The following is a 223522-nucleotide window of genomic DNA, read 5'->3' as shown; positions in this document are numbered from 1 at the left end:
ACGTGAACCGGTCGCTCACGACGCTGATGGAGAAGGGACTGGCCGACCGCGAACGGCGACTTCTCGACCCCGGCGGCTACGTCTACCAGTACACCGCGACCGACCTCCCCGAGGCAAAGCGGATGCTCCACGAGGCCTTAGACGAGTGGGTCGAACAGGTCCACGCGAGCATCGACGCGTACGGAACCGAGGAGTGAGCCGACGGCTTCGGCCGTCTCGATTCAGTCCCCCGGCGACGCCGGCGCGGACGCCCGACGCCCCCGCCCGTCACTTCGCTCCGAGGCCCGAACGCGTCCCGGCGAGTGCGCGGAGGGAACGGCGTCCGACGAACCGCGGGACGCGTTCGGCGTAGCGTTCGTACGCCTCGCCGTACTCCTCGCGAAGCCACGGTTCCTCCGCGAACGGCAGGACGACCCACCACGCGAGGTAGACGGCGCACAGCGCGGCCGCCCACGCCGACGCGGCCATCGCGGCGAATCCGACCGTCGCGACGATGTAACAGACGTACTGCGGGTTCCGCGAGTACCGGTACCACCCGTCGGTGCGGAGTTCCCCGCGCAACCCCTTCGTCTCCTCGACGCCCAAGTCGAGTCCGGCGGCGACGGCCGCCGCGTACCAGGCGACGAACAGGACGCCGCCGCCGGCGACCACCGGCCGCGGCAGGCCGAGGCCGTTCCAATCGAGGTACGCGACGCCGACCAATGAGACGTTGACGACCTGCGAGAGCGTCCAGTGGGCGTAGTACGTCCGGTTTCTGTCCCCCGGCGGCCAGTAGTCGGCCCGCCCGAGAGCGCTCGCGGTAATACCGACCAGATTCCCCAGTCCGGCGACTGCTCCGACTGCGGACAGAACCGCGGTCATCGTCTGCTCCATACGCGTCGGTTCGGAGCGGTACCGCGTGGGATTTGCCGCGGTTCTACTAGTCGATTTAAGTGCCGAGCGGTCGCTACCGGGCGGTGAGGCGTGAAGTACCTCGACGCGAAACTCTCACAACCCCGCTGGATGCTCCACCCGATGCAGGAGTTCATCCGCGACGGGGACGCGGTTCGGTACGAGGAACTGCAGGCGTGGAGCGGCGTCACCGGCGACGGGGGCGTCGAACACGAGTTGTTCTACGTCGAGGCGGACCGAGAACCGTACGAGGAGGCGCTGTCGGCGGTCGAATCCGTCCGTTGGTACGACCTCACGCCGATAGACGACGAGTCGTTCTACGTCTACATCAGCCAAGAGACGCGCCCTGAGGACGTGGCGTGGCGGGAGGCGTTCGCGGACCTGAATCTGGTGCTCGTCCCGCCCGTCGTCTACGACGCCGACGCCGCGTTCCACGTGACGCTGGTCGGCCCCGGCGAGGACCTGCGGACGGTGCTCTCGGACCTGCCCGAGGCGGTGGACGCGACGGTGAAGGCCGTCGGCGAGTACGACCGGCGGCACGCGCCCGTCGCCGACGGACTCACCGCGCGCCAACTGACGGCCGTCGAAACCGCCGTCGAACTCGGCTTCTACGAGGTTCCGCGCCGGGCGGGCGTCGCGGACGTGGCCGACGAACTCGACTGCGCGCCGAGCACGGCTTCGGACCTCCTGCAACGGGCGGAGTCGGGCGTGATGCGGCGACTGGTCGAACGCCACGGCCGCGGACACCCCGACGGTTGACGCCCGAGTCGCGCCGAGAACCGACGGCCGAGACGGCGCGGGGCGGCGAGACGCGCCCGAACCGCCCCCCTTTTTGCCCGCCGACCCCGACGCTGGGCACGATGAGCCTCGAACTCACCGCGCCCGCGCAGGAGGCCCCCGACGTCGCCGACGACGGCGTGTGGCTGGAGTGCATCGAGACGGGCGAGCAGTACGCCCCCTTCGACGAGATTCGCTACACGAGCGACGCCGGCGCCCTTCTGGAAGTCCGTTACGCCGACCCCCCGACGTTCGACGACTTCGAGGGGCGCGGCGTCTGGCGCTATCGGGCGGCGCTCCCCTTCGAGGAGGGCGTCAGTCTCCCCGAGGGCGACACGCCCCTCCACGAGGCCCCGCGCCTCGAAGACGACGTGGGCGTCGAGACGCTCAGGATCAAACACGAGGGGATGAATCCCACCGGGAGCTTCAAGGACCGCGGCATGACCGTCGGCGTCCGCGTGGCGAAGGAACTCGGCGTGAACCGCCTCGCGTGCGCCTCGACCGGTAACACCTCCGCGGCACTCGCGGCGTACGGCGCGCGCGGCGGCATGGAGACGCTCGTTTTGCTCCCCTCCGGCAAGGTCGCCGCCGGCAAGATAGCGCAGGCCGCCCTCCACGACGCGCGCATCCTCGAAGTGGACGGCAACTTCGACTCCTGTCTCGACATCGTGCAGGACCTCGCGGAACGCGGCGAGGTGTACCTGCTGAACTCGCTGAATCCCTTCCGACTGGAGGGCCAGAAGACCATCGGGCTGGAGATTTTAGAGCAGTTCCGCGGCGACTACGGCGACTTCCCCGACCGAATCGTCCTGCCGGTCGGCAACGCGGGCAACACCGCGGCGCTGTACAAGGCGTTCCGCGAACTCGTCCAGTCCGGGTCGCTGGACCCGAGCGAGGTGCCCAAACTCACCGGCGTTCAAGCCGAGGGGGCCGCGCCGATGGTCGAAGCGGTGGAGAACGGGTGGGATGACACCGAACGCTGGGACGAGGTGGAGACGCGCGCGACGGCCATCCGCATCGGCAACCCCGTCAACGCCCCGAAGGCACTTCCGGGCATCCGCGAGACGGACGGCACCGCCGTCGCCGTCTCGGACGAGGAGATCACGACCGCCCAGCGCGACTTGGCGCGCGAGGGCATCGGCGTTGAACCCGCCTCCGCGGCGTCCGTCGCCGGACTCCGGAAACTCCGGAACGCCGGCACCGTCGGCGGCGACGAAGAGGTGGTCTGCCTGACGACTGGACACCTCCTGAAGGACCCCGACGCCGCCTTCGAGGCGGGCGCGGAACCTGAACCCGTGGCCAACTCCACCGACGCGGTGTTGGACCTCCTCGCAGAGTAACCGGGTGTCCGACCGCGAACGTTTCGTCTCGCCCGAACGAGTGTGACGCGGGTCTGACGCAGTTTCATGTCTCCGTGGGTCGTCTTCACAAACATGCCCTTGCCCAGTTTCCCGACTGGAACGGTGAGTGGCGAATCACGCCGCGACCGAACGTTCCCGCCCGCCGACGCCGATCCCGAGGAGACGGCCGCCTCGTCGTCTTCGCGTCCCCGGCGACGGAGCGACGAGGCGGCGGTTCCGGGTGCCGCCCCCTCCGACGCCGCGCGCGGCGACGCGTCGCCGGCGCGTCCGTCGGCCGACGGGGAGTCCCTCCGCGAACGCGTCGCCCGCCTCGAACGCGAGAACGAGGCGCTTCGACGGAAGGTCGAGGAGGCCCAACGCGCCCGACAGGACGTCATCGACCACTACGAACGCGTCATCGACGACATCGACGGCGCGTCCTCCGCCTCCGCTTCCTCCGCCGAGGGAACCTCGGCGACGTCGCGAGACGGTGTCTCGCGGCCCACCGAGCAAAGCTCGGCGACGCCGACGGTTCGCCCGCCCGCCCCGGACACCGGACTCGCCGACAAAGTCGCTCGGCGACTCGACGTGAGAGAGCGCTTGCGGTAGCTCGGGTCACTCCAAGACTCCCTCTTCGTACCGTCTCGACGCCCCCTTCTCGCCGTCCTTGTCTCCGCCGCCACAGCCTTGGAGCCGGCGCGATTCCCGTCGGCGACTGACCGCGAACGCCCCGGCGACGGAGTGAACCGCGCCTTCCGGTGGACGGACGACGAGGGGATAGAAGAGTGAGAAACGCTGCTTGACGACGACGGCGGAGTGAACGCGGTGTCGAACGTTGAACGCGCGCGGCGACGTCGTCGTCGCGAGCGACACTCCCGAGGGAGAACGGCACGCGGTTCGCTGGGAGCGCTGACTGCCTCTCGTCGGCTTACTCGTCGGTGCCGTTCAGCGTGAGGTACTTCACGTCGATGATGCGTTCGTCGGCGAGCAGTTCCTCTCGAACCTCGTCGGGGACGTGGTTGTCGAGGTTGTAGACGGTCAACGCCTCGCCGCCCTCGTCGGCGCGGCGGGCGTTGAACATCCCGGCGATGTTCACGTCGTTGTCGCCGAGGACGCTGCCGATGAAGCCGATGACGCCCGGCGTGTCGTAGTTGCGCGCGACGAGCATCCGCCCGTGCGGGATGGCGTCCACGCGGTAGCCGTCGATGCGGACGATGCGCGGGTCATCGCCCGCGAACTGCGTCCCGCAGACGCTGAGCGACTCCTCGTCGTTGCCGACGGTGACGGTGACGAGGCTCTGGAAGTCCTCGGACTGCATCGTCTTCGACTCGGTCACGTCGATGCCGCGTTCCTCGGCTATCTTCGGCGCGTTGACGGCGTTGACCTGCCACTCCAGCGGTTCGAAGACGCCCTTGAGGGCCGAGGCGGTGACCAGATCGACGTCCTCGTCGGCGATGTCGCCCTCGTAGGTGACTTCGACCGAGGAGATGCGGCCGTCGAGCAACTGCGCGCCGATCTTCCCGGCCGTTTCCGCGAGGTCGAGGTACGGGCGGATGCGCGGGAAGGCGCTCTCGTCCACCGAGGGGGCGTTGAGGGCGTTCATCACGGGCTCCTCGTTGAACGCGGCGTCTATCTGGTCGGCGATGGAGGTGGCGACATTCTCCTGGGCCGCCGACGTGGACGCGCCGAGGTGCGGCGTGACCACGACGTCCTCGACGGCGAGAAGCGGGTTGTCCGGCGAGACGGGTTCGTCGGCGAACACGTCCACCGCCGCGCCGTCGAGCGTTCCGTTTTCGACCGCGGCGGCGAGGGCATCCTCGTCGACGACGCCGCCGCGGGCGCAGTTGACGAGGTAGCCGCCGCCCATCAGTTCGAGTTCGTCCGTCGAGATGAGGTCCTCCGTCTCCGGCGTGAGCGGCGTGTGGACCGTTAGGAAGTCGGCGCGTTCGAGGCAGTCCTTGAACTCGACGAGTTCGGCGCCGAGGCGTTCGGCGCGCTCTTGGCCGATGTAGGGGTCGTACGCCACGATGTCCATGCCGAGGCCGTCGAGGCGCTTTGCCACCTCTTGGCCGACGCGGCCGAGGCCGACGATGCCGAGCGTCTTCCCGTTGAGTTCCGTCCCGAGGTAGTCGCCCTTCGCCCACTCGCCGTCCTTCAGGCGGGCGTGCGCCTGCGGGATGGATCGCGCGGCGGCGAACGCCATCGCAACCGTGTGCTCCGAGGCGGCCCGGACGTTGCCCTCCGGGGCGTTGGCGACGATGACGCCGTGGTCCGTCGCGGCGTCGATGTCGATGTTGTCCACGCCGATGCCGGCGCGCCCGACGATGACGAGGTTCGGCGCGGCCTCGAACACCGTCTCGTCCACCTCCGTCCCGGAGCGAACGACGAGCGCGTTCGCGTCCGAGACTGCTTCGAGAAGTGCGTCGCCCTCTGCGTCGTAGTCGGTCACGACCTCGTGGCCCGATTCGCGGAGTCGTTCCAACCCCGCGTCGGCTATCGGGTCCGTGACGAGAACCTTCATGCGCGTATGTTCCTTGGACCCCGGATAAGGGTTTCTTCGACGGCTGATATGGCTAATAGTGGTTCGTTAGCGCTTAACACGGGATTCGCGCGTCGCCCGGTGCCCCGTCGGCGGCCGTCTCGCCCCCGGCGGACCGTACTTCGGCGCGGATGGATGGTTTCAAACCGTCCGGGAGTGACGGTCGGATATGCGACTCATCGCCTTCGACTTCGACGGAACGCTCTCGGACTCGGAGATGACCGTGCTCCTCGGCAAGCGCAAGGCCGTCGCCGAGGAGATGGCCGACATCACCGAACGCGCCATGAACGACGAGATATCCTACGCGCAGAGTCTCCGCAAGCGCGCCTCTCTGCTGGAGGGCCTCGAAATCGAGGACGCGGAGGCGGCGTACGGCGAAGTCGAACTCCGCCCCGGCGCGGCGGACCTCATCGCCCGACTCCGCGACGCCGGCCACCACGTCGCCATCCTCACCGGCGGCTTCGAACGCGGCGTCGAACGCGCCCTGGAGAAGGAGGGCGTCGAGGTGGACTCCATCGTCGCCAACCGACTCCCCGTCGAACGCGACCGCCTCACCGGCGACGTGGAGGGTCCCCTCGTCGAGGGGACGAAGGACGAAGCGCTGGAATCGCTGGCGGACGAACTCGACGCGAGGCTCTCCCACTCGGTCGCCGTCGGCGACGGCGCGAACGACCTCCCGATGCTCGAAGTCGCCGGCCTCGCCGTCGGCTTCGAACCGAAGGCCGCCGTTCGACCGTCCTGCGACGAAGTCGTCACCTCGATGTACGAACTCGGCGACCTCCTCGCGGAACGCGCCATCGTGCGGAAGTCGAAGTAACCGGGCCGCCGCCTCGCCCGTCGGTATCCCGTCACCCACCGCGTCGCTTCTCTCCGCTCTCGTTCTCTCCGTCGATTTCCCCGGTTCGACGACCGGAGCCCTCGCGCTCTCGATTCCGGGGCTACCGAACTCCATTCGAACGGAAAACGAGTTTATCGGTTCCGGATTCGACCCTTTCCGTGCTTCTCAACCGCGATATTCGGAGAGATACTGCTAAGTCTCTAACCGAGAATGTGGCACCGACTAACATGGCTTCGGAACTAGCTGCGCTCGACCCGAAAGAGCTGATACTGGTAGTGATAGCGTTCGTCGGACTCGTCCCCGTGTTGCTGTTGAGTTCGTCGCGCTCGAAACTGTTCACCGGCGGGTACGTCCTGCTCTGCGTCGGCGCGGTGGTGACGAACCTCGAAGCGGTGGTTCTCGGCGACGTGCTGAACGTCGTCGAACACGCCGTCGGCATCGCCGCCGCGGGCGTCGTCTTCTTCGTCGCGGCGTACACCCGTCGCCGCCGCGTCCTCGCGGAGGGGGAGTGACCGTGGTCGAATTCGTCGCGCTCTTCGACATCGTCGGGACGCTTGCGTTCCTCGGCGCCGTCGTCGTCAGTCTGCAGGCGTACCGCGAGACGGACGCGGAGGCCGGGTTCTGGCTCAACTTCGCGCTGGCGTCGCTCTTGGGGTTCCTCTGGACGGGCGTCGTCGCCGCCGAGCATCTCGGCGTCGTCCTCGGCGGCGACGTCCTCGACGTGGCCAGCGTCTCGCTTCTGACGGCGACGACGGCCGTCTTCTCCGTCGGCGCGACGGGCACCTACGCCGTCGTCGAGGACATGAAGGAGTCGCGGGCGCGGGAGGCCGTCTCGCGGGAGGAGGCCGAACTGCTCACCCGGTCGCTCGAATCGAAGGCCGCCGAGTTCGGCCGCGTCATGGATGACGCCGCCGCCGGTAACCTGACCGCGCGGATGGGCGCGGGCGGCGACAGCGAGGCGATGACGCGAATCGCCGACGGGTTCAACGCGATGATGGTCGAACTCGAAGGGACCGTCGTCGAGATTCAGTCGTTCGGGTCGGACGTGGCGAGTTCGACCGCCGAAATCGACGCCAGCACGGAGGAGGTCAAGACGGCCAGCGAGGAGGTGAGCACCGCGATGACGAACGTCTCGACGGAGAGCGACCGCCAGCACGACAACCTGACGGAGGCGGCCGGCGAGATGAGCACCCTCTCGGCGACGGTGGAGGAGGTGGCGGCCTCCGCGACGGACGTCGCCCGGACGTCCGGCGAAGCGGCCTCACTCGGCGCGTCCGGGCGGGCGTCGGCGGAGGCGGCCCTCGACGAGATGGGCCACATCCAACGCGAGACCGAACGGACGGTCGGCGAGGTGGAGGGACTGCACGCCGAACTGACCGAGATCGTCTCCATCGTGGACCTCATCACCGAGATCGCCGAACGGACGAACCTGCTGGCGCTGAACGCCTCCATCGAGGCGGCGCGCGCCGGCGAGGCGGGGAAGGGCTTCGCCGTCGTCGCGGGCGAGATAAAGACGCTCGCGGGCGAGGCGGGCGACGCCACCGGCCGCATCGAGTCGCTCATCGGCGAGATTCAGTCCTCGGCCGCCGACACGGTGGACGACATGCACGCGGTCGGCGAACGCGTCGATTCGGGGACGGAGACCGTCTCGGCGGCCCTGACCGACCTCGACGAGATAGCCGACCGGGTCGAGGACGTAAACGAGAGCATCCAGGAGGTAGACCGCGCGGCGACCGAACAGGCCGCCTCCGCCGAGGAGATTCTGCGGATGGTGGACGAGGCGAACCGGTCGGGCGAACGGACCAGCGAGGAAGTCGCCAGCGTCTCGGCCGCCTCCGAGGAACAGACCGCCTCGATGTCGGAAGTCTCGCACAACATCAACGGCCTCGCCACCGCGGCGACGGAACTGAGCGGTCTGCTCGGCCGGTTTCAGGTGTCCGCCGGCGGGCGAGCACCCGCCGCTGGTTCGACCGCGGGAGCGTCGGCGTCCCCCAACCCCTCCGTCCCCGCCCCCGCGACGGACGGCGGCGTTTCGCGGACGGAGTGAACCGGCCGCTCCGAAGCCATCTTCTCGCTCGCTCGATTCCGACGCACCGACGGCTGACGGTCTCTATCGCGTCAGAAGAGCGGTGTTCGTCCAGAGTCGTTCGAAGTCGCCCGCTCCGAGTTCGCGCCGGCCGCGGCTACCGGGTCGGCGCGCGTCGGACGGAAGAGCGATTACGTCCGCAGGAGATTGACGAGCGTGCTCAGCGGAGACTGTGCGGCCTTCCCGAGCGTCGGACCCCGACGGGGCGACCCGGAGGGGGTCCGCCGGTCGCCGGGAACGCGGTCCGTCTCGCCGTCCGTCGCGGCGTTTCGGGTCCATCCGCGGATGCTACTGCCGAGGAAGTTGCGGTCTTTCTTCGGTCCTCTCATGGTGATTCCACCTAGGGGCCGGACGCACAAATATGTTGTACTTCTGATACATTGTCATCAACGTTCGAGGAGGATACTGATAGAACATCGACTATCAGGGTCGATGAGCGCGGTTTCCGCGTCGCGGCGTCCGTGGGTTCTGAGCGACCCGAAAATCATATCGCCCGTACGCGGAGTCGGCGGTACGATGTTCGGCCGCCCTCCGTGTCCGAACTGCGGAAGTCACCTCCCAGTGACGCGGGCGCGAATCGGCGGTTCGTACGCCGGACGCCCGCCCGAGGAGTTCTACCGGTGTACCGGTGTTCTCACGCGTTCACGTCGGCGGACGACCCGAAGAACGAGTGAGGCGGGGTGACGCTTACCGGTTCAGCGTGTGAATCGCCTGCCCCTGTGCGTTCTCGGCGGCCTCCATGACCGCCTCCGAGAGCGTCGGGTGGGTGTGGATGGTGCTGGCGACGTCTTCGAGCGTCGCGCCCATCTCGATGGCGAGGGAGACTTCGGCGACCAGTTCCGAGGCTTCGGGGCCGACTATCTGCGCGCCGAGGACGAACCCGCTCTGCTCCTCGGCGACGATGCGGACGAAGCCGTCCGTGTGGCCCGTCGTCAACGCGCGGCCGGAGGCGTTGAACGGCATCTGGCCGACCACCGTCTCGAAGCCCTCCTCCTCGGCTTCCGCCTGCGTCATGCCCACCGTCCCTATCTCGGGGTCGGTGAAGACGGCGGCGGGGACGGCCTGGGCGTCGTAGGCGACGGGTTCGCCGGCGATGTGCTCGGCGGCGACGATGCCCTGCTTCGACCCGACGTGCGCGAGCATCGGCCCCCTGTCGGCCACGTCGCCGACGGCGTAGATGCCGTCCACGGAGGTTCGCATCCGGTCGTCCACCTCGACGAAGCCGTCGTCGGTCAGGTCGAGACCGGCGTTCTCGATATCGAGGGTGTCGGTGAGGGGGCTTCGTCCGACTGCGACCAGCACTTTGTCGGCGTCGTACGACGACTCCTCGCCGTCCTCCGTCTCCGTCGTGACGACGATGCCGTCGCCCTCCTCGCGCCAGTCGCTCGCCGCCTCGCCGAACTCGAAGTCGATTCCGAGCGACTGCGCGCGCTTCTTGACGACGCGGGAGACGTCGTCCTCGTAGCCGGGGAGGACGTCGTCCAGCATCTCGACCACCGTCACGTCCGCGCCGAGTTTGGCGAACGTCGTCGACAGTTCCATGCCGATGTAGCCCGCGCCGACGACGAGGAGTCTGTCCGGCACGGTGTCGGTGTCGAGTGCGTCTGTCGAGGACCACACCGGGTCGTCGGCGAACTCGAAGTTGGGTATCTGGATGGGTCGGGAACCCGTGGCGACGATGCAGTGCTGGAAGTCGATGGACTCGGAACCCTGTCCCTCGCCGCCGTGGGCGACGCGGACGCTCCCGTCGTCTTTGAAGCGCGCCTCGCCCTCGATGAGGTTGACGCCGTTGGCCTTGCAGAGTTTCTCGACGCCGCCGGTGAGGGTGTCCACCACGTCGTCCTTCCAGTTCACCATCTGGGACATGTCCACCGCCGGGTCGGCGTGGATGCCCATCTCCTCGGCGTTGCCCGCCTCGTGGGCGACGTCGGCGCCCGTGATGAGCGCTTTCGAGGGGATACAGCCCCGGTTGAGGCAGACGCCGCCGTAGGCGTCCTTCTCGACCAGCGTCACGTCCAAGTCGCGTTGCGCGGCGCGGATGGCGGCGACGTACCCGCCCGGTCCCGCGCCGATGACCAGTACCTCCGTTCCGGTTGAGATGTCTCCGACGACCATTTATTCGAGCAAGAGGAGTTTGGGGTTCGACAGGTACTCTTTGACCTTGTTCGTGAATCGCGCGGCGATGGCGCCGTCGACGACGCGGTGGTCGAACGACAGCGAGAGCGTCAGCACCTTCCGCGGGACGATGTCGCCGTCCACCACGCGCGGTTTCTCCTTTATCTCGCCGAGCGCGAGGATGCCCACCTCGGGGTAGTTGATGATGGGCGTCGCGTACTCGCCGCCGATGACGCCGACGTTCGTGATGGTGAACGTGCCGCCCTGCATCTCCGCGGGCGAAATCTTCCGCGAACGGGCTTTCTCCACCAACTCGTTCGTCTCACGCGCCAACTCAAGCAGTCCCTTCCCGTCGGCGTCGTGGACGACGGGGACGAGGAGTCCCGCGTCGGTGGCCGTCGCCACGCCGACGTTGTACTCGTCGCGGAGCACTATCTCCTCGTTCTCCTCGTCGAGTTGGGCGTTCATGTACGGGAACTGCTTCAACGCCGCGACGACGGCCTTCGTCACAAACGGCATGTACGTGAGATTCACGTCGCGTTCGGCGGCCAACGGCTTATACTCCCCGCGGAGTTCGACGAGTTCCGTCACGTCCACCTCGTCGTGGTGGGTGACGTGCGGCGCGGTGTACTTCGAGCGCTGCATCTGGTCGCCGATGGCCTTCCGGACGCCCTTGTACGGCACCCGGTCGCCGGCGGCGTCGACGGACTCGGCCTCGGGTTCGACCGCCTCGGCGGTCGATTCGGCCGCTTCGCCCGCCTCGCCCGCGCCTTCCTCCGCGGCGAGAGAGCGAGCGTCCGCCGTCTGTGCGGCCCGTTGAACCTCGGCGTACTGGCGCACGTCCGCCTCGGTGACGAACGGTTCGCCGTCCCGTTCCTCGGTGGCGGGCACGTCGTCGATATCGACGCCCTCCTCCTCGGCGATACGGCGCGTCGCGGGCGCGGCCAGCGTCTTCTCCCGCCCGGCGGCCTTGGGGCCCCCCGCCGACCCGGAGGACTCGGCGGCCTGTCCGTCTCCGCTGTCGCCCGCCTTCGACACCGCGGACTTGCCGCTGAAGGAGACGTTGCGCGGCCCGGTGCTCCCGGACTCGTCGCCGTCGCCGCTCCCCTCGGCGGCGGTCCGCACGTCCGTCTCGGTGACGCGTCCGCTCGGACCCGACCCCTCCACGCCGGAGAGGTCGACGCCGAGTTCGCGCGCGAGGCGGCGAACGCTCGGCGGCGCGAAGACGCGCCCGGACGGCGACTCCGTCTCGGCGGGCGGCGTCTCCTCCTCGGGTTCCTCGGCTGCCTCGGATTCGTCGCTCTCCGTCTCCGGTTCCGTCTCTGTCCCTTCGTCGCCCTCACCCTCTACCTCGAAGGTGATGATGACGTCGCCGACGGGGACCATCTCGCCCTCCTCGGCGCGGAGTTCCTTCACCGTCCCGTTGTACGGTGACGGAACGTCCACGAGGGCCTTGTCCGTCTCCACCTCGGCGACGACTTGGTCCTCGGTGACCGTATCGCCCGGGGAGACGTGCCACGTGACGAGTTCGCCCTCGGCGACGCCTTCGCCGACGTCCGGCAGTTTGAATTCCTTGATACCCATCGTTCAGAACTCAACCGCGTTCCGGATACCTTCTTCGACCCGAGTTACCGACGGCAGGTAGTAGTCCTCTAGCGCGTACAGGGGGTACGGAACGTCGTACCCCGTGATGCGTTCGACGGGGGCCTCCTGATACAGGAGCGCTTCCTCCTGCAGTGTCGCGGTTATCTCCGCGCCGATGCCCGCCGTCTTCGGCGCCTCGTGGACCACCGCCGCGCGGCCCGTCTTCTCGAACGACTCCACGACGGTCTCTTTGTCCATCGGGTCCACCGTCCGCAGGTCCACGACTTCGGCGTCGATACCCTCCTCGGCGAGGTTCTCGGCCGCCTCCATCGTCGGGCGCGTCATCGCGCCGTAGCAGTAGACGGATACGTCCTCCCCGTCGCGTCGGACCGCCGCCTCGCCGATGGGAACCTCGTAGTCGCCCTCGGGCACGTCGCCGCGGAACGCGCGGTAGATGAGTTTCGGTTCGAGGAAGACGACCGGGTCGGGGTCACGGATCGAGGAGATGAGCAGTCCCTTCGCGTCGTACGGCGTCGAGGGGATGACAACCTTCAGGCCCGCCTCGTGGGCGTAGAAGGCCTCCTTCGACTCGGAGTGGTGTTCGGGCGCGCGGATGCCGCCGCCGTACGGCGCGCGGACGACCATCGGGCAGGTGAACCGGCCGCGACTCCGCGTGCGGATGCGCGCGGCGTGGCTCACGAGTTGGTCGAAGGCGGGGTACATGAAGCCGGAGAACTGCATCTCCGGCACCGGCTTCATCCCCATCGCGGCCATCCCGATGGCCGTGCCGACGATGCCCGACTCGGCCAACGGCGTGTCGATGACCCTGTCGCCGCCGAACTCGTCGAAGAGGCCCTCCGTCGCGCGGAAGACGCCGCCGTTCTTCCCGACGTCCTCGCCCATGACGACCACGTCGTCGTCTCGCTTCATCTCCGTGTAGAGAGCGTCCTGTACCGCCTGCACTAGCGTCAAACTCTGGGTCTGTTGGGTCTGGTTCTGGCTCATCTGTCACTCCCGAAGGAACGCCTCGGCTCCGTGTTTCTCGTACAACGCCTCGAACTCGGCCATCTGCTCGCGGAGTTCCGGCGGCAACTCCTCGTAGAGGTGGGTGAACATCTCCTCGGGTTCGGGCCGCAGTTCCGACTCCGCCTTCTCGATGGCTGTCGCCACTCGCTCCTCGGCCCACGACTGGATGGACTCGACGGACTCGTCGTCGAGGCGGCCCGTCTCCCGGAGGAACCGTTCGAGTCGCGGGATGGGGTCTTTCTTCCGCCACTCCGCCACCTCGTCGTCGTCGCGGTACACCGAAGGGTCGTCCGCCGTCGTGTGCGCGCCGAAGCGGTACTGCACCGCCTCGATGAGCGTCGGCCGACGCTCGCCCTCGTCGGGGTTCTTCGCCTTCTCGACGGCCGCGCGGGTTGCCGCGTAGACGGCGAGGGGGTCCATGCCGTCGACTTGGACGCCCTCGAAGCCGTAGGCCGTCGCCTTCTGCGCCAGCGTCCGACTCGCGGTCTGTCGCTCCCGCGGGACGGAGATGGCCCACTGGTTGTTGTTGCAGAAGAACACGTTCGGCGTGTCGAAGACGCCTGCGAAGTTCAGCCCCTCGTGGAAGTCGCCTTCGCTCGTCGCGCCGTCGCCGAAGTAACAGACGACCGCCGCGTCCTCGCCGCGGAGTTTCTTCGCCCACGCCGCGCCGGTGGCGTGGGGTATCTGCGTGGCGATGGGCACCGCCACGGGGAAGATGTTCACGTCGTCCGGAATCGCGTTCCCCTTCTCGTGGCCCATCCAGTAGAGGAGCGTCCGCTCCAACGGCAGGCCGCGGTGGAGCGCAGCGCCGTGTTCGCGGTAGCTCGGGAACATCCAGTCCTCCTCGTCGAGGGCGAACGCGCTCCCTATCTGTGCGCCCTCCTGCCCCGACAGGGGCGGGTACGTCCCCATCCGCCCCTGCCGTTGGAGACTCACCGCCCGCGTGTCGAAGTGGCGGGCCAACCGCATCTCGCGGTACATCTCCACCAACTCCTCGTCGCTCAGGTCGGGAACCTCGCCGACGGGTTCGCCGCTCTCGTCGAGGACGCGAAGCATGTCCTGCGGGTCTCGCTGTAGTACGCTCACGGGTGAACCCACCTGTGCATGTTGGAGGGTCATCCGCACGAGGTATAGTATTTTCGTAAATAGTTTACTATGGGCAGAAATACTGCCGACTCGTCCCGACGCGTCCATCCCTACCTGGGGGAACTGACCGTTCTTCTACTTTCGAGCGGATACAGACGACGTTTTCGCGACGACGGCCGCCGCCGCGGATGAATCATGGACGAACGTTTAGAATCTGTCCGCGACCGGCGCTTCGGTCCGGCGGCCTCGGTCAGTCGCCGGCGGCCGTCCGCGCCTCGCGGCGGGCCTGTTCGACGCTCTTGCCGTCTCTGAGCACGGCGTCCACGAACAGTTCGCCCGCCTTGTACGACGACCGGACCATCGGGCCGGAGGCGCAGTAGAGGAAGCCGAGTTCCTTCTCGGCGACGCGCCGCCACGTCTCGAAGGCGTCCGGGTGGACGTACTCGAACACGTCGAGGTGCGTCCGGGAGGGTTGGAGGTACTGGCCGAGGGTGACCACGTCCACGTCCGCCTCCCGGAGGTCCGAGAGCGTCTGGTACACCTCGTGGTCGTACTCGCCGAGGCCGAGCATGACGCTCGTCTTCGTGTAGATGTCGGACTCCCGCGACACCTGTTCGAGCACCGAGAGCGACTGCTCGTACCCCGCGCGCCGGTCGCGGACGGGCCACTGCAGGCGTTCGACGGTTTCGATGTTGTGCGCGACGACGTCGGGACGGGCGTCGATTATCTCTCGGACCAACTCGGGTTCGCCCTGAAAGTCGGGGATCAGCACTTCCACGAGGACGCTCGGGTCGCGGTCTTTTATCTTGCGGATGGTCTCGGCGAAGTGGCCCGCGCCCTGGTCCGGCAGGTCGTCGCGGTCCACGGAGGTGAGCACCACGTAGTCGAGGCCGATTTCGGCGACGGCGTCGGCGACGTTCGCGGGTTCCTCCGGGTCGAGCGACTCCATTCCGCCGGTCTGCACGTCGCAGAAGTTACACCCGCGCGAACACCGGTCGCCCATCAGCATGAACGTCGCCGTCCCCGGCCCGTTGCGACCGCTCCAGCACTCCCCGAGGTTCGGACAGTTCGCCTCCTCGCACACCGTGTTGAGGTCTCTGTCGCGGAGCGTCTGTTTGATGTCCGTGAACCGACGTCCCGACGGTGGTCGCATCTTGAGCCAGTCGGGTTTCCGCCTGCCGGGCATGCGTACACCTTCCGCGGCGGACGGCAAAAACGTGAGGATTAACCGGGATTCGTTACCCGTTCTGCGGTTCGGGCCGCCACGGCGCGGGCCGACTCCCGCCGAACGCCTCAACTCCGGCGTCGGAGGGGTTCACCGGCGCGCCGCCGGTTCGCTCGATTCGCTCGTCGATGCACTCCATCCAGTCGAAGAGCGCGCAGACGGCGTCTACCTCCGTCGAAACGCGCCCGATTTCCCGGGTGTACGACGCTTCGTTGGCCTGCTCTCGGCACCGGAGCAGCCACGGTCGGTTCCGGTCGCAGTACTCGTCCGTGCGCTTCACCGCTTCGACGCTGACGGGTTGGGAACGGTGGCGGAACGTGAATCCGTCGTTCGACGGAATCAGCTCCCAGTGTAGGGGGACTCGACTGTCGTCGAGCCTGTAGGGGGGGTCCATCGTCCTGTGTAAAGAATGACTAGCTCCCGGTAACCCCATTGTGGTTGTATACTACTGCTGGTTAACCCCCCTCCCGTTTCATGTCGGGGAGTTCGACAGTCGCCGAACGGAAACCGTGCTAGAATCTGCCAACGCGCTTTATCCGCCGGAACGTGTCGATTCGGACGATGAGTACCATCGCTTCGGTCGAACTAGCCGCGGAGGAGTTCGCACTAGGACGGTCGCTTGCGGAGGTTCCCCGCGCCGAGTTCGAGGTAGTCCGCGTCGTCGCCCACGACGGCGACAGCCTCGTCCCGTACGTGCGCGTGACGGCGGACTCCTTCGAGGAGTTCGACGACGCCCTCGACGCGGACCCGAGCGTCGCGGAGGCGACGCTTCTCGACGATTTCGGCGACGAACGACTCTACCGGATGGAGTGGGTGGAAGACGTTCTCGCGTTGACGCACGTTCTCGTCTACGCCAAGGGTGCGGTCCTCGAGATGTACGGGACGGACGAACAGTGGCGCGTCCGCCTCCTCCTCCCGGACCGCGAGGCGCTTTCGAACACCGCCGCGTACTGCCGCGAACGCGACCTGACGTTCGAGGTGCTGAACATCCACGAACTGTCCGGGTCGGTCTCTCGCGGCGAGTTCGGCCTCTCGCAGGCGCAGTACGAAGTTCTCCTCACCGCCGCCGAACAGGGCTACTTCGACGTCCCGCGCGACGTGACGATGGCCGACTTGGCGGACACCCTCGACGTCTCCCAACAGGCCATCTCGGAACGCCTCCGCCGCGGCCATGCGAACCTCGTGGACAACACGATTCGCGTCGGCGAGGAGTCGTTCGACGTGGGCGCGGACGGCCGGAGATAGGCCGAGAACCCTCACGACAGTTCACGAACGCACAGGGACGAACATGACGTACATGTCAGGAGAGCGAAATACTCATAAGCGAGTAAAGCCTCCTACCAGATATGCAGTGGAACCACCGCCGCAACCAGACGAAGGCAGAACAGAAGAAGAACGAATCCAAGAGCGGCACGAAGTGGTCGTTCATCGCGGCCGCGACCGTCGTCGCGTGAGGCGACTCGCTTCGGCTTCTCTCTCTACTTTCACTCTTCAGTAACTGACAGTTATTCTCGACGGACGCGGGGAGAAACGCCTTTCCCGACGGAAGTCTCCCTCTCTCACATGACCTGTCTCCCTCCGTCGGATCTCCGATTCGACGAGGCTTCCGTCCGACTCGTCGGGAGGTGCGTCGCGTGAGAGTCGCGGATGTCGTCCCCGACTTCGCCGACGCCTTCGGATTCGACGAGTTCAACCGGATGCAACGCGAGGCGGCCCCGGCGATTCTCGACTCCGACGAGAACGTCGTCGCCTCCGCGCCCACCGCCAGCGGAAAGACCGCACTCGCCGAACTCGCCATCTGTCGAACGCTCCAGAAGGGAGGGACGGCCCTCTTCATCGCGCCCCTCCGCGCCCTCACCAACGAGAAGGAGTCGGAGTGGGAACGCTTCGAGAGCCTCGGCTACTCCGTCTACGTCGTCACCGGGGAACGCGACCTGAACCCGCGCCGCGCCGAACGCGCGGACATCCTCGTGATGACGCCCGAGAAGACGGACTCCGCGACGCGGAAGCACGACTCCGCCCGGTACTCCTTCATCACCGACGTGGACTGCTGCGTCATCGACGAGGTGCACCTCCTCGATTCGGAGACGCGCGGCGGCGTCCTCGAAGTGACCGTCTCGCGCCTCCGGCGCATCTGCGACCCGCGCGTCGTCGCCCTCTCGGCGACGATGCCGAACGTCGAGGACGTGGCGGCGTGGTTGGACGCCCCGCCCGAGACGACGTTCGAGTTCGGCGACGACTACCGGCCCGTGGACCTCCACGCCGACGTGAAGACGTACACGCACGGCGACAACCCGTTTCAGGACAAGTACCGCCGCCTCTACCGCGCGCTGGACTTGGCCGAACCGCACATCCGCGAGGACGGGCAGGCCCTCGTGTTCGTCTCATCGCGGCAGGACGCCCTCCGCGCGGCGGGGAAGGCTCGCGACGAGATAGCCGAACGCGACATCCCCATCGGCGCGCGCGGCGACTACGACTTCCACACCGAGGCGAAGGAACTCGGCAACGAGACCCTCCGAAAGTCGGTGCCCGACGGCGTGGCGTTCCACCACGCGGGCCTCGCCAAGGACGACCGCGACAAGGTCGAACAGTGGTTCAAGGAGGGGAAGATCCAACTGCTGTTCTCCACCTCGACGCTGGCGTGGGGCGTGAACCTCCCCGCACGGTGCGTCGTGATCCGCGATACGAAGCACCACGACCCTCTCGAAGGCGAGGTGGACATCTCCCCCCTCGACATCCTCCAGATGCTCGGGCGCGCTGGCCGACCCGGCTACGACGACGTGGGGTACGGGTGGGTCGTCTGCGACCGGAGTGACGCCGACAAGTACCGGAAACTCCTCCGGGAGGGCAAGGAGATCGAGTCCCGACTCGCCGAGGACTTAGATTCGCACCTCAACGCCGAGATCGCGATGGGCACCATCGGCGACTTGGAGGACGTGCTCTCGTGGTTGGAGACGACGTTCTACTACCAGCGCGCGCGTTCGAAACCCGACGAGTACGACTTCGGCGGCCTGCGCGAACGCGTGCGCGAGACGCTCGAAGTCCTCGTGGACCGCGGGTTCGTCGAGATGGGCGAGGACCTCTCCATCCGGGCGACGACGCTCGGCCGCCTCGCCTCGAAGTACTACCTCCGCCTCGACACCGCGCGGCGGTTCTACGACCTCTGCGAACGGGACACCATCACCGACGACGCCATCCTCGAAACCGTCGCGGGCGCGGCGGAGTTCCACGACGTCTCCCCCCGCCAGTCGGAGGGCGACGCCGTGGACGAGGTGCTGTCGGACGTCTCGACGCACCTCGAAGACGGCCCGCGGAAGGTATTCGCCATCCTCCACGCCGGGATGCGGAACTCCACGCCCTCGGAACTCCGGTCGGACGCGTGGGTCATCCGGCAGAACGCCCTCCGACTCATCTCGGCGCTTCGGGAGTTCCTCGACGCCTTCGCCGGGCCGCGGGCGGCGAACCTCGCCCGGCGCGTCGAGGCGCGCGTCGAACACGGCGTCTCCCGCGACGCCGTGGGCCTGACGGCGGTGGACGGCATCGGGCCGAACCGCGCGAGCAAACTCGCCACCGGCGGCCTGCGCAGTCCCCGCGACGTGGTGGAGGCCGGCGAGGCGGAACTGCGGCGCGCCGGACTCTCCGAGGGCGTCGCGGAACAGGTCGTCAGGAACGCGCGCAACTTCCCCGCGGTAGAGGTGTCGTGGGGCGAGTTCCCCGACACCATCGCCACCGGCGAAAACGAGATGTGCGAGGTGACCGTCGGCAACCGCGGCGGCGGCGGCACCGTCGGCGTCCGCGTCACCGTCAACGACGTGGAGATGACGACGAAGGAGACGTACCTCACCGACTCCGTCTCGGTGCCGGTGGGCGTCTTCGGCGCGACGGCGGACGAACTGGAGTACCGCGTCGAGGTGACGTTCCCCGACGACCCTCTCCACCCCGTCACGGCGACGCGCACCGTGGACGTGGAGTAGGACCGCCGAACGGTCTGCTTTCTCGACGCGAAACGGAGGGGTGCGTCAGGGACGCTCGTACGCCGTCAGCGTCAGTTCTATCGTCGCCTCGCCGCCCTCCGTCTGGACGAACTTCGCGGGGTATCCCACGCCCGAAACCAGCCAGATGTCGGCGTCCGTGTCGCTCTCGCCGGTGACGCGGACGTGCTTCGCGGTCAGGCCGGCGACTTCCTCCTCGCCGACCACCTCGAAGTTCGCCTCGCCGTCCGAGGAGGCCATCTGCCACGTCTCGCCCACCTCGTAGGTCCGAACGTCGGTGGACTTCCCGGCGACGATGCGGGAGGTGACGACCATCGAACGCACGTTCAGCGCGTACGTCATCTCGCCGAGGGCCGGCGAGTAGGCCGCCGCCTCCCCGGACGCCTCCACCCGACCGCTCGGGGCATCTCGGACGGCGTCCATCGACGCGACGGGCCACTCGCCGTCGGCCGTCACGTCGATGGTGAGCGTCCCCGACTCGGGCGCGTCCGCGAGGACGGCGCTCCGAACCTCGTACTCGTACCGTTCACCCTCCCGCAGGAGGGGAACCGCGTCGGGCATGTCGTCCGGTCCGGCGGTACCGGTGCTGACGCTGGAGTCGCCGTTTCCGCCGTCGGAGTCGGCGTCGCTGTCACTGTCACCGCCGCTTCCGTCTCCGCCCGCGGCGGGCGTCGCGTCCGCAGTCGCGTCTCCGTCTCCCCCGCCGCCCGCGCATCCGGCGAGGAGGACGAGCAGACAGACGAGGAGTACTGACAATCTACTCATGTGAATGGTCTGACATAAGGGACGATAACCTTTTCTTCTCCGTAGGGGTGGAACAACGCTTTCGGGGGACTGAGAGTCAGCCCAGCAGAATCTCGCGCAGTTCCTCGGGTCCTTCGGCCACGACGTGCGCCTGCGAGAGGTCCAACTCCGCGTTGTGCGCTCTGCGGTAGGCGACGGTGAACGCGCCCGACCGGACGGCCGATTCGATGCCGTTGAGCGAATCCTCGACGACGACGCACTCCTCGGGTTCGACGCCGAGTTCGGCCGCGGCGCGTTCGTAGATGTGCGGTTCGGGTTTCCCGGCGGCGTCGATGTCCTCGGCGCTGAGAACCAACTCGAGGGGGTCGAGTTCGAACCGGTCGCGGACGATGGAAATCCACGACTGCGGCGCGGAGGAGACGATGGCGAGTCTCCGTCCGTCGGCGCGCAACTCCTCGAACAACTCCTCGGCTCCCTCCATCAGCGTCACCTGCTCGCCGTAGAGCGACTCCGCGCGTTCGTGGTAGGCATCGACGAACTCCTCCTTCGTGACCGTCGCGCCGTACGTCTCGTCGAGGTAGTCGTATATCTCGCGGAAGTGCATCCCGGTGACCTCCTCGTGGGCCGGGTCGCCCGATGCGACGGCGTCGGCGAAGACGAACTCGTCTTCGAACTCGTGCCAGTAGTCCTCGGAGTCCACGAGGACTCCGTCCATGTCGAACAGCACCACTTCGTCGGGGACGTCCATGCTCCCCCGAACGACCGCCACCCTTCAAAGACCTTCGTGGGAGGGTCTATCAGGGATGCCGGGGCCACCGTCGCCGTGACGGAAACGATACGAATCTTCGCCGGCGACTGCACCACCACCTTCGAGGGCGCGCGCACCCGGACGCAACGCGGACGCGTCGTCGTCGTCGTGAAACCCGACCGCACTGTTCTCGTCCACGACGCCGACGGCTACCAACCCGTATCGTGGTTGACGCGTCCCGACACGCTCACCGTCGAGACGGACGCGTCCGGGTTCGGCATCGTCGCGCGCACGGACGAACAGACCCTCCGCGTCGTCTCGCACGACTCGGCGGGGCGCGCGGAGTACCCCGCCACCGAGGCGGGCGTCCCCGTCGGCGTGCACCCCGAGACGGGCGAACCCCTCGTCCGCGTCGGCGGCGCGGTGGCGGGCGTGGATACCGACGCGAGGTACGTCCTCCCGGCGGGCGCGACGGTGGTAGAGGAGACGTGCGACGACTGCGGCCTGCCGCTGATGCGCGCCGAGTGCGGCGCGGCGTTCGAACTCTGCATCGACCGCGCCTGCGAGTCGTTGGACGACGCCGTGAGGGAACGATTCGACCGCGCGTGGACCTGCCCCGACTGCGACTCGGACCTCCGCATCATCCGCCGCGGAGGACGCTTGCTCGCGGGGTGCGACGCCTACCCCGACTGCGAGTCGGCGTTCGCCGTCCCCGCGGGCGTCGTTGTCGCCGAGTGCGACTGCGGGTTGCCCGTGTTCGAGACGGGGCGGGGGCGGCGGTGTTTAGACGGCGCCTGCGACGCGTTCGCGGGGTGAAATCGGACGTTTCGACGACCACCTTCGTCCGTCCGAGAGGACGAATCGCGGACGGACCGCGCGGGCAGTTACTCACTTAATCAAAACACGGGGCTGCGGTGAAAACGACGCCCGCTTAAGATTGTGGGGCCGCGACCACCATCGTATGGGACTGATCCATCAGGTGGAGCTGTTCGACGCGTTAGCCGACGGTACCCGGCGTCGGCTGTTAGTCTTCCTACTGGATCACGAGTCGCGAGACGTTCCGAAACTGTCGGGCGTCTCCGCGGAGATGGCCGAGATGAACCGCGTGCTCCTCCGGGAGTATCTCTCCGGATCGCGGCGGGTGGACGGCGGGGACAAAGAACTCCTCCGCACTCACCACGTTCATCTCCCCAAGCTAGACGAGTTCGACTTCATCGACTGGGACCAAGAGGCCAACGTCGTGACGAAAGGCTCTCGGTTCGACGAGATACGGCCCCTCCTCGAACCGTTGGAGGGCCGCGAGGAACGCGTCGCACCGGTGGCCGACGTGCGCCTCCGCAGGTGAACGATATCGAGACGTGCCACCGCGTTCTCTCGCCTCGCAGTACCGCCTCGTGCGGCGCTGATGGGTCAGTTTTCAGTTCGAAGAGGGATCCGACGGTTCTCTCAGGTCACCGTGCTGCGGGCCTTCACCTCCCGCCGGTCCTCGCTCGCCTCGTACACGCTGTAAGTGTACGCACCGAGGACGACGCTCGGCGCTCGAAACCGTTCGGCGGCGCTCACCGGCGGGCGAGCAGATAACCGGTGGCGGCACCGACGACGACCGTTCCCCCGTAGGTGACGATGAGGCCGAACACCGCGAGAAGGAGCGGCGTCGCGAGCAAGAGCAACAGGTCGCTCCCCACCCGCATCCACGGCGACATACCGGGCACTGCCTCGAACGGCATCCCGTCCACTACGACCAGCGCGAATTCGAGGAGGTACATCGGCACAGGCATCGCCAGGAGACCGATGAGAGCGCCGACGACAGTCCCCTTGACCGGGGATTTGGCCGCGCCGAGGCGAGTCCAGAGCAACCGCGCGAGGAGTGCGCCGCCGACGAACCCGCCGAGGACGATAATCACCCCCGGCCCCGACGGGGCGTACCCTCCGGGGCCGTCAGCCAGTTGTTCGAGGGTCGCCCACGCGACGAAGAGGAAGGCGAACAACCCCCCGGCGAGACCGAACGTCAACGACGGGTGTCGCCGGGCCGTTTTGGAGGGGGACCAGTGGACCATGCTTGAGATACGTCGTATCGACGTATGAGTATTCCGCTGAGACCGACAGGTCTCTCCACGTCCCCGCGCCGTCGTCTCGGCGGGAGAAAGGCGCGTTCCTAGCGGAATCGGACCCCGCCGAGGTACAGACCGTTCAGCGCGACGAACCCGGCCAGCGTCGCGTACGCCACCGTCGGAACGAGCGACGCACTCTCGGCGGCCCACCCTCCGATCTGGAGGGCGACGAACGCGAGGGCGAAGCCGAGAAACCGGTAGGTGCGGGACGTGTCGAGCAGTCGAATCGGGCCGAGTTCGCGCGCGGAGCGCGGTTCGGCGTTCGCGGAGGGCATCGTCCGGTTGTGGTCGTTCCGGCGGTAAATACACTCTCTCCGTCGGTCGGTGTCTCGATGTCGCCGATGCGTTCCCGCGGTGACGGCGGGGTTCTCGCCCCCTGATTTATCGGGAGACTCGCCGACCGACGAGCATCGGTTCGGCGGCACGAACGCGGCTAACGCTCACGCCTCGGCGGATGCGTGGTACCACGTACCCGGGCACTTTCAGAACGCGCTCGGCGGCTGACCGACCTCTCACAATCGGTTCGAGGTTTCCGGACGCGTTCGTGCGGATCGCCGACGGCGCGGACTCACTGCGACTCGGAGGAGGCGAGCGTACCGTCGAACTGTCGCGGAATCGGATACGTCCGTTCCGCGGCGGGGCGAAACGCGAGCATCGCAGACCCTTTGTCCGCGCCGCCCCCGACTCCGGACATGGACGGGACACTCGACGGCGACGTCGTCCGCGTCGGCGGCGACGCGCGCCAGCGGTTCTACGACTCTCGGGGCTACGGACGGCCCACGGAGGGGAACCGCATCGAACTCGCGCCGGTGGAAGCCGCGCACCTCCTCGCGCGCGGCGACTTGGACGCCGTAGACGGGATGGACTTCCGCGAGTTCCTGACGCGGACGGGCGCGGTGATGGAGTTCGTCGTCTACAAGGACCTCAGAGACAGGGGCTTCTACCTCTCGCCCGTCCGCGAGGACTGGGCGGGCGTGGCCGACCACGCCGACGCCGGCGTCGATTTCGTCGTCTTCCCCCGCGGGAAGGGGCCGTGGGACGACGACGTGGAGTACCGCGTTCGAATCGCGGGCGAACGCGAGTCCATCGCCGCCGACTCCCTCGGCGACGTGGTTCTGGCCGTCGTGGACGAGGACGGCGAACTCACCTACTTCGAGACGGACCGTCCCAGAATCGAGGGCGACATCGCCGAGGGAACCTCGGCAGGCCACCGGACGCGGTCTGGTGATGACGAGTACGAACCCCCCTCGGGGTTGGAGGCCGACCTCCTCTCGGACCGGGTTCTGCTGTGGGAGTCGCCGGACGAGGTGTACGAACGCGGCTTCTACGGCCAACGACTCCACGGCCGCAACGCGGATTCGGGCCCCCTCCAACTCTCGTTGGTCGAGGGGGCGTTCCTCTCCGAACGGGGGTACGTCGACGCCGACCACGAGGCGGTCGTCGAGGTGGCCCGCGAGGTGGAGGGCGACCGATTCGACCGCCGCCTGCGGGCGTACGCCGCCCTCAGGGACGCCGGCGCGGTGCCCAAGAGCGGGTTCAAGTTCGGCGCGGACTTCCGCGTCTACACCGACTTCTCGACCGTCTCGGACCTCTCGCACTCCGCGGACCTCGTGCGCGTCGTCTCGCCCGACCACACGTTCCTGCCGCGGGACCTCTCCTTGGACGTGCGCCTCGCCGGCGGGGTGCGGAAACGAATGGTTTTTGCGCTCACCGGCGCCAAGAGTGGCATAGACTGGCTTTCGGTCGCCCGACTCACTCCATGACACGAGACGACTCCGACCCCCGCGAGACGGACGGAAAGACCCGGACGGACGACGAGGGCGCGCGTCAGGCTTCGCCTGACGGCAGTCCCGAGTCCGGCGACTCGGGAACGGATCAGGCCCTGCCCGACGGCGGTGCGTCCGCCGAGGGGGCCGACGACGTAGCCCTCGACCCGTGGGGCTCTTCGACCATCTCCGATTACCGCAAACTGTTCGAGGAGTTCGGCATCGAGGAGTTCGACGAGGTGCTTCCGGAGGTGCCGAACCCCCACTACCTGATGCGCCGCGGCGTCATCTTCGGCCACCGCGACTACACACCCGTCGCGGACGCCATGCGCGAGGGCGACGACTTCGCCGTCCTCTCGGGGTTCATGCCGACGGGCGACCCCCACATCGGCCACAAACTCGTCTTCGACGAGATAATCTGGCACCAACGGCAGGGCGGCGACGCCTACGGCCTCATCGCGGACTTGGAAGCCCATTCGGCCCGCGGCCTGTCGTGGGAGGAGATAGACGAACACGCCCGCGACTACGTCCTGAGCCTCCTCGCTCTCGGCTTCGACCCCGAGGAAGGGGAACTCTACCGGCAGTCGGACAACCGAACCTTGCAGGAACTCGCGTTCGAACTCGGGTCGAAGGCGAACTTCTCGGAGTTCCAGGGCATCTACGGCTTCGACGGCGAGACGAACGTCTCGCACATGCAGTCGGTCGTCACGCAGATGGCCGACATCCTCTACCCGCAGTTGGAGGAGCCGAAACCGACGGTCATCCCCGTCGGCCCGGACCAGGACCCGCACGTCCGCTTCGCCCGCGACCTCGCCGCGCGGATGCGCTTCTTCAAGGTGACCGAGGCGTACGCGAGCTTCGAACTCACCGACGCGGAGCGATCGATCGTCGCCGCCGCGTACGAGGCCCGCGAGGAGTTCGCGGAGGACCCCGAGATGCCGCGGTGCGGGGAGGCCGCCGAGTGGGTGGCCGACGTCGACGTTTCGGAGTTGGACGTGGACGTGACCGTCGAGACGGCGGTCGAATCGGTCGTCGAGAAGCTGGAGAACGCCGGAATGGAACCGCTCCGTCCCCGGGTTCGCTTCCTCGACGCCAACGCGACCGAGGAGGCGTTCGAAGCGCTCATCGAGTCCGTCGAGGGGGAGAAGCGACGCTACGAGGAGCACATCGACGCGTTCGACCTCTCCGCGTCGGAGGCCGAGGAGTTGGCCCGCGAGGTCGAGTTGCAGAACGGCGGCTACGGCTTTCTGCCGCCTTCCTCCATCTACCACCGCTTCATGACCGGCCTGACGGGCGGGAAGATGTCCTCCTCCATCCCCGCCTCGCACATCTCGCTTCTGGACGACCCCCAAGAGGGGTTCGACAAGGTGAAGTCCGCAACCACCGGCGGGCGAGAGACGGCGGAGAAGCAGCGAGAACTCGGCGGGAAGGCCGACGAGTGCCCCGTCTACGAACTGTACGCCTACCTGCTCTCCGGCGACGACGACGAGTTCGCGAAGCGAGTGTACGACGAGTGCGTCGGCGGCGAACGCCTCTGCGGCGGGTGCAAGGAGCAGGCGGCGATTCTCATGGAGGAGTTCCTCGAAGAACACCAGGAGAAACGCGAGGAGGCCGAAGCGATGCTCGAAGAGATGGACATCTCCCTCGAATCGGACCGCCGCGGCGTCGCGCCCGGCGACGACTGACCCCGCCGTCCGACGCTCAGTACTCCGATTTCACCGCTTCGTCGCCGACGCGCGCAGTCCGACGCCCGCGAGTCCGGTGCCGAGAACCGCCGCGAGCAACCCCGCGAGCACCGTCACCGAAGACGCGACGGTGATTCCGGTACACCGGCCGACGACGCATATCTGTCCGTTTCCCGGGTGGTAGATGTCCTGCGCGAGTGCCCAGTAGGCGACGTACACCCCGAACGCCGCGAGCATCGCGACGGGCCATCCGTACGCCGCGAACCGCAGTGCGGCGTCCGAATCGGCGTCGCTCGCGCGCCGAACGAGGTACCGTCCGGCCGTCAACGGGAGCACCGTCGACGCGAGGAAGGCGACGAACACCGCGACGAGAGGCGTCACCGACGGTCCTCGCGGCGACCAACCCACGAGCGTCCAGACGACCGCCCCGAGGAGAGAGAGCGCTCCGACCGCGAGGAGGGCGACGCGGAGGGCGGACCCGAACGGGGCGTCCCCCCGTCGGTGAAGCAGGTGCGCGCCGAGCGTTACGGACGCCGAGACGCCGACAGTGAGGGCGAAGGCGAAGAGCAGACCGAGTTCTGCGAGGAGGGCCATCCCCGATATTCGCGCCGCCGAGAAATAAACCTGCCTGCGAGAGACGTCGCGAGGCGCGCTCAGAGCGTCACGACGGTGCCTCTCTCCTCGTCCTCGGCCCGTTCGTACAGGTGCCCCGCCGTCGCGGCGTCCAACACCGCCGACCCGACGCTCTCGACGACGAGTACCTCGTCGGCCGAGTCGCGCCCGGCGGCCCCCTCGAACACGTCCGAGAGGGGGACGAGTTCGGACGCTTCGACCCCCGCTTCCAGCGTATCGCCCACCTCGGCGGCCTCCTCGGGTACGTCCGCGAATATCGTCGCCGCGCGGGCCATCGTCTCGGCGTCGAGTTCGCGCATCTCGGCGGTGAACGCGCCGACGGCGACGACGAGGGTCCCGGGTTCGAGGTTCGCGCCGTCGAAGACGGGCGATTCGCTGGTCGTCGCGGTGACGACGACGTTCGACCCCGAAACCGCCTCCGCGGACGACTCGACCGCTCTCACGTCCGCGTCGTCCAACTCCTCGCGCAGGTCGGCGGCGCAGGCCTCCCGCGACTCGGAGGGGGAGTAGACGCGCACGCGTTCGAGGTCGGTCGCTGCGGCGACGGCGCGCGTCTGCCACCGCGCCTGCGCGCCCGCGCCGAAGACCCCCAGTCGAACCGATCCGGTCGCTAACTCGCGCGCCGCGAGGCCGCCGATGCACCCCGTGCGGGCGTTCGTGATTCGGTTCGCGGCCGCGTACGCGAGGGGGAGGCCCGTCTCCGCGTCCGTCAGGGCGAGTTGGGCGTTCACCGTGGGGATACCGCGCTCTCGGTTCCCCTCGTGGACGGCGGCGAGTTTCGTTGCGTACGTCGGGTCGCCGCGGACGTACGCCGGCATCGCGAGGGCCGTGCCGGGCGTCTCCGTCCCGACGGGGTAGTGCGGCCGCGGGGGCCGTTCGACCTCGCCGCGGCCCTGCTTCACGAACGCCCGTTCTATCTCCGGCAGGAGGGCTGGAAGCGAGAGCAACGACGCCACGTCGTCGTCCGAGAGGACGCGCACTTCGGTCATGGACGCCGGTACGGGCGCGGACGCCTGAAACGTTCGGTGGAATCTGCGAGGACGGGATACGTTCATACTTGCGGAGTGTCAACTCACACCATGAACGTCGTCATCGTCGGGGGAGGCGTCGTCGGCCTCGCCTGCGCGAACGCACTCGCCGCCCGCGGCGCGTCGGTCACCGTCTGCGAGGCGGGAACGCTCGGCGGCGGAAGCACCGGGCGCGCCGCCGGCGGCATCCGAACGCAGTTCTCCACGCGCGTGAACGTCGAACTCTCCCTCGCCAGCGTCCCCGTCTGGGAGTCGTTCGAGGCGGAGTTCGGCGTCGACATCGACTACCGGCGGACGGGCTACCTGTTCCTCGCCCGCGAGGAGGAGACGGCGGCGTCGTTCCGCGAGAACGTCGCCCTCCAGAACGACGCGGGCGGGGACAGTCGCCTCGTCGAACCCGAGGAGGCCCGCGAGTTCTGCCCGGAACTCCGCGCCGAGGAGTTCGTCACCGCCACGTACTCGCCCCTCGACGGGGTGGCTGACCCCCACTCGGCGGTGCAGGGGTACTCGCGGGCCGTGGACGACGCGGGCGTCGAGGTTCGGACGAAGACGCCCGTGACCGACCTCGAATACGACGCGAACGAATCGCTCTGGCGCGTGGAGACGCCGAAGGAGACGCTCTCGGCGGAGTACGTCGTGAACGCGGCGGGCGCGTGGGCGCGGCGCGTCGGCCGCCTCGCGGGCGTCGAACTGCCGATTTCGCCCCGGCGGCGGCAGATGGCCGTGGTCGAACCGGAACGGGAACTGTCGCGGACGGTGCCTTTCACCATCGACTTGGACACGGGGGCGTACTTCCGACCCGAACGCGAGGGGACGGCCGTCGTCGGCGGGCACTTCTCCGACGAGAACCCGGACGCGGACCCGGAGACGTTCGACGAGTCGATGGACCTCGGGTGGGCCGCGGAGGCGATAGAACGCGCCGACGACTGCGCCGCGTACTTCGGCCCCGAGACCCGAATCCGAAACGGGTGGGCCGGCCTGTACGCCGTCACGCCGGACCACCACGCGATTCTCGACGAGGTGCGACCGGGGTTCGTCGTCGCGGCGGGGTTCTCCGGGCACGGGTTCCAACACGCCCCCGCGACGGCCGAGTGCGTCGCCGAACTCGTCGCGGAGGGGGAGGCGTCGCACGTGGACGTGTCCGCACTCGCCGCCGACCGGTTCGACGCCGCCGAGGGCGAGACGCCGACGCTGAGGGAGCGAAACGTCGCCTGAGTCGCCGGTCCGGCGGGGGCGCGCCCCTGACACCGAATCGCACGCCTTTCAGAACGCTTTTGGGGTGGGGGGCAGTTTCCTCGGGTATGCGACCCGGACCCGCCACCGCAGGCGCACGCATTACCCGCGAACCGACCGGAAGCGGCGGGTTCGGTTTCTTCTTTCGGACCGACTGAGGGCGGCGGACCCTCCCGCCGTCGCCGCCGCCGGGCGAACGCTCGGGGCGGCGGCCGGTCGGGGGCGAAACCGTCCGAACCGGTCCGAGGCGGGCCGCGCGTCGGCCCGCCGTCTTCGGAACTGCTAATGACCGCCGCTCGGTAGACGCGGCAACGACCGACGCGAACGCAGGACGTGACATGAAACTTCCCGAATCACAGGTCGCGGTGTTGAACGCCGCGAGCGCGACGGACGAACAGACCATCGACCGACTGGCCGAGGAGACGGGCCTGAAACCGGAGACGGTGACGCAGGCGGCCTTCGAACTCCGCGACGAGGGCTACCTCGACGTCGAGGAGACGGAGGACGTGGAGTACGAACTCACCGAGGAGGGCCGCGACTACGTGGAGTCGGGCCTGCCGGAGGTGCGCCTCTATCGGGCCGCGATCGAGGCGGGCGCGGGCGAGGATCCGGTGCAGATGGGCCGCGTCATCGGCTCTTCTGGCCTCGACGGACCCGAGGTGGACATCGCCCTCGCGAACTTCGGCCGGAAGGGCTACGGCGAGATAGAGAGCGGCGAACTGTCCGCCGACCCGGACGCCGACGCCGCCGAGGACCCGGAAGCGCTCGCACTCGCGGCGTTGGCGCAGGGTGACGCCGTCTCAGACGAGGACGTTCTCGACCAACTGGTCTCCCGCAACCTCGTGAACCGCCGCGAGGAGACGGTTCGCTCCGTCCTCCTCTCCGAGGAGGGCGTGACGCTCCTCATGGAGGGCGTCGAGGTCGCAGAGACCGTAGACCGCCTGACGCCGGAGATGCTCACCTCCGGCGAGTGGGAGGACGTGGAGTTCACCGAGTACAACGTCGAAGCCGACGCGCCCGAGGTGCGCGGCGGCAAGACGCACATTCTCCGACAGACCGCGGACCGGGTGAAGGACGTGCTCACCGGCATGGGGTTCAAGGAGATGGAAGGGCCGCACGCCGACGCGGACTTCTGGATCAACGACTGCCTGTTCATGCCGCAGGACCACCCGGCGCGGACCCACTGGGACCGATTCGCCCTCGACGTGCCGCCCATCCGGGACCTGCCCGAGGACTTAGTGGACCGGGTGGAGGACGCCCACAGAAACGGCGTCGGCCCGGACGGCGACGGCTACCACTCGCCGTGGTCCGAGGACTTCGCGCGCGCCGTCGCCCTGCGCGGGCACACCACCTCGCTGTCGATGCGCTACCTCTCGGGGCACGAAGTCGGCGAACTCGAACCGCCCCAGCGGTACTTCTCCGTCGAGAAGGTGTACCGAAACGACACGCTCGACCCGACGCACCTCCTCGAATTCTACCAGATTGAGGGCTGGGTGATGGCCGAGGACCTCTCGGTGCGCGACCTGATGGGCACCTTCGAGGAGTTTTACAGCCAGTTCGGCATCACCGACCTCCAGTTCAAACCGCACTACAACCCCTACACGGAACCGTCGTTCGAGTTGTTCGGACGGCACCCCGAGACGGACGAACTCATCGAAATCGGCAACTCCGGCATGTTCCGCGAGGAGGTGCTGGAACCCCTCGGCGTCGACTGCGACGTGATGGCGTGGGGTCTCGCCTTGGAACGACTGCTCATGCTCATGTACGGCTTCGACGACATCCGCGACGTGCACGGAACGATGAGTGACCTCGAACTGCTCCGCGAGATGGAGGTGCTCCGATAATGCCCGTCGTAGACGTTCACCCCGAGGAACTCCGGCGACTGACGGGCCACGAGGACAAGTCCGACGAGGAGTTCGTAGACGACCTGTTCGCCCTCGGACTGGAGTTCGAAGGCGAAACCGAGGAGGGCGCGTTCCAATTGGAGTTCGGCCCCGACAGGCTCGATAGGCTCTCCGTGGAGGGCGTCGCCCGGTCGCTCCGCTACCAGTACGGCGACGACAGGGGCGTCTACGTCCCGAAGACGAACAACCCCGACTACACGTTCGTCGTGGACGAGGACGTGCCGGACGAACGCCCGTACGTCACGGGCGCGATAATCCGCGGCGTCGACTTGGACGACGAGGCCCTCGATTCGCTCATCCAGTTGCAGGAGAAGCTCCACGCGACGATGGGCCGACAGCGCGCGAAGGGCGCGATAGGCATCCACGACCTGACGATGATCAAGGGCGAGGTGCTGAGCGACGAGGGCGGCGGCAACTCCATCACCTACACCGGCATCGACCCCGACGGCGACACGTTCGTCCCCCTCGACAGCGACGCGGAACTGTCGCCCGCCGAGGTTCTGGAGGAACACGCCACCGGACGCGAGTACGCCGACCTGGTGTCGGAGTACGACCGCTACCCCGCCATCTACGACGAACTCGGCCTGTTCTCGTTCCCGCCGGTCATCAACGGCCGCCGGACGGAGGTTTCGACCGACTCGCGGGAACTGCTCGTGGAACTCACCGGCACCGACCAATGGACCATCGACCGGATGTGCAGCATCATCTGCTACGCCCTCAGCGCTCGGGGCGCGACCATCGAGGAGGTGGAAGTCGAGTACCCGAACGAGACGCTCCTCCGCCCGGACTTCGAGGTGGAGACGAAGCGCGTCTCTCACGACCGAATCGAGACGATGCTCGGCGTCGAGTTCGAGGAACGAGAGGCCGCGGACCTGTTCGAGCGGTCGGGTCTGGGCGTCGAACTCGCCGAGGACGAATCGACGGACACCGACGCGGACGGAGACGACGAGGGCACCATCTACGAGGTGTCCATCCCGCCGTACCGCGTGGACGTGCTCCACCCCCTCGACTTGGTGGACGACGTGGGCCGCGCCTACGGGTTCAACGAACTCGAACCGCGGTACCCCGACGTGGGCACCGTCGGCGAACGCCACGAGCGTTCCCGCCTCGAAGACGCCGCCCGAAACTCGCTTGTCGGCCTCGGCTTCGAGGATCTACTGAACTTCCACATGACGAACGAGGACGCCCTCACCACGCGGATGAACGTCGAGGAGGGCGCGGACGTGTTGGGCGGCGGCGAACCCGCGCGCATCACGGAACCGTACAGCGAGGACTACACCGTCCTCCGGACGTGGGCGATCCCCTCCCTGATGATGGTCCTCGAAAACAACACCCACCGCGCGTACCCGCAGGACCTCGCGGAAATCGGCTTCGTGGCCGAACGCGACGACGACATGAACACGCGGGTGCGGGAACGGCGGCACGTCGCGGCCGTCCTCGCGCGCCACGACGCGACGTACGAGGACGCGAAAGCGCGCCTGCAGGCGCTCTGTAGCGACTTCGGCGTCGAACTGGAGACGCCCGAGACGGCGCACCCGTCGTTCATCGACGGCCGCGTCGCCTCCGTCGTCGTAGACGGCGAGGACGTCGGCGTCGTCGGGGAGGTTCACCCGAAGGTCCTCGTCGAACACGACCTGGAACTGCCCGTCGCCGCGTTTGAGTTCGACCTGAACGCGCTACGGTAACACCCCTCACACCTCCCTTTTGACTTCCTTCCTGCCGGTGATTCGCTCGGGGACGAGTCGGTACTCCCTGAACGGTATCTCCTCTCTCGGCCGGTCGAATATGTCCACGTCGGGAATCTGCACTGCCCACAACTTCTGGACGGCGCTGGACTCGTACGGTGCGCCGCTCAGGTCCTCCAGCCTTCCGGCCGCGACGACGCTCTGCCACCCCGCCTCGGTTTCGCCGTAGGCGACGAAGGTAACCTGTCTTTCGACGACGCCCGACTTCGCGTTGCTCGGCGGAAACGCGAGTCGATAGTAGAAGCTCTCGTCCTCGGCGTCGTAGCCGTAGGAGACGGGAATCGTGAACGGAGGCGCTTCGAGTCCCTCCGCGAAGGCGATGACGCCCGTGCCGCCGCGTCCGAGGAACGCGTTCCGTTCGTCGACGCTCATCTGTACCCATCGGATGCCCTGCATACCGTCCGGTACGCGTGCGCGAGAGATAACGACGAGTTCACGCGGTCGGACAGATCCGGGCGGGCGACGGAGGGGGGCGCGCCGCCTGCGAGAGCGCGGTTTCGCGTCGCTCCGTGTCCCACAACCGAGTTGTTTAACAGCGGTCCACGCAGTAGATTCGACCGATAATGCCGAGCGGAGAATACGACCCGGAGGCCGTCGAGGCGAAGTGGCAGGATAGGTGGGTCGACGAGGACACGTACGCGTACCGCGGCGAGTCGGTAGACCCGAACACCGCCTTCTCCATCGACTCGCCGCCGCCGACGGTGTCCGGGAGTCTGCACTGGGGCCACGTATACGGCTTCACCCTGCAGGACTTCGTCGCGCGGTTCAACCGCATGCGCGGGAACGACGTGTTCTTCCCGTTCGGATACGACGACAACGGCATCGCCTCGGAGCGACTCACCGAGGACGAACTCGACGTTCGACACCAAGATTACGAGCGTCGGGAGTTCCAGAAGATGTGCCGGGAAGTCTGTCAGGAGTACGAGGCAGAGTTCACCGAGAAGATGCAGAGCCTCGGCATCTCCATCGACTGGGACGAGACGTACCAGACCATCTCGCCGGAGGTTCAGCGCATCTCGCAGCTGTCGTTCATCGACCTGTACGACCAGGGGCGGGAGTACCGCCAGCGCGCGCCCGCCATCTGGTGTCCCGAGTGCGAGACGGCCATCTCGCAGGTCGAAACCGAGGACGACGAACGGGACAGCCACTTCCACGACATCGAGTTCGGCGTCGCCGGGTCCGACGAGTCGTTCGTCATCTCCACGACGCGTCCAGAACTGCTCCCCGCCTGCGTCGCCGTCTTCGTCCACCCCGACGACGACGAGAACCAGTACCTCGTCGGCGAGACGGCCGAGATTCCGCTGTTCGGGCAGGAGGTGCCCGTCATCGCCGACGAACGCGTGGACATGGAGACGGGGTCCGGCATCGTCATGTGCTGTACCTTCGGCGACCAGACCGACATCGAGTGGTACCAAGCACACGACCTGGACCTCCGCATCGCCATCGACGAGTCCGGCACGCTGACCGACGTGGCGGGCGAGTACGCCGGTCTCTCCTCGGAGGAGGCCCGCGAGGAGATCGTCGCGGACTTAGGGGAGGAGGGGTCGCTCCTCGACCGCCGCGCCATCACCCACACGGTGAACGTCCACGAACGCTGCGGCACGCCCGTCGAGTTCCTCGTCAAAGACCAGTGGTACATCGAACTGCTCGACAAGACCGACGAGTACCTCGAAGCGGGGCGGCAGATGGACTGGTACCCTGAGAAGATGTTCACGCGGTACAAAAACTGGATCGAGGGCCTCCAGTGGGACTGGTCCATCTCCCGACAGCGTTCCTCGGGCATCCCGTTCCCCGTCTGGTACTGCGGTGAGTGCGAACACGTCGTCGTCGCCGACCGCGAGGACCTGCCGGTGGACCCCCTCTCTGACGACCCGCCGGTCGACACCTGCCCCGAGTGCGGTCACGACGAGCTCGTCCCCGAGGACGACGTGTTCGACACGTGGGCCACCTCCTCTTTGACGCCCCTCATCAACGCCGGGTGGGACTGGAACGGCGAGGAGATGGAGATAGAGCGACCGCAACTGTACCCGTTCGACGTCCGCCCGCAGGGCCACGACATCATCTCTTTCTGGCTGTTCCACACCGTCGTCAAGTGCTACGAGCACACCGGCGAGGTGCCGTTCGACAGCGTGATGATAAACGGGATGGTGCTGGACCAGAACCGCGAGAAGATGTCGAAGTCGAAGGGGAACATCGTCGCCCCCGACGAAGTCGTCTCGAAGTACCCCGTCGACGCCGCGCGCTACTGGGCCGCCGGAAGCGCCGTCGGCGACGACCTGCCGTACTCCGAGAAGGGCCTCCGCGCCGGGGAGAAACTCCTGCGGAAGCTGTGGAACGCCTCGAAACTCGTCGAGAGTCTCACCGAGGACGCGCCCGAGGAGTTCGACCACGACGACCTGCGCGAGATAGACCGCTGGCTGTTGGCGTCGCTCGACAGGGAGATCGAGTTCGTCACCGAGAAGTTGGAGAACCGGGAGTTCTCGAAGGCCCGCGACCGGGTTCGGAGCTTCTTCTGGCACACGTTCTGCGACGACTACCTCGAAATCGCGAAACAGCGAGTCCGCGACGGCGGCGACGACTCCGCGGCGTACACGCTCGAAACGGCGCACCGCCGCTTCGTCAAGCTGTTCGCGCCCATCCTCGCGCACGCCGCGGAGGAACTGTGGCGCGACATGCACGACGCCGAGTCGAGCGTCCACCGCGCCTCGTGGCCCGAACCGCTCGGACTCGACGCCGACGTCGCGGCGGGCGAGACGGCGATGGACGTCGTCGGCGCGCTTCGGAAGTACAAGAGCGACAACCAACTGTCGATGAACGCCGACTTGGACACCGTGGAGGTGTACGGCGACATCGCCGGCTTCGAGGAGGACATCCGCCGCGTGATGCACGTCGAGACGCTGGAGGCGTTCGACGACCGGCCCGAGATAGAGTCCGTCGTCACGGGCGTCGACCTCGATTACTCGCTCGTCGGCCCCGAGTTCGGGAGTCAGGTCTCCGACATCGAGTCGGCCATCGCGCAGGGCGACTACGACGTCGAAAACGGAACGCTCCGCGCCGCGGGCGTCGAACTCGACGCGGAGATGTTCGAGGTGAACGAGGAACGGCGCTACTCCGGCGAGGGCGAGATGGTCGAGGCGGGCGAGACGCCCATCGTCGTCCGCGACTGAGGCGTCGGTCGCGCTCTCTTTTCGTTCGCGCGGATAGCCGCGTCGAAACGGTGCGTCCGTCTCAGCGGTCCGCGCCGACGGCCTCGTCTATCGAGTCGAACCCGTCGCGTTCGAGTAGTTCGAGCAAGCCCTCGTTGATGTCGCGCGCGAGGGTCGGCCCCTCGAAGACGAGGCCGGTGTACAACTGCACGAGGCTCGCCCCGGCGCGAATCTTCGCGTACGCGCCCTCGGCGTCGGAGACGCCGCCGACGCCGACGACCGGCACGTCGGTTCGCTCGGCGATGAACCGAACGAGGTCCGTCGCCCGCGACTCGATGGGTTTGCCCGAGAGGCCGCCCCGTTCGACCCTGTTGGGGTTGCGGAGGCCCTCGGGGCGGTCCGTCGTCGTGTTCGTGGCGATGACGCCGTCCAAGTCGAGTTCGTCCACGACTTCGAGGGCGTCCTCGACGGCGGGTTCGGGGAGGTCCGGGGAAACTTTCACCAGCAAGGGCGACGCGCCCGCGTCGACGAGGGCTTCGAGGATGGCCTCCATCGAGTCGCGGTTCTGGAGGTTGCGCATCCCCTCGCTGTTGGGACAGGAGACGTTGACGGCGAGGTAGTCCGCGCCGTCGGCGACCTGCTCGTAGGTGTGGCGGTAGTCCTCGGGGGCCTCCTCGGAGGGCGTCGATTCCGAGAGGGCGACGTTGACGCCGACGGGCACGTCGGGCGTCGGCCCCGACGCGAGGCGTTCGCCGACCCGGTCGGCACCCTCGTTGTTGAGGCCCATGCGGTTGATGATGGCCCCGTCCTCGGGGAGTCGGAACATCCGGGGCCGCGGGTTTCCGGGCTGTCTCTCCGCGGTGACGCCGCCGACTTCGACGTGGCCAAAGCCGAGAGCCGAGAGGGCGACGGGCACCTCCGCGTTCTTGTCGAACCCCGCGGCGACGCCCACCGGGTTGTCGAACGAGAGACCGAAGGCGTCGGTCGCGAGTCTCTCGTCCTCGACGCGGAGACGTCGGCGGAGTGCGTCCTCGACGGGCGTGTGCTGTACCGTTCGAAGCGCGCCGTGGACCGCGCCGTGCGCCGTCTCGGGCGGAAGCGAGAAAAGAACAGGTTTGAGTGCGGCGTACGCGCCCCGAATCATCGGCTCCCACCCGCGCCGGTCGCCCGGGGTCGAGTTCGGGACGGTCGCGTCTGCGTCCGAGTCATCGCGGTCAGAAGTCGTGCTCGACTTCGTCGGGGTCGGCCTTCTGGATGATTATCTTGCCGTCTCGGACGCGAACGAACACCTCGTCACCGATCTCCATGCCCGCGACGGCGAGTTCGTCCTCGTGAAGGTTCACGTGGACGTTGTGGTACTCACCGTTCTCGTCTTTCGCGCCACTCGGGCTGAGCTTCTTTTTCCGAACCATCGGGGGTGTCTAGTCGAAGGTTCGCCGTAGGATATACATAAGTGTTGTCTACGCGCTTTCAGGCCGGGCGGCCGAACGGAAGACGGCGCGGGGGCCCGTCGATTTCGAACGGATGCTCGCCTCGCCTCTCTCGGGGGGGTGGGTTTATAACTATCCCGCCGCGGGACGCTCATTTTGCCGATATATTTAAGCCGGACCATGTGTTCGGTTGCCATGGAGGAGTAAAACCATGGTACGCGAGGACGGTAAGCGGAATTTCGTGATGCGCGAGGAGGACGGTACAGAGTCGAGCGTGTTCTCCGGCAGCATGCCCCGCCAGGCCGCACTCAAGGCCGCGCGACGACTCGAACCACACGGCTCCGAGGAGGAGGCGAAGTCCAACGCGACGGAGATTCGCCTCCGCGAGAAGGGAACCGACAAGGTCCACATCTTCGACGCGTGGGCGTGGTCCGACGAAGCACCCGACGACAAACCGGGGTGGATGGAAGGCGACATCACGAAAGGTAACGTCTCAAAACAGGGGATCAAGCACCTCGAAGAGTAGTTTCGGCCGGACGTTCTGACTGACGGTTTTCTTTGCGTACGTGAGCGTGCGCGCCTCCGGTAGTCGCGGTCGCTCCGATACGGCTATCCGTCTGCCGCCGCCACCTCGACACGCGCGGCCAACACCCGGTCAGACCGAACGCGAGACGCGCGGGATGACCGACCGGCCTCCTACCGCGCGACATTTCGATACCGCCAGCGGCGGCGTTCCGGAGCGTCGGGACGCTGCCACATCATTTATCGCCGGCCGAGATATGAAACCGCATGACGATGCGGGTTCGGTTCGACGGCCTTTTATGTAACCGGGGCATTCGTAGAAATACGCAGAGGCAGCCCGGGACGCCCTCGGGCCGCCACCGTCCGAACGCCCAACCCACCACGGCATCGACTCGGATCTCCCGAGTGCGACTCGCACTCACGGACAATCCGAGACGACGGCCTTAAGTGGTCGAAGGCATTTCGGAATAATGCGAACGACACACCGCGATCGCGGGCGGTTCAACCCCGTCCGCAATCGGACTTCACCACCCTCCCGGCTTCGGCCGGGAACCCAGGACGAACCGAGGCCCTTAAGGCCTCGAACGTCCTACCCTGAAGTCCGAAAGACATGAGGATTCCACCCCTGCGGTCCGCCGTACAGATGGAATCTGATGTTAGCCTTGGTAGTTCGGTGACACCCGATTGGTGTCGTCGAATACCACAACGGACCAAGCAATATTGGTGATTCCGCTCTCTCTGAGAGCGAAATCCCGCCACCCCCTGGCCCTCTGGGCCAGGAACATTCCGGTTGATCCTGCCGGAGGTCATTGCTATCGGAGTCCGATTTAGCCATGCTAGTCGTGCGAGTTCAGACTCGCGGCAAATAGCTCAGTAACACGTGGTCAAGCTACCCTGCAGAGAAGGATATCCTCGGGAAACTGAGGCCAATACTTCATAAGGTTCCCAGGCTGGAGTGCCGGGAACTGGAAAGGTTCCGACGCTGCAGGATGCGGCTGCGGTCGATTAGGTAGACGGTGGGGTAACGGCCCACCGTGCCGATAATCGGTACGGGTTGTGAGAGCAAGAGCCCGGAGACGGAATCTGAGACAAGATTCCGGGCCCTACGGGGCGCAGCAGGCGCGAAACCTTTACACTGCACGCAAGTGCGATAAGGGGACTCCGAGTGCGAGGGCATATAGTCCTCGCTTTTCTGTACCGTAGGAAGGTACAGGAATAAGGGCTGGGCAAGACCGGTGCCAGCCGCCGCGGTAATACCGGCAGCCCGAGTGATGACCGATTTTATTGGGCCTAAAGCGTCCGTAGCTGGCCAAGCAAGTCTGTCGGGAAATCCATCCGCTCAACGGATGGGCGTCCGGCGGAAACTCCTTGGCTTGGGACCGGAAGGCTCGAGGGGTACGTCTGGGGTAGGAGTGAAATCCTGTAATCCTGGACGGACCACCGATGGCGAAAGCACCTCGAGAAGACGGATCCGACAGTGAGGGACGAAAGCTAGGGTCTCGAACCGGATTAGATACCCGGGTAGTCCTAGCTGTAAACGATGTTCGCTAGGTGTGGCACAGGCTACGAGCCTGTGCTGTGCCGTAGGGAAGCCGAGAAGCGAACCGCCTGGGAAGTACGTCCGCAAGGATGAAACTTAAAGGAATTGGCGGGGGAGCACTACAACCGGAGGAGCCTGCGGTTTAATTGGACTCAACGCCGGACATCTCACCAGCCCCGACTACAGTAATGACGACCAGGTTGATGACCTTGTCACGAGCTGTAGAGAGGAGGTGCATGGCCGCCGTCAGCTCGTACCGTGAGGCGTCCTGTTAAGTCAGGCAACGAGCGAGACCCGCACTCCTAATTGCCAGCAACAGTTTCGACTGGTTGGGTACATTAGGAGGACTGCCGCTGCCAAAGCGGAGGAAGGAACGGGCAACGGTAGGTCAGTATGCCCCGAATGGGCTGGGCTACACGCGGGCTACAATGGTCGAGACAATGGGTTGCTACCTCGAAAGAGGACGCTAATCTCCTAAACTCGGTCGTAGTTCGGATTGAGGGCTGAAACTCGCCCTCATGAAGCTGGATTCGGTAGTAATCGCACTTCACAAGAGTGCGGTGAATACGTCCCTGCTCCTTGCACACACCGCCCGTCAAAGCACCCGAGTGAGGTCCGGATGAGGCCATCGCAAGATGGTCGAATCTGGGCTTCGCAAGGGGGCTTAAGTCGTAACAAGGTAGCCGTAGGGGAATCTGCGGCTGGATCACCTCCTAACGCACGGGACCTGGCCGTCGCGCCAGGCCCACACCCGCTTGGTCCACCGTGGCCATTCGACACTCGCCAATCGGGCACCTTAGAACTACCAAGGCTAACCGGGCCCGTAGCTCAGTGGTAGAGCGCCTCCTTTGCAAGGAGGAAGCCCTGGGTTCAAATCCCAGCGGGTCCATCTCAGGATTGACCTCAATCCGTGTCCCTTAAGTGTGGGCACGGACTGAGTGTTAATCCCGAAAGAACTGATGCACTATCCCGCGAGAGCGCGGATAGGAAGGGTTCGACGAGCCCCCCGGGCCGCACCTGGGGGAGTTCGATGACGACCGTATGTACGTGCAATCCAGACGCCCACTGAACCCGTTTCATCGGGATAGTGGACGTCCGAAACACAACTGGCTACTGTGCCAGCTGGTGAATGGCTCGGCTCGAGAGCCGACGAAGGACGTGCCAAGCTGCGATAAGCCTCAGGGACCCGCATGGAGGGAAAGAACTGAGGATCTCCGAATGAGAATCTCCACCGCAATTGCCGCGCGCAATGGGGAACGCTCCGAATTGAAACATCTTAGTAGGAGCAGGAACAGAAAGCAATCCGCGATGTCGTTACTAACGGCGAGTGAACGCGACACAGTCCAAACCGAATCCGCAAGGACATGTGGTGTACGGACATCCTATAACGGCTTTCAACGACACGAGAAGTCTCTTGGAACAGAGCGTGATACAGGGTGACAACCCCGTATCGTGTCCGCGAAAGCCCGAGGTTGCTCCAGAGTAGCAGGGGTTGGATATCCCTTGTGAATCTCGCAGGCATCGACTGCGAAGACTAAACACTCCTCGAGACCGATAGCGAACAAGTAGCGTGAGCGAACGCTGAAAAGCACCCCGAACAGGGCGGTGCAATAGGGCCTGAAATCAGCTGGCGATAGAGCGACGAGGCATACAAGGTCCCTCAGAAAACGACCCACTCGCGAGAGTGCAGTAGGAATTGAAGGAAGCCGGTGTCCCGTCGTACGTTTTGAAAAACGAACCAGGGAGTGCACTTGATTGGCAAGTCTAACCGGATCATCCGGGAAGGCGCAGGGAAACCGACATGGCCGCAGTCTTCTTCTGAAGACGAGGGCCGCCGTCCTCAAAGGCGGGGAGTCAATCGGGTGCGACCCGAAACCGAGTGATCTACGCGGGGGCAGGACGAAGCGTGCCGAAAGGTGCGTGGAGGTCCGTTAGGGTTGGTGTCCTACAATACCCTCCCGTGACCTGCGCGTAGGGGTGAAAGGCCCATCGAACTCGGCAACAGCTGGTTCCAGCCGAAACATGTCGAAGCATGACCTCAGCAGAGGTAGTGTGCGAGGTAGAGCGACCGATTGGGTGACCCGCCTCCGAGAGGAGTCGGCCACCCTGTCGAACTCCGAACTTGCACACGCCGTCGAAGCTGGGAGTCCGGACTGCGGGGTAAGCTTGTGGTCCGTGAGGGAGACAACCCAGAGCTGGGTTAAGGTCCCCAAGTGTGGATTAAGTGCGACCGAAGGTTGTCCCGAGCCCTAAACAGCCGGGAGGTGAGCTTAGAAGCAGCTACCCTCTAAGAAAAGCGTAACAGCTTACCGGCCGAGGTTCGGGGCGCCGAAAATGATCGGGGCTCAAATCCACCACCGAGACCTAGCAGCAGACAATACGTCTGACCTAGTAGGCTGGCATTCTGTGCGGGTGGAAGCTCGGGCGAGAGTTCGAGTGGACCGCGCAGTAACGAAAATCCTGGTCACAGTAGCAGCGATAGTCGGGTGTGAACCCCGACGGCCTCAAGAGCAAGGGTTCCTCGGCACTGCCACTCAGCCGAGGGTTAGCCGATCCTAAGTCCTGTCGTAATTCGAGCAGGACAAAAGGGAAACTGGTTAATATTCCAGTGCTACCATGCAGTGAAAGTCGACGCTTTGGGAAACGTCAAGCCGGGCCTTCGCCCGGTCGAACCGCGGAAGTTCGTGGATGCCGTAACGGCACGAAGCGAACGAAGCGCGGGATAGCGCAAGTTGACGGTACCTAGAGCCCGTGAAAAGACGAGCATGGTATTCGTACCGAGATCCGACACAGGTGCTCAGGCGGAGAAAGCCAAGGCCTGTCGGGATCAACCGACGTTAGGGAATTCGGCAAATTAGTCCCGTAAGTTCGCGATAAGGGATGCCTGCTCCTGACCGAGCAGGTCGCAGTGACTCGGACGCTCCAACTGTCTAGTAACAACACAGGTGACCGCAAATCCGCAAGGACTCGTACGGTCACTGAATCCTGCCCAGTGCGGGTATCTGAACACCTCGTACAAGAGGACGAAGGACCCGTCAACGGCGGGGGTAACTATGACCCTCTTAAGGTAGCGTAGTACCTTGCCGCTTCAGTAGCGGCTTGCATGAATGGATCAATGAGAGCGTCGCTGTCCCAACGTTGGGCCCGGTGAACTGTACGTTCCAGTGCGGAGTCTGGAGTCCCCCAAGGGGAAGCGAAGACCCTATAGAGCTTTACTGCAGGCTGTCGCTGAGACGTGGTCTCCGATGTGCAGCATAGGTAGGAGACGTTACGCAGGCACCCGCGCTAGCGGGCCGCCGAGTCATCATTGAAATACTACCCGTCGGCGACTGCGACTCTCACTCCGGGAGGAGGACACCGGTAGCCGGGCAGTTTGACTGGGGCGGTACGCGCTCGAAAAGATATCGAGCGCGCCCAAAGATTTCCTCACGCGGGTCGGAAACCCGTGGAAGAGCGCAAGAGCACACGGAAGTCTGACAGTGACATTCCCAACGAGTGTCGCTGACGCGAAAGCGTGGTCTAGCGAACCTACGAGGTTCCTCAATGGGACCCGTAGATGACAGAAAAGCTACCTTAGGGATAACAGAGTCGTCACCGGCAAGAGCACATATCGACCCGGTGGCTTGCTACCTCGATGTCGGTTCCCTCCATCCTGCCTGTGCAGAAGCAGGCAAGGGTGAGGTTGTTCGCCTATTAAAGGAGGTCGTGAGCTGGGTTTAGACCGTCGTGAGACAGGTCGGCTGCTATCTATTGGGGGTGTTAAGGAATCTGACGTGAACGGACGTATAGTACGAGAGGAACTACGTCTGGTCGCCGCTGGTGTACCGGTTGTCCGAGAGGGCAGTTGCCGGGCAGCTACGCGACACGGGGTAAGAGCTGAACGCATCTAAGCTCGAAACCCACATGAAAAAGAGATTCCACCGAGGTCACTCATAGAAGATGAGTTCGATAGACTCGGGGTGTACGCGTCGAGGCAACGAGACGTTCAGCCCGCGAGCACTAACAGACCAAGCCATACTCATACTGCATCGGACCCACCACAGTCCCGATGAAGCGGGTTCAGGCGTTAACTGGATTGCACGAACATACGGTCGAAGAAGAACCACCGAGATTGGTGAACAACGGTTCGACTCCGTTGCTCGGCGTTAAGGCGGCCACAGCAGTGGGGCTACACCCGTACCCATCCCGAACACGGAAGTTAAGCCCACTCGCGTTTCGGTCAGTACTGGAGTGCGCGAGCCTCTGGGAAATCCGATTCGCCGCCTCCACTCATACTTCCATACCGAGGCCCACTCTCTCTGAGAGTGGGCCTCGGTCATTTCGAACGGGACGATACAGAGACACGAGAGCGTCGCGGAGATCACCCTCACCCGACCGACTCGCGTACCGAAGACCGCTAGGCTTAAGCGCGAGACGGGAATACGATTACCTGCGCCAAGGTGGCAGAGTCCGGCCGAACGCAGCGGCCTGCAGAGCCGCCCATCGCCGGTTCAAATCCGGCCCTTGGCTTCCAATTTTCCGCTCCAAGTAAACTCCGTATCTTTCCGACCGTCCGAGCGACGCGCTCCGTTCGTCGAGGAGTCCTGCTCGCAGTCTCCGAACGCACCAGCGAGAACCGAATCCGGGAGAGGGAGTCCCCGGGAGAATTTACTTTGCGACCGAACGCGCTGTAGGAACCGTGACAGACCGCTACGACTGTATCGTCGTCGGCGTCGGCGGCATGGGGAGTGCGACGGCGTTCCACCTCGCGGACCGGGGACTGGACGTCCTCGGGATAGAGCGGTACGACGTTCCGCACGAGATGGGTTCCTCGCACGGGGTGACGCGCATCATCCGCAAGGCGCAGTACGAGGACCCCGCGTACGTCCCTCTCGTCCGTCGAGCGTACGACCTCTGGCGGGAGTTGGAGGACCGGACGGGGCGAGAACTGCTGCACGTCACCGGCGGCATCGACGCCGGCCCCGAAGACAGCGAAGTGTTCGCGGGGTCAGTGCGGTCCTGCGAGGAACACGGCATCGACCACGAAGTGCTCTCGGCGGACGAACTGAACGACAGGTTCCCGGGGTACGACCTGCCGGACCACCACCGCGCGGTGTATCAACCCGACGGCGGCTTTCTCGTCCCCGAACAGTGCATCATCGCGCACGTCGAGGCGGCGCAGGCGGCGGGTGCGGAGATTCGCGCCCGAGAGACCGTCGCCGATTTGGCGTCCCTCTCCGACGGGGTGCGCGTCACCACCGACAAGGGAACGTACGAGGCGGACGACGTCGTCGTCACCGCGGGCGCGTGGGCGCGGAAGCTCCTCCCCGAACTCACCGAACTCGCGGTTCCCGAACGGCAGGTGCTCGCGTGGCTTCGCCCGACGGAACCCGAGCGGTTCGAGGCGTCGAACTTTCCGGTGTTCGTCCACGCCGCGGACGACGGTCACTACTACGGCTTCCCCCGGTACGACGTGCCCAGCTTCAAGTTCGGGAAGTTCAACCACTTCGGGGAGGAGGTGGACCCCGACGCGATGGACCGGGAACCGCGCCGGGGGGACGAGGAGATGCTCAGAGCGTACGCGAGGCGCTACTTCCCCGACGGCGCGGGGCCGACGATGCGGCTCGCCACCTGCATGTTCACGAACACGCCGGACCACCACTTCGTCCTCGATACGCTCCCCGACGACCCGCGAATCACGGTCGGCGCCGGCTTCTCCGGTCACGGATTCAAGTTCGCCAGTGCCGTCGGCGAAGTCCTCGCTGACCTCGCGACGGACGGGGGGACGGACCACGACATCGACCTGTTTCGGTTGGACCGGTTCGACCGGGCGCGAGACGGCTAGCCGAACTCAGCCGCGGAGTCCCGGATGACAGCGTTCGATGGCCTCGCGGACGGCCTCCTGCCGCTCGACGAACGCCAGGTGGTCGCCGCAACGGAGTGTGAGGGCGGACCCGGGACCCGGGAACCGGGGACTCGCCGTCTCGGCTGACGAGTGCGACCAACACTCCGTCCGGGAGGCTCCCGTCTCACTCGCCGATGGACGCCCGATGGGTCCCGCTGGGCCGACGGCTACCCCCGCGAGGACGGGAAAGAGGACGCTCGGTATCTGCAGTCGGTCCGCCGGGACCTGCGCGGCGACTCCGACCCCGGAATCGCCACCACGAGCGAAATCGGCCCTGTTCGGGAGTTCGCGCCCGAGACCCGTCGAAACACGCGCCCTCGGCACAGAACCACCGTCCCCGGTGGTTCGGGTCGGTCGTAACAACGCGGACAGTCATTCTCGATTCTAAGTATCCGGATCCGACGCAAACTGGTACGGCGTTCGAACGCGAGTCCCGCGAAACGGTAACCGTTATACCCCGCGTATCCCATGCTCGAACTATGCAACGACGTGCCGCGGCTGTCTACGTCGCGTTCTTCTTAGTCATCGGTGCGGCGTCGTACTCGCTCATCGCGACCGCACAGACGCCCGAAGTACAGTTCCAGAACCCCAAGTACTCGGTCTCGCAGGGCGACACGTTCCGAGTCGACGGGCAGACGTACAACGTGAGTGAACTCTCCGCGAGCATGGAGGGCGGCGGCCACGGCGGCGGCGCCTCCCTCTCGCGGTCGGCCACAATAACGTACACCGAACAGTCCGCGGAGTACACCGAGACGTGGTCGAACAACACCTCCGTGGCGGTCGGAAGCAGTAACTGGACCGTCCTCGTCCCCAACCAGTCGGACCCCTCGCAGTTCACGCTCCGAGAGGACGTCAATCGAACCACCATCCTCCAGCAGGACCCCAACGCCGACAACGAGACGGTGACGCGGAACGGTGAGGAGTACGTCGTCGTCCAGAATCAGGACGGGAACACGATGCTCGTCCCCGCGAGCGAGTACTTCCCCGCCCCGCAGACGCGACAGGTGTCCGAGGGCGACACGCTCCAGTATCAGGGCAACCAGACGAACGTCGCTAACGTGACCCAAAGCGGCGTCGAGGTGACGTGGACGGCCCCGCGGACGAACACCATCGACGTCTCAAGCGGTAGTAACGTGACGCTCAGCAACCAGACGTACCTGGCGCACTTCGAGAACAACAAGACGCTCCAGTTGACGCAGAACTTCGAGAGCTACCGCGCTCAGGAGGAGGAGATAACGACCTTCCACACGCAGGAGAACGGCCTGTGGGGAATCGTCATCCTCTGTGGCTCCGTCGCGGTTCTGCTCGTCGCTCTCGCGTTCCTCCCCTCGCGGTACTGAACGTCGCCCCCCGCGGCGACCGACCTCTCGATTTTCCGCATCACCACCGCCCGCGCCGTCTCCCGACTCGCGGGTGTCCCCGTCTGACGCCCGCGTTCACCGCATCCGCCGCCGCGTTCGATTCGACCTGTCGAACATGCCAATCGGTACCATTCGTCTCCCACAAGTTAAACGTCTACGTTACCAACTAGGGATGTGAGCGAAGAATCAGGGCGTCGGAACCTCCGAATGCCCAACGACGACGAGATGTTCGCCGTCGTGACGCAGCACCTGGGTGGAAACCACGTGCGCGTCCGATGCGCGGACGGCGAAACTCGTCTCGGCCGGATTCCCGGTCGGATGAAGTACCGCAACTGGATAAACGAGGACGACGTGGTACTCGTCGAACCGTGGTCCTGGCAGGACGAGAAGGCGAACATCGAGTGGCGGTATTCGAGCGAAGACGCAGAGCAACTGCGCGCCGAAGGCCACATTCAGTAATTCTTTCTTCGATCTCGCGGCACGGCGTCGTGAGGCGAGAATGTCCCGCACGAGGGATTTTCACCCCGACCTCCGAGCGACCGCATCCCGAGCGGTGCGGTCACGCCGCGCCTCAGGCCTTCTGTCCTCGTCCCCGGTGTCGGCGTCGGTATCAGCGCCGGCGTCGGCGGTCGGATAAAAGAGGCTGGGCGTTCTACGCGCAGGTGTGTCCGACAATCCCGACGACGACTTCGACGCGCGCGCGTCGCCCGAGGACGTGGACGACGCGCCGACGGTCTCCTGTACCATCTGCGACCGCGAGTGGTCGTTAGCGTACGAACTCGACGAGATGCAGGTCGGAAACCAGTCATTCGAACAGTTCGCCCTCGACCACATGCGACACACGGGCCACTTCCCCGACGACGTACGGCCGTGGGTAGCCGACTGTCAGAACTGCCGGGAGGGCGAGGAGTTCCTCTCGGAGGGACCGGCCCGCCGGTGGTCGAAGACGCACGCGCGCCACACGCGCCACAGCGTCGTCCTGCAACACGAGGAGGAGACCGAGACGGTTCACGACCCCGAGGCGTCCGCCAACTTCGAGTGAGTCGGGCGGCCGTCGGTCGTCCGTCCCGGGGGTCGTCCGTCCGTCCCGCCGGCGCACCGCCTCGACGGCCGCGGGTCGTTACGGCGTGATGACCGCGCGGCCCTCGATTTCGTTGTGTTCGAGTCGTTCGGCGACGGTGTTGATGTCCCCGAGGTCGTACTGCGAGGTTCGGAGTTCGACGTCGCCGCGTTCGACCAACCGGACCAGTTCCTGCAGTTCGGTGTACTCGCCGACGAGCGTTCCGACGTAACTGAACTCCCCGTCGACCAGCGTCTGCGACGGTTCGTGGACGTGGCCGCCGTAGCCGACGACGTGGTGGTCGCCGCCGGAGCCGGCGATTTTCGGACCGAGCGCCGTCGTCTCGTCCGCGCCGACGAAGTCGATTATCTGCTCTGCCCCCCGGCCGTCGGTGATGGCGAGAATCTCCTCTTCGACGTTCTGCCCCGTCGGGTCGAGCGTGTGGTGTGCGCCGAGGTCGGCGGCGAGTTCGCGGGCCTCCGCTTTGATGTCGAGTGCGGTAATCTCCGCGGCGGTCATCGCCTCCAAGCACTGCAGGCCGATGTGGCCGAGTCCGCCGATGCCGATGACGACGGCGTGGTCGCCGGCGTTCAGTTCGTTCGCGGCCTTCTTGACCGCGTGGTACGCCGTGATGCCCGCGTCGGCGTGCGGCGCGATGTCCGTCGTGTCCACCTCGTCCGGGAGGGGGATAACCGCCCGTTCGTTCGTGAGGAGGTACTCGGCGAACCCGCCGTCGGTGGTCAGGCCGGGGAACTCCAAGTCGACGCAGTACATGTCGTTGCCGAGGCGGCACTGCCGACAGACCCCGCAGGTCATCACCGGGTGGCAGATGACCTTGTCGCCCTCCTCGACGGTCCTGACCTCCGGTCCGACCTCGACCACCTTCCCGGCGTTCTCGTGGCCGAGGGTCATCGGCAGGTCCTGGTCCACGTAGTCCGTCCACATCCCCTCGATGATGTGGTTGTCCGTCTGGCACCACCCCGCGCCCTCCACCTCGACGACGATGTGGTCCGACCGCGTCGCCTCGGGCCTGTCTATCTCGTCTATCTGTAGGGCGTTCTCCATCTCCTCCGTGTACTCGTGTAGGCGTGCGGCTTGCATGGTATGCTACGAAATGCCACGGTAATTGCAATAAATGTTTGTAAAAGACCTAGCCGAGTCGGTAATTGCGTTATTTATATGCATAATTAATACACATAATCGTTATATCGTGACGCACGTCAACCACTAGCACGATGTACAGAGGCACCGGAGAAGGACGCTGGGAGAACGAAGACGACGTGTTCGTCATCGACTCGCACATCCACTTTTGGGACGCGAGCGAGGAGAACATCGTCCACGAGGGTGGCGAGGAGTTCATTCGCTGCTTCTACGACTACCACACCGGGTTCACGCCGGCGGACCGGGAGTGGACGCTCGAAGAGTACCGGAAGTACTCGAAAGAGCGGATGTTGGACGACCTGTTCGGCAACGGCATGGTCGATATGGGCATATTCCAACCGACCCACCTCGAAGAGTTCTACGAGGAGGGGTTCAACACCGTCGACGACAACGCGGCGTTCGCCGAGGACCACGCCGAGCGATTCATCGTCAACGGTCGGTTCGACCCGCGGGAGGGCGAGGAGGGACTCCGCGAACTCGAACGGCAGAAGGAGGAGTACGACATCCGGGGGGTGAAACTGTACACCGCCGAGTGGATGGACGACTCGAAGGGGTGGCGACTCGATAGCGACGCGGCGTTCGAGTACTTAGAGAAGTGCGTCGAACTCGGCATCGACAACATCCACCCGCACAAGGGGCCGACCATCCGGCCGTTGAACCGCGACGCCTTCGACGTGGCCGACGTGGACGACGCCGCCACCTCGTTCCCGGAACTGAACTTCGTCGTCGAACACGTCGGCCTGCCGCGACTCGACGACTTCTGTTGGATCGCGGCGCAGGAACCGAACGTCTACGGCGGACTCGCCGTCGCCGCGCCGATGGCGCAGAATCGCCCGCGGAAGTTCGGCGAGATAATGGGCGAACTGCTCTACTGGTTGGGCGAGGACCGCATCCTCTTCGGGAGCGACTACGCCCTCTGGAACCCCGACTGGTTGGTCGAGACGGTGATGAACGCCGAACTCACGGAGGAACAGAGAGACGAGTACGGCGTCGAACTCACCCCCAGCGTCATGCGGAAGATAATGGGCGGCAACGCCGCCGAACTGTACGACATCGACATCGAGGAGAAGAAAAAGCAGTTCGCCGACGACGCGATAACCGAGGAGTACGGCCTCCAGACGCACTACGAACAGGGCGGTACCGCCTCGGCGGACGACTGAGATGTCGGTCGATAGCGAGGACGAGACGGCGGAGTCGGCGCCCCGGCGCGCGCCGAACACACCGACCGGAGACGCCGTCCGCGCGGCACTCGACACGGTGACGGACCCCGAACTCGACCGCTCCATCGTCGAACTCGACTACGTCGACGAGGTGCGAATCGAGTCCGCCGACGAATCCTCGGCGGACCGCGAGACCGCGTCTCGCGACTCCGGCGACTCGGGCGCGCGCGTCATCGTCGAGTTCACGCTTCCGACGGCGTGGTGTTCGCCCGCGTTCGCGTGGATGATGGCGAGTGACGCCCGCGACGCCGTGGAGTCGATGGCGGGCGTCGCGGAGTGCACCGTCCGCCTGCGGGAACACATGCACGAGACGGAGGTGAACGAGGGGGTCAACGGCGGGCGGTCGTTCGCCGACTCGTTCCCCGACGCGGAGGGCGGCGTCGCCGAGGTGCGCGCCACCCTCGACTCGAAGGCGCGCGTCGCCCGGCAGTACGACGCCGTCGAGGCCCTCTTGGACGCCGGACTCCGACACGAACAGGTGGCCGAGGTGACGCGCGGTGACCTCGAACCGTTGCCGTCGGAGGGGCGGATGGCCGTCTACCTCCGGGACCGGTCGGTGGGCGTCGAAGTACCCTCCGCGCCGTTGGTCCGGTACCTCCGCAAGGCGGACGACGTCAGTCTGTTCGACGACGCCGACGAGCGAAACTCGTCAGCCCGCGAGACGGAGTCTCGCGACGGTGACGACAGGGTGTTCCGGACGCCAGAGGGCGACCCGATACCCCCCGAACGCGCCGAACTCGTCCACCGGCGGGCGAGACTCGCCAGCGTCAACATGGACGGGCAGGGCGGCGTCTGCGACGCCCTCCACGAGGCGCGACGGAAGGAACTCGCCCGCGACGACTGAGGTGGGGGACGACTCCCGTCGCCGTCTCTCTCACCCGTCGGCGTCCGGTCCCGTCGCCGTCCTCTCACTCCCGTCGGCGTCCGGTTCGCCGTGGGTCGTCCGCGAGAGACCGTATCGTCCGCGTTCTCGGAACTCGCTGCTGCTCCATCCGCACGACGGACACTCGCCGTCGTCGTAGTCGAACGTGGTACTGCACCGAAGGCACCGCGTCTCTCTCGTCATAGTGGTATGTGGTAACTATGAACATAGATACGTTACGCCGCGCTCCGGTCGCACTCGGTGATAATCGGACCGAAAGGATGATAGCCTATGTCATATTCTGACGTGTATGAGTATCGAACGTCCGCCCGCCGTCCCGCGGGAGTGGTGCCCGGACTGCGGCGAGGAGATGCTGTTCAGTGGCACACAGTCGGCCGGTTACGCGCAGTTCTTCTGCGAGCACTGCCGGTACCGCCGCGACAGGTTCGTCGGCGTCTCGGCCGTCGAGGAGGCGCAGGTCTGCGACGGGGAGCGCGACGGTTCGGCGTCCGGCGCGGACTGACCGAGAGTCCGCCTCCCGGCGCGTCCGCGGCCCGACGCTCAAAACGAGATGTGCGAACTCGAACTCGGCCCGTCGTCTCCGTCGCCGTCCTCGTCGTCGATGCCGCCCTCGTGGTCGAAGGTGTAACTCCGGTCGTCGAGGTACACCGCTCCGTCCTCGACGGCGACTTCCACGTCCACGAGCGTCGTCCCTTCGGCCTCTCCGTTGTCGCAGTATCCCGAGCAGGTGTCGAACCCCGACCCGTGTCTCGGGCAGACGACTTCACCGTCGCGGACGGCCGCCCCGAACCCCCTGTCGAGGCGTTGCGGTTGGTGCATGCACCGGTTTATCCACGCTTCGACCCCGTCCTCGCAGGGGAGGAGAATCGCTTCGTCTCGCTCGCCGTACTCGTCTCGGACGGTGAACAGCCACGAGTCGTTCTCGTGTACGTCCTCCACCGTCGTGAGTCGCGTTCGCTCTGACACGGTAAGGTAACGTCTCGCCCGCTGCCTAAACGTCCGGCGGCGAACTGCGGTGTTATCTCGCTTCGCCCGCGACGCCGCCGACTAGCCCACGCACCGCCGCCATCTGGTCGTCGCCGATGGCGTGGCCGAGTCCCGCGGACACCTCGTCGGTCACGTCGGCGTCGAGGCGTCGGAACGCCGCCGCCGACGCGCGGACCCGTTCGGGCGCGACGCGCGGGTCGTCGTCGCCGCATCCGAGGTACGTCGGCGTCCCCGCTAGCGACCCCCCGAACTCTCGGGCCGCGGGGTCGGGTCCGAACAGACCGCCCGCGAGGACGGCGAGGCCGCCGTACCGCCGCGGGCGCGCCGCGGCGAACTCGGCGGCGACGCACGCGCCCTGCGAGAAGCCGAGGAGGACGGTCCGTTCGGGCGGCGCGCCCGCCTCCGTCGCCTCGTCGAGTGCGCGGGCGACGAGGCCGAACGCGGAGGAGAGCCACGGTTCCTTCGCCTCGGGCGGGTCGTCCATCGGACCGGGGTACCACGCCTTCCCGGACGGTTCGGGCGCGAGGTAGGCGATGCCGCGGTGGTGGAACTCCTCGGCGAGGCGCAGGAAGCGCCGCGGCGAGTCGCCTCTCCCGGGGAGCATCACCACCGCCGCCGTCGTCGCCGCCCGTGGCGCGCCGGCCACCTCTATCGGTTGGCCGTCGTGCGGGCCGCCGTCGCTCACCGGTTCTCCTCCGGCGAGGTGAGCGTCGGCAGTTGCGACTGGATCATCTCGCGGTCCTCCTCCAACCACGACGGCAGGCGAAGCGACGCGCCAGGGGCGTCGTCGGTCGCGTTCACGCCGAGTCCGGGCCGTTCGGTGGCGAGTTCGAAGAGCATTCCGCCGGGGTCGCGGACGTACAGCGAGTGGAAGAAGTTCCGATCTTTCACGCGCGAGACGTCGAAGTCCCGGTCCGCCAGCAACTCGCGCCACTCGTGGAGTTCGGCCTCGCCCCCGACGCCGAAGGCGACGTGGTGTATCGACCCGCGGCCCTCCCGGCCGTACGGCGCGTCGTCCAGACGGAGGTCCACGACGGACTCCCGCCCCGCCGGGAGGCGGTATCGGACGGCGTCCTCCGCCTCTGCGACGAGTTCGAACCCGAACGTCTGCAGGAGGCTCGCGGTGACGTACGGACTCGTAGAGCGCACCGAGACGCCGCGGACGCCGCGAACCGCCGCGTCGGCGGGGACGGAACCCGTCCACGAGTCGCCGCCGTCGCTCCCGTTCTCGGCGTCGTCGCCGCCTCCGATTCCGCCCGCGTCGTCCTCGACCAGTTCGATCCGGGTTCCGTCGGGGTCCGAGAGCGACAGGAGTCGTTCGCCGAAGCGTTCGCTCGGCCCCTCGGAGTCGATATCTCGCTCCGCCAGTCGATCGGCCCACGCGCCGAGCGAACCCGGCGGTACCGCGAACTGCACCGACGGGATGCCAGGCCGACCGCTTCGCCCTTCGACGTCCGCGGGGTACGCGAACGTCGTGAGGACGGTGCCGGGGCGTCCCTCACTATCGCCGAAGTAGAGGTGGTAGACGAACTTGTCCTCGAAGTTCACGGTCCGGAGGACGAACCGAAGACCGAGAACCTCGGTGTAGAAATCCACCGTCCGCTGGGGGTCGCCCGTGACGACCGAGACGTGGTGGACGCCGGGTGTGTCGGAGAGCACTCTCGGAACGTACGCCCCGGCGCGCAATAAGCCCGTTCGGGGCGTCGGCGTCACCCGCGGACGCGAGCGTAACCGGCGTCCGCGAGGGGGACTGCATCCGGCGATTACACCGATGTCACCGGGTGGCGTCCGCGTCCGCGAGTCCTTATCCGCACCGGCGAAGAATGAGAGGTATGAGCGACGACGCGCCGCCGGTGACGGCGGAGTACCCCGATAGCGCCTTCCGAACCACCGGCACGGACCACATCACCGTCTGGGGGAGCAACGAGGCGGACACCCTCGCGTTCTACCGCGACCTGCTGGGGATGCGGCTTGTCCTCCGGCAACCGAACCTCGACGACCCCTCCCAGACGCACCTGTTCTTCGACACCGGCGACGGCCGCATCCTGACGTTCTTCGTCGGCGACCGGCCGTCGAACCCCCGCGGCCAACGCGGCACCGTCGGCGCGGTGCACCACCTCTGTTTCGGCGTGGACCCCGAACGATACGAGGAGGTGATGGAGGCGTTAGACGAGGCCGGCCGCGGGTACAACGTCTTCGACCGGGGAATCTTCCACTCCATCTACACGCAGGACAACAACGGCCTCGTCATCGAACTCTCGACGGACAAGTACGACATCCCCGACGACCGGCGCGCGGACGTCCTCGCCACCGCGCAACGACTCCGCGAGGAAGACGGCGCGGACTACGCGAAGGACGAACACCTCGCGGCCGCCCTCGAAGAACTCGGCTTGGACGCCACGCCGTACGACCTGCCGGACGCCGACGCCGGCGTCGGCGGCGTCGAGTGAGGGCGCGGCGCTTCCGCCTCCGACCCGCCCGCTTCAGAACGGGTAGTCTCTGGGCTCTCGCTGGAGCGATATCCACTTCGTCTCGGTGACTTCGTGGAGCATCGTCTCGCTGTTGTACCCACCCATCCCCGAGGCGGCGGTACCGCTGAAGGGGATGTGCGCCTCGTCGTTGATGGGCTGGTCGTCGATGTGGACGTGGCCCGTCTGCATCCGGTCTGCGATGTCCATCGCCGTGTCGAAGTCGCCGGCGTGGACGGACCCCGAGAGGCCGTACTCGGTTCCGTTGGCGATTTCGACCGCCTCGTCCACGTCCGAGAAGGGGATGACCGGCGCGATGGGGCCGAAGTGCTCGTTACACGCGGCGGGCATGTCGTTGGTCACGCCCGACAGCACCGTCGGTTCGACGACGAGGGAGTCGTCCACGTCGTCTAACTCCGCGATTCCGCCGCCGGTTTCCAGCGTCGCGCCCGCGTCCACCGTCTCCTCGACGTACCCGAGCATCTCGTCGCGTTGGGACTCGGAGATGATGGGGCCGACGATGGTGTCCTCGTCGTGGGCGCTTCCGACCGTGAGTTCCTCGGCGCGTTCGGTCAGCCTCTCGACGTACTCGTCGTAGACGTCCTCGTGAACCACGTGGCGGTTGATGGAGATGCACACCTGCCCCTGGTGGACGAACGACCCGAACACCGCGCCGTCGATGGCGCGGTCCAGGTCGGCGTCGTCGGTGACGACGTGGGCGTTGTTGCCGCCGAGTTCCATCGCCTGCACCGCGAGGTTCCCCGCGGCGGTGGCGGCCACCTGTCGGCCGACGGGCGTCGAACCGGTGAACGCCACCATGTCGCTCTCGGGGTGGCCGGCGACGGCGTCGCCGATGTCGGACCCGTGGCCGGTGACGACGTTGAGGACGCCTTCGGGGAGGCCCGCCTCCTCGAACAGTTTCGCCAAGAGGAGGCCGCCCACGATGGGCGTGTTCGTCGCCGGCTTGATCACCACCGCGTTCCCGGTGGCGATGGCGGGCGCGACGGCGCGCATCGAGAGGTTGAGCGGGAAGTTCCACGGCGAGATGACCGTGACGACGCCCTTCGGGATTCGCTTGACGATGTTCTCCTTGCCTGGGACGTTCGACTGGGCGTGTTCGCCCTTCATCCGGACGGGGAGCGTCGCCGCCTCGCCGAGGTGGTCGGAGGCGATTTGGACGGACGTCTCGCCCATGATCTTCCCGCCGCCCGCCTCGTACTCCAGCAGCTCGATGACCTCCTCGCGGTTCTCCTGCAGGACGCCGAGCGCATCCTGGACGACCCGTTGCCGTCGGGCGGGCGGTGCGTCCGCCCACTCCTTCTGCGCCTCGGCGGCCGCCTCGTAGGCGGCGTCCACGTCGGCTTCTACGCCCGCGGGGACGCGCGCGAACGCCTCGCGCGTTGAGGGGTCCTCGTTCTCTATCGTCTCCTCGCCCGCCGAGTCGGTCCACGATCCGTCGATGTACAGCGAGTTCCAGTCGGCGTCTACCGAGATGTCTACCATGTGGACTCCTCACTACGTCCTCCGCGACCAAAGCCGAGCGACCAATGCGAGGAAACCTCGCTTACCGATAGACTTAGATCAGCCCGTGTTCGGCCACCGCTCCTATCCGATCCCGGACCGTTCGGGCGCTCTCCGTCCGACCCGTACGCCGAATCCGACCAGCGGTTTCCGGCCGAAACGTTGCGCTGCGTACGCACGCGGGACTCTCTTTCGGTGTGGTGACGGCGGTGTCACCCGGTTACCCTCGTGCCAAGGAATAGATAAGTAGCGGTAGTTCGTACCGAACGTACGCACGGACGGAGCGCGGAACTCGCCGACTCGACGCCCGGTACGGCTCCCTTTGCGGCCCTCGACACCGGGTCGCTCGGCGGTGACGTCCGTCCTTCGACTGGCTCTCTCAAGGAGACACGTTTCAACCGCCATGGCTCACACGACATCGAACGCGAACGGTTTCGGCGACTTGACCCCGAGTGCGAAGCTCGCGTACGTTCTGCTCCAACGGGAGTCGCCGCTGACTCAGAGCGAACTCGTCGAACGGACGCAGCTGTCGGCCCGAACCGTCCGAAACGCCCTCGACCAGTTGGAACGAGCCGACCTGGTGAGCAAGGACATCTGCCTCCACGACGCCAGAAAGCGGGTGTATTCCACGACGGCGAACGCGGAGTGACGCTCCCGCCGAGGGCTCCCATCTGCCTCTGCGACGCCGACTGAGCGTTCGCTGTTCACACTCGATATTAAAGTAGTAGGTATAATTAATTTTATTTGTGATGGATGGCCATCTATTCAGACACGAGTGAGAGTAGAGGCGATGAAATGAACCTATACGCGATATTCGGTTATTAATACCGAGGATAATTTTCGTGCCGCAGACGAGATGGGTTGAGTCTAGTCGGCCGATATCAGGCGAGATGCTGGGTATAAGCCCGGCATCGACAGAGATGGCTAGAACGGTAGTCACAATATTAATTGCACAATGTGGCGGTTGGGATCGGCTGTGGAGGAGACGAGAGGCCGAATCCGCCGGCGGACGGTCCCGCGTCGCCGCCGTGGCCGTTACAGGATTACGAGTGTAACGGCGACCCACCTCCGACGGTGTCCGGGATAGCCGGACGGATGCCGGTCGAACGCTCGGTCTGATTCGAGAAAACGGACGTGAGAGGTGATGAGAGCGGAGACGAACGCATCAGCCGGGCCGTCCGGTAATACCGACCGCTACGAGTACGTCATGTTGACTTCGATGACGTTGGCCGCGCTTTTGACGCTCCGGGGGATGTCGTCCTGGTAACGTTCGTCGTTCATCCGACTCATCGGACCGGAGACGCTGACAGCGCCGAGAACCTCGTCGCTCTGACTCAGCACCGGCGCGGCGATGCACCGCATCCCGGCGACGCGTTCCTCGTCGTCCGTCGCGTACCCCCGTTCTCTCACCTCCGCCAGTTCCTCGAACAGGACGTCGGGGTCGGTGACCGTCTTCTCGGTGACTTTCGGCATCCCGTGTTCCTCGATAATCTCCTCCACCTCGCTCCGCGGCATGTGCGCGAGAATCGTCTTTCCGAGCGCCGTCGTCTGGAGGGGGACGCGCATCCCGGGTCTGGTGTCGAGGGTGACGGCGTCCTCGCCTTTCGCCTTGTAGAGGAAGACGCCGAGGCCGTGTTCCTCTATCATCAGGTTCGCGTGTTCGCCCGTCTCCTCGGCGAGTCGCTTGACGACCGGACGCGCCACGCGGTACACCTTCATGTTCTCGCGGGCGTACCCCCCGTACTCGAGGAACCGCGCGCCGATTCGGTACCCCTCCGCCTCCTTGACGACGAAGTCCAGTTCCTCCAACGTGCTCAGGTGGTCGTGGGCCGTGCTCTTCGGCACGCCCACGCGGTCTGCGACTTCGGCGACGCTCGGGTGGTCGAGCTCCTGCAACGCGTCGACGACGGCGAACATCGTCCCCGCGGATTTCACCCGGAGTCGGTCTGTCGTGGCCATGACTGAGATATGTTGACAGTGAGGGCATAAATGTTTGGCAGTATCGGACGGGGGATTTCGGGGACAACCACTCTCGTCGGGTCGTTCGACCGCCCTGCGTCGCCTTCTGCGGTGTTATCCGCTCTCGGGTAATACCGGACGGAAACCGCGTCTCCGGAGGGAGACGACGCGCCGCCACAGTTTACTTCTCCAGCCCTCGAACGAGTCCGAACACGTCTACCTCTTCGGAGGGAGACTGAACGACTCATCAAGGGCCGCCTCGACGCCGAGACGAGCGATACGGACAGCGCAGAAGAGGTGACGGTCTGACTACTTCGTCGCTCGTTCGAAGGCCCGTCCGGTGAGCCACTTCCTGTCCTTGTCGCTGAGTCCGTCCACCCGTTCTAACCACGTTAGACACTCCTCGTACGTCGCTTCGTCGCTGACGTTCGGATAGTCCGCGCCCCAGACGAGGCGTTCCCTGCCGAACCGTTCGAGAAGCCACCGCAGGTGGTCGTGCATATCCTCGTAGGGAAACGACTCCTCCGACCGGTGTTGAACCTCCGACACCTTCGCGTAGACGGTGTCGTACTCCGCGAGCTCGGCGTACCGCGCAAACGCCGACTCGTCGGGGGACTCGTTCGGGTCGGCGTGCGAGAAGTGGTCTATCAGGTACGTCAATTCGGGGTACGCCTCGACGAGTTCGACCACTTGGTCGAGTTGCTCGACGTGGGCGAGTATCTGCACCGCGGCGTCCGTCTCGCGGGCGGCCTCCCAAAACGCCGTCTCCTCTCGGGCCTCCCGAAGCCACTCGACGGAGGGGTCGAACGTCTCCCACATCCGGTCGTACGGGCAGATCGCGCCGAGTCGGAAGCCGAGTATCCCGTCGTTCGACATCAGGTCCCGCAGTCTCTCGGCCGCGCCGTCGGCGAACTGGTCCACCATCACGATACCGCTGAGGCGGTCGTACTCCGTCGCCGCCTTCACGGTGTACCAGTTGTCCGTCCACTCGCAGATGGGGTAGCCGACGACGACGGCTTCGTCCACGCCCGCCTCGTCCATGTCGTCGAGCAACTTCTCGGCGGTGTATACGGCGTCCACGTCGAACGTCTCCACGAGGTCCACGATGTCGCCGTTCACCCACGGGTGGTCGCGACTCGGATGCCCCCACGCGTGCGTGTGGCTGTCTATGACCATCGTTCGAGGGAACACTCCGGCGTCCCATAAATTATTCCTCGGCGAAATCGATTTGTAGGGGTCGGGCGATGTGATATCATGGAGCGCATCGCGTTTCACCTGGAGATAGCGGATGGGAAGCGAGAAGCGTACCGAGAGAAACACCGGAACGTCCCCGAGGCGTTGGAGGAGGCGTACCTCACCTCCGGCGCGGGTCTGGAGGCGTACAGCGTCTTCGAGAAGGACGGCCACGTCTTCGGCTACATGGAGCTCGAAGACAGAGAGACGATTCGACGGGTGATGGAGTCGAGCAAGGCCCAGTCGGACTGGAACGAGGTGATGGACCCCATCCTCGAAGACGGCGAGGACGACATCTGGATGGACGAGGTGTACCGGATGAAGTAGGTGCGGCGCGGGTTACTCCGCGAACGTGAACACCGGCTTGCACGTCTCGGAGTCCAGAAACGCCTCGAACGCGCCCGTCGGGTCGTCCACGGAGTAGGAGTCGTCCACGATGGCCGCCGGGTCTATCGCGCCGTTGTCCATGAGTCGAAGCGCCTGTTCGAAGTTCCTCCACGTCGAGCCGTACGAGGTGTTAAGGTCCACCTCGCTCCGGACGAGGGGTGTCAAGAAGAGGGCGCTCTCCTCGCCGGGGAGGCCGACGACGACTATCTGTCCGCCCTTCCGGACGCGTTCGGCGGCCGTCTCGACGCCCGACTTGTGACCAGTCGTGTCGAACACCACGTCGAACCCGAGGCCGTCGGTGAACGACTCCGTCTCGGCTTCCAAGTCGGCGTCGTCCAAGTTGAGCGTCGCGATGCCGAGTTCTTCGAGGAGAGGCAGGCGGTAGTCGGTGTCGCGTCCGAGGCCCGACACGAGGACGTTCGCGCCCAGCGAATCGGCGATACACGCGGTGAGGACGCCTATCGGCCCCGGCCCCTCGACGAGGACGTTGTCGCCCGGCGTCGTCACCGACCGGTCGAGGACGGCGCGGGCGGCGATACTCGTCGGTTCCGTTATGGCGGCGTGCGCGAGGGGGACGTCCGCGGGGACGGCGTGGAGGTGCTCCGGGCGAACGGTCACGTACTCGGTGTACGCTCCGTCGCGGTGCATGCCGGTGATGGAGAAGTTCTGGCAGACGTTCGGCTGGCCGTTCTTGCACTGAAAGCAGTGGCCGCAGTCGTGAATCGGCTCCTCGACGACTTTCTCTCCGACTTCGAAGTCCTCCACGTCGTCGCCGACGCCCTCGACGACGCCCGCGTACTCGTGGCCCATGACGCGCGGGATGGGTATCCACTCGTACCCGCCCTCGTAGCGGTAGGCGTGGGCGTCGCTTCCGCAGAGTCCCGCGGCGTGGACGCGGACGAGGACTTCTTCGGAGTTCGGTACCGGGCGCTCGCGTTGTTGGACCTCGACCGCTTCGGGTCCGGTCTGAACGATAGCTTTCATTGGTAGACGGAACGCTCGTCGGCGGCGGAGCGTTCGAAACATGATTCGGGGCCGACGTATTATATGTTAGGACGAGCCGCCGAGCGGAAGAGCGCCCGCCGCCGCGGCCGCACAAACATTTATACTTCCGTTCTCTGTCCATTCGAGCAAGGGCCGAGAGAGTTTCCGGCCAGTAGTATCCATGGAAATCACCGACATCTCCGTTACGAAGGTCAGCACCGAGTCGTGGGGCGAGTTCGTCGAGTTCCCACTCGTCACCGTGATGAGTAAGTTCGAGGAGTACAACAACGCCGAGGGCGACAACCCGCAGGCCCGCCGCAAGTGGATGGGTCCGGTCGGCGACGTGGTGGTCGAAGTCGAGACGGACGCCGGCATCACGGGCGTCGGGCACGGCAACTGGGCGACCGGTGCCATCGCTACCATCGTCGAGGAGACGCTCTCAAAGCTCGTCGTCGGCGAAGACCCGAGACAGAGAGAGCGACTGTGGGACATGATGTACCGCGCGACCATCCCGTTCGGGCGGAAGGGCGCGGCGATAGAGGCCATCAGCGCAGTAGATTTAGCGCTATGGGACATTGTCGGTAAGGAGGCGGACAAGCCCGTCTACGAGTTGCTCGGCGGGCCGGTGCAGGACGAAATTCCCGCGTACGCGAGCAACCTCCACCCTGTCGACCTCGACACGCTCGAACGGGAAGCGCTGGAGTACGCCGAAGAGGGCTTCGACGCAATGAAGCTGCGGTTCCAGCACGGCCCCGAGGCTGGCCGGGAGGGAATGAAGAAGAACGAGGAGATAGTGAAGACGGTGCGTGACGCCGTCGGCCACGATATCGCGATAGCGGGCGACGCGTACATGGGGTGGACGGTCCGCTACGCGAAGAAGATGCTCGGGCGGTTGGAGAAGTACGACATGGAGTGGGTTGAAGAGCCCGTCATCCCCGACGACTTAGACGGCTACGCGGAAGTCCGCGCGTCGTCGGACGTGCCCATCTCGGGCGGCGAACACGAGTTCACCCGCTGGGGGTACAAGGAAATGCTGGAGAAGGAGGCGGTCGACATCCTCCAACCCGACGTCCACCGCATGGGTGGGTTGACCGAACTGCTGCGCGTCGACGCGATGGCGAGTGCGCGCGACGTGCCGATAATCCCGCACTCGGGGACGAACCCGCACCTGCACTTCATCGCCGCCTCCGCGAACTCCCCGATGGCGGAGTACTTCCCCATCCCCGAGTGGTACAAGGAGCAACAGGGAGAGAAAGAATCGACGTACGCCGACGCCATCTACCAGCATCCGCCGAACGCAGAGGGCGGGGTTATCCCGCTGCCGGAGGGGGTCGGTCTGAGCGCGGAACTCAACCGCGAAGCGCTCGAGCACTTCGCCGTGGAGTGACCATGTCGGACATCAGCTTCGAGTACAACGTGCCGGTGTTCGCGGGCGCGCCGGAGTCGGGAACCGACCCCGTCCACCGCGACACGCCGTCCTACGAGACGCTCGATTGGGAGACGACGAAGATGGGCGTGGAGACGGCGGAGGAACTCGGCTTCGACGCGGCGTGGGCCCCGGACCACCTGATGCTCGGCCGCGACCACGCCGAGTACGAGTGTTGGACGCTCCTGAGCGCGATTGCGGGCTTCACCGACGACATCAACGTCGGTTCGCTCGTCCTCTGTAACGACTACCGGAACCCCGCCTTGGTGGCGAAGATGGCCGCCACGCTCGACGTGATAAGCGGCGGGCGACTCGAACTCGGACTCGGCGCGGGGTGGCACGAACCCGAGTACGACGCCTACGGGTGGGAGTACCGCGGCGGGTTCGAGCGACTGATGCGGTTGGACGAGTCCATCCGCCTGATGAAGCGGATGTGGGACGCCGGAAGCGACGGCGCGAGTTTCGACGGCGACCACTACCACATCGAGGACGCGTACTGCTCTCCGTCGCCGGTGCAGGATCCCCACCCGCCGATACTCGTCGGCGGACAGGGCGAGGACGTGACGCTCAAGTTGGTCGCCAAGCACGCCGACGTGTGGAACACGGACGTGTTCAACGGCGACGTGGAGACGTTGGAGCACAAGATAAGCGTCATCGAGGACCACTGCGAGACGGTCGGCAGGGACCCCGACGACATCATCTACTCGTGGGACGGCCACGTCATCTGCACCCGCGACGAGGAGAAACTCGACCGTCTCCTCGACCTGATGCTCCCCATCCAGTTCGAAGAGGAGTATCAGGACCAAGCGAACATCGAGACGGAGGCGGACGCCCGCGAGTTCTTCGTCATGGGCACCCCCGAGGAGTGCGCCGAGGCCATCGAACGGCGCATCGACGCCGGCGTGACGAAGTTCCAAGGTTGGTTCGTGGACTTCCCGGACACCGACGGGATGGAACTGTTCGCCGACGAAGTGATTCCGCAGTTCGACTGAGGCGAGGGTACGGACGGGTTCCGCAGAACCCGTCGAACGGCCGAGGTTAATCTAACTTATTTCGTTTTTGACGTGGAGAATATTACGAGTTTAGTATATGTGAAATATGGTGATAAAACGGAGTATCCTACGCATGGACCGAACTGAGGTCCAGATATTCTCGGACGGAGACGAACCGAAGGCTGATGCTAGAGTGTTCGCTTATCTGCGCTATCTGGCCCTCGTAATGGATACATTCCGGTGAACCGTTCCTCTCTACCTCAAGCCGGACGAATCCGACGCTCTCCCACGAGACGGAAAAAATTGGACTATTGACGGAGGCGGAACGCGGTTCGAGAGCGGGTTCGGGCCGGTTCGATCAGGGGGTGACGAGTATCTTCCCGACGCTCTCGCGGTCCCGCATCGCGGCGAAGGCGTCGTCGGTCGCCTCCAGCGGGTACGTCTCGTCTATCTCCGGGGAGAGTTCGCCGTCGGCGACGAGTTCGACCAACCGCTCCAAGTCGGTCTGCGTGCCCATCGTACTCCCGACGATGCGCTTCTGTCCGAGGAACAGATCGGGGACGTCTATCTCCGAGGTGCCGCCCGCGGTGCGCCCGCAGACGACCATCGTGCCGGCGCGGCGGAGCACGTCCAACCCGAGTCCGGTGTAGGGGCCGCCGAGGTGGTTCATCACCGCGTCCGGGCGGCCGATTTCCGTCACCGCCTCGCGGAGTTCGTCGGGGTCGGTCCCCTCGACGGCGTGGTCGAGTCCCAGTTCGTCGAGGCGGTCGAGTTTCGACGCCGAGGAGGAGGTGCCGATAGTCCGCGCCCCGAGAACGTCCGCGAGTTGGACGCTGGCGACGCCGACGCCGCCGGTCGCGCCGGGGACGAACACGAGGTCCGCGGGCGAGACGTCCGCCCGGCGGAGCATGTGGTAGGCGGTCACGTACGCCGTCGGGAGGGCCGCCGCCTCCGCCGCGGAGACCGACTCCGGGAGCGGAATCAGGCGGTCGGCGTCGACGCGCGCCGCCTCCGCGAGGCCGCCGTGGTACAGCGAGAAGTTCTCGCAGCGGTTCTCCGGCCCCTCTCGGCAGAACCGGCAGACGCCGCAGGTCTCGTTCGGGCAGAGGACGACGCGGTCCCCCGCCTCGACGCCGGTCACGCCCTCGCCCACCTCGTCTACGACGCCGGCGACGTCCAGTCCGCTGACGAACGGCAGGTCGTCGGCATCGACCATCGCGGAGTCGCCCTCCAGTATCCAGAGGTCGTGTCGGTTGATGGAACAGGCCTCCACGTCCACGACGGCCTCCCCCGGTTCGGGGTCCGGCGTCGGTCGGTCGGTGAGGGTCACTCCGTTCGGTCCGGTGAGTTCGCCGAACGCTGCAACGCGCATGAGTACACGCACCGGTCGCAGGCCCATAACCGTGGGTGACGGCTCTACAGTCGGCGCTCAGTCGCCGCCGTCTCCGTTCCTGCGCCGGTCGCGACCCCCGTCGGGCGGCGTCTCGGTCGGATCGCCGGCCCGAATCGCCGTCCGGAGTCAGACCTCGGCGATGTTGCCCGCGTGCTCGGCCGTCCGGCGTGGCGGGAGCGTCACGGCGGCCGACTGCCGGGGTTCGACGCCGCCCTCGACGACATCGAACCGCCCGTCTCGTGGGGCGACGCGCGAACGGTGCTCGAACGGTACCGTCCGGAGGGCGAGGGCGCGTACCCGGGCCTACTGCCGTTCGTACGCGACGACGTTCGCGGACTCGTCGAGCGTCAGTTTCAGCGCTCCGTCGTCGATGCGAACGGTGAGCTCCAGTTCGAGGGGGTCTTCGCTCGTGATCGTCGTCTCGGGGTCCAGAAGCGGTAGTAGCTCCCACGGGTACATCTCCCGCGGGTCGATCCCGGAGTCGAACAGGAACGACGTCACCGCGGGGTGGTCCATGACGACCGCGCCCGCGTTCAGGTGCGTCCGATCTCCGCACGCCCGGCACTCGAACTTGACGTCGAGCGCCGAGCGATACGCGACGGACTCCTCGTCCGAGAGGACGGTGAGCGTCGAATCCACGCGGCCGTGGCAGAGCTTACAGAACCCCCGACTCAGCCGGTGTGCGAGCGTCAGAACGTGCCTCCCGAACACCCGAGGAAGGTCCTCGCGGGGCGTGTTGGCGACGGTCACCGGAGGGACCGGCATCTTCGTTATCAGGTTCTCACACGCCGCGCAGGCGACGACGACGTCGCCCCCCTCGTACCGAGCGGTCAGCTCTTCGCCGCAGAACATGCACTCGCCCGCCGGAACGGAGTCGACTTCGATGTCTTCGGTCGAAAAGTGCCCTGAGACGGCCGCGCCGATGGTCTGTCTCCCCGTGTGCGTGAGTACGTACCCCCTCTCCGTCTTCCGAACGAACTCCGGGACGAGTACGCTCAGGTGGTAGTTGAACTGCCCCGAATCGCGGACGCCGACCCGCGACTGAAGTTCCGTGAACGAGAGCGGTTCGTCGTACTGGTCCCACAGTTCCCGGAGAATCGCGATTCGGAGCTCGTTGGCGACGGACCCGAACAGGTCGTCGAGTTCCGAGGCGGATATTCCGTCGACCGGCACGACGCGAAGTGGTCGCTCGATTTACATTAGTATTCCGTATATCGCACCGACTCGACGGCCGAAACCGGTCCGCCGTTCGGTACCCCCAGACGCTCGACCGCGAATATGTAATATTCCGAACAGAAAAATTTCCCTGCGAACGCTTACATTTCACCCCACCGTCATGTCGAGTATGCCCGAATCCCCCGATAGACGCCCCGTGCCCTCCACCAATCGGGCGACGAGCGAATCGAGGAGTCGCGGAAGGCGCTCTCCGGGTCCCGCCTCCCGGACCGTCCGCCGCGGACGAACCGCGCGTCGAGGCTCCCACCTGAGGGTGGCGAACTCGTTCGCTCCGACCGCGACTCTCGAACGAGTATGACCGACGACACCCCCGAGGAAGACGCGCGCACCGACGGGACGGGCGTCGTCGCGCCCGACGGAGAGACGCCGACGTGGCGGGAGCGCAAACAGCGCTCGCAGGGCCTCCCGCGACTCACGTACGAGTACTTCGAGCGCTCTCGCCGCGAGGACGAGGATCTGCGGCGGGAGTCCGACTACGTCGAACGCGACGTGTTGGGTTTTCCGACGTGGCCCCACGAGATACTCCGCAACCTCTCTATCGCGTGTTTCTTCGTCGGAATCATCCTGTTTCTGGCGGCGACGCTCCCGCCGCACATCGGCGCGCCGGCGAACCCCAGTTCCACGCCGGCCATCATCCTACCGGACTGGTACCTCTACTGGTCGTTCGGCCTGTTGAAGCTCGGTCCGCTGAACCCCGAAATGGCGGTCCTCGGCGGGCAGAAGCTGATGGGCGACCGGATGTACGGCGTCCTCGCGAACATCGTCGTCGTCGGCGCCATCGCCATCGTCCCCTTCCTGAACAAGGGAAGTGCGCGACGGCCGGTCGAGCAACCGTTCTGGGCGGCCGTCGGGGTCGGCGGCGTCACCTTCGCGTTGACTCTCAGCATCTACTCCGCGAAGAACCTCGTGCCGATGAACGTGGACCTACTGTTCGATATGACGTTCATCCTGCCGCCCGTCGCGGCCCTCGTCGCGTACCCGGTGCTGAAGGCGATGCGCGAAGGCTACATGTACGGCCTCAACAAGCGCTACTACCGCCTCCGCCCGCCGAAGTGACCCCTCTCGTGACCGGAGGACGGGATGGGATGTCATGAAGAGCCTTCGATTGGCTCTTCGACTACCAGAGCCTGGATTCCCCAGTAACGAAGGAGCCTGGTACTCCAGAACATATCACACCGCTGAGGGTATGTGCGTGCAACCCCCACTACGAGTAATTGAATGAGAACTGGACGAACACACCCGAACCGACGAACGATCCTCCGGCTAGCGAGTGGGATGCTGAGTGTCGCTGGCTGTCTCGGTGCCGCCACTAGCGGTTCCGATCCTCACGAAAGTAGCTCGACGTCAGACCACGACCACACACACGAGGAGGATACTCGTCTCGAGGGGCCGGTCGCTCACGCAGACGTCGCGATGCGGTCCAACGATGCTGGACACCACTTCGGTCCGTCCATCGTCTGGATAGAACAAGGCGGGACCGTCACCTGGACGAACGAGAGCGGCGCCCACACGGCGACAGCCTACCACCCCGACGTTGACAAACCGCTACGGATCCCAGAAAGGCGCATCGCCCTGGGACAGCGGTATGTTCAGCGAGCCCGGGAAGACGTTCGAGCGCTCTTTCGAGGACGGGGGAGTCTATGACTACTTCTGCACCCCGCACGAATACCGAGCGATGGTCGGAAGGGTTATCGTCGGCGAACCGAGCGTAGATACGCAGCCAGCGCTCGCACCACCACAGAACGGTCTCCCCGAAGAAGCGCAGACGTTGCTCTCTCAACTCAATGCACGAACGAAGGACGCCTTGAAGCAACTCGATGAATAGTACCCGCCCCTCGGCTAGTATCCAACCGTCTGCGAGTAGTACCCGACCGAACCATTTCCAGAGTACATGAACCACAAGACACCCGGACAATCAAACGACAGAGGCTCCCCAGAGCCCGCTAGATTCAGTAGACGAACGTTCCTCACCGCGGTCGGTGTCACGAGTATCGGTGCCCTCGCCGGTTGTTTAGGAGGGAGCGACTCCACGGCCAACTTCGGAGCGGGGGACGACGCCGAACGGTTCCGAAACGCCGCTGCATCGTCCCTCGACACTGCAACGTTATACAAGGCCCCGAACTGTTCGTGCTGCCTCGAGTACACCAAGTACCTCGAAACGGCGACTGACAGCAGCGTCGAAGTCGTCGAAGCCTCCGACCTCGCGAAGACGAAGGAGAAGTACAACGTCCCGCGAGACGTCGAAAGCTGCCATACTATGGACATCGGGGACTATTACGTAGAAGGTCACGTCCCGCTGGAAGCTATCGGAAAGCTCGCGGAAGAGAAACCCGACATCGCCGGAATTGCACTTCCGGGAATGCCTCGTGGGTCACCCGGAATGCCGGGTGAGAAGGCCGAGGAGTTCGTCATCTATGCCGCCTCTGCAGACGGTTCCTACCGCGAATTTATGCAGCTCTGATCGGTGCAAAGTCGATAGGAATTCTCATTCGGCCACGACGGGGGAAGAGAACGGTGTATGCTCCTCTACTGCGGTTTGACGACCGTTGCATCCGGTGTACTCGGAATCGGTAACCTCCCGGCGGCGGACCGTTCACAGGTCGAAGTACTGCTCTATCGCCGGACTCGTCCTTGCGGCAGTGTATTATCCGAATCCGGATGGAGCACCACGGGCCCGACGGGAGTCACGTGAGCGTCAGCGAACGTGACTACGTCGGAGGAGTGAGCGAAGCGAGTCCGAACGGACCCGACGGGAGTCACGTGAGCGTCAGGACGGACTGGACGACGCCGGCGACGTCGAGCCCGCTGACGAACGGCAGGTCGTCGGTGTCGACCATCGCGGGGTCACCCTCCAGTATTCAGAGGCCGTGTCGGTTGATGAAGTCCGCTTCGACGTCGACGACGGCCTCCCCCGGTCCGGGATCCGGCGTCGGTCGGTCGATGAGACTCGCTCCGTCCGGTCCGGTGAGTTCACCGAACGCTGCCACGCGCATGGTGGCACGGTTCGGCCGCAGGTCCACAACCGTGGGCAATCTACGTCGGGACTAACGAGGCGGAGGTCGAAGAGCGGAACGGTGACGCTCGTCGGCTCCGAGCCGTGGTCGGCGACTCAGAACACGTTCACCGTCACCGTCTGCGGGTCGAGGTCCTCCACGGCTACCTCGTACTCGCCGGGCGAGTCGAACGTGTGCAGGAACGTCAGGTCCGTCGACTTGCCGGGTTCGAGGTCGACTCCGCTCGTCCGGACGACGTCGTCGTCGACGGTGAGTTTGACCACCTGCAGGCTCTCCTCGTCACCGGTGTTGGTCACCGTCACCGGAATCTCCAGTTGGCGGCCCACCGTGGTCTCGTCGGGCACCTCGAAGCCCTCGTAGGAGAGCATCCGGAACTCCGCCGACTGTTCGGTGACCGTCACCGTCTCGGAGAACGAGGCGTCGCCGTCGACGACGTCCATCGTCACCTCGCGGTCGCCCGTCTCCGAGAGGCGGAGGGGGAACTCGACCTGCGTCTCCTCTCCGGCGCCGACGCGGACGAACGTCTCGTCGACCGTCTCGCCGTCGACGCTGAGCGTCATCCGTTTACCGCCGACGATGCCGCCCGCGTTGCTCGCCTCGACGAAGACGGTGAACGGTTCGCCGGCCATCACCCCCTCGGGGACGACGGGCGTGTCGTACTCGTAGGACGGCGGTTCGTACGCTGATATCTCGGACTGCTCGCCGTCTTCGGGGGGACGGAGACGGACGGCCTGCCCGCCGCCGGTGACCATCGACGCGTGGAGGGTGTCGTCGGCCGAGACGAGGAACTCGTAGTAGGCGACCTCGTCGGGGTTCGACTCGTAGTCGGCCTCGGGGCCGTCGGCGTACACCTCGGCGACGTACTTCCGATTGCTCTTCAGGAAGTCGAGGGAGACAGACAGCGTGCGCGGGGTGTCGTCCGTCCCGGTGCCGACGAACCACTCCTCCCCCTTGCGGCGGGCGATGGTGGCGTAATCGCCGATTTCGGCCGCGCCCGCGACCGTTTCGTCCCACGCCGCCGGAACCTGCTCGATGAACTCGAAGGTGTCCAAGTCGTCGTAGTGCTCCGGCATGTCGGCGACCATCTGGAGGCCGCTGAACAGCATCGGGTAGAGAGCGAGTTGGCGCGCGACGGTGTTGTGGACGCGCGTGTTGCCGTACTCCTCGTACAGGATGTCGAAGATGCCCGGCGTGTAGTCCAGCGGTCCGGCCACCATCCGCGTGAACGGGAGCGTGAGCGTGTGCGACGGCGGGTTCCCCTGCGGCCGGAAGTTCTCGTACTCCAGTCCGCTCACGCCCTCGCGGGTCATGAGGTTGGGGTACGTCCGCCGCACCCCGGTCGGTTTGATGGGTTCGTGGACGTTGAGCATGATCTCGTGCTCTGCGGCCTTCTTCGTCACGTGGCGGTAGTGGTTCACCATCCGCTGGCCGTGGTGGTGGTAGCGTTCGCCGTCGATGTCCAGTCCCTCCTCGCTGACGTAGCCGGACTTTATCGCGTGGATACCGAGGTCCTCGTACAGCGAGAACGCCTCCTCCAGTTGGTCCTCGTAGTTGCCGACGCCGCCCCCGGTCTCGTTGTGCGCGACGATGTTCACGCTCGGGTCCTTCGACTGTCCGTACTCGACGACCTCCCGCAGGTCGTAGTGCTCGGTCGACTCGGTGAACGAGAACTCGTGCGGCGGGTTGCTCCACGAGTCGAACCCGCCCTCCCAGCCGACGTTCCACCCCTCCACGAGGAGCGAGGAGATGCCGTGCTCGCTGGCGAAGTCGATGTAGCGCTTGGCGTTCTCGGTCGTAGCGCCCACGTCCGGACCGGGCGCCCACGTCGACTTGCCGACGTGAATCTCCCACCAGATGCCCATGTACTTCTGCGGCTCTATCCAGTCGGTGTCGTCCAACTCGTTGGGATCGTTCAGGTTGACGATGAGGTCCGACTCCACGAGGGCGCCCGGGTCGGACCCGAGGGTGAACGTCCGCCACGGCGAGACGTGCGGCGCCTCGCCTTTCACCTTCGACTCACCGTCGGGCCACGGGACGAGCGTGCTCTCGAACGTTGTCGGGTCGCCGTCGGCGCGGGTGAGCGTCATGCCCGCGTAGTCGGTCAGGGCCGCCTCGTGGACGCTCATGTACGCCTCGTCGCCGACGCGCATCGTCACCGGCGTGTTCGCGCCGTCCACCTCCGACCCCTTCTCGGGCGTCGGCTTGATCTCGCTCAGCGGCGTCTCCTCGTACAGGTACTCGTAGTTCTCCCAGTCGTCCGGAGTCCACCACGACGCGTAGTCGTCGGCGAACGCGAACTCCGTCCGCTCGTCGGTGATGACGAACGAGCCGAGGTTCTCCTGTTCGGGCAGCGCGTACCGGAACGCGGCACCGTCGTCGTAGGCGCGGAAGAGGAGGTTCAGAGACCGCTTCGACCCTTCCGTCTCCCGGAGGCCGACGGCCAGTTCCTCGTAGTTGTTCCGAATCGAGTCGCTCGTGCCCCAGACGGGCTCCCACGTCTCGTCGGCGCTGTGACGCTCCACGCCCGTCACCTCGAACGAGTCGTCCAAGGGCGCGGCGTCGCGGAAGGCGAGTCCGAGCGTCGACCGGTCCACCACCGTCCGACCGCCGTACGTGACGGCGTACGTCGGCGTCCCGTCGACCAACTCGAACGTCACCTCGACGTCGCCGCCGGGCGAGGTGAGCGACTGTACCTTCGCTCGGTCGCTCCGTTCGGTGCTCTCTATCGGCTCCGCCGCCACTCCGGACACGATCGACGTCAGTCCCCCGACGGCCGCCGCGCCGGCGACGAATTCGCGTCGTTCGAGAAGCGAACCGGACGTGTCGTTACAATCACGTGACATGAACTCAACCTCTCCGGGAAATATGATAAATGATTTTCACATCATTGCACAAATTCAATGAGAGTTCAATATGTTCTGGAACTGTCAGTTCAGGCGATAAACGGGAGAGGCTGCGGTGGCCGCCGTTCGCTCCCCGATTCGAATCCCGCGGCTGTCGCGACTTCGTTCCTCACGTCCGTTCGTCGCAGAAGTAGCGGACCCGACGGGAGTCACGGGAGCGTCAGCGAACGTGACTCCGTCGGGGGAGTGAGGCCGAAGGCCGAACGGACCCGACGGGATTTGAACCCGCGACATCTTGGTCCGGAACCAAGCACTCTGTCCGCTGAGCTACGGGCCCTCGGCAATCCGTACACCATCGCGCAGTATAACGGTTATGAAAACCCCGACCCCGTCCGGGTCGAGGAGTCTCGGCGTCGCGTCCCTCCGTCGTCGGCCGCCGCTACTCCTTCGTCGCCTGCGGGTGGTCAATGACGGCCGCTTTCCACGTCCCGCGGGTGAACCACAGGCCGGCGGCGACGGCGCCGAGAATCTGGCCGACGGCCATCCCGATCCAGATGCCCGTCTCGCCGAAGTCCCGCACGAACGAGAGGTAGTAGACAACGGGGATGCGGCCCAGCCAGAGGGCGAAAAGCGAGAACGCCAGCGCCGTCTTCGTGTTGCCCGCGCCGCGGTACGCGCCGAGAACGACCTGCAGGAGGCCGATGAAGCCGAACTCGAACGCACGGACGCGGACGTAGTCCGCCCCGAACGCGACGGTCCGCGCGGCGGCGTCCGTCCCTGTGCCGATGAAGACGCCGACGATGGGTTCCGCGAAGACGTACGCGACGACGCCGATGAGTATCATCACGCTCGACCCGGCTTTCACCGCCATCCAGACGGCGCGTTCGGCGCGTTCGGGCTTCGCGGCCCCGAGGTTCTGCCCGACGATGGTGTTCGTCGCCCGCCCTAGTCCCAACGCCGGGAGGAAGACCAGAGAGACGAGGCGGTTGCCGAGGCCGTACGCCGCCAACACCTCCGGGACGAACGTGACGACCATCGCGGTCAGAGTGATGAACCCGAGGGCGGTGGCGGACTGCTCGACGGCGCTCGGAACGCCGATGCGGACGATTTTCCGGACGACCTTCGGCCGGGGTCGGAAGTCGGACGGCGAGACGTCCGGTCCGGCGCTCGTGTAGAAGATGATGTAGACGCCGATGATCGTGGCGACGAGGCGGGAGAGCACCGTCGCAAACGCCGCGCCCTCGATGCCCCACCCCGCGAAGCCGGTGGCGGCGAAAAGCGCCGTCTCGACGCCGGGGACGCCGAGCATCCCGAACAGCGGGTTCGACTCGAAGCCGAAGATGAAGACGGGGTCGATGACGACGTTGACGAGGACGCTGACGAACATGACGGCCATCGGCGCGCGGGTGTTGCCGTACCCGCGCATCAGCGCCGAGAAGACGAAGAAGCCGAACAGCGCGGGGAGGCCGAGGAAGAAGATGCGCATGTAGTCGGCGGCCATCGGGACGACCTGAGCGGCCGTGGCGGGGGAACTCGGGAGGACCGAGAGCATGGCGTCCGTGGCGAAGAAGCCGAGGACGCCGACGACGACGGCGATGAGGGTGATGAACCCGAGCGTCTGCCCGGCGACGGTTCCCGCCGACGCCTCGCTGTCGGCCCCGGTGTACTGCGCGACGAGGGTGCTCCCGGCGACGGTGAACCCGCCGCCGACGGAGATGAGGAGGAAGATGAGCGGGAACGCGAGGCTGATGGCGGCGACGGCGTCCGTCGAGAGGCGGCCGAGCCAGACGGTGTCTGCCAGATTGTACGCGACCTGCAGTAACTCGGTGACGATGATGGGCCACGCGAGGGCGAATATCGGGCGCTTCAGGCCGCCCTCGGTGAGCGACCCGCCGCCCGTTGCGGGATTGGAGGGCACTGGACGGTACGAACGACGGTATTCAGTTTCAACCCGTCGATAGTCGAATAGGTTGCCGGATGTTTCGAATCGAAACGCGCTGCGGACGACCGGCGGCGGACGCTCCGCGGTCGGCGGTCGTTCGGCGTTGGAATCGGAAAAACGAGAACCTCGGGGTCGTTCGGGAATCGCGTCCCGGCGTTAGGGGGCTTCGCCCGTCTCGATGGTGAAGTCCGCGCGCGGGTAGGCGACGCAGGTGAGCGTGTACCCCTCGCCGAGTTCGGAGTCGTCGAGCATCTGCTGGTCGTCGTGGACGACGTAGTCCTCGGAGTTACCGCCCGAGGTAATCTGGCCGGCGCAGGAGACGCACTGGCCCTGCCGGCAGGCGTACGGGAGGTCCCATCCCTCGTCCTCGCCGGATTCGAGGACGGTCTTGTTGTTGGCGACTTCGACGGTTTCGCCCTGCTTGGCGAACTCCACCTCGAAGTACTCGACTTCGTCCTCGGGGATGTCCGCCGGGCTTCCGGAGTCCTCGCCGTCGCTGTCTTCGAGTTCTGCGCCCTCTTCGCCCGCGCCGACGGCGCCCGCCGCGACACCGCCGCCGCCGATGGACCGGTTCATCGGTTCGGGGAAGTCCGTCTCCGGGACGGTACTCGCCCGACGTTCGAGGACCTCTTGGGAGATGTCGGCGCTGGACTGCCACTCGGTGCCCCGAGAGAAGTGCAGGGCGACCGTGACGAGCGTCAGAGTCGCGCCGAGACCCAGACCCACGAGGTTGATTTCGACCATGAGGGGCGCTACGGAGTCGGGGGTTAAGGAAATTATGATCCACCTTTTACGCTGCGCTCGCCCGCGTCGCGGGCTCGATCGGTGAAAATCTGTCTTGGCGAACGTAGCGAGCCGAGGCTCGTCAGGGTTTCACTCTGACGGTGGACCAAAAACGCGCTCGCTTCGCTCCCGGAGCGACCCCTTCGACCTACTCCTCGCGCACGACTTCGTGCCGACCGAAGCCGTACCGGAGGCGGTTCGCCAGACGGCGGGAGAACCGCGCCTCGTCGCGACTGCCGAAGCGTTCGGCGAGGGACTGATAGATGAGCGGAACCGGAACCTCCTGTTCGAGGGCCTCTCGGACGGTCCACGTCCCGGTAGACCCGCCGGAGACGTGGTCGGCCACGTCGCCGAGGTCGGTCCCCTCCTCGCGGAACGCCTCCTCGCAGAGTTCCAACAGCCACGACCGGATGACCGCGCCGTTGTTCCACGTCCGCGCGACGGATTCGAGGTCCAAATCGTACCGGCCGTTCGCGAGGAGTTCGAAGCCCTCGCCGTACGCCTGCATGAGGGCGTACTCGACGCCGTTGTGGACCATCTTCACGTAGTGGCCCGACCCGGCGGGGCCCATCCGGTCGTGACCGTCGGGGCCGGTGGCGACGGCGTCGAAGACGGGCGTCATCTCCTCGTACGCCCACTGCGGGCCGCCGACCATGAGTGAGAAGCCGAGTTCCGCGCCCGCGGGGCCGCCGGAGGTGCCGCAGTCGAGGTACGCCGCCTCCGTCTCCTCGGCGCGGCGGACCGACTTCTCGAAGTGGGAGTTGCCGCCGTCCACGACCACGTCGTCGGCGTCGAGGTGGGGCGCCAGTTCCTCCAGCGTCGCGTCCACCGCCTCGCCCGCGGGGACCATGAGCCATATGCGCTTGTCGTCGCCGAGGCGGTCCGCGAGGTCGGCGACGCTCTCGGCGGGCGTCGCTCCCGCGTCGGCGGCCGTCGCGACGGCCTCCGCGCTGAGGTCGAAGGCGACGACTTCGTGGCCCGCCTCTACGACTCTGTTCACGACTATCTGACCCATGCGGCCGAGTCCGATGACGCCCAGTTGCATGGGTGGCCGTCCATCGGCGGGGGAGGTAGTGGTTCCGATTCGCGGGGGAGGCGCCGGCGTTCGGGCCTCCGCTCCCGCCCCGGAAACGCCCGTCGCGCCTATGGACGTTCAGAGCGTAGTCTCCAATATGCTCGGGGATTTGACACGCACGGACGCGCTGACCGCGGCACCGGAGACGACGGTCGCCGACGCGGCGGCGGCGATGCGAACCCGCGACGCGGACGTCGTCGTCGTCGTGGACGAGCACCGACCGCTGGGACTCCTCACGCCGGAGACCATCGGCCGCGCCGTCGTCGCCGACGAGGACGTGCGCGAGATGTCGGTGGGGGACCTCGTCGCCGAGGACCCGGTGACCGTTCGGGAGACGGCCGACCGTGAGGCCCTCGTGCGCCTGTTCGCCCGGCGGGACGTCCGGGCGGCAATCGTGGTGGACGACGGCGACGAGTACGCCGGCGTCGTCACGTTCGAGAACCTGTTGGCGGCATACGCCCGGGAGTTCGACGCGTTGCTCGAACTCACCGAGTGAGGAGATTTTTTCTCCGCCGCGGGCGACTCGCCGGTATGGACCTACGCATCCGAGAACACGCCGACGTTCTCGTAGACTGGAGTGCGCGCGTCGAACCCGGCGACGACGTGGTCGTCAGCGTCGCCGAGGGGGCGCACGAACTCGCCGTCGCCGTCGCCGAGAAACTGGGCGAACGCGGCGCGAACGTCGTGACGACGTACGCCTCCGACGAGGTGTCCCGCGCGTACCTCCGCGCCCACGACGGCGACTTCGAGACCGCAGACCACGAACTCGCCCTCTACGAGAACGCCGACTCGGTGCTGTTCCTCGGCGGCGGCCGCAACACCTTCGCCACCGCGGACGTGCCGGGCGAGACGCGACAGGCCGCCTCCCGCGCGAATGAGGCGGTCCGCGAGGCCCGCCTGGACACCGACTGGGTGTCCACCGTCCACCCCACCCGTTCGCTGGCCCAACAGGCCGGGATGTCCGTCGAACAGTACCGCGAGTTCGTCTACGACGCCGTCCTCCGCGACTGGGAGGCGTTGGCCGAGGAGATGGCGAAGATGAAGGAGGTACTCGACGAGGGGAGCGAAGTTCGACTCCGGAAGGGCGACGGTACCGACCTGTCCATGTCCATCGAAGGCCGCACCGCCGTCAACTCCGCCGCCTCCGTCGCCTACGACTCCCACAACCTCCCCTCCGGCGAGGTGTTCACCGCGCCGTACGACCCGGAGGGCGAGGTGTTCTTCGACGTGCCGATGACGCTCTCGGGCACGCGCGTGCGAAACGTCCACCTCACGTTCGAGGGCGGCGAAGTGGTCGATTACGCCGCCGAGACGGGCGAGGACGCCCTCGGCGACATCCTCGATACCGACGAGGGCGCGCGCCGCCTCGGCGAACTCGGCATCGGGATGAACCGCGGCATCGACCGCTTCACGGACAACATCCTCTTCGACGAGAAGATGGGCGACACCGTCCACCTCGCCGTCGGGCGCGCGTACGACTCCTGTCTCCCCGAGGACGAGGACGGCAACTCCTCCGCCGTCCACGCGGACATGATAACTGACGTGAGCGAGGACTCCAGACTCGAAGTGGACGGCGACGTCGTCCAACGCGACGGCACGTTCCGGTGGGAGGACGGCTTCGAGGAGTGACCGCGAGAATCAAACCGATATAGGACCCCCTTTTTGCCTTCTAGGCGGATCTCACCCCTTATTTCGGTATTTTGGCGCAAAATGTCGGAGAAGATTTTAGTTCTCCGAGCGGCAATTATCGCCCGAACTCGGAGGTGAGACCGATGCTCCCGACGACCACGTCTTGGACGCAAGGTCTCGACCTTCCCGGACGAACCCTCTTGGACGGACCGTTCGCCAACCGACCCGACGAGGGGTACGAACTGTACGAGGAGGACGACGCGTTCGTCCTCAGCATCGACGTGCCGGGGTTCGGCCCCGAGGAGATAGACCTTCGGTGGCACGACGGTCGGTTGACCGTCGCGGCCGAACACGTCGACGAAGAGCGCAGTCGAAAGAAGACGTACCACCGGTCGTTCCGCCTGCCCAAGCGGGTCGCCCCCGAGGAGGCCGAAGCCTCCTACCACAACGGCCTCCTCGAAGTCCGCCTGCCCATCGAGGGCGAGATGACCCGCGGAACCGAGATCCCCATCGAGGGCTGACCGGCCGGTGACACCGCCTGCCCGCTCTGACGCCGATTTTTTCGGACGCTGACTCCCGGTAGCGATCAGTATCTCGACGCCGCCTCGTCCTCTCAGTCGAGCGCCCGCATCGTCGCTCCGCACCGCGGACAGACGGTCGTGGGGTCGCCGGGTTCCGACTGGAAGTCGCACCGCGCGCACTCGTACCACAGCGACCGGTCGAACGAGTCCGTCATGCCGTCGGGTACGCGTTTGTGTGCGTTAATCGTTATCGTGCCTCGCGGTGAGTGTACCGAACTCCGACCTGTCGGCGCCGTCGCGGGCCGGAGTCGCTTTCGACGTACTTTTTATCGGCGGTCGTTTCGTTCCACCCATGGCAGACTTCAAGGTTGTCGTCTCCGACCCCGACACCGGGAACACCTACCAGTTCGAGGTCGACGGACAGGACGCGAACCGATTCCTCGGCCGCGACATCGGCGACGAGGTAGACGGCGCACCCGTCGGACTCGACGGCTTCACGCTCGAACTCACCGGCGGTTCCGACCAGGCCGGACGCCCGATGCGAGACAACGTCGCCGGCCCGAACCTCAAGGAACTCCTCCTCGAGGGCGGCGTCGGCTACAAGCCGAACCGCGACGGCGAACGCAAGCGCGTCACCGTCCGCGGCCGTCAGGTCTCCGAGGAGACCGCACAGATAAACGCGAAGGTCGTCGGCGGGGACGGCGACGTCGCCGCCGCCCTCGGCGAGGGCGACGACGAAGGCGACGCCGAAGCCGAAGCCGAAGACGAGTAACGACCTGACTCGTGTCCGAACGCGTCCCCAGCGACCACGCCTCGGTCACGACGTTTCGCGCGAACATCGCGCGTAGCGGCGGGACCCGACGGCCCTGTCTCCGCCTCCCCGACGGGGCGGACGTCGGGGAGGGCGACCTGATTCGCCTCCTCGTCGGCGGGGGGCACTACCACGCCCGCGTCGATGCGGACGCGTCCGGCCGTCTCGTTCGCGGCGCGTACGACAACAAGCGACTCGCCCGGAACCCCGGCGAGGGGGAGAACCGCCTCGCCGAGTGGTGTTCGGAGACGGGTCGCGGCCCCGGGTCGGCGGTCGAACTCGACGAACTCGAACCCGGGTTCTGTTACGGCCTGCGCGAACCCGGCAAACGGACCGTCTACTCCGTTCCGAAGCGGCCGAACGCCTCGCTCTCGGACATCGCCGAGAGGTTCGGCGGCGACGGGTAGTCCGGTCGTTCGTCTCCGAGTTCAGGCGCTTTTTACGCCTCCGTGCGTCAGAGACAGTATGAGCAAACTCGAGGAGTTCCTCGCGGGCGAACGCACCGACGACGTCGCGCTGTTTCTCACCCACGAGTATCTCGACAGTCAGGGGAAACTGCCGAACCTCGGCGAGGAGGTGGAGAACGGCTACGTCCTCGTCGTGGACGGCGACGACGGCCGCCGCGCGTTCGCCGCCGGAACCGGCATGGACGCCATGGAGTTCGCCCAACAGGCCACCGGGACGAAGAGCCACGTCGAACGCGACTTGGGCGGCGGCGAGTGCCCGAACCGCGAACCCGACGAGAACCACCAGACGCGGTTCATCTTCGCGTTCGCCGAGGAACGGAACGAGAGCGTCGGCGGCCTGTACGAACGCGGCGACGTGGTCCACGCCTACGCCCACTGCACCTGCGGGACCGACTACTCCGATCGGTGGGTCGTCGGCGAGGAAGGAGAGACGGGCGTCCAACCCGGCGAGGACGAACCCGCCGAGGCGCGGTAGACGAGTTCGACGACCTGGACAACGTATTTGTCGCTTCGGGTGATACTCTCTCGCATGCAGGGACCGACCGTGACGCTCCGAGGGGCGGCAGACTCCCTCTCGTACGTCGAGACGCTACTGGAGGCGAACGGGTTGCCGTCGCGCGACGTGCGGTCGAAGCCGGACTGCTTCTACGTCGGGTACGCGGACGGCGACGCCCTCGGCGTCGGCGGCGTCGAAACGTACGAAAACTCCGGCCTCCTCCGCTCCGTCGCCGTCGAGGAGTCGGCGCGGGGCGAGGGGTACGGGACGGCGCTCTGCGACGCACTCGAAGCGGAGGCCCGAGATGCGGGCGTCGGGACGCTGTATCTCCTCACGACCACCGCCGCCGTGTTCTTCGCCGGCAGGGGGTACGAGGAACTCGAACGGGCGGACGCGCCCGCCGAAATCCGGCGGACGACCGAGTTCGAAGAGCTCTGTCCCGCGTCGGCCGTCTGCATGAGGAAGTCGCTGTGATTCCCGGTCGGACGGCTCAGCGGTCGGTTTCGACACCCTCGTCCTCGTCGTAGACGCCCTGTTCCGCCCGCTCCGCGACTCGCTCGAACGCCGCGAGGATGACGCGTTTCGCGGCGCTTCCCCGCGTCGTCCAGTGGTTGGCGTAGTCGAGCATGTCATCGTAGATGTCGGGTTTACACCCCGCCGCCTTCGGGTGGCCGCCGCCGTTGACCTGTCCTGCGACTTCGTGGCACAGCTCGAAGTTCTCCGTGCCGCGGATGCTGGCGCTTCCGGCGGGTTTGACGACGACGGCGGCGTCCGCGCCCTCCTCTCGAAGCGCCTCGGCCACCTCGTTCTGCGAACACCGGCCGTAGGTGACGCCGACGGTCCACGGGCCGACGGACTTCAGTTCCGCGCGCGAGACGGCGCGTTCGACGAGTTGCTCCTTCTCGACGCGCCGGAGTTCGACGAACTCGGCGGCCACGTCCGGCAGGTCCGCGCCGTGCGCGCCGACGACGGTGACGTACTCCTCGGCGTCCGCCCAGTAGGCGTAGTCGGCCAAGTCGTCGCTCCGGGGGTCCTCGCGTATCCACAGGTCGTGGTCGCGCGTGACCTCGGCGAGTTCGGCGAACCGGTCGTCGAACTCGTAGTCGAGGGAGCGAAGCGTCACGTCGGTGCTGCACTCCTCGTCGGACTCGCCGACGACGAGTTCGACGCCCGCGTCGCGGACGGCGTCAGCCACGTCGTCCTTCCACTGGTGGTGGTCGAACCAGCGAACCTCCGAGGCCGCCTCGACGAGTCGGTCGAGTTCCTCCTCGACGTACTCGTACTTGTCGGGACAGAGGTCGCAGACGAACACGTCGACGCCCTCCGGGGCGTACTCGGCGACGTTGTCGAACTCGTCCTCGAGCGAGTAGGGGCCGGACCCGACGAGGGCGACGGCCGACCCCGGGGCGACCTCCTCTTCCTCCGGCACCTCGACCTCCGCCTCCTCGTCTTCGTCCTCGGGGTCGGCCGTCCCCTCCAACCGTTCGATTCGCTCCGCGATCTCCTCCTCGAACGGTTCGGGGTCGAGTGCCGCGCCGTACGCCTCCCGAAGCAGGGCGACGCAGCCGAGTCCGTCGGCGTCCGTGTCGGCGACGACGACGACTTCGGCGCCCTCGACGGCCTCCTTCACCAACTCCTCGGAGCGGTCCTCGTCGAGCGAGTCGGGGTAGAAGAACCCCGCGCCCGGAAGTTGGGACTTCCGCGAGAGCGAGAGCCGAGAACTGTCGATGAGTTCGTCTTCCATACGCGAGGCGACGGGGCCGGGAGTGAAAACGGCGGTGGTCCCGTTCGACCCTCCCCCGTCCGCGCCCCGTCGGCGGTGACGTCAGCGTCGGCGACGACCGGCGTTCAGGCCGTCTCGGGCGTCCCGGCCGGTCCGTCTGCGGACTCGTCTTCGGCCAGTTGGCGGACGGTCAACACCGGGACGGGACAGGTCCGGACGACGCGTTCGGCGACGGAGCCGATGAGAAAGCGGTTCTCGCCGTGGCGGCCGCGGGTGCCCATCGCCACCATGTCGGCGTCGCTCTCGCGGGCGTAGTCGCCAATGACGCCGGCGGGGCGGCCCTCCACGACGGCGGTGGTGACCTCGCGGTCCGTCTCCTCTTGCACCTCCGCGAGGGCCTGTTCGCCGCGGTCCGCGAGGGCGTCGCGCATCTCGTCGCGGAGTCGTTCCGGCGAGGAATCCACCTCGCTCTCGTCGACGACGTAGAGGACGTGGACGGCCGCGTCGAACCGGTCCGCGAGGTCCAACGCGACGTCGATAGCCCGGCGGACGCTCTCGGACCCGTCCGTCGCGATGACGATGGTGTCGAACATGGGCGAGATTTCATCCGGGGGCGGTATAAATCCAAGCCGTGGTTATCGCTACTGGGACGCGGAGGTGAGGCTTTTTCCCGTCGGCCGTCGCATGGGCGGATATGACCGACCGCCGTCCGCTGGACGTGGACCTCGTCCTCGTCCCCGTCGACCGCAGCGACGAATCCGCCGCCGCCGTCGAATGCGCCTGCGCCATCGCCGCCGAGTACGGCGCCGGCGTTCACGCCGTTCACGTCCTCGGCGGGGACGTCGTCCGCGCGATAGAGACGGGCGCCGTGGACGACGAGGAGGTGGCGGCCGACGGCGAGGCCATCACGCAGACGACGAAAGACATCGCCGCGGAGTACGAGGTGGACCTCGCTACCTCCGTCGCCTACGGTTTCTCGACGAAGATGAAGATCCGACACCCGGGGAGCGTCGTCCTCGACACCGCCGAGGAGCTCGACGCGGACTTCGTCGTCGTCCCGCGGGAACCCATCTCGGGCGACCCCGGCGAGGTGTTGGCGAAGGCCGCGGAGTACGTCCTGCTGTACGCGACGCAGCCCGTGCTGTCGGTGTGAGGCGCGCCGCCGGGCCGGGAACGCCGCCGTTCGGCCCTACGACTCGCTCTCGTTGAGTCTGAGCGCCATCTCCAGCTCGAAGCTCTCCGAGTCGGTCGTCTCGAAGCCTATCTTCTTGTACAGACTCACCGCCGCGCGGTTCCACCGTTCGACGGTGAGCCACACCTTCTCGACGCCGGACTCGTATCCGTGACCGAGGAGGACGCGCATCAGCTTCGTCCCGATGCCGGCCTCCTGGTAGCCCTGGAGCACGAAGATGGCGAGTTCGTACGCGTCGCCGTCGGGAACGAGCGTCGCGTGCCCGGCGGCCGTCTCGCCGTCCCACGCGACGACGTTCAGACACTCCTCGTCGAGGATGTTCTCCAACCAGTCGCGGACCCGACTCTCCTGTCCCGGCGGGATGCCCTGCGCCCGGTCCGCCGGGTCGAATTCGAGGTACATCGAGACGAGCGCCTCGAACTCCGCTTCGGACCCGTCGTACGCCCGGAGTTCGATCTCCCGGCCCTCGCGGTCCTCGAACGACCGCGGCGGAGCCTCGAACGGCCCGGCGGGTTCGCCCGGATAGCGTCGCTCCGGAGTCATCGGACTAGCGAGACGGTGACGTGGGAGTTCAACAGGACGAACTCGGCGATGCCGCCGATGTTTATCTTGCCCATCGGACTCCGCTTGCCCCCCCCGAGGACGATCTTCTCGAACCCCTCCTCCTCGGCGACGCCGATGAGGCGACTCCCCGGGTCGCCTTCGAGTCGCCGAATCTCCGCGTCGATCCCCTCCTCTTCGAGGAGTCGGCGGGCCGTCTCCTCCAGTTCGTCCTTCGATCTGTCCGAGGCCGGGTTGTCCACGATCGCGATGGTCAGGTCGTCGTCCGCGACCGCGGTGCGAGACACCGTCTCCTCTAACGCCCGAACCGAGTCGTCGCTTCCCCCGATTCCCAAGAGAACCTTCATGGCAGGCTATGTCGTGGGGCCGGTAGAAAACAGTTGCCCGTAAGCCCCCCGCGGGCCGCGGACCCCGCCGACGGAACCCTTTTCCGGGACGCCGGGGAACCCCGCGTATGAGCGACGAGAACCCGACACCCGCCGACGAGACGCCGGCGAACGAGGGCGACGAGCGGAGTTCCTCACCCCCCGGGACGGCGGGCGACGAGGAGGCGGAACCGACGCCCGAACGGGGCCGAGACGACGCCAGAACGGAAGCGAACGACGGTCGAATCGGGGCGGACGAACGGTCCGCCGAACGCGACGCGGCGGACGCCGTGGAGACCGTCGACGAGGCGAACGCGAAGGCCGACGACGCCGCCGCGGACGATACGGACGCGAGAGACGCCGAGACCGGCACCGACGACGGGAGCGACGCCGACGCCGCCGACGCTGCGGACGCTACGGACGACGCCACCGCGGGCGGCGCCGCCGACACCCCGCCCAGCGACGTGCAGAAGTACGCGCGGTTCAAGAAGATGGACGGCGCGGAGTACGACCGCGTCAACGAGTTCCTGCGCGACCGGACGTACGTCACCGCCCGCGAGTGGGCCATCGCGCGCCTCTGCGCCGACTTCCGCACCGAGACGGGCGTCGAGATGACGAAGATAGGGAACAACCTCCCGGAACTCGTCCCGTTCATGACGGACACGTACACGCCGCAGGCGGTCAACCAAGCCCGCTCCTCGTTCGAGGACAAGGTCCGAAAGTCCGGCGCGACGTTCCTCTACGGCGCGATGTCGGGCTTCTTCACGGCCGAGGAACTCGACGAACTGATGTACGAGGTCTCCGAGATCGCGAAGTTCCTCCTCGAAGTCGAGGGCGTCGACCTCTCCGTCGAGGACGAACTGGAGGCCGAGGAACGCATCTCCAGCGTCATGCGCGAAGTCAGGCAGGCCAGCGCGGAACTCCGCGAGGAGGAACTGGCGGGCGACGACGCGAGCGACGACTGAGCGAGGGTCAGGGACGCCCTACGCGCCCTCTTCGGGGAACAACGAATCTGGATCGCGCTGTTCGAAGACGACGCGCTTGTCGTTCGAGAGGGGCCGGACGATGACCCGCATCTCGCCGGCGTCGGCCGCCCGTTCGAGCATCGGCGCGGCCTCCTTCGTCCGGTAGTACATCGGGATAGTGACCGCTCGGCCCGACTCCTCCGCGAGCATCGCGACGACGAGGAAGACCGTTCCGCCGCGTTCGGCGCGGTACGCGTCGTAGGAGTCGAACTCGGCCGTCCCGACGATATCCTCGACGGTGTCGAACTCGTCTCCCGGAACGAGCACGTTCAACCCGTACTCCGCCGACGGTTCGGCGTCGAGCATCGCGGGCACGGGCGTCACGTCGCCCGGGTGGAGTTCGACCACGTCCCACCCCGCCTCGCGGTACTCCTCGGCCGTCGCCTCGGCGTCCCCGACGACGTCGTCCCAGAACTGCATCACGCCGGAGAGCGGATGCGCCGCCTCCTCCTCCGGATTCGGGTCGTCCATGCCTCCAGTTGGTCCGTCGCGGCGGAAAAGTGTTCCACTCCCGACTTCCACAATTGCAAAGGTATTTGCGAATCAGGCAGAGATTGTGTGCCAATGCCTCTCCTCTCCATCTCGGACCTCCGGACGCAGTTCGCGACCGAACGAGGTCGCGTGAAGGCGGTAGACGGCGTCGATCTCGAAATCGACGAAGGCGAGACGGTCGGCCTCGTCGGCGAATCCGGCTCCGGAAAGAGCGTGACGGCGCTTTCCGCGATGGGCCTCGTGGACGACCCCGGCGAAGTCGTCGGCGGCGAGGTGACGCTCACGTCGCCCTCCCTCGCGGAGGAACTCCGCGAGACGTACCGCGACCCGCAGTTCGTCGACGGCGACGAGATAGACATCACCGCCGCGCCGGAATCGGCCCTCCGGTCGATTCGGGGCGGCGAGATGAGCATGATATTCCAAGACCCCATGACCTCGCTCAACCCCGCGCTCACCGTGGGCGAGCAAGTGGCCGAGAGCCTCCGACTCCACCAGTACGGCGGGCGGAAGAAGGACTCGTGGCTGAACGCGGTCCGGGAGATTCTGCCGAAGGTCGGCGGCGGCGAACTCGACGAGGCGGTCGTCGAACGAACCGTGGAGGTCCTCTCGGAGGTCGGCATCCCCGAACCCACCGCGCGCGTCGACGAGTACCCGCACGAGTTCTCGGGCGGAATGCGACAGCGAGTGCTCATCGCGATCGCACTCGCGTGTCGCCCGAAACTGCTCGTCGCCGACGAACCGACGACGGCGCTCGACGTGACCATCCAGGCGCAGATTCTCGACCTCATCAACGACCTGCAGGACGACCTCGGGATGTCCATGCTGATGATAACGCACGACCTCGGCGTCGTCGCCGAGACGTGCGACCGCGTCGCGGTGATGTACGCGGGCGAAATCGTCGAGGAGGGGCCGGTCGAGGAGATATTCCGGAACCCCTCGCACCCGTACACCTACGCGCTGTTGGAGTCCATCCCGACCGAGGAGAAAGACAGGCTCACGCCCATCGAGGGGAACGTCCCGGACCTCATCGACATGCCCGACGGATGCCACTTCGCTCCCCGGTGTCCGTGGGCCACGGCGGAGTGTACCAGCGGAGAGATACCGTACCTCCAGCACGGGTCCGACGGCGTGGACCACCGCGCGAAGTGCATCTTCGAGGACTTCGACGAGAGCGAGTACGGCGACGGCGACGCGTTATCCGACACCGAGAGCGATATCGGCGAGGAACTCCTCCGCGCGGAGGGGTTGAAGAAGCACTTCTCGCGCGCCGACGGCCTCCTCGACGAGTGGCTCGGGTTCGACGGCGGGAGCGTGAAGGCGGTGGACGGCGTCGACCTCTCCATCTACGAGGGCGAGACGCTGGGCCTCGTCGGCGAATCCGGCTGCGGTAAATCGACGACGGGCCGGACCATCCTCCGACTACTGGACGCCACCGAGGGCCGCGTCGTCTTCGCGGGCGAGGACCTCACCGACCTGGAAGGGTCGGAACTCCGAGAACGCCGCCGGGACCTCCAGATGATCTTCCAGGACCCGATGTCCAGTCTGGACCCCCGCATGACCGTCGGCCAGATAATCGCCGAACCGCTGAAGATACACGACCTCCCGGAGGAGTCGCCTCGGGACGGCGAGAACCGACGCGACCAGCGTCGCCGCCGCGTGAACGAACTTCTCGAAGCCGTCGGGCTCGACCCGAGTCAGCGGACTCGGTACCCGCACGAGATGTCCGGCGGACAGCGTCAGCGAGTCGGCATCGCCCGCGCACTCGCCGTCGACCCCGACTTCATCGTCTGCGACGAACCCGTCTCCGCGCTCGACGTGAGCGTCCAAGCGCAGATTCTCAACCTGCTGGAAGACCTGCAGGAGGAGTTCGGGCTGACGTACCTGTTCATCGCGCACGACCTCTCGGTCGTCCGCCACATCTGCGATCGGATCGCCGTGATGTACCTCGGCGAAGTCGTGGAGACGGCACCGACGAGCGACCTCTTCGAGGACCCGCGGCACCCGTACACGCAGGCGCTCCTGTCGGCCATCCCCGTCCCCGACCCGACGGCGGACACCGACCGCGTCATCCTCGAAGGCGACGTGCCGTCGCCCATCAACCCGCCCTCGGGGTGTCACTTCCGGACGCGGTGTCCGGCGGTCATCCCGCCCGCGGAAATCGACATCGAACAGGCGGCCTACCGCGAGGTGATGGACCTCCGCCAACGCGTCGAAGACCGGAAGATAGACCTCGAAGCGGCCCGCGAGGCGGCCGCCGAAGGGGCGGGCGGGGAACCGCCCGAGCAGACGCCCGCCGCCACCGCCGCGGACGGCGGCGTCCCCGCGGGCTCCGTCGCCGACCACCTCTACGACCGGTTCTTCACCGAACCGCTCGCGGGCGAGAACCGCGCCGTCGTGGAGTCCGCGCTTGACGCCGTCGCCGCCGGCGAGTGGGAGACCGCGGCCGACCGACTCCGCGACCGGTTCGAGAGCGTCTGCGAACGGTCGGAGCCGCACCTCTCGGAGGACGAGCATCCGGCGGCGTGCCACCTCGACGACCGATAACGGACCTGCCCCGCGGGCGTATTGTACACGTCGGCTCACTCTTCCCCTTTTCTGGTCATATAATACATCGATACATTTAGGTAACGACTACGTATGTCTGGTAATATGCCCCGTGACATAGGTAGACGTACGTTTCTGAAGGCGACTGGAAGCGCCGCGGCGGCCGCGACGCTCGCGGGTTGTGCCGCGGATCCCGACCAGGCGGGAACCGGCTCCCCCGAAGGAACGGAAGGCGGCACCGGAACCGGCGAGGACGGCGACACGACGACGCTGACGTTCGCCCGCGGGAACGACTCCGGTTCGCTCGACCCCCAGAACACGACGAGCGGCGAGGACACGAAGGTCATGAACCAGATGTACGACCAGCTCATCATGTTCGCACCCGGGAAGAGCGAACTCCGGGCCGGGCTGGCGACCGACTGGAACCTCGAAGGGACGACGGCGACGCTCACGCTCCGCGAGGGCGTCACGTTCCACAACGGCGAGGAGTTCACCGCCGAGGACTTCGTCGCGACGTTCAACCGCTTCACCAACCCGGACTACGAGCACTACCCCGGCGGCACCTACACCTCGGCGTACGGTCCGTTCACGCTCGGCGACTGGGTGAACAAGGTGACGGCCGACGGCGACTACAAACTCACGATGGAGCTGTCCCAGAAGTACGCTCCGTTCCTCCGCAACCTCGCGATGTTCGCCTCCTCGGTGCTCTCGAAGAAGGCCATCGAGGAGCACGGAACCGACCTGAAGAGCAACCCCGTCGGCACCGGTCCCTTCGTCTTCGAAGAGTGGGACACGTCCGACCAGCAGATCCGACTCTCCGCGAACGGGGACTACTGGGGAGAGGCGCCGAAGGTGGACGAAGTCGTGTTCACCACCGTCGAGAGCAACACGACGCGCGCGCAGACGCTTGACAGCGGCGGCGCGGACATCATCGACGGCATCGGCTCGCAGGCGTCGAAGGTCGTCGAGGACTCCTCGAACGCCAAACTCGTCGAGAAAGAGGGTATCAACACGGGTTACATGGCGTTCAACATGGAGAAAGTCGAGGCCTTCCGCGACAAGAAGGTCCGACAGGCCATCAGCTACGCCATCGACACGAAGTCGCTCGTCAACAACATCTTCCAAGGCATCGCCAAGGAGGCGAGCCAGCCCATCCCGAGCAACGTCCTCGGCTACAACGAGGAGATAGACCCGTACCCGAAGGACCTCGAAAAGGCGCAGTCGCTCCTCGACGAGGCGGGGTACGGCGACGGCTTCAGCTTCGAGCTCGCGACGTTCAAGAACCCCCGCGGCTACAACCCTTCGCCGCTTCAGGCGGCGCAGTTGGTCAAGTCGAACCTCGGGGAGATCGGCCTCGAAGTCAACATCAACCAGCAGTCGTTCAACCCGTTCCTCGACTACACCAGCTCCGGGAAGCACGATGCGTGTTTCCTCGGATGGTACACCGACAACGCCGACCCTGACAACTTCTTCTACGCGTTGCTGCACCCGCAGGTGTCCGAAGACGCACTCACCGAGGGGCAGGACTGGGTCAGCTTCGACGCGGAAGGGTTCAACACGATGAACGTCGCCGCGTGGGCCAACCGCGAGTACATGTCGCTCGTCGAAGAGGCGCAGGCGACGTACGACAAGAAGGCGCGCGAGGAGAAGTACAAGCAGGCGGCTCAGATAGCCCACGACGAAGCGCCGTGGGTGTTCCTGAACCACGCGAAGGAACTGCGCGGCGTCTCTAACTCGGTCGAGGGGTTCGTGCTCGCTCCCATCAGCGGTCCGTTCCTCAACCTCGTTAGCCTCAAGTAATGTCGCGATAGCCACTTTTTCATATGGTCTCCAAGCGCTTTCTCATAAAGCGGATTCTGCTCTTGGTGCCGGTGCTGTTCGGCGTGGCGACGTTGGTGTTCGCCATCCTGCACCTGAGTCCGGGCGACCCCGCGCGGGTCATCGCCGGGCAGCGAGCGACGGCGGAACAGGTCGCACAGGTCAGGTCGGACCTCGGGCTGAACGCCCCGCTGTGGGTCCAGTACGGCGAGTTCCTCCTGAACGTCGTGACGCTGGATTTCGGTAACTCCTACATCATCCAGCGAGGCACGCCCGTCCTGACGATTCTGCGCGCCCGCCTGCCGGTCACGCTCGAACTGGCGATTTACGGGCAACTCATCGGCGTGTTGCTCGGCATCCCGACCGGCGTGATAAGCGCCGTCAAGCAGGACACCGCGACGGACCACGTCACCCGTATCGGCGCGCTCACCGGAATCAGCGTCCCGATATACTGGAGCGGACCGCTCGTCATCCTGCTCTTCGCGCAGTTCCTGAACGTGCTTCCGGCGTCGAACCGCATCGCCTCGCAGTTCGACCCGCCGGTGTACACTGGTCTCATCACCGTCGATTCGCTGGTTTTCGGCCTGCAGACGGGGAACTTCGCGGCGTTCTTCTCGGCGGCGTCGCACATGTTCCTCCCCGCGGCGGTCATCGGCATCTACGGGATGGCCCTCATCTCGCGGATGATGCGGTCGTCGATGCTCGAAGTCATCCGCCAAGACTACATGCGGACCGCCCGCGCGAAGGGGCAGGGCGCGAAGATAACCATCATGAAGCACGGCTTCCAGAACGCTCTCATCCCGGTCATCACCGTCATCGGCATCCAGTTCGGGACGCTCCTCGGCGGGGCCGTCCTGACCGAGACGGTGTTCGGCATCGGCGGCATCGGAACGATGCTCGTCAAGGCCATCGAGGTGGGCGACTACCCGGTCGTGCAGGGCACGGTTCTGGTGTTCGCCTTCCTCTTTACGCTCGTCAATCTGGGCGTCGACGTGACGTACTCGTATCTCGACCCACGAATCGAACAATGAGCACACAGACACACGGAGAGAACGCCGAACCGACGCACCGCGGCCTCGTGAGCCGTCTGCGCGCGTCGCCGTTCCTCTCGGACCTCCTGTCGAATCGCCTCGCTCTCGCGGGAATCGTCCTCATCCTCGCGATGGTCGCAGTCGCACTGTACGCCCGCCTCGGCGCGATATTCGGCTTCGGGCCCAGTCTCGCGGAACTGCAGCAGTCGCAGTTCGGGACGAACCCGAGTCTCGGACCGCCGACCGCTCAGAACCCGTTCGGCACCGACATCCAAGCGCGCGACCTGTTCGGCCGCGTCCTCTACGGGTCGTGGCTGGCGCTGAAGTTCGGGACGGTCACGGTCGGTATCTCGACCACCGCGGGCGTCGCTCTCGGCGTCATCGCCGCGTACTACGGCGATATCACGGACAACGTCATCATGCGTTCGATGGACGTGTTCCTGGCGTTCCCGTCGCTGTTGCTCGCGTTGGCGCTCGTGGCGATATTCCCGGACAGCCTCGGTCTGTGGCGCGCCGTGACCGCACTCACGCTCGTCTACACGCCGCGGTTCGCCCGCGTCGTTCGCGGTGCCGCCCTGAAAGTGCTCGAAGACGAGTACGTGGACGCCACCGTCGCCCTCGGCGCGAAGGACGCCCGCGTTCTCGTCCGGCACGTGATGCCCAACTGCCTCGCGCCGATTACGGTGCAGAGCACGCTCAACTTCGGCCTCGCTATCATCGACCTCGCGGCCCTGTCGTTCCTCGGCTTCGGTGCCGAGGCCGGGTCGCCGTCGTGGGGGCTGATGTTGGCGAACGGCGTGAACGAGGGACTCCTCACCGGCGAGTGGTGGTGGTCGTTCTTCCCCGGCCTGTTCCTCGCCGTGACGGTGCTCGGGTTCAACCTCCTCGGCGACGGGATGCGCGACGCACTCGACCCGCGGATGCGCGAAGCGATCGACTGACGCTTCGACCACCCCGCCATGTCCCGTACGTACCCTCTCTTCTCTCGATTTCCGACCTCGCTCCGCCGCCGCGCCCGCATCGTCGGCGGCGCGTTCGTCGTCGGCCTCGCCGTCGGCGCGTTCGGAACGCTCGCCGGCGGCGTCGCCCGGAGTATCGCGTGGGCCGCGAACTCGGCGTTTCTCCTCGGCGCCCTCGTCTTCGGATTCGGCCTTCTCGGCTGGTCGGGGTCGATGCTCGCCGGTCGCGCGTTCGAGGAGATGACGCGACGACTCGACTCCGGTTCGGACTGGACCGAACGCGACTCGCGCCGCGCGATGGCGCGAATCGGCGGCTTCGGTGCCGGCGCGATGCTCGCGGCGGCGACGCTCGGCACGCTCTTGACCTGACGTTCAAATACGAGTACCGGACCACCCCCGCCGTGACCTGAGCGTCGCCCCGGGTCGGTTCGCGGTAGTCCGGCACCCGACTCGGGACGCGCCCGCCGGTAGTTCGCCCTCTCGGCCTACTCGCGGACGTTCCGTCCGACCGCCTCGCCGAACGTCCCGTCGTCGTAGACGACGTTCCCGCGGACCATCGTCAGGTCGGGGAAGACGCCCGTCCGCCCCTCGAACGGCGTCCACTCGCACTTCGAGTGGAGGTCCTCGCCGCGAATCTCCCGCGTCTCCTCGGGGTCGAAGAGGACCAAGTCGGCGTCGCGCCCGACTTCGACGCGCCCCTTCCGCGGCAGGTCGAATATCTCCGCGACGTTCGCGGCGGTCACGTCCCGGACGCGTTCGTAGGTGACGTTCCCCGCCCGCGCCTCCGCCAACAGGAGGGGAAGCATCGTCTCGACGCCCGGAACGCCGCTCGGCGCGTCCCACAGATTCGTCTCCTTCTCCTCGACGGTGTGCGGCGCGTGGTCGGTGGCGACGACGTCAACGTCGCCTTCGACCAGTCGCTCCCACATCCCCGCGCGACGCTCCTCGCTCCGGAGGGGCGGGTTCATCCGCCCGAACGTGCCGAGTTCCGTCGCGTCCTCGCGGGACAGAAAGAGGTGGTGCGGCGTCACCTCGCACGTCGCGCCGCCCGCCGTCGCGGCGTCGACGCCCTCGGGCGTACTCGTGTGCGCGATGTGTACGTCCGCCTCCGAGTCCGAACCCACCTCCACCGCGCGTTCGACGGCGGCGGCCTCCGCTTCCGCGGCGCGGTACTGGCTCCACGGATCGGCGTCCGCGTCGCGCCCCGTCCCGCCCGCGTCGCGTTCCCGCGCCGCCTCGTCGAACAGGTCGGCGTCCTCGGCGTGGACGGTGACCGCCACGCCCTCATCGGCGGCGCGAGCGACGGCGTCGGCGAACAGGTCCGCCTCGATGCCCATGTCGCCCGTCGAGTCGGCGAGGAACACCTCGCCGAGTGCGAACAGCGGTCGGTCGAACAGCGAGTCGGGGTCCCACTCGGCCGTCACGCCGCCGTTGATGCCGTAGTCCACGAGCGACTTCTCGGCGAGTTCGGCCTTCTCGTCGAACGCCGCGCCCGTCGTCGTCGGCGGCGTCGTGTTCGGTTGGTCCACGACGGTCGTCACGCCGCCCGCGGCGGCGCTCCGCGAACCGGTCTCCCACGTCTCCTTGTGGGCGTACCCCGGTTCGCGGAAGTGGACGTGGGCGTCTATCGCGCCCGGGAACAGTCGCCGTCCGCCGGCCTCGATCATCCGTTCGTCCGACTTCGGGTCGAGCGACGGTTCGACCGCCGCTATCTCCTCGCCTTCGACTCGAACGTCGCGGACGCGCCCGTCTGCGAGCGTCGCGTCGAGAATGAGCGTAGACATACCCGTGGTGTCCGAGGGCGGCGACCTAAGCACCGCGGTTCGCTACTCGTCGGGGGCCAACGCCGCGGCGTCCGTCACGTCCCGCGTCGCGTCGCCGACGAACGAGGCTTCCAGCGCTCGAAGCGTCTCCTCGGGGTCGGACGGCCCGCCGCTCTCGGCGACGCTCCCGACCGTCTCGGGGTCGAACGGCACGTCCAGCGCCGCGTACACCGGCTCCAGGACCGCCGCTAACTCCTCACGTTCGTCCGCGACGACGACGCCGGAGACGAGTGCGGCGTCGCTCCGAACGCGTTGGGCGATGCCGCAGAGTTTCCCGTCGGCCTGCACCGAGTGCGCGCCGGGGCAGAACGAGTTCGGCGGTTCGCCCGGCGTCGCCGCGACGCCGACGGACTGCAGTGCGGCGACCACCGATTCGGTCGCCGCGTCGTACCGGGCGTCGAGTCCGGTGCGGATGTCCTCCGTCGGCACGACGTGGGCGAACGCCAGCGTCGTCGTCCCGGTGTAGGCGACGGCCCGTCCGCCGACGCTCCGTTCGACCGGCGGGAAGCCCCGTTCCTCGGCCGCGCGCCGGGCCTCCCCGTATCCGTCGGCGTGACTGTCCCGGCGGCCGAACGCGACCTGTCTGTGCGGCGTCCACGCGCGGAAGGCGGGCACGCCGTCGCGACCCGTCTCCTCCAGCATCGCCGCCGTCACCGCTCGGTCCGCCTCCCTCGTCTTCGCGCGCCCGCGAACGACTCGAACTCGGTCGCCCGTCTCGGCGTCCATGGGGGGAGGAGGTGCCGACGCGTCTAAGCCCTCCCGGTCCCCCCGTTTCCGCATGGACGGCGACGCCGAGTCCGGACGCGGCCGCGCGGAGCGCAAATCGGGGCGAGACGGGCGACCCCGCCCGCCCGCCCGCCCGGCCGACGCGGAGTCCGTGACGGTGCCCGCGGACGTTCTCGACCTGTACCGTCGCTTCTCGCTGTACAACTCGCCGTACCCGGCGCACGACGACGCCTGCGCCATCGACCTCTACCCGGAATCGAACGACGGCCTCTCGCCCGTCTCGGGTGAGGTTCTGGAGACGCGAACCGTCCGCGCGCCGCCGAAACCGTATGCCCACGAGGAGGAGTACCTCATCCTCGTCGACGCGGGCGAGTACGTCGCGCGAATCCTCCACGTCGAACCCGAAGTCGAGGCGGGCGACTCGGTGGCCGTCGGCGACCGACTCGGGCCGATGATTCGCTCGGGCTTCTTCGCGCCGTGGGTCGGCAACCACGTCCATCTCGGCTTCCGCCGCCGCGACCAGAACCCCCACCGCGCCACGGGGTCGCTTCCGGTCGTCGCCGACGCGCCGGTCGAACCCGTCCGCTGGGACGGCGTCGGAACCGTCGTCGAGACGGGCGAGACGTACGCGATTCTGGACGAACCGACCCACCCCGCCCCCGGCGACCGGTGGGCCGCCGTCGCCGCAGTCGCCGAACGGAGTTCGGCGGCCCGCCGGACTCCGTCCGGCGACGACGCCGAAGCGGAGGGGAGCGCCGACCCTCTCGCGGTCGCTCTCGACGGCGGGTTGGCGCACTACGCCGCGGGCGGCGTCCTCTCGGACGGCGCGGACGGCCGCACGCTGTCGTTCCTCGGTTACCCCGTCGGGACCGCCGAGGGCCGGAACGTCGCGTGGGACGCCTTCGACGTGGTGGCGAACGGCGACAGGATCACCGGCATCTCCCTCTTCGCGGGGTCGAGTGCCGACTTCGGCGCGAAACTCGTCTGTCCGGACCGCGCGTTCGAGGTGGGCGAGCGAGTGACGGTCGAACTCCGGAGTAGCGAGGACCCGATTCGGTTGGGGTGACGGACCGCGACTCCCTCTTTCCGGCGGACGAACCGCCGATTTCATATCCGCCGCGTGCGCGGTGGCACCAATGACCGACGGCGACGAGAACCGCGACGACGACGGAAGCGACGGGCGAGGCGACGTCGGATTCCCCAGCGAAGCCGCGGCGTTCGTCCAGCAGTACATCGAACAGGAACACGGCTACCTCTCGTGGTTGAACACGCGCGTCGAGGAAATCGAACGCGGGCGCGTCGTGATGACGATACCGTACGACGAGAAACTCACCAACACGACGAACCCGCCGACGGTCCACGGCGGCATCGCGGCGACGCTCATCGACACCGCGGGCGGCATCGCCCAGCGGACGGTGTTCGACGACCCGATGACCCACGGCGTGGCGACGGTGAACCTGAACGTGAACTACCTCCGCCGGGCGTCCGGAACGCTCCGCGCGACGGCCGAAGTCGTCCGCGCGGGCGGAACCATCGGCGTCAGCACCGTCACCGTCGTCAGCCGAATCCCCGACGAGGCGGAGGACGACGTCGCCGAGGGGACCTCGGCGAGCCGTCAGACGGAGTCTGACGACGCCGCCGACCGGTGGGAGGGGACGCCCGACTCGGAGGCCGTCGCCACCGGGCAGGCCGCCTACAGGCTGTTCCGCTGAGGGCTCCTTCGACCGGGTCGAACCGCCGCACCGTACTGCTCCCCTCCGCTTCATATTTGTCAATATGACTATTATAAATGGCTACTACGGAGTCGAACTACCGTATCCGTGTCTCATGGCGGACAATACCCAAGGCGAGAATGTCACAAATCGGAGAGAGGTTCTCCGAACTGCGGGCGCGGTGGCGGCCGGCGGCGTCGCCACTGCGCTACTCGACGCGGACATCGTCCGCGGCGTCAGCGCCGAGTCGGTCGAGGAGGGTACCGTCGATTGGACGACCGACTCCGACGGCGACGCGTTTCCGCTGTCGGTGGCAAGCGGCGGACCCACCGACGCCGGCGCGATTCTGTGGACGAAACTCTCGGAGGGCGCGTACTCGGGGTCGGAACCGACGTACGTTCGAGTGGGGACCAACGAGTCGTTCTCAGAGACGGTGTACGAGGGGAAAATCGCGGCGGACTCGGTCACGCCCGACCACGACCACGTGGTGAAGGTTGACCTCGACGGCGAACTCCCGAGCGACAGCCACCTCTACTACCAGTTCCACCACGCCGGTGCGAACAGTCCGGTCGGTCGCTGCCGCACGCTTCCCGCACCCGACGCGAGCCCGGAGAGTCTCCGCCTCGCCGTCGTCTCCTGTCAGTCGTATCAGGACGGCTACTACCCGTCGTACGGCTACATCGCCGAAGAGGACGTGGACTACCTCGTCCACCTCGGCGACCAAATTTACGAGTACGCCGGTGACTCGCGGTTCGAGGGCCGTTCGGTCACGCTCCCCAGCGGAAACGCCGTCGCGTGGACGCTAGAGGACTACCGACACCTCTGGCGGACGTACCGCGGCGACGAGTTCTTCCAGCGGGCGCTGGCCCGACACACGTTCGTCCCGACGTGGGACGACCACGAGTACGTCAACAACCCGTTCTGGGACTACGAGAACGACCGCCCGTGGTCCGACGACCATCCGCGGAACGACGACGACGAGTTCATGACCCGGTTGTACCGGGATTCGATTCGGGTGTGGTGGGAGTACAACCCCGCTCGTGTCGAATACGACGCCGACGCCGACCACCTCCACGACCGGTTCCGGATGTGGCGCAGCCTGCGGTTCGGCGACTTGGTCGAACTCCTGATGACCGACGAACGCCTCTTCCGGTCGATGCCCCCGGGCGGCGACGACGCCAGGCGGCGGGAAGTCGGTGTCCCGCCGAACGCGCCCGAAGCCGACGACGGCGACCGGACGATGCTCGGCTTCGAACAGCGCGAGTGGTTCCTCGATACGGCTCTCGGGAGCGACGCGACGTGGCTGACGTGGGGGAACGAGGTGCCGTTCTCGCCCATCTGGCGGTCGAGCAACGACGACGGGCAGTTCTACCGCGACTACGACAACTGGGACGGGTACGAACACGAACGGCGCGAAATCGTCGGTCGATTGGCCCACGAGGGCGTCGAGAACTACGTCGCGCTCACCGGCGACATGCACAACTACATGGTGTCGTACGTGCTGAACGACTGGGAGTCCACCGAGAACCGGCCGCCGATTCCCTCGGCGGAGGAACGCGTCGGCGTCGAACTGATGGCCCCGGCGATATCGAGCGAGTCCGACGCCTCGAACTTCTGGGGGGCTGAGGACTCGACCGACGTCGAGTCCGAGTCGCCGGCCCTGACGGCCGACAAACACCGCGAAGTCGTCTTAGAGGAGAACCCCCATATCGAGTGGTTCGATTCGCAGTACAACGGCTACGCCGTCGCCGAGTTCACGCCCGAATTCTGTACGTGGCGGGCGTACGCCGTCGATGACACCGTCGACGAATCGGACGCGCGCCGCACGTTGCTCCGCGAATATCGCATTCCGGAGGGTCGCGTCGAACTCGAAGAACGCGCGGCGAACGACCTGGACTGGGAGGACTGACTCCGACTACTCGAACCGCACCTCCTCGCGCGTCGTCACCTCGCCGAACAGCCATCCCGCGTGCTCGACGGCGTACTCCTTGTGTTCGTCCTCTATCGCGCCAATGGCGTCCTCGACGAGGACCGGCCGGTAGTCGCGGAGGCCGGCGCTCCCGGCGGTGTGGAGGACGCAGACGTTCGCGAGCGTTCCGCAGATGACCAAGTCCTCGATGCCGTGGGCGTTCAGCCACCCCTCCAACTCGGTCCGGTGGAACGCGTCGTACGTGTGTTTCACGACGACGTGGTCCTCCTCGCGCACGTCGAGGTCCTCGACCAGTTCCGTCTCCCACGTCCCCTCGACGACGTGTTCGCCCCAGCGCTCGAACTCGTCGTAGTAGTGGGCGTCCTCGAACTGGTCCGGCGGGTGCACGTCGCGGGTGTACACCACCGCCGCGCCCGCCTCGCGCGCGTCGGCGACGAGGGCGGCCACGTCGTCTACCACCTCCTCGCTCCCCGGCGCGTACAGGCTCCCGTCCGGGTGGCAGAAGCCGTTCTGCATGTCGACGACTATCACGGCGGTTCGGTCGGCGTCGAACGCGTACTCGCTCATACCACCACGTTGTCGGCCGCTCCACAAAACTGTACGCCGGCTCTCCTCCGGGCCGTCTCCCGGTTCGGGGCCGCGTCGCGGCGACTCCGCGCACCCCCGGCCGATGCGGAAAGGTACTTCCGCCCCCGGTCCATCAGACCCCACAATGCCACCGCGCCACGGACTCGTCGCCGCGTCTCTCGCTTTACTTCTGGTTTTCGCGGGGTGTTCCGCCCCCGGGGTGAACCCGAACGCCGACGCCGGCGGGTCTGACTCGGACGCACCGACGCTCGCGACGCCGGACGAGAACTTCTCCGACCCCGAGAAGGACGTCCTCGGGTGGGAGGACGGCTACTGGTACGGCGAGCCCATCCGAGTGGACCAATCGGACGGCCTCTCGGACGAGGAGATGCGGGCGTTCGTCGGGCGGTCGATGGCCCGCGTCGAGTACGTCCGCCACAAGGAGTTCCGCAAGCGCGTCTCGGTCGAAGTGCTCTCGCGGGCCGAGTACCGGAACCGCTCTACGGGCACGCCCTCCGCCACCGGACCGAGCGAGTTCGACCAGTGGAACAACCAAGTGTGGGAGGCCCTGTTCATCACCGGCGAGGCCGCCGACAGCCAATCGAGCATCAGCGGCACGCGCGAATCCGCCGTCGCGGGCTTCTACTCCCCCCGCGACGACGAGATAAAGATAATCACCGACTCGCCGGACTCGCCGACCATCGACAACGCGACGCTCGTCCACGAACTCACGCACGCGCTTCAGGACCAACATTACGACCTGACGAAGCGGAAGTACACCGGCCAGACTCAGGACGGCGACTTGGCCATCGACGGGGCCGTCGAGGGGAGCGCGAAGTACGTCGAACTCCGCTACGCCGAGATGTGCGAGGGCGAGTGGAGTTGCGTCCCCGCGCCGCAACGCGCGTCGTCCGGATCCTCCGGGAACTCCTCGGGCGGTGGGCCGAACCTCGGCATCTTCCTCACCATCTTCCAACCGTACTCCGACGGCCCGGTGTTCATCGCCGAACAGCACCGCCGCGGCGGGTGGGACGCGGTGGACGCCCAGATGGAGAACCCGCCGGAGTCCTCAGAACAGGTCATCCATCGGACCGACGAGAAGCCCGTCCGAATCCAGTTCAGAGACCGGGGCCGAAACGGCTGGTCCACGTTCCGGAGCCAGGGGCAGGGCGGGTCCGACACCGTCGGCGAGGCATCCATCTTCGCCATGTTCTGGTATCAGGCGCGCACGACGGGCGCGGACACCGTCAACCCGCGGTCCATCCTCCAGATCGATAGCCGCTACGACACGTACAACTACGACGCCAAACCCTCGAACGGGTGGGGCAACGACCGCCTGTTCCCGTACAAGAAGGGATCCGGCAACGCCAGCGAGTACGGCTACGTCTGGGTGACCGAGTGGGACTCCGAGGCCGACGCCCGGCAGTTCCAGAACGCGTACCAGAACATCCTCTCGGCGCACGGCGCGACGAAACGCGGCGAGAACACGTACGTCGTCCCGAACGGCGAGTTCGAGGACGCGTTCCGCGTCACCCGCGACGGCACCCGCGTCGTCATCGTCAACGGGCCGACGCCGAAGGACCTCGACGACATCCGCCCGCGGCAGTCCTGACGGCGCGTCGCCGCCGCGAATCCTTTTGTCCGGCCGCGCCGTTGCTTCGACGCGTGAACGTCACGCGCGTCCGAGTCGTCGCGGTTCTCGCAGCGCTGACGCTCGTCCTCTCGGGGTGCGCCGCGCCCGTCGCGGACCCGACTCCGAACGCGTGGCGGTGGCCGGAAGACCCGAAGAACGACCGCCTCGGGTGGGAGGCCGGGTACTGGTACAACGAGTCCATCGACGTGGACCAGTCCGACGGTCTGAACGCCTCCGAACGCGAGGCGTTCGTCGGCCGGACGATGGCCCGCGTCGAACGCATCCGGGGGCTGGAGTTCGAGGAGTCCGTGGAGGTGGCGGTGATGTCGCGCGCCGAGTACCGCAACCGGTCGAACGGCGGCGGCGACGACGCCGGGCCGGGGTGGAACGACCAAGTGTGGGAGGCGCTCCTTCTGATCGGCGAGAACAGGACCGTCGAGTCGACGTTCGACGAGCTGTACGGCGACGCCGTTCTCGGGTACTACTCGCCCTCCGAGGAGCGCATCGTCGTCGTCAGCGACGCCGAGAACCCGGTGATAGACCGGGCGACGCTGTCGCACGAGCTGATGCACGCCCTCCAGTACCAGCAGTTCGAAATCGACGGCGCGCCGCAGACGCTGGACGGCAGACTCGCGGAGGACGGACTGGTCGAGGGCGACGCGCGGTACGTCGAGAGGCTGTACGAGCGACGGTGCGGCGGCGAGTGGGACTGCATCCGGCGACCCGACACGAACCCCAACCGCGAGAACTTCGACTTCGGCGTCTACCTGACCGTGTACACGCCGTACAGCGAGGGTCCGACGCTCGTCGACTCGCTCCGCGAACGCGGCGGATGGGCGGCCGTGAACGAGGCGTACGCGAGCGTGCCGGCCTCGACGGAGCAACTCGTCCACCCCGAGGCGTACCCCGAGGACCGACCGCTGACCGTCGGGGTGCCGGACCGGTCGAACGGCGCGTGGTCGCGGTTCGACCGCGACCCGGTCGGTAACACCGTCGGCGAAGCGCCCATCTTCGTGATGCTCTACCGACACGGGGCGATACCGTCGTCGTCGCTCGAACGGAACCCGGGGGCGTACTCGCGGTACGACTACGCGGCGAACGAAAGCGACGGGTGGGCGGGCGACACCGTCGTCCCGTACCGGAGCGACGACGGCGAGTTCGGCTACGTCTGGGCGACCGAGTGGGAGACGGCGGAAGACGCCGAGGAGTTCCGCTCCGCCTACGAAACCGCGCTTCGAGAGGGGCTGAACGCCACGCGGACGGGGCCGAACACGTACGTCGTCGCGGACGGACCCTACGCCGACGCGTTCCGGGTGACGCGGGAGGGGACGCGAGTCACCGTCGTCAACGCTCCCACGACCGACCAGTTGGACGGGGTCCACGCGCCGGATCGGTAGAGAAGACACTTACCTACGAACGGCATCGGACCCTGTATGCACCCCCGTACAGTACTTCTCGTCGGCCTCGCAGCGCTCGTCGTTCTGGCGGGCTGTTCGGGCGCTCCGGGCTCGCCCGCGACGGAGGGACCGGCGCAGTCGGACCTGACGACGGCGGCCGACGAGACGGAGGCGAAGACGGACGAAGCGATAGCGAAGTACGCAACGAACAACGCGGAGGCGACGACTCCGACGAAGGTGACGGACTCGACGAGGGCGGCCGGGTCGTCCGCGACGCACGACTGCCCCCCGATACTCTACCTTGAAGCCGTCGAGCGACCCTCGAACGAGACGGTCCTCGCGTACGGTAACCTCACGGCGGAGCGAAAGGCGGAGTTCGACACCGCGCTCGTCGAAGGGCGGGCCGAAATCGAAGGCGGCGACGGCTACGAGTTCTGGGTGGACCGCCCGTACGTCGAACACGACGGCAACGTCTACCGCGCCGTCGTCGCGGTGTGCTGACCGCGCCGCGCCGAACGCGGTTCGCCCTCGGTAACGCGTACAAGACGTGACCTTTTCGTGGCTCCGCGAATAGCCACCCCTATGACTACGTTCGACATCGTCGGCGAGGACGCCATCCTCGACGGGTCGGCGACCGACGCGTACTTCGAGCGAACGGAGACGACGCTCCGGCACGCGGGGAAGAACCCGCGCGTCGTCGCCGAGGTGACCGCCGACCAGTTCCCGACCGGCGAGTACGAACTGCTCTCCGGGGTGAAAGACGCCGCCGCGCTGTTGGAAGGCCGGAATATCGACGTCGATGCCATCCCCGAGGGCCGCCTGTTCGACGGCGGGCCGGTGATGCGAATCGAGGGGCAGTACCTGGCGTTCGCCCGGTTCGAAACCTCGCTTCTCGGCTTCCTCTCGCACGCCTCCGGCGTCGCCACGGCGGCGCTGGAAGTGCGCCGGGCCGCGCCGGACAGCACCGTCCTCTCGTTCGGCGCGCGGCACGTCCACCCCTCCATCGCCGCGATGATAGAGCGGAGCGCGCTCGTCGCCGGGTTGGACGGCATCTCCCACGTCGCGGCGGGCGAGATTCTCGGCCACGAGGCGTCGGGGACGATGCCGCACGCCCTGATGATCTGCTTCGGCCGCGGGAACCAAGAGGAGGCGTGGCTGGCGTTCGATGAGGCGGTGGACGAGTCCGTCCCGCGCGTCGCCCTCTGTGACACCTACAGCGACGAGACGGACGAGGTGCTTCGCGCGGTGGACGCACTCGGCGACAGACTCGACAGCGTGCGCCTCGACACCACCTCCTCGCGCCGCGGCGACTTCCGGCACATCGTCCGCGAGGTGCAGTGGACGCTCGACGCCTACGGCGAGGACGTGGAGGTGTTCGTCTCCGGCGGCCTCGGCCCCGAGGAACTGCGACACCTCCGCGACGCCGCCGACGGGTTCGGCGTCGGCGGCTACGTCTCGAACGCCGACCCGGTGGACTTCGCGCTCGACATCGTGGAGATAGACGGCGAACCGGCGGCCAAGCGCGGCAAACTCACCGGCGCGAAGGAGGTGTACCGGACGCCCGACGGCGGCCACCACGTCGGCTTCCGCGGACGCGAGGGGCCCGAAGACGGCGAGACGCTGCTGGAACCGCTCATCCGCGACGGCGAACTCGTCGAGGGCGTCTCCTTCGACATCGAGGCGGCGGCGGAACGCGCCGCCCGCGACGCCGAGCTGACCGGGTTCCCGCGAGCGAACGCGAGCGGAAAGCCGTCGGACGAGTAGGCGGGCCGAGCGGGGTCGAACGGACCTCAGACCCGGATTCGGACGGCGACCGACCGCGGCGAACGCGCGGCGCAGTCGCTCCGACGACAGTCCGCGAAAAAACCGAAAACCGCAAACGAGAGGCGCAGAGCCGTCGGCGGCCGAAGGCGCGCCGACCTCTCTTTCCCCCCGTCCCCCTCCTTCTTACAGCTCTTCGACGCTGCCGCCGTCGGCGCGTTCGCGGAACACCTGTCCCTCGAACAGCGTCACCATGGCGTCCTCGTCCTGCCACGCGAGCGGCGACAGGCCCGCCTTCCGGCAGGCGTGGGTGAGGAACTGCTCCTCGTTCCAGCCGTTCTCGACCGGTATCGTCGGGTAGAGCCAGCCGTGCTTTCCATCCTTGTCCACGGCGACGCCGTGGGTGCCGAGTTCGATGTCGGCCACGGGATCGTTCGTCAGGACGTGGTTGCAGACGATACAGACCGAGATGTTCAGATTCGGAAGCTCCGGCTGTTCTATCTCGGAGCCGCAGGAATCTCCGGACGCGGCCTGAATGGCGGCGTCCACGATGGCGTGACCCAGTTGGTTCTTCCCCCGGTAGGCGCCGGCGCACCCTCGTAGCCGGCCCCGCCCCCGGGTGGATTGGATGCGTACGAACGCTCCGGTTCGAGCGTAGAATGCGTCGCGCATGCTACCTGGCTGTTCACGTTGACCGTGAAGAACGTACGATTCGACCGATTCCCGCGCTAACTCGACCGCCCTCGCCCCATCCTCGTAGGTGAGGTGTACGGTCTGCGCCTCGGACATATCTATTCTTAGGTATTCGTTGAACTTGAACGCTTCCCTTGTCACCACCGGTTTCGGGGCTTGATTCCCGGTCTCGAAGGCGAGAAACGGAGCGGGGTCGGCCGAATCGAACGCCTTATGCGGGGAAACCGAGTAGTTTCGAACGGCAGAGAGAGCCCGGTTCCCGTGCGTCGCATCCGCGACGCATGAGGAAAGTCCCCCCACCGTCCGGACGGGTGACCGGGCGCAAGCCCGGAGTCGGAGACGGCTGGCTCTGGAACAGAAACGAGACCCCTCGACCCGACCGATGAAGCGCGCGGCGGCCATCGGCCGCCGACGGCGCGAACGGGGCGACCCGTTCGCGCGCGAACCGACCCGTAAGGGGAGGGAGTTAACCCGCGGAGGGCGCGAGGCGGCGTTAGCCGCCTCGAAGCGAACGGGCGCACCGCGCCCGTGAGCAGACGGTCGAGAACGGATGGAACGGCGAATCCTCACCGGTGCAAGTCCGCGCCGCCAAGGTAGTCCGGACAGCACCCTCGGGACATCCGAGGTGCCCCCGGAGTCTCTCCGGGGAGGACGCGGACGCTCAGCCGAATGCCGGGACGAACAGAAGGGGGCTTACTCCTCTCAGCCGACTACGACGCGGAGCGACGAGTCCGTGAGTTGTTATTATCCTACCCCGACTTCATTATCAAGAAAACCCACTAAACCGGCCGTATTTGGTAGTCGGATTAATAACCTTCTGTCGCCTAGCCACGCGTATGACGCGAGACGACGAGCACCGCGGTCACGACCACGACTCGTCCGGGGGCGAGTGCGGGTCCGGGGGAGACTGCGGGTGCGAAACGGGGGACGAGGCACCGACCGCCGAAACGCCGACCGACGGGGAGGCGACCGCCGAAGCGTCGGACGGCGAAGCGGGCGAGACGCTCCGACTCTCGGTTCCGGAGATGGACTGCGCCTCCTGCGCGGAGAAAGTCGAGAAGAGCGTCCGCGCCGACGCCGGCGTCCGAGACGTGGACCCCCAACCCACGACGGGAACGCTCTACGTCGGGTACGACCCCGCGGAGACGACGGGCGACGCCGTCCACGAACGCGTCGAGGCCGCCGGCTACTCGGTCCTCGGCGAGGAGGCGGCGACGTTCGACGTGCCCGACATGGACTGCGCCTCCTGCGCAGGGAAGGTGGAGTCGGCGCTCCGCTCCGTCGAGGGCGTCGGCGACGTGGACACCCAACCCACCCTCGGCGAAGTCGGCGTCTCCTTCGACCCCGACGTGACCTCCCGCGGCCGCCTCGTCGCCGCCATCGAGGGCGCGGGGTACGACGTGGTGGACGATGACGCCGACGCCGGCGAGTCCCGCGCCGTGTGGACGAGTCCGCGCGCGTTGAAGACGTGGGCCGGCGCGACGTTCCTCGCGGTCGGACTCGCCTTGGAGTTCCTACTTACCGGCTTCGACGTCCTCCTCGCGGCCCCCCTCGGCTACGAGATATCGACCGCGTGGGTCGCCTACGCCGTCGCCATCGCCGCCGCGGGCGTGCCGGTTCTGCGGAACGGCTACTACTCGCTCCGCAACCGCAACCTCGACATCGACCTGCTGATGTCCGCCGGCATCGTCGGCGCCATCGCGGTGAACCTGCCGTTCGAGGCGGCGACGCTGGCCGTCCTCTTCAGCGTCGCCGAGTTGCTCGAACGCTTCTCGATGGACCGCGCGCGCAACTCCCTGCGGGAACTGATGGAACTGTCGCCCGACACGGCGACGGTCCGACGCGACGGCGAGGAAGTCGTCGTCGCCGCCGAGGACGTGGCCGTCGGCGAGACGGTTCTCGTCCGCCCGGGCGAACGCGTACCGCTGGACGGCGTCGTCACGGAGGGCGAGTCCGCCGTGGACGAGTCGCCCATCACCGGCGAGTCCGTCCCCGTGGACCTCTCGCCCGGCGACGAGGCGTACGCCGGCAGCATCGTTGAGGAGGGTTACCTCGAAATCGAGGCGACGGCGACGGCCGACGATTCGACGCTCTCGCAGGTCGTCGAGATGGTCGAGGAGGCCAACCGCGAGAAGACGGAGTCCGAGCAGTTCATCGACCGCTTCGCTCGGTACTACACGCCGATAATCGTCGCGGGCGCGGTGTTCACCGCCGCGGTGCCGCCCCTCCTCATCGCCGACCCCGTCTCGGTCGGCGCGGCGGGGTACGAGTTCACCTTCGCCGGCGACTGGCAGACGTGGTTCGTCCGCGCGTTGACGCTCCTCGTGGTGGCGTGTCCCTGCGCGTTCGTCATCTCGACGCCCGTCTCCGTCGTCTCGGGCATCACCTCGGCGGCGCGCAACGGCGTCCTCGTGAAGGGCGGGACGTACCTCGAAGCGATGAACGAGGTGGACATCGTCGCCGTCGACAAGACGGGGACGCTCACGACGGGCGAACTCGGCGTCACCGACGTGGTGCCCGTCAACGGCACCTCCGAGTCCGACCTCCTCGGCTGCGCCGCCGCCCTCGAAGCGCGGAGCGAACACCCCATCGCCAAGGCCATCGTCTCCCGCGCCGACGACGAGGCGGTGCCGAACCGCGACGTCGAGGGGTTCGAGGCCCTGACGGGTAAGGGCGTCCGCGCGGACTTGGACGGCGAGACGCACTACGCCGGGAAGCCGTCGCTGTTCGCCGAACTCGGCTTCGACCTCGAACACACCCACGTCCGCACCGACGGCGGTCCCGCCGCAGGCGCGACGCCAGAGGCGTCGGCCCGCGAGTGCGAACACGGGTCGTACGTGGACTTGGCGAACGAGGTCATCCCCCGCCTCCAATCCGAGGGGAAGTCGGTCGTCCTCGTCGGCACCGAGGAGAGACTGGAGGGCGTCGTCGCCGTCGCCGACACCGTCCGCCCGGAGGCGGCGTGGACCGTCTCGCGCCTCCGCGAACTCGGCGTCGAACGCGTCGTGATGCTCACTGGCGACAACGAACGGACCGCGGAGGTCATCGGCGAACGACTCGGCGTGGACGACGTGCGCGCCGACCTCCTCCCCGAGGAGAAGGTGGACGCCGTGCGCGAACTCGAAGCCGACGGGAACGTCGCCATGGTCGGCGACGGCGTCAACGACGCGCCCGCACTCGCCGCCGCCAGCGTCGGCATCGCCATGGGCGCGGCCGGGACCGACACCGCGTTGGAGACGGCGGACGTGGCCCTCCTCTCGGACGACCTGACGCGCCTGCCGTACCTGGTGACGCTCTCGCGGAAGACGACGAGCATCATCGAGCAGAACGTCTGGTCGTCGCTGGCGATGAAGGCCGTCCTCGCCGTCGCCGCGCCCCTCGGCCTCATCTCCGTCGCCTTCGCCATCGTCGTCGGCGACATGGGCATGAGTCTCGGCGTGACGACGAACGCCCTGCGACTGGCGGGCGTCGAACCCGAGTCCGAGGCGAGCGACTACCGGTAACCCCGGTTTCCGCCGACCGAACGCTCTTTTGTTTCGCCGATTCACATCCGATCGAACGAATGTCTCGCACCGCTCTCCGGGCCCTCGCTCTCGCGGCACTCGTCGTCCTCGCCGGGTGCGCCATCCCCGTCGATATCCCGACGGAGGACCCCTCGACGTCGACGGACGCGCCGACCGGCGGAACCCCGGACTCGACGACGCGAACGCCGACCGACGCCGGGCCGACGGCGACGGCGCACCCCGACCGCGAGAGTCCGTGGGGCGACGACCCGATAGTCGTCGCAATACGCGATACGGCGGACACGGGTCGGAACTGGGCCCCGTTGGTGCGCGAGGCGACGGCCTACTGGGAGGAGAACGCCGAACGCTACGCCGGCTACCCCGTCGAGTACGTCGTCCGACCGGACGCCGCGAACCCCGACGTCGTCGTCCAGTTCGTCGAGAGGGTGGAGGACTGCGAGAACGCCGCCGAGGCGGCCGGGTGCGCGCCCCTCATCGAACACCGACGCCAGATCCAACGCCCGGCGAAGGTGTCGATTCGGACCGGCTTCTCCGACTCCTCGACGGTGTTGGTCCTGAAACACGAACTCGGGCACACCCTCGGCCTGCGGCACGACGACGCCCCCGCGGACGTGATGGCGAGTCAGTCCGTCCTGTACACGGAGACGCAACCGAACGCGACCGAACGCGAGTTCCCGTGGGACGACGGGGAGTTCACCGTCCACGTGGACGCGTCGGGCGCGACGGACCCCGAGGCGGCGCGCAGACAGGTCGAGCACGCCCTCGACTACTACGAGGGGTCTCCGCCGGGTGTCCCCGACAACGTCTCCTTCGAGTACGTCTCCGACCCCGCGAACGCGGAGGTGACCGTCCGGTTCGCCGAGACGCCGCCGTGTTCGGCGGAGGCGGCCTCCTGCGCCGGGACGACCGGGACGGACCCCGACGGCGACGGGGTCGTCGAGACGTACACCGGTCTCGAAATCGTCCTCGACGACGACACGGCCACCGATGCGGTCGGGTGGCACGTCGGCTACTGGATGGCGTACGCCCTCGGCATGGAGGAGAACTGGGAGAAACCGCCGCCGTTCCGCGACGCCTCACACGAGGAACGCCGGAGCGAGTGGTGGCGGTAGGCGCGAGGGATCGTCTCCGCGAACCGTCGACCGGCCAACAGTTAACCCGGCGGACGGAAAACCGGCGGATATGGTCCCTCCAACCGGCGAACGCGCCGGGCCTCCCTCCCCGTCGGTCGTCTCGTGGGAACGCCCGTCCCCGACCCGTCTCCGAACCGCGGTCAGACACGCCGTCGCGGGCTTCTTCGCCGCGGTCCTCCTCTTCGTCTTCGTTCTCCTCGGAATCGTTGCTTACGGCTCGCTGACCGGCGAGTCCCCGGACTCCCTCGTCGTCCTCGTGACGTTGCTCCTCGTCGGCGGCCCGTTCTCCCTCCTCTATCTCGTCACGGCGCACGGCGGCGGCGACCTGAGCGACCTGTTGCCGTACGACCTCAACTTGCGGCCGCGGTACCTCCTGCTTTCGACGCCGTTCTGCGCCGGGGTTCTCGCCACCGCGACGCGCGTCCCCGTCGTCTTCCCCGCCCTCTTCGTCGGCCTGTTCGTCGCGTGGGTCGTCGCCGTCGCGCGCGAGTCGGCGGGCGACGTGTCGGTCGAGGAGGGGTCGCTCCGCGTCCTCTCGGGACCGAAACCGCGCCCGTATGACGTTCGAACGCTCCGCGCTCACGAGTCGTGGTCCCTCGGGTCGATGCGCGTCGTCCGCCTCCGGTACGCGGGTTCGATGTCGCTCTCGCGTCCGTCGTTCGTCTTCGTGCCCGAGTCCGACTTCCCGGCCGTCGAGGGCGCGCTTTCCGAAATCGAGTCGCGCGACTACGGCCTCGACCCGAGCGAAACCTCCCGGGCGGCGAAGGCCGCCCTCGTCGCGTTCGGACTCCTCTTTTTCGGCCTCGCGGGAACGGTCGCACTCCTCGCCAGTCGCCGCGGCGACGCCGAGTTGGCGGCGTCCTCGGTGGCCATCCTCGGAATGTTCGGCGTCGTCTTCTGGGTCCTCGCGTGGGCGTCGTGACCGGCGACGGCGACCATTCTTGTCGCTCGGTCCCCAAGCGCCGGCCGTGCCGGAGTCCCCGCCCCCTCTCGACCCCGAGGAACTGGCGACCGAACTCGAACGGGCGTTCGGCGGCAGCGAACGCGAACGGAGCGTCGTCGCTCGGCAGGCGCGCGACCTCGCAGAGTCGGGAAAACCGGAAGCCGACAGGGGCGAACCCCTCACCGTCGCGGAGGTGGTCCGCCAGATGGGCGACGCGCCCGAGGGGTCCGGCGTCGCCGACCGATGGAACTGGTGGTTGGGGTCGCTCGAAATCGCCTACGGCGGCTACCGCGAGTTCCAGGTGACGCGCTTCTGACCCGCGCGTCTACTCCGAACGGCCGTCGAGGCGGGCGAGGATGTCCTCGGTCAGCGCCTTTGCCGCCTCGACGTGGTCGTTCGCCGCCTCGCTCTCCGTCGATTCGACGTTCGACAGCAACTCCTCGACGTGTTCGATGCGCGACCGGACGACGGTCAGCGACACGTCGGCGTCGCCCGCCCGCGAGGGGTGTCCCGCGAGCCACAGCGAGGCAACGTCGGAGGCGACGGCCTCCGCCTCGCCGAGGTACGCGCTCTCGGGCCGTTCGACCGGTAGCTCCGCCGTCGATTCGAGGTGGTCCGACAGGTCGGCCACGAGCTCGCGAATCGGGGCGCGGTTCCTGTCCGGGCTCATACCACTCCGTCCGGGGCGGAGACGGATGAGTCCTCCGCGTGTCTCGCGGCGCGCGCCCCGCCCGCAGGAACTGCGCTGCGGGGTGGGCTTCCCGCTCCCCTTTTTCTCTCCGCTCTCGCCTACTCGTCGGGTGCGGTCGTTCGCGACCCGACCACCGCGCCGCCTCCCGAACGCCGGGCGGACTACTCTCGGACGTCCGGCAACCGACAGGAGAACGTCGCCCCCTCGCCGGGTTCCGACTCGACCCAGATCTCGCCGCCGTGTCGCTCGACGATGCGCCGGCAGAGCGCGAGTCCGATGCCGGTCCCGGGCCGTTCCTCGTGGCTGTGCAGCCGTTGGAACACCTCGAAGATGCGGTCCTGACCGTCGGGGTCGATGCCGATTCCCTCGTCGCGCACGGAGACGACCCAACTTTCGCCGTCGCGCTCGGCGGTGATTTCGACGTTCGGCGGCTCGCCGCCGCTGTACTCGATGGCGTTGCTCAGGAGGTTCTGGAACAGCTGCCGCAGCTGGCTGGCGTCGCCCTCGACGGTGGGGAGTCGCTCGGACTCGACGTCGGCGTCGCTCTCCGCTATCTGCATCTGGAGGTCCTCGCGGACGTCGCCGAGAACGTCGTTCAGGTCCACCGGCCGGAAGGAGTTCCCCCGCGTCTCGATGCGCGAGTACGTGAGCAGGCCGTCGATCATCTCGCGCATCCGCTCTGCGCCGTCGACGGCGAACCCGATGAACTCCTCGCCGTCCTCGTCGAGTTCGTCGGCGTACCGCCGTTCTATCAGCTTGAGGTAGCTCGTGACCATCCGGAGCGGTTCCTGCAGGTCGTGGGAGGCGACGTAGGCGAACTGCTCTAAGCGCTCGTTGGACTCCTCGAGCTTCCGGCGGTACTCCTTCCGTTCGGTGACGTCCTGGAGCATCAGCATGCCCGCGTACACCTCGTCGTCGGCGTTCCGGACGGGGAGCGTGTGCGCCAACAGCGACCTGCCGTGACGCTCTATCTCGAACGTCCGCGATTCGCCGTCGAAGACGGCGCGGAAGTGCGGTTCGACCTCCTCGATCAACTCCTCGGGGTAGCGCTCGACGATGGTCGCTCCGACCACCTCCTCGGGGGATATTCCGAGTTCGGTCAGCATCTCGCCGCCGGCGACGGTGTAGGTCAGGTCCTCGTCGAACAGCCCGACCGCTCCGTTCGGGAAGTGCTCGACGAGCGTTCGGTACCGGCGTTCGCTCTCCTCTAAGGCGCGCTCTCGGGCCTTCCGTTCGGTGATGTCGCGCGCGACGCCGATGCGCTCGTGGCTGTCGCCCGGAAGCAGCGCGAACGTCGCCTCCGCGGGGACGCGGCGTCCGTCCGCCGTCCGCAACACCCCCTCCAGCACCGGTTCGCTGACGTCTCCCTCTCTCAACGCCGCCTCCATCTCCGCCGCGCGTTCGGCGGTGTCGTCCGCGACGACCAACGAGACGTTCGAGCCGAGCAGTTCGTCCCGAGCGTAGCCGGTCATCTTCGCGTACGCGTCGTTGACCATCGTGAATCGCGAGTCGGCGTCCACCGCGTAGATGCCGTCTTCGACGGTTTCGACTATCGTCTCGTACTTCTCCAACTCTCGCTCGCGTTCGACGCGTTCGGAGACGTCTCGAACCACCCCGCACCGGCCGTACGTGTCGCCGTCCGGGAAGGGGGCGATGCGACTCTCCGCGGGGAACGCCTCGCCCGAGCTCGTCCGCAGGTCGAGTTCGATCTTCGGGAGCGTCCGCTCGCCGTCCAACACGTCCTCCACCAACCACTCGGCCCGCCTCGTCACCGCCTCGTCGTGGACTATCGCCGCGGGTTCCCCGAGAAGCTCCTCGCGGTCGTAGCCGACCATCTCGCAGAACGCGTCGTTGACCATGATGAACCGCGAGTCGGCGTCCACCGCGTAGATGCCGTCGCCGACGGTTTCCACGATGGCCTCGTACTGCTCCAGCGTCCGTTCGCGCTTCTTCTGTTCGGTCACGTCGCGGAAGTACACCGAGATGCCCGTCTCGGAGGGGTAGAGATTCGCCTCGACCCAGAAGTCCAGCGTGTCGTAGTACAGCTCGTAGCTGGTCGCCTCCTGCGACCGCCTCGCCGTCTCGAAGGCGTCCCAGACGTCGTCGATTTCGGCGGCGGAGGGGAACACGTCCCAGAGGTACTTGCCCAGCAGTTCCTCCTCGGAGTGTTGGAGCAGTTCCTCGGCGCGTTCGTTGACGTGCGTGAAGCGCAGCTCCTCGTCTACGGCGTAGAACGCGTCGGAGATTCGGCTGAGGATGCGCTGGAGTTCGCTCTGCAGTTCCAGTTCCCGGTTGTGCTGTTCGGTCGTATCGCGCGTGACCTTCAGGTACCCGCGGTGGGTGCCGTCGTCGTCACGAACCGCCGTGAGGGTCACGTTCGCCCAGAACCGGCTCCCGTCCTTCCTGACGCGCCACCCCTCCTCTTCGATCACCCCCTCCTCGGTCGCCCGTTCGAGGTTCCGGTCGGGGACGCCCGCCGCCCTGTCCTCCTCGGTGTAAAACGCCGAGAAGTGCTCTCCGACTATCTCCTCGGAGGTGTAGCCTTTGATTCTCTCCGCGCCCTCGTTCCAACTTGCGACCCGTCCTTCGGGGTCCAGACGGAGGATAGCGTACTCCTCGACGGCGCAGACCAGCGACTGAAACTGCGCCTCGGTCTCCCTGCGGGCGTCCTCGGACTCCGTTCGGTCCGTGATGTCGTAGTACAGCTCGATTCGACCCCCCGCGTACCGTCCGGCGTCTATCGGCTTGCTGTAGTGTTCGAGCCACCGTTCCTCGCGTTCCTCGCCCTCGGTGACCCGGAACTCGAACTGCTCGATGTAGCTGTTGTCCTCGTACGTCGCCCGGATGTTCTCCTCGAACCGCTCGGAGTCAGCGACCCGTTCCTTCACCGTCTCCCGGATGACCTCCCGCTTGTCGCGCCCGATCACTTCGTCCCGGTTGAGGCCGAAGTACTCCTCCGCGGTCTCGTCGGCCCACGCGACTTCGAACTCGTCGTCGAGGACGAACACGCCGATGTCCGCCTCGTCGAGGACGGTGCTGATGGACTCGTACGACGCCCGCGACGGGTCGCGCGCCTCCGCCTGCCGGTTCGCCTCCGAGCGGTCGCGGACGACGCCGACGCTCCCTCGGAACCCGCCGTCTTCGAGGAGCGGGCTGACCCGGAGTTCGCAGGGAACCGTGCCGCCGTCGGCGGTTCGGACGTCCAACTCGAAGGGGACGGTTTCGCGGCTCCCCGACTCGACTCGGCGCGCGACTTCGCGCTCTACCCGTTCGGCGCCGTCGTCCGTCAGGAGGACGGAGACGCGTTCGCCGAGGAGTTCCTCCCGAGCGTACCCGGTCGTCTCGACGAGTTCGTCGCTCACCGCGAGGAACCGTCCCTCGGCGTCGAGGTGATAGATGCCGTCGTCGAGCGTATCGAAGAGCGTCTGATACCGCCGGAGTGCCACCTCGTCGTCGGCATCTCCCCAGAATGCCCCTTCGGTGGCATCCGATTTGGTACTCATTACTCCGTAGAAGCCCTTAACCGAGTTAAACTGCTCGTCGCCCCCAAATCTCCCGTCGCGCGGTGCCGTCTGAGGCGACGCGCAGTCGCTTCCGCACCCGGGTCGGGCGCGGACGAACCCTCCGACCGCCTCGCGCGACGCGCCGCGGCGGAGACGGATACCGTTCCTTTTTCCCTCGGAAGCGTCTCTTCTCGGTATGTCTTTCTCCGCGGCTTCTCTGGCCGTTCAGAGCGTGGCTTCGGCTTCGGCTTCGGTGACGGCCGAGATGCTCGTCGTCTTCGCGCTCATCCTCCTCGCTCTCGTCCTGTTCGCGACGGAGTGGTTCCCCATCGACGTGACGGCCATCCTCATGATGGTCCTGCTGATGGTTCTCGAACCGTGGACGCAGATATCCCCGCAGGAGGGGATCTCCGGGTTCGCCAACCCGGCCACGATAACCGTGCTGGCCATGCTCATCCTGAGCACGGGCATCAACCGGACCGGCATCGTCCAGCTCATCGGCCGGAAGATGGCCGCGTTCGCCGGGACCAGTCGGCGCAAGCAGCTCGCCGCGACCGTCGGCGTCACCGGCCCCGTCTCGGGGTTCATCAACAACACGCCGGTCGTCGCCATCCTCGTGCCGGTCATCTCGGACCTCGCACACGAGGGGGAGACGTCGCCGTCGAAGCTGCTCATGCCGCTGTCGTTCGCCTCGATGCTCGGGGGGACGCTGACGCTCATCGGCACCTCGACGAACATCCTCGCGAGCGACATCGCCGCCCAACTTGGCGCGGAGTCGCCCGAGCTCGGCCTCTCGGCGTTCGGGATGTTCGAGTTCACCAAACTCGGCGTCATCGTCTTCGCCGTCGGCGCGCTCTATCTGATGACGGTCGGCGTCCGGCTGATTCCCGAGCGGATTCCGGCCGACGAGGACTTAGTCGAGGAGTACGCCCTGCAGGCGTACCTCGCCGACGTCGTCGTCCCCGCGAACTCGTCGTTCACCGGGCAGACCGTCGAGGAGGCGTTCGGCGACGACGACCTCGACATCGACGCCCTCCAGTTGGTCCGCTACGGGGAGCGCTTCGACGAACCGCTCGCCCGCAAGGAGATTCACGAGAACGACACGCTCCGCCTCAGGACGAACCGGGACACGCTCGAACGCATCGTGGACGCGGAGGGACTCACGTTCGCGGGCGGACCGCAGAACGAAGAGGACCTGCACTCCGACGAGGAGGAACCCGTCCTCGTCGAAGTCGTCGTCCCGTCGGGGTCGTTCCTCGTCGGCGAGACGCTCGCCAGTTCGACCTTCCGGCAGCGGTACGACGCGAACGTCCTCGCCTTCCGCTCCCGCGGCGAAGTCGTCCGCGACCGGTTCGAGGACATCCGCATCCGGGTCGGCGACACGCTCTTGGTGCAGGCCCCGCCGGACAGCCTCACCCGCCTCGTCCAGAACGAGGACTTCATCGTCGCCCACGAGTTCGACGACGTGAACTACCGGACGGAGAAGATTCCGTTCGCCGTCGCCATCATCGCCGGCGTCGTCGCGCTCCCGGCGCTGAACGTCCTCCCGATAGTCGTCTCGGCGCTCGCGGGGGTGGTCGCGATGGTCTTCACCGGCGTCTTGGAACCGAACGAGCTGTACTCCTCCGTCGAGTGGAACGTCATCTTCCTGCTCGCGGGCGTCATCCCCCTCGGCATCGCCCTCCAGCAGACGGGGGCCGCCGCGCTTCTCGGCACCGCCGTCGCCTCGACGGCGGCGTTCCTGCCGGCGCTCGGCGTCCTCTGGGTGTTCTATCTGGCGACCGGCCTGCTGACGAGCGTCATCAGCAACAACGCCAGCGTCGTGCTGATGATTCCGGTCGCCGCCAACGCCGCGCAGTCCATCGGAGCCAACGCGTTCGCGTTCGTCCTCGCGGTGACGTTCGCCGCCTCGACGGCGTTCATGACGCCCGTCGGCTACCAGACGAACCTCTTCGTCTACGGCCCCGGCGGCTACACGTTCTCGGACTTCCTCCGCGTCGGCGCGCCGCTACAACTGTTGTTGTCGTTCGTCACGGTCCTCGGAATCGCGTTCTTCTGGGGCGTCGGCGCGTGAGCCCCGAGTACGCCGGTGGGTACGTCGGGTCGGACGACGCCTACACCGTCACCGCGTCGCCGATATCCGGCGCGGAGGCGTCGAATCCGTCCGCTCGGAGTTCCTCGGCGAACGCCGCACAGCGGTCGCCGTGGTTCACGAGGACGCGACTGCCGCGGTAGGAGTCGAGCAGGCTCAGCAGGCCACCTCTGTCAGCGTGCGCGGAGAAGTCGTACCACTCCACCTGCGCGCTGACGGGCATCACGCGCCCGTCGAGTTCCGCCCGCCCCGACTCCAGCAGTTCGCGCCCGGGCGTCCCCTCGACCTGATACCCCGTGAGCGCGACTTTGTTCGTCGGATTCGACCGTATCGCCGGCACGTAGGTCATCGCCGGCCCGCCCGAGAGCATCCCGCTGGTCGTCACGATGACCGTGTTCTGCGCGGCGATGCGTCTCCGCTGTCCGTCCCGGCCGGTGACGAAGCGGGCGTTCGACTTCGCGCGCCGGAGTGCCTCGGCGTCCCGGACGAACTCGGGGTACTGCCGGAGCATCCGCGTGACTCGCTTGCCCATCCCGTCCACGTAGCAGTCGATGTCGTTGGCCTCGCAGACCAGAAGCATCTCTTGGGTCCGCCCGATGGCGAACGCGGGCACGACGACGGTACCGCCGTCCCACACCGTCGTCTCGACGCTCTCGACGAACCGCCGTTCGATTCTCCGGCGTGGGTCGTGTTCCACGTCCGAGTAGGTGCTCTCGCAGATGACCGCGTCGGCGTCGGGACGCGCGGCGGACGCCGACACCAACCGCTGGTCGTCGGTGTGGAAGTCGGCGGTGTAGAACAGGCGCGTCTCGCCGTCGTCCACGAGGACGTGGGCGCTTCCGGGGATGTGGCCGGCGTTGTAGAACGTCACCTCGTGGCCCGCCGCCTCGAACGTCTCGCGGTAGCCGTGCGTCTCCGACACCTGCGTGACGCGCTTTACCTCCGTCTCGGTGAACGGGCAGTTGTAGCTTCCGCCGCGTCGCCTCCGGCCCCGCGAGCCTCCGGCCGCTCCGCTCCCGGAGACGCCGTGCAGTTTCAGCGTGTCGCGCGCGAGCGTCAGCGCCAGTTCGCGCGTCGGCGGCGTCCAGTGTATCGGCGGCCGCCGGTCGCCCGACAGGAGCGCGGGAATCGACCCGACGTGGTCGAGGTGGCCGTGGCTGACGACGACGGCCTCCGGGTCGGGCGCGCCGACCGGGAACTGCGGCGGGTTGCCGGTCAGCATCCCGTAGTCGAGGAGGAGGCGGTCGTTCACGAGGATGGCGCTCCGACCCACCTCGCGCGCGCCGCCGAGAAACCGAATGTCCATTACCGGCACGTAGTCAGGCGCGCCGTTTGGACTCGTCGCTTCCGGTCGGGCGTCAGCGGCGGGGGGAACGGGGGACTACTCGCGCCGACCGAAGGGGTCCGCTCCGACGACGTCGATGTCTCCCCGACCGGTGACCGTGACCCGCGCGCCCTCGTAGCGGAAGGTGACCATCGCACCGTCGAGAGCCCCGTCCCCGACGGTCGAGAACAGGGCGTTCAACGCGTCGGCGTCGATGTGTTCGGCCAACGGCCGCAGTTCGAGGGGGTCGACGCCGTGGAACGCCGCGACGGCCTCGACGACGCGGAGGCTGACCGGGTCGGTCCGCGAGAAGTACCGGACTGCGTCTTCGTCGGTCGGCCGTCCGCCGGATGATGAGTGTGACGACATGAGTGTACTGAACGGAACCCACCCGTCCGGCGCGCCCCGTCGGGAGTCGCGTTCGCGCGGAACTCGACCGTTCGAGAACCGCTCGGCGGGCGTGTTCGACCGTTCTATTCGGACGACTCGCTGGCTAACGGTATAACGATTCGCGTCAATAAATTATCCACTCCGCGGGTAGTGGTCAGTTCGACGCCCGCCGCTCGACGGTCGTCAGGCGTTGGAACGCCCGCGTCGGGAAGCGCGGTTCGACCCTGCTCGGCGGCCGGCCGGCCCCGTTCGACTCGTCGGCTTGGACGCGCGCCACCACGTCCTCTTCGGCGAGTTCGTACAGGTAGCGCCGGATGGTGCTCGCGGAGAGCGACGACCGGCGGGCCAGTGCGTCCGCCGTCTTCTGCACCGACGAGCGCTCGGACTCGTCGAGTTCGAGCAGGTAGCACAGCACCTCCTGTCTGTTCTCCGCGAGTGCGAGGACGCGCCCGAGCGACACGCAGGGGCGCGGCACCGAGTCCATGCCGGCCCGGAGGTGGCTCTCCTCGATGACGGTCGCCCCGTCGTCGAGTGCGGCGTCCACGGTGCCGAGAAGCGCCGCGAGGGAGTCGTGGGCGTTGCCCTCCGCCCACGTCGCCAGCGTGCGAATCTGACCGTGCGTCACCGCGTCGCGCGCCAACCCCGCGGTGATCCGACTGGTGAGGATGTCCGTCACCTCGGCGCGGTGGTAGCGCGGCACTTCGACCGTCGGCGCGTCGGACACCGCCTCCGGGGCCGCCTCGGGGCGCGCCCGTCCGACGGCCACCACCGACACGTCGCGGGACCACTCGTCGCGTTCGCGCGCCAACCACTCCAGAAGCGCCGGGTCGCCCTCGTCCACGTGGTCGAGTGCGACGACGAGCGACTGCGTCCGGAGGTACTGTCGAATCCGCTCGCGCAGTTCGTCGGTGGAGAGTCCCCGCCGGGGGACGGACTCCTCGGTCGATTCGTCGAGCAGTCGGTGGTAGAACTCGAACTCGCTGGTCGCCGTCCGGACGTCCACGTACGCGAACGTGGTGCCGGACTCGCTACCGCTCCGCGTCGTCGTCTGGATGGTGCTCGTCGGCGAGGAGAGGTGCCGAGAGAGGTGGTGAAACAGGGCGGTCACGACGGCGGACTTCCCGCACCCCGAGGGGCCGTGGACGTACACGTCGTCCGGCGTCTCGCCGTCGAAGACGGGGTCGAGACGGTCCAGCAGTCGCTCGATTGTCGCCCCGCGGCCCACCGGACTCTCCGGGTGCCACACGGGGCTCAGCGCGCTCTCGTCGACGAGTAATCGCCGTCGTTCCCCCCGACGTTTCCGCTGGAGGATTCGGTCTTCGATGTTCATTCAGTCGAATCGGGTTCCGACCAACCGTCGCTCACGTTGGCGGTGCTAAGGTATCGTCGCTAATAAATTTGCGAGGGAGCGGCTACATTCCCAGCGTCGCGACCCACGAACTGCTGGGGAAGACGCCGATGGCGTACATCACGAACACGAGGAACGTGCCGAAGACGATGGCCGCGGCGGGCGGGTCCCAGTGGGTGTCGCCGTGCGCGTAGAAGACGCGCTGGAACAACTCGCCGAACAGCCCGGACACCAGACCGAACGCGCCGGCCACGAGAAGCGCGACGGCGAGCGACCCCTCCGCGCCCCCGTTCGTCATGGCGAGCGCCGCCGTCCCGGCGGGCAGCGTCATGTGGTGGGTGACGGGAATCCGCTCGACGCCGAGGTTCAAGAACAGCAGCGACGCCGCGCTGATACCGAACGCGAGGAACGCGCTGCCGGTCACCATGGCGACGTACCCGCCGAAGATACCGGCGACAGCGCCCATGGCCGCGACGTTACCCCACTTGTACTGGTGGGGGAGCCACGGTTCGACCGCCAGACGGGTCTCCTCGCCGCCGTCGGCCACCGCGCCGCCCGAGGGCGACGCGCCGTCGGCAGTGCGGAGTTCTTCGCGCTCGAACGGCGTCATGTCGAGGAGGCCCTTCCCGCGCACCTTCCCGATGACGTCGTAGCCGAGGATGAGTCGGTGGAACAGCGCCGAGAGCACGACGCCCATGGCGATGTGGTCGTACGGCATGTTGAACGTGGCCGAAATCACCGTCAGCCAGTAGCCGAGGATGCCGAACAGGCCGCCGACCGCCAGCACGTCGGGTTTCGTCCCGAGTGCGAACGCGATGTCCTTGGCGTTGTGGTAGTCGAAGCCCGACTGCATGTAGCCGCGCTTGGCGGCGTACGCCGCGGCGGCCGCGCCGCCCGCGAAGCTGATGGCTGGCGAGAACGGCGCGCCGAACGCGACGGAACCTGTGATGGCTCCGGCGTCGGCGTTGGCGATGCTCGCCGCCTCGCCGGCGATGACCATGAAGCCGGTGAAGACGAACGCCGGAAGCGCGCCGAGCGCGGCCCCGAACGCCCCGCCCGCGAAGGCGGCGATGAGCATCTCTATCGACCAGAGTTCGGCGAGCGCCACGCTCACTCACCTCCGTCGCGCGCCCAGTCGAGCGACCGTTCGACCGCGTCCTTCCAGCGACCGTAGCGCTGTTCGACGTCGCCGGGGCTCTTCGGTTGGAACTCGCTATCTATCTGCCAGTTGTCGCGGAGTTCGTCCACCGTCTCCCAGTAGCCGACGGCCAGGCCCGCGGCGTACGCCGACCCCAGCGCCGTCGTCTCGTCGACGACCGGACGGGCGATGTCGGTGCCGACGATGTTCGCCTGTAGCTGACAGAGGAAGTTGTTCTTCACCGCGCCGCCGTCGACGCGGAGCGTCGTCAGTTCGATGCCCGAGTCGGACTCCATCGCCTCGGCCACGTCGCGCGTCTGGAACGCGATGGACTCCAATACCGCGCGGACGACGTGCTCGCGGCGGGTGCCGCGCGTCATGCCGACGATGGTGCCGCGGGCGCGCTGGTCCCAGTGGGGCGCGCCGAGCCCGGTGAACGCCGGGACGAAGTAGACGCCGTCCGTCGAATCGACCGACCGAGCGAGTTCCTCGGTCTCGGCGGCGTCCTCGATGAGCGTCATGTCTTCGAGCCACTCGATGGCCGCGCCCGTGATGAAGATGGAACCTTCGAGGGCGTACTTCACGGGTTCGCCAGAGCGCTGGAAGCCGACGGTCGTCAGTAGACCGTGCTCGCTCTCGACGGCCTCGTCGCCGGTGTTCATCAGCATGAACGACCCCGTGCCGTAGGTGTTCTTCGCGTCGCCCTCGTCGAAACAGGTCTGGCCGAACAGCGCCGCCTGCTGGTCGCCGAGTGCGCCCGCGACGGGAACTTCCGCGCCGAGGAAGCCGTCGGCGTCCGTCGTTCCGTAGTGGTTCTCGTCGGAGGAGGGACGCACCTCGGGAAGGGTCGCCTCGGGGACGCCGAACTCATCTAAGAGTTCTTCGTCCCAGTCCATCTCGTGGATGTTGAACAGCATCGTCCGCGAGGCGTTCGTCACGTCCGTGATGTGGTTCCCCGTCAGCTTGTAGATGAGCCACGAGTCGATGGTACCGAACATCAACTCGCCCTGTTCGGCTCTCTCGCGGACGTCGTCGGGGCGCATCCGCTGGAGCTTGATCTGGTCGGTGTTGTCCAGCAGCCACTCGGCCTTCGTCGCCGAGAAGTACGCGTCCGGTTCGAGACCGGTCTTCTCACGGATCCACCCCTCTTTGCCCTCCTCTTGGAGTTTCTCGACGCGGTCGGTGGTGCGTCGGTCCTGCCAGACGATGGCGTTGTGGATGGGCTTGCCCGACTCGCGGTCCCAGATGAGCGTCGTCTCGCGCTGGTTCGTGATGCCGATGGCGTCCAACTGGTCGGAGCCGATCCCGGCCTCGGCGAGCGCCGCGTCGATGACCTCCTTCGTGTTCTCCCAGATCTCCTGCGGCTTGTGTTCCACCCAGCCGGGTTCCGGATACACCTGTTCGTGTTTCTGGTACGCGTTCGCTACTACCTGTCCGTCGTGGTCGAAGACCATGAACCGGGTTCCGGTCGTCCCCTGGTCGATGGCGCCGATGTATCGTTCTTCACTCATCGTTCTCGGTCCCGCGACGCTACTTTACCGAGAGCGCCGCACTACCGATAACAATACACTAAGATAATTATAAACCTTACCATCAGTTCACGGTTCACCGACGAACGAGAGCGATCGAAACGCGGTTCTTCGGGCGCTTTATCCGATGAAACGGCGAATCGGTCCGTGACGCCCGCCGCGCCGAGTTCGGCTCGGCGACCGGCGTCCCGTCTCGTCTATAGCTAATTTTTCGCTCGTTAGACTATTCTTTACTCGCACGGCGCACCACCGGTTCACAACATCTGCGACTCAGAGAGCACCGACAGAGGGCGAGTGAGGGCCCCCGATTCGGGGAGAAGCGCGACGGACGCCAGTCCGAGGCGACGCTGCGTCGATTCCGCCGAACGAATTATGTGTCGGGGGACCTATCCGATAGACGACCGCACGCCGCCCCGGCGGAGCGACGAACGGGTTCGTCGCGCGCGTTCGAAATCCTCGCGGCCGCCGTCCGGCCGGGACGAACGCCGTGTATCCGCCGTTGCGTACGGAGTCGGCGGCTCGTGCCCTCGTTTTCCGGCTTCTCGCGCCGAAGAGTAACGCATATACGTATGGTTTAGGTAACCCTAAACAACGTCCGATGAGTGAATCTACGCGGTTGGGTATCTGGTCGCGGCTTCGTCGGGGCGTCGGATGGATCGACGGGTCGCTCGTCGGCCTCTGCGTCGCCAGCGTCGTCGTCGTCGTTCTCGGCGGTCTCGTGCAGGTGAGCTTCGGCACGTACACGATGTCGCTCACCCAAGCGTGGCGGGCCGTGCTGAACCCGGCTGTTCTCTTCAACGTGGACGCGTGGTCGGCGTTCCTCTTCGGAACGGAGCTTCCGGAGATGGGGCGAGAGAGCCTCATCGTCTGGAACATCCGACTGCCGCGCGTCCTCGTCGCAATCCTCGTCGGCGCGAACCTCTCGGTTTCGGGTGCTATCTTCCAAGCGGTCACCCGAAACGAGCTTGCGAGCCCGTACATCCTCGGCGTCTCGTCGGGTGCGGGGCTCGCGATTCTCCTGACGCTCGTCGTCTTCAGCGGCCTCGCGCCGTTCCTCCCGCTCATCGCGGCGGGCGGCGGCGCGCTGGCGTTCCTCCTGGTCTACACCATCGCGTGGAAGGGCGGGACGAGTCCGGTCCGCCTCGTCCTCGCCGGCGTCATCGTCAGCACGCTGTTTCAGTCGATGCAGACGGCGATGTTCTTCTTCGCCGACGACCTCGCCATCGTCCAGAGCGCCATCGCGTGGACCACCGGCTCGCTGACCGGCGTCGACTGGGAGCAGGTCCGTCTCGCGCTTCCCTCAACGGCCGTCGCGCTCTCGCTTTCGGTGGTCGCCGCCCGGCAGTTGAACGTTCTCCTGCTCGGCGAACAGACGGCGCAGTCGCTCGGGATGTCCGTCGAACGGACGCGCTTTCTCCTCTCGGGCGTCGCCATCCTCGCGGCCAGCGCCGCCATCGCCGTCGCCGGCATCGTCGGCTTCGTCGGCCTCATCGTGCCGCACCTCGTGCGGAACCTCGTCGGGAGCGACTACAAGCGCCTGATGGTCGGGTGCGTCTTCGCCGGACCGGCGCTGATGGTGGTCGCGGACGTCGGCGCGCGACTGGCGTTGGACCCGGTTCAGTTGCCCGTGGGCGTCGTCACCGGCCTCGTCGGCGGGCCGTACTTCCTCTATCTGATGCGGAGACAGCAGAACCTGGGTGACATCTGATGAGCAAGGTAAACGACACCACAGAACGGACGCGACCGGCCGAACAGACTGATACCATGCAACGAACCGCACGGGACGGAAGCGAGGAGACGGACAGCGCGCTCGTCGGAGAGAACCTCACGCTGTCGTACCCGACGAGCGACGGACCGGTCGTCGAGTGCGACCGAATCGACGTGCCGCGCGGCGAGATAACCGCGCTCGTCGGGCCGAACGGGAGCGGGAAGAGCACGCTCCTGAAGGCGCTCTCGAACCATCTCGACCCGGACGGCGGCGTCGTCACCCTCGACGGGAAGCGACTCCACGAGTACGGCGACAAGGAGTTCGCCCGCGAGCTGGGCATGCTCTCGCAGGAGAACGAGTCGCCCGGGTCGCTCACCGTGGAGGATTTAGTCTACCACGGCCGCTACCCCCACCGGAACTTCTTCCAGCAGGTGTCCGACGAGGACGAACGCGCCGTCGAACGCGCGCTCGATCTGGCGGGCGTGGACCACCTCCGCGACAAGCAGGTGGGGAACCTCAGCGGGGGGCAAAAGCAGTTGGCGTGGATAGCCATGGTCCTCGCGCAGGACACGGACGTGCTCCTCTTGGACGAACCGACGACCTACCTCGATTTACACCACCAACTCCGCGTGATGGAGACGGTCCGGCAGTTGAACGAGGAACGCGGCGTCACCGTCGCCGTCGTCCTCCACGACATCGCGCAGGCGGCCCGGTTCGCCGACTACCTCGTCGCCATGTGCGACGGCGAGGTGTACGACTGGGGGCCGCCGCGCGAAGTAGTGACCGAGGAACTCCTCGCGGACGTGTTCAACGTCGACGCCGCCGTCTCCCACACGCCCGACCCCGAAATCGTCCCGAAACGGTCGCTGTGAGCCGATTCTCCCGTCCACATCGTAACACTCTTGTGGTTTTAGGTCGGCCTAAAACGTAATGACAAACGACGGCGCACCGCGTCGGACCCGGCGTAACGTGCTGAAGGCGAGCGGACTACTGGCTACGAGCGGTCTTCTCGCCGGCTGTATGGGGGGAAGCGGCTCCGGTTCGACCGAGACGGGGACGGAGGCGTCTGCGACCGAGTCGGCCACGGAGACGGGGACGGGAACCGAGTCGGAGACGACGGGGTCGAGTTCCTCCTACTCCGTCTCGATGGAACCCGTGGGCGAAGTCTCGTTCGACCAACCCCCGAAGACGTGGGTGGCGAACAACGGCAGTTGGGCCGACATGGGCGTCGCCCTCGGCGTCGAACCGCCGAAGGGCGTCTGGATGACGTCCCGGTACCACACCCAGTACTACGACGAGATTCCCGACGTCTCCGTCGACAAGAGCGATATGGTGTCGCTCTACTCCGACGGCGTCAGCAAGGAGGTGTTCTACCAACTCGACGGCGACCTGCACGTCATCGACCCGAACTTCCTTCTGAACCGCTACAAGGGCTGGAAGCAGGCGGACGTCGACGAGATAGCGAAAAACGTCGCGCCGTTCTTCGGCAACAGCATCTTCTCGCGGGGGTACACGTGGCACGAGGACTACAGGTACTACTCGCTGTACGAGGCGTTCGAGAAACTCGCGCAGGTGTTCCAACGGACCGACCGCTACGAGGCGTTCGCCTCCCTCCACGAGGAGTTCCAGACGGGTCTCTCCGACGTCGTGCCGTCCTCGAAGTCCGAACGCCCGAGGGTGGCCGTCCTCTGGGCCTCCGGCGACCAACCCGAGACGTTCCTGCCGTACGTCATCAGCGAGGGGACGAGCTTCAAGCAGTGGCGCGACCTGAACGTCCGCGACGCCCTCGCGGAGACGGACGTGAAGGACTTCCACTCCTCGCGCGGCGAAATCGACTACGAGACGCTTCTGGAGGTCGACCCTGACGTCCTCCTCCTCCGCGGACAGGAGGCCAAGACGGCCAAGGAGTTCCAGAACACCGTCGTCTCGTTCATGAAGGACCACGAGACGGCGAGCGCGCTCACCGCGGTCAAGAACGGCGACGTCTACCGCGGCGGCCCCCTCTATCAGGGCCCCATCACGAACCTCGTCCTCACGGAACGCGCCGCCAAACAACTGTACGACGTGGAGGGCGAACTGTTTGACCGCGAACGGGTCGCCTCCATCGTCAACGGGGATATCTGACGCCGCACCCGTGGCCGCCCGCCCCGAATCTGGGAGCAACTGACCATGTCGGACGCACTCGAACCTCCGCTCTCCGCGCGACGCGACGCCCGCGACGAACACCGTGCGGTCTCGAAGCAGCGAGACGCGTTCAGACGGTTCAAGAACTGCGTCGAGACCACGCCCGCGACGACGATGGACGACGGCGGGGCCGCCGGCGGCCCCGCCGGGTGGACGGCCGCCAGTTCGGCGGCGGGAGACGACGCCTGTCGAACCGTCCGTCGGGCGTTCGCCGAGTTGGTCCAACCGCACGTCACCGAGAGCGACGACGGAAACCCGTCGGTCCACGAGACCATCGCCGCCGAGTTGACGGAGGAAGTCGCGGTGGCCCTCGCCGCGGAGGGCGGCGGCAACCGGTTCACGCCGCAACTGAAGCGCGCCGTCCTCGAACACACAGAGCAACGCCTCGCGGAGAACACGGTGATGGTTCGCGTCCTCGAACGCGAACGGGACTCGCTCGATTCGGCGATAGACGACCTCAAGGCGGCGAGGAGGCGGCTTCCGCCCACGGACGAGGCGACGCTCATCCTCGCGGACACCGAGGAACTGCTTTCGATGCGCGACCGAATCGACGCCGTCGAATCCGGCCTCGAAGGCGTCGCCGACCGGAGACAGGAGACGCTTCGGCACGTCTCCGCGACGGGGCTGAAAGCCGGCATCCGCCACGACGCCGTCGTCGAGTACCTCTCCTCGGACCGCGAGGTGACGTACCCGGTGCTGTCCTCCGTCGGCGAACTCACGGCGCGGTGCGAGAAGAAGCGAGACGCCGTTCACGACGCGCTGAGAGACGAGTACTGAGGGCGACGCCGCGTCTCGTTCGGCGGGTCCGTCTCTCCTCGTCGCCCTCCCGCGCCGCCGGTCAGTCGAGTTCGACCCGACAGGTCGTCCCGGCGGCGAGTCCCTCCGCTTCGACGTGCGCCGCCAGACAGCCGTAGCTGCAGAACCGCCCCGCGGGGACGCGACGTCCGTCCGCGTCCGTCTCCTCCACGTAGACGGGGTCGTGAACCGTCACGTCGCACCCGCAGTAGGTGCAGTCGTCGCCCACGTCAGTTCCCTCCGCGGAGGAAGCCGAGCAGTCGGTAGTCGTGGTCCGGCGCGTACCGCCGGAACAGCATGCTGTTGGTCAGCACCGACACCGACGAGAACGCCATCGCCACCGCGGCCAGCACGGGTTGGAGCAGTCCGAGGGAGGCCAGCGGAATCATCGCCGCGTTGTACCCCAGCGCCCAGAAGAGGTTCTGCCGAATCTTCGACAGCGTCCCCTCCGAGACGCGGATGGCCTTCACCACGTCGCGCGGGTCGTCGCGCATCAGCGTCACGTCGGCCGCCTCGATGGCGACGTCGGTGCCGGACCCGATGGCGACGCCGACGAACGCGGTGGCGAGGGCCGGGGCGTCGTTGACGCCGTCGCCGACCATCATCGCCCGACTGCCGTCGGACTGTATCTCCTCCACCGCGTCGGCCTTGTCCTCGGGGAGGACGCCGGCGCGGACGCTCTCGGGGTCGATTCCGACTCGCTCGGCGACGGCGCGGGCGGTTCGCTCGTTGTCGCCGGTTATCATCCGCACGTCGATGCCGCGTTCGCGGAGGGCGGCCACGGCGTCCGCCGAGGACTCCTTGAGGGTGTCCGCGTCGGCGACGACGCCGACGAGTTCGCCGTCGGCGGCGACGAGCATCGCCGTCTTCCCCTCGCCTTCGAGTCGGCGGAGTTCGTCCTCCGCGGGCGCGGGGTCGATGCCCTCGTCGGAGAGCAACTTGCGGTTGCCGACGAGAACCTCCCGGCCCTCGACGGTGGCGTGGACGCCGTGTCCGGGGACGTTCTCGAACGACTCGGGGTCCGTCACGTCGATGCCGCGTTCGCGCGCGCCCTCGACGATGGCCTCGGCGAGGGGGTGTTCGCTTCCGCTCTCGGCGGCGGCGGCGAGGCGCAGGACCGACTCCTCGGTGCGTTCGGGGCGTTCGTCGGTTAACTGCCCGCCGTCCGCGGCCGCTTTCCCGCCGTCCGCGGCGGGTTCGACGACGACCACGTCGGTCAGGGACATCTCGCCCTTCGTCAGCGTACCCGTCTTGTCGAAGACGACGGTGTCCACGTCGCGGACGCGTTCGAGGATGTCGCCGCCCTTGAACAGGACGCCGTTCTGCGCGCCGATGGACGTGCCGACCATCGTCGCGGCGGGCGTCGCCAGTCCGAGGGCGCAGGGGCAGGCGATGAGCACCGACGACGCGAACACGAGGACGGCGAACTCGAAGTTCGAGACGGGGCCGCCCGCCGCGGCGGGGCCGCCGACCACCACGTCCCAGAGGGGCAGGCCGTTCACGAACGTCGCCAACGCCTCCGGGAAGGCGAACCAGACGCCGCCCCAGAACAGGGCGTTGGCGATGACCGCGGGGACGAAGTACGCCGAGATGCGGTCCGCGAAGTTCTGAATCTCGGGCTGGCGCGACTGGGCCTCCTTCACCGTCTCGACTATCTGCTGGATGGCGGTGTCCTCGCCCACCTTCGTCGCCTCCACGACGAGGACGCCGTTCTGGTTGACGGTCGACCCGACGACTTCGTCGCCCTCGGATTTGGAGACGGGGACGGACTCGCCGGTCACCATCGACTCGTCCACCGCGGACTCGCCGTCCGCGACGACGCCGTCGGTGGGTATCTTCTCGCCGGGGCGGACCTTCAGGCGGTCGCCCACCTCCACGTCTTCGAGGGGCACCTCGCGTTCGGTGCCGTCCTCCTCGACGAGGGTGGCCGTGTCGGCCTCCATCTCCAGCAGTTTCCGGAGGGCGTCGGAGGCCTGCCCCTTCGAACGCGCTTCGAGGTAGTTCCCGAGGGTGATGAACACCAAGATGAGCGCCGCCGTGTCGAAGTAGAGGCCGGCGTTCGGGAGGACGCCCAACAGGGCGACGACGGAGTAGAGGTACGCCGTCGAGGACCCGAGGGCGATGAGCACGTCCATGTTCGCGGTGCGGTTCTTCACGACCGCCTTGTAGGAGTTCTCGTAGAACTCGCGGCCGAGGACGACCTGTACGGGCGTCGCCAGGGCGAACGCCACCCACCCGAACGGGAGGTCGGTGCCCGGAATCGTCTCGGGGAGGACGCCCGAGGCGAACAGTTCGAGGACGAGCATCGCCAACAAGGGGACGGAGAGCGCCGCGCCGAACAGCGTCAGGCGCTTCTGCCGACGCATCTCGGCGTTCCGGGCGGCGTCGCGCGCGTCGGAGCCGTCGCCCTCGTCGCCGTCGTCCTCGCGGACCGGCGTGTAGCCGGCCGATTCGACGGCGTCGTAGAGGTCCTCTTTGGAGGCGTCCGCCGGGTTGTAGACGACGCTCGCCTCGTCGGTGGCGTAGTTCACGTCCGCGCGGACGACGCCCGGCGTGGACTCCAACGCCTCGCGGTTCGCGTCCGCGCAGTTGGCGCACGACATGTCGGCGATTCCTATCGTGGCCGTCGCTTCGACGGGGTCGTACCCCGCCTCCTCGACGGCGTCGTAGACGTCCGCGAGGGACACCCGCTCGGGGTCGTACGTGACGCTCCCCTCGTCGGTGGCGAAGTTGACGTTCGCCTCCTCGACGCCGTCGAGCGACCGGAGGGCTTCGCTAACCGTCTGCGAACAGTTAGCGCAGGACATCCCGCGCACGTCGAGGTGGGCTGTTGTGGTACTCATCACTCACATACTCTTACGCACCCCTCACTTACCTCGGTTTCCCCTTATCTAACCAGGGTTAGACGGCGACAAAACTTAGGAATCGAAGGTCTACTCGGCGCCCGCTTCGAGGCGTTCGTACTTGTCTTCAAACCGGGCGAGACAGGAGGGACAGCAGAAGTGGTACCGTTCGCCGCCGAACCGGGCGGACTCGCCCTCGTCGGTGACGGTGTTGCCGCACTCCGCGCAGGAGAGGGCGAACTCCGTGCCGCGGACGTTCGGCGTCCACTCGGCGTCCGAGAGGAGGGTCACCTCGTAGTCCTCGACGCGCGAGAGGTCCACGAGTTCGTCCAACTGCGTCCTGACGGCGTCGGCGCGGAACCGGCCGTGGAACACCACGTCGCCCTCGACGGTGGTGAAGACGTGTTCGACGGCGTCCGCGCCCTGTACGGCGTCTTTCGCGTCGGAGAGTTCCTCGGGTCGGAGTTCGAGGCGGACGAGGACGGGGACGCCGGCGCGGAGTTGCGACCGGTCCACGTCCACGGTGAATCGCCTCACGACCCCCGACTCCCGGAGGCGGTCGATTCGGTCCGAGACGGCGGGCGCGGAGAGTCCCACTCGCTCGGAGATGTCGCTGTACGGCCGCCGCGCGTCCTCGGACAGGAGTTCGAGAATCTCCATGTCCGTCTCGTCGAGACTGCTCACGGCCCCGTGTGGTCGCTTCGGCACGAATAACGTTTCGACCCCGGAGACTTTGCAATCCGAAGTCTCCCGACGCCTCACGTTCGGTTGTGCGGAGTTTGACCCGGATTAACGCCTCCGAGCTACCTTCCCGACGAGAATACTGTATCTCGTAACTGAAGTTATCTCTCACCTACCCGTTCGCTCGTCGCCGCATAACGAAGGGTTCCCCATCCGACGAAACTCCGAGGTGCGAGGCTCTACACTATGAAGTACCAAACGCTCATCGCCGTCGTCGCAAGCGTCGGCGTCGTCGCCACCGCCGCCTTCGTCGGCGGCGTCGGCGCCGACATCGGCGTCCCATCGACGGACGACGTCGCGTCGTCCGTGGAGGCCGTGACGACCGGTGCATCGTCGTCCGAACAGACTGCGACATCGACCGCATCGACCGACCGAACAACGACCGAGGCGTCGTCCGAAGAGGACTCCGCCGGGACCGACTCGACGGGGACCGAATCGACCGCGGCGCCGACGGGAACCGAGGCGGCGACGGCCGACTCCGCGGCGAACGCGACCGACTCCTCGGAGACGAACGCGACCGACGCCGAGTCGTCGGCGAACGCGTCGGCCGAGAACGCGTCGGCCGAGAACGCGTCCGTCGAGAACAACACCGCGCCCGTCGCCGCAGTAAGCGCTGACGGGATGGTCCACGAACGGACGCGGGTAGAACTCGACGCCGCCGCGTCCCGCGACGCCGACGGCGACGAACTGAACTACACGTGGACGCAGGTGTCCGGTCCGGACGCCGAGTGGGTGCGCAACGACACCGCCACCGCGTCCGTCGTCTCGCCCGACGTGGCCGTCTGGACGGACGTGACGTTCCGCGTGACCGTGACGGACGCCCGCGGCGCGACCGATACGGCCAACGTCACCATCACCGTTCGCTCTACCGAGTACGAGGACGAGACGGCCGACACCTCCGCCGACGGGTCCGCAGAGGACGAATCCGAGGAGACGACGGCGTCTAACTCCTCGGACTCCTCGGACGCGAACGCGTCCGCGACGTACTCGCGCGACGAACTGTCGCGGGCCGTCTTCGGGTCCGACTTCGACGCCCTCGGGACGGCGGACGCCGCCGCCGTCGAGGAACTGTACCTCCGCCAACCGTCCGGCGAGTGGGACCCCGCCGAGGTCCGTTCGCGCGACGAAATCGCGCGCGACCGCTACAACGCGAGCTTCGAGGAACTCGGCTTCGACGCTCGCGTCGACGTCCAAGAGGCGTTCGACGCGCAGTTCGACGACACGGGCGAGAACGCGGCGTACTCGCGCGACGAACTCGCGCAGGCCGAGTGGGGCTACAACTTCTCCGAACTGAGTCCCGACTCCGCCGCGAAGATAACCGAGATGTACGACCGGCAACCGTTCGCCGAGGATCAGGAACTCGCGCACGTCCGCACCCGCGATCAGTTCGCTCGGTACCTCTACGACAGCGAACTCGGGAACCTGACCCGCGAGCAACGACTCGACGTGGAACGGCACTACCACGACCAGTTCACCGAGAACTGACGCGCAGGTTCCGTTTTTCGGGCCGACCGTCGCTTTCGAACGTTCGGTCGGCTCGGGATTCTACTTTCGATTCTGAAGAGAAAGCGCATTAAGCGTACGGCGGGTACGTTCGAACGAGATGAGTCGGAACATCACCGTCGAAGGCATGACCTGCGAGCACTGCGAACAGACAGTCGAAGAGGCGCTTTCGGGCGTCGGCGGCGTCGAGTCCGCAACCGCGGACCGCGAGAGCGAGTCCGCCACCGTCGAGGGCGACGCCGACGAGGACGAACTCGTCGCCGCCGTCGAAGACGCCGGATACGACGCCTCGGCGTAAGGTCCCGCGACGCTCTTTTTATCGAGTCCCCCGGCCGTCGCGCCTATGCCACCGCACTCCTTGGACGGGAGTATGAGCGACGTTCCTCCGAACGCGCCGGACCCGGACATCAGCGAGGCGGAGCGAAGAGCGCTTCACGACCTGCAACTCGGCCTCGAACACATCTACAAGGGGTACGGGTCGCTGTTGACGTTCCACCATCAGATAGGTCACGCGATGAACCGCCTGGCCGACGCCGAGGACGAACTGCGCGAGGCGGGCCACGAGGAGTGGGCGAACGGCCTCCGCGACGACCACCTCCCGGCGGGCGCGGTCGAAGACCAGTGGACGTACGAACTCGTCACCTCGTTCCGCAAGTCGTTCCTGCGCGACGTCGAGTCGTTCGAGTCCGCGGTCCGCGACGAACTGGTGGACGGTCTCGACCACGTGACGGAACGGCAACAGCAGGCGCGGTGGCGGGAACGCGCCGGCGGCGACGCCGAGGAGTGACGCCGACTCGGCGTTCGCCCCTCGACCCGCCGGACTCGGCCCGTCGGTGACGCGGGTCATGCGCGGCGCGTACACGAACTAGACTCGTCTCCGCAACGCCACGGCCGGTCGCCGCGTCGAAGAGGTATCCACCTCCCTCGCCGGACCGTTTCGAACCGACGTTCCGAGTGCTCCCCCGGCGAGGGTTCGACGCTCCCTCTTCGGTCGTTTTTCGTTTTCCGCTCTCGATTCCCTCAACCCCCGTCAGTCGTCGCTCTGAGCCGCCTCGACGCGGTTCGCGTACTTCTCCAACTCTGAGGAGAGTTTCCGCGCTTCGGCGGCGCTGAGCGTCACGCGGTCGGCGTGCGCCGGGAGGTTCTCCAACTGGCTGTTGTCGAGTTCGAGTTCGAGTTTCACGTGGTCGGGGTTCTCGCGCGGCGCGGTCACGTTCAGCACCGCGAACGCCTCGTCGGTGAAGTCGTGTCCGACCGCCTCGGCGTCCAGCATGTCGAACGTCGTGTACGCGTTGACCCGAAGGAGCCTGTTGGGCATACGCGTGAGAACGCGACCGACACTCAAAGGCGTACCGTCACCCGCCCTCCCGGTCGTCGAGTGCGTCGCGGACGAACGTACAGAGGTCGTACGCTCGTCGGGCGACTGCCTCGGCGTCGAGGGGGTCTGCGGGCTCGACGCCGCCGACGTGGGCGTCGAGGTGCGAGCGCTGAACGTGTAGCGCTCGCAGGTACGACGCCGCGTTCACGAGGTGATACAGCGGTCGCCGCCGTTCGAACCCCCGCGGGAGGGGTCGAATGGACTCGTACGCGTTCCGGAACGCGGCGGGGGAGACGCCGTCCGTCGGCGTCGGGTCGATGCCGAACACCGGAACGACCGTCCGGAGGTAGTCCCACTCGCCGGGCCCCACGAGCGCGTGCTCGAAGTCAATGACGCGGGTTACCTCGCTCCCCGCGACGCCGACGTGGTCCGGGAGGTAGTTCCCGTGCAGGAGCGTCGAATCTTCGACCGCATCGAGTCGCTCGGCGTTCTCGCGGACGACCGACCGAACTTCGCGGGCGACGTCGCCGTATCCGACAGCGTCGAGGTACGACGCCCGGTCGCTCAGTACCTCACAGAGCGTCTCGCTCCACCGGTCGTCGTTCGAGTGCGTCACGCCCTCCGGTCCGGCGCGGACGCGGCCGGTCGCTCGGAAGTCCTCGGCCGCCGATCGGTGGAGGGCGGCTAGTCCGCGCCCCATCGCTAGAACCCGCGCCTCCGTGAGCGGAGGGTCCGCGGGCACGTCGTCGCACCACTCCGTGACGAAGTGGTCGTCTCCCGACGCGAGAACGCGCGGGACGGGCACGGGCGTCTCGGCGGCGACGTACCGGAGGACGGCCGCCTCCTTCGCGGGGTCGGCGGTCGGCCCCCGCGCGACCTTACAGACGGCGCGCCGCCCGTCGAACGTCACCTCGTAGACCGCGTGCGGCGGGACGGCGTGGAGTTCTCTCCCGACGGTCGCGGCGGAGTCGTGCGATTGGAGGGCGTCTCGAACGGCGTCTTTCGGTGACATGCTGCGGTCGTGTGACGAACGAGGACCGAAGTCCGCACGGACGTATTGGTCGGGCTACGATAAAACCGGCCGTCCGTTCGGGCGCGGCGGTGACGCGACGGGGGCGACGAAGCGGACGGAGACGAGGCTGGGGGCGGTGGCGAGAGGAGAGAAGAGAGGGGCCGACTAGACGCGGACGCGCCTCAGTCGTCGGACGGCATCGGCGTGTCGTCGGGGTACGCCGGGGCGGGACTGGACGCCATGTCGTCGTCCTCGGCGTACGGGTACCACGTCATCTTCGTGTTGTGCATCATCGGGTCCTCGTAGTCGGTCTCCTCGGGTTCGACGAGTTCGGCCAGGTCGTCCTCGTCCGTGCGGGAGACGAACTCGCGGAAGGACTCGCCGTCCTCGCGCGCCTCGTCGAAGTTCTCGAGGAGGTTCTTGATGGCGCCGGGAACCTCGTCCACGGGGACGCGTTGGGTGACCCACTGGGCGAACTGCGGTTCCTCGCCGAGGCCGCCGCCCAGACCGATGTCGAGGGCTTCGACCGCTTCGCCGTCCTTCCGGGTCTTCATGCCACGGAGGCTCACGTCGGCAATCTGCGGCTGCGCGCAGGAGGCGGTGCAGCCCGAGAGGTGGATGTGGAACTCGTCGGTGCCCTCGGGGAGTTCGGCGTTCTCCTTCAGCCAGCGAGCGTAGCGCACCTGCCGGTTCTTCGTCTCCACGATGGAGAGCGAGCAGAACTCCGTGCCCGTGCAGGCGACGGACCCGCGCATGAACGGCGAGGGGTCGGGCGAGTAGTGTTCGAGCAGGTCCTCTTCGAGGAACGCGTCGAGGTCCTCCTCGGGCACGTCGGTGACGATGACGTTCTGACGCTGCGTGAGTCGGACCTCGCCGGAGCCGTACTCCTCGGCGAGGTCGGCGAGTTTGAGGACGTCCTCGGCGCCCATCCGGCCGACGAGGACGTTGAGGCCGACGAAGTAGTTGCCGTCCTTCTGCTCGTGGACGCCGATGAGGTCGTTGCGGCCGCCGTTGCCGGCGTTGTACGTGTACTCCTCGCGGACGTCGCGTCCGGCGGTGTGGAGCTCGAAGTCCACGAACTCCTCTTGGAGGACGTCGCGGACCTTCTCGGGGCCCCACTCGTCGACGAGGAACTTGATGCGGGCGTTGTAGCGGTCCTCGCGGTCGCCGTACTCGCGGAAGAGAGCGGAGAGGCCGCCGGCCACCTCGGGGACGTTCTCCTCTGCGACCCACACGTCGATGTCGCGGGCGAAGCGCTCCTCGTTGCGGGCGAGGCCGCCGCCGACCCGGACGTTGAAGCCGACGACTTCCTCGCCGTCTATCTCCTTGTACGCCGGTTCGAAGGCGAGGTCGTTGATGTCGCCCTGCCCGGACCCGTCGGGCGACCCGGTGACCGACACCTTCCACTTCCGCGGGAGGTTCGAGTGGTCGTCGTTGCCCTTGAACTCCTCGTTGAGTTCGTGGATGACGGGCCACGCATCGATGACCTCCTCGGCGTCCTTGCCCGCGACGGGGTTGCCGACGATGTTCCGCCAGGAGTCACCGCAGGCCTGCTGGGTGGACATGCCGTTCTCCTCCAGTTTCTCGAAGATGTCCGGCACGTCCTCGATGTTTATCCAGTGCAGTTGGATGGACTGTCGGGTCGTGAAGTCGGCGTAGGCGTCGCCGAAGATGGGGTTCGTGCCCGGTCCGGTCGCGTACTCCTCGGCTATCTCGCCGACGACGCGCAGTTGCCCCGGTTCGAGGACGCCGTTCGGCGTCCCGATGCGCATCATGAAGTATGACTCCTGCCCGTTCCGCTGGTGGTACAGGCCCCACCACTTGAACCGCTCGAACCACGCGTCGTGTTCGTCGTCGGGGATGGCGTCCCACCCCTCCTCCGCGAACCTGAACAGGTGTTCGCGTATCTCGTTCCCATACACCTCTGACTTCCAGCGTTCGACGTCCGTAGGCATTTGTCTACGTCTACATTCGTGTGGACACTCAAAGACCGACGCGTGCCGTCAACCCTTCCCGGTGCTTCCAAATACAGGAAAATACTGCCTAATTCTCGACTCCGGTGGGTTTGAGCACTCCCTCGCGGTCGATATCGACGAATTCGCCGTCGAGAATCTTGCCGACCGGTACCCATCCGGTCGTCCCCTTCTCGCCGCAAGCGATGCACTGGCCGTACACGCGCGCTTCGATGGTCCGGCCGTCCACGCCGACCTCGACGATGCCCTCGACGACCATATCGGGGAGTTCGCATCGGCAGAAATCCGAGTCCACGAACCGCCACAGTTCGCTCACGCTCACCTTGCGGTCGTCGTTCACGGAGACCCACGCGCCGTCGTCGAGGACGCGAAGAGCGACTGTCATACCTACTCGTACGCGCCCGAGACACCCTACTTTGACGGCGCGAGCAATCCCCGTCCCGGTTGACGACGAGAGGGTTCGTGACAATCCGGCCGGAGGCTGGCGATTATCCCCGATCTGTCGCGTATGAGAAAGGGGCAACTGATTCCGGTAGTCGGGAGTGCAGGTACACATTACAGAGGAAGCGCGCTTTAACCGTGTGGCAACCGAAGGGTGGTTCGATGACCGACCGTCACGACACAGACACGGGGCGTCGCCAGCACGCATCGGCCGACGTCGCGCCGGAACTGTACGACCTCGACACGGAGGCCGAGCGATGACTCGGACCCGTATCGAGACGGACGGCGACGAGATAGACGACGAAGAACCGGCCGCCGACGCCGACTCGGAGGCGGTCGAGAACGACTACGACCACCTCAAGTCCCTCGACGACGGTGCGGGCTGCACCGAAGTCTGGGAGCACCTCTCCGAGAACCGCGACGACTGACTCTCCGACCCTTCTGCGTCTCTCGGGTTTTGCGCAACGTTCGCAACAGACGGGGAGGCTTTTGGTGACCGATTCGTTACTCGAACCCAGACGATGACGGACGATAACAGGCCGCCGGCCGATTCGGGGGACGAGCCCGCGCTACCGGCCGACAGGGAGGAACCGGTCGGCGAACCCGTCGTCCGAGCGGACCCCGCCATCACCGGGCACAGGGCGCACGAAGCCGTCGGCTTCGACCCGGACGACCCCGAGAGCGTCTCACTCGCCGCCGAGACTGTTCGGGCGTTCTCCGAGAACACCGTCGGCGCGGAGGACAACGTGTACATGCTCCGCGGCGCGGCGGCGTGTGCGGCCCTCGTCCGCGGCGTCGGGTCGTACAAGGAGGCGGCCGAACGCGCCGGCGGCGACGTTTCGGTGTCGTTCATCCGCAAGTGGGCCCGGGTCCACGACCTGCCGCAGGGTATCCGCCGGCACGTCGCCCGCGGCCACATCGCGCCGACGGCGGCGAAGCACATCGCCCGCGTCCCCGGTCCCGACCGGTTCGACATCGCGTGGGCGGTCATCGACGGCGACCTGACCGTCCGGGAGGTTCGACAGGTCGCGAGCGAGGTGAACGACGGTCGGCCCGTCGCCGAGGCGTTGGCCGACCGGGACGTCCAACTCGGCCGACTCGAACTGTCGCTCCCGCCGGACGTGTACCGCGAACTCCGGCGGCGCGCGTCGATAGAGAACCGCACGCCCGGCGACTTGGTCGCCGAGGTGTTGGACGACTACTTCTTCGGCTGAAGGAAGTTCGCGGCCGCCTCGGTCAGCGTCTCGCGCACCGTCTCCACCTCCGCCCACGAAATCGTCTCGTCGGGGAAGTGCGCCTGTTCGACGGTCCCCGGTCCGTACAGCACCGTCGGGATGCCCGCCGCGACGTAGTGACGCGAGTCCGCGCCGTACGTCGCGTCCGTCGGGTCGGTGTCCCCGTGTCCGGTCGCCGCCATCGCGTCCCGAAGCGCCCGAACCACCGGTTCGTCGGCGTCGATCTCGGCGGGTTCGAACTGAATCGAGAACCGCTCGAACGTCGGCGGGTGCTCGCGCAACCACTCGTCGGCCGCCGCGACTTCGTCCAGTCGCTCCTCGAAGGCGTCTTCCACCTCCGCGACGGTTTCGCCCGGCGCGACGCCGAGACGCCACTCCGCCGTCAGCGTTCCCGCGACGCTGGACGCCCACGCGCCCGCCTCGACCCGCCCGACGCATATCGGCCACGGAACCGGGTACTCCTCGTAGAGGGGGTGTTCGACGGTCTCCCCGCGTTCGGCTTCGAGTTCGAAAAAGGCCGCGCGTATCCGCTCGAAGTGCGGAAGCACGTCCTCGCCGCGCCACCGCGTCGCCGCGTGGGCCGATCGGCCGCGGATTCGGAGGCGCTTCATCACCGTCCCCTCCGTGGCGGTGACGACGCGCCGTTCGGTCGGTTCCGCGACGATGGCGGCGTCGCGGTCGAACGGGTACGGGTCGTCGAGTGCGGCCGCCGCCGCGCCGATGCCGCCCTCCTCCTCGCCGACGACGCTCTCGACGACGATTCGGCCGTCGAGTTCTGCCTCACCCGTTTCGACCCGCGCCTTCAGGTCGCGCGCCGCGAACACGCACGCGCCCACCGCCGACTTCATGTCCGCCGCGCCGCGGGCGGTGAGCGTCGTCTCCCCGCCGTCCTCGGACCAGACGGGGTCGAACGGGTCCGCAGTCCAGTTCTCCGCGTCGGCGGGAACCACGTCCACGTGGCCGTTCAAGACGAGCGTCGGCCCGGCCTCGGGGGTGCCGAACTCGAACACGCCCGCGACACTCGGTCTCCCCGAAGCGTCGATTTCGGCGGGGTCGTCCGGGAACGACGGGTGGTCGGCCAGTCGTTCGGCGTCGGCGGTCCACTCGTACGTCTCGAAGCCGAAGGCGTCCAACTGCCGTTTCAGCCACCGTTGGGCTTCGAGTTCGTCGCCCCCGGTGGTGTCGAACCGGAGGAGTCGGTCCACGAACGACCCGAGTTCGGTATCCGCCGGGGCGGAGTGTTCGCTCATAGTCGCACGACGCGGCGGAGGACAAAGAGCGTGCAGGACGAGAGTAAACGCTTATGACTGCCCACCAGTAAGGTCACGACGAGGGCCGGTAGCTCAGTTCGGCAGAGCGTCTGGCTTTTAACCAGACGGTCGGGGGTTCAAGTCCCTCCCGGCCCGTTTTCCTGCGAACGAAATGAGCAGTGAAAACGCCACGGAGGACTTGAACTAGGGAGCGACGCGAACGAAGTGAGCGGAGCGAGTGAGGTTCAACGTCCCTCCCGGCCCGTTCTCATCGTTCACCGACGACCGAACTCGGCGCACCGGGCAGAACCGTCAACCGGCCGCCGGTCGTACCGCCGCTATGGTCACGGACTACCGTCGCGCGCACCGTCCCGCGAACCGAACCGCAGACGCCGAGAGACAGGCGTAGATGCCGAGTTTCTTCGACTCCGGCCACGGGTTCATGTCGTCGCTCGACGAGATAGTCATCATGCTCACCGCCGTCGTGCTTCTCACGATGATCGGCGCGGTCGTGGAGTACCTCCGCGACTCCGACGGGTGGTCCGTCCTGGGGGCACTGCTCGGCTACCTCGTCGCCGTCGTCTTCCTCGCGCCGCCGGCGTTCGCGGGCGAGTGGCACTACGCCATCATCGCCGCGGTTCCCGTCTTCGTCGTCGTCTACCTCTACAAAGGGCGGCACGAGCGGTGAGTGTTCGCGCCTATCTGCTCGGTCGTTAGCGACGATACCGCGGCAGTGCCGGGGCTGAAACGAGAAGGGCACGGCTGAACTCACGCTGTCGGCTCCGTTGAAATCCTCACGGGTGACCGGTTTCGACTGTCGTATCGAATACGGGGCGCGTATCAGTCGTCGGTTCAGCGCTCGATGTGGGCGCTAATCGAATCGCTCGACGGAGGTGATCGATGTACCATCGGGCCTGCGAGCGAGCTATCGTTAAGCAGTTGTCAGCTATACATCGTACGATGACCGCCGAATCGAATCCACTACTCGAACGGTTAGACGCGTTCGTTGGGGAATGGGAGATGGGAATGTCGATCAATGGCCAGACGCATACGGGTGCACGTGCGAGGTTCGAATGGATAGAGGACGGGGCCTTCCTTGCGTATCGCGGAGAGGCAGGGAACACGTCTGAAATGACCACCGAAATAGGTGAAAACTCACCGCTCCCCACCGTCTCGATTATCGGAGTAGACGATTCAAACGAGCAGTTTACGATGCTCTATTCGGATGCTCGCGGTGTCTTTCGCGTGTATCAAATGGCTCTGAGCGACGGCAAGTGGGAACTCTGGCGGGAGGCACCGGGGTTCTCACAGCGTTTTACTGGGGCACTCAGCGACGACGGCGATACAATCACCGGTACGTGGGAGAAGTCAGAGGATGGTACTGAATGGGAGCACGATTTCGACCTGACGTATACGAAAGTCAGATAGCGGATCGGCCCGAGAGGCCGGAATAGTCTCAGTGACGCCGGAAATATGCCGAGATAAAGGGAGCTGAACTACTGTTCTCTTCGCACGCCGACGTAGCGGTCGGTTCGGCACCGGTCGGACGAAATAAACGAGGTCTCCGTGAGAGGCGTATCCCGTTCTGAGTGCCCTAAAAAGAGGAAGACCGCCGTGCCGTTACTATTCGAGGTCCAGCAACTCGGCTATCTCGTCTAAGTACTCGCCGTACACCGACAGGGCGGACTCGATGGGTTCGGGAGACGCCATGTCCACGCCCGCCGTCTCCAACACCTCGATGGGGTACTTCGACCCGCCGAGGGCGAGTGCCTCGCGGTAGTCCGCGGCGGCGTCCTCGCCTTCTTCGAGGATGCGTTCGACGATGGCGACGGCCGCCGAGATGCCCGTCGAGTACTGGTAGACGTAGTAGTTGTAGTAGAAGTGCGGGATGCGCATCCACTCGCGGGCGATTCGGTCGTCCGTCTCGGCGGGGTCGTAGAACTCCGCCTTCAGGTCGCCGTACATCTCGTCGAGTCGGTCCGGCGTGAGCGCGCCGCCCTCCTCGCTTATCTCGTGCATCCGCAGTTCGAAGTCCGCGAACATCGTCTGGCGGTACAGCGTCGAACGGAACCGTTCGAGGTACTCGTCTAAGACGTGCGTGCGGAGTTCGTCGTCCTCGGCGTTCTCCAGGAGGTAGTGCGTCAGGAGCGTCTCGTTGACCGTCGAGGCGACTTCGGCGACGAAGATCTCGTAGTCGGCGTACTGCCAGGGTTGCTCCTCCTTCGCCAACTCCGAGTGCATCGAGTGGCCGAGTTCGTGGGCCAAGGTGAACATCGAGGCGATGTCGTCCTGGTAGTTCATCATGATGAACGGTTGGGTGTCGTACGTCCCCGAGGAGAACGCGCCCGCGCGCTTGCCGCGATTCTCGTAGACGTCCACCCAGCGGGACTCCAAGCCCTCCGCGAGGCGTTCTTGGTACTCCTCGCCGAGGGGCGCGACGGCCTCGACGATGTACTCCTTCGCCTCCTCGTAGGTGATTTCGGGACCCTCCTCGCCCGTCAGCGACATGTAGAGGTCCCACATCTGGAGGTCTTCGACGTCGAGTGCCTCCCGCTTCAGTTCGGCGTGGCGGTGGAGGTAATCGAGGTTGTCGCGGACGGTTCCGAGCAGGTTGTCGTACACCTCGACGGGGACGTTCGGGCCGTCGAGGGCGGCTTCGCGGGCGGTGTCGTAGTTCCGCGCTCTGGCGTACTTCACGTCCTTCTTGACGCTGTTCTTCAGCGCCGTCCCGACGGAGTTGCGCACGTCCTCCCACTCGTCGTAGAACTGCTCGTACACCTCGCGGCGGAACTCGCGGTTCGAGTGCTTCTGGAGCTTCATGAAGTTGCCCTGCGATATCTCGATCTCCTCGCCCTCGGGGCTCTCGACGGTGGGGAACGTCATGTCCGCGTTCGAGAGCATGTTGTAGATGTCGCTCGACGCGCCCGCCACCTCGCCCAACTCCGCGAGGAGTTCCTCGACTTCGGCGGAGCGAGTGTGGGGCTTCATGCGGAGGACGTCATCGAAGAAGTGCTCGTACTCGGCCAGTTCGGGCACCTCCTCGACGAACGCCTCGACGTCGGACTCGTCGAGTTCCTGCAGTTCCGGTTCGACGAAGCTGGCCGCCGAGGACGCCTGCGACGCCAGCGACTGCGCTTTCGTCGAGAGCGCTTGGTACTCCTGATTTCGGGTGTCCTCCGCGCTCCGGAGGCTGGCGTAGTTCGCCACCTTCGACACGTCGCGCATGATGTCCTCCTGCAGTTCGAGCAGTTCGAGCAGGGTTTCGGGGCTCTCGGTGACGCGGCCCTCGTAGGCCGAGAGGTCGTCGAGACGCTCTCTGACGTCCTCGAACGCCGCCTCCCACTCGTCGTCGCTGGCGTAGATGTCCTCGACGTCCCACTTGTACTCTCGCTCGATTTCGCTCCGCTCGGGAACCGAACTCATACGTCTCCCCACCGTCGGTGTCTTGGTAAGCCTTGCCTATTCCGGTGCGGCGGCGCGTTCGCCTCCGTCGCGCCGCCGGGCGTTCGAGGAGGCGACGGCGAGAGCGGTTCGAGAACGTGACTGTCCGTCGAACGCGCACAGAGTACTTCATCCGGACGCCCGAAGGGTCGCCCATGGCCCGCAGTCCGACCAGACGACGAGTCGTTACAGGCGCCGCATCAGCGCTCGCTCTCGCCCTCGCCGGGTGTTCGGGACTCGGCGGCGGCGGAGAAGGTGGAGAAGGTGGAGAAGGTGGCGAAGGTGGCGAAGGCGGGGAGGGCGGCGGAGAAGGCGGAGAAGGCGGCGGAGAAGGCGGAGAAGGCGGAGAGGGCGGCGGAGAAGGCGGAGAAGGCGGAGAGGGCGGCGAAGGCGGCGGAGGCGAGCAAGAGGACTGAAGTCGGCTCCGGATGCGTCTCCGCCGGGAGTCGCACGAACCGAGGAAGGGTGCCTTCGACGCGTCCGACGACTCGTCTCCCGCCGGAGACGCACCCTCAGCTAGGGGAAGAACCGTCGATCAGGTAGCGAGTACCGGATTCGATTAGTGCCGCGTCGCGCGCGCCTCGCGCACGTCCGCTCCGTCTCTGACTTTGTCTTCGCAGTTCGGACACACACGGGGATTGTCCATCTCGTCCGGGGCGAAAACTCGGACGTACTCCGCGGTGACGAACGAACCACAGTTTTCACATTCCGGCATCGTTCCCCCAGGTTCGTGTTCGTAGAGAATAATATTTAGGGCTAGTAGGGAGTCGATACGACCCGTTCGACCGTCATCAGGCTCTTTAGCGCCCGTCCCGTCGCTTCCGACGATGAGCGCGATTCGTCGCTGTCGAGACCACGGTTTCTTCGACGGAGATGCGTGTCCCGCCTGCGGCGTCGGCGGGCGCGTCGTCCTCTCCTCGGAGCGTCGAACTCGACTCTCGAAGTTCGTCAGCGGTGCGCTTCGGCACTTCCCGGACGACGCGGGTGTCAACGTCTCCGAGGCTGGATGGGCCGAGTTCGCCGACCTGCTTTCGGCGGTCGAACGGAAGTACGACTGGGCGGACGAGGAGGCACTCCGCGGCGTCATCGCCGCGGATCCGAAGGGGCGATTCGAACGCGACGGGGGGCGCGTCAGGGCCGCGTACGGCCACTCCATCGACGTCGACCTCGACGCGGACGCGGACGGAAACGCCGGCGACGAGGACGATCCGATTCCGGACGTCCTCTACCACGGCACCGCGCCGCGAAATCTGGAGGCCATCCGCGAGGAGGGGTTGAAACCGATGAATCGGCGGGAAGTACACCTCTCGGAGTCCGTCGAGGAGGCCCGAGAGGTCGGGTCGCGCCACGCCTCGGATCCGGCGGTCCTCCGCGTGAACGCCGCGGGTCTCCGCGACTCCGGACGTGAGGTGCGGAAGCGCGGGAGGGCGGTGTACACGACCGAACGAGTCCCGCCAACGTTCCTCACGGTGCTCTCGGACGGCGAGTAACCCCAATCCCCCGCAACCCCTATCGGTGCGACGGACGACGCCGCGGTATGGACCGACGCGACTCACCGGCGGATGCGGATGCGCAAGCGGAGGCGGAGGCGGCGGCCCTCGGCCGGGCGTGGACCGACGACGTAGCGTGGGAGTTTCTCACCCGACTGACGAGCATCGGAAACCGGATGGCCGGGAGCGACGGCGAACGGCGCGCGGCGGAACTCGTCGCCGAGGCGTTCCGCGACGCCGGCGTCGCGGACGTGCGAGAGCGACCGTTCGAGATGAACGCGTGGCACCGAGGCGGGTCGTCGCTCGAACTGACCGCGCCCGACGAACGAACGTTCGACGCCGTCGCCCTGCCGTACTCGCCGTCGGGCGACGTGACGGCCGAACTCGCGGACGTGGGCCACGGGACGCCCGACGAGATAGACGAGGCGGACGTCGAGGGTAAGATAGCCGTCGCGTCGACCACCACGCCCTCGGGCGGGCGGTTCGTCCACCGGATGGAGAAGTTCGGCTACGCCGTCGAGTCCGGCGCGGAGGCGTTCGTCTTCGTCAACCACGTCCCCGGCCAACTCCCTCCGACCGGTTCGCTGACGTTCGGCGAGGAGGCCGCCGCCCCCGCCGTCGGCGTCAGCAAGGAGTCCGGCGCGTGGTTGACCGACTACGCCGACCGGGGCGCGACGGCGCGCCTGACCGTCGAAGCGGAGACGACGCCCGACGAGAGTCGGAACGTCGTCGGGCGCGTCGGCCCCGACACCGACGAGGAACTCCTCTTGGTCGCCCACTACGACGCCCACGACATCGCGGAGGGCGCGCTAGACAACGGATGCGGCATCGCCACCGTCGTCGTCGCGGCGCGAATCCTCGCGGCGATGGACCTCCCCCTCGGCGTCCGCGTCGCCGCCGTTGGATGCGAGGAGACCGGACTACTCGGTTCCGAACGCCTCGCGGAAGAACTCGACCGCGACCGACTGAAGGCCGTCGTCAACGTGGACGGCGCGGGTCGGTTCCGCGACTTGGTGGCGATGACGCACACCTCCGACGCCACCGAACGCGTCGCCCGCCGGGTGTCCGACCGAACGCGGCATCCGATCCGGATAAAGCCGGAACCGCACCCGTTCAGCGATCAGTGGCCGTTCGTCCGCGCGGGCGTCCCCGCCCTGCAACTCCACAGCGATAGCGGCGAACGCGGGCGCGGGTGGGGTCACACCCACGCCGACACCCGCGACAAGGTGGACGACCGGAACGTCCGCGAACACGCGATGCTGACCGCCCTCTTGGTCCGGGAACTCGCCGGGGAGGCGGAGGTGCCGCGACTCGACACCGATACGCTCGCGGCGGCGTTCCGCGCCGAGGACTTCGAGGCGGGGATGCGGGCGGCGAACCTCTGGCCCGACGAGTGGGCGTGACTCACTCCCGGTTCGACGGGGCGCGAGCGAACGCCTCGACGACGATTCCGATGCCGCGCGCGACGCGGACGCCGCCGACGTAGACGCCGACGAGGGTGGCGACCAACGAGATGACCACGCCGACGACACCTAGGTTCGACCCGAACATCGACCCGCCGCCCGCTATCAGGCCGAAGAGTGCGGCGCCGACGGTGAACTCCATCGCCGCATCGTAGGGTGCGTCTTCCTTGCTGGAGGGACTTTCGAGCATCATTGACTTATAGACAAAGATGAATATAAACGTTAACAGACGGAGACGACCTCTCGAAGCGACTGCACCTCGTACGTCGGGTCCGCGGCGAGTTCGTAGTCGGTGCGGTGGGGTCGGCGGACGAACGCGGAGTCGACGCCCGCGCGACGCGCGGCCAGAACGTCCACGTTGCTGTCTCCGACGTAGAGGACGTTCTCCGCGCCCAGTTTCTCGACGGCGTGAGCGAGGTAGTGCGGCGACGGCTTGCGCCGTCTGAACCCCTCAACGGACGGTTCGCGCCCGTACGTCACCTCGAACAGGCCCCCGAGGTCGAACCGTTCGACGAGGTGTTCGACCGCCTCGCGTTGGGTGTCCCCCACGACGGCCAGCGACTGGTCGAGCTTCGAGAGCGCGGACACGTCGTCGTAGAGCGCCTTTCGACCGCGTTCCATCGCCTCGATGTGGGCTGCGGCGGCCGCCGCCTCGTGTCGCTCCCAGAACGTCTCGTAGTCGAGGCCGTGAACGTCGCAGACGCGCCGGATGCGGGCGATGCTCCCGTGGACGACGCTGTCTACGCCCTCCGTGGTCGGTTCGACAGCGAACTCAGCGAACGCCGACCGGACCGCGCGGCGGCGCACGTCGGTGGCCGTCGGCACCGCCAACACGCCGTCGTCGTCGAAGATGACCGCGTCGTAACTCATACGGCGGACACTGGGCGCGGACCACCGTCGTCGTTGCTATGATGTCTGTGTTCGACTCGTGAGGGCTACCGAGATTGCGTACCTCCGTCCACGCCCTCTCGGATGCGCTCGGCGACGCGCGCCCGCACGAGGCCGTCGCGTCGCCGCCCCTCGAACACCTCGGCGGCACTCGCCGCCGCGTCGGGGTCCCGTTCGAACGTCAACTCGGGGTACGTCGCCTCGACGAGGACGAGGGGTTCCGGCGGCGCGGGCGGGATTCCGTCCGGCCCCTCGACGCTCTCGGGGCCGAGGAGGCGGTCCACGTCCGAGGGAGCGAGGTCACCGCTTCCGACGCCGCGGACGACGGAGACGAGTCTGCGGACGAGTTCGCGGGCGAACCCGCCGGCCGTCGCCCGGACGACGAGGAAGTCGCCGTCGCGTTCGACCGACAGCGAGAGGTCGCGTCTCGTCCCCGTCTCGTCCGGCGTGAGGTTGTGGAAGTCGCGTTCGCCCGAGAGGGCGTCCGCCGCAGCGCGCGCGCCGTCGTCGTCGAGTTCGGGCGCGTAGAGGTCGTAGACGTACGACCTGCGGACGGCGTCGTGGGTCGCGTGGAAGCCGTCGGGGGCGTCGGCGGCCGCCCACGCCCTGACGCTCCCGGGGAGGCGACTGTTCAGCGCCCGCGGCGAACACCACTTGGGACAGTCGAACGCCACTGTCTGCGCGAGTGCGGAGACGCCCGCGTCGGTCCGTCCGGCGGCGGCGTACCCCGGTGGCACCTCCTCCTCGTCGGTGACGCCGAGGGCGGCGAGGGTCGAGAGGAGGGCGTTCTCGACGGTCGGAACCGACGGCTGCCGCTGGAAGCCGTGGAACGGCCGACCGTCGTAGGCGAGGCGGAACGCGCGCACGTCCGGTGGTGGCCGCGCTCTCGACTTATCGTCCGCGGTTCGTCGCCGCGGGTGGTATATACAGCCCGAAAGCCAAAATCCGAGGGCCGTAACCTCACGGTTGCTTATGTCTACCGAGATGCGTCTCGTCCCGGGCGGCGCATCCGACCCCGCCGACCCGACGGAGGTGCGTCGGGGATGAACGGGCCGAACGTCGTCGTCGCCGTCCTCGACACGGTTCGGGGCCGGGACACGGTACCCGTGTCGTCCTCGCCGATGCCGACGCTCGCGGACGTCGCGGCGTCGGGAACCGAGTTCGCGAACGCCTTCTCCGTCGCGCCGTGGACGCTCCCCTCGCACGCGTCGATGTTCACCGGAACCTACCCCTCTCGACACGGGGCGCACGGCGGACACACCTACCTCGACGGTTCGCTCCGAACGCTCGCGGAGGCGTTCCGCGACGCCGGGTACGAGACGGTCGGCGTCTCGAACAACACGTGGGTGACGGCCGAGTTCGGGTTCGACCGCGGGTTTCGGACGTTTCGGAAGGGCTGGCAGTACATCCAGTCGGAGACGGACCTCGGAACCGTCACGCGGGCGGAACACCCGATGGCGAAACTGCGCGCCGCCGGCGACCGACTGTTCGACGGGAACCCGGTGGTCAACGCGGCGAACCTCCTCTACGACGAACTCGCGCCGGGCGACGGCGCGAAACGCGCGACGGCGTGGCTGGAGTCGTGGCTTCGGCGGCGCGAGGAGTCGCCCTTCTTCCTGTTTCTCAACTTCATCGAACCGCACACCGAGTACCGCCCGCCGCGGGAGTACGCCGAACCGTACCTCCCGCCGGGGGCGACGTACGAGGACGCGATGTCGCTCCGGCAGGACCCGAGAGCGTACGACGTGGGCGAGTACTCGCTGTCCGACCGCGAGTTCGAGATGCTCGAAGCGCTCTATCGGGGCTCTCTGGCCTACCTCGACGCCCAACTCGGTCGCCTCCGCGAGACGCTCGCCGCCGCGGGCGAGTGGGAGGACACGGTATTCGTCGCCCTCGGCGACCACGGCGAGAACGTCGGCGACCACGGCTTCTTCGGCCACCAGTACAACCTCCGCGACACGCTGTTGCACGTGCCGATGATACTCCGCGGCGGCCCGTTCGACGGCGGCGGTCGCCGGGAGGAACTCGTCCAGACGCTCGATTTAGCGCCCACGCTCCTCGACGCGGCGGGCGTTGACGACCCGACCCTGCGTCGGCAGTCGCAGGGCCGGTCGCTCCACCCCGACGCGGACGCGTCCCCCCGCCGCGCCGTCTTCGCCGAGTACCTCGCCCCGCAACCGTCGCCCGAATCGCTGGCCGAGCGATTCGACGAGATTCCCGACCGGGTGCGGTCGTTCGACCGGTCGCTGCGGGCGATACGGACCGCGGAGGAGAAGTACGTCCGCGGGTCCGACGGGTCCGAGCGGTACGTCCGCGTCGGCGGCGCGGGCGACTCGTCGGGGGCGCGGAACCGCGCGGCGGAGAACCGGGAGCGGACGAGACGGCTCTCGGACCGCCTCGACCGGTGGGTCGAGTCGTTCGACCACGCCGAGGCGAGCGGCGAGGTGTCGATGACGGACTCGACGCGCGAACGACTCTCGGACCTCGGCTACCTGTAGTTCACCGGAACGTCTTCGGAACCCACCCCGAGAGGGGGTCGTCCACCGCGTCCATCCACTCGACCAGTCGGTCCTGCATCTCGCGCCGAACGTCCGCGTAGTGGGGGTGGTCCGCGAGGTTCCGCAGCTCGTGCGGGTCCTCCCGCAGGTCGTACAGTTCGTTCGTGTCCGGGCCGTTGTAGACGAACTTGTAGCGGTCGGTGCGGACCATCCGCTGGGAGTAGAGGCCGAACTCGTCGCCGTGGTACTGCGCGTACGCCGAGTCGGGCCGCCCCTCGGGGCGGTCACCCGAGAGGAGGGGGACGAGACTCCGCGCGTGGATGTCGTCGGGAACGTCCGCGTCGCCCCACGAGAGGAACGTCGGCATCAGGTCGTGGAGGCCGACGAACGCGTCCGACTCCGACACCGTCTCCGCCGTCGGGTCGCGGACGAGAAGCGGGATTCGGTACGTCTGCTCGTACATCAGGGGCCCCTTGTTGAACTGGCGGTGGGACCCGGTGAAGTCGCCGTGGTCGGCGGCGTGGACCACTATCGTCTCCTCGTCCAACCCCGCCTCCGAGAGGGCGTCGAGTATCCGCCCGATCTGGTCGTCGATGAACGTCACGAAGCCGAAGTACTTCGCGACGAGTTCGGCCCACGTCTCCCAGTCGAACCCCTCGACGCCGCGGTAGCGCCGGTACTCGTCGTGCGCCCGCGGTTTCCCCTCGAACGTCTCGGCGTACGTCGGCCACGGGTCGATGTCGTCGGGGTCGTACATCGACGCGTACGGTTCGGGGATCACGTAGGGGTGGTGGGGGCCGAGGAAGTCCGTCCGGTGGAAGAAGGGGGCATCGTCGCCCCCGGCCCGTCGCGCTATCGCGTCCACGGTGAGGTCCGCGAGGAAGTACGTCCGCGTCGCCTCCGGCGGGAGCGACGTGGTACCGCTCACGAGCATCTCCTCGCCGTCGAACTCGGCGTACACCCGGTCCGTTATCTCCTCGTCGCCCACGTCGAGCGATTCGCGGTAGCGGCGGTACCGGTCGTCTAAGTTGTCGTGGTGCTTGTCGCTCCCGCCGAAGTACTCGAAGCCGAACGACTCGGGGCCGCGGTGCTGTCCGACGTGCCACTTGCCGACGTAACTGTTCTCGTACCCCGCGTCGGCGAGTAACTCGCCGAACGTCGACAGGCCCTCGGGTAGGTCTTTCCGAATCGCGTCGGCCTCGTGGCTGTTGTTCAGCATGCCGTGGGCGTGGGGGTACACCCCCGTCAGGACCGACGCGCGAGCGCTCGTGCAGATGCTCGTCGGCGTGTACGCGCGGTCGAACCACGTCCCCGACTCGCGGAGTCGGTCGATGTTGGGCGTCTCGACCGGCAGTCCGTCGGGGGCGACGAGGTCCGCCCGCTCTTGGTCTGCGAACAGAAACAGGACGTTGGGCCTCGTGTCCGTCATCGTAGGGAGGCGATTCCGGCCGACAGTAGGTCTGACGGCCGGTCGCCTCCCCTGTCCGGTTACTTGTAGTCCTCGTACGTCGGCGCGTCGTCGTCGCCGGGGAAGTCGTCGACGGGGACGGTGGTCTGGTCGCCCGACGACATCTCCTTTATCGTCACCTCGCCGTTCTCTAAGTCCTGCTCGCCGACGATGACGACCGTCTCGGCGTTGATGGAGTCGGCGTAGCCCATCTGCGCGCCGAAACTCCGCCCGGAGACGTCCGTCTCGACGACGTTGCCCGCCGCGCGGAGTTCGCGGACGATGTCGGCGGCGACTTCGCGGGTGTCGCCGATCTGGAGGACGTAGTAGTCCGTCGAGAGGGCCTCCTCGGGCCAGACGCCGGCGCGTTGACAGAGCAGTTGGAGGGTCGCGTCGCCGAGTGCGACGCCGACGGCGGGCGTCGATTGGCCGCCGAAGGACTCTATCAGGTCGTCGTACCGGCCGCCGCCGAACGCCGCCCGCGACACGTCGCCGGTGGAGTCGAAGCACTCGAAGACGACGCCCGTGTAGTAATCGAGACCGCGGGCCGTCGTCAGGGACACCTCGCAGTACTCGCCCGCGCCGAAGTCGTCGGCGGCCGAGAGGACCGCCCGCAGGTTCTCGACGGCCGACTCCACGTCGTCGCCGCCGAACTCCGCGATGGCGTCCAAGTCGCCGGTCGCGATGAGGTCGTCGAACTGCTGGGCGTCGCCGTACGAGAGGCCGGCGTCCGAGAGCAGACCGAGGTACTCCTCCTCCTCGACTTTCGCGCGCTTGTCCACGGCGCGGATGGCGTCGCGGGTGTCCACGTCGCCCTCGAAGGCGTCGAGGAGGCCGCCGAGGATGTCGCGGTGGGAGACGCGGAACTCGAAGTCGTCGGCCTCCAGACCCAAGGAGGTGAGGGCGTCGGCGGCGAACGCGAGGACTTCCGCGTCCGCCTCCGGCGCTTCGGAGCCGAAGATGTCCACGTTCGTCTGGTAGAACTCGCGGAACCGACCCTGTTGGACCTGCTCGAAGCGCCAGAACGGTCGCGTCGAGTACCACTTGATCGGCTTCGACAGTTCCTGCTGTTTGGCGACGACCATCCGGGCGACGGTGGGCGTCAACTCCGGCGTCATAGACACCTCGCGGCCGCCCTTGTCCTCGAAGGCGTACAGTTCCTCGACGATCTCCTCGCCGCTCTTGTCGACGTACATCTGCGTCCGTTCGAGCGTCGGCGTCCCGATCTCGCGGAACCCGTAGCGCGCGGCGGCGTCCTCCACCGTGTCGAACACCTGCCGCCGGGCCGACATCTCCTCGGGGTAGAAGTCTCGAAAGCCCTTGAGTCGGTCGTACATGTGCCGCGGTTCGGGAGTGTCGCGCTTGAAACTGTTGAACGAGGATTCGCCGCGTCAGTCGCCGTCGATTTCGAACCGCTCGACGCTCCACTCGGTCGAGACGTACAACGAATCGCCGCGCGCCGTCGCGCCGTTCACCCACCGACGCGACGGATCCCACCCGCACCGGTCGTCGGAACCGCTCTCGGAGATGTGGAATCGGTCGGTCCGGGTCCCCGCGTCGGTCACAGCGTAGACGTACCCGATGTGGTCCGCGACGCGGGCTTCGACGGACACCTCGTCGGCGCGGGCGGAGTCCGTCTGGTCCGTCTCGGAACGCAGTCCGGCGATTCCGCCGACCGGTGCCTCCGCGCGGAACCGCCACCGCTCTCGTCCGTCGCGGAGGCCGTACGAGACGGCGTTGCCCTCGTCGTCGCCGAGGAACAGTCTGTCCTCCGTCGCGTCGAGTGCCGTCGGCGTCCCCGGCGGCGTCGCCGTCCACGCCGCCTCGCCCGTCTTCGCGTCGAGGGCGACGACGGATTCGCCGCCCGCGACGACCGGTTGCCCGACGACGGCGTCCCGGGAGACGACCCATCGCTCCGAACCGTCGGCCGGGTCAAGACCGTACACCGTCCCCGACTCGGCGGCGACGACGAGGGTCCCCGCGACGACCGCCGGGTCCGAGAAGACGGACCGGTCCGTGTCGGCGGTCCAGCGAACCGTCCCCTCGCGGGCGTTGAGGGCGACGACGCGGTGGTCGTAGTCGGTATCGTCTGGGGGGTCGGAGTCGTCGGCGCGGGCGGTCGAGACGGCGACGAAGACGGTGCCGTCCGCGACTGCGGGGCGCGCCCACGCGCCGCCGCCGATGGTGTCCTCCTCGCTTCCGTCCCACACCCACAGGGTGTCGCCGGTGACCGGGTCGAAGGCGTGGACGGACTTGTTTCCGGTGCCGGCGTAGACGGCGTCGTCGGTGACCGCGGGCCGTCCCCACCCCGCGCCGGTCACCGTCCGCGCCCACGCCGCGCTTCCCTCCCACGAGTTGAGGGCGACGAGTCGGGCGGTCCCCCGGATTCCGGTCGCCCCGAACCACTCGCCGAGGAAGAGAGCGTCCGGTCCGAAGGCGGGCGTCGTCCAACTGCGCCCGGAGCGTTCCCACGTCGGTTCTCTTCGCGGCCGACAGGTCCCCGGGAGTCGGCGACCCGAGAGGAGGGAACCGACGCCGCCGATGGTCGCCGTACCGCCGACTGCGCGGAGAAACGTGCGTCTGGAGGGCATCGACCGGGAGTCGTTACGAATAGGTGATAAGTCTTCCCGACGGGACGAACCGCCGTACCGCTCGGACGCTTCCGTCGGTTAGCGTTCCCGCTTCGGCCACCCGGCTCCGAACGCGGGTCCGAGAGCCAGCCCGACGGCGATTCCGATCGCCAGATTCTCCATCGCGACGCCGATCGCGACCCCGACGGCGAGGCCGACCGCCATACCCTTCCCCATCGCGTCCCGACGACCGCTCTCCGATGTTTCACTCGACATGCTAGTCGTTCGTCGTGTCGGGAGATAAACTTATTCTCCCGGACGCTCGCGCTCTCGCCGCCGTTCGTCGGCGAGCGCTCGACGGGCCCTCAGAAGGGAAGCGCGGCCACCACGTCGCCGACGGAGCGGAAGTCGCCGCCGACGGCGATGAGCGAGACGCCGGCGACGGCGAGTACCGCCGCGACGAGTCGGATGCCGAAGTGACGCTCGCGTAAGACGACGCCGCCGAGAATCACGGCGACGATGGCTTGGGTGTTGACGATGGGCGAGGCGACGCTGGCGGGGACGAGGGCGAACGCCGTCGAGGTGACGTGTTCGCCGACGGCGACGACCGCGCCCGCGGCGGCGAACTTCGGAAGTGCGCCGCGAACGCTCGTCCACCGCCGGAGGGCGACGGGGAGGACGGCCAGTCCCGCGCCGGCGAACAGGACGGGCACCCAGGCGGCCGTCGGGATGGCGAGTTCCTGAAGCGCGACGCGCTTGCCCACGTCGCTCGCGGCGTAACAGGCGGCGCTCGCGAGTGCCAGCTGCGCGGGCCGAGAGTGGACGGCTCGCCGGAGGGGGTCCGAGAGCGCGCCGCCCCGGTAGTTGGCGACGTAGACGGCGAGCGTCGCCACGAGGACGCCCGTGATCTGGAGGGGGCCGAGGAACTGGTTCAGGAGGATGACCTCGATGGGGAGGACGAAGACGGGCGCGAGCTTGTTGATCGGCGCGACGTAGGAGACGTCGCCGTCGGCGAGGGCCTCCAAGAACAGGACGAACGCGATGCCGACGAGGGCGGCCGTTCCGGCGACGACGGCGACGCCGTAGAGGCCCAACTCACCGAGCGTCGGGACGGCGGCGGGGTCCGTCTCCATCACGGTGACGGGCAGGTACCAGAGGATGGCGAAGGCGTTGACGACGACGGTGACGACGGCCCCCGGATAGCCGCCGAAGTACTGCTTCAGAAGGAAGATGTACGTCCCCCAGACGACGGCGGCGACGAGAGAGTAGACGATACCGGGTTCGAGAGCGACCATTACGGAGTCGGTGACAGCCTCGGCGTAAGAGTCGTTCGGGTTTCGCTTCGAACCGTCACTTCAGCCCGCGGACGTACGTCTGCTCGTGGTCCGGAAACACCGTCGAGATGGTCTCCTGACCGTGTCGCTCCGCGAGCAACGCGCGGAGTTCCCCCTCGTAGTCGCCCTTGGGGATGCGCTCGGAGGGCCCCGACTCCACGTCGAGTTTCTCCTCGACGAGTTTGTCGACGGCGTGGCGGCCGAACCCGACGAGCGGAGAGAGGTAGTCGACGTCGTGTCTGTCTTCGAGGCTCTGCGCCTGCGCGCGGGAGACGGTCGGCACCCTGTCGTCCCGGCGCGTCCCGTCGGCGACGGCGGCCACGTCCAACTCGGCGACCCGTTCGAGGGCGTGTTCGTGGACGCGCTGGATGCCGTTTCTCGGGTAGCCGTCCTCGACCATCAGGTCGGCGGCGTCCTCGGCGACGGCGCGGTCCAACTCCACGGTGTCGAAGTCGTAGCCGAGTCTGTCGGCGGCGTCGCGGGCGTGCTTCCAGTCGTCGGTGACGCCGAACCGACCGGTGACGAGCGTCACGTCGTAGAAAGAATCGAGCAGTAGGGCGGCGAGCGTCGAGTCCTTCCCGCCGCTGTAGAGGAGCGCTAAATCCACGTTCGCGTCAGCGTCGACGGATGTTGAAGCTCTTCGAGTCAGGCTGAAGCTCCTTGAGGAGGCTCTTCATCTGGTCCTCGTCGATGCGGCCCTGGATGCGACCGCTCTGTGCGAGGGCGGTCACCTGTTTCTTGACCTTCTCCGCGAACTCCGGCTTCGACATCTCGACGGCGTTGAGACGCTGCCGAGCGCCGTCGGTGAGGTACTGCTTGAGGAGGGCGTCCTGTTGCGCCTCGGCGCGTTCGCGCGCCGCCTCCTGTGCGGCTTCGTCCCGGCCGCCGCCCTGCTGTCCCGCCTGTTCCTGCAACTCCTGCATCTTCTCCTCTCGCAGCTTCTGCAGCCGTTCGTCCTCGTCGGGATTTCCGCTCATATCGTACGATTCCGTCGCGCATCTGAAAACGATTACGGACAGGTCTGACAGGCGACGTGACGCTGCCGCTAGGGGTGACAGTTACCGAAAGCAGAATTCGACGGTCGACTCAGGCGTAGCGTTCGAGTTCCGGGCGGTCGAGCGACTCGAAGACCTCTGCTGCGGCGTTGTCGAGGAAGCTACGACCGTCGTCGGTGATGACGCGGCCGCGACCCTTCGCGGTGTTGACCAGACCCTCCTCCTCTAACTGCTGGAGGATGGTGCGGATGACCTTCTTGCTGCCCGTGTCGGAGTGCTTGCCGGCGACGCGGTAGCGGGTCGAACCCTTCTTTCGGCCGCCGTATTCCGTCGAGAGGCGGTCGATGCCGACGGGACCGTCGGTGGCGACCTTGCGGAGGAGCGACGCGGCGCGGACGTACCAGAAGTCGTCCTGTTGCGGCGGGAGTTCCCGCGTCTGCCCCGTCTTGACGAAGGCCATCCACTCGGGTTCCTCGATGCGTTCTTCGAGTCGTTCGGCGACGTCCTCGATGAGGGCGTCCGCCGGAACGTCATAGATGGTTACCATGGGTACTCGTTCCGGACGGCGTCGTTTAAAGCCATCGTATTCGGGCGGTACGCGACCGATGCGGCCTCTCGCCTCGACGCGTCACCAGACGGGTTCGAGGCGACCGTTCCGCGCCTCGGCGCGTCCCGCGCGTCGCGGCTATCCCCCGCTTACTCCATCTTCTCGAACGTCGCGTTCCCGTTCTGTTCGACGGTGATGCGGTACCCTTCGTAGCGGAACTGGACCCGCATCCGAGCCTCCGGCGACGGCGGATTCGAGAAGAGGTGGTCGAGGACGCCGTCCACGCGGTCGTAGGCGGTCGTCAACTCGGTCGGGTGGACCCCCTCCAAGTCGGCGACGACTTTGACGACTTCCACTCCGGGATTCTCCGCGTCCGTATCGAGCCGTCTTCGCGTCTCGCCACTATCAGACCAATTACTCATCTCGTAGTTGTATCTCGTATCCACGCACATAGGAGTGGTTGCCGTGCGGTTTTTCGACTTCTCCCGTCCGTGATACGGCCGGCGGGCCGAACCGACGGGTTCGGCCCCGGCGCACGGACGGACCCCGGGGCGGGTGCGACTCGCTACGCCCCGTTCGCGCGAGCGCTCACCCACGCCATCACGGTGCCGCCGATGAGGATGGGGATCCAGTACACCGCGCCGCGGAAGATGACGACGGCGGCGACGGCGATGGAGTTCGTGACGTTCGGGAGGGGGGCCGCGAGCAGGAGCAGAACGAGGACGCTCTCGATGCCGCCCGCTCCGCCCGGAAGCGGCGTCACGCCCGCTATCGCGCCGATGGGGACGACGAACAGGGCGATAGACAGCGGGATGTTGATTCCGATGGCCCTGAACGAGAGCCAGAGGCCGAGCATCTGGAAGGACCACCCGAAGGCGGACATCCCGAGCGCCAGCGCCAATCCGCGCGGGTTCGTCGCGATGCGTTCGATGGCGCGGAAGAAGCCGTTGATGCGCTTCTCGATGCCCTCCCTCGTTGGAGGGGTGATGCGCGGGACGCGCTCCGTGACCCACTGGATGCGCGGCGTCAGGCTCCTGACGATTCGCGTCTCCAGTTCGTACCGCCGCTGCCACGCGAGGTAGCCGATGGTGGGGACGGTCACCGCGAGGGCGACGACGGCCACGATAGCCAGCGCGAGGTCGCGGTTCGTCCCGAGGGTGACCTCCGTCGCGTAGTAGATAGCGCCCATGAGGGCGATGGTGATGGAGGGGACGAAGTTGAGCGTGTCCACGCTGGCGATGGCCGCGAGGCTCGTCTCGTACTCCGCGTCGGCGGTGCGGGTGATGAGGTAGGCGGTGACCGGTTCGCCGCCCGCCTGCCCGAACGGGGTGATGTTGTTCGAGAACATCGCCCCGTTGAAGATGAAGAACGACTTCGCGAACGACATCTCGACGCCGAGGACGCCCAACACCGTCCGAAGCGCGACGCTCCACGCCGCCAACCAACCGAGCGTGGTGGCGACGACGAGTGCGACGTACATGGGGTCGGCCCGTTGGAGGGTGCCGATCAGGTCGTCCACGCCGGCGTAGTAAAACAGCACCGCGAACACCGCGAACGCGCCGAGAAATCCCAGTACGGTGGCGCGGAGGTTCTCGCGGGCCATATCCCGACCGTCGGCCGTCCGCGGCATCAAGCCATCGAAAGTGACCGACGGCCGACGGGTACGACGGGATCCGGAGCCGGACCGACGCCGCAGCGCGGACCGGCGCGACGGGGTGGTTTTTTCGCCGTCGGGACGAGACAGTGAGCATGGACGAACGAACGGCGCTCCGAGCGCTCGCGGTGGACCTCCCCGGCGCGGGCGACGACGCCGCCGTCGTCGGCGCGCAGGTGGTGACGACGGACATGCTCCACGAGTCCACCGACTTCCCGGCGGGGACGACGCGGTACACCGCCGGGTGGCGCGCCGTCGGCGCGTCGCTCTCGGACGTGGCGGCAATGGGCGCGGCGGCCACGGCAGCGGTTGCGGCCTACGGCGCGCCCGCACTCGACGAGGACGAACTCCGCGCGTTCGTCGGCGGCGCGCGCGACGTCTGCGAGTCCGTCGGCGCGGAGTACGTCGGCGGCGACTTGGACACCCACGACGAGTTCACCGTCGCCACGACGGCCCTCGGCGACGTGAGCGACGACGGTGCGGTCCTCCGGTCCGGGGCGTCGTCTGGCGAGGTGGTCTGCGTCACCGGCGCTCTCGGCCGAAGCGCCGCCGGACTCCGCGCGTTCGAGGCGGGCGACGTCGAACGCGGGAACGACCTCTTTCGGTTCCCCCCGCGGGTCGCCTCGGGCGTCGCGGTCGCGCCGCACGCGACGGCGATGATGGATTCGAGCGACGGACTCGCGCGTTCGCTCCACCAACTCGCGGAGGCGTCCGACTGCGGGTTCGACGTGTCGTGGGACAGTCTCCCCGTCCACGACGCCGTCGCCGACTACGCCGGGGGCGACGGCGACGAGAGGGAGATGGCGGCGTACTTCGGCGAGGACTTCGAACTCGTGTTCACCGTCCCCGAGTCGGACCTCTCGGCGGTTCGGGCGTCGGCCCCCGTCCCGGTCACCGTCGTCGGCGAGGTGACGGCCGAGGGAATCGTCGCGGACGGCGAACCGGTCCCCGACGAGGGATACACCCACGCGTCGAACGGGTAGAGTCCGAGACGGAGCCCCCGCCCCTTCAGACGGTCATCACTTCGATGGGCACGAGGAGGAAACAGAGCGCTCCCAGCGCGAACGTGAGGAGACCGAGCGCCATGCGGGCTGGCCCTATCGGCGACTCGTCGATGGGGTCGGCGGGGCCCTTGAACGCGATGACCGTCGAGAACAGCCCCCAGAACGCCCACAGGCCGACGGACTCGCTGAGGTTGTTTCCGAGTCCGTAGTAGAGGTACCCCGAGAGGCCGAACAGGACGAGGGGGACGAACGCCGCGACGCGTTCCTGCGCCTCGCCGACCATCGCGCGGACGATGTGGCCGCCGTCGAGTTGCCCGACGGGGAGCAGGTTCAGGACGGTGAAGAACATCCCGACCCACCCGCCGATGATGACCGGGTGGACGGTGACCGTCGGGTCGGTGTACTCGGTCGGTCGGCCGAGTATCTCCGCGATGATGTTCAAAAGCGGCGGGTTGTTGAAGACGATGACCTCGCCGCCCTCCTGCACCGCCCACGACGGGATGGTCATCGGCGGCAGGGAGAGGCCGACCGCGGTGACGATGACCGTCGCGACCAGACCGGCCAACGGGCCGGCGACGCCGATGTCGAAGAGGGCCTCCCGGTCGGGCATCTGCCCGCGCATCTGGATTATCGCCCCGAGCGTCCCGAACGGGAAGACGAATGGGATGAGATAGGGGAGCGAGATGTCCACCCCGTGGTACCGTCCCACGACGTAGTGGCCGAGTTCGTGCGTCGCCAACACGCCGAGGACGGCGGCGGTGAACGGCCACGCCCGGAGGACGACCAGCGGGTTCGCCATCACCTCCGAGAGGGGGATGTAGTACCACGTTAGCGCGCCCACGAGCATCGTCGAGACGACGGTGGCGAGGAAGAGGCCGACGTTCTTCCACGGGACGCCCTCGACGCCCTCGGAGACGGGTCGGGCGACGATCACGTCCTCCCTGCCGGAGGCGGTCGAGGTGACCTGCACTTCGTATCCGGCGCGCCTGAAGACGGGCCACACCTCGCGGACGAGCATTCGCTCCGGGACAAGCGATTCGCCGTAGTAGAGGATGCGGTCACCGTCCCGGCGCGTCTCGTGGAGGTGAAACACCGACTGGAGGGCCTCGACCGGCGGGGCCTCCGCCGAATCGACGGATTCCATCGCTACACAAGTATGTCGCACGTCGGTATAAATCCCGTGACAGCGGGTGTCGTGACCGCTCGTCGTCGGCGGGCGGGGGAGGCCCCGCCGACGCGCGGCGGTCGGAACGGCGGAAGGAGTCGCGGGGACACTCGGGCGGCGGTCGTTCAGCGACGAACGCGCCCGCTCAGGCGTGGTTCGGTTCGATGCGCCACGTGGTCGCGCTCGTGTACGACCACTTCTCGATGGTCAGCTCCGTCGCGGACTCGCGGAGCTTGACCATCAGGGCGCCGATCTCCTTGGGCGAGAGACCGACCTCGTCCGCGATGAACTTCGACTTGAAGTACAGCTCGCCGTCCTGCGCCTTCTCGACGAGGTACTGCTTCAGACGGTCTTCTTTCGAGACGTTCTCGCTTGCGGACTCGGTGGAGGGGTTTGCGGTTGCGCTCATCTGTGTGACCTCACTTCCTCCATGCTTCCGGGAGAGTATATAAAGAAAGGAACGTTAGTGGGAATTCGACCGCTTTCACCCCTAAATAGCGAAAAATGCACGTTTCACGACGCTTCAGAAACCGATTAGACGTTTTAGAAACCGATATAAACGATTTGTTCTTTTGAGTAACGGATGAAAACATTGGATCCGTGAAGCGGAAGATATTGCCGGTTAGGTGGCGTTAAGACGGTATTTCTTGCTGGTTTTGTCCCCGTTCGGGCTCGGGTCGCCATCGCCGTCAGACGCGCGGCGGACGCGTACGCGGACGTTTCACGCCCGGTCGTGGACCCAGAAGTCGTCCTCGACGGTGGTCTCCTTCTTGAACAGCGGAACTTCGTCCTTCAAGCGGTTGATCCCGTCCTCCACCGCGCGGAACGCCTCCCCGCGGTGCCCGGCGAGGACGACGACGAAGACGATGTCCTCGCCGTCCTCGACGACGCCGGTTCGGTGGAACAGGAGGACTTCCTCGACGCCGTCGCGCGCCTCCAGTTCGGACTCGATGCTCGCCATTCGCTCCTCGGCGACGCCGTCGTACTTCTCGAACTCCAGCCGGACGGTTCGCGCGTCGTCCTCGTCGTCCTTCGCGCGGACGCGCCCGGTGAACGTGGCGATGGCGCCGGCGTACTCGGCCCGCGGCGACGCCTTCGCCCGTTCGACGAGGCGTTCGAGGGTGACGTGCGGTTCGCCCGCCTCCGCGAGTTCAGCGACGGCGTCGAGGTCGACCGACTCGGCGTCCTCGGCTTCGAGTTCGGCGTCGCCGGCCTCCGCCCCGCCGAGTGCCACCGTGGGCGCGCCGGCGTCGGGGAACCCCGACAGGAGCGCGTAGTCGTACGTCGCGGCCAACTCGTCAAGGACGTCGTCGAGCGTCTTCCCGTCGCCCGCGGCGACCCACGACCCGTCCGCGCCGAGTCCGTAGGCGGCGTCGCCATCCGACGGGGAGTCGAGCGACGGCACCGACTCCGCCGCGTCCCCGCCCGACACGTCCGAGAGCGATTCCACCGTCGCAACGCGCCCGTCGAGCAGGGGTGCGACTCGTTCGCACAGCGCCGTCGCCCCCGGCCCGACGACTCCGAGTAGGTGCATATCCGAAACGGCGGTCTGCGACGGGCTTTAGTGTTGCTCCGCGGGTCCGCTTCGGGCGCGAAGCGCCTCGCTCCGCGATAGGTCGGGCGAGGGACGGGTGAGTCGCGGCGTCAGTCCGTCGCGGACTTGATAACCCTTAAGACCGGTTCGTGGCAACGACGGGGCAATGAGAGTCGTCATTTCTATCGGCGGGAGCGTACTCGCGCCGGAACTCGACGCGAGACGCGTCGAGGGGCACGCGTCCGTCGTCGAGAACCTCGCCCGCGAGGGCTGCGAGATCGGTGCCGTCGTCGGCGGCGGCGGCGTCGCGCGCGACTACATCGGCGCGGCGCGGGACCTCGGAGCCAACGAGGTCCAACTCGACCAGATCGGCATCGACGTGACGCGGATCAACGCCCGCCTGCTCATCGCGGCACTCGGCCCGCGGGTGGACCCCAAGGTCGCGCACGACTACGAGGAGGCGGGCGACGCCATCCGCCGCGGGGACATCTCCGTCATGGGCGGCGTCATGCCCGGACAGACGACGGACGCCGTCGCGGCGGCCCTCGCGGAGTACGTCGACGCCGACCTCCTCGTCTACGGAACCAGCGTCAACGGCGTCTACAGTTCGGACCCGAGCGCCGACGACGGCGCGGAGAAGTACGACGAACTCTCCGCGTCAGAGCTCGTAGACGTCATCGCGCCGATGAGTCGCGACGCGGGGGCGTCCGCGCCCGTGGACCTCCTGGCGGCCAAACTCATCGAACGCTCGAAGGTTCGCACCATCGTCCTCGACGGGACCGACCCCGGGCGAATCGAACGCGCCGTCCTCTCGGGCGACCACGACGGGACGAACATCGTCCCCGAGGGCGTCGGCGACGAACCGAGCTACTGGGCACAGCAGTAGATGACCGAAGATACCCCCGAGTCCGAGGAACTCCCGTCCGTCGAAGCCGAGAGCGAAGCGACGGAGCACCGCGCCTTCTGGGCCGACGAGATAGCCGACCGGATAGAGGCCCGCGACCCGGAGGACCCCATCGTCGTCAAGGGCGGCGTCTCGCCGTCGGGCGTCCCCCACCTCGGCCACTTCAACGAGATAATGCGCGGCTACTTCGTCGCGGAGGCCCTCCGCGAACGCGGCCACGAGGTCCGACAGGTGTTCACCTCCGACGACAAGGACGCCCTCCGGAAGCTCCCGCGGAAACTCGCCGACGACGAGTGGAACATCGTCGGACTCGGCGACGTGAACGCGGGCGCACTCGGCCAGAACCTCGGGAAGCCCTACACGGACATCCCCGACCCCTTCGGCGAAGTCGGGTCGTACGGCGAACACTTCACCAACCTCCTCGAAGAGAGCGCGGAACTCATCGGCGTCCCCATCGAGATGGTGTCGAACACCGAACTGTACGAGAACGGCGACTTCGACCCCGTCGTCCGCCGCGTCCTCGAACGCGCCGACGAGGCGCGCGAGGTGCTGAGCGAGTATCAGGACAAGGTGGACGACGAGTACGTCCCGTTCATGGCGCAGTGCGAGGAGTGCGGCACGCTGACCCAGACGATAACGAGCGTGGACCTCGACTCGGAGACGGTCGAGTACGTCTGCGACGGCATCGACGCCGGCGACCGCCACATCGAGGGGTGCGGCCACGAGGGCACCGCCTCCTTCCGCGAGGGGAAACTGCCGTGGCGGTTCGAGTGGCCCGGCCAGTGGCAGGTCCTCGGCGTCGACTTCGAACCGTTCGGCAAGGACCACGCCGAGGGGTCGTGGCCATCCGGCGACGACATCGCGCGCAACGTCCTCGGCATCGAACCGCCGGTGCCGATGGTGTACGAGTGGTTCACGCTCAACGGCGACCCCCTCTCCTCTTCGGAGGGGAACATCGTCACCGTCGACGAGATCCTCGAACTCCTCGAACCGGAGGTGCTCCGGTACTTCTTCGTCCGCAACCCGAAGAAGGCCAAGGACTTCGACATCTCCCGTCTCGACCAACTGGTGGACGAGTTCGACCGCTTCGAGCGCATCTACTTCGGCGAGGAGGACGACGAGAACCTCGACGCCCTCGCCGACCGGGCGTACCCGTTCGTCGTGGACGAGGTGCGCGACGAACGCGTCCGTCTCCCCTACACGTTCGCGGCCGTCCTCGGCATGACCGACGACAGGGACCTCCGTATTCGGATGGCGACGAACGAGGGCTACTTCGACGATGACACCCCCGAGTGGGCCGTCGAGGAGGCTCTCGAACGTGTCGAACGCGCGCACGCGTGGGCGCAACGCCTCGACAACCAGTACAACTACCGTCTGCAGGCTGACCTGCCCGACGTGGCGTTCGACGCCGACGTCGAGGCGGCCTTGGCGGACCTGGCGGCGTTCGTCGAGGAGGGTCACGACGGCGAGGAGATACAGGGCGAGATATACGAGGCGGCGAAGCGACACGACGTGGACGTCGGCGAGTTCTTCGAGGCCGGCTACCGCCTGTTCTTCGACCAACCGCAGGGGCCGCGCCTCGGTGAGTTCCTCGGCGAACTCGACCGCGACCTCGTCGTGAAACGGTTGCGCCGGGAAGCCTGACCGGCCCCGTTCTCCCTCAGTTCTCCTCTATCGCGTCCACGACCACCGCGCCGACGACGACGAGTCGGGGGTCCACGGACGCGGTGTCTGTGAGGTCTATCTGGTACTTGTCCCGGAAGGAGAACGACTCGTGAATTGACCCCAACGACTCGCCCGAGGGCCCCTCCACGTTGTAGGTGAAGGGGAGGAACGTCGTCACGTTCCGGCGGATGATGGCCTTCAGAACGCTGTCCTCGCGGATGTACGCCACCGTCTCCCCGTCCGGGCCGAGGAGGGCGTACTCGTGCTTCGCAAACGAGATGGCGCTTCGCTTCACCGACCCGATTCGCTCGCCCGTCTTCGAATCTACGATGTCGTAGGCGGCGGCGATGTCGAGGACGCTGTCGGCCTTCGCGCGGAAGCGTTCCTCGCCGGTGTCGGCGTCGGTAAAGCGGAAGTCCTCCTTCAGGCGGAGTTTCTTCTTCTTTGACTCGAGGATGGGCCGGCCGTCCTCGTAGACGCGGTACTTCGTGCTGATTCCGAACTTCTGTCTGACCTCGTAGTGCGTCCCTTCGAACATCTCTGTCGGGTACTCCTCCGCCCTGTCATATACTCCTTGGGACGGCGGGGGGCCGACTCGGAACGCTCCGACAATCCGAACGTCTTTCACCGGCGCGTACTTCCCTTCCTCTGATGAACACGCTACTGTGGGTTCTCGTCGGCCTGCTGGCGTACTCGTTCGCCGCTTTCTTCCTCCGACGACGCGGTCTCCTCCCCTCCTCGGTCAAGGTACAGGGTCCGTTCACCACGATACACACGAAACGCGGTCGCGACTTCATCGACTGGCTCGCGACGCCCAAGCGCTTCTGGCGGGCGTGGAGCAACGTCGGCGTCGGCGCCGCCCTCGTCATCATGTTCGGGATGTTCTTCTTCCTCCTGGCGCAGGGCGTCTTCATCCTCCAGAACCCGCCCGCGCCCTCGGCGGTCAATCAGCCGCAGAACTTCCTCGTCATCCCCGGCGTCAACGACTTCCTGCCGCTTTCGGTGGCCCCCGAAATCGTCTTCGGCCTCCTCGTCGGACTCGTCGTCCACGAGGGCGGCCACGGCATCCTCTGTCGCGTCGAGGACATCGACATCGAGTCGATGGGGGTGTTCCTCTTCACGGTGCTTCCCCTCGGCGCGTTCGTCGAACCCGACGAGGAGAGCCAACGCAACGCCGACAGAGGCGGCCGAACCCGGATGTTCGCCGCGGGCGTGACGAACAACTTCGCCGTCACCATCGTCGCGTTCGCCCTGCTGTTCGGCCCCGTCATCGCCTCCATCGGCGTCGCGCCCGGCATGGCCGTCGCCGGGGCGTACGACGGGTCGGCCGCGGCCGCCGGCGGCATCTCGCAGGGCGACCGAATCACCGCCGTCGGGGGGATGCCCGTGAGCAACCAGAGTTCGCTCGACAGAGCGCTTCTGAACGCCGACGCGCGGTCGGTGCAGGTCGAACTCAACGGCGGACAGAGCGCCGCCGACCGCGAGACGCGGACCGTGACGGTCCGACGGTCACTCGTCGTCGCCGGCACCGTCGCGGGCAACCCCGCGAACCTCTCTGTGGGCAGCGGCGACGAACCCATCCGCGTCGAGGCGGTCAACGGGACGCCGGTGTACACCCAACGCGGCTTCTCCGAGGCGGTCGGTCGGGACCGGTTCGCCGAACTGACCACCTCCCGCGGTACGGTGACGATTCCCGTCGGCGCGTACGTCACGTCCGTCGCCTCGAACGGCCCCGTCGCCGACGCCGGCGTCCCCTCGGCACCGTTCGTCATCACCGCCGTGGACGGGACGCGCGTCACCTCCTCGACGGAGCTCGGGCGCGTCTTAGACGGCATCTCGCCGGGGGAGACGGTGTCCGTCGAGGTGTACAAGGACGGGTCGTTCAGCACGTACGACGTGACGCTGGGCGAGAACCCCCGCGACGGCGGCGGCTTCCTCGGCGTGAACCTGTTCGGGACGAGCGGACTGCTCCTGACCGACTTCGGCGTCCAGTCGTACCCCGCGGGGACGTACGTCTCGCTCCTCGGCGGCGACGGCGGCCCGGACGCCGCGTCGCTGTCAGGCGGCGTCGCGGACTCGCCGCTCGGAGCGGTGTACGTCTCGCTCATCCTGCCGTTGGCGTCGCTCGTCCTCGGCATCCCGAACTTCCCGGGCTTCACGCAGAACGTCTACAACTTCTACGCGGTGACCGGACCGCTCGGGTTCCTCGGAACCGGGGTGTTCCTGCTCGCCAACGTCTGCTTCTGGATGGCGTGGATAAACCTCCAGCTCGGCATGTTCAACTGCATCCCCGGCTATCCGCTCGACGGCGGGCGCATCCTGCGGACGAGCGTCGAGGCCGTCGTCTCCCGCTTGCCCGTGGACGAACCGTACCCCCTCGTCAGAACCATCACCACGAGCGTCGGCGTGACGATGCTGCTGTCGCTGTTGGTGCTCATCTTCGGGCCGACGGTCCTCGGCGGGTAGCCGGTTACTCGCCGTCTTCCTCGACGCCCTCGCGGTCGTAGAACTCCTCGGGCGTCGCGTCGATTCGCTCGAACTCGCCGAAGTCGCGTTCGTGGTGGCGAATCAACTGCTCGATTATCCACGAACTGAACGTCTCGTCGTAGCGCCACCCGTCCGCCGGCGGTTCGAGTTCGAACCGCTCGTCGGTGGCGAAGCCGACGTAGACGTGGTAGAAACCGAGGATGATGTCGGCGAACTCGCTGGCTTTCCCGCCCGCCTCGCGGCGTTTCTCCGCGAGTTCCTCCTCGCCCGCCTCGGTGAGTTCGAAGTACTTGCGGTCGGACTCCTCCTCGCGTTCGACCCGTTCGGCCCAGCCTTTCTCCTCGAACTTGTAGAGGATGGGGTAGACGGACCCGTACGACGGTTCCCAGTGACCGCCGCTTATCTCGGTTATCTCCTTGAGTATCTCGTACCCGTACCGCGGTTTCTCTTCCAGCAGTTCCAGCACTAAGTACGAGATGAGGCCTTTCGGCGGGCCGCTTTTCCGCATCGGAAGTTGTTTCCGACTATCCGCGTGAAAGAGTTTCGGTCCGGACAGTTTCGCCCGCCGGCCGCCGATTCGGGCGGTTCTCGAACCGCGGCGACGACTCGCAACTCCCATACGGGAGGGATTCCAACTCACCGGTATGCCAGAGGCCCCACCGACCGACGAGGGCTGGTTCGTCCTGCACGACTTCCGAACCGTCGACTGGGACGCGTGGCGCGACGCGCCCGCCCACGAACGGGAACGCGCGATAGAAGAGGGCGTCGCGTACCTCCGAACGCACGAGGCGGTCGAGGACGCCGAGGAGGGGGCGTCGGCCGTCTTCTCCGTCCTCGGTCACAAGGCCGACCTTCTCGTCGTCCACCTCCGACCGACGCTCGACGACCTCTCGCGCGCCGAACGCCAGTTCGAACGGACGGCGCTGGCGGCGTTCACGGAGCAACCGACCTCGTACGTCTCCGTGACGGAGGTGTCGGGCTACGTCTCACAGGAGTACTTCGAGGGCGACAAAGAGGAGGTGGACGCCGGCCTCCGCAACTACATCGAGGGGAAACTGAAGCCCGACATCCCCGAGGACCAGTACGTGGCGTTCTACCCGATGTCGAAGCGCCGCGGCGAGGAGTACAACTGGTACGACCTCTCCTTCGAGGAGCGTTCGGAGATGATGTCCGACCACGGCGACACCGGCCGCGACTACGCCGGGAAGATAAAGCAGGTCATCGCCTCCTCCGTCGGATTCGACGACTTCGAGTGGGGCGTGACCCTGTTCGCCGAGGACCCCGTCGAGATGAAGAACATCGTCTACGACATGCGGTTCGACGACGTCTCCTCGAAGTACGGCGAGTTCGGCCGGTTCTACGTCGGCCGCCGCTTCCCGCCCGCGGACCTCGGCGCGTACTTGGAGGGCGAGGCGGTTCCGACGGCCGACCACGACTCCCCGCACGGCGAACACGGCGGCGCGCACGGCGAGGCGCACGGTCACGCCCACGGCGACTCCGCGCACCACGGTGACGGCGGCGGCGGCCACCACGGCCGCGGCGGCGGAAGCGCCCACGGCGACGCCCCGCACGGCGAGGACGGCGGGACGTCCGGCGACATCCGCGGCGAACTCGAAGACCTGAACATCTACGCCGGGAAGCCCCACGGCGAGGACGTCTACGCGACGGTGCTCTACTCCGAGGCCGACACCGACGAGTTGTTCGAGGAGGTGGAGGGCCTCCGCGGCAACTTCGAGCACTACGACACGCACGTCAAGACGGCGGTGTACGAGGCGAACGAACGCGACCGAAGCGCCGTCGTGAGCATCTGGGACACCCAGTCGGCCGCCGAGACGGCCGCCGGGTTCCTCTCGGAACTCCCCGGCATCGTCTCCCGCGCGGGCGAGGAGTCCGGATTCGGGACGATGGGGATGTTCTACACGGTCAAATCCGACTACCGCGAGGAGTTCGTCGAGAAGTTCGGCACCGTCGGCGGCCTGCTGGAGGAGATGGACGGCCACCAAGACACCGACCTGATGGTGAACGTCGAAGACGAAGACGACATGTTCATCGCCAGCCAGTGGGACGCCCGCGAGGACGCGATGGCGTTCTTCCGGTCCGACGAGTTCCGCGACACCGTCCAGTGGGGTCGGGACGTGTTGGCCGACAGACCCCGACACGTGTTCCTCGCCTGAGACGGACCGACGCACGAACGAACCCCGCTCTTTCTCCTTCGGTCAGACACGGTTACCACTGCACGTCAGACGCCCCTCGGGCGAGCGGTTTCGAATGGAAACGAAGGGGTTCAGTACTCGTACTCGCGTTCGCGCCGTCTCGACGCCCCGTCCGCGAGTTCTTCCGTCTCCAGCAACCGTTCGAGGCGGCGTTCGAACTCGTCGTGACCTATCTCCCCGGCGGCGTACCGCTCGCGCAGACGCGCTATCGCCCGTCCCTCGTCCGCCGTCTCGTACTCGTTCCCGTAGCCGGTTTCGTACTCCTCTCCTCTGCTCGGGGCGGTGCCGGCGTCGTTCCCGAACGCTCTCTGAATGAGTGCGTCTACGCCGTACCCCATCGCCGTGAACACCGGAGCGAGGATGAGAAACGCCATCACGGGATTCCCGCCGGAGAACAGCACCAAAAGCGTCATCCAGAGGGCGACGACGAATCCGAGCAGCGCCGGATTCTCTTTCAACGTCTCTGCCTGTACGGAGAACCACTCGCTCGCGCTTCGGAGGGCGGACATACCGCGCTAATTGACAACCGGACGAAAATAACTTTGCCTCCCGCCGCCGCGATCGCCGCCGCTGACGCCGGGAGAGTCGACTCAGCGGAGTTCCGCGCCCGAAGCGGTGAGTCGCGTCCGGTTCGGGAGGACGCCCGGCGCGCCGACGGCCAGCACCGTCTCGCCGACCATCGCCATCGTCGCCGACCCGCCCGCCGCGGTGACGTCTGCGACGGCGGTACGCACGGCGTCCGTCGCCAACCCGCTCTCGTCGGCGAACCGCCACGCCGCATCGAACAGTTCCGGGAGGGGCGCTTCGGGGTCGAACGACGAGAGCGCTTCCCGCCCCGCGGCGGCGACGGCGGCTATCGCCTCCTTGTCGCCGAGGACGGACACGGTGGAGATGCCGCCGTAGGACGCGTACGCGACCGTCTCGCCGTCGGGTTCCGCGCGCCGCACGCCGTCGCCGGTGTTCCAGACGACGCCGCCGCGGTCCTGCACGAACACGTCGCCGAGGCCCGTCCCCGCCGCGACTTCGGCGCGGTGGGCCGCCCGCACCGACGACTCGCGGGAGCGACCGAGGCCGAACGCCTCGTTCGCCGCGAGGGCGGTCGCGAGCGTGGCGGCACCGCTGGCACCGAACCCCCGCCCGACGGGGACGGCGGCGTCGAGTTCGACGGCGGCGCTGACGTTCAGACGCGACAGGAGGCGTTCGACGGGTTCGAAGTCGGTTCGGTCGCCGTCGAGGCGGACGACCGTCTCCGCGGCGGGTTCGACCGTCGCGGTCACGCCGTCCTCGACGGCGAAACTGACGCCGAGAGAGCCCTCCTCGGGGTCGTCCTGCGGAACGAACACGACGGTCACGCTCCCGGGCGCGTATGCGCGTTCAGTCACGGTCCCCTCCGTCGGAGCGCGTCGGTCGAGAGCATACGCGGACGTTCCGCGCTCTCGGATAAAAAGTGTCAGTCCGCCCGGCGACGCGACCGGAGGTAGCCTGCCAGACCGAAGAGGCCGGTGATGGCGGTCAGCAGGTCCCACGGCGACGCGTCGGCGTCGCGGGCGCGGGCGTCGCGGCGAATCCACGCCGCGGCGGCGGCGTGTCCGACCGCCGTCAGGGCGAGAAACGCCTTCGTCGTTCGATTCACGGCGTCAGTCGGCGGAACTGCGCGGGCCCGCGCTGGGCTGTTTGTCGATGCCCGCCGCCTCGATGTCGTCGCCGCCGACCGACGAGCGGAGTTCGTCCATCCCGTCGTCGCGGTCGATGCCGAAGTTGTCCTCGTACAGGTCGGCGACGCGGGTCATCTCCTCCTCGGAGAGTTTCGGCACCTCCGAGGCGGCGGCCCACTCGGTGATGTCCTCCCGCGTGTGGAACGTCGGCGTGACGCTGGCGACGGCGTTGTGGCTCAGCAGGTACGCGATTGCGGCCTGCCCCATCGTTCGCTCGCCGTCTCGCTCCAAGAAGCGGAGCGTCTCTATCTTCTCCCAGCCCGTCTCGTACCACGCGTCGGGGCGGAACCCGCGGTGGTCGTCCAAGTCGTGGCCCGTCTCGGGCGTCACCTGTTCGTTCAGGAGGCCCGAGGAGTGCGGCACGCGCGGGATGAGGCTCGTCGAGGAGCCCGTCTCCTCGATGGTGTCGAGGAAGTGGTTGCCGACCTCCTGTTCGAAGAGGTTCCAGACGAGCTGCACGGAGTCGAACTCCTCTGCGATGGCCATGTCGCCCTCGGCCAGCCAGCCGATGGAGGGGCCGAGCGCCCAGCCGACGGCGTCGACGAGGCCCTCCTCGCGGAGTTCGTCGAGGGCCTCCAACACGTCCTCGTCCACCTCGTCCGCGTTCGCGTTGTGGAGTTGGAGCAGTTCGACGTGGTCGGTGTCGAGGCGTTCGAGGCTCTTCTCGGTCGCAGAGCGAATCCACTCGCCGGTAATCTCCTTCGGGAGTTCGCCGTGACCCGCCTGCGGGTTGTTGTAGAAGTCGTAGCCCACCTTCGTCGCCAGCGTCACGTCGTCGCGGTACTCCGCGATGGCCTCGCCGACGACTTCCTCGCTGTGGCCGTGGCCGTACACGTCGCCGGTGTCGAAGTAGGTGATGCCCCGCTCTATCGCGTGGTGAATCAGGTCGATGGAGTCCTGCTTCGACCGGTCGCCCCACCAGTCGGTGCCGACGACCCACGCGCCGAATCCGACTTCGCTGACCTCCACGTCCGAATCGCCCAGCGTCCGGTAGTTCATATCGCGTGCTTGGTATTCGGGTCACTTTAGCCCACCTTTTTGCGCCTCGGGTGCGCGAAGCGTACCTCGCGGTACGAGTCGTATCTCGAACGGTCCGCCACGGATGCCGATTACATCGCCGCGGTGCAGGTGGTATCTGCGTCTATGTTTTTCGTCGCTCGGAGCGTACGATAGACGTGGCAACCGAAAACACAGATCCGAAGGAAGTCGCTCGCCGCTACGTCGAGGTGGTGTGGAACGAGGGGAACGTCGGAGCGATGGACGACATCCTCACCGAACGTCAGGTGTACCACGACCCGACGGATGACGGAGCGGAACCGCTCTCGGAGTTCAAGGAGTTCATCCGGGGATACCACCGGGCGTTCCCGAACCTCGATTTCACCGTCGACCGATACATCGCCGAGGGTGACCTAGTCGCGTTCTGGGGACGGGCGACGGGAACTCACGAGGGTTCGTTCATGGGAATCGAACCCACCGGCAACCGCATCGACATCATGGGCATCAACGTCGTCCGTATCGAAGATGGGAAAGTCGCCGAACGGTGGGCGAACTTCGACATCTTCGGCATGCTCAGCCAACTCGGGCACGACCTACTGCCCGCATAGAGCGTTCGTATCTACTTCGGCTGTGTCGAGCGGTTTGGGAGAGAAGCGGTACGCCGAAGTACCGCCGAGCACCCGTGAGCGGTTCGCCGACCGAGCCGTCTTCGACGTCGGCCCTTTTGCACCGGCTTTTCCTGCCTCGGGCCACACTCCGCGCGACTACTCGGCGCAAAAAGGTGGGTACTATTCCACGAGTTAATACCTCGTCCCCTCGAACGACAGCGACGATGGACGAACTCCCCGTTCGCGTCGCGTTCCTGCACGCGGACGAACTCACGGACGAACAACGCGCCGCCCGCGAGTGGTGCGAACGCTCCGTCGCCGCCGTCGAGAGCGTCGCGCTCGGAGACGTCGCCGCCGGCGAACGCTCGCTCTCTCGGTTCGACGCCGCGTGGTGGCACCGCGACGGCCCGTTCGACCCGGTTCGAGGCGAGGCGGCCGCCTGCGCCGACGCCGTGACGGCGTTTCTCGAGGCCGGAAACGGTCTCCTCCTGACGCTCCGGGCCCTCTCGGCCGTCGAACCGTTCGGCATCGACCCCGTCGCGCCGGACGCCGTCGGCGCCGAGACGCCGGCGGACCCGAGCGGACTCCTCAAGAAGCGCACGTTCGACGACCACCCCCTGTTCGAGGGATTTCCCCTCCGCGAACTCCACACCCAACCGGCCGAGGCGGCGCGGCCGTTCGCGCGGTACGAGGGGTCACTCCCGGCCGCCGGCGACGTACTCGCCTCGACGATTCGCGGCGAGGCGTTCCACGTCGCGCAGAAGGCGGCGTTCGCGTGGCGCGTCGGCGAAGGTGATACGTACGGCGTCGGCTCGGAAGTCGCCTTCCTCCCCGGGCGGGACTTCGAGGCCGCGGAGGCGCAGCGACGAATTCTCCGCAACGCCCTCGCCCTCCTCGGCGGCGACGCGCGTCGCCGCCCGCGGTTCACCGACCGACCGGACGACTCGGCGGGGTTCGAGGCGGTCCGCGAGGAACTCGCCGCCGACCACCGGCGGCCGCGCTACCACCTCTCGCCGCCGGGGGGATGGCTGAACGACCCGAACGGGATAATCCAGCACGAGGGGACGTACCACGTCTTCTACCAGTACAACCCCGGCGGGCCGTTCCACGGGACCATCCACTGGGGGCACGCGACGAGCGAGGACTTGGTCCGCTGGGAGGACCGCCCTGTCGCCCTCGCGCCCGACCCGGACGGCCCGGACCGAGACGGCGTCTGGTCGGGGTGCGCCGTCCGCGACGAGGACGGGACGCCGACGCTCGTCTACACGGGCGGGCGCGGGCGCGACCAACTCCCCTGTCTGGCGACGACGGACGACCCGACGTTGGACACGTGGGAGAAACACGGCGAGAACCCCATCCTCTCGGCCCCCACCGACTCCATCGACCTGCTCGAAACCGACGACTGGCGCGCGGAGTTCCGCGACCACAACGTCTGGCGCGAGGGCGTTGACGAGGGGACCTCGTCAGGCCGCCGGACGGAGTCCGGCGATGACACGTGGTACCACCTCATCGGCGCGGGCGTCGAGGACACGGGCGGGGCGGCGCTTCTTTACAGAGGACCGAACCTCCGCGAGTGGGAGTACGTCGGCCCCCTCTTGGTCGGCGACTGGGAGGGCCACGGCGTCGTCTGGGAGTGTCCCGAACTGCTCGACTTCGGCGAGAAACAGGTGTTGCACGTCTCGAACTACAGCCACGTCGAGTACTTCCTCGGCACCGCCGACCTCGGGGACCCCTCCTTCGAGGTGGAGCACCGCGGACGACTGGACTACGGCGATTACTACGCCCCGCAGTCGACGCGGACGGACGACGGGCGCGTCCTCACGTGGGGGTGGACCCCCGAGGCCCGCGACGCGGAGGCGCAGTGGCACGCCGGGTGGTCGGGGCTGTTGACCGTTCCCCGCGAACTGTCCGTCGAGGGCGGCGAACTCCGTCAGCGACCCGCGCGGGAACTGGCCGACCTTCGCCGCCGCCGCGCCGCGGAGGGGGATATCTGCCTCACCCCCGGCGAATCGCGCACGCTCGACGTGTCCGGCAACGCCTACGAACTCGCGTTCGACGCGCGGACGGAACCGGGGGCGACGCTCGAACTCGGCCTGTTCGAGTCGCCCGCCGGCAACGAACGAACCGCCGTCCGCTACGACGGCGACGAACTCGTCGTGGACCGCTCGGAGAGCGCTCTCGACGGCGTGCCCGATACGAGCGAGCAACGGATGCCTGTCGAGGGAGACTCCCTGTCGCTCCGCGCGTTCGTGGACGGGTCCGTCGTCGAACTGTTCGCGAACGAACGGCGCTGTCTCACGAGTCGCGTCTATCCGACGCGGGCGGACGCCGAGGGCGCGTCGTTCCGGGCCGTCGGCGGCGACGTCGAACTCGCGGAGACGGCCGCGTGGGAACTCGGCGCGGCGTTCGAGGCGCGGGAGCGCTGACCGAGAGTCGAGGTCAGTACTCTCCGTCTCCGTCGCCATCGCCGCCCTCCGCTCGCTTCCACCACGGTTTGGGCAGTTCCTCGCGGGGAAGCGGCAGATGGCCGTGGTCGAGTGCGCCGACGACGCGCGTCTCCGCCCCGTCGAGTTCGATTCGGACGGTGGGCGCGAGCGTTCCGCCGAAGCGACGACGCTGTTCGTCCTCCGGGAGGAGGGCAACGTCGTCCATCGTCGGGCGGTCGTACTCGCGGTAGTTGAAGAAGGAGGTGGCGAGGAGTTCGTCGCCGTGGTCGTACGCCAGCCACGAGTACGCTTGGAACGGCGCGCCCGCCGGGTTCGTGACGACCATCCCGTGGCCGTTCAGCGGTTCGTAGTCGCCGCGCAACCCGTCGGCGACGAAGCCGTAGAGGGCGTCGTACCCCTCCAGTCCGGGGGCGAACGTGTGGACGTGGCTGGAGACGAACAGGTAGTACCGCCCCTGACGGACGACGAGGTGCGGGCGTTCGAGTTCCTGATTCACGCAGACGGCGTCTAAGAGGGGCGGCCGGAGTTCGAAGTCCGTCGGGTTGCCCGTCGGCGAGTGGGCGACACCGACGCTCCCGTTGAACTCCTGTTGGCCGGCGTCGCCCCCGCAGGCGTCGGAGCCCTCCGGAACCGGCGTGTTCGCCTCGAACAGCAGGTACGTCTCGCCGGAGGCGGGGTCCTCGAAGAACCACGGGTCGCGGAACGTGTACGTCATCCCGCGGTACTGGGCTTCCGTCTCGTACCACTCCCCGTCGGGTTCGAGCAGAATCGAGTGCTCCCACGGGCCGTCGACGGTCACTCCGTCGTCGTCGACGGTCACCGCTCCGCCCTCCGCGAGAGCGATTCGCTGCGAGTAGGAGAGTTCCTTCTCCCTCGCGCGCCCGGCGGCGGTGTAGTAGCAGTAGAGGGTTCCGTCGTCGTAGAGCACCGACCCCGCCCACTGCCGAGAGCCGAACGCCTCGCCGTCGAACACCGGCCCGCCCGTCTCCCAGTTTTCCCCGTCATCGGAGTAGAAGTAGCGGAGGGTGGCCACGTCGTGGCGCTTTCCGGGGAGCAGGTCCGAGGACGCCGTCAGCGCCACGATGACCCGATAGCCGTCGATTTCGGCGATACTCCCGTCTCGCTCCCGGAGGAACCACGTGTCCCAGACGTGGAGTTCGTCGTCGATCCGTTCGTCCGTCGGGTAGATGACCGGCGCGACGTTCGAGTCCTCGCGCCGGAGTTCGGACGCGTGGTCGCGCATCCACGCCGCCCGCGCCGGCGCGTCCGACGGACCGTCCGGTCCTCGATTGCCGTCCATGGCGACATCCTCTCGGACGCCGCTAAAGTGCGCGTCGGTCTCTCATCGTTGACTCACGCGGTAGTAGTTCACCCCGCTCCGTCGCCGATATCGAATCGCCGCAGTACGCACTCGTATCCGCCGAAATCGCGGAACGACAGGCGAGGAGATCCGGTTCACCACCGCCTGCGCACAACCGAACCGATTTGTCTTCGGGAGGCGAACCTAGGTGCAATGACGAAAGTCCACGTCTCTCTCCCTGAGGAGGCGGAGCGGAACGTCCAGTCGTTCATCGACGAGGTGGACGAGCGACTCTCCTCCGAGGAGGACACCTGTAAGGTCGTGAGAGACGTTCTCATCGACCTCTACGGCGACCGCGGGGCGTACGAGCGGTGGCAGGCGGGCGAGGATATCTCCGCGGCGGAACGCGTTCGGCTGCAGGGGTACGACCCCTGCAACGCGACGCTGGAGTCGGAGTACTACGCGGAGAAGGACGAAGAGGCGTTCACGCGCTCGAAGCACCTCCAGTGGCTCTGGCGGCAGTTCGACGCGACGCCGATGGCCGACAACATCCACTTCGCGCTCCGGTTCCGGCAGATGCTGGCGAAGCATCTCTTCGACGAGTGCGGGGACAACTGCCGCTTCTTCAAGGGCATCACGTTCACCTACGGCCACAACATCACCGTCGGCGACAACACCGTCGTCCACGACGACGTCCACCTCGACGACCGGGGGAAGCTGACCATCGGCGACCGGGTGTCCATCTCGGACAACGCCCACATCTACAGCCACGACCACGACATCGTGGACCAGACGCAAGTCGAGAACTTCCACACCATCGTCGAGGACGACGCCCGCGTCACGTACGACTCGATGGTGCGCGCCGGATGCCGCATCGGGAAGAACGCCGTCGTCGGCGCGCGCGCCGCCGTGCAGGGCGACGTGCCCCCCCATCACATCGTCGTCGGCATCCCCGCCAAGAGCGTGAAGGTGAAACCGGGGTGGGAGTCCGTCGCGGAACCCATCGAGGACCGACTCACGAACCGGCAGGACGAGCGGAAGATCCCGTACGACCTGCCCGACGGGTTGGACGCGTTCGACGAGTTCGACCGCGACCTGTCGCCGCCGGACGCCTCCTGACCCCGACCTGCGGGCGGACGCCGACGAACGCGTCTCGGCCGCCGCGTTCCCCCGCGACCGAAGGATAAAGTGTCTTGGTATCGTTTATCACGGTATGGACGCGTGGGGATGGATAGTCGTCTACGCCATCGGCCTCACGGTGCTCCAGCTGGTGGTGTACCGATACCTCCTCAGCGACGACGAGGGCGTCACGTACGAGGGGGGGTTCGGGAGCGACGGGGAGGACGCGGAGTCGCGTGCGCGGACCGCGCCGCGGGGACGCGACGCGGTGGGCGTCTCGCGCCTGCAAGCGACGGAGGCGTGGGACCGGGAGCAGACCCGGTCGGACGCGCGCGTCTGTCCGCGGTGCGGGGTGGAGAACGAACCCGACCGAACCTTCGACCGGTGTTGGAACTGCACGAGTCGGCTCACGTGACGCGCCCGTCCGCCCGACGACGCTCTCGCCGACGTTCGACCGCCGCGTAGTCCGACCGCTCCATTCATGCCCCGCGCAATCGCCATCAACGTCGCCGCCAACACGAACCTCCCGGGCGTCCGGGGGCCGGTATACCCCGACGGGACGTTCGCCTACGTCCCGATCCCCGAACGAGAACCGACGCGTCCCGCCGCCTCGGTGCCGACGTACGCGGACCTCGACCCGCCGGTCGAACTCCCCCCGGAGGTGATGGACCGACCGGTCCACCTCGACCCGGAGTTCGAGACGTACCCCTTCTGCGAGTCGTACACGTACGGCGACGAACACGCGGTGAAGGCGGGTCCGCTCTCGACGCTCGACCCCGGCGATTGGCTCCTCTTCTACGCCACGCTGGATTTCCACGGCGAGTACGAAGACGCCGCCTCTCACCTCCCGCCCGACTGGGGCGTCTACCTCATCGGCGCGTTCGAGGTGGACGTCGCGGTGACGGGAGAGGAGTACGAGACGCTCCCGACGGCCGACCGGGAACGCTTCGCCAACAACGCCCACGTCAAGCGCGACCCGTTCGACGCGAAAGTCCTCGTCGCCGGGACGCGGAACTCCCGCCTGTTCGACCGGGTGGTCCCCCTCAGTTCCCCGACGGCGGGCGCGGAGGCGAACGAAATCGTCACCCGACTGTCGAACGACTCCGGCCGCGGCCCGTGGTGGCGTCGCCGCCTCTGGTTCGACGAGGACGCCGCCGCGACGCTTCTGGCACTCCTCGACTCCCGGCAGTTCGCCGAGTTCTTCGGGTGACCATCCGGCAATCCGGCGCGTAGCGAGGATTATCTCCTCAGCGCGCGATTAGTGAGCCTATGGCAACGACTCAGAGCGACGGGTTCACCGCGGTCGAGCACCGAATCATCCAGGGACGGGAGGTGCGCATCCTCCGGTACCCCGACGAACTGCACATCCAGTGGCGCCCCGGCCGCCCCGTCTACTACGGCGTCCGCGTCGGCGACCGAATCAAGAACGCCGCGAGCGACGTGGAGTCGGTCCGCATCGACGAGTGGGAAGTCGCGGAGATCACCCCCGAACGCGTCGTCGGTCGACACGCCCGAACCGGCGAGGAGACGACGTGGGACCGCGAAACCTTGGAGAAGGCGTTGGTCGTCGGTCGGTACGCGACGAACCTCTCGGAGTTCGCACTCGTGACGGCGTACCCCGTCGGCAGTTGGGCGGCGTACGACCCCGAGGCGGCCCCGGGACTGGAGTACCGCGGCCGACCGTACCTCACGGTCATCGCCTACGGCAACAACGGCGAGAAGTACGGCCGTCGATACCGCTTCGCCGCGGAGGGCGACGCCGCCCGCGTCGAACTCACCGAGGAGGACCCCAAGATAGCCCGCCTCTCGGAGGCGATGCGCGACCACCTCGACGAGGTGATCGCGACGGCACTCGAAGACGACGGCTACGTCGTCGTCTCCCCGCCCGAATCGGGGACGGACGCCGCCGGCGACGCTCACGCTCGAACGTAATTCTCGACGGCAAACCTTTTCACCCCTGCTACGGAGTCGCGTTCATGAACCGACGCGACGAACCGACTGCTCGACCGCTCTCTCGCCGCAATCTCCTCTCGCTCTCCGCCGTCGGGGCGGCGGCCCTCGCCGGGTGCGGCGGAACGAACGCCCGAAACGACGACCGAACCGCGACCGGCGAACCCACCGACGACGGAGGCACCGCCGACGGAACCGCGACCGAGACCGAAACCGCGACCGCCGCCGCCGACGACCGGACGAGTCTCGGGTACGTCAGAGTGGTGAACCGCCACGGCGAGGCGCACACGATGCACGTCCTCGTCGAACGCGGCGGCGAGGTGGCCTTCTGGTCGTCCTACCGACTCGGCACCGGGTCGAACGAGGCGATGAAACGGGTAGAGGGGCCGTGGACCGACGGTCGAGGGAACTACACGGTCCACTTCCGAATCGACGAACGCGAGGAGTGGCGGACGTTCGACACCGGGAAGACCGACTTCCCGTGCTACGGCCTCGAAGGCCGCATCGACGCCGACGGCGGACTCGGCGTCTGGGTCGAAGACACGCCCGACGCCTGCGTGACGACTACGGCGCGGGAGTAAGGAACCGGCTTCGCCTCGGAGAAGATGCGCCGACCGGGAGTTCATCGAGCGAAGCGAGGTGAACGTCGGCGGCGGACGACTGACAGGAGTGCGCCGACCGGGAATTGAACCCGGGCTATTAGCTTGGGAAGCTAATGTCCTACCACTGGACCATCGGCGCGCACGTCGTTCGCACCGAGCATCGACGGACACCGTCCGTCTCGGCGTCGGCGCTCGCATCGAAATCAGGGCGCGGCCGTTTATATCGATTACGAATGACACCCCGGAGCCCTCTCGACCCTATCACCTTAGGCATCAGTGCGAAAGTGTAGCGAAACGAGTGATAACCGCGGTCAGAGGCACCTATCTCGAGTTCTCCCCTCCTTGCGTCAGTACGTTCTCGACGGAGCGAGTGGCGACAACCGTTCGCTCCGCCGGATAGACCGGCGAACTGATACTGAGGCCTAAGTGCGACCCACGCGAGGCGACGACCATGAGCGACTCCGATACCGGACCGGTGGCGGTGCCGCGTCAGGTCCACTGCGAACTCGTGACGATGCGCCAGATGGGGACGCACGACATGCTCTCGGAGGAGGTTCTCGACGGGCTAGCGGAGTACAACTTCGACGCGGCGCGGCAGTGGGTCCTCGAACACCCCGACGAGTACGTCCGCGCCCTCGACGAGGGCACGACGGTGAAAGCGGGCGGGGACGCGGACACGTCGTCCGAGCGAGCGTAGTCCGGACCCGACCGAATCTCGTTCTCGTCGCAGTCTCCCCCCGTCAGCGCCGCCTCTCGCCGCGTAGAAACTCGAAGCAATCCGCGCCCGGTTGATGAGCGAGCGAGAATCTGACAAACTAAATACAATACCGAGAGAGGGTGTTAAACCGGATAATTTGCCGATACTCGCACACTCAGGGGCATCCCGTATCAGATATATGTGACATTGGGTTGTGACTTCAGACGGTGTCATAGATGTTCTACCACGAAGGCGACCAACTCCAGTACAAGGTCGAAGTCGAGGAGCCGGACCCGGTGTTCGCGAAGATGCTGCAGGAAGGCATCGGCGGCGTCGAAGGCGAACTCCGCGTGGCCCTCCAGTACATGGCGCAGGCCATAGGCCTGCCGAAGACGGAGGAGTTCAAGCCGTACCGCAGAGCGCTCATCGACACGGCCGCCGAGGAGTTCGGCCACATCGAGATGTACGCGACGGCTATTCACAAGAACCTCCAAGGCGCACCGGTCCAGCTGAAGGAGGACGTTCTGGACGGGAACGACTACGCGACGCTCGCGGGACTGCAACCCCGACAGTTCCTCTCCAGCGGTCTGAACCCTCTGTTCGTGGACGCCAACGGCGCGCCGTTCAACGGGAACTACGTCGTCGCCTCCGGTAACCTCGCGGCCGACATGTGCGCGAACATCTCGGCAGAGTCCACGGGTCGGCAACTCGCGTGCCGCCTGTACGAGATGACCGACGACTCCGGCATGAAGGACATGCTCGCGTACCTCATCGCCCGCGACACGATGCACCAGAACCAGTGGGTGCAGATTCTGAAGGACCTCGCCGACCCCGAGGACCCGTGGGACGTGTTCCCCATCCCGGACAGTTTCCCGGACGAAGCGGAGAATCAGGAGTTCAACTACGCGTTCATGTCCACGAACCTCGAAGAGCAGCCCGACCCCGAGACGCCGTGGACGACGGGGAAGTCCCCGGACGACGAGGGGACGTTCTCCTACACCACCCAACAGGACCTGGAGGGGTACGACCCCGGAATACAGCCGTCGAAACCCGAGACGTTCAACGACCCGTCGCCGCAGGGCGAAGACGCCTTCGCGGGTGACGGCGAGAACCACACCGAGACGGAGACGAAGACGCACACGGAGACCGAAACCGACACTCCGACGAACACGACCGATTCGACCGACGACGGCGACGGGAAGTAACCGGTGACGGAGTATTCGTCCAATGACCACGACTAACGACGCTCGCGGGTCCCGCGGAAGCGACCGATATCCGACCTCGCGCCGGACGTTCCTCGCGATGGCGGGGGCGACGGCCGGGGCCGGTCTGGTGACGGGGTCTGCGGCGGACGGTGCGGGGCGCGCCGGAACCGTGACGATAGACGCGAGTCCGTCCCAACGCGCCGCGGCGGGCATCGCCCTCGACGGACTTCGGACCCGGAATCCGAGCGCGGACGTCTCCCTCGACGTCGCGGAGACGACGGAAGCGCTCGGGCGGTTCGCCGAGGGCGAGGTGGACGTGTTGGTCGGTAGCCGACCGATACTGCCCGACGAACGGGCGCGCGCGGCCGAGAACGGCGTCGCGTTCGAGGGCCGGGAGATTCCGACCGACCGGATGGCGTTGCTCCCGCCGGGGGCGTGGTGCGACTGCCTCCGGCCGAACCGACTCGCCGAGACGTGGGGCGGCGACGGACCCGTCGAGACGTGGGCGGAAGTCGCGCGGGGCGGCGCGGCGGGTACGGCGGGCGCGGTCACCGCCCACCGCCCGTCCGACGCGGCCGGCGGGGAACGCGGGGCGAGTCGCCGTTCGCGCGCGGCATCTCCGGCGTCGGACGGAACGGTCCTCGTCCGAGGCGTCAGGGAGTTCCAGTACGCGACGGGCTCCGGCGGCGTCGGCTACTACGCGCCGGGGAGCGACGCTCTGGCCGCCCCCGACGCCGCAGAGCGAAACGGCGAGTCGACCCCGCTGGTCCGACTCGGATTTCTCTACGCGAACCGCGAGTCGCTTCGGCGACGGCCGGTCGAGGAGTTCCTCCGGACGTACGCGAGACAGAGTGCGCGGCGCGTCGGCGGCGTTCCGTACTTCGCCAATCCGATAGACGGCGTGTGACCGGCCGTCCGCCGCCTCCTTTCTCAATCGCACCGGTCCGATAGCCGCACGATGCGGGGCTACCCGTTCGACACCGGGAACGAACTCCGCCCGCGCCCCGACTCGGCGCGAGACGCGTCCCCGTAGAAAGCGCCATCGTCGCCCCGCGCGTATGGGTAGTATGTCTCCGAGGATTCCCACACGTCCCCGCTCGAACCGCAGCGCCCGCAAAATCCAGTTCCGCGAGTCGAAGTCGCTCCGCGGAGGGGGCGGGCGGTGACCGCCGGTCCCGAAACGTTCGACTCTGCGGCCCCCGAGGCGCGGGAAGTCGCCGGCGTCGCCGGAACCAACCGCGACGAGTTCCTCGAACTGATGCCGCACTACTACCGCGGCGAGGTGTCCCAAAGCGGGACCCTGCTCGCTCGACTCGACCTGACGACCGACTGGGCGATAGTCGTGGTGGCGGCGGTGCTGGCGCTCGCGTTCCAAGGGACGGACACCACGGCGTACCTCCTCCTGATAGGGATGGTCGCCGTCTCGTTGTTCCTCCTGTTCGACGTGCGGCGGTACCGGACGTACGACGCGAGTCGGTCCCGCGTCCGCGTGTTGGAGGAGAACCTCTTCGCGAACTCGCTTCACCCCTCGGGCGCGCCCCTCGAAGAGTGGCGCATCGAACTCGGCAACGACCTTCGGACGCCGACGCTCAAGGTGTCGTACCGCGAGGCGCTATCGCGCCGACTGCGGCGCGTCTACTACCCCCTCTACGTGCTGTTGGGGGTTGCGTGGCTCTTCCGCGTGACGCTGTTCGAACCGGAGCAGTCGCTGTTAGCGACGGCGTCCGTCCCGGGCGTCCCAGGCGCCGTCGTCGTCGCGGCCGTGGGAGGGTTCTTCCTCCTCGTCACCGCACTCACCGTCTGGCCGATTCGGCGGCAGGCGAAAGGCGAGTTCCACGGCGCGAAGCCCGGGAGTTGGAAGCGCTGAGGTGACGCGATTTCCCCCCTCGCGCCGGCGAGTCTGGGTCGCGAGTTCCGATTCGACTACCAACATATGTAGGTGGTGAGGAGATATCGACGGAGCGCGTACAACAGAATAAGCGTAGGCGGCCCGGGGCGGGCGCGGCCGACCCGACCGACGCACCACGACCATGAACGAAGAACTCCTCAGCAGGACCCGAAACGCGAACAGCACGGACGAACGCCTCGACGCGTTGGCGGCCGCGGTCGAAAAACAGGGAGAGCAGATTCGGTGGCTCGAAACGGCCCTCAAAGCCGTCGGGAGGGCGACGGGCGTCAACGTCTGCGGTCGCTGCTCGAAGTGTTCCGACGGCGTGATGCTGTCGCGGGACGGCGTCCTCAAGTGTAGCTCCTGCGGCACGACGTGCTACCTCGGCTGACGCCCGCGAAAGTGTTCGCACAGTCAGGAACGACAACCGTTTTCCAAACTGGTTTGGCGGGGTCCTCTTCTCCGTCGCCGGTGTATCTGTAGGTGCCCGAGTCCAACGGAAGCGGGAGCGGCGGCGAGCGGACCCCGTTCGCCGGGGACGCGGGCAGGAGAGTGAGACACCCATGTTACAACCGACGATCGCTCAGGTACTGTCGCCCCTTCAGTTCAGCGGCGATTTCCTCTACTACGCGCTGGTGTTCTTCGTGTTGGCACTGGTCGCGTACGCAGTCGGTGCACAGGGAATCGCCGGACTGTCGATGGACATTGCGAAGATTCTCGTCGTGGTGTTCCTGGTGTTAGCCGTCGTCGCGTTGCTGCTTTAGCCACACGCCGACGGCACCTCACGATTTTCGACGCGCTCCGCCCGCGCACACCGCCCGCCCCGACGTGATCGGCTGGACGTTCGTCCACCGGACGCCGACAGCACGTGACTATTAGTTCTCCGAGACGGTATTCGCAGTCGATGAGCGAAGAAACGACGGTTCTCAGTCAGTCGGCCCCGCTCGACCTCCGCCTCTCGGACGAAGAACTCGAACGGACGCGCGACCACATCCTGCAGTTCATCCGCGACGTCGTGGACGACGCCGGCGCGGAGGGCGCGGTTCTCGGTCTCTCGGGCGGTATCGACAGCACGGCCACGGCGTACCTCGCGGCGGAAGCACTCGGCGAGGAGAACCTCCACGGCGTCGTGATGCCGAGCGAGGTCAACGCCGAGGAGAACATGAGCGACGCCGAACGCGTCGCCCAGGCGCTCGGAATCGAGTACGACGTCGTCGAGATTCAGCCCATCGCCGAGCAGTTCTTCGAGGCGTTCCCCGAGGCGGCCGACGACAAGCGCGCCGCCGGCAACGTCTACGTGCGGACGCGGGGCATCCTCGGCTACTTCGTCGCCAACTACGAGAACAACATCGTCCTCGGGACGGGCAACCGTTCGGAGGCGCTGTTGGGCTACTTCACGAAGTTCGGCGACCAAGCGGTGGACTGCAATCCCATCGGAAACCTCTACAAACAGCAGGTCCGGCAACTCTCCGCCTCGATGGGCGTTCCGGACGACCTCGTGGCGAAGACGCCCTCCGCGGAGATGTGGGCCGGACAGACCGACGAACAGGAGATGGGGATGGATTACGACACCCTCGACGCCGTCCTCGCCCTCCACGTCGACGGCCCCCTCTCGAAGGCGGCCACCGTCCGAAACCTCGACGTCTCCGAGTCGCAGGTCGAACGCGTCGTCGAACTCTACAAACGGAGCGAACACAAGCGCCGCATGCCGCCCGCGCCCGAGTCGCTTCGTCCCTAACACCGATTTCGGATCTTTTGGGCGCTCTCTCTCTCCGTTCTTCACTCCCGGTCGGCGGCGATGTCGTCGGCGTACCGCCCGTGGAGACGCGCGAACGCCTCCGCTTCCGCCCGTTCGCGGGCGTCGTCGTCCGCCTCGTCGCGGAGGCGTTCTTTCACGACCCGAAGCGCGTCGGGGCGGTTCTCGGCTATCTCCTCGGCCACCGGCCGCGGGTCGGCGACGACGCGGGAGACGAGTCCCATCCGCAACGCCTCCCCGGCGTCTACGACCCGCCCCGAGAGCGCGAAGTCCATCGCCTCGCCCTCGCCGACGACCCGCGGGAGGCGAACCGTCCCGCCCCACGCGCCGAACAGGCCGAACTGCACGCCCGGTTCCGCGAACGTCGCGGCGGGCGTCGCGACCCGAACGTCGCATGCGAGGGCGAGTTCGACGCCGCCGCCGCGGGCCGCACCGTCGATACCGGCGACGACGACGGCGTCGGCGTCCGCGACGGCGGCGGCGACGCGTTGGCCGTGGCGCGCGAACGCCTCGGGGTCCGAGAGGGCGGTCACGGTGTCGAGGTCCGCGCCCGCGCAGAAGGCGTCCTCGCCCGCGCCGCGGAGGTAGACGACCGGCGTCTCCGCGGCGTCCGCCTCCGCTATCGCCGCGCGCAGGGCGTCGAGGTCCGTGGGTCTGAGCGCGTTTCGCCGGGCCGGCCGGTCGATGGTCACCGTCCGAACGCGTCCGTCCGCCGTCGTCCGAATCATGCGCCGTTCTCCGGTGCGTTTTCCAAAGGTCTTTGCCCCTCCCGCCGTAACCCTCGCTCGATGGACGACGCCGTGCGGGCCCGCGATACCGCGCGCGAAGTGCTCGACGACATCGAACCCGAACGCCTCAGAGAGGTGCTGTTCGACCGCCTCGCCGACACCTCGATGACGCCCGCGGTGCTGACGTTGTTGAGCGCGCGCGCACTCGACCCGGGCATGGACGCCGACGCAGACGCCGCAGAGAAGTCCTCTGCGGGCCGCCGGACGAACGCCGGCGATACCGACGGAATCGCGAAGCAAGCCGCCGGCGTACAACTCATCTACGAGGGCCTCCGACTCACCCGTTCGCTCGCCCACGACGTCCCGTGGACGACGATGACGGACGACAGCGACATCGCCGAGGGAACCTCGGCAAGCAGTCGGGCGAAGCCCGACGACATCGCCGCGGACTTGGACGTTCTCGCGGCGGACGTACTCGTCTCTCGGGGGTTCTACCTCCTCGCCCGCACGGACGCGGCCACCCGCGCCGTCGAGGTGGTTCGGGCGTTCGGCCGCGACCAGACCCACCGCCGCGCCGAGGGCGCAGACACGGCGGCCCTCGACCGGAACTTGGAGGCCGACATCTTCGCGCTCGCCGTCCTCACCGGCACCACCGCCGTCGGCGGCGAGGCGTCGCCCGCGTTGTTGGAGTACGCGACCGACCTCGGCCGCGAGTGCGACGTGGAGGACGGCCTCGCTCCCGCCGCGACGGCGTTCTCCGAGGCGACGACCGACCGCATCGCCTCGCTGTCCGCCGCCGAGGCGGGGTCCGACGAGCGTGTGCCCTCGTCCGCGACGGACAGATAGCCCCCGTGAAACTCCCTGTCGCACCGCATCCGAATCGAAACGCCTAAAGAGAGTTCGGCATTATCAGAAGACGCGCCTGGGTAGCTTAGCGGTAAAGCGCGTCCTTGGTAAGGACGAGAGCCCGGGTTCAAATCCCGGCCTAGGCTTTTTCTGGAACCTACGTTCGGAGCGTTGCGTCTCGTCGTAATCGTCCCGTCACTCTTCCCGAATAGGAAGTCCGAAAATCGGTTCTCTGGCGTCGTCGTGACCCTATCTGAGCGAGGTAATTCCCCGTTACCCGACGGGCCCGAACATACTTTGCCGTGTCGCGGGTTACCACTAGTGAAATGCCCGAACTAACCATCTCCGACGACCTCTACAAGCAACTGGAGACGGCCGCCGACGGCGGGGACATAGAACAGGTGCTCTGGGAGATGGCCGGGATGTATCGGCGACAACAGAACCCGGAATCGGACGACGAGTGAGACGCCGACTCCGCGGTCAACTGGGTCCTCTCCGTCCGGCCGCTTCGTCGCGACGAGTACGCTAAAAGGGAACGGCGAGTTCTCCTCGCGGACCCGCCCGCGGTGCCGAACAGGACGGACTCTGGACAGACTGCCGTGATGCCGGCTCCGATTTCCCGTAGCCGAACTCGTCCGCCGGACGAGACGCCTCTTTCTCTCTCCGACGCACTCACGTCTCGTCGCCGTTCTCCGTCCGTTTTGAACTCGGCGCACCCGACTCTCTGCCGCGTTCCCGACCGAACCGCCAGAAAATCATCTATCTCGTGATTTTATGGTGCTTTGTGTGGTGTGTGGGCTCGTATGTCACACGACTCCGGCGGTACGGCGATACAACGGCTGGGAGCGCGTATCTCCAGACACGTCGAACGGTGGATGCCGAGTCCGTTCCTCTTCGCCATCCTCCTGTCGTACGTGGTGTTCGCGGGCGGACTCGCCCTCGGGAACGGCCCGGTGGAGATGGTAGGCTTCTGGAACGACGGGTTCTGGGCCCTGCTCACCTTCGCGATGCAGATGGTGCTCATCTTGGTGACCGGGTACGCCCTCGCGTACCACCCGTGGGTCCAACGAGGCGTCGCTAGGCTCACGGCGGTGCCGAACGACGGCAAGCAGGCGGTCGTTCTCGTCGGCGTCATCGCCATGGTGGTCGCGTGGGTCCACTGGGGACTCGGACTCATCGTCGGCGCGGTGATGGCCCGCGAGATGGGCCGACAGGCCCACCGGCGCGGACTGGCCGTCCACTACCCCCTCCTGTGCGTCGCGGGGTATATGGGGATGGGTCTCACGTGGCACTGGGGCCTCGCGGCGTCGGCACCGCTTCTGATGAACACCCCGGACAACGTCTTCCTCCAACAGGGCGTCGTGGACGGTCTCGTCCCGGTCTCACAGACGATCCTCCACCCCTACACGCTGACGCTGACGGTGCTCGGCATCGTCTACGGGGCGGCCATGCTCTATCTGCTCGCACCGCCCGCGGACGACGTCTCCGACATCACGGAGTACGTGCCCGAGAGCCGACTCGGGGAACCGCGGACCGCGGAGGACGGCGGCGGAATCGAGCGAGACGAAGGTGGCGCGGCGACGGCCGCGGACGACGACGACCCGGTGTACGCGGAAGACCCCGAAACCGCGGCGGAGTCACCCGGGGCGGACACGCCCGGCGAACGGATCAACCGGAGTTCCCTTCTCGGCGGCCTCATCGGGCTCGGCGGAGTGCTCTATGTCGGGTCGGTGTTCCTCACGCAGGGACTCGACGCGCTCAGCCTCGATACGATGAACTTCGCCTTCCTGTTCCTCGGCATCCTCCTGTACACCGCGCCTAAGCGGTACCAAGAGGAGTTCTACGACGCCGTCACCTCGACCGGCGGCATCATCCTCCAGTTCCCCTTCTACGCGGGCATAATGGGGATGATGAACTCCTCGGGCCTCTCGACGGTTCTGGCGGAGACGCTCGTCTCCGTTTCGACGCCGGAGACGTTCCCCGCAGTGGCGTGGATAACCGCGGGTATCGTCAACGTCTTCGTGCCGTCCGGCGGCGGCGAGTGGACCGTCATCGGTCCGACCGTCTTGAACGCCGCGCAGGAACTCGGGATTCCGATCGGGCAGGCAACGGTGGCCTACGCCGTCGGCGACGCTCACACGAACCTGTTCCAGCCGTTCTGGGCGCTCCCGCTCCTCGGCATCACCGGGATGCGCGCGCGAGACATGTTCGGCTACGCGGTGACGATGCTCCTCCTCCTCGTTCCCTTCTTGGCTCTCGGTCTGACGCTCATCCCGTACTGAAGCGTCCCTCTCCCTTCTCGGGTTCTCGGTTGTCGCGCTCCTTCTTTCCGACGCGAATCGGCGCTTCAGAGGCGGACTGGCGCGGGATTACCTCACTCTCGCAGTTCGGACACGTCGAACACCGGCTTGCACGTCCCGCCGGCGACGAACGTCTCGAACGCCTCGTCGGCGTCCAGAAGCGAGAAGCGGTCGTCGAGGAACGTCTCGCAGTCCACGTCGCCGGAGGCCTCGCCTACCTCGACGACGCGCCCCGAGTACTCGTGGCCGATGACGTTCGGGAGATTCATCCGCTCGAAGGCCGACTCGAACTCGTAGATTCTGGCGTCGCTCCCGCACAGTCCCGCGTACTCGACTTCGATAAGCGCCTCGTCGGCGTCGGGTTCGGGCGTCGGCCGTTCGACCAACTCCATCGAGCCGTGACTCCGACTCGTCTTGGCAAGTCAACGCGTGGTACCGATTCCCCCACCGACGGGTGTAACTCTGCGGGAGGGAAAACGCCCGTATCTGGGGTCATAGAGCCTCTTTACGCCGCGTTCGTCCGCTCACGTCGCACCGCGTCCGGCTCCGTTTACTCACGTCGCACCGCGTCTCCTCGGGGCGTCTCGTCCGGTCGCCGCCCCCTCGATTCCTTCGACCGATGCGCACGGCCGTCGAACTTAATGCCCGCTCCCGATGTCACTCGGTATGGCTCCCCGGTATCGGTGGTTCGTCGCAGGCCTCGCGACGGTACTCGCGTACTTCCAGTTCGGTACCGGCCTCCACAGGAAGGCGGTCCGTCGGTGGGACGAGCAGATATACTACAACGTCGCTCAGAACGTCCTCGACGGTCACTGGTTGCTTCCGCAGTTCACGCTCGAATCGCACCCGCTCACCGTCCCCACGCCGTTCCTCCACAAACCGCCGCTGGCGTACTGGCTTCAGGCCGGGGCGATGTCCGCGTTCGGTGTCTCGCCGGCGTCGGCGCGACTCCCGTCACTCCTCGCGGCGGCGGGCACGGTCGGCGTCGCGGTTCTGTTGGCGATTCGACTCAGAGGCCCGCCCGCCGGCGGCTTCACCGCGGCCGTGCTGTTGCTCTCCCCGGCGTACCTGATGACGCACGGCGCGACGGATATCGGGACCGACGCGTTGCTCGTCTTCTTCGGAATCGCGTCGATATACGCGCTGGTCGTCGCGGTCGAGACGTCCGCCGCGCGGTGGCAGTTGCTCGCCGGCGGACTGTTCGGCCTCGCGACCCTCTCGAAGGGCATCGCCGCGGCGCCGTTCGCGCTGTTCGCCCTCCCGTTCGTCGTCCGGCACCGCGACGACCTCGGGTGGGCCGGCGTCGGGCGCGTCGTCGGCGCGGGCACCCTCGTCGTGGTCCCGTGGTTCGCCGCCGTCGCGGCACTCGCCCCGGAGGAACTCCTCGGGCAGATGTTCCTCCAACAGGTCGCCGACCGGGCGACCGGCGCGCGGTTCGTCGCGTACGACTCCACGACGTTCGAGTTCATGCACTACCCCTACCTCCGGGAGGCGCCGTCCTACCTCGGCGTCGCGTGGACGCTGTTACCCGTCGCCGCGACGGTGTCGGTCGTCGAATCCGTCCTGACCCGCCGTCTCGACGACGTCGACGTCCTCTGTTGGCCGTTGCTCCTCGGGACGGTCGGCCTGTACGCCGCGACCGGTAACCACCTCTGGTACCTCCTTCCGGTCGTCGTCCCCGGTGCCGTCTTGGTCGGGCGGGCCGCCTCCGCAATCGTGACTGCGGTCGCCGACGCCGTCGTTACGTACGCCGCACTCCGACGCGAGGACGCGGACGTCTGAGTCGGCTTCCAACTCCGCGTCTCGCCGTCCGTCACCGAGTCGTACGCTCGAAACGCTACGAGTAGAGGCAGTTAATCGTCAGCCGACTGACGACACCGTTCGGCGGGTGACCGTCTCCGCGGTCGAACCGTTCCGCCTACTCCGTCGCGTCCGAGGGCGTCAAGTCGGGCAGGCCCGCTTCGATCTCCTCCCGGCGGTCCTCCAACCACTCGGGGAGGACGAGTCGTTCGCCGAGTTCCTCCGGGTCCTCGTCCACCGTGTAGCCGGGTTCCTTCGTGGCAAACTCGAAGAGGACGCCGCCGTCGGTGCGGGCGTAGACGGACTCGAACCACTTCCGGTCGATTATCTCCGTCGGCCGGAGGCCGCGGTCCTGCAGTACCTCGCGCCACTCGGCCTGTTCCGCCTCGGTCACCTGAAACGCCACGTGGTGGACGGTGCCCGCGCCGGGGCGTCCGCGCCGGCCCTGCGGGTCTTCGAGGATATCGACGACGTAGCCCAGTTCCCCGTCGGCCTCGTAGCGGGTTCGGTCGTGGTCGCTCTCCGTCTCCTCGAACCCCATCGTCCCGAGGAGGCCCGGCATCCCTCCGGCGGTGTCCAGAGAGAGCGTCACGCCGAAGAAGCCGCGAATCGCGTGTTCCGCGGGCACCGGTCCGTCCGGCGGGTTCCCCTCGGGGGCGTCGTCGCGCGCCACGAGTTCGAGCGGGAGGCCGTCGGGGTCCGAGAACGGAATCACCGTGTCGCCGAACCGTTCCCGCGGTTCGTCCGCCTCGACGCCCTCCGCCTCGAAGCGGTCCGTCCAGTACTCGACGGACGCCGCGGGAATCAGAAACTGCGTCGCACTCGCCTGTCCCGTTCCGACTTGCCCCTCCCGGGCGTTCTGGTAGGGGAAGAACGTCATGCTCGTGCCGGGCGACCCCTCGTCGTCGCCGTAGAACAGGTGGTAGACGGACACGTCGTCCTGGTTCACGCTCTGCTTGACCAACCGCAGTCCGAGCGTCTCCGTGTAGAACCGGAGGTTCCGCCCGGGGTCGCTGGCGATGGCCGTGACGTGGTGGATTCCGGGGATGTCGGATGGCATACCGTCTAGGTACGCGGAGGCGCGGAATAGAATCTGGGGCAGGTTCCCGCTCACAGTCCGAGGACGTCGCGCGCCTGCGACGGCGTCGCCACCTCCCGGCCGAGTTCCTCGGCGACGCGGACGGTTCGCTCGACGAGTTGCGCGTTGCTCTCCGCGAGTTCGCCGCGGCGGTAGTAGACGTTGTCCTCCAGTCCGACGCGGACGTGCCCGCCGAACACGACGCCCATCGCCGCGAACGGCAGCTGGTGCGGGCCGAACCCGAGCGTGTTGAACTGCGCGCCGTCCGGGAGGTTGTCGATTGCGTTCAGGAAGTTCCGCGGGCGCGGACGCGTGAGCGTTCCGCCGCCGAAGATGAGCGTCGCGTACACCGGGTCCGCGAGCTCTCGCCGTTCTAAGAGGCCGTACACCTCGTTGAGGTGGCCGTCGTTGAACACCTCCAGTTCGGGTTTGATTCCTCTCTCCCGCATCTCCTCGTGGAGCGAATCGACGAGCGCCCGCGTGTTCTCGCTGGTCAGGTGGTCGTAGCGGTTCAGCGGCCCCATGTCGAGCGACGCCATCTCCGGCGGCGGGTCCGTCCGGAGGGGGAGGTGTCTGTCCTCGTCCGGCGCGCCCGTTCCGCCCGTCGAGTGCTGGATAATCACGTCGTCGGCGTACCGCCGCACCGCGTCGTCTATCTCCTGAAAGCGCTCGGTGGCGAACGACCGCTCCCCGTTGGGCGTCCGGGCGTGGAGGTGGACCACCGCCGCGCCCGCCGCCTCCGCCGCCGCGGCGGCCTTCCCTATCTCCTCGGGCGTCTCCGGGAGGTTCGAGTTCGCCTCCTTCCCGTGGACGCCGCCCGTCAACGCCGCGGTGACGACGACGGGTTCGCCCGCGAGGTACGACTCGTACGTCACGACTCGTCCTCCGCCTCGTGCGCGCGGAATATCTCGCAGTGCTCGGCGTGGTTCAGCCCGTAGCGGTCGTTGCAGATGTCGGCGCGCATCGGTTGGACGAACCGCCCGGCGGCGGTGCAGTACGCCCGTTCGGCGTCGAATTCCTCGCCGTCCGCCGAACTGCGGTACGCGAGGTAGGGGCAGGTCATAGCCGAGTGTCTCTCCGCGGCGGACTAACGGTTTGCGGGCGTCGCCGTCGCCCGGTGACGCCGCCGTCACCGCCGCGTCCGGCCCGCGCGTCCGGGCGGGACGCTTAATCCGCTCTGCGAGTAGTGTGCCGTGTGGCACCCGCCCTCGAAGACCCTATCAGCATCGCCGGGCTCGACGTTCCGAACCGCCTCTACCGCGCCCCGCTTTTGGAGTGCGCCGGGGAGGGGCCGGACGCGGTGGACGTCCTCCGCGAGGAACTCGAACCCGCGGCGGCGTCGGGCGTCGGCCTCGTCTGTCAGGGCGCGAGTCCCGTCCGCGAGGACACCGGCCACGTCGCGCCGAACATGACGAGTTTCGCCGACCGGGAGTTCGTCCGCGGCCTGCGACCCCTCACGGACGCGATTCACGACCACGGCGCGCGGATACTCGCCCAACTCGACCACGGCGGGATTCGGAGCCTCGAAACGTGGCACGCCGCCTACCGGGAGGAGCGTTCCGCGCCCGAGCAACTCGCCGTCTCGCCGCCTCCGACGCCGCTGAAACTGCTGGACGCGGCGGGGGTTCTCTCCTACGACGCGCGCGTCCTCTCGACCGAGGAGGTGTACGAACTGGCGGCGGACTTCGGCCGGTGCGCCGAACACGCGGTGGCGGCGGGGTACGACGGCGTCCACATCGCGGGCGCGAACATGGGCATCGTCCAGCAGTTCCTCTCGCCGTTCTACAACGCCCGCGACGACGAGTTCGGCGGGAGCCTCGGGGAGCGAGTCCGCTTTCTCGAAGTCGTCCACGAGGAGATTCGAGAGCGAGTTGGCGACGACGTTCCCGTCGTGACCAAGGTGCCCGCCGAGACGGCGTCGCCGCCGTTCGTCCGGTCCCGCCTCTCCGTCGCGGACGGCGTCCGAATCGCCCGGCGACTGGAGGCCGTCGGCTTCGACGCCCTCGTGCCCGTCGAAGTCTCCGTCTTCTGGGACATGAGCCTGATTCGCGGCGAGTACCCCGAACGCGCGTGGTCGGACGCGCAGTTCCGCGAGGGCTACCGGGAGGCGTTCGGCGGGCGGATCCGACCGCGACTCGTCGCCCTCGCGCACAGACTCCACGCCCGGAGCCAGTCGTTCGACCCCGCGTGGAACGACTCGTTCTGCGCCCGCGTGAAGGAGGCAGTCTCCGTCCCGGTTCTGGCGGAGGGCGGCATCCGGCGGCGGACGCAGATGGACCGCCTCCTCGCTACGGGGCGGTGCGACATGGTGGGGATGGGCCGCCCGTTCTACGCGGAACCTCGCATCGCCGCGCGGTTCCTCCGACCCGAGGGAGACGAGACCGACGCGGCGGGCCGAAGTCGGGAGGGCGACGCGGAAGCGACGTGCGAGAACTGCAACAACTGCACCGTCCCGCAGGTGACGGGCGCGCCCGGCGTCTGTCGGACGCCGAGCGTTCTGAAGGAGACGGGGAAACTCCGCAAGGAAGGCGCTTACGAGAGCGCGGAGACGGACGACCGAGGAGCGTAACCGGCGAAAAGAGCGGGGGTGATCGAGCAACCGGGCGCTCGGCTCTAATTCTGGGTCTGGGTCTGCGTCTGGGTCTGCGTCTGCGTTTGACCCTCGCTCTGATTCTGGTCGTCCCACCAGGCGTCCTCTTGGAGGATTTCGTTCTCCTCCTCCTCGTTGACTTCGCTGAAGTTGACCACTTGGAGCTGCTCGTTGTCGCCGAAGGGAGCCCACTCGCGACTCATCTCCCAGACGGAGGGTTGGTTGACGTCGTCCTCGTCCGGGATGAAGCCGAGGTTCGGGTCGTACTCCTGCAGTTGCTCGGACGCGTCTTGGGAGACGAACAGCGTATCGACCTGTCCGTTGTGGAGCCACCGTATCTGGTAGGTGTTGTACTCGGACCACGCGCTGTCGCGGATGTCGGCCCAGTTCGGCACCCACTCCATGACGCCCGAGACGAACGTGAACCGGGCGGCCGGTTGGAAGTCGTCCTCGAAGATGAGCGCCTTGTACCCCTCGTCGGTGAAGCCGTCGTCGTCCTGGGTGCCGGTTCCCCCCTGCTGCGTCCCGGTACCCTCTTGGGCGGCGACGGACCCCGACGAGACGAGGCCGAGCGCCACGGCACCCGAGGCGGCGGCTCCCTTTTGCATGAACGTGCGGCGCGACTGGTCGTTCGACAGGTAGTTGTCAGTCATCGGTATCACTTCCCCGAGGGAACGTCCCCGAGGGTAACGGTAAGATGCTCCTTGGAGGAAAGAGAAGACGGCAGACTTTCGCAAGCGTTCTCGCGCCGCCTCTCGGCGTCGAGTCGCGCGGACGAACCGAGACGCCCTCGCACCGTCCCGGAAATCCGCGCCGCCGTCCTCGCTCGTCGCCTCCGAACCGGATGTGTTCGATGCCTGTTTTGGCCACCGTCAACGTACTCTGGTATCGAACGCGTACATTGGCGAATTGGTGAAATTAGCGGTGTCGGGGGCTGAAACGCCATATTCTGGGATGTCCGCCCAATTTCTTATCCGCGTCGTCTCCGATACGGCGTACGCATGAGTACAGATGACGCTCAGCCGTCGGACCGCATCGAGGAGACGACGACGTGGCCGGAACTCGCCGTCGGGTTGTACGACCGGCTCACCGGTCGCGGCGCGCAGATAACGTACGAGTTCGAGGACATGTCCGTGGACGTTCCGAGCGAGACCGGCGACGACGCTGAGTACGCCCACTGGGAACTCGACGGGACGATCAAAATCCGCACCTCCGAGCCGAACGACTAATCGGGATGTCCGACGCATCGGACGTCCTCCGCGTCGAAGCGGACCTGACGCTCACCGTCGAGGGCGAGACGGCCGCGGTGTCCACGGGGCCGTTCGGCGACGTGTACGTGGACGCCCCGTCGCTCGCGTCGGCGCTCCGAATCGCGCGCCGCGTCGGCGACCTCCCGCCGCCACTCGACCACTCGGGGAACAGGTTGGCGGACGCGGGCGTCACCGTCGTCGTCCGCGTCCGCCGGGCGATAGTCGCCCGCATCGGCGCGGGCGTCGAGAGCGGCCGCCTCGAACGACTCGCGGGCGAGGAGCGGACTCGAATCTACGTCGACGGCGTGCTGACGGCCGCCGTCCGCGAACTGCGCGGCGTCCGGTAATCTCTGTTTCTCGAAAAATCCGTCGGCGCTCAGCGGAAGTCCTCGACGAACCGGTTCGGCACGTACGCCAACACGCCCGCCGGAAGCGCAGCGACGATGCGTTCGGCTGCCGTCACCATCGGCTTCCGGAGGACGACGTACGCCGCGGAGATGCCGAGGGCGACGAGGACGCCCGTCTGGACGTAGCCGTCGAACGCGTACAGCGTCGGCGCGGCGAACAGGACGGCGGCGGCCAAGTCCTCCGGCGCGCCGTCGTAGCGGATCCACCGCCGCGGCGGAATCCACCGGCCGTGGTAGTGGCTGTAGACGGCGCGGTCGGACGTGCCGAGCCACGGCTTGAGTTCGAGTCCGCCGCCGAGGGCGTCCATCGCCGAGTGAAGCGCCGCCGCGGCGAAGAACAGCGCCACCGACAGCGTCAGCGTCGTCGGAACGAGGAGGGCGACGGCGAGTGCCGGCGCCGCGAGCATGCTGAAGTACACCGGAAAGTGCAGCGTCTTTCGGTGCGCGACGTACAGGTCGAAGTCGGGGAACACGCCGCCCAGCGCCGCGGCTACGACCGGTATCGGAACCGTCCCCGCCGCGGTTTCCGGGAAGAACGCGGCGAAGACGACGGCGAGCACGACCCCTGCGAGGGCGTGCGTTGTTGCCATCATCGCCGTCACGTAGGGGAAACGAGGGAAAAACCCTGTCGTGTCACTAGTTAGCACGCTGACACCATAGCCGTTTATCCCACTTCGCTCGTACGGTGAGTCATGAACGCTCGGCGACGGTCCCTCCCCGCCCGCCACGCCGTTCGCGCGATGCAGGTCGCCATCGTCGGCATCTTCGTCGCCGGCGTCCTCGCACGCAACGTCAGCGTCGCCGTCAACGGCGTGTTCGGCCTCGCGGTGACGCTCCTCCCCTCCGTCCTGAGCCGAGACTGGGGCATCCGCCTCTCGCCCGGCCTGACGCTGTGGATAACGCTCGCGGTCTTCCTCCACGCGGTGGGGATGTTGGGCCTCTACGACGGCGTGGGGTGGTACGACCACGTGACGCACACGCTCTCTGCGACCATCGTCGCGGGCGTCGGATACGCCACCGCGCGCTCGGTGGACCGGTACAGCGACGCCGTCCACCTTCCCCGGCGGTTCATGTTCGTGTTCATCGTCACGTTCACCCTCGCGTTCGGCGTCTTCTGGGAGGTGCTGGAGTTCTTCGCCCGCCTCGCCGCCGACGCCGTCGGGATGGAGGCGGTTCTCGTCCAGTACGGGTTGGACGACACCATCGTGGACCTCCTCTTCGACACGGTGGGCGCGGTTCTCGTCGGCCTGTTCGGCACGGAGACGCTCGCTGCGGTGGTGGACAGCGCCCACCAGCGAATCGAGGAGGCCCGCGCGGGCTGACCCCGCGACGCCGTTCAAGCTTTTACCCTCCGCGGTCGTCAGGTACTCCCATGAGGTTCGTTATCGTCGGGTACGGTCGAGTCGGCGCCCGCACCGCCCGAGTGTTGAACGAGGAGGGACACGACGTAGTCGTCATAGAGAACAACGAGACGAAGATCGAACGCGCCCGGGAGGCCGGCTTCGAAGTCGTCGAGGGCGACGGGAGCAACGAATCCGTCCTCCGACGCGCGGGCATCGAGGACGCCACCGCCGTCGGCGGACTCACCGGCGACCCCAACGTCAACTTCGCGGCGTGCATGGTCGGCGCGGAGTTCGGGTGTCGGACCGTGATGCGAATCAGCGAGGACTACCGGCAGGAGATATACGAGCAGTACGCCGACGACGTGGACGACGTCGTCTACCCCGAACGACTCGGCGCGGCGGGCGCGAAGACGGCCCTCCTCGGCGGCAACTTCAACGCCATCGGCGACCTGACGGAGCAACTCCGCCTCTCGACGGTGACGATACCCGAGGACTCCCCCGTCGTCGGAGAGAAAGTCGCGGACGTCGACCTCGGAGAGGACGGCATCGTCTACGCTCACGGACGCGCGCGGGAGGCGATGACGATTCCGCTCCCGGGCACGAAAATCGAGGCGGGCGACCAACTCGCACTCGTGACGGAACGGGACGCCCTAGATGGCGTTCGAACGGCGTTGCTGGGCGGGTGAGGACTTCTCGACGGGAGTAACGGGGGAACGGGAGCGATGACGGCGCCGTGGGGGGGAGAGTGCGCCGCCCGCCGCGGCATCGGGAGGTGCCGCGGCGGTGGGTGTGCCGGGCGCGCGTCGGGAGGATGGGAACTGAGGCCGTCGTGCGCGCCCGAAAAAGTATCGGCAACGACCCGCCTTAAATCCGTGTCAGACGGACGAGTGCCCCGCGTCTTCTGCGACAAACTACATCCGCGCGCCGGCCCCATTGCGACCGTGCACGGAACCGGACCCCCGTTGGCGACGCCCTTCGAGGAGGACGGAACGCTCGACGAACGCGCACTCCGCGAACTCGTCCGCTGGGTGGAGGCCCGCGGCGTCGATTTCATCGCCCCCTGCGGGTCGAGTAGCGAGGCGGAGTTCATGTCCGCCGAGGAACGCGCCCGCGTGATAGAGATCGTCGTCTCGGAGTCTGACGTGCCGGTTCTCGCGGGCACGGGCCACCCCGGCTACGAGGAGACGGTGCGGGCCACCGCAGACGCCGCGGCGGCGGGCGCGGACGCTGCCCTCGTCGTCACGCCGTTCTACTACCCCCACGACGAGGACGAACTCGAAGCGTACTACCGCGACGTGGCGGACGAGGCGGACATCCCCGTCTACCTCTACAGCGTTCCGACGCACACGGGCGTAGCGCTCTCGCCCGAACTCGTCGGACGCCTCGCCTCATACCCGAACATCGCGGGCATGAAAGACTCGAGCGGCGACATCGACCGGTTCATCCGCGAACGCCGCGCGACGCGCGACGACGACTTCGACCTGTTGGTCGGGGCCGGCGGCGTCTTCGCACAGGCCCTCGGCGCGGGCGCGGACGGGGGCGTCCTTGGCCTCGCCAACGTCGCCCCCGAGGCGGCCGTCGAGGTGTACGAGAGACACCGCGACGGCGACGAGAAGGTGGCCCGTCGACTGAACGCGTCGCTCGTCGATCTGAACCGCGCCGTCACCGACCGGTTCGGCGTCCCCGGGTTGAAGGCCGCGATGCGGGCGCGCGGCGCGCCCGCCGGAACCGTCAGAAGGCCGCTCCGACCGGTGTCCGAGGACGTTCGGTCGCACCTCGAAGAACTCGCCGTCGCCGCCGGGCGAGACGCGGACGACTGAGCGTCCGGGTCACGCGCAGTCGAGTTCGGCGGCGTCCGCGTCGCTCTCTCCGCCCTCTTCTCCGCTCTCTCCGCCGCTCTCGTCTCCACCCTCGTCTCCCGCCGACGCCGCCACCGCCGTCGCCCGCGTCGCCGTCGCCTTCCACGACGCGACGACGCCCGCGCCGGGTTCGAGTCCGAGTCGGTCGGCGCTGTCGGCGGTGACGAGCGCCCGCAACGGTTCCTCGAACCCGACGTCCACCGCGACGCGGACGACGGCGTCGCCGCGTTCGAGGGCCGTCACCGACCCGTCGAGGCGGTTCCGCGCGCTGGTCGAGTCGGGCGCGGGCGAGTCGCCCGGCGCGTGGAGGGTGACGGCGTCGGCTCTGACGCTCACTTGGACCCGTCGCCCCGGTTCGCGCGCCGCTTTCTCGCCCAGCGTTCGGACCGGTCCCGCCGCCGTCTCCACGTCGCACAGTTCGCCCTCGACGCCGGCGACGGTACCGGGCGTCACCGTCTCGGGGACGCCCGCGGTGCCGGAGAGGGCGGCGTGGAGTCGGTCGAACCGCGCCAACAGTTCGCGTCCGGTCGCGGTGAGTTCGCTGCCGCCGCCGTCGGACCCGCCGCGGCGGCGTTCGACCAGCGACCCCAACGCGCCTTCGAGTTCGCGGAGTCGCGCGAGACACCGGGGGCGCGAACGGCCGAGCGAGGAGGCGGCACCGCTGACGGACCCCGTCTCGGCGACGGCGCGCAGGAGGGCGGCGTCGTCGTCGTCGAAGCTGACGCCGTCCGCGTCGAGGTACGCCTCGAACCAGTCGTCCACCATACGCGGTCGGACGCGCCCCGGCGGTAAAAATCGGTACGCGAGTCAGACGCTCAGTAGACGAGTTCGCCCGCGACGAACTTCCGGGTTCGCTCGTCGTCGGGCGACTCGAAGACGCGGTCGGTCGGCCCGCACTCGACTATCGACCCGTCGAGGAGTACCGCGGTGCGGTCGGACACGCGCCGGGCTTGCTGCATGTCGTGCGTCGCGATGGCGACGCCGATACCGCGCTCTCTGGCCGCCTCGACGGCTTCCTCGACGAGCGCGGTGTTCCGCGGGTCGAGGTTCGACGTGGGTTCGTCCAAGAGTAGCACGTCCGGGTCGGGCGCGAGGGCGCGCGCGATGGCGACGCGTTGGGCCTCGCCGCCGGAGAGCGACGCGGCGCGCCTCCCGGCTTTGTCGGCCATCCCGACGGTCGAGAGCGCTTCTCTCGCGGCCGTCGGCGTCGTTTCGAATCCGAGGGCGCGCCGCGCCGCCGTCCGGAGGCGGTCGGTCCACGATTCGCGCACGCGCAGGCCGTAAGCGGCGTTCTCGGCGGCGGTCGTCGAAAAGAGGCTCCGCACCTGAAACACCATGCCGACGCGGCGGCGGACGGCCAACCGGTCGGCCTCCGAGAGCGACCACACGTCGGTTCCGTCGGCGCTGACGACGCCCTCGTCCGGCGGGTGAAAGCACGCCAACAGTCGGAGCAGCGTCGTCTTCCCCGTCCCCGACGGGCCGACGACCGCCAGCACTTCGCCGGGTTCGACCGTCAGGTCCACCGACTCGAACACCGGTCCCTCGCCGAACCCGTGGGTCACGCCCTCGGCCGCGAGGCGCGTTCCGCCGCGTTCGGCGGCGTGCTCGCCGTTTCGGCGCGTGCGGTCGGATTTCCGGGCCGTCCGCGCGGCGTCGGTCATCGCTCACCTCCGCCGCTTCCGGCGGGCCCGCGCGACTGTCGCCCCTGCGACGCCGCCCCGCCGGACGTCCGGTCGCGGAACCGCGCGCCGAGTGCGTTCACGCCGAGGACGAGAGCGAGCAGTATCGCGCCGAGTGCGATGCCCGTCTCGATGTTACCCTTCCGGGCTTCGACGGTGATGGCCGTCGTCAGCGTCCGCGTGAACGACGTCTGGTCGGAGAAGACGATGTTGCCGCCGACGATGAGCACCGACCCCACCTCGCTGATGGCGCGCCCGTACCCCGCGAGGACGGCGGTGACGATGCCGTATCTGGCCTCGCTGAGGACCGCCAGTCCAACGTCCGCCTTCGTCCCGCCGGCGGCGAAGGCTGCGTCGCGCAGGTCCGCGGAGACGCCTTCGACGGCGGAGAGCGACACGCTGAGGACGACGGGCGTCGCGAGGATGGTCTGAGAGATGATCATCGCCTGCGGGGTGAACAGCAGTCCGAAGTCGCCGAGGGGGCCGGAGTTCGAGAGGGCCAACAGGACCACCAACCCGACGACGACGCTCGGAAAGCCCATCCCCGTCGAGATGAGCGAGGTGAGAAGCGACTTCCCGCGGAAGTCGCCGAACGCGACGGCGACGGCCGCGGGGAGGCTGACGGCGGTGCTGACGAGGACGGCCGCGGTGCTGACGTACAGGGAGACGAGCGTGATGCTGACGAGGTACTGCACGTTCAACTCGCCCAACGCGCCGCCGAGGAACACGGGTATCTCTCCCTCCCGGTCGGACTAAAAGTCCTCGGGGACGCGCCGGTCCACCCACGATTTGAACGCGATATCCTCCTTCGAGGGGTTCGACCCGTCCCATCCTTCGGGCACGTACTGCGCGAAGTTCGGCTCCTTCGAGAGGGCGTTCGGGAAGAACAACTGCGACCCGTTGGCGGTGTAGCCGTCTATCAGGTTCTGTCCCTGTGGCCCCGTGAGGAAGCCGACGTACGCCATCGCGAGTTGGTAGTTCACGTCGCCGTACGTCGCGGGGTTCACCGGGATGACGCCGTAGGGGTTCTTGAGGATGGTCGGCCCGTCCTTCAGGGGTCCCTGCACGTGGATAGCGAGGTTCACCTCCTTTTTCATCGAGAGGTACGTCCCCCGGTCTGCGAGGGTGTACGCGCCGGACTGACTCGCCTGCACCAGCGTGTCTCCCATCCCCTTTCCTATCTCGCGGTACCACGTGCCCGACGGTTCGACGCCGGACTCCGCCCAGATGGTCAGTTCCTTCTTGTTCGTCCCGGAGTCGTCGCCGCGGGAGACGAACGTCGATTGCGTCTCCGCGATGGTGGCGAACGCCTCCGTCGCCGAGGACGTGCCGTTGATTCCCGCGGGGTCGTCCCTCGGGCCGACGATGACGAAGTCGTTGAACATCACGTCCCGGCGGTTGACGCCGAACCCGTCCCGCAGGAACGTGTCCTCCGCGCCCCGGGCGTGGACGAGGATGACGTCCGCGTCGCCGTTGCGCGCCGTCTCGATGGCCGCGCCCGTCCCCTGCGGTATCGTCTTGACGGTCGCGCCGAATCGCTCCTCGAACGCCGCGTTCAACTCGCCGAGAAGCCCCGTGTCGTACGTGCTGGTCGTCGTCGCCAGCGTCAACTGCATGTCGTCGGACCCGCCGCCGGACCCCTCACTCTCGACTTGCTCCCGCGTTCCGGCGTCCCCCTGTGTCGCCGTCGAACCGCCCTCCTCGCCCGCGCATCCGCTGAGGCCGAGGACCGTTCCGACGCCCGCCGCCTGGAGGAACCGCCGCCGTTGTATCGACATGGGAACAACGATGGGTGCGCTCGAAATAAAGGTACTCCTCGGTACGTAACCGCCGGTGGTTACTACTTTCCCCTCTTTTCCCGGTCGTAGTTACCGAAAACGTTCAAGTTCGTTCTCGACCACCGACTCGCCGATGGCCCTCGCCGACGTTCGCGCCGGGCGTTCGCTCCGCCTCGACGCCGGGGAAGTGGCGGGTGCGCTCGGCGACTCGGTGACGGTGCTCCCCCTCGTCGTCGCCCTCGGAGCGCTCACGCCCTTCTCCGTCGCTAGCGTACTGCTTTGGTTCGGCGTCTTCCAACTCGTCTGGGGCCTCGCGTACGGACTTCCGCTCTCGGTGGAACCGATGAAAGCGCTCGTCGGACTCGCCATCGCGGGGACGATAACCGCGGGCGAACTCGTCGCCGCCGGACTGCTGGCGGGCGTCGCCCTCGTCGTCGCCGCCCGCCTCCGCGTCCTCGGCCGAATCGAGTCGCTCGTCGGCGAGGCGGCGGTTCGCGGCGTCCAACTCGCCGTGGCTCTCCTCCTCGCGCGCACCGGCGTCGAACTCGCCGTCGGCGACCCGACGCTGGCCGCCGCGTCCGTCGGCGTCGTCGTCCTCGCCGCAATCGCCGGGCGCGCCCGCCTCTCATCGCTCCTCGTCCTCGGGGGCGGTGCGGTTCTCGCCGCCGTCGCCGCGGGTGGCGTCTCCCCGACGCTCCCGTCCCTCGCCGCGTTTCCGACCGCTCCGACGCCGACGCTCGGCGCGGCGGAGGCGACGGCGGGCCAACTGGCGATGACCGCCGGAAACGCCGCCGTTGCCACCTCTCTGCTCTGTTCGGACCTGTTCGACGCCGACGTGCCGCCGGACCGACTCGCCGGGAGCATGGGCGCGATGTGCCTCGCGGCGGTTCCGTTCGGCGGCCTGCCGATGTGCCACGGAAGCGGCGGACTCGCTGGGAAGCACGCCTTCGGCGCGCGGACCGGCGGCGCGAACGTCGTCCTCGGCGCTCTCTACCTCGCGGCCGCCTGCGTCGCGGGCGTCGTGACCGCCTTCCCCACCGCCGTCCTCGGCGTCCTCCTCGTCCTCGTCGCGTGGCACCTCGGCCGCGCCGCCGCCCGGAGCGACCGTCTGCTCCTCGTCGCCGCCGTCGGCGTCGTCGGCCTCCTGACGAACGTCGGCGCGGCGTTCCTCGTCGGCGCGGCAGCGGACCGACTCCTCGACCGGTTCGGGTCGGCGTAAGCGATTCCGACCGACCGAACCGCCCTTCCGTCCGCGGACCGAACGCCGGTCTATGGAATCGTGGACCGCCTTGTTCGACCGTGCGGCGTCGTTCGAACGGACGGCCGACGACGCGCGCGAGGCACTCGACGCGCGCCGGGAGGGCGACGACGACGAGAGTGCGGACGCGGGCCGAACCGCCGACGTCCCCGACCCGGAGGACGTCGAACGGAGTCCCGCCCGCGTCGTCGCCGACGCGGACGTCCTCGCGGCCGACCTGTTCGGCGACGACGATTCGCGCGAGGCGTTGGACGCCCTCCGCCGCCACTCGTGGACGACGCTCGTCGCCAGCGACCCCCTTCTGGACGACGCCCAAGCGGTCGTCGAATCGCTCGGCGACGAATCGCTCGCGGCCGACTGGCGCGAACGGGTCGAACAGGGGCGCGAACCCGTCTCGCACCCGGCGGACGACCACCCCGCCCTCGGGTCGGCGTACCGCGGCGGCGCGATGCACGTCCTCTCGTTCGACGACCGGTTGCTCTCCTCGAAGGCGGGCGCGACGCTCGGCGGTCAGTTCCCGGTGAGCGTCCACCACCCCCGCGCGTTCGCGACGCTGTTCGACGCGGAGAGCCTCCACGAAGAAGTCGTCGGGGGCGACTACCCCGGCCCGGACCGCGACCCGCGGGAGTGAGTCGCCCGCGCCCGGCCGCGCAGACGGACGAGTCTCACTCGTTCGCCGAAATCGAACAGGCGTCGTTCGTGCGGACGGACGGGACGCCGGCCACCGTTTCGAGCGTCATGGCGAACGCGTACGACCGGCAGAGTTTTGGCTTCCACCACTCGTTCGTCTCCCACTCGTCGCCCCGCACTTCGACGCTGTACCACGTTCCGTCGTAGTCGGCGCGGAACACTTCGCTCTCGACGCTCGGCGGCACCGACGCCTCCTCGACTCGGTCGACCACGTTCTCGTCCCAGTCTCTGACGGTCACCGAGACGGTCTGGGCCGTCTCGGTTCGGTTCGTCACGCGGACTGCGAGCGTTCCGCCGGACGACTGCTCGTCCGACGACGCGTCGCCGACGCCGCCCCCGGCCGAACACCCGGCCGAGACGCCGGCGGCGGCGACGCCTATCGACGCCAAAAAGCGCCGTCTAGTCGGTCGTTCCCATCGGTTCGTTCCCATTGGAGTCGTCTCTGACGAGGGGCGTTATCACTTTGTTGAATGGCGATTCGTCGCCTCCGTCGCCTCCTCGACGACCGTGTAGATTCCGTGGGCAAACTGGTTCATCGCGTAGTACGCGAAGACGCACCAGACGAGAAACGCCGGGAGGGCGGACATCCACGGGTCGAACGAGGTGAAGATGAGGGGCGCGACGGCGCTTCCGACCGAGAGGAGGACGAGGCCGACGACCCCGTTGATGGCGGCGTCGGTGGTCGCTGCGTAGCGGGGCATACGAGTACGACGTGCGAGCGAACGGTAATAAATCGAGAGTGTTCCTGCCAGGTGGGTGAGGCGGGGCGGGTCGGACTCCGTGTTCGTTCGACGTGGTTCGCTTCTCAGACTCCCGTTCGGTCGCTCCGCTCCCTCACGGGACCGCCGCCGGACGCTTCGCGCCCGGCGAGACACGCCTCACTAGCGTTCGGCGTACCTACCGTGAGGCGAGCGTAGCGAGTCTCACGAGGTACTCGTCACTCACTTCGTTCGTTCCGAGTACCACTCTCCGAACTTCGCCAACGCCCGCCCGCGGTGCGAGACGGCGTTCTTCTCCTCGGCGTCCATCTCGGCGAACGTCGTCCCGTCGTGTTCGAAGATGGGGTCGTAGCCGAATCCGCCGTCGCCGCGCGGCGGGACGATGCGCCCGCGAACGGTCCCCTCGAATATCCGCACGGGGAGCGGTTCCGTCTCCTCTTCGTCCCGTTCCGCGCCGTGGGCCGCCGCGACGGTTCGGTCGTCCCGGTCTATCGGATCGGGACTCGCCTCGAACTCCTCGCCGTCGCAGTACGCGAGCGTGCACTTGAACGCCGCGCGGCGCGGTTCGTCCAGTTCCCGTTCGGCGAGTCGGTACACCGCCTCGACGCCCAGCGTCTCCTCGACGTACGAGGAGTACGGGCCGGGAAAGCCCTCGAAGCCGTCGATGAACAGGCCGGCGTCGTCCACGAGGACGGGTTCGCCCGCGTGCCGGTAGGCCTCGCGCGCGCCGTGCGCCGCGATGGGGCCGAGGTCCGAACCCTGCACCTCGGTGTAGTCGTAGTCCAACTGCTCGACTTCGTCGAGGTACTCTAGCGCCTCGCGGACCTTCCCCGGATTCGTCGTGACGTATCGGAGCATCCGCTCGAACGTCGGGCGGGTCGAGAGAAAGAGGCGTCGGTGTCCGCCGTTCAGTCGTCGTCCACGATGACTTCGACGGGGCCGTCGTCGTCCATCGTGGCCACGGTGTCCCCGCCCGAGGAACGCTCCTGCCAGAGGAGTGCGCCCACGACGACCAGCGCGACCCACGACCGCCAGTTGGCGAGGTTCAGGGTGTACCCGATTCCGAACGGCTTCTTCACGAGCATCCCCTTGCCGGGTTGCCAGTACGACGAGAGCATCCGGCCCATGGACGGTCGTTCGAAGTTGTACGGAATTCCGAGGATTTCACCGCTCTGGGGTTTGTCTGCCATACTACACGATTAGGCGGGCGGCTGATAAATCGTTTTGGTGTGCTCTCGGACGGTGCACCCGAGGCCGAGTCGGAATTCGAGAAAGCGCCCACCGGTTTACGACGGGCCGCGCGGGGCGATTACTCGTCGTCGTCCGGCCGGTACGCCTCTCCGACGCTCTCCTGCAACTCGTAGGTCAGCACCCGTTCCGTGAACGTCGCTATCCCGTGGTTGATACCGTCGCTCCACGCCGCCGTCTCGTTGGGCACCCCCGGGAGTCGCTCGTCGTGAAGCGCGCTCACCAACACCGGCCCTCGGTCGACCATCAGCAGTCGCCCGATGTGCGGGGAACCGCTCATGGCGTGGAACCACTCTATCAGGTCGGTGGTGAACACGTCGGCGTTGAACCCGGCGTCCTCGATACGCTCGTAGATGGGTTCGACGACCGTACCGATGTTGATGCTGACCCCTCGTTCCGCGGCCTCTTCGAGGTACGCGAGGAGTTCGTCGCCGAGAAGCGACTCGCCCAACACGATCAGGACGATTTCGCGCTCCGCGTTGTCCACCAGGTCGATGACGCGCTCCGTGACCTGTTCGTGCGTGCTGAGCGCCCAGACGGCCTGTTGGGCCTCCTTGTATATCGGCTCCATCCGGCGGAGCGTCCGCTCCACCGTCTCGAAGTTCGATTCGTACTCCTTCCGAAGCACTCGGACGGCGGTGTCTATCGACACGCTCTGGAACGTCCGCGGTTCCCCCTCCTGCACCTCCACCAACCCCCGTTGCCGGAGGCGGTCCATCGTGCCGTACACACGCGACCGGGGGATATCGGCCACCTGTCCCACCTCTTTGGCCGTCGCGTGCGGGAGTCGCGTGAGCGCGACGAAACACCGCGCTTCGTACTCGGTCAGTCCGAGTTGCTCCAGTGCGTCTACCGCGGCCTCAGCGTCGTCCATGTCGGAGTTCAGTTCACCGACGGGTATGACTTGAAGGGTGTTCCCCGAGGAACAACAGTCCAGTTGTACCTCCAGGAGTGTCAAACGCGCTAACTGCGTGACGGACATATCGGGCTGTAGTCGAGCGGATATCGGCAGATGCGGCAACGTTGGTGACAATAGTAGATGGATGATACAACTCGATCACGCCCCGCTAGCGTACAGTTTTCCGACACCGTCTTCGCACTCCTGAGCAGTCGCCGCCGCCGCCACGTCGTTTCGTTCTTGGCCGACCGGGAGTCTCGAATCTCGCTGTCCGAACTCGCCGCCGAGGTAACGGCGCGAGAACGCACCGAGGAGTCCGACGGCACGGTACCGGAACGCACCGAGAAGTCGGGGGAGACGCCGATGGGACGCACCGAGGAAACCGTCGCGACCCTCCACCACAACCACCTCCCGAGGCTGGCGGACGCGGGAGCCATCACGTACGACGCCGAGGGGAGGACGGTGACCCCGACGCACCTCGAAGAGCTAGCGTCGCTCGTGCGTTCGGCCGACGCAGACGAGTACTGAACGAGTCGAACGGGTCGGAGGCTACTGATACCGCCCGCGACCCTCTATCTCGCGAAGGCGGGCGAGCACTTCGTCGTCGCCCTCGCTCCCGTACCCCTCCTCGAACGCCCGGAGCAGGGGTTCCGGTTCCGCCGCCGTCCCCTCGACGCTCTGGCCGAAGACGTGGAGGTCCATCGCGTGGTCCTCGACGTGACCGGTGTGGTATCCGAGGCCGAAGTCGATGAGGTACGTCCGCTCGCCGACGCGGGCGTTCCGCGTCGTCGGGTCGCCGTGGACGAACCCCGCCCGGTGGATACGAGCGAGGTGTTCGCCGACGGTCCGACACCGGTCGGCCGTGAGGTTCCCCGCGAGGTCCGACTCGCCCACCCGGTCGAAGACGATGACGCCCTCCGCGGGGTCCACGTCGCGGACGACGGGCGTCGGGACGCCGACGCGCCGCGCTTCGCTGGTGAGGCGCGCCTCGGCGACGGTTCGCTTCCGCCGGAGTCTGTCGTCCAACTCGGGGTGGCGGTACGCCTTCGAGACGCGGCGCTTGACGACGCGGTCCGAGTCGATGGTGACCGTCGCCTCCGCGCCGCGAACCTCCCCGCCGATCGTCGGGTCGCGCGCGACGGACTCCTCGTCGCCGCGCCACGTCACCGGCACCTGGTCGGGTCGGAAGTTCGGATCCACCGAGGACTCCGGGATCGGGAGGGTGTCGCCCGCCTCGTACATCTTCGCGCCGAGGACGGCTATCATCCCGGCGTTGTCGCGGAGGAACCGCGGTTCCGGCGCGTAAAACTCCGCGCCGCGTTGCTCGCACATCGCTTCGAGCATCTCGCGGAGGCGTTCGTTCTGCCCGACGCCGCCGCCGAGGACGAGTTCGTCCGTCCCCGTCAGAGAGAGGGCGCGTTCGGCCACCTCCGCGAGCATCCCGAAGATGGTCTCCTGCAGGCCCGCGCAGATGTCCTCGACGGGCACGCCGTCGTCCGCCGCCTGCTTGGCGGCGCTCATGATGCCGGAGAAGGAGAAGTCCATCCCCTTGACGACGTACGGCAGTTCGTGGAACTCGCCGTCCCTCGCAGCGCGTTCGACCTTCGGGCCGCCGGGGTGGGACCACCCGACGTGGCGGGTGAACTTGTCGATGGCGTTGCCGACGCCGGTGTCCATCGTCTCGCCGAGGACGCGGTACCGGCCGTTGTGGTAGCCCAACAGGTGCGCGTTCGCGCCCGAGGCGTTCAGACAGACCGGCGAGTCGAACCCCGACTGGTGGCGGCCGATTTCGAGGTGCGCCACCATGTGGTTGACGCCGACGAGGGGCACGTCCAACGTCTGCGCGAGGGCGCGCGCGGCGGTGCCGACGATGCGGAGACACGGGCCGAGGCCTGGTCCGCGCGAGAAGGCGACGGCGTCGATGTCGGCTCCCTCGCCCTCGGCCGTCTCCGCCGCCCGGTCGAGGACCGTCTCGACGACTGCCGGAATCGCATCGCCCATGTGCTCTGCGGCCTCGCGCGGGTGGATGCCGCCGCTATCGGGTTGGTAGGGGTCCGATTCGATGAACACCTCGTCGGCCTCGCTATCGAACAAGGCGGCGCTGGCGGCCCACGCGGTACCCTCTATTCCGAGAACTCGCATCGAGAATTCGAAGACCGGTTAGAGTCCGTTCGACCGAGAGTTAGGCCTCTTCGGCCTCCGCCTCGACCTCTTCGGTGTCGGCGGCGATCTTGTTCCGGTCGAGCATGTAGTCCTGTTCGACGTCGCGCGCGAAGTCGGGCGAGTCGTAGACCTTCGCGTAGCCGACGGTCTTGCGCATGCCGAACTTCGTGTCGAGTTCGTGGACGACGACTTCGTCGGAGTCCTTGTTCAGCTTCGCCGCGAGACTGTCGCGGACCGACAGCCGGGACGGCGAGGCTTCCTCGTGCACTATCTCGAAGCGAACGTCGCTCCGGTGTAGCATCGGGTTCTCGTCTTCGGAGATGACTTCGATTTCCATGGTTCAGTTGGGTTAAAATGCTCCCGATGCAAGTAAAAGGATTTCGAAGGGACGAACGGACGCCTCGGCGACTCGATTTCGCCCGCCGGGCGGCGATTCCGCCGCGCCGCCTCCGTTACGGTTCGACGCCCAGTACGTCGAGGGCGGCGTCGGCGTCGCCCTCCATCCGGCGCAACAGCGTCCGCATCTCCAGTTTCGCCTCCTCGGTGACGGAGACGAGGACCATCCCCTCGTCGGGTTGCCCGTAGACGACGCTCGCGCCGAGGGGCGCGGCGACGACGGCCGGAAGCGTCGCCAAGTCCTCCTCGCCCTCGACGACGATGGTGACCGGGTCGTCGTACTCTGCGAGTGCGGTGGCGAGCGCCGTGAGAAGTTCCTCGCCGATGGTCCCGGCCTCGTTCGCGGCGTCGATGCCGTCGTCCGGGGCGGCGATGGCGCGGCGAATCTCCTCGTCTATCGCCTCGCGCTTCGTCTGCCCGTCCACGACGGCCACGTCCGGCACGCGTCCGGCCTCGCGGAGGTGGTAGGTGACGACGTCTCCGACGGCGATTATCGGGTCGCCGGCGTCGTCGAGCAGACGGTCGGCGCGCCGATAGACCGGTCCGAACGGCTCCTTGAACGCGCCGCGGAGGTCGCGAGGCAGTCTGAGCATGTCTTACGCTGGCGTCAGCGGACCTTCAGCGCGTAGCCGCCGGGTTCGTTCACGTTCATCTCCTCGGCTATCTCGCTCTCCTCGGGGTGGGTGATGACGACGTACCCCGCCCAGTCCTCCGTGAGGGTGGTCGCGCCGCAACTCTCGCAGACGTTCGCGTCCGGGTCGTTGATGTAGTGGCACTCGCGGCAGGCGAGACGCGGCTTCGCCATCTAGCTCCCCTCCGCGCCGGTGGCGGCCTCGCTCTTCTGGCGGTCCTCTTCGAGCCAGCCGTGCTTGCCGAGTCCCGGCTGTTTGGCCGTGAGGCCGATCTTCGAGTCGCGGGGGTTCCGCTCGTCGATGCTCTTCGTGACGATTCGGACCCGAACCGAGTCGCCGACGCCGAGCGTCCGCCCCGACTCCGTGGAGGCCAACTGCTGGTTCTCGCCGTCGTAGGCGAGGTACTCGTCCGATATCTGCGAGACGTGTAGCAGTCCGTCCACCGGACCGATTCCGACGAACGCGCCGAACTCCACGACTTCGACGACTTCGCCGTCTACGACCTCCTGCATGCTTGGGTCGTACGTGATGGCGTCGAACTCCGCTTCGTAGTAGACGCCGGCGCGGCCCGGGAGGACCGTCCCTTCGCCGATGTCGTGGACGTTCACGACGCTCACGACGCTGCCCACATCTTCGTCCATCCGTCCTTCGAGTTTATCCTGCAGGAGTCGCTTGACCCGATTGGGGGTCACGTCAGCGAGATGCTCCGGCGGGACCTCGACCGTGTCCTTGAGTCGTACCCGTTTGTACATCGTATGGCTATGGTTCCGTTATTTCGAGTTTGTCCCGACCCCTTATACCGATTACTCGAACGCCGCGTTCGAGCAGTCGGTCCCGAAGGGGCTTGTCGTTCGTGACGACGTAGTCGCACTCGCCGAAGGCGAGTTCGACGACCGCGTCGTCGGCGTACGATGCGTCGGTTTCGACGACGCGACACCGTTCCGCGGCGAGGTCGGCGCCCACGCTGGCCGCCACGCCCTCTGTGCCGCCCCCGCGGGAGAGTTTCTCCAACTCCACCGTGACTGCACGGGGGACGACGAGGTCGAGGTCGGCGGCGAGTACCCGGTCGAGTTCCTCGAACAGTCGCACGTCGAGTTCGACCGGCATCATCAGCGCGTTCGTGTCCATGATTACCGTCGTCACGTCTTCCTCTGGGTTCGTGTCGCGTCTCTCCTCGTCACTTCAGCGTCCCGATGCCGATGAGTCGCCACCGCGCGCCGACCCGGCGGTTGATGGCTATCTTCGCGCCCGACTGGGCGCAGACGGGTCGCTTCAGCGATACTTCCGCCTCGCCGCTTCGCGCACTCGTGACGGCACCGACCGTGGTGGCCGTGCCGACGGTGAGCATGAGGGGTTCGCCGGTCGAAATCTCCTCGACCGTGTCCTCGTCCTCGCCGACCACGCGGTCGAGGAGTTCGACGTCCATCGTGAACTCCTCGCGCGTCGGCGGCAGGGACCCGGGTTCGCCGGCGACCTGCCCCGCGAGGGCGTCGCCCTTCGTGAGACTCGGGTCGAGACCCGTCCCGACGCCGCAGAGGCCGCCGGGGCGGACTTCGTCCACCATCTGGCCGCCCGCCTGCAGCGAACGGATGTCGGTCGTGATGGGCCGCCACTCGGTCTGGCCGCCCTCTTCGACTTCGCGCCCCGGGCGGAGTTCGAGTTCGTCGCCCTCGGTCAGTTTGCCGGTGACGACGGATCCGCCGATGACGCCGCCGGAGAGGTCCTCCCACGTCGTGCCCGGGCGGTTGATGTCGAACGACCGCGCCGTAAACATCTGCGCGCCCTCGCCCTCGTCGCGGTCGGGCGTGGGAATCTCCTCTTCGATGGTCTGGATGAGGAGGTCAACGTTGACGCCTTGCTGGGCGCTGGTCGGGACGATGGGGGCGTCCTCGGCGACCGTTCCCTTCACGAACTCCTGTATCTGCTCGTAGTTCTCGACTGCCCGTTCGCGGTCGACGAGGTCGACCTTGTTCTGCGCGATGACGATGTTGTCGATGCCGATGATGTCGAGCGCCATCAGGTGCTCTTCCGTCTGCGCCTGCGGCACGTCCTCCGTGGCCGACACCACGAGCACCGCGCCGTCCATGATGGCCGCGCCCGACAGCATCGTCGCCATCAGGGTCTCGTGACCCGGCGCGTCCACGAACGACACCGTTCGCAGTATTTCCGTCTCGTTGCCTTCCTCGTCGGTCTCCTCGACCGTGTAGCACTCCGGTTCGTCTGTCCCGGGAATTCGGCGGAACGTCGCGTCCGCGTACCCGAGTCGGATGGAGATGCCGCGCTTCATCTCCTCCGAGTGCTGGTCGGTCCACGAACCCGACAACGCCTGCACGAGCGTCGTCTTGCCGTGGTCTACGTGACCGACGAGTCCGATGTTCACCTCCGGTTGTTGTGGATTTTGCGTCACCATTGACCTCCTGAAGTAATCTTGGGGAAGTTTCGCCCCGAGCGCCTGATAAAGTTGCTGTTATAGTCGCGGGGCGGACGCTCTGCGGCCCGTGTCGTGTGAACTTCCCGCAGGAGAGGGAGTCGTCCCTCCCCCGAACACTGTTCGAAGACGACTAGGCGGCCCGGCGTGATTAGTCCGCCGGCGGTTCGAAGGTGTTCGGCGGGCCGGTCGGCGAGAGGGTCTGTCCGGTGACGAACGAGGCGGCGTCGCTGGCGAGGAAGCGGACGGTGTCGGCCACCTCGTCGGGCGTGCCGACCGTCCTGTCCACCGGGTCTCGCTCCGGCATCTCCTCGATTCCGAGCCACTCCCGCACCGCCGGCGTCGCGATGAAGCCGGGTTCGACGGCGTTCACGCGAACGTCGTCGCCGGCCCACTCGACGGCGAGCGTTCGCGTGAGCGCGCTCACGCCCGCCTTCGCGGCGCTGTAGGGGCCCATCCCCGCGACGCCGTAGCGACCGGCCATGCTCGACGTGTTGACGACCGCGCCGCCGCCCTCCCGGAGTGCGTCGGCGAACGCGCGGGTGACGTTGTACGTCCCGGTGAGGTTCACCTCGACGACGCCGTCCCAGTCGTCGGGACCGACCTCGTGGAGGGGGTCGCCGGAGCCCGCCCCGCCCGCGTTGTTCACGAGGACGTCCACGCCGCCGAACTCCTCGACGGTCGCGTCGGCGAACGCCGCCACCGAGCCTCGGTCGGTCACGTCGCACTCGACGGGGAAGACCGACCCGGGGCGGTCGGCCGCGTTCAGTTCCTCGGCGACGGCCTCGACGTCCGCCCGCGTTCGAGAGCAGATGACCACGTCCGCGCCGTCGGCGACGAACGTCTCCGCGATGGCGCGCCCGATACCGCTGGACGCGCCGGTCACGACGACCGTCTCGTCGGCGACGCTCGACCGTTCGCGGACCGACTCCGTCGTACGGATTCCGTCTGTGATTGGCATCGCCGCCGCTAGGAGAACCCGACGCAAAAGGCGAGTAGCTCCTCTCGACGCGGCGACTACCGAACCCGCTTCATCAGGTCGAACAGTTCGTCGCGGTACGTCTTCGGCTTCAGTCCGAGGTCCACATCCACGGTGAGCGATATCGCCTCCGAGGGCGTCTTCGTCACCTCCCGCGCGAAGTTCTCGTCGGGGTAGGCTCCGCCCGTCACGAGGACGGAGTCGTTCCCTATCCACGCCGCGAGGTGCCCCGCGACGGTTATCTCCCCGCCCTCGATGGTTATCTCCTCGTCGCCCAAGCCGACCGAGAAGCCGTCGAACGCGTACGCCGCCTCGAAGTTAGTCAGGCGCGCCTCCGCGCCCGACGCCACCTGCATCGTCTCCTCGCCGGTCTGCGTCACGTCCGCGAGGCCCGCCTGCTTCAGGCGCGACCGGAACGTCCGCCGGGACTGCGCTTCGACCCTGTCGAGGAGTCGCTGGCGGCCCGCGCCCGCCGGGAGACTCGTGATGTCGGGGTCGAACGTCGCCCGCGTGGCGAAGAACGTCGCGAGTTGCGCGTCCGCGCGCCCCAGCGTCTTGTCGGCTATCTTCGTCCGAAGCGCCGCGTCCTCGTAGAGGAGCGTCCGCGTGGCGGCGGTGAGCGTCACCGGCCCGACGGACTGCTCGAACGCCGGGTCCTCCGTCGCGTCGTCCGTCCGTTCCCACCCGCCCTCGTCGAGTCGCCTCTCGGGGACCTTCGGCGGCCGCCGCGCGGCGCTCACCGTCGCCCCCTGCCCGCTACATCCGGCGAGCGCAGACGCGCCCGCGGCGGCCGCGACGCCGAGGTACGCCCGTCTGCTCCATCCCTCTCTCCCCTCGTTCCCGCTTCTGTCGGTCTCACTTCGTTCGTTTCCGGGGTGCATCCGTCGTCGGGGGTGGGGCGTATTCACAAAAGTAGTTATCTTCTGGTATCTAACATGTACCGCGCGATTGCAACCCCCTCGCTCCGACGACGCCCCGGATTTCGCTCGGACGTCGAACGCCCGTTCTGGAAGTGTCTACCGTCGGAGCGTTCGCCTGACCCCCGTCCGCCTCCCCCGTTTCGCTCCCTCGCCGTCCGGCGAGGTGCTTTTGTCCGCGCCGCCCGGAGTGTCCCCCGTGCCCGCCTCGGACGACCGGACGCGAGAGTTCGCGTTCGAACTCGCGTTGTGCGCCCACCTCGAAGCCGAAACCGAGTGGCTCCCCGCCCGACAACTCGGCGCGGCAGTCGTCGCTCCCGGCCGCCGCATCGTCGACATCTGCGCCGTCGTCCCCGGCCCGAAGTTCGAGGAGCGAACGGCCGTCACCGCCGACACGATTCCCGCGCGCGCCATCGAGAGCGACGTGGGCGTCGGGGAGGCGGTGTACTGGCGTGACGCCTTCGACTGCTCCCGCGAGGCGGCCCGAACCGCGGTGGACCGCGCCGTCGAGAGCGGATTCTTCGAACGCGAACGCCGCGGCGCGCGGGAGTACGTTCGTCGGACGACCCGCTACCCCGACGAGTGGTTCTCCGGCCTCGTCGGCGTCGAGAACAAACCCGACTTGGACGCGCCGGGCGCACTCGAACGCCAGTTGCGGACCGACGTGAGCCTCGGCCTCTTCGACAGCGTCGTCCTCGCCACCGAGAGTTACGTCACCCGCGCCCACCTGAACCGCCTGCCCGAGGAGGTGGGCGTCTGGCGGTTCGACCCCGAGACGGGCGACCGGACGGTCGTTCGGGAACCCGCGCCCCTGCCGACGGACCGCCCGGGCGTCGAACTCGTCGAGGAACGGCCCCTGCGGACGGACGTGGCCGTCGTCTCCGCCGCGGAGAAGACCCGCGCGCGGCGGCGACTCGCGGAACGCGCCTACGGCAAGGGCTGGCGGACGTACGAGTTCCCCGCCTGCGCCCGCGCCGGCGCGACGGCCGACGGGCGACCCCTCTGTTCGCACTTCGGCCGCGTCGTGGACCCCTCGCGGGAGTGCGGCGCGGACTGCCCGGCGCGCGAGGAGGGCGACGCGCCCGACGCGGACGCCGCCGCCCTCCGAGACGCCCGGACGGCGTGGGTCCGAAACCCGAAAGGCGTCGCCCGGTGGCAGAGCGGACTCGACAGGTTCGTCTGACGCTCACTTCTCCTGCTTCGAGTAGACGAGTGCGACGGTCACGACGACCCCGAACGCCAGCATGAACGCCGCGCCGCGCACCCAGTCGACTTCTCCCTCCACCGCCCACGAGAGGGCGACGAAGACGACGCCGCCGGCGACGGCGCTTGCGACGGCGTAGCGGATGTCAGAGGAGACAGTCGGCATACTCTATCGGGTCGCCCCGCGGCGAAGTATCCTCTGGTGGGAGAGGGCGCGACGTGCCCGAATGTGCGACGCGTGCGACGCGGGGGCGGCGACGCTCTCAGAGATCGTACGTCTCCCCGTCCACGGCGAGGGGCTCCTCGAACGCCTCGTCGGACGGGTAGAAGTGCGCCGTGTGGACGAGACGCGTCTCCGACGCGTTCAGGTCGTCGGCGAGGGAGAGCGCACCCTCCCTGGTCATGTGCTTCGTTCCGAACGTGCGCGGGACGCCGTCCTCGTCGTGATGCCGTCCGCCGAGGGGGTGGTGTTCGCAGAGCGACGCCGGGACGATGGCGTCGGCGAGAAAGAGGTCCGGGTCGCGAAGCACCTCGCGGGACTCCTCGGGGACGGCGAAGTTCGTGTCGCCCGAGACGGAGAGCTTCGCGCCCGTCTCGGGGTCCTCGACGGCGAGTCCGTAACAGAGAAGCGGCGGGTGATCGACGGGGACGAGGGTCACGTCGAGGCCGCAGACGCGGAACGACTCGAACGGCGCGTGCCCGCGGACGGTGACCCGTTCGAGGTAGTCGTACTTGTCGGCGACGGTCTCGGCGACGCTCTCGCCGGTCTTCGGGTCCGTCTCGTTCGCCGCGTGGACGGGCAACTCGTCGAACACGCGGTAGGCGTTGCCGAGGCCGTCGATGTGGTCGAAGTGGACGTGCGTCACGACGCCCGCATCCGGGAGGGGAACGTCGCGCGTCAGGAACTGGTGCCGGAAGTCGGGGCTGAAGTCAACGAGAAGCGACTCGTCGGTTCTCTCGTTCTCGACGTGAACGGAGAAGCGACTGCGCTCGACGCCGCGTTCGCGCGCCGACCGGCAGGTGTCGCAGTCGCATCCGACGGTCGGCGTTCCCGTCGTGTCGCCCGTGCCGAGGAGAGTGACCCGCATCACCACGAGGTACGTCTCCGCCGGTTGATAAGCGTAGTCGATGCGTCCCGGTCTGCGGGTTCGCCCGCCGCCGGGTCAGTCGCCCGCCGCCGGGTCAGTCGCCCGCGCGCCCGACGGCGCCCGCGGTGTCGCTGACGAGGTCGGCTATCGCCTGGCGCTTGAGGACGACGAACCCGGCGAAGACGACGAGGAAGCCCGCTAGCGTCGCGAGCGTGACGGTCTCGCCGAGTATCGCCACGCCGGCGACGGTGGCGACCACCGGCACGAGGTAGGCGACGAGCGACGTTTCGAGTGCGCCCTGCGTCTCCAGCAGGTGGAAGTAGATGAAGAAGGCGACGGCGGTGGCGAAGACGCCGAGGTACGCCACCGCGGCCCCCGCCCGCAGGGTGGTCGGGAGCGAGAACGACTCGCCGAGGCCGACGCTGACGGCGTGCAGGAGAACCCCGCCGACGAGCATCGACCACCCGGAGAGGGCGGCGTTGTCCAGCGTCGGGCGCGCCCGTTGGACGAGGACGCCGCCCAACGCGACGCCCGAGACTTGGACGAGGATGAGCAGTCGGCCGACGACTCGGTCGCCCAGCAGGTTCGCGGGGTCCGGCCGGACGATGAGGACGACGCCGAGGAAGCCGAGGGCGATGCCGACCGCTCCGACCGGCGAGACGCGTTCCTCCGGCAGGAGTCCCAGCGCCCACAGCGACGTGGCGATGGGGACGAGACTCTGCAGAATCGCCGCGACGCCGCTCGGAACCGTCTGCTGGCCGACGAACAGGAAGGCGTTCATCCCGACGAGGAAGACGCCGCCCGCGAGGACGGCCGCGGCGTTCGCGCGGTCGGTCGGCCGCCACGTCGCGCCGCTAGCGAGGGCGTAGCCCAACAGGAGCACCGCTCCGAGGTCGTAGCGGAACGCCGCGAACAGCACCGGTTCGAGCGATTCGAGGCCGACGGAGATGGCGAGAAACGAAAAGCCCCAGAGGGTGGCGAGCGTCCCGAACAGGCCGACGGTTGCGAGGCGGCGGTTCACGGGCGTACGACCGTCCGCCGGACAATTAGGCGTCTCGGTTCGGCGGCCGGTGGTCGCTCGCACTGGCTTCGAGGTACCGAACCCACGTCAGGACGGTTCGCGTCGCCGTCCGGCCGTCGAGCGTCACCGTCGCAGTCACCGCGCTTCGATGCGGTCGGCGCGCCGCCGAGGCACCCGCCGAGGAGGGCGACTGCGGCGACTCCGCCGACGAACGCGCGTCTGGTGGAGGGCATCGCTCGACGGGTTCCCGACCGCCCGCCAAGTACGTTGTCGAGAAGGAGGGCGACCCGCACCGCATCGCGTCGCCTCAGTCGTGGTCGTGGCCGTCGTGGCCGTGGTCGTGGTCGTGACCGCTGCCGTCGCCCGCGACCAACTGCTCGCCGTCGGACATCATGTCCATGTTCTTCAGGTTGTCCCGTTCCTCGAAGTCCTCGACGGCGTCGAGGATGTCCTCCTGCGTGAGCGACATCCGCTCTTCGGTGAGCGCTTCGAGGACGGCCTCCCGCATCACCATCCGCAGGTCGGACCCGGTGAGACCCTCCGTCCGGTCGGCGACGGACTCGGGGTCGAACTCTGCGACGTCCATCCGCCTCGTGATGATGCGGAGGATGTCCGCGCGCATGTCGCGGTCCGGCTTGGGGAAGTTGACGATCTCGTCGAAGCGACGCCACGCCGCCGAGTCGAGCTGGTCGGGGTGGTTGGTCGCGCCGATGAGGATGACCTCGTCGCGGATGAGCGAGATGTCGTCGATGCTCTTCAGCAGGGTGTTGACCGCCCGCTTGAGCGCGGCGTGCTCGTCCGATCGCCGGGTCTTCGCCACGGAGTCGAACTCGTCGATGAAGAGGATGCACGGCGAGAGGCGCTTTGCCACCTCGAACGTCTTCTCGACGTTCTTGGCCGTCTCCCCGAGGTACTGGCTCGTTATCATCGAGAGCTTCACCTCGACGAACGGAAGCCCGAGTTCGTGGGCGAGCGCGCGCGTCACGGTGGTCTTGCCCGTCCCCGGCGGCCCCACGAACAGGATCTTCCCTATCTCGCGGAGACCGATCTCCGCGAGGTACTCGCGGTGTTCGATGGCCTTCATCAGCTTCTGTATCTCGCCCTCTTGGTCCTGCGTGAGGACCAAGTCTTGGAGGGTCATCTCTATCTCCTCCGGCGCGCGGACCTGCACCAGGTCGAGCATCTCCGCGTCCTCCTCCTCGTCGAAGTACTCGTCGAGGAGGCTGTCTATCCAGACGCGGTCGGCCTGAATCGGCCGGGTGTGCTCGCGCGCCTCGGCGTGGGTCACGTCCACGTCGCCGCGGTCCTCGACGGTCGCCGCGATGGTGGGGTTCGTCTCCAACCGGTCGCGTTCGGCCCTGTCGAGGAACCACTCGGTCGCCATCTCGGGTTGCGTCAGCGAGATGCGGCCGGAGAAGTCCTCGCGCTGGGTGAACAGCAGGTCGGAGACGGCGTCCCACGGGTGTTCGACGCCGGTTGCTTTCCTCGCCGTACTCTCGGTAACGACGAGCGGTCGCTCGATACCGATTGGGGCGTTCTCGTCCGTCTCGGCGTCATCGTCCGGTTCCGCCCAGAACACTCGGCGGTACCGCGGCGGCAGGTCGTTCTCGTCCAACCCCCGGTTTTCCGTGTAGAGATGAGCCGTGAGGAGAAATTCGACTACCTCGAGAGCCCGATTACTCATCCGTAAGAAGTTGCGGCCACGAACGCTTAAGACCGTCGAAGGGTGGGCGAGAGAGACGGCTCGTGTTACCGCGTCGCCCGCCGACGCCGGCGAGAAATACCTTATACCGATAATACGTCTCGAAGGTCTGCGGGCGACTACCGCGGACGCCGCGCGAACTGCTCGCCGTCGAGGACGCCTCGCCCGGTGGTTTCGGTGACCCGCCCGGAGGAACCCGGAGCACGTGAAACTCCGTGTGCTATCCTTCGAGTTCTACCCCATTTATTGCCGCAGACGTTCGAACTGGGAGTATGCCTACGCCAGTCATCGCGGCCGCGTACCGAACGCCGTTCGGCAAGGCCGGCGGCGTCTTCGAGGACACGCGAAGCGAGGACCTCTCGGTCGCCCTCATCGACCACATCATGGAGGAGACGGGCCTGCAGAGCGCCGACGTGAACGACCTCATGTGGGGGGTCGCCCAGCAACGCGGCGAACAGGACAACAACGTCGCGCGCGTCATCGCCCTCCTCTCGGAACTCGGCGAGGGGACGCCGGCGACGAGCATCAACCGCTGGTGCGCCTCCTCGATGCAGGCCGTCATCTCCGCCTCCGACGCCATCGCGGCGGGGAACCGCGAGTGTATCATCGCCGGCGGCGTCGAGAGCATGAGTCGCGTCCCGATGGACGGCGACTCCTACCAGCACCTCCACCCCGAACTGTCGGAGAAGTACAACATCTTCCAACTCCAGATGGGGATGACGGCGGAGAAGGTGGCCGAACAGGAGGGCGTCTCCCGGGAGGAACAGGACGAGTACGCCCTGCGGAGTCACAATCGCGCCGCGGAGGCGACCGAATCGGGCCGCTTCGACGACGAAATCGTCCCCATCGAGACGGACGACGGCGTCGTCACGACGGACGAGGGCATCCGCCACGACACCTCCATGGAGGCGCTGTCGGGTCTCTCGCCGGCGTTCACCGGCGACGGCACCGTCACCGCGGGGAACTCCTCGCAGATAACCGACGGCGCGGCGGCGGTTCTCGTCACGAGTCGGGAGTTCGCCGAGGAGAACGGCCTCGACATCCTCGCCGAAGTCGGCACGAACGCCGTCGCGGGCGTCGACCCGACGGTGATGGGCATCGGCCCGGTGCCGGCGACGCGGCGACTCCTCGAACGCGCCGGCCGGGACATCTCCGACTACGGCCTCGTGGAACTGAACGAGGCGTTCGCCAGTCAGGCCGTCTACGCCCGCGAGGAACTCGGCGTCGAGGACGCGCGGTACAACGTCAACGGCGGCGCGATAGCCCTCGGCCACCCCCTCGGCGCGTCCGGCGCGCGCCTCCCCGTGACGCTGATTCACGAGATGCTGAAGCGCGACGAAGAGCGCGGACTCGCGACGCTCTGCGTCGGATTCGGGCAGGGCGCGGCCATCGAGTTCAGTCGGTAGGCGGTGAGCGACGGGCGAGAGGCCACGACGCTTTTCGGCGTTCCGAGTGAGTCCCCACACATGACGACAGAGCCTAGAGCGGACGCGTCGGACGCTGGGGAGAGTTCGGGGACGTTCTCGCGGCGACGGCTACTGAGAGGCGTCGTAACCGCGGGCGCGGCCGCCTCGCTCCCGGCGTTCGTCGGCGGCGCGTCGGCGCAGGAGGGGACGGTGACGACCGACAACAGCCCCACGGAACCGCCCACGGAGTTCCCCACCGAGGAGTCGGGGACGAGTGCGCCCGAGGAGGAGGTGGCCGCGGAGGCCGCCCTCCCGACGGACGCCCCGACGTTCGGCCAGTCGGACTACACCGGGTTGTTCCTGCAGGTGACCGGCTACGACCGGGAGGCGGACACCTCGGGCGCCGGCCGATGTGGGTTCGCCGAGAGCAACGAGGACATCACGGGCTTCGACGCGACCATCTTCGAGACGACCGGGGACCGACGGTCCGCGCAGACGACCATCTTCGCGGTGACGCAGGGGAGCATCATCGACTCCGGGTCGGTGTTCGTCATCAACAGTCAGAACCCCTGTCCGAGCAACTTCGTGACGGTCACCCTCGAAGAGGTCGGCGCGACCGGTATCGAGACGCCGACGCCGCAGGGGACGACGTCGGGCGGGGCGATTCCCGGCTTCGACGCCGTCGCGGGCGTCCTCGGCGTGGGCGCGGCGGCCGCCGCCGCGGCGGTTCGCGCCCGCGGCGACGAGTGAGCGAGAGCGACCGTCGCGGCGGTTCCGCGGGCTAGTCGTCTGGGTGGACGTACTGTAGCGCCTCGCGGACCGACTCGTTGGCACCCATGACGGTGATTCGGTCGCCCCGCTGGAGCGTGAAGTCCGCGCTCGGAACGCGCGTGTCGCCGTCTCTGGCGACCAACGCGATGAGGCAGTCGCCCGGGAGTTCCGGACCGACTTCGCGGACGGTGCGTCCGATGTGCTCCTCGGCGGTCAGTTCGACCTCCTGGATGTCGCCGGTGTGGCCGACTTCGCCCATCCAGTCCATCATCGCCGGCCGCTCGATGTAGTTGTCCATCGCCTGCGCGGTGGCGAGAACCGAGGAGATGGTCCGCACGCCGAGCTCCTCGAACGCGTCCACGTTGTCGGGGTTGTTCGCCCGCGCCAGAACCGTCTCGGGGTCGAACTTCGAGTTGACGAGCTGGGCGACGAGCAGGTTCACGTCGTCGTCGCCGGTCGCGGCCACGACGATGCGACTGTTGTCGGCCCCGGCCGAACGGAGCACGTCCGTGTCGGTGCCGTCGCCCTTGTGGACGGTGAAGCCCTCGTTGCGGGCGATTTGGACGGCTTCCTGACTCTGGTCGATGAGCACTACGTTCTCTCCGCGGTTTTCGAGGCGGGCGGCGAGCTCTCTCCCCACCTTTCCGCCTCCGATGACGAGTACACGCATTGGTATGATGTCGAGGTATTCTGCGATTCGGCGGGCGAACCCGCCTTCGAGGACGACCGTAGCGAGGATGACGAGGAAGACGGTGCCGACAAGAAGGTCCGCGGCCTCCGTCAACCCCTCCGCACGGAGCTGGATGGCGAACAGCGTTGCGACCGACGCGGGGATGATGCCGCGGGGTCCGACGAGGCTCATGAACATCCGCTCTTGGAAGCTGAACCGGTCGCCGACGGTCGATAAGAAGACGCCGAGCGGTCGAACGACGAGCGCGACGGCGACGACGACGCCGAGCCCGCCCGCGCCGAGCGCGATGAGCGTCTCGAACTGCAGGAGTGCCGCCAAGGCGATGAAGACGAACGAGAGCACCAGCAGGGTGATGTCGCCTTTGAACGCGGAGATGTCCTCCTCGTACGGCACGTCGAGGTTGGCGAGGAGGAGACCCGCCGTCGCCACCGCGGCGATGCCGGACTCGGTGGCGATGGTGTCGGCGGCACCGTACGCGACGAGTGCGCCGGCGAGGACGAGCAGTCGCGCGTTCTGCGGAGCGTTCCCCGGCGAGAGGTCCACGTACCGAAGCGCGTAGTAGATGGTCGCGGCGACGAGTCCGCCGACGAGGATGCCGACGCCGAGGCGTTCGGCGAACAGCGTCAGAAGCTCGGGTCCGCTGGTGATGCCGGAGATGATGGCCTCGAAGATGACGACGGCGAGGATCGCGGCCGTCACGTCGTTGACGATACCCTCCGTCTCCAACGCCGCCTCGACTCGGTCCCGCGCCGGGACGACTTCGAGAATCGGCGTGATGACCGTCGGCCCCGTGGCGACGAGCAACGCGCCGATGAGGAACGAGATCGGCCACGCGGCGTCCAGAAGGAAGTGGACCGCGGCGGCGGTTCCCAGAAGCGACAGCACCGCGCCGATGGTCACCAACCCGAGCGTCGCCGACGGCGCTTCGCGGAGTTTCGACGCCCGGAGGTGGAAGGCGCCCTCGAAGACGATGATGGCGACGGAGAGGCCGACGATGGCCGAGAGAGCGTTCCCGAACGAGTTCGGACCGATGACTCCCAGTACCTCCGGACCGAGGACGATTCCCGAGAACAGCAAGAAGACGACGCTCGGGACCTGAAACCGGTCGGAGAGTACCTGCGATACGACTCCGATGCCGATGATGGCCGCGACGATCGGGATGAGGTTCGCCCCTTCGGCGGTAGCCACTATGACACCTCCATGTGACTGTGGCGATGTGGCGAACAACCATAAGTCCATACATTCCCAACGCTGTTTCCGGGTGTGGAACTGAACGTACGTTCGGAAAATCTCCCAAATAGGACAAAAGTAGTAGAAAGGGTCAGTCGCGGGAGGCGGCCGTCTCGTCCTCGCCGTCGGGAGCGCGGTACAGCATCTCTATCTGATCCGCGTACCGATCGAGGATGTTCCGCCGCTTCTTCTTCATCGTCGGCGTCATGAGCTCGTTGTCCTCGGAGAACTCCTCGGGGACGAGGCGGAACTGCTTTATCCGCTCGTAGGACTCCAGGGACTCGTTCACCCGGTCTACCTCCTCCCGCACCCGTGCCCGAACTCGGTCGTCGCGGCAGAGGTCCTCGGGCTTTTCGGGCAGGCCGAGCCCCTCCCGTTCGTCCCACTCGCGCATTCCCTCGAAGTTCGGTACGACCAGCGCGGAGACGAACTTCCTGCCGTCGCCGAGAACCATGCACTGTTCGACGACGGAACTGGAGGCGAAGGCGTCCTCTATCGGACCGGGCGCGACGTTCTTGCCCGTCGAGAGCACGAGGATCTGCTTCGCGCGCTCTCGGAAGGCGACGTACCCGTCGGGTCGCAGTTCCACGATGTCGCCCGTCCGGAACCATCCGCCCTCGAACGACTCCGCCGTCTCCTCGGGGAGGTTCCAGTAGCCGTCGGTCACGTTCGGGCCGCGGACGAGGAGCTCGCCCACCTCGCCGCCCGCCTCGCCCTCGATGTCGCCGACGACGGTGTCGTCGAGTTTCACCTCGACGTCCTCCACCGGCGGGCCGATGGTTCCCACTTTGGGCTCCTCGAC

At 67.3% G+C, this 223522-nt stretch carries 224 protein-coding genes, 6 tRNA genes, 3 rRNA genes, 1 other RNA gene and 2 pseudogenes (2 of these 236 cut by a window edge); 116 read left to right on the top strand and 120 right to left on the bottom strand.

The window, feature by feature from the left end; translation table 11 throughout:
* Positions 1-197 carry the 3' portion of a helix-turn-helix domain-containing protein gene (locus ACZ522_RS10835; protein ID WP_092538540.1) on the top strand. Its footprint begins 178 nt before the window's first position, so 197 of the gene's 375 nt are visible here — the last part of the coding sequence; its start codon lies beyond the left edge, outside the window; the stop codon is at positions 195-197.
* 70 nt (positions 198-267) lie between these two features.
* On the opposite strand, the gene ACZ522_RS10830 is transcribed toward ACZ522_RS10835, so the two are convergent.
* Positions 268-873 (bottom strand): methyltransferase family protein, encoded by a 606-nt coding sequence (locus ACZ522_RS10830; protein ID WP_379699738.1) that lies wholly within the window; start codon positions 871-873, stop codon positions 268-270.
* Between the two features lie 90 nt (positions 874-963).
* On the opposite strand from ACZ522_RS10830, the gene ACZ522_RS10825 reads away from it, so the two are divergent.
* From ACZ522_RS10825 to ACZ522_RS10815, 3 genes are all read left to right on the top strand, one after another.
* Positions 964-1650, top strand: coding sequence for a helix-turn-helix domain-containing protein (locus tag ACZ522_RS10825; RefSeq protein ID WP_379699740.1), 687 nt, complete (start codon positions 964-966; stop codon positions 1648-1650).
* Between the two features lie 101 nt (positions 1651-1751).
* A complete protein-coding gene (gene thrC, locus ACZ522_RS10820; RefSeq protein ID WP_379699742.1) occupies positions 1752-3008 on the top strand; it encodes a threonine synthase in 1257 nt (418 codons plus the stop codon).
* Between the two features lie 123 nt (positions 3009-3131).
* Positions 3132-3617, top strand: a complete 486-nt coding sequence (locus ACZ522_RS10815; RefSeq protein WP_379699744.1) for a hypothetical protein — start codon at positions 3132-3134, stop codon at positions 3615-3617.
* A 319-nt stretch (positions 3618-3936) separates the two neighbouring features.
* On the opposite strand, the gene serA is transcribed toward ACZ522_RS10815, so the two are convergent.
* Positions 3937-5529, bottom strand: a complete 1593-nt coding sequence (gene serA / locus ACZ522_RS10810; RefSeq protein WP_379699746.1) for a phosphoglycerate dehydrogenase — start codon at positions 5527-5529, stop codon at positions 3937-3939.
* Positions 5530-5716: 187 nt separating this feature from the next.
* On the opposite strand from serA, the gene serB reads away from it, so the two are divergent.
* From serB to ACZ522_RS10795, 3 genes are all read left to right on the top strand, one after another.
* Complete coding sequence (gene serB / locus ACZ522_RS10805) at positions 5717-6364, top strand: phosphoserine phosphatase SerB (protein ID WP_379699748.1); 648 nt, start codon at positions 5717-5719, stop codon at positions 6362-6364.
* A 248-nt stretch (positions 6365-6612) separates the two neighbouring features.
* Positions 6613-6897 carry a hypothetical protein gene (locus ACZ522_RS10800; protein ID WP_379699750.1) on the top strand — a complete coding sequence of 95 codons (285 nt, stop codon included), beginning with the start codon at positions 6613-6615 and terminating at the stop codon, positions 6895-6897.
* A gap of 2 nt (positions 6898-6899) precedes the next feature.
* A complete protein-coding gene (locus ACZ522_RS10795) occupies positions 6900-8432 on the top strand; it encodes a methyl-accepting chemotaxis protein (protein ID WP_379699752.1) in 1533 nt (510 codons plus the stop codon).
* Between the two features lie 170 nt (positions 8433-8602).
* On the opposite strand, the gene ACZ522_RS10790 is transcribed toward ACZ522_RS10795, so the two are convergent.
* The 7 genes from ACZ522_RS10790 to ACZ522_RS10760 all read right to left on the bottom strand — a co-directional run bounded on the left by ACZ522_RS10790 (position 8603) and on the right by ACZ522_RS10760 (position 15901).
* Complete coding sequence (locus tag ACZ522_RS10790) at positions 8603-8800, bottom strand: hypothetical protein (protein WP_379699755.1); 198 nt, start codon at positions 8798-8800, stop codon at positions 8603-8605.
* A gap of 358 nt (positions 8801-9158) precedes the next feature.
* Positions 9159-10586 carry a dihydrolipoyl dehydrogenase gene (gene lpdA / locus ACZ522_RS10785; RefSeq protein ID WP_379699758.1) on the bottom strand — a complete coding sequence of 476 codons (1428 nt, stop codon included), beginning with the start codon at positions 10584-10586 and terminating at the stop codon, positions 9159-9161.
* Entirely contained in the window at positions 10587-12170 is a 1584-nt protein-coding gene (locus ACZ522_RS10780; RefSeq protein WP_379699760.1) for a dihydrolipoamide acetyltransferase family protein, read from the bottom strand. It abuts the gene before it with no gap.
* A 3-nt stretch (positions 12171-12173) separates the two neighbouring features.
* Complete coding sequence (locus tag ACZ522_RS10775; protein ID WP_379699763.1) at positions 12174-13175, bottom strand: alpha-ketoacid dehydrogenase subunit beta; 1002 nt, start codon at positions 13173-13175, stop codon at positions 12174-12176.
* A gap of 3 nt (positions 13176-13178) precedes the next feature.
* On the bottom strand, positions 13179-14282 hold the full coding sequence (gene pdhA / locus ACZ522_RS10770; RefSeq protein ID WP_379699967.1) for a pyruvate dehydrogenase (acetyl-transferring) E1 component subunit alpha: 1104 nt from the start codon (positions 14280-14282) through the stop codon (positions 13179-13181).
* A gap of 250 nt (positions 14283-14532) precedes the next feature.
* Positions 14533-15468, bottom strand: a complete 936-nt coding sequence (gene lipA, locus ACZ522_RS10765) for a lipoyl synthase (RefSeq protein ID WP_379699766.1) — start codon at positions 15466-15468, stop codon at positions 14533-14535.
* Positions 15469-15520: 52 nt separating this feature from the next.
* Positions 15521-15901, bottom strand: coding sequence for a hypothetical protein (locus tag ACZ522_RS10760; protein WP_379699768.1), 381 nt, complete (start codon positions 15899-15901; stop codon positions 15521-15523).
* Between the two features lie 167 nt (positions 15902-16068).
* Between ACZ522_RS10760 and ACZ522_RS10755 the strand changes: the two genes are divergently transcribed.
* The gene (locus ACZ522_RS10755; protein WP_379699771.1) at positions 16069-16752 is read left to right on the top strand and encodes a helix-turn-helix domain-containing protein; all 684 of its coding nucleotides are present in this window, start codon (positions 16069-16071) and stop codon (positions 16750-16752) included.
* 389 nt (positions 16753-17141) lie between these two features.
* Positions 17142-19481 (top strand): DEAD/DEAH box helicase, encoded by a 2340-nt coding sequence (locus tag ACZ522_RS10750; RefSeq protein ID WP_379699774.1) that lies wholly within the window; start codon positions 17142-17144, stop codon positions 19479-19481.
* Between the two features lie 45 nt (positions 19482-19526).
* On the opposite strand, the gene ACZ522_RS10745 is transcribed toward ACZ522_RS10750, so the two are convergent.
* Together ACZ522_RS10745 and ACZ522_RS10740 are read right to left on the bottom strand one after the other, a co-directional pair.
* A complete protein-coding gene (locus tag ACZ522_RS10745; protein ID WP_379699777.1) occupies positions 19527-20264 on the bottom strand; it encodes a DUF4412 domain-containing protein in 738 nt (245 codons plus the stop codon).
* A gap of 76 nt (positions 20265-20340) precedes the next feature.
* Positions 20341-20991 (bottom strand): HAD family hydrolase, encoded by a 651-nt coding sequence (locus ACZ522_RS10740; protein WP_379699780.1) that lies wholly within the window; start codon positions 20989-20991, stop codon positions 20341-20343.
* Between the two features lie 75 nt (positions 20992-21066).
* On the opposite strand from ACZ522_RS10740, the gene ACZ522_RS10735 reads away from it, so the two are divergent.
* Together ACZ522_RS10735 and ACZ522_RS10730 are read left to right on the top strand one after the other, a co-directional pair.
* On the top strand, positions 21067-21807 hold the full coding sequence (locus ACZ522_RS10735; RefSeq protein WP_379699783.1) for a DUF91 domain-containing protein: 741 nt from the start codon (positions 21067-21069) through the stop codon (positions 21805-21807).
* A 145-nt stretch (positions 21808-21952) separates the two neighbouring features.
* Positions 21953-22336, top strand: coding sequence for a DUF7344 domain-containing protein (locus ACZ522_RS10730; RefSeq protein WP_379699786.1), 384 nt, complete (start codon positions 21953-21955; stop codon positions 22334-22336).
* Positions 22337-22550: 214 nt separating this feature from the next.
* Here the strand turns inward: ACZ522_RS10730 and ACZ522_RS10725 are convergent, their stop codons facing one another.
* The 3 genes from ACZ522_RS10725 to ACZ522_RS10715 all read right to left on the bottom strand — a co-directional run bounded on the left by ACZ522_RS10725 (position 22551) and on the right by ACZ522_RS10715 (position 23796).
* Positions 22551-23048 carry a hypothetical protein gene (locus tag ACZ522_RS10725; protein WP_379699789.1) on the bottom strand — a complete coding sequence of 166 codons (498 nt, stop codon included), beginning with the start codon at positions 23046-23048 and terminating at the stop codon, positions 22551-22553.
* Positions 23049-23146: 98 nt separating this feature from the next.
* Complete coding sequence (locus ACZ522_RS10720) at positions 23147-23377, bottom strand: hypothetical protein (RefSeq protein ID WP_379699792.1); 231 nt, start codon at positions 23375-23377, stop codon at positions 23147-23149.
* A gap of 293 nt (positions 23378-23670) precedes the next feature.
* Positions 23671-23796, bottom strand: coding sequence for a hypothetical protein (locus tag ACZ522_RS10715; RefSeq protein WP_379699795.1), 126 nt, complete (start codon positions 23794-23796; stop codon positions 23671-23673).
* On the opposite strand from ACZ522_RS10715, the gene endA reads away from it, so the two are divergent.
* Positions 23795-24865, top strand: coding sequence for a tRNA-intron lyase (gene endA, locus ACZ522_RS10710; protein ID WP_379699798.1), 1071 nt, complete (start codon positions 23795-23797; stop codon positions 24863-24865). The genes ACZ522_RS10715 and endA overlap by 2 nt on opposite strands.
* Positions 24862-26553 (top strand): tryptophan--tRNA ligase, encoded by a 1692-nt coding sequence (locus ACZ522_RS10705; RefSeq protein ID WP_379699801.1) that lies wholly within the window; start codon positions 24862-24864, stop codon positions 26551-26553. Before endA ends, ACZ522_RS10705 begins: the two co-directional genes overlap by 4 nt.
* Before the next feature lie 30 nt (positions 26554-26583).
* Here the strand turns inward: ACZ522_RS10705 and ACZ522_RS10700 are convergent, their stop codons facing one another.
* Both ACZ522_RS10700 and ACZ522_RS10695 read right to left on the bottom strand, forming a co-directional pair.
* On the bottom strand, positions 26584-27147 hold the full coding sequence (locus ACZ522_RS10700) for a hypothetical protein (protein ID WP_379699804.1): 564 nt from the start codon (positions 27145-27147) through the stop codon (positions 26584-26586).
* Between the two features lie 59 nt (positions 27148-27206).
* Positions 27207-28175: an ornithine cyclodeaminase family protein gene (locus tag ACZ522_RS10695; RefSeq protein ID WP_379699806.1), complete on the bottom strand. Its 969-nt coding sequence runs from the start codon at positions 28173-28175 to the stop codon at positions 27207-27209.
* A gap of 90 nt (positions 28176-28265) precedes the next feature.
* On the opposite strand from ACZ522_RS10695, the gene ACZ522_RS10690 reads away from it, so the two are divergent.
* The 3 genes from ACZ522_RS10690 (at position 28266) to pheT (ending at position 33036) form a co-directional block, all read left to right on the top strand.
* The gene (locus ACZ522_RS10690; RefSeq protein ID WP_379699807.1) at positions 28266-29429 is read left to right on the top strand and encodes an NAD(P)/FAD-dependent oxidoreductase; all 1164 of its coding nucleotides are present in this window, start codon (positions 28266-28268) and stop codon (positions 29427-29429) included.
* Between the two features lie 356 nt (positions 29430-29785).
* On the top strand, positions 29786-31291 hold the full coding sequence (pheS, locus tag ACZ522_RS10685; protein WP_379699809.1) for a phenylalanine--tRNA ligase subunit alpha: 1506 nt from the start codon (positions 29786-29788) through the stop codon (positions 31289-31291).
* Positions 31291-33036, top strand: coding sequence for a phenylalanine--tRNA ligase subunit beta (gene pheT, locus ACZ522_RS10680; RefSeq protein WP_379699812.1), 1746 nt, complete (start codon positions 31291-31293; stop codon positions 33034-33036). Before pheS ends, pheT begins: the two co-directional genes overlap by 1 nt.
* 6 nt (positions 33037-33042) lie before the next feature.
* On the opposite strand, the gene ACZ522_RS10675 is transcribed toward pheT, so the two are convergent.
* Positions 33043-33492: a pyridoxamine 5'-phosphate oxidase family protein gene (locus ACZ522_RS10675; RefSeq protein WP_379699815.1), complete on the bottom strand. Its 450-nt coding sequence runs from the start codon at positions 33490-33492 to the stop codon at positions 33043-33045.
* Positions 33493-33659: 167 nt separating this feature from the next.
* Between ACZ522_RS10675 and ACZ522_RS10670 the strand changes: the two genes are divergently transcribed.
* Positions 33660-36263, top strand: a complete 2604-nt coding sequence (locus ACZ522_RS10670) for a valine--tRNA ligase (protein WP_379699817.1) — start codon at positions 33660-33662, stop codon at positions 36261-36263.
* A gap of 61 nt (positions 36264-36324) precedes the next feature.
* On the opposite strand, the gene ACZ522_RS10665 is transcribed toward ACZ522_RS10670, so the two are convergent.
* Together ACZ522_RS10665 and ACZ522_RS10660 are read right to left on the bottom strand one after the other, a co-directional pair.
* On the bottom strand, positions 36325-37386 hold the full coding sequence (locus ACZ522_RS10665; RefSeq protein ID WP_379699819.1) for a quinone-dependent dihydroorotate dehydrogenase: 1062 nt from the start codon (positions 37384-37386) through the stop codon (positions 36325-36327).
* Between the two features lie 70 nt (positions 37387-37456).
* Entirely contained in the window at positions 37457-37654 is a 198-nt protein-coding gene (locus ACZ522_RS10660; RefSeq protein ID WP_006055708.1) for a hypothetical protein, read from the bottom strand.
* Between the two features lie 229 nt (positions 37655-37883).
* On the opposite strand from ACZ522_RS10660, the gene ACZ522_RS10655 reads away from it, so the two are divergent.
* The 10 genes from ACZ522_RS10655 (at position 37884) to ACZ522_RS10610 (ending at position 48021) form a co-directional block, all read left to right on the top strand.
* Complete coding sequence (locus tag ACZ522_RS10655; RefSeq protein WP_092538572.1) at positions 37884-38198, top strand: non-histone chromosomal MC1 family protein; 315 nt, start codon at positions 37884-37886, stop codon at positions 38196-38198.
* 779 nt (positions 38199-38977) lie between these two features.
* Positions 38978-40449, top strand: a 16S ribosomal RNA gene (locus tag ACZ522_RS10650).
* 102 nt (positions 40450-40551) lie between these two features.
* Positions 40552-40623, top strand: a tRNA-Ala gene (locus ACZ522_RS10645).
* A 212-nt stretch (positions 40624-40835) separates the two neighbouring features.
* Positions 40836-43755, top strand: a 23S ribosomal RNA gene (locus tag ACZ522_RS10640).
* A gap of 125 nt (positions 43756-43880) precedes the next feature.
* Positions 43881-44002, top strand: a 5S ribosomal RNA gene (gene rrf, locus ACZ522_RS10635).
* The 16S, 23S and 5S rRNA genes sit together here with 2 tRNA genes alongside, the layout of an rRNA operon.
* A gap of 165 nt (positions 44003-44167) precedes the next feature.
* A tRNA-Cys gene (locus ACZ522_RS10630) sits at positions 44168-44243 on the top strand.
* Positions 44244-44454: 211 nt separating this feature from the next.
* Positions 44455-45558 (top strand): N-methyl-L-tryptophan oxidase, encoded by a 1104-nt coding sequence (solA, locus tag ACZ522_RS10625; protein ID WP_464391821.1) that lies wholly within the window; start codon positions 44455-44457, stop codon positions 45556-45558.
* A 539-nt stretch (positions 45559-46097) separates the two neighbouring features.
* Positions 46098-46958: a hypothetical protein gene (locus tag ACZ522_RS10620; protein WP_379692329.1), complete on the top strand. Its 861-nt coding sequence runs from the start codon at positions 46098-46100 to the stop codon at positions 46956-46958.
* Between the two features lie 195 nt (positions 46959-47153).
* A complete protein-coding gene (gene eif1A, locus ACZ522_RS10615) occupies positions 47154-47438 on the top strand; it encodes a translation initiation factor eIF-1A (protein ID WP_092531266.1) in 285 nt (94 codons plus the stop codon).
* Between the two features lie 205 nt (positions 47439-47643).
* Entirely contained in the window at positions 47644-48021 is a 378-nt protein-coding gene (locus ACZ522_RS10610) for a hypothetical protein (protein ID WP_379692330.1), read from the top strand.
* 78 nt (positions 48022-48099) lie between these two features.
* Here the strand turns inward: ACZ522_RS10610 and ACZ522_RS10605 are convergent, their stop codons facing one another.
* Positions 48100-49140, bottom strand: a complete 1041-nt coding sequence (locus ACZ522_RS10605; RefSeq protein ID WP_379692331.1) for an NAD(P)-dependent alcohol dehydrogenase — start codon at positions 49138-49140, stop codon at positions 48100-48102.
* Between the two features lie 134 nt (positions 49141-49274).
* Between ACZ522_RS10605 and ACZ522_RS10600 the strand changes: the two genes are divergently transcribed.
* Both ACZ522_RS10600 and ACZ522_RS10595 read left to right on the top strand, forming a co-directional pair.
* Positions 49275-50360 carry an amidohydrolase family protein gene (locus tag ACZ522_RS10600; protein ID WP_379692332.1) on the top strand — a complete coding sequence of 362 codons (1086 nt, stop codon included), beginning with the start codon at positions 49275-49277 and terminating at the stop codon, positions 50358-50360.
* Between the two features lies 1 nt (position 50361).
* On the top strand, positions 50362-51264 hold the full coding sequence (locus tag ACZ522_RS10595) for a metal-sulfur cluster assembly factor (RefSeq protein ID WP_379692333.1): 903 nt from the start codon (positions 50362-50364) through the stop codon (positions 51262-51264).
* Between the two features lie 30 nt (positions 51265-51294).
* Here the strand turns inward: ACZ522_RS10595 and ACZ522_RS10590 are convergent, their stop codons facing one another.
* Positions 51295-51486 carry a hypothetical protein gene (locus tag ACZ522_RS10590; protein WP_379692334.1) on the bottom strand — a complete coding sequence of 64 codons (192 nt, stop codon included), beginning with the start codon at positions 51484-51486 and terminating at the stop codon, positions 51295-51297.
* Between the two features lie 106 nt (positions 51487-51592).
* Between ACZ522_RS10590 and ACZ522_RS10585 the strand changes: the two genes are divergently transcribed.
* The gene (locus ACZ522_RS10585) at positions 51593-51805 is read left to right on the top strand and encodes an HVO_2142 family zinc finger protein (protein ID WP_379692335.1); all 213 of its coding nucleotides are present in this window, start codon (positions 51593-51595) and stop codon (positions 51803-51805) included.
* Positions 51806-51843: 38 nt separating this feature from the next.
* Here the strand turns inward: ACZ522_RS10585 and ACZ522_RS10580 are convergent, their stop codons facing one another.
* Genes ACZ522_RS10580 through ACZ522_RS10570 form a run of 3 tightly spaced genes read right to left on the bottom strand, consistent with a single transcriptional unit; the run spans position 51844 to position 53949 of the window.
* The gene (locus ACZ522_RS10580) at positions 51844-52269 is read right to left on the bottom strand and encodes a Rieske (2Fe-2S) protein (protein WP_379692336.1); all 426 of its coding nucleotides are present in this window, start codon (positions 52267-52269) and stop codon (positions 51844-51846) included.
* Positions 52270-52321: 52 nt separating this feature from the next.
* Entirely contained in the window at positions 52322-52975 is a 654-nt protein-coding gene (locus ACZ522_RS10575; protein ID WP_379692337.1) for an alpha/beta hydrolase, read from the bottom strand.
* Entirely contained in the window at positions 52972-53949 is a 978-nt protein-coding gene (locus ACZ522_RS10570) for a VOC family protein (RefSeq protein ID WP_379692338.1), read from the bottom strand. The genes ACZ522_RS10575 and ACZ522_RS10570 overlap by 4 nt, the downstream gene beginning before the upstream one ends.
* Before the next feature lie 173 nt (positions 53950-54122).
* Between ACZ522_RS10570 and ACZ522_RS10565 the strand changes: the two genes are divergently transcribed.
* Complete coding sequence (locus ACZ522_RS10565) at positions 54123-54740, top strand: VOC family protein (RefSeq protein WP_379692339.1); 618 nt, start codon at positions 54123-54125, stop codon at positions 54738-54740.
* Between the two features lie 33 nt (positions 54741-54773).
* Here ACZ522_RS10565 and ACZ522_RS10560 read toward each other — a convergent pair whose 3' ends face one another.
* Positions 54774-56261, bottom strand: a complete 1488-nt coding sequence (locus tag ACZ522_RS10560) for an aldehyde dehydrogenase family protein (protein WP_379692340.1) — start codon at positions 56259-56261, stop codon at positions 54774-54776.
* A 421-nt stretch (positions 56262-56682) separates the two neighbouring features.
* Here ACZ522_RS10560 and ACZ522_RS10555 point away from each other — a divergent pair, with 421 nt between their 5' ends.
* On the top strand, positions 56683-56928 hold the full coding sequence (locus tag ACZ522_RS10555; protein ID WP_379692341.1) for a MarR family transcriptional regulator: 246 nt from the start codon (positions 56683-56685) through the stop codon (positions 56926-56928).
* A 545-nt stretch (positions 56929-57473) separates the two neighbouring features.
* Here the strand turns inward: ACZ522_RS10555 and ACZ522_RS10550 are convergent.
* Together ACZ522_RS10550 and ACZ522_RS10545 are read right to left on the bottom strand one after the other, a co-directional pair.
* On the bottom strand, positions 57474-58238 hold the full coding sequence (locus tag ACZ522_RS10550; RefSeq protein ID WP_379692343.1) for an IclR family transcriptional regulator: 765 nt from the start codon (positions 58236-58238) through the stop codon (positions 57474-57476).
* Between the two features lie 309 nt (positions 58239-58547).
* Positions 58548-59414, bottom strand: a complete 867-nt coding sequence (locus tag ACZ522_RS10545) for an amidohydrolase family protein (protein ID WP_379692344.1) — start codon at positions 59412-59414, stop codon at positions 58548-58550.
* Positions 59415-59492: 78 nt separating this feature from the next.
* Between ACZ522_RS10545 and ACZ522_RS10540 the strand changes: the two genes are divergently transcribed.
* Positions 59493-59798, top strand: coding sequence for an L-rhamnose mutarotase (locus ACZ522_RS10540; RefSeq protein WP_379692345.1), 306 nt, complete (start codon positions 59493-59495; stop codon positions 59796-59798).
* A gap of 12 nt (positions 59799-59810) precedes the next feature.
* On the opposite strand, the gene ACZ522_RS10535 is transcribed toward ACZ522_RS10540, so the two are convergent.
* Positions 59811-60842 (bottom strand): zinc-dependent alcohol dehydrogenase, encoded by a 1032-nt coding sequence (locus ACZ522_RS10535; protein ID WP_379692346.1) that lies wholly within the window; start codon positions 60840-60842, stop codon positions 59811-59813.
* A gap of 181 nt (positions 60843-61023) precedes the next feature.
* Here ACZ522_RS10535 and ACZ522_RS10530 point away from each other — a divergent pair, with 181 nt between their 5' ends.
* Together ACZ522_RS10530 and ACZ522_RS10525 are read left to right on the top strand one after the other, a co-directional pair.
* Positions 61024-62229, top strand: a complete 1206-nt coding sequence (locus ACZ522_RS10530) for an enolase C-terminal domain-like protein (protein WP_379692348.1) — start codon at positions 61024-61026, stop codon at positions 62227-62229.
* A 2-nt stretch (positions 62230-62231) separates the two neighbouring features.
* A complete protein-coding gene (locus ACZ522_RS10525; protein WP_379692350.1) occupies positions 62232-63260 on the top strand; it encodes an LLM class flavin-dependent oxidoreductase in 1029 nt (342 codons plus the stop codon).
* A 358-nt stretch (positions 63261-63618) separates the two neighbouring features.
* Here the strand turns inward: ACZ522_RS10525 and ACZ522_RS10520 are convergent, their stop codons facing one another.
* A complete protein-coding gene (locus tag ACZ522_RS10520) occupies positions 63619-64632 on the bottom strand; it encodes an alcohol dehydrogenase catalytic domain-containing protein (protein ID WP_379692352.1) in 1014 nt (337 codons plus the stop codon).
* 324 nt (positions 64633-64956) lie between these two features.
* Entirely contained in the window at positions 64957-65826 is an 870-nt protein-coding gene (locus tag ACZ522_RS10515) for a DUF7351 domain-containing protein (protein WP_379692354.1), read from the bottom strand.
* A 357-nt stretch (positions 65827-66183) separates the two neighbouring features.
* Between ACZ522_RS10515 and ACZ522_RS10510 the strand changes: the two genes are divergently transcribed.
* The 3 genes from ACZ522_RS10510 (at position 66184) to ACZ522_RS10500 (ending at position 68350) form a co-directional block, all read left to right on the top strand.
* Complete coding sequence (locus ACZ522_RS10510; RefSeq protein WP_379692356.1) at positions 66184-66945, top strand: cytochrome b family protein; 762 nt, start codon at positions 66184-66186, stop codon at positions 66943-66945.
* Between the two features lie 529 nt (positions 66946-67474).
* Positions 67475-67714 (top strand): cupredoxin domain-containing protein, encoded by a 240-nt coding sequence (locus ACZ522_RS10505; protein ID WP_379692358.1) that lies wholly within the window; start codon positions 67475-67477, stop codon positions 67712-67714.
* Between the two features lie 66 nt (positions 67715-67780).
* Positions 67781-68350 carry a DUF411 domain-containing protein gene (locus ACZ522_RS10500; protein WP_379692360.1) on the top strand — a complete coding sequence of 190 codons (570 nt, stop codon included), beginning with the start codon at positions 67781-67783 and terminating at the stop codon, positions 68348-68350.
* 310 nt (positions 68351-68660) lie between these two features.
* On the opposite strand, the pseudogene ACZ522_RS10495 reads toward ACZ522_RS10500, so the two are convergent.
* From ACZ522_RS10495 to gnd, 6 genes and pseudogenes are all read right to left on the bottom strand, one after another.
* Positions 68661-68882 (bottom strand): annotated as a pseudogene (locus tag ACZ522_RS10495) (alcohol dehydrogenase); the annotation flags it as partial.
* Between the two features lie 116 nt (positions 68883-68998).
* Positions 68999-71746: a glycoside hydrolase family 97 N-terminal domain-containing protein gene (locus tag ACZ522_RS10490; RefSeq protein WP_379692362.1), complete on the bottom strand. Its 2748-nt coding sequence runs from the start codon at positions 71744-71746 to the stop codon at positions 68999-69001.
* Between the two features lie 264 nt (positions 71747-72010).
* Positions 72011-72083: transfer RNA gene (locus tag ACZ522_RS10485), tRNA-Arg, on the bottom strand.
* 102 nt (positions 72084-72185) lie between these two features.
* Positions 72186-73664 carry an MATE family efflux transporter gene (locus ACZ522_RS10480; protein ID WP_379692363.1) on the bottom strand — a complete coding sequence of 493 codons (1479 nt, stop codon included), beginning with the start codon at positions 73662-73664 and terminating at the stop codon, positions 72186-72188.
* A gap of 180 nt (positions 73665-73844) precedes the next feature.
* Complete coding sequence (locus ACZ522_RS10475; protein WP_379692365.1) at positions 73845-74432, bottom strand: 2Fe-2S iron-sulfur cluster-binding protein; 588 nt, start codon at positions 74430-74432, stop codon at positions 73845-73847.
* A 187-nt stretch (positions 74433-74619) separates the two neighbouring features.
* Positions 74620-75516 (bottom strand): phosphogluconate dehydrogenase (NAD(+)-dependent, decarboxylating), encoded by an 897-nt coding sequence (gnd, locus tag ACZ522_RS10470; protein WP_379692366.1) that lies wholly within the window; start codon positions 75514-75516, stop codon positions 74620-74622.
* Between the two features lie 139 nt (positions 75517-75655).
* Here gnd and ACZ522_RS10465 point away from each other — a divergent pair, with 139 nt between their 5' ends.
* The 3 genes from ACZ522_RS10465 (at position 75656) to ACZ522_RS10455 (ending at position 77696) form a co-directional block, all read left to right on the top strand.
* Positions 75656-76042: a CBS domain-containing protein gene (locus tag ACZ522_RS10465; protein ID WP_379692368.1), complete on the top strand. Its 387-nt coding sequence runs from the start codon at positions 75656-75658 to the stop codon at positions 76040-76042.
* 35 nt (positions 76043-76077) lie between these two features.
* On the top strand, positions 76078-77175 hold the full coding sequence (locus ACZ522_RS10460) for an aminopeptidase (RefSeq protein ID WP_379692370.1): 1098 nt from the start codon (positions 76078-76080) through the stop codon (positions 77173-77175).
* A gap of 143 nt (positions 77176-77318) precedes the next feature.
* A complete protein-coding gene (locus ACZ522_RS10455) occupies positions 77319-77696 on the top strand; it encodes an Hsp20/alpha crystallin family protein (protein ID WP_379692372.1) in 378 nt (125 codons plus the stop codon).
* Positions 77697-77788: 92 nt separating this feature from the next.
* Here the strand turns inward: ACZ522_RS10455 and ACZ522_RS10450 are convergent, their stop codons facing one another.
* On the bottom strand, positions 77789-77911 hold the full coding sequence (locus ACZ522_RS10450) for a hypothetical protein (protein WP_379692373.1): 123 nt from the start codon (positions 77909-77911) through the stop codon (positions 77789-77791).
* A 137-nt stretch (positions 77912-78048) separates the two neighbouring features.
* On the opposite strand from ACZ522_RS10450, the gene ACZ522_RS10445 reads away from it, so the two are divergent.
* From ACZ522_RS10445 to arsN2, 4 genes are read left to right on the top strand one after another with little or no spacing between them, the layout of a single operon-like run.
* Complete coding sequence (locus tag ACZ522_RS10445; RefSeq protein WP_379692374.1) at positions 78049-78468, top strand: 30S ribosomal protein S6e; 420 nt, start codon at positions 78049-78051, stop codon at positions 78466-78468.
* Between the two features lie 11 nt (positions 78469-78479).
* The gene (locus tag ACZ522_RS10440; RefSeq protein ID WP_379692376.1) at positions 78480-78914 is read left to right on the top strand and encodes a DUF7112 family protein; all 435 of its coding nucleotides are present in this window, start codon (positions 78480-78482) and stop codon (positions 78912-78914) included.
* A 58-nt stretch (positions 78915-78972) separates the two neighbouring features.
* Positions 78973-79449 (top strand): DUF5807 family protein, encoded by a 477-nt coding sequence (locus tag ACZ522_RS10435; protein ID WP_379692378.1) that lies wholly within the window; start codon positions 78973-78975, stop codon positions 79447-79449.
* 54 nt (positions 79450-79503) lie between these two features.
* On the top strand, positions 79504-79944 hold the full coding sequence (gene arsN2 / locus ACZ522_RS10430) for an arsenic resistance N-acetyltransferase ArsN2 (protein WP_379692379.1): 441 nt from the start codon (positions 79504-79506) through the stop codon (positions 79942-79944).
* A 16-nt stretch (positions 79945-79960) separates the two neighbouring features.
* On the opposite strand, the gene ACZ522_RS10425 is transcribed toward arsN2, so the two are convergent.
* Together ACZ522_RS10425 and ACZ522_RS10420 are read right to left on the bottom strand one after the other, a co-directional pair.
* On the bottom strand, positions 79961-81214 hold the full coding sequence (locus ACZ522_RS10425) for a DHH family phosphoesterase (RefSeq protein WP_379692380.1): 1254 nt from the start codon (positions 81212-81214) through the stop codon (positions 79961-79963).
* Between the two features lie 104 nt (positions 81215-81318).
* Positions 81319-81786 carry a universal stress protein gene (locus tag ACZ522_RS10420; protein ID WP_379692382.1) on the bottom strand — a complete coding sequence of 156 codons (468 nt, stop codon included), beginning with the start codon at positions 81784-81786 and terminating at the stop codon, positions 81319-81321.
* 101 nt (positions 81787-81887) lie between these two features.
* On the opposite strand from ACZ522_RS10420, the gene ACZ522_RS10415 reads away from it, so the two are divergent.
* Positions 81888-82346, top strand: a complete 459-nt coding sequence (locus tag ACZ522_RS10415) for a universal stress protein (protein ID WP_379692383.1) — start codon at positions 81888-81890, stop codon at positions 82344-82346.
* A gap of 36 nt (positions 82347-82382) precedes the next feature.
* On the opposite strand, the gene ACZ522_RS10410 is transcribed toward ACZ522_RS10415, so the two are convergent.
* Both ACZ522_RS10410 and ACZ522_RS10405 read right to left on the bottom strand, forming a co-directional pair.
* Positions 82383-82928, bottom strand: a complete 546-nt coding sequence (locus ACZ522_RS10410; protein ID WP_379692384.1) for a GNAT family N-acetyltransferase — start codon at positions 82926-82928, stop codon at positions 82383-82385.
* On the bottom strand, positions 82925-83293 hold the full coding sequence (locus tag ACZ522_RS10405) for a universal stress protein (RefSeq protein WP_379692385.1): 369 nt from the start codon (positions 83291-83293) through the stop codon (positions 82925-82927). Before ACZ522_RS10405 ends, ACZ522_RS10410 begins: the two co-directional genes overlap by 4 nt.
* A gap of 107 nt (positions 83294-83400) precedes the next feature.
* Here ACZ522_RS10405 and ACZ522_RS10400 point away from each other — a divergent pair, with 107 nt between their 5' ends.
* A complete protein-coding gene (locus tag ACZ522_RS10400; RefSeq protein ID WP_379692386.1) occupies positions 83401-84276 on the top strand; it encodes a DUF5806 family protein in 876 nt (291 codons plus the stop codon).
* An 18-nt stretch (positions 84277-84294) separates the two neighbouring features.
* Here ACZ522_RS10400 and ACZ522_RS10395 read toward each other — a convergent pair whose 3' ends face one another.
* Positions 84295-84807, bottom strand: a complete 513-nt coding sequence (locus ACZ522_RS10395) for a DUF7529 family protein (RefSeq protein ID WP_379692387.1) — start codon at positions 84805-84807, stop codon at positions 84295-84297.
* A gap of 93 nt (positions 84808-84900) precedes the next feature.
* On the opposite strand from ACZ522_RS10395, the gene ACZ522_RS10390 reads away from it, so the two are divergent.
* From ACZ522_RS10390 to ACZ522_RS10370, 5 genes are all read left to right on the top strand, one after another.
* On the top strand, positions 84901-87372 hold the full coding sequence (locus ACZ522_RS10390) for an ABC transporter ATP-binding protein (RefSeq protein ID WP_379692388.1): 2472 nt from the start codon (positions 84901-84903) through the stop codon (positions 87370-87372).
* A gap of 105 nt (positions 87373-87477) precedes the next feature.
* Positions 87478-89172 carry an ABC transporter substrate-binding protein gene (locus tag ACZ522_RS10385; protein WP_379692389.1) on the top strand — a complete coding sequence of 565 codons (1695 nt, stop codon included), beginning with the start codon at positions 87478-87480 and terminating at the stop codon, positions 89170-89172.
* 23 nt (positions 89173-89195) lie between these two features.
* Positions 89196-90221: an ABC transporter permease gene (locus ACZ522_RS10380; protein ID WP_379692391.1), complete on the top strand. Its 1026-nt coding sequence runs from the start codon at positions 89196-89198 to the stop codon at positions 90219-90221.
* Positions 90218-91162 carry an ABC transporter permease gene (locus ACZ522_RS10375; RefSeq protein WP_379692392.1) on the top strand — a complete coding sequence of 315 codons (945 nt, stop codon included), beginning with the start codon at positions 90218-90220 and terminating at the stop codon, positions 91160-91162. The genes ACZ522_RS10380 and ACZ522_RS10375 overlap by 4 nt, the downstream gene beginning before the upstream one ends.
* A gap of 18 nt (positions 91163-91180) precedes the next feature.
* Positions 91181-91549, top strand: a complete 369-nt coding sequence (locus ACZ522_RS10370) for a DUF7268 family protein (protein ID WP_379692393.1) — start codon at positions 91181-91183, stop codon at positions 91547-91549.
* Between the two features lie 116 nt (positions 91550-91665).
* On the opposite strand, the gene ACZ522_RS10365 is transcribed toward ACZ522_RS10370, so the two are convergent.
* Complete coding sequence (locus tag ACZ522_RS10365) at positions 91666-92964, bottom strand: dihydroorotase (protein WP_379692395.1); 1299 nt, start codon at positions 92962-92964, stop codon at positions 91666-91668.
* A gap of 42 nt (positions 92965-93006) precedes the next feature.
* The gene (locus ACZ522_RS10360) at positions 93007-93729 is read right to left on the bottom strand and encodes a lipoate--protein ligase family protein (RefSeq protein WP_379692397.1); all 723 of its coding nucleotides are present in this window, start codon (positions 93727-93729) and stop codon (positions 93007-93009) included.
* Between the two features lie 52 nt (positions 93730-93781).
* On the opposite strand from ACZ522_RS10360, the gene ACZ522_RS10355 reads away from it, so the two are divergent.
* From ACZ522_RS10355 to ACZ522_RS10345, 3 genes are all read left to right on the top strand, one after another.
* Entirely contained in the window at positions 93782-94795 is a 1014-nt protein-coding gene (locus tag ACZ522_RS10355) for a DUF8155 domain-containing protein (protein ID WP_379692398.1), read from the top strand.
* Between the two features lie 70 nt (positions 94796-94865).
* A complete protein-coding gene (locus ACZ522_RS10350; RefSeq protein ID WP_379692399.1) occupies positions 94866-95441 on the top strand; it encodes a PaaI family thioesterase in 576 nt (191 codons plus the stop codon).
* Positions 95442-95556: 115 nt separating this feature from the next.
* Entirely contained in the window at positions 95557-97350 is a 1794-nt protein-coding gene (locus ACZ522_RS10345) for an alkaline phosphatase D family protein (RefSeq protein ID WP_379692400.1), read from the top strand.
* Positions 97351-97356: 6 nt separating this feature from the next.
* Here ACZ522_RS10345 and ACZ522_RS10340 read toward each other — a convergent pair whose 3' ends face one another.
* Complete coding sequence (locus tag ACZ522_RS10340) at positions 97357-97938, bottom strand: cysteine hydrolase family protein (protein WP_379692401.1); 582 nt, start codon at positions 97936-97938, stop codon at positions 97357-97359.
* A 145-nt stretch (positions 97939-98083) separates the two neighbouring features.
* On the opposite strand from ACZ522_RS10340, the gene ACZ522_RS10335 reads away from it, so the two are divergent.
* The 4 genes from ACZ522_RS10335 to ACZ522_RS10320 all read left to right on the top strand — a co-directional run bounded on the left by ACZ522_RS10335 (position 98084) and on the right by ACZ522_RS10320 (position 102732).
* A complete protein-coding gene (locus ACZ522_RS10335) occupies positions 98084-99550 on the top strand; it encodes an Hvo_1808 family surface protein (RefSeq protein ID WP_379692402.1) in 1467 nt (488 codons plus the stop codon).
* A 53-nt stretch (positions 99551-99603) separates the two neighbouring features.
* Complete coding sequence (locus ACZ522_RS10330; protein WP_379692403.1) at positions 99604-100968, top strand: Hvo_1808 family surface protein; 1365 nt, start codon at positions 99604-99606, stop codon at positions 100966-100968.
* Positions 100969-101004: 36 nt separating this feature from the next.
* Complete coding sequence (locus tag ACZ522_RS10325; protein ID WP_379692405.1) at positions 101005-101469, top strand: DUF7979 domain-containing protein; 465 nt, start codon at positions 101005-101007, stop codon at positions 101467-101469.
* An 81-nt stretch (positions 101470-101550) separates the two neighbouring features.
* Entirely contained in the window at positions 101551-102732 is a 1182-nt protein-coding gene (locus ACZ522_RS10320; protein WP_379692407.1) for a nicotinate phosphoribosyltransferase, read from the top strand.
* A 183-nt stretch (positions 102733-102915) separates the two neighbouring features.
* On the opposite strand, the gene ACZ522_RS10315 is transcribed toward ACZ522_RS10320, so the two are convergent.
* Positions 102916-103518, bottom strand: a complete 603-nt coding sequence (locus ACZ522_RS10315; RefSeq protein ID WP_379692409.1) for a TIGR00296 family protein — start codon at positions 103516-103518, stop codon at positions 102916-102918.
* Positions 103519-103662: 144 nt separating this feature from the next.
* Here ACZ522_RS10315 and rnpB point away from each other — a divergent pair.
* The 5 genes from rnpB to ACZ522_RS10290 all read left to right on the top strand — a co-directional run bounded on the left by rnpB (position 103663) and on the right by ACZ522_RS10290 (position 109338).
* Positions 103663-104130, top strand: an RNA gene (rnpB, locus tag ACZ522_RS10310) — RNase P RNA component.
* A 128-nt stretch (positions 104131-104258) separates the two neighbouring features.
* Positions 104259-106925 (top strand): heavy metal translocating P-type ATPase, encoded by a 2667-nt coding sequence (locus ACZ522_RS10305; RefSeq protein WP_379692410.1) that lies wholly within the window; start codon positions 104259-104261, stop codon positions 106923-106925.
* A gap of 59 nt (positions 106926-106984) precedes the next feature.
* Positions 106985-108058 (top strand): matrixin family metalloprotease, encoded by a 1074-nt coding sequence (locus ACZ522_RS10300; RefSeq protein ID WP_379692412.1) that lies wholly within the window; start codon positions 106985-106987, stop codon positions 108056-108058.
* Positions 108059-108128: 70 nt separating this feature from the next.
* A complete protein-coding gene (locus ACZ522_RS10295) occupies positions 108129-109001 on the top strand; it encodes a hypothetical protein (protein ID WP_379692414.1) in 873 nt (290 codons plus the stop codon).
* A 46-nt stretch (positions 109002-109047) separates the two neighbouring features.
* On the top strand, positions 109048-109338 hold the full coding sequence (locus ACZ522_RS10290) for a hypothetical protein (protein ID WP_379692415.1): 291 nt from the start codon (positions 109048-109050) through the stop codon (positions 109336-109338).
* Positions 109339-109347: 9 nt separating this feature from the next.
* Here ACZ522_RS10290 and ACZ522_RS10285 read toward each other — a convergent pair whose 3' ends face one another.
* On the bottom strand, positions 109348-109692 hold the full coding sequence (locus tag ACZ522_RS10285; RefSeq protein WP_379692417.1) for a hypothetical protein: 345 nt from the start codon (positions 109690-109692) through the stop codon (positions 109348-109350).
* A 182-nt stretch (positions 109693-109874) separates the two neighbouring features.
* Positions 109875-113216, bottom strand: a complete 3342-nt coding sequence (locus ACZ522_RS10280) for a PAS domain S-box protein (protein ID WP_379692419.1) — start codon at positions 113214-113216, stop codon at positions 109875-109877.
* 265 nt (positions 113217-113481) lie between these two features.
* Here ACZ522_RS10280 and ACZ522_RS10275 point away from each other — a divergent pair, with 265 nt between their 5' ends.
* A complete protein-coding gene (locus tag ACZ522_RS10275) occupies positions 113482-115290 on the top strand; it encodes an SLC13 family permease (protein ID WP_379694508.1) in 1809 nt (602 codons plus the stop codon).
* A gap of 40 nt (positions 115291-115330) precedes the next feature.
* Here the strand turns inward: ACZ522_RS10275 and ACZ522_RS10270 are convergent, their stop codons facing one another.
* The 5 genes from ACZ522_RS10270 to glpK form a co-directional block, all read right to left on the bottom strand.
* A complete protein-coding gene (locus ACZ522_RS10270; RefSeq protein WP_379692420.1) occupies positions 115331-116614 on the bottom strand; it encodes an MBL fold metallo-hydrolase in 1284 nt (427 codons plus the stop codon).
* Between the two features lie 75 nt (positions 116615-116689).
* Complete coding sequence (locus ACZ522_RS10265) at positions 116690-117001, bottom strand: HalOD1 output domain-containing protein (RefSeq protein ID WP_379692422.1); 312 nt, start codon at positions 116999-117001, stop codon at positions 116690-116692.
* 175 nt (positions 117002-117176) lie between these two features.
* Complete coding sequence (locus tag ACZ522_RS10260) at positions 117177-118352, bottom strand: Cdc6/Cdc18 family protein (protein WP_379692423.1); 1176 nt, start codon at positions 118350-118352, stop codon at positions 117177-117179.
* Between the two features lie 82 nt (positions 118353-118434).
* Positions 118435-119478, bottom strand: a complete 1044-nt coding sequence (locus ACZ522_RS10255; RefSeq protein WP_379692425.1) for a DUF7973 family transport facilitator — start codon at positions 119476-119478, stop codon at positions 118435-118437.
* A gap of 2 nt (positions 119479-119480) precedes the next feature.
* A complete protein-coding gene (gene glpK, locus ACZ522_RS10250) occupies positions 119481-121019 on the bottom strand; it encodes a glycerol kinase GlpK (protein WP_464391809.1) in 1539 nt (512 codons plus the stop codon).
* A 616-nt stretch (positions 121020-121635) separates the two neighbouring features.
* Here glpK and ACZ522_RS10245 point away from each other — a divergent pair.
* Genes ACZ522_RS10245 through ACZ522_RS10230 form a run of 4 tightly spaced genes read left to right on the top strand, consistent with a single transcriptional unit; the run spans position 121636 to position 125706 of the window.
* The gene (locus tag ACZ522_RS10245; protein WP_379692429.1) at positions 121636-122745 is read left to right on the top strand and encodes a FecCD family ABC transporter permease; all 1110 of its coding nucleotides are present in this window, start codon (positions 121636-121638) and stop codon (positions 122743-122745) included.
* A gap of 56 nt (positions 122746-122801) precedes the next feature.
* Positions 122802-123617, top strand: coding sequence for an ABC transporter ATP-binding protein (locus ACZ522_RS10240; protein ID WP_379692431.1), 816 nt, complete (start codon positions 122802-122804; stop codon positions 123615-123617).
* A gap of 58 nt (positions 123618-123675) precedes the next feature.
* Positions 123676-124869, top strand: a complete 1194-nt coding sequence (locus ACZ522_RS10235) for an ABC transporter substrate-binding protein (RefSeq protein WP_379692432.1) — start codon at positions 123676-123678, stop codon at positions 124867-124869.
* A 45-nt stretch (positions 124870-124914) separates the two neighbouring features.
* Positions 124915-125706, top strand: a complete 792-nt coding sequence (locus ACZ522_RS10230; RefSeq protein ID WP_379692433.1) for a DUF7260 family protein — start codon at positions 124915-124917, stop codon at positions 125704-125706.
* Positions 125707-125767: 61 nt separating this feature from the next.
* Here the strand turns inward: ACZ522_RS10230 and ACZ522_RS10225 are convergent, their stop codons facing one another.
* The 3 genes from ACZ522_RS10225 to ACZ522_RS10215 all read right to left on the bottom strand — a co-directional run bounded on the left by ACZ522_RS10225 (position 125768) and on the right by ACZ522_RS10215 (position 129251).
* Positions 125768-125953, bottom strand: coding sequence for a hypothetical protein (locus tag ACZ522_RS10225; RefSeq protein ID WP_379692434.1), 186 nt, complete (start codon positions 125951-125953; stop codon positions 125768-125770).
* A 1-nt stretch (position 125954) separates the two neighbouring features.
* A complete protein-coding gene (locus ACZ522_RS10220; protein ID WP_379692435.1) occupies positions 125955-128567 on the bottom strand; it encodes a heavy metal translocating P-type ATPase in 2613 nt (870 codons plus the stop codon).
* A 90-nt stretch (positions 128568-128657) separates the two neighbouring features.
* On the bottom strand, positions 128658-129251 hold the full coding sequence (locus ACZ522_RS10215; RefSeq protein ID WP_379692436.1) for an AsnC family transcriptional regulator: 594 nt from the start codon (positions 129249-129251) through the stop codon (positions 128658-128660).
* A 243-nt stretch (positions 129252-129494) separates the two neighbouring features.
* On the opposite strand from ACZ522_RS10215, the gene ACZ522_RS10210 reads away from it, so the two are divergent.
* From ACZ522_RS10210 to ACZ522_RS10200, 3 genes are all read left to right on the top strand, one after another.
* Positions 129495-130793, top strand: a complete 1299-nt coding sequence (locus ACZ522_RS10210; protein WP_379692437.1) for a PKD domain-containing protein — start codon at positions 129495-129497, stop codon at positions 130791-130793.
* A 118-nt stretch (positions 130794-130911) separates the two neighbouring features.
* Positions 130912-131109, top strand: a complete 198-nt coding sequence (locus tag ACZ522_RS10205) for a CopZ family metallochaperone (protein ID WP_379692438.1) — start codon at positions 130912-130914, stop codon at positions 131107-131109.
* Positions 131110-131181: 72 nt separating this feature from the next.
* The gene (locus ACZ522_RS10200) at positions 131182-131598 is read left to right on the top strand and encodes a hypothetical protein (protein ID WP_379692439.1); all 417 of its coding nucleotides are present in this window, start codon (positions 131182-131184) and stop codon (positions 131596-131598) included.
* Between the two features lie 243 nt (positions 131599-131841).
* Here the strand turns inward: ACZ522_RS10200 and ACZ522_RS10195 are convergent, their stop codons facing one another.
* From ACZ522_RS10195 to ACZ522_RS10180, 4 genes are all read right to left on the bottom strand, one after another.
* Positions 131842-132129: a DUF6360 family protein gene (locus ACZ522_RS10195; RefSeq protein ID WP_379692440.1), complete on the bottom strand. Its 288-nt coding sequence runs from the start codon at positions 132127-132129 to the stop codon at positions 131842-131844.
* A gap of 37 nt (positions 132130-132166) precedes the next feature.
* A complete protein-coding gene (locus tag ACZ522_RS10190) occupies positions 132167-133141 on the bottom strand; it encodes a phosphotransferase (protein ID WP_379692441.1) in 975 nt (324 codons plus the stop codon).
* Between the two features lie 182 nt (positions 133142-133323).
* Entirely contained in the window at positions 133324-135096 is a 1773-nt protein-coding gene (locus ACZ522_RS10185) for a nitrite/sulfite reductase (RefSeq protein ID WP_379692442.1), read from the bottom strand.
* Positions 135097-135184: 88 nt separating this feature from the next.
* Positions 135185-135499 (bottom strand): DUF8134 family protein, encoded by a 315-nt coding sequence (locus tag ACZ522_RS10180; RefSeq protein ID WP_379692443.1) that lies wholly within the window; start codon positions 135497-135499, stop codon positions 135185-135187.
* Between the two features lie 313 nt (positions 135500-135812).
* On the opposite strand from ACZ522_RS10180, the gene ACZ522_RS10175 reads away from it, so the two are divergent.
* Together ACZ522_RS10175 and ACZ522_RS10170 are read left to right on the top strand one after the other, a co-directional pair.
* Positions 135813-135983, top strand: coding sequence for a hypothetical protein (locus tag ACZ522_RS10175; RefSeq protein WP_379692444.1), 171 nt, complete (start codon positions 135813-135815; stop codon positions 135981-135983).
* Positions 135984-136076: 93 nt separating this feature from the next.
* Positions 136077-136769: a DUF7119 family protein gene (locus tag ACZ522_RS10170; protein ID WP_379692445.1), complete on the top strand. Its 693-nt coding sequence runs from the start codon at positions 136077-136079 to the stop codon at positions 136767-136769.
* Here the strand turns inward: ACZ522_RS10170 and ACZ522_RS10165 are convergent.
* A complete protein-coding gene (locus ACZ522_RS10165) occupies positions 136754-138040 on the bottom strand; it encodes a M20/M25/M40 family metallo-hydrolase (protein ID WP_379692446.1) in 1287 nt (428 codons plus the stop codon). The two genes, ACZ522_RS10170 and ACZ522_RS10165, sit on opposite strands and share 16 nt — an antisense overlap.
* Before the next feature lie 82 nt (positions 138041-138122).
* Between ACZ522_RS10165 and ACZ522_RS10160 the strand changes: the two genes are divergently transcribed.
* The 3 genes from ACZ522_RS10160 (at position 138123) to ACZ522_RS10150 (ending at position 139468) form a co-directional block, all read left to right on the top strand.
* Positions 138123-138196, top strand: a tRNA-Lys gene (locus ACZ522_RS10160).
* A gap of 253 nt (positions 138197-138449) precedes the next feature.
* Complete coding sequence (locus ACZ522_RS10155) at positions 138450-138728, top strand: hypothetical protein (protein ID WP_379692447.1); 279 nt, start codon at positions 138450-138452, stop codon at positions 138726-138728.
* 272 nt (positions 138729-139000) lie between these two features.
* The gene (locus tag ACZ522_RS10150) at positions 139001-139468 is read left to right on the top strand and encodes a hypothetical protein (protein ID WP_379692448.1); all 468 of its coding nucleotides are present in this window, start codon (positions 139001-139003) and stop codon (positions 139466-139468) included.
* A gap of 195 nt (positions 139469-139663) precedes the next feature.
* Here ACZ522_RS10150 and pepF read toward each other — a convergent pair whose 3' ends face one another.
* From pepF to ACZ522_RS10135, 3 genes are all read right to left on the bottom strand, one after another.
* Positions 139664-141463, bottom strand: a complete 1800-nt coding sequence (pepF, locus tag ACZ522_RS10145; protein ID WP_379692449.1) for an oligoendopeptidase F — start codon at positions 141461-141463, stop codon at positions 139664-139666.
* A gap of 218 nt (positions 141464-141681) precedes the next feature.
* A complete protein-coding gene (locus tag ACZ522_RS10140) occupies positions 141682-141888 on the bottom strand; it encodes a hypothetical protein (RefSeq protein ID WP_379692450.1) in 207 nt (68 codons plus the stop codon).
* 152 nt (positions 141889-142040) lie between these two features.
* Positions 142041-142196 (bottom strand): DUF7563 family protein, encoded by a 156-nt coding sequence (locus ACZ522_RS10135; RefSeq protein WP_464391808.1) that lies wholly within the window; start codon positions 142194-142196, stop codon positions 142041-142043.
* A 112-nt stretch (positions 142197-142308) separates the two neighbouring features.
* Between ACZ522_RS10135 and ACZ522_RS10130 the strand changes: the two genes are divergently transcribed.
* Positions 142309-142971: an RNA 2'-phosphotransferase gene (locus ACZ522_RS10130; RefSeq protein ID WP_379692452.1), complete on the top strand. Its 663-nt coding sequence runs from the start codon at positions 142309-142311 to the stop codon at positions 142969-142971.
* 47 nt (positions 142972-143018) lie between these two features.
* Positions 143019-144374, top strand: a complete 1356-nt coding sequence (locus tag ACZ522_RS10125) for a M28 family peptidase (protein WP_379692453.1) — start codon at positions 143019-143021, stop codon at positions 144372-144374.
* 1 nt (position 144375) lies between these two features.
* Here the strand turns inward: ACZ522_RS10125 and ACZ522_RS10120 are convergent, their stop codons facing one another.
* From ACZ522_RS10120 to truA, 3 genes are all read right to left on the bottom strand, one after another.
* Positions 144376-144624, bottom strand: coding sequence for a hypothetical protein (locus ACZ522_RS10120; RefSeq protein ID WP_379692455.1), 249 nt, complete (start codon positions 144622-144624; stop codon positions 144376-144378).
* A gap of 32 nt (positions 144625-144656) precedes the next feature.
* On the bottom strand, positions 144657-145304 hold the full coding sequence (locus ACZ522_RS10115) for an HAD family hydrolase (protein WP_379692456.1): 648 nt from the start codon (positions 145302-145304) through the stop codon (positions 144657-144659).
* A gap of 65 nt (positions 145305-145369) precedes the next feature.
* The gene (truA, locus tag ACZ522_RS10110) at positions 145370-146188 is read right to left on the bottom strand and encodes a tRNA pseudouridine(38-40) synthase TruA (RefSeq protein WP_379692458.1); all 819 of its coding nucleotides are present in this window, start codon (positions 146186-146188) and stop codon (positions 145370-145372) included.
* 177 nt (positions 146189-146365) lie between these two features.
* Between truA and ACZ522_RS10105 the strand changes: the two genes are divergently transcribed.
* Complete coding sequence (locus ACZ522_RS10105; protein WP_379692459.1) at positions 146366-147820, top strand: sulfatase; 1455 nt, start codon at positions 146366-146368, stop codon at positions 147818-147820.
* A 1-nt stretch (position 147821) separates the two neighbouring features.
* Here ACZ522_RS10105 and ACZ522_RS10100 read toward each other — a convergent pair whose 3' ends face one another.
* The 10 genes from ACZ522_RS10100 to ACZ522_RS10055 all read right to left on the bottom strand — a co-directional run bounded on the left by ACZ522_RS10100 (position 147822) and on the right by ACZ522_RS10055 (position 156316).
* Positions 147822-149249: a sulfatase-like hydrolase/transferase gene (locus tag ACZ522_RS10100; protein ID WP_379692461.1), complete on the bottom strand. Its 1428-nt coding sequence runs from the start codon at positions 149247-149249 to the stop codon at positions 147822-147824.
* Positions 149250-149308: 59 nt separating this feature from the next.
* The gene (hisS, locus tag ACZ522_RS10095; protein ID WP_379692462.1) at positions 149309-150604 is read right to left on the bottom strand and encodes a histidine--tRNA ligase; all 1296 of its coding nucleotides are present in this window, start codon (positions 150602-150604) and stop codon (positions 149309-149311) included.
* A 54-nt stretch (positions 150605-150658) separates the two neighbouring features.
* Entirely contained in the window at positions 150659-151858 is a 1200-nt protein-coding gene (locus ACZ522_RS10090) for an outer membrane protein assembly factor BamB family protein (protein WP_379692463.1), read from the bottom strand.
* A 78-nt stretch (positions 151859-151936) separates the two neighbouring features.
* Complete coding sequence (locus ACZ522_RS10085) at positions 151937-152113, bottom strand: glycine zipper domain-containing protein (protein WP_379692465.1); 177 nt, start codon at positions 152111-152113, stop codon at positions 151937-151939.
* 89 nt (positions 152114-152202) lie between these two features.
* Complete coding sequence (locus ACZ522_RS10080; protein ID WP_379692467.1) at positions 152203-153132, bottom strand: EamA family transporter; 930 nt, start codon at positions 153130-153132, stop codon at positions 152203-152205.
* Between the two features lie 55 nt (positions 153133-153187).
* Positions 153188-153778 carry a DUF7411 family protein gene (locus tag ACZ522_RS10075; RefSeq protein ID WP_379692469.1) on the bottom strand — a complete coding sequence of 197 codons (591 nt, stop codon included), beginning with the start codon at positions 153776-153778 and terminating at the stop codon, positions 153188-153190.
* A gap of 7 nt (positions 153779-153785) precedes the next feature.
* Entirely contained in the window at positions 153786-154148 is a 363-nt protein-coding gene (locus ACZ522_RS10070; protein WP_379692471.1) for a DNA-binding protein, read from the bottom strand.
* A gap of 109 nt (positions 154149-154257) precedes the next feature.
* On the bottom strand, positions 154258-154713 hold the full coding sequence (locus tag ACZ522_RS10065) for a 30S ribosomal protein S19e (protein WP_379692473.1): 456 nt from the start codon (positions 154711-154713) through the stop codon (positions 154258-154260).
* 149 nt (positions 154714-154862) lie between these two features.
* The gene (locus tag ACZ522_RS10060) at positions 154863-155135 is read right to left on the bottom strand and encodes a HalOD1 output domain-containing protein (protein WP_379692475.1); all 273 of its coding nucleotides are present in this window, start codon (positions 155133-155135) and stop codon (positions 154863-154865) included.
* A 143-nt stretch (positions 155136-155278) separates the two neighbouring features.
* A complete protein-coding gene (locus ACZ522_RS10055) occupies positions 155279-156316 on the bottom strand; it encodes a lysylphosphatidylglycerol synthase transmembrane domain-containing protein (RefSeq protein ID WP_379692477.1) in 1038 nt (345 codons plus the stop codon).
* Between the two features lie 146 nt (positions 156317-156462).
* On the opposite strand from ACZ522_RS10055, the gene thiL reads away from it, so the two are divergent.
* On the top strand, positions 156463-157350 hold the full coding sequence (gene thiL / locus ACZ522_RS10050) for a thiamine-phosphate kinase (protein WP_379692479.1): 888 nt from the start codon (positions 156463-156465) through the stop codon (positions 157348-157350).
* 25 nt (positions 157351-157375) lie between these two features.
* Here thiL and ACZ522_RS10045 read toward each other — a convergent pair whose 3' ends face one another.
* The 3 genes from ACZ522_RS10045 to ACZ522_RS10035 all read right to left on the bottom strand — a co-directional run bounded on the left by ACZ522_RS10045 (position 157376) and on the right by ACZ522_RS10035 (position 160070).
* The gene (locus tag ACZ522_RS10045; RefSeq protein WP_379692480.1) at positions 157376-158515 is read right to left on the bottom strand and encodes a site-2 protease family protein; all 1140 of its coding nucleotides are present in this window, start codon (positions 158513-158515) and stop codon (positions 157376-157378) included.
* A 166-nt stretch (positions 158516-158681) separates the two neighbouring features.
* Positions 158682-158945, bottom strand: coding sequence for a DUF7123 family protein (locus tag ACZ522_RS10040; RefSeq protein ID WP_379692481.1), 264 nt, complete (start codon positions 158943-158945; stop codon positions 158682-158684).
* Between the two features lie 312 nt (positions 158946-159257).
* Positions 159258-160070: a molybdopterin synthase gene (locus tag ACZ522_RS10035; RefSeq protein WP_379692482.1), complete on the bottom strand. Its 813-nt coding sequence runs from the start codon at positions 160068-160070 to the stop codon at positions 159258-159260.
* A 166-nt stretch (positions 160071-160236) separates the two neighbouring features.
* Between ACZ522_RS10035 and pyrH the strand changes: the two genes are divergently transcribed.
* Both pyrH and lysS read left to right on the top strand, forming a co-directional pair.
* Positions 160237-160956: a UMP kinase gene (gene pyrH / locus ACZ522_RS10030; protein WP_379692484.1), complete on the top strand. Its 720-nt coding sequence runs from the start codon at positions 160237-160239 to the stop codon at positions 160954-160956.
* A complete protein-coding gene (gene lysS / locus ACZ522_RS10025; protein ID WP_379692485.1) occupies positions 160957-162618 on the top strand; it encodes a lysine--tRNA ligase in 1662 nt (553 codons plus the stop codon).
* A gap of 16 nt (positions 162619-162634) precedes the next feature.
* Here lysS and ACZ522_RS10020 read toward each other — a convergent pair whose 3' ends face one another.
* Positions 162635-163177, bottom strand: a complete 543-nt coding sequence (locus ACZ522_RS10020) for an LURP-one-related family protein (protein ID WP_379692486.1) — start codon at positions 163175-163177, stop codon at positions 162635-162637.
* A gap of 113 nt (positions 163178-163290) precedes the next feature.
* Between ACZ522_RS10020 and ACZ522_RS10015 the strand changes: the two genes are divergently transcribed.
* A complete protein-coding gene (locus ACZ522_RS10015) occupies positions 163291-165105 on the top strand; it encodes a site-2 protease family protein (protein ID WP_379692487.1) in 1815 nt (604 codons plus the stop codon).
* 4 nt (positions 165106-165109) lie between these two features.
* On the opposite strand, the gene ACZ522_RS10010 is transcribed toward ACZ522_RS10015, so the two are convergent.
* Positions 165110-165634, bottom strand: coding sequence for a PadR family transcriptional regulator (locus ACZ522_RS10010; protein ID WP_379692489.1), 525 nt, complete (start codon positions 165632-165634; stop codon positions 165110-165112).
* Positions 165635-165770: 136 nt separating this feature from the next.
* Here ACZ522_RS10010 and ACZ522_RS10005 point away from each other — a divergent pair, with 136 nt between their 5' ends.
* Positions 165771-167300 (top strand): heme-binding protein, encoded by a 1530-nt coding sequence (locus ACZ522_RS10005; protein ID WP_379692490.1) that lies wholly within the window; start codon positions 165771-165773, stop codon positions 167298-167300.
* Between the two features lie 110 nt (positions 167301-167410).
* Here the strand turns inward: ACZ522_RS10005 and ACZ522_RS10000 are convergent, their stop codons facing one another.
* The 4 genes from ACZ522_RS10000 to ACZ522_RS09985 all read right to left on the bottom strand — a co-directional run bounded on the left by ACZ522_RS10000 (position 167411) and on the right by ACZ522_RS09985 (position 170053).
* Positions 167411-167848 (bottom strand): SHOCT domain-containing protein, encoded by a 438-nt coding sequence (locus ACZ522_RS10000; protein WP_379692492.1) that lies wholly within the window; start codon positions 167846-167848, stop codon positions 167411-167413.
* 81 nt (positions 167849-167929) lie between these two features.
* Positions 167930-168721, bottom strand: coding sequence for a GHMP family kinase ATP-binding protein (locus ACZ522_RS09995; protein WP_379692494.1), 792 nt, complete (start codon positions 168719-168721; stop codon positions 167930-167932).
* Positions 168722-168789: 68 nt separating this feature from the next.
* The gene (locus ACZ522_RS09990; protein WP_379692495.1) at positions 168790-168972 is read right to left on the bottom strand and encodes a hypothetical protein; all 183 of its coding nucleotides are present in this window, start codon (positions 168970-168972) and stop codon (positions 168790-168792) included.
* 4 nt (positions 168973-168976) lie between these two features.
* Positions 168977-170053: an aldo/keto reductase gene (locus ACZ522_RS09985; protein WP_379692497.1), complete on the bottom strand. Its 1077-nt coding sequence runs from the start codon at positions 170051-170053 to the stop codon at positions 168977-168979.
* A gap of 176 nt (positions 170054-170229) precedes the next feature.
* Here ACZ522_RS09985 and ACZ522_RS09980 point away from each other — a divergent pair, with 176 nt between their 5' ends.
* On the top strand, positions 170230-170658 hold the full coding sequence (locus ACZ522_RS09980) for an ester cyclase (protein ID WP_379692498.1): 429 nt from the start codon (positions 170230-170232) through the stop codon (positions 170656-170658).
* 224 nt (positions 170659-170882) lie between these two features.
* A complete protein-coding gene (locus ACZ522_RS09975) occupies positions 170883-173084 on the top strand; it encodes a GH32 C-terminal domain-containing protein (protein ID WP_464391807.1) in 2202 nt (733 codons plus the stop codon).
* 13 nt (positions 173085-173097) lie between these two features.
* Here the strand turns inward: ACZ522_RS09975 and ACZ522_RS09970 are convergent, their stop codons facing one another.
* Entirely contained in the window at positions 173098-174405 is a 1308-nt protein-coding gene (locus ACZ522_RS09970) for a glycoside hydrolase family 68 protein (RefSeq protein WP_379692501.1), read from the bottom strand.
* A 213-nt stretch (positions 174406-174618) separates the two neighbouring features.
* On the opposite strand from ACZ522_RS09970, the gene ACZ522_RS09965 reads away from it, so the two are divergent.
* The 5 genes from ACZ522_RS09965 (at position 174619) to ACZ522_RS09945 (ending at position 178055) form a co-directional block, all read left to right on the top strand.
* Positions 174619-175524, top strand: a complete 906-nt coding sequence (locus ACZ522_RS09965; protein WP_379692502.1) for an acyltransferase — start codon at positions 174619-174621, stop codon at positions 175522-175524.
* Between the two features lie 94 nt (positions 175525-175618).
* Positions 175619-175939 carry a DUF7577 domain-containing protein gene (locus ACZ522_RS09960; RefSeq protein WP_379692504.1) on the top strand — a complete coding sequence of 107 codons (321 nt, stop codon included), beginning with the start codon at positions 175619-175621 and terminating at the stop codon, positions 175937-175939.
* A 66-nt stretch (positions 175940-176005) separates the two neighbouring features.
* Positions 176006-176734, top strand: coding sequence for an Nmad3 family putative nucleotide modification protein (locus tag ACZ522_RS09955; RefSeq protein WP_379692505.1), 729 nt, complete (start codon positions 176006-176008; stop codon positions 176732-176734).
* 59 nt (positions 176735-176793) lie between these two features.
* Entirely contained in the window at positions 176794-177456 is a 663-nt protein-coding gene (locus tag ACZ522_RS09950; protein WP_379692507.1) for a hypothetical protein, read from the top strand.
* A gap of 44 nt (positions 177457-177500) precedes the next feature.
* Positions 177501-178055: a hypothetical protein gene (locus ACZ522_RS09945; RefSeq protein ID WP_379692508.1), complete on the top strand. Its 555-nt coding sequence runs from the start codon at positions 177501-177503 to the stop codon at positions 178053-178055.
* A gap of 89 nt (positions 178056-178144) precedes the next feature.
* Here ACZ522_RS09945 and ACZ522_RS09940 read toward each other — a convergent pair.
* Positions 178145-178215, bottom strand: a tRNA-Gly gene (locus ACZ522_RS09940).
* 312 nt (positions 178216-178527) lie between these two features.
* On the opposite strand from ACZ522_RS09940, the gene ACZ522_RS09935 reads away from it, so the two are divergent.
* The 7 genes from ACZ522_RS09935 to ACZ522_RS09905 all read left to right on the top strand — a co-directional run bounded on the left by ACZ522_RS09935 (position 178528) and on the right by ACZ522_RS09905 (position 183604).
* Complete coding sequence (locus ACZ522_RS09935; RefSeq protein WP_379692509.1) at positions 178528-178773, top strand: hypothetical protein; 246 nt, start codon at positions 178528-178530, stop codon at positions 178771-178773.
* Between the two features lie 236 nt (positions 178774-179009).
* A complete protein-coding gene (locus tag ACZ522_RS09930; protein WP_379692510.1) occupies positions 179010-179978 on the top strand; it encodes a manganese catalase family protein in 969 nt (322 codons plus the stop codon).
* Positions 179979-180000: 22 nt separating this feature from the next.
* A complete protein-coding gene (locus tag ACZ522_RS09925; RefSeq protein ID WP_379692511.1) occupies positions 180001-180885 on the top strand; it encodes a substrate-binding domain-containing protein in 885 nt (294 codons plus the stop codon).
* 255 nt (positions 180886-181140) lie between these two features.
* Positions 181141-181845 (top strand): DUF2270 domain-containing protein, encoded by a 705-nt coding sequence (locus ACZ522_RS09920; RefSeq protein ID WP_379692512.1) that lies wholly within the window; start codon positions 181141-181143, stop codon positions 181843-181845.
* 163 nt (positions 181846-182008) lie between these two features.
* Positions 182009-182257 carry a hypothetical protein gene (locus ACZ522_RS09915; protein WP_379692513.1) on the top strand — a complete coding sequence of 83 codons (249 nt, stop codon included), beginning with the start codon at positions 182009-182011 and terminating at the stop codon, positions 182255-182257.
* A gap of 172 nt (positions 182258-182429) precedes the next feature.
* Positions 182430-182630 (top strand): DUF1328 domain-containing protein, encoded by a 201-nt coding sequence (locus ACZ522_RS09910; RefSeq protein WP_092531561.1) that lies wholly within the window; start codon positions 182430-182432, stop codon positions 182628-182630.
* A 140-nt stretch (positions 182631-182770) separates the two neighbouring features.
* Positions 182771-183604, top strand: a complete 834-nt coding sequence (locus ACZ522_RS09905) for an NAD+ synthase (RefSeq protein WP_379692515.1) — start codon at positions 182771-182773, stop codon at positions 183602-183604.
* A gap of 41 nt (positions 183605-183645) precedes the next feature.
* Here ACZ522_RS09905 and ACZ522_RS09900 read toward each other — a convergent pair whose 3' ends face one another.
* Positions 183646-184350, bottom strand: coding sequence for an enoyl-CoA hydratase/isomerase family protein (locus tag ACZ522_RS09900; RefSeq protein WP_379692516.1), 705 nt, complete (start codon positions 184348-184350; stop codon positions 183646-183648).
* A 60-nt stretch (positions 184351-184410) separates the two neighbouring features.
* Here ACZ522_RS09900 and ACZ522_RS09895 point away from each other — a divergent pair, with 60 nt between their 5' ends.
* From ACZ522_RS09895 to ACZ522_RS09880, 4 genes are all read left to right on the top strand, one after another.
* Complete coding sequence (locus ACZ522_RS09895; RefSeq protein WP_379692518.1) at positions 184411-185196, top strand: DUF7114 family protein; 786 nt, start codon at positions 184411-184413, stop codon at positions 185194-185196.
* Between the two features lie 74 nt (positions 185197-185270).
* A tRNA-Thr gene (locus ACZ522_RS09890) sits at positions 185271-185342 on the top strand.
* Between the two features lie 180 nt (positions 185343-185522).
* Positions 185523-185660 (top strand): hypothetical protein, encoded by a 138-nt coding sequence (locus tag ACZ522_RS09885; protein WP_379692520.1) that lies wholly within the window; start codon positions 185523-185525, stop codon positions 185658-185660.
* A 339-nt stretch (positions 185661-185999) separates the two neighbouring features.
* Positions 186000-187478 (top strand): short-chain fatty acid transporter, encoded by a 1479-nt coding sequence (locus ACZ522_RS09880; RefSeq protein WP_379692521.1) that lies wholly within the window; start codon positions 186000-186002, stop codon positions 187476-187478.
* Positions 187479-187705: 227 nt separating this feature from the next.
* Here the strand turns inward: ACZ522_RS09880 and ACZ522_RS09875 are convergent.
* A pseudogene (locus ACZ522_RS09875) lies at positions 187706-187888 on the bottom strand (alcohol dehydrogenase catalytic domain-containing protein); the annotation flags it as partial.
* Positions 187889-188162: 274 nt separating this feature from the next.
* Between ACZ522_RS09875 and ACZ522_RS09870 the strand changes: the two are divergent.
* Complete coding sequence (locus ACZ522_RS09870) at positions 188163-189278, top strand: ArnT family glycosyltransferase (RefSeq protein ID WP_379692523.1); 1116 nt, start codon at positions 188163-188165, stop codon at positions 189276-189278.
* A 136-nt stretch (positions 189279-189414) separates the two neighbouring features.
* Here ACZ522_RS09870 and ACZ522_RS09865 read toward each other — a convergent pair whose 3' ends face one another.
* Genes ACZ522_RS09865 through ACZ522_RS09855 form a run of 3 tightly spaced genes read right to left on the bottom strand, consistent with a single transcriptional unit; the run spans position 189415 to position 191437 of the window.
* Entirely contained in the window at positions 189415-190356 is a 942-nt protein-coding gene (locus ACZ522_RS09865; protein ID WP_379692524.1) for a VOC family protein, read from the bottom strand.
* Between the two features lie 50 nt (positions 190357-190406).
* On the bottom strand, positions 190407-191249 hold the full coding sequence (locus ACZ522_RS09860; protein ID WP_379692525.1) for a beta-keto acid cleavage family enzyme: 843 nt from the start codon (positions 191247-191249) through the stop codon (positions 190407-190409).
* Positions 191246-191437: a hypothetical protein gene (locus ACZ522_RS09855; protein WP_379692526.1), complete on the bottom strand. Its 192-nt coding sequence runs from the start codon at positions 191435-191437 to the stop codon at positions 191246-191248. Before ACZ522_RS09855 ends, ACZ522_RS09860 begins: the two co-directional genes overlap by 4 nt.
* Positions 191438-191569: 132 nt before the next feature.
* Between ACZ522_RS09855 and ACZ522_RS09850 the strand changes: the two genes are divergently transcribed.
* A complete protein-coding gene (locus ACZ522_RS09850) occupies positions 191570-192943 on the top strand; it encodes an oxidoreductase (protein WP_379692527.1) in 1374 nt (457 codons plus the stop codon).
* A gap of 44 nt (positions 192944-192987) precedes the next feature.
* On the opposite strand, the gene ACZ522_RS09845 is transcribed toward ACZ522_RS09850, so the two are convergent.
* Complete coding sequence (locus tag ACZ522_RS09845; protein WP_379692529.1) at positions 192988-193617, bottom strand: twin-arginine translocation signal domain-containing protein; 630 nt, start codon at positions 193615-193617, stop codon at positions 192988-192990.
* Between the two features lie 348 nt (positions 193618-193965).
* Between ACZ522_RS09845 and ACZ522_RS09840 the strand changes: the two genes are divergently transcribed.
* Positions 193966-194193 carry a hypothetical protein gene (locus ACZ522_RS09840; protein ID WP_379692531.1) on the top strand — a complete coding sequence of 76 codons (228 nt, stop codon included), beginning with the start codon at positions 193966-193968 and terminating at the stop codon, positions 194191-194193.
* A gap of 5 nt (positions 194194-194198) precedes the next feature.
* Positions 194199-194561 carry a hypothetical protein gene (locus ACZ522_RS09835; RefSeq protein ID WP_379692532.1) on the top strand — a complete coding sequence of 121 codons (363 nt, stop codon included), beginning with the start codon at positions 194199-194201 and terminating at the stop codon, positions 194559-194561.
* 29 nt (positions 194562-194590) lie between these two features.
* Here ACZ522_RS09835 and ACZ522_RS09830 read toward each other — a convergent pair whose 3' ends face one another.
* Positions 194591-195214, bottom strand: a complete 624-nt coding sequence (locus tag ACZ522_RS09830; protein WP_379692534.1) for a metal-dependent hydrolase — start codon at positions 195212-195214, stop codon at positions 194591-194593.
* Positions 195215-195313: 99 nt separating this feature from the next.
* Here ACZ522_RS09830 and ACZ522_RS09825 point away from each other — a divergent pair, with 99 nt between their 5' ends.
* The 3 genes from ACZ522_RS09825 to ACZ522_RS09815 all read left to right on the top strand — a co-directional run bounded on the left by ACZ522_RS09825 (position 195314) and on the right by ACZ522_RS09815 (position 197784).
* Positions 195314-195943: a DUF2238 domain-containing protein gene (locus tag ACZ522_RS09825; RefSeq protein ID WP_379692535.1), complete on the top strand. Its 630-nt coding sequence runs from the start codon at positions 195314-195316 to the stop codon at positions 195941-195943.
* Between the two features lie 50 nt (positions 195944-195993).
* Positions 195994-196650, top strand: coding sequence for a potassium channel family protein (locus ACZ522_RS09820; protein ID WP_379692537.1), 657 nt, complete (start codon positions 195994-195996; stop codon positions 196648-196650).
* A 255-nt stretch (positions 196651-196905) separates the two neighbouring features.
* Positions 196906-197784: a dihydrodipicolinate synthase family protein gene (locus ACZ522_RS09815; protein WP_379692539.1), complete on the top strand. Its 879-nt coding sequence runs from the start codon at positions 196906-196908 to the stop codon at positions 197782-197784.
* A 9-nt stretch (positions 197785-197793) separates the two neighbouring features.
* Here ACZ522_RS09815 and ACZ522_RS09810 read toward each other — a convergent pair whose 3' ends face one another.
* From ACZ522_RS09810 to ACZ522_RS09795, 4 genes are read right to left on the bottom strand one after another with little or no spacing between them, the layout of a single operon-like run.
* Positions 197794-198585: a TOBE domain-containing protein gene (locus ACZ522_RS09810; RefSeq protein WP_379694512.1), complete on the bottom strand. Its 792-nt coding sequence runs from the start codon at positions 198583-198585 to the stop codon at positions 197794-197796.
* A gap of 53 nt (positions 198586-198638) precedes the next feature.
* On the bottom strand, positions 198639-199484 hold the full coding sequence (locus ACZ522_RS09805; RefSeq protein WP_379692540.1) for an amino acid ABC transporter ATP-binding protein: 846 nt from the start codon (positions 199482-199484) through the stop codon (positions 198639-198641).
* Positions 199481-200230 carry an ABC transporter permease gene (locus ACZ522_RS09800; protein WP_379692542.1) on the bottom strand — a complete coding sequence of 250 codons (750 nt, stop codon included), beginning with the start codon at positions 200228-200230 and terminating at the stop codon, positions 199481-199483. The genes ACZ522_RS09805 and ACZ522_RS09800 overlap by 4 nt, the downstream gene beginning before the upstream one ends.
* A gap of 24 nt (positions 200231-200254) precedes the next feature.
* Positions 200255-201280: an ABC transporter substrate-binding protein gene (locus ACZ522_RS09795; RefSeq protein ID WP_379692543.1), complete on the bottom strand. Its 1026-nt coding sequence runs from the start codon at positions 201278-201280 to the stop codon at positions 200255-200257.
* 133 nt (positions 201281-201413) lie between these two features.
* Between ACZ522_RS09795 and ACZ522_RS09790 the strand changes: the two genes are divergently transcribed.
* The gene (locus ACZ522_RS09790) at positions 201414-202499 is read left to right on the top strand and encodes a putative sulfate/molybdate transporter (RefSeq protein WP_379692544.1); all 1086 of its coding nucleotides are present in this window, start codon (positions 201414-201416) and stop codon (positions 202497-202499) included.
* A gap of 52 nt (positions 202500-202551) precedes the next feature.
* Positions 202552-203169: a DUF7384 family protein gene (locus ACZ522_RS09785; RefSeq protein WP_379692546.1), complete on the top strand. Its 618-nt coding sequence runs from the start codon at positions 202552-202554 to the stop codon at positions 203167-203169.
* Between the two features lie 34 nt (positions 203170-203203).
* On the opposite strand, the gene ACZ522_RS09780 is transcribed toward ACZ522_RS09785, so the two are convergent.
* The 5 genes from ACZ522_RS09780 to ACZ522_RS09760 all read right to left on the bottom strand — a co-directional run bounded on the left by ACZ522_RS09780 (position 203204) and on the right by ACZ522_RS09760 (position 206069).
* Positions 203204-203659 (bottom strand): hypothetical protein, encoded by a 456-nt coding sequence (locus tag ACZ522_RS09780; protein WP_379692547.1) that lies wholly within the window; start codon positions 203657-203659, stop codon positions 203204-203206.
* A 27-nt stretch (positions 203660-203686) separates the two neighbouring features.
* Positions 203687-203929 carry a hypothetical protein gene (locus tag ACZ522_RS09775; protein WP_379692548.1) on the bottom strand — a complete coding sequence of 81 codons (243 nt, stop codon included), beginning with the start codon at positions 203927-203929 and terminating at the stop codon, positions 203687-203689.
* A gap of 240 nt (positions 203930-204169) precedes the next feature.
* Positions 204170-204805: a non-canonical purine NTP pyrophosphatase gene (locus ACZ522_RS09770; RefSeq protein ID WP_379692549.1), complete on the bottom strand. Its 636-nt coding sequence runs from the start codon at positions 204803-204805 to the stop codon at positions 204170-204172.
* 50 nt (positions 204806-204855) lie between these two features.
* Positions 204856-205137 carry a DUF5808 domain-containing protein gene (locus ACZ522_RS09765; RefSeq protein ID WP_379692551.1) on the bottom strand — a complete coding sequence of 94 codons (282 nt, stop codon included), beginning with the start codon at positions 205135-205137 and terminating at the stop codon, positions 204856-204858.
* A gap of 119 nt (positions 205138-205256) precedes the next feature.
* A complete protein-coding gene (locus ACZ522_RS09760) occupies positions 205257-206069 on the bottom strand; it encodes a TrmB family transcriptional regulator (protein WP_379692552.1) in 813 nt (270 codons plus the stop codon).
* Positions 206070-206234: 165 nt separating this feature from the next.
* On the opposite strand from ACZ522_RS09760, the gene ACZ522_RS09755 reads away from it, so the two are divergent.
* A complete protein-coding gene (locus ACZ522_RS09755; RefSeq protein WP_379692553.1) occupies positions 206235-206621 on the top strand; it encodes a DUF7344 domain-containing protein in 387 nt (128 codons plus the stop codon).
* Positions 206622-206642: 21 nt separating this feature from the next.
* Here the strand turns inward: ACZ522_RS09755 and ACZ522_RS09750 are convergent, their stop codons facing one another.
* The 9 genes from ACZ522_RS09750 to ACZ522_RS09710 form a co-directional block, all read right to left on the bottom strand.
* Entirely contained in the window at positions 206643-208235 is a 1593-nt protein-coding gene (locus ACZ522_RS09750; RefSeq protein WP_379692554.1) for a bifunctional N(6)-L-threonylcarbamoyladenine synthase/serine/threonine protein kinase, read from the bottom strand.
* Positions 208236-208275: 40 nt separating this feature from the next.
* Positions 208276-208593 (bottom strand): 30S ribosomal protein S24e, encoded by a 318-nt coding sequence (locus ACZ522_RS09745; RefSeq protein ID WP_092531616.1) that lies wholly within the window; start codon positions 208591-208593, stop codon positions 208276-208278.
* A gap of 115 nt (positions 208594-208708) precedes the next feature.
* On the bottom strand, positions 208709-209245 hold the full coding sequence (locus tag ACZ522_RS09740) for a GTP-dependent dephospho-CoA kinase family protein (protein ID WP_379692556.1): 537 nt from the start codon (positions 209243-209245) through the stop codon (positions 208709-208711).
* Positions 209246-209259: 14 nt separating this feature from the next.
* Complete coding sequence (spt4, locus tag ACZ522_RS09735) at positions 209260-209457, bottom strand: transcription elongation factor subunit Spt4 (RefSeq protein ID WP_379692557.1); 198 nt, start codon at positions 209455-209457, stop codon at positions 209260-209262.
* Positions 209458-210036: a DNA-directed RNA polymerase gene (locus ACZ522_RS09730; RefSeq protein ID WP_379692558.1), complete on the bottom strand. Its 579-nt coding sequence runs from the start codon at positions 210034-210036 to the stop codon at positions 209458-209460.
* Between the two features lie 7 nt (positions 210037-210043).
* Entirely contained in the window at positions 210044-210412 is a 369-nt protein-coding gene (locus ACZ522_RS09725; RefSeq protein ID WP_379692559.1) for a PIN domain-containing protein, read from the bottom strand.
* 49 nt (positions 210413-210461) lie between these two features.
* The gene (locus ACZ522_RS09720) at positions 210462-211691 is read right to left on the bottom strand and encodes a translation initiation factor IF-2 subunit gamma (protein ID WP_379692561.1); all 1230 of its coding nucleotides are present in this window, start codon (positions 211689-211691) and stop codon (positions 210462-210464) included.
* Between the two features lie 172 nt (positions 211692-211863).
* Positions 211864-212673 (bottom strand): SDR family NAD(P)-dependent oxidoreductase, encoded by an 810-nt coding sequence (locus ACZ522_RS09715; RefSeq protein WP_379692563.1) that lies wholly within the window; start codon positions 212671-212673, stop codon positions 211864-211866.
* Positions 212674-212729: 56 nt separating this feature from the next.
* On the bottom strand, positions 212730-213572 hold the full coding sequence (locus ACZ522_RS09710; RefSeq protein WP_379692564.1) for a DUF6517 family protein: 843 nt from the start codon (positions 213570-213572) through the stop codon (positions 212730-212732).
* Between the two features lie 235 nt (positions 213573-213807).
* Between ACZ522_RS09710 and ACZ522_RS09705 the strand changes: the two genes are divergently transcribed.
* Positions 213808-214791 (top strand): DUF5787 family protein, encoded by a 984-nt coding sequence (locus tag ACZ522_RS09705; RefSeq protein WP_379692566.1) that lies wholly within the window; start codon positions 213808-213810, stop codon positions 214789-214791.
* 3 nt (positions 214792-214794) lie between these two features.
* On the opposite strand, the gene ACZ522_RS09700 is transcribed toward ACZ522_RS09705, so the two are convergent.
* The 5 genes from ACZ522_RS09700 to ACZ522_RS09680 all read right to left on the bottom strand — a co-directional run bounded on the left by ACZ522_RS09700 (position 214795) and on the right by ACZ522_RS09680 (position 218604).
* The gene (locus ACZ522_RS09700; protein WP_379692568.1) at positions 214795-214977 is read right to left on the bottom strand and encodes a hypothetical protein; all 183 of its coding nucleotides are present in this window, start codon (positions 214975-214977) and stop codon (positions 214795-214797) included.
* 97 nt (positions 214978-215074) lie between these two features.
* Positions 215075-215899 carry an MBL fold metallo-hydrolase gene (locus tag ACZ522_RS09695; RefSeq protein ID WP_379692570.1) on the bottom strand — a complete coding sequence of 275 codons (825 nt, stop codon included), beginning with the start codon at positions 215897-215899 and terminating at the stop codon, positions 215075-215077.
* Between the two features lie 94 nt (positions 215900-215993).
* Positions 215994-216920 (bottom strand): DMT family transporter, encoded by a 927-nt coding sequence (locus ACZ522_RS09690; RefSeq protein ID WP_379692571.1) that lies wholly within the window; start codon positions 216918-216920, stop codon positions 215994-215996.
* A gap of 25 nt (positions 216921-216945) precedes the next feature.
* Positions 216946-217218, bottom strand: a complete 273-nt coding sequence (locus ACZ522_RS09685) for a hypothetical protein (RefSeq protein ID WP_379692573.1) — start codon at positions 217216-217218, stop codon at positions 216946-216948.
* 9 nt (positions 217219-217227) lie between these two features.
* Positions 217228-218604 carry an ATP-binding protein gene (locus ACZ522_RS09680; RefSeq protein ID WP_379692575.1) on the bottom strand — a complete coding sequence of 459 codons (1377 nt, stop codon included), beginning with the start codon at positions 218602-218604 and terminating at the stop codon, positions 217228-217230.
* Between the two features lie 290 nt (positions 218605-218894).
* Between ACZ522_RS09680 and ACZ522_RS09675 the strand changes: the two genes are divergently transcribed.
* Both ACZ522_RS09675 and ACZ522_RS09670 read left to right on the top strand, forming a co-directional pair.
* Positions 218895-220028, top strand: coding sequence for a thiolase family protein (locus ACZ522_RS09675; protein WP_379692576.1), 1134 nt, complete (start codon positions 218895-218897; stop codon positions 220026-220028).
* 60 nt (positions 220029-220088) lie between these two features.
* Entirely contained in the window at positions 220089-220778 is a 690-nt protein-coding gene (locus tag ACZ522_RS09670; RefSeq protein ID WP_379692577.1) for a hypothetical protein, read from the top strand.
* Positions 220779-220809: 31 nt separating this feature from the next.
* Here the strand turns inward: ACZ522_RS09670 and ACZ522_RS09665 are convergent, their stop codons facing one another.
* A complete protein-coding gene (locus ACZ522_RS09665; RefSeq protein ID WP_379692579.1) occupies positions 220810-222678 on the bottom strand; it encodes a cation:proton antiporter domain-containing protein in 1869 nt (622 codons plus the stop codon).
* Positions 222679-222811: 133 nt separating this feature from the next.
* On the bottom strand, positions 222812-223522 hold the final stretch of the coding sequence (locus ACZ522_RS09660; RefSeq protein ID WP_379692580.1) for an AMP-dependent synthetase/ligase. Its footprint extends 1284 nt past the window's final position; only the last 711 of its 1995 coding nucleotides appear in the window; its start codon lies beyond the right edge, outside the window — the gene reads right to left on this strand; its stop codon occupies positions 222812-222814.

The sequence above is a fragment of the Halopelagius fulvigenes genome (genome assembly GCF_055398025.1).
The sequence above is the reverse complement of the archived record's forward strand: the minus strand, read 5'-3'. Positions and strand labels throughout refer to the sequence as shown.

Coding starts and splice junctions, on each gene's coding strand:
- ACZ522_RS10830 (WP_379699738.1), bottom strand. CDS start 873: ATGGAGCAGACGATGACCGCGGTTCTGTCCGCAGTCGGAGCAGTCGCC.
- thrC (WP_379699742.1), top strand. CDS start 1,752: ATGAGCCTCGAACTCACCGCGCCCGCGCAGGAGGCCCCCGACGTCGCC.
- serA (WP_379699746.1), bottom strand. CDS start 5,529: ATGAAGGTTCTCGTCACGGACCCGATAGCCGACGCGGGGTTGGAACGA.
- serB (WP_379699748.1), top strand. CDS start 5,717: ATGCGACTCATCGCCTTCGACTTCGACGGAACGCTCTCGGACTCGGAG.
- ACZ522_RS10800 (WP_379699750.1), top strand. CDS start 6,613: ATGGCTTCGGAACTAGCTGCGCTCGACCCGAAAGAGCTGATACTGGTA.
- ACZ522_RS10790 (WP_379699755.1), bottom strand. CDS start 8,800: ATGAGAGGACCGAAGAAAGACCGCAACTTCCTCGGCAGTAGCATCCGC.
- lpdA (WP_379699758.1), bottom strand. CDS start 10,586: ATGGTCGTCGGAGACATCTCAACCGGAACGGAGGTACTGGTCATCGGC.
- ACZ522_RS10780 (WP_379699760.1), bottom strand. CDS start 12,170: ATGGGTATCAAGGAATTCAAACTGCCGGACGTCGGCGAAGGCGTCGCC.
- ACZ522_RS10775 (WP_379699763.1), bottom strand. CDS start 13,175: ATGAGCCAGAACCAGACCCAACAGACCCAGAGTTTGACGCTAGTGCAG.
- lipA (WP_379699766.1), bottom strand. CDS start 15,468: ATGCCCGGCAGGCGGAAACCCGACTGGCTCAAGATGCGACCACCGTCG.
- ACZ522_RS10760 (WP_379699768.1), bottom strand. CDS start 15,901: ATGGACCCCCCCTACAGGCTCGACGACAGTCGAGTCCCCCTACACTGG.
- ACZ522_RS10755 (WP_379699771.1), top strand. CDS start 16,069: ATGAGTACCATCGCTTCGGTCGAACTAGCCGCGGAGGAGTTCGCACTA.
- ACZ522_RS10745 (WP_379699777.1), bottom strand. CDS start 20,264: ATGAGTAGATTGTCAGTACTCCTCGTCTGTCTGCTCGTCCTCCTCGCC.
- ACZ522_RS10740 (WP_379699780.1), bottom strand. CDS start 20,991: ATGGACGTCCCCGACGAAGTGGTGCTGTTCGACATGGACGGAGTCCTC.
- ACZ522_RS10730 (WP_379699786.1), top strand. CDS start 21,953: ATGGGACTGATCCATCAGGTGGAGCTGTTCGACGCGTTAGCCGACGGT.
- ACZ522_RS10725 (WP_379699789.1), bottom strand. CDS start 23,048: ATGGTCCACTGGTCCCCCTCCAAAACGGCCCGGCGACACCCGTCGTTG.
- ACZ522_RS10720 (WP_379699792.1), bottom strand. CDS start 23,377: ATGCCCTCCGCGAACGCCGAACCGCGCTCCGCGCGCGAACTCGGCCCG.
- endA (WP_379699798.1), top strand. CDS start 23,795: ATGGACGGGACACTCGACGGCGACGTCGTCCGCGTCGGCGGCGACGCG.
- ACZ522_RS10715 (WP_379699795.1), bottom strand. CDS start 23,796: ATGTCCGGAGTCGGGGGCGGCGCGGACAAAGGGTCTGCGATGCTCGCG.
- ACZ522_RS10705 (WP_379699801.1), top strand. CDS start 24,862: ATGACACGAGACGACTCCGACCCCCGCGAGACGGACGGAAAGACCCGG.
- ACZ522_RS10700 (WP_379699804.1), bottom strand. CDS start 27,147: ATGGCCCTCCTCGCAGAACTCGGTCTGCTCTTCGCCTTCGCCCTCACT.
- ACZ522_RS10695 (WP_379699806.1), bottom strand. CDS start 28,175: ATGACCGAAGTGCGCGTCCTCTCGGACGACGACGTGGCGTCGTTGCTC.
- ACZ522_RS10690 (WP_379699807.1), top strand. CDS start 28,266: ATGAACGTCGTCATCGTCGGGGGAGGCGTCGTCGGCCTCGCCTGCGCG.
- pheS (WP_379699809.1), top strand. CDS start 29,786: ATGAAACTTCCCGAATCACAGGTCGCGGTGTTGAACGCCGCGAGCGCG.
- pheT (WP_379699812.1), top strand. CDS start 31,291: ATGCCCGTCGTAGACGTTCACCCCGAGGAACTCCGGCGACTGACGGGC.
- ACZ522_RS10675 (WP_379699815.1), bottom strand. CDS start 33,492: ATGCAGGGCATCCGATGGGTACAGATGAGCGTCGACGAACGGAACGCG.
- ACZ522_RS10670 (WP_379699817.1), top strand. CDS start 33,660: ATGCCGAGCGGAGAATACGACCCGGAGGCCGTCGAGGCGAAGTGGCAG.
- ACZ522_RS10665 (WP_379699819.1), bottom strand. CDS start 37,386: ATGATTCGGGGCGCGTACGCCGCACTCAAACCTGTTCTTTTCTCGCTT.
- ACZ522_RS10660 (WP_006055708.1), bottom strand. CDS start 37,654: ATGGTTCGGAAAAAGAAGCTCAGCCCGAGTGGCGCGAAAGACGAGAAC.
- ACZ522_RS10655 (WP_092538572.1), top strand. CDS start 37,884: ATGGTACGCGAGGACGGTAAGCGGAATTTCGTGATGCGCGAGGAGGAC.
- solA (WP_464391821.1), top strand. CDS start 44,455: ATGGGGAGTGCGACGGCGTTCCACCTCGCGGACCGGGGACTGGACGTC.
- ACZ522_RS10620 (WP_379692329.1), top strand. CDS start 46,098: ATGCAACGACGTGCCGCGGCTGTCTACGTCGCGTTCTTCTTAGTCATC.
- ACZ522_RS10605 (WP_379692331.1), bottom strand. CDS start 49,140: ATGCAAGCCGCACGCCTACACGAGTACACGGAGGAGATGGAGAACGCC.
- ACZ522_RS10600 (WP_379692332.1), top strand. CDS start 49,275: ATGTACAGAGGCACCGGAGAAGGACGCTGGGAGAACGAAGACGACGTG.
- ACZ522_RS10595 (WP_379692333.1), top strand. CDS start 50,362: ATGTCGGTCGATAGCGAGGACGAGACGGCGGAGTCGGCGCCCCGGCGC.
- ACZ522_RS10590 (WP_379692334.1), bottom strand. CDS start 51,486: ATGACGAGAGAGACGCGGTGCCTTCGGTGCAGTACCACGTTCGACTAC.
- ACZ522_RS10585 (WP_379692335.1), top strand. CDS start 51,593: ATGAGTATCGAACGTCCGCCCGCCGTCCCGCGGGAGTGGTGCCCGGAC.
- ACZ522_RS10565 (WP_379692339.1), top strand. CDS start 54,123: ATGAGCGACGACGCGCCGCCGGTGACGGCGGAGTACCCCGATAGCGCC.
- ACZ522_RS10560 (WP_379692340.1), bottom strand. CDS start 56,261: ATGGTAGACATCTCGGTAGACGCCGACTGGAACTCGCTGTACATCGAC.
- ACZ522_RS10555 (WP_379692341.1), top strand. CDS start 56,683: ATGGCTCACACGACATCGAACGCGAACGGTTTCGGCGACTTGACCCCG.
- ACZ522_RS10550 (WP_379692343.1), bottom strand. CDS start 58,238: ATGGCCACGACAGACCGACTCCGGGTGAAATCCGCGGGGACGATGTTC.
- ACZ522_RS10545 (WP_379692344.1), bottom strand. CDS start 59,414: ATGGTCATAGACAGCCACACGCACGCGTGGGGGCATCCGAGTCGCGAC.
- ACZ522_RS10540 (WP_379692345.1), top strand. CDS start 59,493: ATGGAGCGCATCGCGTTTCACCTGGAGATAGCGGATGGGAAGCGAGAA.
- ACZ522_RS10535 (WP_379692346.1), bottom strand. CDS start 60,842: ATGAAAGCTATCGTTCAGACCGGACCCGAAGCGGTCGAGGTCCAACAA.
- ACZ522_RS10530 (WP_379692348.1), top strand. CDS start 61,024: ATGGAAATCACCGACATCTCCGTTACGAAGGTCAGCACCGAGTCGTGG.
- ACZ522_RS10525 (WP_379692350.1), top strand. CDS start 62,232: ATGTCGGACATCAGCTTCGAGTACAACGTGCCGGTGTTCGCGGGCGCG.
- ACZ522_RS10520 (WP_379692352.1), bottom strand. CDS start 64,632: ATGCGCGTTGCAGCGTTCGGCGAACTCACCGGACCGAACGGAGTGACC.
- ACZ522_RS10510 (WP_379692356.1), top strand. CDS start 66,184: ATGACCGACGACACCCCCGAGGAAGACGCGCGCACCGACGGGACGGGC.
- ACZ522_RS10505 (WP_379692358.1), top strand. CDS start 67,475: ATGTTCAGCGAGCCCGGGAAGACGTTCGAGCGCTCTTTCGAGGACGGG.
- ACZ522_RS10500 (WP_379692360.1), top strand. CDS start 67,781: ATGAACCACAAGACACCCGGACAATCAAACGACAGAGGCTCCCCAGAG.
- ACZ522_RS10490 (WP_379692362.1), bottom strand. CDS start 71,746: ATGTCACGTGATTGTAACGACACGTCCGGTTCGCTTCTCGAACGACGC.
- ACZ522_RS10475 (WP_379692365.1), bottom strand. CDS start 74,432: ATGGTCGAAATCAACCTCGTGGGTCTGGGTCTCGGCGCGACTCTGACG.
- gnd (WP_379692366.1), bottom strand. CDS start 75,516: ATGCAACTGGGCGTCATCGGACTCGGCCGCATGGGTCAGATAGTCGTG.
- ACZ522_RS10460 (WP_379692370.1), top strand. CDS start 76,078: ATGGACCTACGCATCCGAGAACACGCCGACGTTCTCGTAGACTGGAGT.
- ACZ522_RS10455 (WP_379692372.1), top strand. CDS start 77,319: ATGCTCCCGACGACCACGTCTTGGACGCAAGGTCTCGACCTTCCCGGA.
- ACZ522_RS10450 (WP_379692373.1), bottom strand. CDS start 77,911: ATGACGGACTCGTTCGACCGGTCGCTGTGGTACGAGTGCGCGCGGTGC.
- ACZ522_RS10445 (WP_379692374.1), top strand. CDS start 78,049: ATGGCAGACTTCAAGGTTGTCGTCTCCGACCCCGACACCGGGAACACC.
- ACZ522_RS10435 (WP_379692378.1), top strand. CDS start 78,973: ATGAGCAAACTCGAGGAGTTCCTCGCGGGCGAACGCACCGACGACGTC.
- arsN2 (WP_379692379.1), top strand. CDS start 79,504: ATGCAGGGACCGACCGTGACGCTCCGAGGGGCGGCAGACTCCCTCTCG.
- ACZ522_RS10425 (WP_379692380.1), bottom strand. CDS start 81,214: ATGGAAGACGAACTCATCGACAGTTCTCGGCTCTCGCTCTCGCGGAAG.
- ACZ522_RS10420 (WP_379692382.1), bottom strand. CDS start 81,786: ATGTTCGACACCATCGTCATCGCGACGGACGGGTCCGAGAGCGTCCGC.
- ACZ522_RS10415 (WP_379692383.1), top strand. CDS start 81,888: ATGACCGACCGCCGTCCGCTGGACGTGGACCTCGTCCTCGTCCCCGTC.
- ACZ522_RS10410 (WP_379692384.1), bottom strand. CDS start 82,928: ATGACTCCGGAGCGACGCTATCCGGGCGAACCCGCCGGGCCGTTCGAG.
- ACZ522_RS10405 (WP_379692385.1), bottom strand. CDS start 83,293: ATGAAGGTTCTCTTGGGAATCGGGGGAAGCGACGACTCGGTTCGGGCG.
- ACZ522_RS10400 (WP_379692386.1), top strand. CDS start 83,401: ATGAGCGACGAGAACCCGACACCCGCCGACGAGACGCCGGCGAACGAG.
- ACZ522_RS10395 (WP_379692387.1), bottom strand. CDS start 84,807: ATGGACGACCCGAATCCGGAGGAGGAGGCGGCGCATCCGCTCTCCGGC.
- ACZ522_RS10390 (WP_379692388.1), top strand. CDS start 84,901: ATGCCTCTCCTCTCCATCTCGGACCTCCGGACGCAGTTCGCGACCGAA.
- ACZ522_RS10385 (WP_379692389.1), top strand. CDS start 87,478: ATGCCCCGTGACATAGGTAGACGTACGTTTCTGAAGGCGACTGGAAGC.
- ACZ522_RS10380 (WP_379692391.1), top strand. CDS start 89,196: ATGGTCTCCAAGCGCTTTCTCATAAAGCGGATTCTGCTCTTGGTGCCG.
- ACZ522_RS10375 (WP_379692392.1), top strand. CDS start 90,218: ATGAGCACACAGACACACGGAGAGAACGCCGAACCGACGCACCGCGGC.
- ACZ522_RS10370 (WP_379692393.1), top strand. CDS start 91,181: ATGTCCCGTACGTACCCTCTCTTCTCTCGATTTCCGACCTCGCTCCGC.
- ACZ522_RS10365 (WP_379692395.1), bottom strand. CDS start 92,964: ATGTCTACGCTCATTCTCGACGCGACGCTCGCAGACGGGCGCGTCCGC.
- ACZ522_RS10360 (WP_379692397.1), bottom strand. CDS start 93,729: ATGGACGCCGAGACGGGCGACCGAGTTCGAGTCGTTCGCGGGCGCGCG.
- ACZ522_RS10355 (WP_379692398.1), top strand. CDS start 93,782: ATGGACGGCGACGCCGAGTCCGGACGCGGCCGCGCGGAGCGCAAATCG.
- ACZ522_RS10350 (WP_379692399.1), top strand. CDS start 94,866: ATGACCGACGGCGACGAGAACCGCGACGACGACGGAAGCGACGGGCGA.
- ACZ522_RS10345 (WP_379692400.1), top strand. CDS start 95,557: ATGGCGGACAATACCCAAGGCGAGAATGTCACAAATCGGAGAGAGGTT.
- ACZ522_RS10340 (WP_379692401.1), bottom strand. CDS start 97,938: ATGAGCGAGTACGCGTTCGACGCCGACCGAACCGCCGTGATAGTCGTC.
- ACZ522_RS10335 (WP_379692402.1), top strand. CDS start 98,084: ATGCCACCGCGCCACGGACTCGTCGCCGCGTCTCTCGCTTTACTTCTG.
- ACZ522_RS10325 (WP_379692405.1), top strand. CDS start 101,005: ATGCACCCCCGTACAGTACTTCTCGTCGGCCTCGCAGCGCTCGTCGTT.
- ACZ522_RS10320 (WP_379692407.1), top strand. CDS start 101,551: ATGACTACGTTCGACATCGTCGGCGAGGACGCCATCCTCGACGGGTCG.
- ACZ522_RS10315 (WP_379692409.1), bottom strand. CDS start 103,518: ATGTCCGAGGCGCAGACCGTACACCTCACCTACGAGGATGGGGCGAGG.
- ACZ522_RS10305 (WP_379692410.1), top strand. CDS start 104,259: ATGACGCGAGACGACGAGCACCGCGGTCACGACCACGACTCGTCCGGG.
- ACZ522_RS10300 (WP_379692412.1), top strand. CDS start 106,985: ATGTCTCGCACCGCTCTCCGGGCCCTCGCTCTCGCGGCACTCGTCGTC.
- ACZ522_RS10295 (WP_379692414.1), top strand. CDS start 108,129: ATGGTCCCTCCAACCGGCGAACGCGCCGGGCCTCCCTCCCCGTCGGTC.
- ACZ522_RS10285 (WP_379692417.1), bottom strand. CDS start 109,692: ATGAGCCCGGACAGGAACCGCGCCCCGATTCGCGAGCTCGTGGCCGAC.
- ACZ522_RS10280 (WP_379692419.1), bottom strand. CDS start 113,216: ATGAGTACCAAATCGGATGCCACCGAAGGGGCATTCTGGGGAGATGCC.
- ACZ522_RS10275 (WP_379694508.1), top strand. CDS start 113,482: ATGCTCGTCGTCTTCGCGCTCATCCTCCTCGCTCTCGTCCTGTTCGCG.
- ACZ522_RS10270 (WP_379692420.1), bottom strand. CDS start 116,614: ATGGACATTCGGTTTCTCGGCGGCGCGCGCGAGGTGGGTCGGAGCGCC.
- ACZ522_RS10265 (WP_379692422.1), bottom strand. CDS start 117,001: ATGTCGTCACACTCATCATCCGGCGGACGGCCGACCGACGAAGACGCA.
- ACZ522_RS10260 (WP_379692423.1), bottom strand. CDS start 118,352: ATGAACATCGAAGACCGAATCCTCCAGCGGAAACGTCGGGGGGAACGA.
- glpK (WP_464391809.1), bottom strand. CDS start 121,019: ATGAGTGAAGAACGATACATCGGCGCCATCGACCAGGGGACGACCGGA.
- ACZ522_RS10245 (WP_379692429.1), top strand. CDS start 121,636: ATGAGTGAATCTACGCGGTTGGGTATCTGGTCGCGGCTTCGTCGGGGC.
- ACZ522_RS10240 (WP_379692431.1), top strand. CDS start 122,802: ATGCAACGAACCGCACGGGACGGAAGCGAGGAGACGGACAGCGCGCTC.
- ACZ522_RS10235 (WP_379692432.1), top strand. CDS start 123,676: ATGACAAACGACGGCGCACCGCGTCGGACCCGGCGTAACGTGCTGAAG.
- ACZ522_RS10230 (WP_379692433.1), top strand. CDS start 124,915: ATGTCGGACGCACTCGAACCTCCGCTCTCCGCGCGACGCGACGCCCGC.
- ACZ522_RS10220 (WP_379692435.1), bottom strand. CDS start 128,567: ATGAGTACCACAACAGCCCACCTCGACGTGCGCGGGATGTCCTGCGCT.
- ACZ522_RS10210 (WP_379692437.1), top strand. CDS start 129,495: ATGAAGTACCAAACGCTCATCGCCGTCGTCGCAAGCGTCGGCGTCGTC.
- ACZ522_RS10205 (WP_379692438.1), top strand. CDS start 130,912: ATGAGTCGGAACATCACCGTCGAAGGCATGACCTGCGAGCACTGCGAA.
- ACZ522_RS10200 (WP_379692439.1), top strand. CDS start 131,182: ATGAGCGACGTTCCTCCGAACGCGCCGGACCCGGACATCAGCGAGGCG.
- ACZ522_RS10195 (WP_379692440.1), bottom strand. CDS start 132,129: ATGCCCAACAGGCTCCTTCGGGTCAACGCGTACACGACGTTCGACATG.
- ACZ522_RS10190 (WP_379692441.1), bottom strand. CDS start 133,141: ATGTCACCGAAAGACGCCGTTCGAGACGCCCTCCAATCGCACGACTCC.
- ACZ522_RS10185 (WP_379692442.1), bottom strand. CDS start 135,096: ATGCCTACGGACGTCGAACGCTGGAAGTCAGAGGTGTATGGGAACGAG.
- ACZ522_RS10180 (WP_379692443.1), bottom strand. CDS start 135,499: ATGACAGTCGCTCTTCGCGTCCTCGACGACGGCGCGTGGGTCTCCGTG.
- ACZ522_RS10175 (WP_379692444.1), top strand. CDS start 135,813: ATGACTCGGACCCGTATCGAGACGGACGGCGACGAGATAGACGACGAA.
- ACZ522_RS10170 (WP_379692445.1), top strand. CDS start 136,077: ATGACGGACGATAACAGGCCGCCGGCCGATTCGGGGGACGAGCCCGCG.
- ACZ522_RS10165 (WP_379692446.1), bottom strand. CDS start 138,040: ATGAGCGAACACTCCGCCCCGGCGGATACCGAACTCGGGTCGTTCGTG.
- ACZ522_RS10155 (WP_379692447.1), top strand. CDS start 138,450: ATGCCGAGTTTCTTCGACTCCGGCCACGGGTTCATGTCGTCGCTCGAC.
- ACZ522_RS10150 (WP_379692448.1), top strand. CDS start 139,001: ATGACCGCCGAATCGAATCCACTACTCGAACGGTTAGACGCGTTCGTT.
- pepF (WP_379692449.1), bottom strand. CDS start 141,463: ATGAGTTCGGTTCCCGAGCGGAGCGAAATCGAGCGAGAGTACAAGTGG.
- ACZ522_RS10135 (WP_464391808.1), bottom strand. CDS start 142,196: ATGCCGGAATGTGAAAACTGTGGTTCGTTCGTCACCGCGGAGTACGTC.
- ACZ522_RS10130 (WP_379692452.1), top strand. CDS start 142,309: ATGAGCGCGATTCGTCGCTGTCGAGACCACGGTTTCTTCGACGGAGAT.
- ACZ522_RS10125 (WP_379692453.1), top strand. CDS start 143,019: ATGGACCGACGCGACTCACCGGCGGATGCGGATGCGCAAGCGGAGGCG.
- ACZ522_RS10120 (WP_379692455.1), bottom strand. CDS start 144,624: ATGCTCGAAAGTCCCTCCAGCAAGGAAGACGCACCCTACGATGCGGCG.
- ACZ522_RS10115 (WP_379692456.1), bottom strand. CDS start 145,304: ATGAGTTACGACGCGGTCATCTTCGACGACGACGGCGTGTTGGCGGTG.
- ACZ522_RS10105 (WP_379692459.1), top strand. CDS start 146,366: ATGAACGGGCCGAACGTCGTCGTCGCCGTCCTCGACACGGTTCGGGGC.
- ACZ522_RS10100 (WP_379692461.1), bottom strand. CDS start 149,249: ATGACGGACACGAGGCCCAACGTCCTGTTTCTGTTCGCAGACCAAGAG.
- hisS (WP_379692462.1), bottom strand. CDS start 150,604: ATGTACGACCGACTCAAGGGCTTTCGAGACTTCTACCCCGAGGAGATG.
- ACZ522_RS10090 (WP_379692463.1), bottom strand. CDS start 151,858: ATGCCCTCCAGACGCACGTTTCTCCGCGCAGTCGGCGGTACGGCGACC.
- ACZ522_RS10085 (WP_379692465.1), bottom strand. CDS start 152,113: ATGTCGAGTGAAACATCGGAGAGCGGTCGTCGGGACGCGATGGGGAAG.
- ACZ522_RS10080 (WP_379692467.1), bottom strand. CDS start 153,132: ATGGTCGCTCTCGAACCCGGTATCGTCTACTCTCTCGTCGCCGCCGTC.
- ACZ522_RS10070 (WP_379692471.1), bottom strand. CDS start 154,148: ATGAGCGGAAATCCCGACGAGGACGAACGGCTGCAGAAGCTGCGAGAG.
- ACZ522_RS10065 (WP_379692473.1), bottom strand. CDS start 154,713: ATGGTAACCATCTATGACGTTCCGGCGGACGCCCTCATCGAGGACGTC.
- ACZ522_RS10060 (WP_379692475.1), bottom strand. CDS start 155,135: ATGAGTAATTGGTCTGATAGTGGCGAGACGCGAAGACGGCTCGATACG.
- ACZ522_RS10055 (WP_379692477.1), bottom strand. CDS start 156,316: ATGGCCCGCGAGAACCTCCGCGCCACCGTACTGGGATTTCTCGGCGCG.
- thiL (WP_379692479.1), top strand. CDS start 156,463: ATGGACGAACGAACGGCGCTCCGAGCGCTCGCGGTGGACCTCCCCGGC.
- ACZ522_RS10045 (WP_379692480.1), bottom strand. CDS start 158,515: ATGGAATCCGTCGATTCGGCGGAGGCCCCGCCGGTCGAGGCCCTCCAG.
- ACZ522_RS10040 (WP_379692481.1), bottom strand. CDS start 158,945: ATGAGCGCAACCGCAAACCCCTCCACCGAGTCCGCAAGCGAGAACGTC.
- ACZ522_RS10035 (WP_379692482.1), bottom strand. CDS start 160,070: ATGCACCTACTCGGAGTCGTCGGGCCGGGGGCGACGGCGCTGTGCGAA.
- pyrH (WP_379692484.1), top strand. CDS start 160,237: ATGAGAGTCGTCATTTCTATCGGCGGGAGCGTACTCGCGCCGGAACTC.
- lysS (WP_379692485.1), top strand. CDS start 160,957: ATGACCGAAGATACCCCCGAGTCCGAGGAACTCCCGTCCGTCGAAGCC.
- ACZ522_RS10020 (WP_379692486.1), bottom strand. CDS start 163,177: ATGTTCGAAGGGACGCACTACGAGGTCAGACAGAAGTTCGGAATCAGC.
- ACZ522_RS10015 (WP_379692487.1), top strand. CDS start 163,291: ATGAACACGCTACTGTGGGTTCTCGTCGGCCTGCTGGCGTACTCGTTC.
- ACZ522_RS10010 (WP_379692489.1), bottom strand. CDS start 165,634: ATGCGGAAAAGCGGCCCGCCGAAAGGCCTCATCTCGTACTTAGTGCTG.
- ACZ522_RS10005 (WP_379692490.1), top strand. CDS start 165,771: ATGCCAGAGGCCCCACCGACCGACGAGGGCTGGTTCGTCCTGCACGAC.
- ACZ522_RS10000 (WP_379692492.1), bottom strand. CDS start 167,848: ATGTCCGCCCTCCGAAGCGCGAGCGAGTGGTTCTCCGTACAGGCAGAG.
- ACZ522_RS09985 (WP_379692497.1), bottom strand. CDS start 170,053: ATGAACTACCGGACGCTGGGCGATTCGGACGTGGAGGTCAGCGAAGTC.
- ACZ522_RS09975 (WP_464391807.1), top strand. CDS start 170,883: ATGGACGAACTCCCCGTTCGCGTCGCGTTCCTGCACGCGGACGAACTC.
- ACZ522_RS09970 (WP_379692501.1), bottom strand. CDS start 174,405: ATGGACGGCAATCGAGGACCGGACGGTCCGTCGGACGCGCCGGCGCGG.
- ACZ522_RS09965 (WP_379692502.1), top strand. CDS start 174,619: ATGACGAAAGTCCACGTCTCTCTCCCTGAGGAGGCGGAGCGGAACGTC.
- ACZ522_RS09960 (WP_379692504.1), top strand. CDS start 175,619: ATGGACGCGTGGGGATGGATAGTCGTCTACGCCATCGGCCTCACGGTG.
- ACZ522_RS09955 (WP_379692505.1), top strand. CDS start 176,006: ATGCCCCGCGCAATCGCCATCAACGTCGCCGCCAACACGAACCTCCCG.
- ACZ522_RS09950 (WP_379692507.1), top strand. CDS start 176,794: ATGGCAACGACTCAGAGCGACGGGTTCACCGCGGTCGAGCACCGAATC.
- ACZ522_RS09945 (WP_379692508.1), top strand. CDS start 177,501: ATGAACCGACGCGACGAACCGACTGCTCGACCGCTCTCTCGCCGCAAT.
- ACZ522_RS09935 (WP_379692509.1), top strand. CDS start 178,528: ATGAGCGACTCCGATACCGGACCGGTGGCGGTGCCGCGTCAGGTCCAC.
- ACZ522_RS09930 (WP_379692510.1), top strand. CDS start 179,010: ATGTTCTACCACGAAGGCGACCAACTCCAGTACAAGGTCGAAGTCGAG.
- ACZ522_RS09925 (WP_379692511.1), top strand. CDS start 180,001: ATGACCACGACTAACGACGCTCGCGGGTCCCGCGGAAGCGACCGATAT.
- ACZ522_RS09915 (WP_379692513.1), top strand. CDS start 182,009: ATGAACGAAGAACTCCTCAGCAGGACCCGAAACGCGAACAGCACGGAC.
- ACZ522_RS09910 (WP_092531561.1), top strand. CDS start 182,430: ATGTTACAACCGACGATCGCTCAGGTACTGTCGCCCCTTCAGTTCAGC.
- ACZ522_RS09905 (WP_379692515.1), top strand. CDS start 182,771: ATGAGCGAAGAAACGACGGTTCTCAGTCAGTCGGCCCCGCTCGACCTC.
- ACZ522_RS09900 (WP_379692516.1), bottom strand. CDS start 184,350: ATGATTCGGACGACGGCGGACGGACGCGTTCGGACGGTGACCATCGAC.
- ACZ522_RS09895 (WP_379692518.1), top strand. CDS start 184,411: ATGGACGACGCCGTGCGGGCCCGCGATACCGCGCGCGAAGTGCTCGAC.
- ACZ522_RS09885 (WP_379692520.1), top strand. CDS start 185,523: ATGCCCGAACTAACCATCTCCGACGACCTCTACAAGCAACTGGAGACG.
- ACZ522_RS09880 (WP_379692521.1), top strand. CDS start 186,000: ATGTCACACGACTCCGGCGGTACGGCGATACAACGGCTGGGAGCGCGT.
- ACZ522_RS09870 (WP_379692523.1), top strand. CDS start 188,163: ATGGCTCCCCGGTATCGGTGGTTCGTCGCAGGCCTCGCGACGGTACTC.
- ACZ522_RS09865 (WP_379692524.1), bottom strand. CDS start 190,356: ATGCCATCCGACATCCCCGGAATCCACCACGTCACGGCCATCGCCAGC.
- ACZ522_RS09855 (WP_379692526.1), bottom strand. CDS start 191,437: ATGACCTGCCCCTACCTCGCGTACCGCAGTTCGGCGGACGGCGAGGAA.
- ACZ522_RS09845 (WP_379692529.1), bottom strand. CDS start 193,617: ATGACTGACAACTACCTGTCGAACGACCAGTCGCGCCGCACGTTCATG.
- ACZ522_RS09840 (WP_379692531.1), top strand. CDS start 193,966: ATGAGTACAGATGACGCTCAGCCGTCGGACCGCATCGAGGAGACGACG.
- ACZ522_RS09835 (WP_379692532.1), top strand. CDS start 194,199: ATGTCCGACGCATCGGACGTCCTCCGCGTCGAAGCGGACCTGACGCTC.
- ACZ522_RS09830 (WP_379692534.1), bottom strand. CDS start 195,214: ATGATGGCAACAACGCACGCCCTCGCAGGGGTCGTGCTCGCCGTCGTC.
- ACZ522_RS09825 (WP_379692535.1), top strand. CDS start 195,314: ATGAACGCTCGGCGACGGTCCCTCCCCGCCCGCCACGCCGTTCGCGCG.
- ACZ522_RS09820 (WP_379692537.1), top strand. CDS start 195,994: ATGAGGTTCGTTATCGTCGGGTACGGTCGAGTCGGCGCCCGCACCGCC.
- ACZ522_RS09805 (WP_379692540.1), bottom strand. CDS start 199,484: ATGACCGACGCCGCGCGGACGGCCCGGAAATCCGACCGCACGCGCCGA.
- ACZ522_RS09795 (WP_379692543.1), bottom strand. CDS start 201,280: ATGTCGATACAACGGCGGCGGTTCCTCCAGGCGGCGGGCGTCGGAACG.
- ACZ522_RS09790 (WP_379692544.1), top strand. CDS start 201,414: ATGGCCCTCGCCGACGTTCGCGCCGGGCGTTCGCTCCGCCTCGACGCC.
- ACZ522_RS09785 (WP_379692546.1), top strand. CDS start 202,552: ATGGAATCGTGGACCGCCTTGTTCGACCGTGCGGCGTCGTTCGAACGG.
- ACZ522_RS09780 (WP_379692547.1), bottom strand. CDS start 203,659: ATGGGAACGAACCGATGGGAACGACCGACTAGACGGCGCTTTTTGGCG.
- ACZ522_RS09775 (WP_379692548.1), bottom strand. CDS start 203,929: ATGCCCCGCTACGCAGCGACCACCGACGCCGCCATCAACGGGGTCGTC.
- ACZ522_RS09770 (WP_379692549.1), bottom strand. CDS start 204,805: ATGCTCCGATACGTCACGACGAATCCGGGGAAGGTCCGCGAGGCGCTA.
- ACZ522_RS09765 (WP_379692551.1), bottom strand. CDS start 205,137: ATGGCAGACAAACCCCAGAGCGGTGAAATCCTCGGAATTCCGTACAAC.
- ACZ522_RS09760 (WP_379692552.1), bottom strand. CDS start 206,069: ATGGACGACGCTGAGGCCGCGGTAGACGCACTGGAGCAACTCGGACTG.
- ACZ522_RS09755 (WP_379692553.1), top strand. CDS start 206,235: ATGGATGATACAACTCGATCACGCCCCGCTAGCGTACAGTTTTCCGAC.
- ACZ522_RS09750 (WP_379692554.1), bottom strand. CDS start 208,235: ATGCGAGTTCTCGGAATAGAGGGTACCGCGTGGGCCGCCAGCGCCGCC.
- ACZ522_RS09745 (WP_092531616.1), bottom strand. CDS start 208,593: ATGGAAATCGAAGTCATCTCCGAAGACGAGAACCCGATGCTACACCGG.
- ACZ522_RS09740 (WP_379692556.1), bottom strand. CDS start 209,245: ATGCTCAGACTGCCTCGCGACCTCCGCGGCGCGTTCAAGGAGCCGTTC.
- spt4 (WP_379692557.1), bottom strand. CDS start 209,457: ATGGCGAAGCCGCGTCTCGCCTGCCGCGAGTGCCACTACATCAACGAC.
- ACZ522_RS09730 (WP_379692558.1), bottom strand. CDS start 210,036: ATGTACAAACGGGTACGACTCAAGGACACGGTCGAGGTCCCGCCGGAG.
- ACZ522_RS09725 (WP_379692559.1), bottom strand. CDS start 210,412: ATGGACACGAACGCGCTGATGATGCCGGTCGAACTCGACGTGCGACTG.
- ACZ522_RS09715 (WP_379692563.1), bottom strand. CDS start 212,673: ATGCCAATCACAGACGGAATCCGTACGACGGAGTCGGTCCGCGAACGG.
- ACZ522_RS09710 (WP_379692564.1), bottom strand. CDS start 213,572: ATGCACCCCGGAAACGAACGAAGTGAGACCGACAGAAGCGGGAACGAG.
- ACZ522_RS09700 (WP_379692568.1), bottom strand. CDS start 214,977: ATGCCGACTGTCTCCTCTGACATCCGCTACGCCGTCGCAAGCGCCGTC.
- ACZ522_RS09695 (WP_379692570.1), bottom strand. CDS start 215,899: ATGCGGGTCACTCTCCTCGGCACGGGCGACACGACGGGAACGCCGACC.
- ACZ522_RS09685 (WP_379692573.1), bottom strand. CDS start 217,218: ATGCGGTGCGGGTCGCCCTCCTTCTCGACAACGTACTTGGCGGGCGGT.
- ACZ522_RS09680 (WP_379692575.1), bottom strand. CDS start 218,604: ATGAGTAATCGGGCTCTCGAGGTAGTCGAATTTCTCCTCACGGCTCAT.
- ACZ522_RS09675 (WP_379692576.1), top strand. CDS start 218,895: ATGCCTACGCCAGTCATCGCGGCCGCGTACCGAACGCCGTTCGGCAAG.
- ACZ522_RS09670 (WP_379692577.1), top strand. CDS start 220,089: ATGACGACAGAGCCTAGAGCGGACGCGTCGGACGCTGGGGAGAGTTCG.